This is a genomic window from Fictibacillus sp. EA-CB0309 (assembly GCF_055814265.1).
Window position 1 is genome coordinate 756,752 of the sequence record NZ_CP169271.1, and the last position, 230,686, is coordinate 987,437.

General features: G+C 39.3%; 188 protein-coding genes and 31 pseudogenes (2 of these 219 cut by a window edge). 155 read left to right on the plus strand and 64 right to left on the minus strand.

Annotated elements, in window-relative coordinates; all coding sequences use genetic code 11:
• Nucleotides 1-3,899 carry the 3' portion of a S8 family serine peptidase gene (locus ACEWFH_RS04340; protein ID WP_473726263.1) on the plus strand. The gene continues 25 nt to the left of window position 1, outside the view, so only the last 3,899 of its 3,924 coding nucleotides appear in the window; the start codon falls outside the window, past its left edge; the stop codon is at nt 3,897-3,899.
• 318 nt (nt 3,900-4,217) lie between these two features.
• Here ACEWFH_RS04340 and ACEWFH_RS04345 read toward each other — a convergent pair whose 3' ends face one another.
• The 4 genes from ACEWFH_RS04345 to ACEWFH_RS04360 all read right to left on the minus strand — a co-directional run bounded on the left by ACEWFH_RS04345 (nt 4,218) and on the right by ACEWFH_RS04360 (nt 7,754).
• Nucleotides 4,218-4,685, minus strand: a complete 468-nt coding sequence (locus tag ACEWFH_RS04345) for an NUDIX hydrolase (RefSeq protein ID WP_473726264.1) — start codon at nt 4,683-4,685, stop codon at nt 4,218-4,220.
• 655 nt (nt 4,686-5,340) lie between these two features.
• Complete coding sequence (locus ACEWFH_RS04350) at nt 5,341-5,616, minus strand: hypothetical protein (protein ID WP_473726265.1); 276 nt, start codon at nt 5,614-5,616, stop codon at nt 5,341-5,343.
• Between the two features lie 75 nt (nt 5,617-5,691).
• The gene (gene pssA, locus ACEWFH_RS04355; RefSeq protein WP_473726266.1) at nt 5,692-6,417 is read right to left on the minus strand and encodes a CDP-diacylglycerol--serine O-phosphatidyltransferase; all 726 of its coding nucleotides are present in this window, start codon (nt 6,415-6,417) and stop codon (nt 5,692-5,694) included.
• A gap of 590 nt (nt 6,418-7,007) precedes the next feature.
• Nucleotides 7,008-7,754: a MurR/RpiR family transcriptional regulator gene (locus tag ACEWFH_RS04360; RefSeq protein ID WP_473726267.1), complete on the minus strand. Its 747-nt coding sequence runs from the start codon at nt 7,752-7,754 to the stop codon at nt 7,008-7,010.
• Nucleotides 7,755-7,920: 166 nt separating this feature from the next.
• Here ACEWFH_RS04360 and ACEWFH_RS04365 point away from each other — a divergent pair, with 166 nt between their 5' ends.
• The 4 genes and pseudogenes from ACEWFH_RS04365 to ACEWFH_RS04380 all read left to right on the plus strand — a co-directional run bounded on the left by ACEWFH_RS04365 (nt 7,921) and on the right by ACEWFH_RS04380 (nt 15,821).
• Nucleotides 7,921-9,882, plus strand: a complete 1,962-nt coding sequence (locus tag ACEWFH_RS04365) for a fructose-specific PTS transporter subunit EIIC (RefSeq protein ID WP_473726268.1) — start codon at nt 7,921-7,923, stop codon at nt 9,880-9,882.
• Nucleotides 9,883-10,327: 445 nt separating this feature from the next.
• A complete protein-coding gene (locus ACEWFH_RS04370; RefSeq protein ID WP_473726269.1) occupies nt 10,328-12,991 on the plus strand; it encodes a glycoside hydrolase family 38 N-terminal domain-containing protein in 2,664 nt (887 codons plus the stop codon).
• Nucleotides 12,992-14,664 (plus strand): annotated as a pseudogene (locus tag ACEWFH_RS04375) (alpha-amylase family glycosyl hydrolase). It abuts the gene before it with no gap.
• A gap of 14 nt (nt 14,665-14,678) precedes the next feature.
• Nucleotides 14,679-15,821 (plus strand): glycerate kinase, encoded by a 1,143-nt coding sequence (locus tag ACEWFH_RS04380; RefSeq protein WP_473726270.1) that lies wholly within the window; start codon nt 14,679-14,681, stop codon nt 15,819-15,821.
• A gap of 114 nt (nt 15,822-15,935) precedes the next feature.
• Here the strand turns inward: ACEWFH_RS04380 and ACEWFH_RS04385 are convergent, their stop codons facing one another.
• Nucleotides 15,936-16,229 carry a hypothetical protein gene (locus ACEWFH_RS04385; RefSeq protein WP_473726271.1) on the minus strand — a complete coding sequence of 98 codons (294 nt, stop codon included), beginning with the start codon at nt 16,227-16,229 and terminating at the stop codon, nt 15,936-15,938.
• Between the two features lie 106 nt (nt 16,230-16,335).
• Here ACEWFH_RS04385 and ACEWFH_RS04390 point away from each other — a divergent pair, with 106 nt between their 5' ends.
• The 5 genes from ACEWFH_RS04390 (at nt 16,336) to ACEWFH_RS04410 (ending at nt 21,683) form a co-directional block, all read left to right on the plus strand.
• On the plus strand, nt 16,336-17,103 hold the full coding sequence (locus ACEWFH_RS04390; protein WP_473726272.1) for a LamB/YcsF family protein: 768 nt from the start codon (nt 16,336-16,338) through the stop codon (nt 17,101-17,103).
• A 535-nt stretch (nt 17,104-17,638) separates the two neighbouring features.
• Nucleotides 17,639-17,926 (plus strand): hypothetical protein, encoded by a 288-nt coding sequence (locus ACEWFH_RS04395; RefSeq protein ID WP_473726273.1) that lies wholly within the window; start codon nt 17,639-17,641, stop codon nt 17,924-17,926.
• Nucleotides 17,927-18,059: 133 nt separating this feature from the next.
• Nucleotides 18,060-19,046 (plus strand): CHASE3 domain-containing protein, encoded by a 987-nt coding sequence (locus tag ACEWFH_RS04400; RefSeq protein ID WP_473726274.1) that lies wholly within the window; start codon nt 18,060-18,062, stop codon nt 19,044-19,046.
• Between the two features lie 32 nt (nt 19,047-19,078).
• Nucleotides 19,079-20,815: an ATP-binding protein gene (locus tag ACEWFH_RS04405; RefSeq protein ID WP_473727209.1), complete on the plus strand. Its 1,737-nt coding sequence runs from the start codon at nt 19,079-19,081 to the stop codon at nt 20,813-20,815.
• A 13-nt stretch (nt 20,816-20,828) separates the two neighbouring features.
• Nucleotides 20,829-21,683: a CheR family methyltransferase gene (locus tag ACEWFH_RS04410; protein WP_473726275.1), complete on the plus strand. Its 855-nt coding sequence runs from the start codon at nt 20,829-20,831 to the stop codon at nt 21,681-21,683.
• A 43-nt stretch (nt 21,684-21,726) separates the two neighbouring features.
• Here ACEWFH_RS04410 and ACEWFH_RS04415 read toward each other — a convergent pair whose 3' ends face one another.
• The 3 genes and pseudogenes from ACEWFH_RS04415 to ACEWFH_RS04425 form a co-directional block, all read right to left on the minus strand.
• The gene (locus tag ACEWFH_RS04415) at nt 21,727-22,857 is read right to left on the minus strand and encodes a SpoIIE family protein phosphatase (protein WP_473726276.1); all 1,131 of its coding nucleotides are present in this window, start codon (nt 22,855-22,857) and stop codon (nt 21,727-21,729) included.
• Nucleotides 22,858-23,407: 550 nt separating this feature from the next.
• Nucleotides 23,408-24,393 (minus strand): annotated as a pseudogene (locus ACEWFH_RS04420) (PAS domain-containing protein); the annotation flags it as partial.
• Nucleotides 24,369-24,854, minus strand: coding sequence for a hypothetical protein (locus ACEWFH_RS04425; protein ID WP_473726277.1), 486 nt, complete (start codon nt 24,852-24,854; stop codon nt 24,369-24,371). The gene ACEWFH_RS04425 and the pseudogene ACEWFH_RS04420, both read right to left, overlap by 25 nt.
• Nucleotides 24,855-25,036: 182 nt before the next feature.
• Here ACEWFH_RS04425 and ACEWFH_RS04430 point away from each other — a divergent pair.
• Nucleotides 25,037-25,557, plus strand: a pseudogene (locus tag ACEWFH_RS04430) (DUF3189 family protein).
• 37 nt (nt 25,558-25,594) lie between these two features.
• On the opposite strand, the gene ACEWFH_RS04435 reads toward ACEWFH_RS04430, so the two are convergent.
• Nucleotides 25,595-26,047 (minus strand): hypothetical protein, encoded by a 453-nt coding sequence (locus ACEWFH_RS04435; protein ID WP_473726278.1) that lies wholly within the window; start codon nt 26,045-26,047, stop codon nt 25,595-25,597.
• Between the two features lie 164 nt (nt 26,048-26,211).
• Complete coding sequence (locus ACEWFH_RS04440; protein ID WP_473726279.1) at nt 26,212-27,615, minus strand: DHA2 family efflux MFS transporter permease subunit; 1,404 nt, start codon at nt 27,613-27,615, stop codon at nt 26,212-26,214.
• A 318-nt stretch (nt 27,616-27,933) separates the two neighbouring features.
• Here ACEWFH_RS04440 and ACEWFH_RS04445 point away from each other — a divergent pair, with 318 nt between their 5' ends.
• Both ACEWFH_RS04445 and ACEWFH_RS04450 read left to right on the plus strand, forming a co-directional pair.
• Nucleotides 27,934-28,104 carry a hypothetical protein gene (locus ACEWFH_RS04445; RefSeq protein ID WP_473726280.1) on the plus strand — a complete coding sequence of 57 codons (171 nt, stop codon included), beginning with the start codon at nt 27,934-27,936 and terminating at the stop codon, nt 28,102-28,104.
• Between the two features lie 42 nt (nt 28,105-28,146).
• Nucleotides 28,147-28,950, plus strand: coding sequence for a YihY/virulence factor BrkB family protein (locus ACEWFH_RS04450; protein ID WP_473726281.1), 804 nt, complete (start codon nt 28,147-28,149; stop codon nt 28,948-28,950).
• Between the two features lie 333 nt (nt 28,951-29,283).
• Here ACEWFH_RS04450 and ACEWFH_RS04455 read toward each other — a convergent pair whose 3' ends face one another.
• The 4 genes and pseudogenes from ACEWFH_RS04455 to pxpB form a co-directional block, all read right to left on the minus strand.
• A complete protein-coding gene (locus tag ACEWFH_RS04455) occupies nt 29,284-30,075 on the minus strand; it encodes a putative hydro-lyase (RefSeq protein ID WP_473726282.1) in 792 nt (263 codons plus the stop codon).
• A gap of 23 nt (nt 30,076-30,098) precedes the next feature.
• Nucleotides 30,099-31,289 carry an NRAMP family divalent metal transporter gene (locus tag ACEWFH_RS04460; protein WP_473726283.1) on the minus strand — a complete coding sequence of 397 codons (1,191 nt, stop codon included), beginning with the start codon at nt 31,287-31,289 and terminating at the stop codon, nt 30,099-30,101.
• 15 nt (nt 31,290-31,304) lie between these two features.
• Nucleotides 31,305-32,318, minus strand: a complete 1,014-nt coding sequence (locus ACEWFH_RS04465; RefSeq protein ID WP_473726284.1) for a 5-oxoprolinase subunit C family protein — start codon at nt 32,316-32,318, stop codon at nt 31,305-31,307.
• Nucleotides 32,315-33,015: pseudogene (gene pxpB / locus ACEWFH_RS04470) on the minus strand (5-oxoprolinase subunit PxpB). The gene ACEWFH_RS04465 and the pseudogene pxpB overlap by 4 nt, the downstream one beginning before the upstream one ends.
• A 259-nt stretch (nt 33,016-33,274) precedes the next feature.
• On the opposite strand from pxpB, the gene manA reads away from it, so the two are divergent.
• Nucleotides 33,275-34,189, plus strand: coding sequence for a mannose-6-phosphate isomerase, class I (gene manA, locus ACEWFH_RS04475; protein ID WP_473727210.1), 915 nt, complete (start codon nt 33,275-33,277; stop codon nt 34,187-34,189).
• Nucleotides 34,190-34,432: 243 nt separating this feature from the next.
• On the opposite strand, the gene ACEWFH_RS04480 is transcribed toward manA, so the two are convergent.
• A complete protein-coding gene (locus ACEWFH_RS04480) occupies nt 34,433-35,401 on the minus strand; it encodes a nuclease-related domain-containing protein (RefSeq protein ID WP_473726285.1) in 969 nt (322 codons plus the stop codon).
• A gap of 391 nt (nt 35,402-35,792) precedes the next feature.
• Between ACEWFH_RS04480 and ACEWFH_RS04485 the strand changes: the two are divergent.
• From ACEWFH_RS04485 to ACEWFH_RS04575, 19 genes and pseudogenes are all read left to right on the plus strand, one after another.
• Nucleotides 35,793-36,472, plus strand: a pseudogene (locus ACEWFH_RS04485) (N-acetylmannosamine-6-phosphate 2-epimerase).
• Nucleotides 36,473-36,487: 15 nt separating this feature from the next.
• On the plus strand, nt 36,488-36,772 hold the full coding sequence (locus ACEWFH_RS04490; RefSeq protein WP_473726286.1) for a MurR/RpiR family transcriptional regulator: 285 nt from the start codon (nt 36,488-36,490) through the stop codon (nt 36,770-36,772).
• Nucleotides 36,766-37,284, plus strand: coding sequence for an SIS domain-containing protein (locus ACEWFH_RS04495; RefSeq protein WP_473726287.1), 519 nt, complete (start codon nt 36,766-36,768; stop codon nt 37,282-37,284). The genes ACEWFH_RS04490 and ACEWFH_RS04495 overlap by 7 nt, the downstream gene beginning before the upstream one ends.
• A 33-nt stretch (nt 37,285-37,317) precedes the next feature.
• Complete coding sequence (nagA, locus tag ACEWFH_RS04500; protein WP_473726288.1) at nt 37,318-38,505, plus strand: N-acetylglucosamine-6-phosphate deacetylase; 1,188 nt, start codon at nt 37,318-37,320, stop codon at nt 38,503-38,505.
• Nucleotides 38,502-39,251, plus strand: coding sequence for a glucosamine-6-phosphate deaminase (nagB, locus tag ACEWFH_RS04505; RefSeq protein ID WP_473726289.1), 750 nt, complete (start codon nt 38,502-38,504; stop codon nt 39,249-39,251). The genes nagA and nagB overlap by 4 nt, the downstream gene beginning before the upstream one ends.
• A 179-nt stretch (nt 39,252-39,430) precedes the next feature.
• On the plus strand, nt 39,431-39,679 hold the full coding sequence (locus ACEWFH_RS04510) for a hypothetical protein (RefSeq protein WP_473726290.1): 249 nt from the start codon (nt 39,431-39,433) through the stop codon (nt 39,677-39,679).
• Nucleotides 39,670-41,793 (plus strand): glycoside hydrolase family 10-like protein, encoded by a 2,124-nt coding sequence (locus tag ACEWFH_RS04515; RefSeq protein ID WP_473726291.1) that lies wholly within the window; start codon nt 39,670-39,672, stop codon nt 41,791-41,793. Before ACEWFH_RS04510 ends, ACEWFH_RS04515 begins: the two co-directional genes overlap by 10 nt.
• Before the next feature lie 387 nt (nt 41,794-42,180).
• Nucleotides 42,181-43,509 carry an ABC transporter substrate-binding protein gene (locus ACEWFH_RS04520; RefSeq protein WP_473726292.1) on the plus strand — a complete coding sequence of 443 codons (1,329 nt, stop codon included), beginning with the start codon at nt 42,181-42,183 and terminating at the stop codon, nt 43,507-43,509.
• A 67-nt stretch (nt 43,510-43,576) separates the two neighbouring features.
• Entirely contained in the window at nt 43,577-44,521 is a 945-nt protein-coding gene (locus ACEWFH_RS04525) for a carbohydrate ABC transporter permease (protein ID WP_473726293.1), read from the plus strand.
• Between the two features lie 17 nt (nt 44,522-44,538).
• Nucleotides 44,539-44,781 (plus strand): hypothetical protein, encoded by a 243-nt coding sequence (locus ACEWFH_RS04530; RefSeq protein WP_473726294.1) that lies wholly within the window; start codon nt 44,539-44,541, stop codon nt 44,779-44,781.
• A 41-nt stretch (nt 44,782-44,822) separates the two neighbouring features.
• A complete protein-coding gene (locus ACEWFH_RS04535; RefSeq protein WP_473726295.1) occupies nt 44,823-45,359 on the plus strand; it encodes a carbohydrate ABC transporter permease in 537 nt (178 codons plus the stop codon).
• Between the two features lie 39 nt (nt 45,360-45,398).
• Entirely contained in the window at nt 45,399-46,754 is a 1,356-nt protein-coding gene (locus ACEWFH_RS04540) for an FAD-dependent oxidoreductase (protein WP_473726296.1), read from the plus strand.
• On the plus strand, nt 46,755-48,713 hold the full coding sequence (locus ACEWFH_RS04545) for a glycoside hydrolase family 38 N-terminal domain-containing protein (protein WP_473726297.1): 1,959 nt from the start codon (nt 46,755-46,757) through the stop codon (nt 48,711-48,713).
• Nucleotides 48,686-49,303 carry a glycosyl hydrolase-related protein gene (locus tag ACEWFH_RS04550; RefSeq protein ID WP_473726298.1) on the plus strand — a complete coding sequence of 206 codons (618 nt, stop codon included), beginning with the start codon at nt 48,686-48,688 and terminating at the stop codon, nt 49,301-49,303. Before ACEWFH_RS04545 ends, ACEWFH_RS04550 begins: the two co-directional genes overlap by 28 nt.
• A 42-nt stretch (nt 49,304-49,345) precedes the next feature.
• Nucleotides 49,346-49,912, plus strand: coding sequence for an ROK family protein (locus ACEWFH_RS04555; RefSeq protein WP_473726299.1), 567 nt, complete (start codon nt 49,346-49,348; stop codon nt 49,910-49,912).
• Nucleotides 49,913-49,917: 5 nt separating this feature from the next.
• A complete protein-coding gene (locus ACEWFH_RS04560; RefSeq protein ID WP_473727211.1) occupies nt 49,918-51,030 on the plus strand; it encodes a MurR/RpiR family transcriptional regulator in 1,113 nt (370 codons plus the stop codon).
• Between the two features lie 549 nt (nt 51,031-51,579).
• Nucleotides 51,580-52,431: pseudogene (locus tag ACEWFH_RS04565) on the plus strand (acetylxylan esterase); the annotation flags it as partial.
• A 75-nt stretch (nt 52,432-52,506) separates the two neighbouring features.
• Nucleotides 52,507-53,981 (plus strand): annotated as a pseudogene (locus ACEWFH_RS04570) (DUF4127 family protein).
• A 6-nt stretch (nt 53,982-53,987) separates the two neighbouring features.
• Nucleotides 53,988-54,875: an ROK family protein gene (locus ACEWFH_RS04575; RefSeq protein WP_473726300.1), complete on the plus strand. Its 888-nt coding sequence runs from the start codon at nt 53,988-53,990 to the stop codon at nt 54,873-54,875.
• A 297-nt stretch (nt 54,876-55,172) separates the two neighbouring features.
• Here the strand turns inward: ACEWFH_RS04575 and ACEWFH_RS04580 are convergent, their stop codons facing one another.
• From ACEWFH_RS04580 to ACEWFH_RS04605, 6 genes are all read right to left on the minus strand, one after another.
• Nucleotides 55,173-55,970, minus strand: coding sequence for a hypothetical protein (locus ACEWFH_RS04580; RefSeq protein WP_473726301.1), 798 nt, complete (start codon nt 55,968-55,970; stop codon nt 55,173-55,175).
• Nucleotides 55,971-56,007: 37 nt separating this feature from the next.
• On the minus strand, nt 56,008-56,817 hold the full coding sequence (locus ACEWFH_RS04585) for a hypothetical protein (protein ID WP_473726302.1): 810 nt from the start codon (nt 56,815-56,817) through the stop codon (nt 56,008-56,010).
• Between the two features lie 485 nt (nt 56,818-57,302).
• Nucleotides 57,303-58,778: a T7SS effector LXG polymorphic toxin gene (locus tag ACEWFH_RS04590; RefSeq protein WP_473726303.1), complete on the minus strand. Its 1,476-nt coding sequence runs from the start codon at nt 58,776-58,778 to the stop codon at nt 57,303-57,305.
• 114 nt (nt 58,779-58,892) lie between these two features.
• Nucleotides 58,893-59,162 carry a YwqI/YxiC family protein gene (locus ACEWFH_RS04595; protein WP_473726304.1) on the minus strand — a complete coding sequence of 90 codons (270 nt, stop codon included), beginning with the start codon at nt 59,160-59,162 and terminating at the stop codon, nt 58,893-58,895.
• Between the two features lie 12 nt (nt 59,163-59,174).
• The gene (locus ACEWFH_RS04600; RefSeq protein WP_473726305.1) at nt 59,175-59,552 is read right to left on the minus strand and encodes a YwqH-like family protein; all 378 of its coding nucleotides are present in this window, start codon (nt 59,550-59,552) and stop codon (nt 59,175-59,177) included.
• 234 nt (nt 59,553-59,786) lie between these two features.
• Nucleotides 59,787-60,014, minus strand: coding sequence for a hypothetical protein (locus ACEWFH_RS04605; protein WP_473726306.1), 228 nt, complete (start codon nt 60,012-60,014; stop codon nt 59,787-59,789).
• Nucleotides 60,015-60,184: 170 nt separating this feature from the next.
• Here ACEWFH_RS04605 and ACEWFH_RS04610 point away from each other — a divergent pair.
• From ACEWFH_RS04610 to ACEWFH_RS04630, 5 genes and pseudogenes are all read left to right on the plus strand, one after another.
• Nucleotides 60,185-60,708 (plus strand): annotated as a pseudogene (locus tag ACEWFH_RS04610) (type 1 glutamine amidotransferase domain-containing protein).
• Between the two features lie 187 nt (nt 60,709-60,895).
• Nucleotides 60,896-62,401 (plus strand): argininosuccinate lyase, encoded by a 1,506-nt coding sequence (gene argH / locus ACEWFH_RS04615; protein WP_473726307.1) that lies wholly within the window; start codon nt 60,896-60,898, stop codon nt 62,399-62,401.
• A 114-nt stretch (nt 62,402-62,515) separates the two neighbouring features.
• Nucleotides 62,516-63,301, plus strand: coding sequence for an SGNH/GDSL hydrolase family protein (locus ACEWFH_RS04620; RefSeq protein WP_473726308.1), 786 nt, complete (start codon nt 62,516-62,518; stop codon nt 63,299-63,301).
• A gap of 131 nt (nt 63,302-63,432) precedes the next feature.
• Nucleotides 63,433-63,881: pseudogene (locus ACEWFH_RS04625) on the plus strand (VanZ family protein).
• A 59-nt stretch (nt 63,882-63,940) separates the two neighbouring features.
• A pseudogene (locus ACEWFH_RS04630) lies at nt 63,941-64,163 on the plus strand (DUF2584 family protein).
• A 415-nt stretch (nt 64,164-64,578) separates the two neighbouring features.
• Here ACEWFH_RS04630 and ACEWFH_RS04635 read toward each other — a convergent pair.
• Nucleotides 64,579-65,340, minus strand: coding sequence for a C39 family peptidase (locus tag ACEWFH_RS04635; RefSeq protein WP_473726309.1), 762 nt, complete (start codon nt 65,338-65,340; stop codon nt 64,579-64,581).
• 262 nt (nt 65,341-65,602) lie between these two features.
• Here ACEWFH_RS04635 and ACEWFH_RS04640 point away from each other — a divergent pair, with 262 nt between their 5' ends.
• The 13 genes and pseudogenes from ACEWFH_RS04640 (at nt 65,603) to ACEWFH_RS04700 (ending at nt 77,091) form a co-directional block, all read left to right on the plus strand.
• Complete coding sequence (locus tag ACEWFH_RS04640; protein WP_473727212.1) at nt 65,603-66,436, plus strand: peptidoglycan-binding domain-containing protein; 834 nt, start codon at nt 65,603-65,605, stop codon at nt 66,434-66,436.
• The gene (locus ACEWFH_RS04645; protein ID WP_473726310.1) at nt 66,421-66,810 is read left to right on the plus strand and encodes a C40 family peptidase; all 390 of its coding nucleotides are present in this window, start codon (nt 66,421-66,423) and stop codon (nt 66,808-66,810) included. Before ACEWFH_RS04640 ends, ACEWFH_RS04645 begins: the two co-directional genes overlap by 16 nt.
• 166 nt (nt 66,811-66,976) lie before the next feature.
• Complete coding sequence (locus ACEWFH_RS04650; RefSeq protein WP_473726311.1) at nt 66,977-68,992, plus strand: penicillin-binding transpeptidase domain-containing protein; 2,016 nt, start codon at nt 66,977-66,979, stop codon at nt 68,990-68,992.
• A 96-nt stretch (nt 68,993-69,088) separates the two neighbouring features.
• Nucleotides 69,089-69,454, plus strand: a complete 366-nt coding sequence (locus ACEWFH_RS04655) for a hypothetical protein (protein WP_473726312.1) — start codon at nt 69,089-69,091, stop codon at nt 69,452-69,454.
• On the plus strand, nt 69,391-71,064 hold the full coding sequence (locus ACEWFH_RS04660) for a cell wall-binding repeat-containing protein (RefSeq protein WP_473726313.1): 1,674 nt from the start codon (nt 69,391-69,393) through the stop codon (nt 71,062-71,064). The genes ACEWFH_RS04655 and ACEWFH_RS04660 overlap by 64 nt, the downstream gene beginning before the upstream one ends.
• Before the next feature lie 256 nt (nt 71,065-71,320).
• A complete protein-coding gene (locus ACEWFH_RS04665; RefSeq protein WP_473726314.1) occupies nt 71,321-72,013 on the plus strand; it encodes a C40 family peptidase in 693 nt (230 codons plus the stop codon).
• A gap of 44 nt (nt 72,014-72,057) precedes the next feature.
• Nucleotides 72,058-72,183, plus strand: a pseudogene (locus ACEWFH_RS04670) (LysM peptidoglycan-binding domain-containing protein); the annotation flags it as partial.
• A gap of 124 nt (nt 72,184-72,307) precedes the next feature.
• On the plus strand, nt 72,308-73,318 hold the full coding sequence (galE, locus tag ACEWFH_RS04675; RefSeq protein ID WP_473726315.1) for a UDP-glucose 4-epimerase GalE: 1,011 nt from the start codon (nt 72,308-72,310) through the stop codon (nt 73,316-73,318).
• 520 nt (nt 73,319-73,838) lie between these two features.
• The gene (locus tag ACEWFH_RS04680) at nt 73,839-74,489 is read left to right on the plus strand and encodes an LTA synthase family protein (RefSeq protein WP_473726316.1); all 651 of its coding nucleotides are present in this window, start codon (nt 73,839-73,841) and stop codon (nt 74,487-74,489) included.
• Nucleotides 74,486-75,280 carry an LTA synthase family protein gene (locus ACEWFH_RS04685; RefSeq protein ID WP_473727213.1) on the plus strand — a complete coding sequence of 265 codons (795 nt, stop codon included), beginning with the start codon at nt 74,486-74,488 and terminating at the stop codon, nt 75,278-75,280. The genes ACEWFH_RS04680 and ACEWFH_RS04685 overlap by 4 nt, the downstream gene beginning before the upstream one ends.
• A gap of 156 nt (nt 75,281-75,436) precedes the next feature.
• Entirely contained in the window at nt 75,437-75,592 is a 156-nt protein-coding gene (locus tag ACEWFH_RS04690) for a hypothetical protein (protein ID WP_473726317.1), read from the plus strand.
• An 11-nt stretch (nt 75,593-75,603) separates the two neighbouring features.
• Nucleotides 75,604-75,762 (plus strand): annotated as a pseudogene (locus ACEWFH_RS04695) (cell wall-binding repeat-containing protein); the annotation flags it as partial.
• Nucleotides 75,763-75,801: 39 nt separating this feature from the next.
• Nucleotides 75,802-77,091 carry a cell wall-binding repeat-containing protein gene (locus ACEWFH_RS04700; protein ID WP_473726318.1) on the plus strand — a complete coding sequence of 430 codons (1,290 nt, stop codon included), beginning with the start codon at nt 75,802-75,804 and terminating at the stop codon, nt 77,089-77,091.
• 44 nt (nt 77,092-77,135) lie between these two features.
• On the opposite strand, the gene ACEWFH_RS04705 is transcribed toward ACEWFH_RS04700, so the two are convergent.
• On the minus strand, nt 77,136-78,767 hold the full coding sequence (locus ACEWFH_RS04705) for a cell wall-binding repeat-containing protein (RefSeq protein WP_473726319.1): 1,632 nt from the start codon (nt 78,765-78,767) through the stop codon (nt 77,136-77,138).
• A 236-nt stretch (nt 78,768-79,003) separates the two neighbouring features.
• On the opposite strand from ACEWFH_RS04705, the gene ACEWFH_RS04710 reads away from it, so the two are divergent.
• The 8 genes and pseudogenes from ACEWFH_RS04710 (at nt 79,004) to ACEWFH_RS04745 (ending at nt 94,516) form a co-directional block, all read left to right on the plus strand.
• Nucleotides 79,004-80,488 (plus strand): cell wall-binding repeat-containing protein, encoded by a 1,485-nt coding sequence (locus tag ACEWFH_RS04710; protein WP_473726320.1) that lies wholly within the window; start codon nt 79,004-79,006, stop codon nt 80,486-80,488.
• A pseudogene (locus ACEWFH_RS04715) lies at nt 80,485-81,215 on the plus strand (N,N-dimethylformamidase beta subunit family domain-containing protein). The gene ACEWFH_RS04710 and the pseudogene ACEWFH_RS04715 overlap by 4 nt, the downstream one beginning before the upstream one ends.
• A 493-nt stretch (nt 81,216-81,708) precedes the next feature.
• Entirely contained in the window at nt 81,709-85,680 is a 3,972-nt protein-coding gene (locus ACEWFH_RS04720; protein WP_473726321.1) for an Ig-like domain-containing protein, read from the plus strand.
• Nucleotides 85,681-85,830: 150 nt separating this feature from the next.
• Nucleotides 85,831-86,253: a hypothetical protein gene (locus tag ACEWFH_RS04725; RefSeq protein WP_473726322.1), complete on the plus strand. Its 423-nt coding sequence runs from the start codon at nt 85,831-85,833 to the stop codon at nt 86,251-86,253.
• 406 nt (nt 86,254-86,659) lie between these two features.
• Nucleotides 86,660-90,463 (plus strand): S8 family serine peptidase, encoded by a 3,804-nt coding sequence (locus ACEWFH_RS04730; protein ID WP_473726323.1) that lies wholly within the window; start codon nt 86,660-86,662, stop codon nt 90,461-90,463.
• A 590-nt stretch (nt 90,464-91,053) separates the two neighbouring features.
• Nucleotides 91,054-92,178 (plus strand): S8 family peptidase, encoded by a 1,125-nt coding sequence (locus ACEWFH_RS04735; RefSeq protein WP_473726324.1) that lies wholly within the window; start codon nt 91,054-91,056, stop codon nt 92,176-92,178.
• Nucleotides 92,157-92,972 (plus strand): hypothetical protein, encoded by an 816-nt coding sequence (locus ACEWFH_RS04740; protein WP_473726325.1) that lies wholly within the window; start codon nt 92,157-92,159, stop codon nt 92,970-92,972. Before ACEWFH_RS04735 ends, ACEWFH_RS04740 begins: the two co-directional genes overlap by 22 nt.
• Complete coding sequence (locus ACEWFH_RS04745; RefSeq protein ID WP_473726326.1) at nt 92,963-94,516, plus strand: hypothetical protein; 1,554 nt, start codon at nt 92,963-92,965, stop codon at nt 94,514-94,516. Before ACEWFH_RS04740 ends, ACEWFH_RS04745 begins: the two co-directional genes overlap by 10 nt.
• 304 nt (nt 94,517-94,820) lie before the next feature.
• Here the strand turns inward: ACEWFH_RS04745 and ACEWFH_RS04750 are convergent, their stop codons facing one another.
• The 8 genes from ACEWFH_RS04750 to ACEWFH_RS04785 all read right to left on the minus strand — a co-directional run bounded on the left by ACEWFH_RS04750 (nt 94,821) and on the right by ACEWFH_RS04785 (nt 103,206).
• Entirely contained in the window at nt 94,821-95,906 is a 1,086-nt protein-coding gene (locus ACEWFH_RS04750) for a hypothetical protein (RefSeq protein ID WP_473726327.1), read from the minus strand.
• 13 nt (nt 95,907-95,919) lie between these two features.
• Nucleotides 95,920-97,506 carry a carboxypeptidase regulatory-like domain-containing protein gene (locus ACEWFH_RS04755; protein WP_473726328.1) on the minus strand — a complete coding sequence of 529 codons (1,587 nt, stop codon included), beginning with the start codon at nt 97,504-97,506 and terminating at the stop codon, nt 95,920-95,922.
• A gap of 365 nt (nt 97,507-97,871) precedes the next feature.
• Nucleotides 97,872-98,096, minus strand: coding sequence for a peptidase associated/transthyretin-like domain-containing protein (locus ACEWFH_RS04760; RefSeq protein ID WP_473726329.1), 225 nt, complete (start codon nt 98,094-98,096; stop codon nt 97,872-97,874).
• Nucleotides 98,097-98,242: 146 nt separating this feature from the next.
• Entirely contained in the window at nt 98,243-98,446 is a 204-nt protein-coding gene (locus ACEWFH_RS04765; RefSeq protein ID WP_473726330.1) for a hypothetical protein, read from the minus strand.
• A 68-nt stretch (nt 98,447-98,514) separates the two neighbouring features.
• Nucleotides 98,515-98,844 (minus strand): hypothetical protein, encoded by a 330-nt coding sequence (locus tag ACEWFH_RS04770; RefSeq protein WP_473726331.1) that lies wholly within the window; start codon nt 98,842-98,844, stop codon nt 98,515-98,517.
• 22 nt (nt 98,845-98,866) lie between these two features.
• Entirely contained in the window at nt 98,867-99,772 is a 906-nt protein-coding gene (locus ACEWFH_RS04775) for an accessory Sec system S-layer assembly protein (RefSeq protein ID WP_473726332.1), read from the minus strand.
• A gap of 1 nt (nt 99,773) precedes the next feature.
• Nucleotides 99,774-102,134 carry an accessory Sec system translocase SecA2 gene (gene secA2 / locus ACEWFH_RS04780; RefSeq protein ID WP_473726333.1) on the minus strand — a complete coding sequence of 787 codons (2,361 nt, stop codon included), beginning with the start codon at nt 102,132-102,134 and terminating at the stop codon, nt 99,774-99,776.
• Nucleotides 102,135-102,258: 124 nt separating this feature from the next.
• On the minus strand, nt 102,259-103,206 hold the full coding sequence (locus ACEWFH_RS04785; RefSeq protein ID WP_473726334.1) for an LCP family glycopolymer transferase: 948 nt from the start codon (nt 103,204-103,206) through the stop codon (nt 102,259-102,261).
• A 378-nt stretch (nt 103,207-103,584) separates the two neighbouring features.
• Between ACEWFH_RS04785 and galU the strand changes: the two genes are divergently transcribed.
• The 11 genes and pseudogenes from galU (at nt 103,585) to ACEWFH_RS04840 (ending at nt 113,359) form a co-directional block, all read left to right on the plus strand.
• Complete coding sequence (gene galU, locus ACEWFH_RS04790) at nt 103,585-104,448, plus strand: UTP--glucose-1-phosphate uridylyltransferase GalU (RefSeq protein WP_473727214.1); 864 nt, start codon at nt 103,585-103,587, stop codon at nt 104,446-104,448.
• A 12-nt stretch (nt 104,449-104,460) separates the two neighbouring features.
• Entirely contained in the window at nt 104,461-105,135 is a 675-nt protein-coding gene (locus ACEWFH_RS04795; RefSeq protein ID WP_473726335.1) for a sugar transferase, read from the plus strand.
• Nucleotides 105,136-105,263: 128 nt separating this feature from the next.
• Complete coding sequence (locus tag ACEWFH_RS04800; RefSeq protein ID WP_473726336.1) at nt 105,264-106,472, plus strand: hypothetical protein; 1,209 nt, start codon at nt 105,264-105,266, stop codon at nt 106,470-106,472.
• A 134-nt stretch (nt 106,473-106,606) separates the two neighbouring features.
• Nucleotides 106,607-107,593, plus strand: a complete 987-nt coding sequence (locus ACEWFH_RS04805; RefSeq protein ID WP_473726337.1) for a glycosyltransferase family 4 protein — start codon at nt 106,607-106,609, stop codon at nt 107,591-107,593.
• 147 nt (nt 107,594-107,740) lie between these two features.
• On the plus strand, nt 107,741-108,031 hold the full coding sequence (locus ACEWFH_RS04810; RefSeq protein WP_473726338.1) for a hypothetical protein: 291 nt from the start codon (nt 107,741-107,743) through the stop codon (nt 108,029-108,031).
• Nucleotides 107,989-108,165: a hypothetical protein gene (locus tag ACEWFH_RS04815; protein ID WP_473726339.1), complete on the plus strand. Its 177-nt coding sequence runs from the start codon at nt 107,989-107,991 to the stop codon at nt 108,163-108,165. The genes ACEWFH_RS04810 and ACEWFH_RS04815 overlap by 43 nt, the downstream gene beginning before the upstream one ends.
• Complete coding sequence (locus ACEWFH_RS04820) at nt 108,162-108,509, plus strand: glycosyltransferase (protein ID WP_473726340.1); 348 nt, start codon at nt 108,162-108,164, stop codon at nt 108,507-108,509. Before ACEWFH_RS04815 ends, ACEWFH_RS04820 begins: the two co-directional genes overlap by 4 nt.
• A 150-nt stretch (nt 108,510-108,659) precedes the next feature.
• Nucleotides 108,660-110,190 (plus strand): annotated as a pseudogene (murJ, locus tag ACEWFH_RS04825) (murein biosynthesis integral membrane protein MurJ).
• A gap of 4 nt (nt 110,191-110,194) precedes the next feature.
• Nucleotides 110,195-111,418 (plus strand): polysaccharide pyruvyl transferase family protein, encoded by a 1,224-nt coding sequence (locus ACEWFH_RS04830; protein ID WP_473726341.1) that lies wholly within the window; start codon nt 110,195-110,197, stop codon nt 111,416-111,418.
• Between the two features lie 158 nt (nt 111,419-111,576).
• A complete protein-coding gene (locus ACEWFH_RS04835; RefSeq protein WP_473726342.1) occupies nt 111,577-112,038 on the plus strand; it encodes a serine O-acetyltransferase in 462 nt (153 codons plus the stop codon).
• Nucleotides 112,035-113,359: pseudogene (locus ACEWFH_RS04840) on the plus strand (UDP-glucose dehydrogenase family protein). Before ACEWFH_RS04835 ends, ACEWFH_RS04840 begins: the two are co-directional and overlap by 4 nt.
• Before the next feature lie 36 nt (nt 113,360-113,395).
• Here ACEWFH_RS04840 and ACEWFH_RS04845 read toward each other — a convergent pair.
• From ACEWFH_RS04845 to ACEWFH_RS04860, 4 genes are all read right to left on the minus strand, one after another.
• The gene (locus tag ACEWFH_RS04845; protein WP_473726343.1) at nt 113,396-113,854 is read right to left on the minus strand and encodes a hypothetical protein; all 459 of its coding nucleotides are present in this window, start codon (nt 113,852-113,854) and stop codon (nt 113,396-113,398) included.
• Between the two features lie 128 nt (nt 113,855-113,982).
• Nucleotides 113,983-114,423: an N-acetylmuramoyl-L-alanine amidase family protein gene (locus ACEWFH_RS04850; RefSeq protein ID WP_473726344.1), complete on the minus strand. Its 441-nt coding sequence runs from the start codon at nt 114,421-114,423 to the stop codon at nt 113,983-113,985.
• A gap of 14 nt (nt 114,424-114,437) precedes the next feature.
• A complete protein-coding gene (locus ACEWFH_RS04855; protein WP_473726345.1) occupies nt 114,438-114,644 on the minus strand; it encodes a hypothetical protein in 207 nt (68 codons plus the stop codon).
• Nucleotides 114,635-115,441 (minus strand): cell wall-binding repeat-containing protein, encoded by an 807-nt coding sequence (locus tag ACEWFH_RS04860; RefSeq protein ID WP_473727215.1) that lies wholly within the window; start codon nt 115,439-115,441, stop codon nt 114,635-114,637. The genes ACEWFH_RS04855 and ACEWFH_RS04860 overlap by 10 nt, the downstream gene beginning before the upstream one ends.
• A gap of 277 nt (nt 115,442-115,718) precedes the next feature.
• Between ACEWFH_RS04860 and ACEWFH_RS04865 the strand changes: the two genes are divergently transcribed.
• From ACEWFH_RS04865 to ACEWFH_RS04910, 10 genes and pseudogenes are all read left to right on the plus strand, one after another.
• Entirely contained in the window at nt 115,719-116,873 is a 1,155-nt protein-coding gene (locus ACEWFH_RS04865; RefSeq protein WP_473726346.1) for a glycosyltransferase, read from the plus strand.
• Between the two features lie 122 nt (nt 116,874-116,995).
• Complete coding sequence (locus ACEWFH_RS04870; protein WP_473726347.1) at nt 116,996-117,349, plus strand: lipopolysaccharide biosynthesis protein; 354 nt, start codon at nt 116,996-116,998, stop codon at nt 117,347-117,349.
• The gene (locus ACEWFH_RS04875; RefSeq protein WP_473726348.1) at nt 117,322-118,320 is read left to right on the plus strand and encodes a lipid II flippase MurJ; all 999 of its coding nucleotides are present in this window, start codon (nt 117,322-117,324) and stop codon (nt 118,318-118,320) included. Before ACEWFH_RS04870 ends, ACEWFH_RS04875 begins: the two co-directional genes overlap by 28 nt.
• Before the next feature lie 215 nt (nt 118,321-118,535).
• Complete coding sequence (locus ACEWFH_RS04880) at nt 118,536-119,549, plus strand: Gfo/Idh/MocA family protein (RefSeq protein ID WP_473726349.1); 1,014 nt, start codon at nt 118,536-118,538, stop codon at nt 119,547-119,549.
• Between the two features lie 31 nt (nt 119,550-119,580).
• Nucleotides 119,581-120,917 (plus strand): annotated as a pseudogene (locus ACEWFH_RS04885) (nucleotide sugar dehydrogenase).
• Between the two features lie 192 nt (nt 120,918-121,109).
• Nucleotides 121,110-122,161, plus strand: a pseudogene (wecB, locus tag ACEWFH_RS04890) (non-hydrolyzing UDP-N-acetylglucosamine 2-epimerase).
• A gap of 28 nt (nt 122,162-122,189) precedes the next feature.
• On the plus strand, nt 122,190-123,299 hold the full coding sequence (locus ACEWFH_RS04895) for a glycosyltransferase family 4 protein (protein WP_473726350.1): 1,110 nt from the start codon (nt 122,190-122,192) through the stop codon (nt 123,297-123,299).
• Between the two features lie 127 nt (nt 123,300-123,426).
• Entirely contained in the window at nt 123,427-124,554 is a 1,128-nt protein-coding gene (locus ACEWFH_RS04900; protein WP_473726351.1) for a glycosyltransferase family 4 protein, read from the plus strand.
• Nucleotides 124,555-124,633: 79 nt separating this feature from the next.
• Complete coding sequence (locus ACEWFH_RS04905; protein WP_473726352.1) at nt 124,634-125,749, plus strand: DegT/DnrJ/EryC1/StrS family aminotransferase; 1,116 nt, start codon at nt 124,634-124,636, stop codon at nt 125,747-125,749.
• A gap of 76 nt (nt 125,750-125,825) precedes the next feature.
• The gene (locus ACEWFH_RS04910) at nt 125,826-126,533 is read left to right on the plus strand and encodes a DapH/DapD/GlmU-related protein (RefSeq protein ID WP_473726353.1); all 708 of its coding nucleotides are present in this window, start codon (nt 125,826-125,828) and stop codon (nt 126,531-126,533) included.
• Nucleotides 126,534-126,903: 370 nt separating this feature from the next.
• Here ACEWFH_RS04910 and ACEWFH_RS04915 read toward each other — a convergent pair whose 3' ends face one another.
• The 3 genes from ACEWFH_RS04915 to ACEWFH_RS04925 form a co-directional block, all read right to left on the minus strand.
• Nucleotides 126,904-128,973 carry a cell wall-binding repeat-containing protein gene (locus ACEWFH_RS04915; RefSeq protein WP_473726354.1) on the minus strand — a complete coding sequence of 690 codons (2,070 nt, stop codon included), beginning with the start codon at nt 128,971-128,973 and terminating at the stop codon, nt 126,904-126,906.
• A gap of 302 nt (nt 128,974-129,275) precedes the next feature.
• On the minus strand, nt 129,276-129,902 hold the full coding sequence (locus ACEWFH_RS04920) for a hypothetical protein (protein ID WP_473726355.1): 627 nt from the start codon (nt 129,900-129,902) through the stop codon (nt 129,276-129,278).
• Complete coding sequence (locus tag ACEWFH_RS04925) at nt 129,899-131,377, minus strand: O-antigen ligase family protein (protein WP_473726356.1); 1,479 nt, start codon at nt 131,375-131,377, stop codon at nt 129,899-129,901. Before ACEWFH_RS04925 ends, ACEWFH_RS04920 begins: the two co-directional genes overlap by 4 nt.
• 378 nt (nt 131,378-131,755) lie before the next feature.
• On the opposite strand from ACEWFH_RS04925, the gene ACEWFH_RS04930 reads away from it, so the two are divergent.
• Together ACEWFH_RS04930 and ACEWFH_RS04935 are read left to right on the plus strand one after the other, a co-directional pair.
• Entirely contained in the window at nt 131,756-132,847 is a 1,092-nt protein-coding gene (locus ACEWFH_RS04930) for a glycosyltransferase family 4 protein (RefSeq protein ID WP_473726357.1), read from the plus strand.
• Nucleotides 132,848-133,010: 163 nt separating this feature from the next.
• Nucleotides 133,011-134,072, plus strand: coding sequence for a glycosyltransferase family 4 protein (locus ACEWFH_RS04935; protein ID WP_473727216.1), 1,062 nt, complete (start codon nt 133,011-133,013; stop codon nt 134,070-134,072).
• A gap of 47 nt (nt 134,073-134,119) precedes the next feature.
• Here the strand turns inward: ACEWFH_RS04935 and ACEWFH_RS04940 are convergent, their stop codons facing one another.
• Nucleotides 134,120-135,142, minus strand: coding sequence for an LCP family protein (locus tag ACEWFH_RS04940; protein WP_473726358.1), 1,023 nt, complete (start codon nt 135,140-135,142; stop codon nt 134,120-134,122).
• A 146-nt stretch (nt 135,143-135,288) separates the two neighbouring features.
• Complete coding sequence (locus tag ACEWFH_RS04945) at nt 135,289-135,927, minus strand: YigZ family protein (RefSeq protein WP_473727217.1); 639 nt, start codon at nt 135,925-135,927, stop codon at nt 135,289-135,291.
• A 642-nt stretch (nt 135,928-136,569) separates the two neighbouring features.
• Between ACEWFH_RS04945 and ACEWFH_RS04950 the strand changes: the two are divergent.
• Nucleotides 136,570-137,717 (plus strand): annotated as a pseudogene (locus ACEWFH_RS04950) (sensor histidine kinase).
• A gap of 12 nt (nt 137,718-137,729) precedes the next feature.
• On the plus strand, nt 137,730-138,461 hold the full coding sequence (locus ACEWFH_RS04955) for a response regulator (protein WP_066245383.1): 732 nt from the start codon (nt 137,730-137,732) through the stop codon (nt 138,459-138,461).
• A gap of 347 nt (nt 138,462-138,808) precedes the next feature.
• On the opposite strand, the gene ACEWFH_RS04960 is transcribed toward ACEWFH_RS04955, so the two are convergent.
• Nucleotides 138,809-139,945, minus strand: a complete 1,137-nt coding sequence (locus tag ACEWFH_RS04960) for an ATP-binding protein (protein WP_473727218.1) — start codon at nt 139,943-139,945, stop codon at nt 138,809-138,811.
• Complete coding sequence (locus ACEWFH_RS04965; RefSeq protein WP_473726359.1) at nt 139,843-140,601, minus strand: MHYT domain-containing protein; 759 nt, start codon at nt 140,599-140,601, stop codon at nt 139,843-139,845. Before ACEWFH_RS04965 ends, ACEWFH_RS04960 begins: the two co-directional genes overlap by 103 nt.
• Nucleotides 140,602-141,009: 408 nt before the next feature.
• Here ACEWFH_RS04965 and ACEWFH_RS04970 point away from each other — a divergent pair.
• The 15 genes and pseudogenes from ACEWFH_RS04970 to ACEWFH_RS05040 all read left to right on the plus strand — a co-directional run bounded on the left by ACEWFH_RS04970 (nt 141,010) and on the right by ACEWFH_RS05040 (nt 151,331).
• Nucleotides 141,010-141,857 (plus strand): annotated as a pseudogene (locus ACEWFH_RS04970) (DegV family protein).
• Nucleotides 141,858-142,339: 482 nt separating this feature from the next.
• Nucleotides 142,340-143,401: an ATP-dependent helicase ComFA gene (locus ACEWFH_RS04975; protein ID WP_473726360.1), complete on the plus strand. Its 1,062-nt coding sequence runs from the start codon at nt 142,340-142,342 to the stop codon at nt 143,399-143,401.
• Nucleotides 143,402-143,696: 295 nt separating this feature from the next.
• The gene (locus ACEWFH_RS04980) at nt 143,697-143,882 is read left to right on the plus strand and encodes a hypothetical protein (protein ID WP_473726361.1); all 186 of its coding nucleotides are present in this window, start codon (nt 143,697-143,699) and stop codon (nt 143,880-143,882) included.
• Between the two features lie 50 nt (nt 143,883-143,932).
• On the plus strand, nt 143,933-144,103 hold the full coding sequence (locus ACEWFH_RS04985; RefSeq protein ID WP_473726362.1) for a ComF family protein: 171 nt from the start codon (nt 143,933-143,935) through the stop codon (nt 144,101-144,103).
• An 82-nt stretch (nt 144,104-144,185) separates the two neighbouring features.
• Nucleotides 144,186-144,581: a TIGR03826 family flagellar region protein gene (locus ACEWFH_RS04990; RefSeq protein WP_473726363.1), complete on the plus strand. Its 396-nt coding sequence runs from the start codon at nt 144,186-144,188 to the stop codon at nt 144,579-144,581.
• Between the two features lie 86 nt (nt 144,582-144,667).
• Nucleotides 144,668-144,934 (plus strand): flagellar biosynthesis anti-sigma factor FlgM, encoded by a 267-nt coding sequence (gene flgM, locus ACEWFH_RS04995; RefSeq protein ID WP_473726364.1) that lies wholly within the window; start codon nt 144,668-144,670, stop codon nt 144,932-144,934.
• A gap of 10 nt (nt 144,935-144,944) precedes the next feature.
• Entirely contained in the window at nt 144,945-145,403 is a 459-nt protein-coding gene (locus ACEWFH_RS05000) for a flagellar protein FlgN (RefSeq protein WP_473726365.1), read from the plus strand.
• 18 nt (nt 145,404-145,421) lie between these two features.
• Complete coding sequence (gene flgK / locus ACEWFH_RS05005; RefSeq protein ID WP_473726366.1) at nt 145,422-146,957, plus strand: flagellar hook-associated protein FlgK; 1,536 nt, start codon at nt 145,422-145,424, stop codon at nt 146,955-146,957.
• 10 nt (nt 146,958-146,967) lie between these two features.
• Entirely contained in the window at nt 146,968-147,873 is a 906-nt protein-coding gene (gene flgL, locus ACEWFH_RS05010; RefSeq protein ID WP_473726367.1) for a flagellar hook-associated protein FlgL, read from the plus strand.
• Between the two features lie 60 nt (nt 147,874-147,933).
• On the plus strand, nt 147,934-148,491 hold the full coding sequence (locus ACEWFH_RS05015) for a DUF6470 family protein (protein ID WP_473726368.1): 558 nt from the start codon (nt 147,934-147,936) through the stop codon (nt 148,489-148,491).
• A 141-nt stretch (nt 148,492-148,632) separates the two neighbouring features.
• Nucleotides 148,633-148,961: pseudogene (gene fliW / locus ACEWFH_RS05020) on the plus strand (flagellar assembly protein FliW).
• A 3-nt stretch (nt 148,962-148,964) separates the two neighbouring features.
• Nucleotides 148,965-149,192, plus strand: a complete 228-nt coding sequence (gene csrA / locus ACEWFH_RS05025) for a carbon storage regulator CsrA (protein ID WP_473726369.1) — start codon at nt 148,965-148,967, stop codon at nt 149,190-149,192.
• Nucleotides 149,193-149,346: 154 nt separating this feature from the next.
• The gene (locus tag ACEWFH_RS05030) at nt 149,347-150,624 is read left to right on the plus strand and encodes a flagellin N-terminal helical domain-containing protein (RefSeq protein WP_473726370.1); all 1,278 of its coding nucleotides are present in this window, start codon (nt 149,347-149,349) and stop codon (nt 150,622-150,624) included.
• A gap of 336 nt (nt 150,625-150,960) precedes the next feature.
• Nucleotides 150,961-151,077, plus strand: a pseudogene (locus ACEWFH_RS05035) (flagellin); the annotation flags it as partial.
• Nucleotides 151,078-151,154: 77 nt separating this feature from the next.
• Nucleotides 151,155-151,331 carry a YjfB family protein gene (locus ACEWFH_RS05040; protein WP_473726371.1) on the plus strand — a complete coding sequence of 59 codons (177 nt, stop codon included), beginning with the start codon at nt 151,155-151,157 and terminating at the stop codon, nt 151,329-151,331.
• Here the strand turns inward: ACEWFH_RS05040 and ACEWFH_RS05045 are convergent.
• Together ACEWFH_RS05045 and ACEWFH_RS05050 are read right to left on the minus strand one after the other, a co-directional pair.
• On the minus strand, nt 151,302-151,961 hold the full coding sequence (locus ACEWFH_RS05045; protein WP_473727219.1) for a hypothetical protein: 660 nt from the start codon (nt 151,959-151,961) through the stop codon (nt 151,302-151,304). The two genes, ACEWFH_RS05040 and ACEWFH_RS05045, sit on opposite strands and share 30 nt — an antisense overlap.
• Nucleotides 151,943-152,293 (minus strand): hypothetical protein, encoded by a 351-nt coding sequence (locus ACEWFH_RS05050; protein WP_473726372.1) that lies wholly within the window; start codon nt 152,291-152,293, stop codon nt 151,943-151,945. Before ACEWFH_RS05050 ends, ACEWFH_RS05045 begins: the two co-directional genes overlap by 19 nt.
• A 138-nt stretch (nt 152,294-152,431) precedes the next feature.
• Between ACEWFH_RS05050 and ACEWFH_RS05055 the strand changes: the two genes are divergently transcribed.
• Nucleotides 152,432-152,746 (plus strand): DUF5658 family protein, encoded by a 315-nt coding sequence (locus ACEWFH_RS05055; protein WP_473726373.1) that lies wholly within the window; start codon nt 152,432-152,434, stop codon nt 152,744-152,746.
• Nucleotides 152,747-152,772: 26 nt separating this feature from the next.
• Here ACEWFH_RS05055 and ACEWFH_RS05060 read toward each other — a convergent pair whose 3' ends face one another.
• The 4 genes from ACEWFH_RS05060 to ACEWFH_RS05075 are packed head-to-tail and all read right to left on the minus strand — an operon-like array spanning nt 152,773 to nt 155,450.
• Nucleotides 152,773-154,554 (minus strand): hypothetical protein, encoded by a 1,782-nt coding sequence (locus ACEWFH_RS05060; protein WP_473726374.1) that lies wholly within the window; start codon nt 154,552-154,554, stop codon nt 152,773-152,775.
• A gap of 5 nt (nt 154,555-154,559) precedes the next feature.
• A complete protein-coding gene (locus ACEWFH_RS05065) occupies nt 154,560-154,862 on the minus strand; it encodes a hypothetical protein (RefSeq protein WP_473726375.1) in 303 nt (100 codons plus the stop codon).
• The gene (locus ACEWFH_RS05070) at nt 154,814-155,032 is read right to left on the minus strand and encodes a PulJ/GspJ family protein (RefSeq protein ID WP_473726376.1); all 219 of its coding nucleotides are present in this window, start codon (nt 155,030-155,032) and stop codon (nt 154,814-154,816) included. The genes ACEWFH_RS05065 and ACEWFH_RS05070 overlap by 49 nt, the downstream gene beginning before the upstream one ends.
• The gene (locus ACEWFH_RS05075; RefSeq protein WP_473726377.1) at nt 155,022-155,450 is read right to left on the minus strand and encodes a type IV pilus modification PilV family protein; all 429 of its coding nucleotides are present in this window, start codon (nt 155,448-155,450) and stop codon (nt 155,022-155,024) included. Before ACEWFH_RS05075 ends, ACEWFH_RS05070 begins: the two co-directional genes overlap by 11 nt.
• Before the next feature lie 166 nt (nt 155,451-155,616).
• Here ACEWFH_RS05075 and ACEWFH_RS05080 point away from each other — a divergent pair, with 166 nt between their 5' ends.
• From ACEWFH_RS05080 to ACEWFH_RS05135, 12 genes are all read left to right on the plus strand, one after another.
• Nucleotides 155,617-156,993, plus strand: coding sequence for a hypothetical protein (locus tag ACEWFH_RS05080; protein WP_473726378.1), 1,377 nt, complete (start codon nt 155,617-155,619; stop codon nt 156,991-156,993).
• Between the two features lie 47 nt (nt 156,994-157,040).
• Nucleotides 157,041-157,517: a PRC-barrel domain-containing protein gene (locus ACEWFH_RS05085; RefSeq protein ID WP_473726379.1), complete on the plus strand. Its 477-nt coding sequence runs from the start codon at nt 157,041-157,043 to the stop codon at nt 157,515-157,517.
• A 47-nt stretch (nt 157,518-157,564) separates the two neighbouring features.
• The gene (locus ACEWFH_RS05090; protein ID WP_473726380.1) at nt 157,565-157,777 is read left to right on the plus strand and encodes a hypothetical protein; all 213 of its coding nucleotides are present in this window, start codon (nt 157,565-157,567) and stop codon (nt 157,775-157,777) included.
• A 10-nt stretch (nt 157,778-157,787) separates the two neighbouring features.
• On the plus strand, nt 157,788-159,212 hold the full coding sequence (locus ACEWFH_RS05095; protein WP_473726381.1) for a VanW family protein: 1,425 nt from the start codon (nt 157,788-157,790) through the stop codon (nt 159,210-159,212).
• Nucleotides 159,209-160,873 carry a GspE/PulE family protein gene (locus ACEWFH_RS05100; RefSeq protein ID WP_473726382.1) on the plus strand — a complete coding sequence of 555 codons (1,665 nt, stop codon included), beginning with the start codon at nt 159,209-159,211 and terminating at the stop codon, nt 160,871-160,873. The genes ACEWFH_RS05095 and ACEWFH_RS05100 overlap by 4 nt, the downstream gene beginning before the upstream one ends.
• Before the next feature lie 8 nt (nt 160,874-160,881).
• Nucleotides 160,882-161,922, plus strand: a complete 1,041-nt coding sequence (locus ACEWFH_RS05105; RefSeq protein ID WP_473726383.1) for a type IV pilus twitching motility protein PilT — start codon at nt 160,882-160,884, stop codon at nt 161,920-161,922.
• Between the two features lies 1 nt (nt 161,923).
• Entirely contained in the window at nt 161,924-163,132 is a 1,209-nt protein-coding gene (locus ACEWFH_RS05110) for a type II secretion system F family protein (protein WP_473726384.1), read from the plus strand.
• Nucleotides 163,133-163,162: 30 nt separating this feature from the next.
• Entirely contained in the window at nt 163,163-163,597 is a 435-nt protein-coding gene (locus ACEWFH_RS05115) for a type II secretion system protein (protein ID WP_473726385.1), read from the plus strand.
• Nucleotides 163,598-163,738: 141 nt separating this feature from the next.
• Nucleotides 163,739-164,722 (plus strand): type IV pilus biogenesis protein PilM, encoded by a 984-nt coding sequence (gene pilM / locus ACEWFH_RS05120; RefSeq protein WP_473726386.1) that lies wholly within the window; start codon nt 163,739-163,741, stop codon nt 164,720-164,722.
• Nucleotides 164,716-165,327: a PilN domain-containing protein gene (locus tag ACEWFH_RS05125; RefSeq protein WP_473726387.1), complete on the plus strand. Its 612-nt coding sequence runs from the start codon at nt 164,716-164,718 to the stop codon at nt 165,325-165,327. Before pilM ends, ACEWFH_RS05125 begins: the two co-directional genes overlap by 7 nt.
• Entirely contained in the window at nt 165,305-166,123 is an 819-nt protein-coding gene (locus ACEWFH_RS05130; RefSeq protein WP_473726388.1) for a hypothetical protein, read from the plus strand. The genes ACEWFH_RS05125 and ACEWFH_RS05130 overlap by 23 nt, the downstream gene beginning before the upstream one ends.
• 75 nt (nt 166,124-166,198) lie before the next feature.
• Nucleotides 166,199-167,556, plus strand: a protein-coding gene (locus ACEWFH_RS05135; RefSeq protein WP_473726389.1) for an IS3 family transposase whose coding sequence is annotated in 2 segments (ribosomal slippage) — nt 166,199-166,664 and nt 166,664-167,556 — 1,359 coding nt in all. Because the reading frame shifts where the segments join, the coding sequence is not laid out codon by codon here.
• Between the two features lie 54 nt (nt 167,557-167,610).
• Here ACEWFH_RS05135 and ACEWFH_RS05140 read toward each other — a convergent pair.
• Nucleotides 167,611-169,053, minus strand: a complete 1,443-nt coding sequence (locus ACEWFH_RS05140; RefSeq protein ID WP_473726390.1) for an acyltransferase family protein — start codon at nt 169,051-169,053, stop codon at nt 167,611-167,613.
• A 20-nt stretch (nt 169,054-169,073) separates the two neighbouring features.
• Complete coding sequence (locus ACEWFH_RS05145) at nt 169,074-169,565, minus strand: acyltransferase family protein (RefSeq protein ID WP_473726391.1); 492 nt, start codon at nt 169,563-169,565, stop codon at nt 169,074-169,076.
• 259 nt (nt 169,566-169,824) lie between these two features.
• Between ACEWFH_RS05145 and flaG the strand changes: the two genes are divergently transcribed.
• From flaG to fliT, 4 genes are read left to right on the plus strand one after another with little or no spacing between them, the layout of a single operon-like run.
• Nucleotides 169,825-170,163 (plus strand): flagellar protein FlaG, encoded by a 339-nt coding sequence (flaG, locus tag ACEWFH_RS05150; RefSeq protein ID WP_473726392.1) that lies wholly within the window; start codon nt 169,825-169,827, stop codon nt 170,161-170,163.
• A gap of 21 nt (nt 170,164-170,184) precedes the next feature.
• Nucleotides 170,185-171,711: a flagellar hook-associated protein 2 gene (locus tag ACEWFH_RS05155; protein ID WP_473727220.1), complete on the plus strand. Its 1,527-nt coding sequence runs from the start codon at nt 170,185-170,187 to the stop codon at nt 171,709-171,711.
• A 31-nt stretch (nt 171,712-171,742) separates the two neighbouring features.
• Nucleotides 171,743-172,144, plus strand: a complete 402-nt coding sequence (gene fliS, locus ACEWFH_RS05160; RefSeq protein ID WP_473726393.1) for a flagellar export chaperone FliS — start codon at nt 171,743-171,745, stop codon at nt 172,142-172,144.
• A 17-nt stretch (nt 172,145-172,161) separates the two neighbouring features.
• On the plus strand, nt 172,162-172,494 hold the full coding sequence (fliT, locus tag ACEWFH_RS05165; RefSeq protein ID WP_473726394.1) for a flagellar protein FliT: 333 nt from the start codon (nt 172,162-172,164) through the stop codon (nt 172,492-172,494).
• Between the two features lie 57 nt (nt 172,495-172,551).
• On the opposite strand, the pseudogene ACEWFH_RS05170 reads toward fliT, so the two are convergent.
• Nucleotides 172,552-173,672: pseudogene (locus ACEWFH_RS05170) on the minus strand (citrate synthase/methylcitrate synthase).
• A gap of 97 nt (nt 173,673-173,769) precedes the next feature.
• On the opposite strand from ACEWFH_RS05170, the gene ACEWFH_RS05175 reads away from it, so the two are divergent.
• Nucleotides 173,770-174,648, plus strand: a complete 879-nt coding sequence (locus tag ACEWFH_RS05175) for a LysR family transcriptional regulator (protein ID WP_473726395.1) — start codon at nt 173,770-173,772, stop codon at nt 174,646-174,648.
• 178 nt (nt 174,649-174,826) lie between these two features.
• On the opposite strand, the gene ACEWFH_RS05180 is transcribed toward ACEWFH_RS05175, so the two are convergent.
• Together ACEWFH_RS05180 and ACEWFH_RS05185 are read right to left on the minus strand one after the other, a co-directional pair.
• Nucleotides 174,827-175,090 (minus strand): YqhV family protein, encoded by a 264-nt coding sequence (locus tag ACEWFH_RS05180; protein ID WP_473727221.1) that lies wholly within the window; start codon nt 175,088-175,090, stop codon nt 174,827-174,829.
• Nucleotides 175,091-175,256: 166 nt separating this feature from the next.
• Nucleotides 175,257-176,291, minus strand: coding sequence for an acyltransferase family protein (locus ACEWFH_RS05185; RefSeq protein ID WP_473726396.1), 1,035 nt, complete (start codon nt 176,289-176,291; stop codon nt 175,257-175,259).
• A gap of 400 nt (nt 176,292-176,691) precedes the next feature.
• Here ACEWFH_RS05185 and ACEWFH_RS05190 point away from each other — a divergent pair, with 400 nt between their 5' ends.
• The 6 genes and pseudogenes from ACEWFH_RS05190 to ACEWFH_RS05215 all read left to right on the plus strand — a co-directional run bounded on the left by ACEWFH_RS05190 (nt 176,692) and on the right by ACEWFH_RS05215 (nt 183,522).
• On the plus strand, nt 176,692-176,889 hold the full coding sequence (locus ACEWFH_RS05190; RefSeq protein WP_066245425.1) for a cold shock domain-containing protein: 198 nt from the start codon (nt 176,692-176,694) through the stop codon (nt 176,887-176,889).
• Between the two features lie 321 nt (nt 176,890-177,210).
• The gene (locus tag ACEWFH_RS05195) at nt 177,211-177,411 is read left to right on the plus strand and encodes a cold-shock protein (protein ID WP_473726397.1); all 201 of its coding nucleotides are present in this window, start codon (nt 177,211-177,213) and stop codon (nt 177,409-177,411) included.
• Nucleotides 177,412-178,040: 629 nt separating this feature from the next.
• Nucleotides 178,041-178,594 (plus strand): annotated as a pseudogene (hpf, locus tag ACEWFH_RS05200) (ribosome hibernation-promoting factor, HPF/YfiA family).
• Nucleotides 178,595-178,846: 252 nt separating this feature from the next.
• Complete coding sequence (locus ACEWFH_RS05205) at nt 178,847-180,406, plus strand: S8 family serine peptidase (protein ID WP_473726398.1); 1,560 nt, start codon at nt 178,847-178,849, stop codon at nt 180,404-180,406.
• A 26-nt stretch (nt 180,407-180,432) separates the two neighbouring features.
• The gene (locus tag ACEWFH_RS05210) at nt 180,433-182,904 is read left to right on the plus strand and encodes a S8 family serine peptidase (protein WP_473726399.1); all 2,472 of its coding nucleotides are present in this window, start codon (nt 180,433-180,435) and stop codon (nt 182,902-182,904) included.
• Nucleotides 182,905-183,039: 135 nt separating this feature from the next.
• Complete coding sequence (locus tag ACEWFH_RS05215) at nt 183,040-183,522, plus strand: DinB family protein (RefSeq protein ID WP_473726400.1); 483 nt, start codon at nt 183,040-183,042, stop codon at nt 183,520-183,522.
• On the opposite strand, the gene ACEWFH_RS05220 is transcribed toward ACEWFH_RS05215, so the two are convergent.
• A complete protein-coding gene (locus ACEWFH_RS05220) occupies nt 183,498-184,496 on the minus strand; it encodes a hypothetical protein (protein WP_473726401.1) in 999 nt (332 codons plus the stop codon). The genes ACEWFH_RS05215 and ACEWFH_RS05220 overlap by 25 nt on opposite strands.
• Nucleotides 184,478-185,416 carry a dihydroorotate dehydrogenase gene (locus tag ACEWFH_RS05225; RefSeq protein ID WP_473726402.1) on the minus strand — a complete coding sequence of 313 codons (939 nt, stop codon included), beginning with the start codon at nt 185,414-185,416 and terminating at the stop codon, nt 184,478-184,480. The genes ACEWFH_RS05220 and ACEWFH_RS05225 overlap by 19 nt, the downstream gene beginning before the upstream one ends.
• Before the next feature lie 214 nt (nt 185,417-185,630).
• Between ACEWFH_RS05225 and ACEWFH_RS05230 the strand changes: the two are divergent.
• Nucleotides 185,631-187,257 (plus strand): annotated as a pseudogene (locus ACEWFH_RS05230) (long-chain fatty acid--CoA ligase).
• Nucleotides 187,258-187,627: 370 nt separating this feature from the next.
• Here the strand turns inward: ACEWFH_RS05230 and ACEWFH_RS05235 are convergent.
• Together ACEWFH_RS05235 and ACEWFH_RS05240 are read right to left on the minus strand one after the other, a co-directional pair.
• A complete protein-coding gene (locus ACEWFH_RS05235; RefSeq protein WP_473726403.1) occupies nt 187,628-187,792 on the minus strand; it encodes a hypothetical protein in 165 nt (54 codons plus the stop codon).
• A 23-nt stretch (nt 187,793-187,815) separates the two neighbouring features.
• Nucleotides 187,816-188,172 (minus strand): hypothetical protein, encoded by a 357-nt coding sequence (locus tag ACEWFH_RS05240; protein WP_473726404.1) that lies wholly within the window; start codon nt 188,170-188,172, stop codon nt 187,816-187,818.
• Between the two features lie 290 nt (nt 188,173-188,462).
• On the opposite strand from ACEWFH_RS05240, the gene secA reads away from it, so the two are divergent.
• Together secA and prfB are read left to right on the plus strand one after the other, a co-directional pair.
• Nucleotides 188,463-190,979, plus strand: a complete 2,517-nt coding sequence (gene secA, locus ACEWFH_RS05245; RefSeq protein WP_473726405.1) for a preprotein translocase subunit SecA — start codon at nt 188,463-188,465, stop codon at nt 190,977-190,979.
• 137 nt (nt 190,980-191,116) lie between these two features.
• Nucleotides 191,117-192,213 (plus strand): peptide chain release factor 2 gene (prfB, locus tag ACEWFH_RS05250; protein WP_473726406.1). Its coding sequence is split into 2 segments (ribosomal slippage): nt 191,117-192,074 and nt 192,074-192,213, totalling 1,098 coding nucleotides; the frame shifts between segments, so codons are not numbered across the junction.
• A 296-nt stretch (nt 192,214-192,509) separates the two neighbouring features.
• Here prfB and ACEWFH_RS05255 read toward each other — a convergent pair.
• Nucleotides 192,510-192,662, minus strand: a complete 153-nt coding sequence (locus tag ACEWFH_RS05255; protein ID WP_473726407.1) for a hypothetical protein — start codon at nt 192,660-192,662, stop codon at nt 192,510-192,512.
• Between the two features lie 364 nt (nt 192,663-193,026).
• Here ACEWFH_RS05255 and ACEWFH_RS05260 point away from each other — a divergent pair.
• The 4 genes and pseudogenes from ACEWFH_RS05260 (at nt 193,027) to ACEWFH_RS05275 (ending at nt 199,905) form a co-directional block, all read left to right on the plus strand.
• Nucleotides 193,027-194,657 (plus strand): annotated as a pseudogene (locus ACEWFH_RS05260) (PhoX family protein).
• Nucleotides 194,658-194,703: 46 nt separating this feature from the next.
• Entirely contained in the window at nt 194,704-194,889 is a 186-nt protein-coding gene (gene tatA, locus ACEWFH_RS05265; protein ID WP_197129014.1) for a twin-arginine translocase TatA/TatE family subunit, read from the plus strand.
• Nucleotides 194,890-195,077: 188 nt separating this feature from the next.
• Nucleotides 195,078-195,839 carry a twin-arginine translocase subunit TatC gene (gene tatC / locus ACEWFH_RS05270; protein WP_473726408.1) on the plus strand — a complete coding sequence of 254 codons (762 nt, stop codon included), beginning with the start codon at nt 195,078-195,080 and terminating at the stop codon, nt 195,837-195,839.
• 589 nt (nt 195,840-196,428) lie between these two features.
• Nucleotides 196,429-199,905 (plus strand): S8 family peptidase, encoded by a 3,477-nt coding sequence (locus tag ACEWFH_RS05275; protein WP_473726409.1) that lies wholly within the window; start codon nt 196,429-196,431, stop codon nt 199,903-199,905.
• 79 nt (nt 199,906-199,984) lie between these two features.
• Here the strand turns inward: ACEWFH_RS05275 and ACEWFH_RS05280 are convergent, their stop codons facing one another.
• Nucleotides 199,985-201,253 carry a helix-turn-helix domain-containing protein gene (locus tag ACEWFH_RS05280; RefSeq protein ID WP_473726410.1) on the minus strand — a complete coding sequence of 423 codons (1,269 nt, stop codon included), beginning with the start codon at nt 201,251-201,253 and terminating at the stop codon, nt 199,985-199,987.
• 277 nt (nt 201,254-201,530) lie between these two features.
• On the opposite strand from ACEWFH_RS05280, the gene ACEWFH_RS05285 reads away from it, so the two are divergent.
• Entirely contained in the window at nt 201,531-205,604 is a 4,074-nt protein-coding gene (locus ACEWFH_RS05285) for a S8 family serine peptidase (RefSeq protein WP_473726411.1), read from the plus strand.
• 22 nt (nt 205,605-205,626) lie between these two features.
• Here ACEWFH_RS05285 and ACEWFH_RS05290 read toward each other — a convergent pair whose 3' ends face one another.
• On the minus strand, nt 205,627-206,397 hold the full coding sequence (locus ACEWFH_RS05290) for a nuclease-related domain-containing protein (RefSeq protein ID WP_473726412.1): 771 nt from the start codon (nt 206,395-206,397) through the stop codon (nt 205,627-205,629).
• A gap of 681 nt (nt 206,398-207,078) precedes the next feature.
• Here ACEWFH_RS05290 and ACEWFH_RS05295 point away from each other — a divergent pair.
• The 5 genes and pseudogenes from ACEWFH_RS05295 to ACEWFH_RS05315 all read left to right on the plus strand — a co-directional run bounded on the left by ACEWFH_RS05295 (nt 207,079) and on the right by ACEWFH_RS05315 (nt 212,831).
• A pseudogene (locus tag ACEWFH_RS05295) lies at nt 207,079-207,938 on the plus strand (YitT family protein).
• A gap of 444 nt (nt 207,939-208,382) precedes the next feature.
• Nucleotides 208,383-209,068, plus strand: a pseudogene (ftsE, locus tag ACEWFH_RS05300) (cell division ATP-binding protein FtsE).
• 55 nt (nt 209,069-209,123) lie between these two features.
• The gene (ftsX, locus tag ACEWFH_RS05305; protein ID WP_473727222.1) at nt 209,124-209,951 is read left to right on the plus strand and encodes a permease-like cell division protein FtsX; all 828 of its coding nucleotides are present in this window, start codon (nt 209,124-209,126) and stop codon (nt 209,949-209,951) included.
• 70 nt (nt 209,952-210,021) lie between these two features.
• Nucleotides 210,022-211,236: a murein hydrolase activator EnvC family protein gene (locus ACEWFH_RS05310; protein WP_473726413.1), complete on the plus strand. Its 1,215-nt coding sequence runs from the start codon at nt 210,022-210,024 to the stop codon at nt 211,234-211,236.
• 135 nt (nt 211,237-211,371) lie between these two features.
• Nucleotides 211,372-212,831: pseudogene (locus tag ACEWFH_RS05315) on the plus strand (S41 family peptidase).
• 37 nt (nt 212,832-212,868) lie between these two features.
• Here ACEWFH_RS05315 and ACEWFH_RS05320 read toward each other — a convergent pair.
• Entirely contained in the window at nt 212,869-213,156 is a 288-nt protein-coding gene (locus ACEWFH_RS05320) for a hypothetical protein (RefSeq protein ID WP_473726414.1), read from the minus strand.
• 146 nt (nt 213,157-213,302) lie between these two features.
• Here ACEWFH_RS05320 and ACEWFH_RS05325 point away from each other — a divergent pair, with 146 nt between their 5' ends.
• From ACEWFH_RS05325 to ACEWFH_RS05415, 19 genes and pseudogenes are all read left to right on the plus strand, one after another.
• Nucleotides 213,303-213,482, plus strand: coding sequence for a hypothetical protein (locus tag ACEWFH_RS05325; RefSeq protein WP_473726415.1), 180 nt, complete (start codon nt 213,303-213,305; stop codon nt 213,480-213,482).
• 34 nt (nt 213,483-213,516) lie between these two features.
• Complete coding sequence (locus ACEWFH_RS05330; RefSeq protein WP_473726416.1) at nt 213,517-214,677, plus strand: PDZ domain-containing protein; 1,161 nt, start codon at nt 213,517-213,519, stop codon at nt 214,675-214,677.
• A gap of 291 nt (nt 214,678-214,968) precedes the next feature.
• The gene (locus ACEWFH_RS05335; RefSeq protein ID WP_473726417.1) at nt 214,969-215,439 is read left to right on the plus strand and encodes a DinB family protein; all 471 of its coding nucleotides are present in this window, start codon (nt 214,969-214,971) and stop codon (nt 215,437-215,439) included.
• A 423-nt stretch (nt 215,440-215,862) separates the two neighbouring features.
• Nucleotides 215,863-216,396 (plus strand): GNAT family N-acetyltransferase, encoded by a 534-nt coding sequence (locus ACEWFH_RS05340; protein ID WP_473726418.1) that lies wholly within the window; start codon nt 215,863-215,865, stop codon nt 216,394-216,396.
• A 332-nt stretch (nt 216,397-216,728) separates the two neighbouring features.
• Nucleotides 216,729-216,863, plus strand: coding sequence for a hypothetical protein (locus ACEWFH_RS05345; RefSeq protein WP_473727401.1), 135 nt, complete (start codon nt 216,729-216,731; stop codon nt 216,861-216,863).
• 163 nt (nt 216,864-217,026) lie between these two features.
• On the plus strand, nt 217,027-217,479 hold the full coding sequence (locus tag ACEWFH_RS05350) for a hypothetical protein (RefSeq protein WP_473726419.1): 453 nt from the start codon (nt 217,027-217,029) through the stop codon (nt 217,477-217,479).
• A 94-nt stretch (nt 217,480-217,573) separates the two neighbouring features.
• Nucleotides 217,574-218,140: a GNAT family N-acetyltransferase gene (locus tag ACEWFH_RS05355; protein WP_473726420.1), complete on the plus strand. Its 567-nt coding sequence runs from the start codon at nt 217,574-217,576 to the stop codon at nt 218,138-218,140.
• Between the two features lie 156 nt (nt 218,141-218,296).
• Nucleotides 218,297-218,617: a hypothetical protein gene (locus ACEWFH_RS05360; protein WP_473726421.1), complete on the plus strand. Its 321-nt coding sequence runs from the start codon at nt 218,297-218,299 to the stop codon at nt 218,615-218,617.
• Nucleotides 218,618-219,428: 811 nt separating this feature from the next.
• Nucleotides 219,429-219,593 (plus strand): YxiG family protein, encoded by a 165-nt coding sequence (locus ACEWFH_RS05365; RefSeq protein WP_473726422.1) that lies wholly within the window; start codon nt 219,429-219,431, stop codon nt 219,591-219,593.
• Between the two features lie 263 nt (nt 219,594-219,856).
• Complete coding sequence (locus ACEWFH_RS05370; protein WP_473726423.1) at nt 219,857-220,720, plus strand: FAD-dependent monooxygenase; 864 nt, start codon at nt 219,857-219,859, stop codon at nt 220,718-220,720.
• Nucleotides 220,721-221,007: 287 nt separating this feature from the next.
• Nucleotides 221,008-221,511, plus strand: coding sequence for a GNAT family N-acetyltransferase (locus ACEWFH_RS05375; protein ID WP_473726424.1), 504 nt, complete (start codon nt 221,008-221,010; stop codon nt 221,509-221,511).
• A 148-nt stretch (nt 221,512-221,659) separates the two neighbouring features.
• Nucleotides 221,660-222,148: an HIT family protein gene (locus ACEWFH_RS05380; RefSeq protein ID WP_473726425.1), complete on the plus strand. Its 489-nt coding sequence runs from the start codon at nt 221,660-221,662 to the stop codon at nt 222,146-222,148.
• Nucleotides 222,149-222,255: 107 nt separating this feature from the next.
• Nucleotides 222,256-222,833, plus strand: a pseudogene (locus ACEWFH_RS05385) (DUF4256 domain-containing protein).
• Between the two features lie 436 nt (nt 222,834-223,269).
• Nucleotides 223,270-225,340 (plus strand): annotated as a pseudogene (locus tag ACEWFH_RS05390) (molybdopterin-containing oxidoreductase family protein).
• Between the two features lie 291 nt (nt 225,341-225,631).
• Nucleotides 225,632-227,176 carry a malate:quinone oxidoreductase gene (locus tag ACEWFH_RS05395; protein ID WP_473726426.1) on the plus strand — a complete coding sequence of 515 codons (1,545 nt, stop codon included), beginning with the start codon at nt 225,632-225,634 and terminating at the stop codon, nt 227,174-227,176.
• A 271-nt stretch (nt 227,177-227,447) separates the two neighbouring features.
• Nucleotides 227,448-227,636: a small, acid-soluble spore protein, alpha/beta type gene (locus tag ACEWFH_RS05400; RefSeq protein ID WP_473726427.1), complete on the plus strand. Its 189-nt coding sequence runs from the start codon at nt 227,448-227,450 to the stop codon at nt 227,634-227,636.
• 367 nt (nt 227,637-228,003) lie between these two features.
• Nucleotides 228,004-228,150: a hypothetical protein gene (locus tag ACEWFH_RS05405; protein ID WP_473726428.1), complete on the plus strand. Its 147-nt coding sequence runs from the start codon at nt 228,004-228,006 to the stop codon at nt 228,148-228,150.
• Nucleotides 228,151-228,242: 92 nt separating this feature from the next.
• Nucleotides 228,243-228,733: pseudogene (locus ACEWFH_RS05410) on the plus strand (NAD(P)H-dependent oxidoreductase).
• A 136-nt stretch (nt 228,734-228,869) separates the two neighbouring features.
• Complete coding sequence (locus tag ACEWFH_RS05415; protein ID WP_473726429.1) at nt 228,870-229,142, plus strand: hypothetical protein; 273 nt, start codon at nt 228,870-228,872, stop codon at nt 229,140-229,142.
• Between the two features lie 86 nt (nt 229,143-229,228).
• On the opposite strand, the gene ACEWFH_RS05420 is transcribed toward ACEWFH_RS05415, so the two are convergent.
• The 3 genes from ACEWFH_RS05420 to ACEWFH_RS05430 form a co-directional block, all read right to left on the minus strand.
• Complete coding sequence (locus ACEWFH_RS05420; RefSeq protein ID WP_473726430.1) at nt 229,229-229,405, minus strand: hypothetical protein; 177 nt, start codon at nt 229,403-229,405, stop codon at nt 229,229-229,231.
• 57 nt (nt 229,406-229,462) lie between these two features.
• Nucleotides 229,463-230,410, minus strand: coding sequence for a Ger(x)C family spore germination protein (locus ACEWFH_RS05425; RefSeq protein ID WP_473726431.1), 948 nt, complete (start codon nt 230,408-230,410; stop codon nt 229,463-229,465).
• A 136-nt stretch (nt 230,411-230,546) separates the two neighbouring features.
• A protein-coding gene (locus ACEWFH_RS05430) for a GerAB/ArcD/ProY family transporter (protein ID WP_473726432.1) crosses the window boundary here: on the minus strand, nt 230,547-230,686 show its end. The gene runs 961 nt beyond the window's last position; only the last 140 of its 1,101 coding nucleotides appear in the window; its start codon lies off the right edge, out of view — the gene reads right to left on this strand; its stop codon occupies nt 230,547-230,549.

Sequence of the window (230,686 nt, forward strand, 5' to 3'; positions counted from 1 at the left end):
GGATTTACAGTGATGATATTTTAGCGGCGATCAATCACTCGGTTGCAATAGGTGCAGATGTCATCAATATGAGCCTTGGTTCTTCTGCAGCATTTAATATTGCAGAAGGCGGACCAGAGTACACTGCTATGAAAAATGCAGCGGATTCAGGAGTTATCGTAATAAAGTCAGCAGGTAACAGCTCTAACTATGCAAACACCAATACAGCCAATGATACGAACCATCCATTTGCGAAAAACCCTGATAATGGGGTAGCTGATCCCACATATGGGGAGACAATGATCGCGGCATCTTTAAATAATACGACTGTAACCGATATAGCATTCGAATATAAGCGTGGAGAGCAAAAACAGATGGCTGCGTATTTTCCTGCAGACACTCCCGATATTAAAGAATTTATCGGAATGGAAAATAATTTTGAATTAGTCTATGCAGGATTTGGAAGCAAGCAGGATCTGTCAAAGCTTAAACATGATTTAGGAATTGACCTTAAAGGTAAAATCCTACTCATTAAGAGAGGAAGCGAACCAGATGATATCGACACCAGATATTTTTATACGAAAGTTGGAAACGCACAGGAGGAAGGTGCAGCGGCAGTATTAGTTTTAAATGATAAAGCTACAGGCGAAAGATTGACGAAAATGGGGTTCTCCTCTTTCCGTCCTCAAATTCCAGCAGTATTAGTCGGGCATGAGGCAGGGAAAGACATGTTAGAACTTGGGGGATTGGCTATTGGAGAAGACCAGGAACCAGGTGTACTTGGAATGGTGGAAGGTCTATCTGTTTCTTTTGGCGAACAATTCATGACTGGACCGAATAAGGAAGCGAATACCATGGCAGATTCCAGTACGTGGGGTGCAACAAGTGACCTCGGATTTTATCCTGATATCACAGCTCCAGGAGGAAGTATCTGGTCGTTAAAAAACGGTGACCAGTATCAAAGCATGAGTGGGACAAGTATGGCTGCCCCGCATATTACCGGGGTTTCTGCTCTTGTGTATGAAGCCTTCAAGGAAAAGTATGACCTTTCTCCAACTGAATTGGCAGATGCTGTGAAAATGGCGATTATGAATACAGCAGAACCTGTAATCGACGCTAAAAGCGAGCGTCCTTACTTAACGAGAAAGCAAGGGGCAGGCTTGACGAAGGTGGACAAAGCGGTAAAAACTCCCGTAGTTGCGACGAGGAAAGTGGCTTTGAAGGATTTTGTTGAAAGAGAAAAGGAAATTTCTATTACCTTGAAGAATCTTTCGGAATCCACTGTTAGCTATGAATATCAAGCTTCTGAGGTACTTACAGATGAAACATATGAAAAGGATGGCCTCACATACAGCACCACAAGAGCTGGTGTTGTGAAAGGGGCAGAATTGCAACTAGTAGGTGTTAACGGCAAATCGGTGTCAAATGCAAAAGTTGAAGTTGGACCGAAAAGCAAAGTGGAACTGACGTTTAAGCTCGCTAATCTTCCTGATTTAGGTGAACTAACTGCACAAAATCCTGGTATTTTTGTGGAAGGATTTATCGCTTTGGTTCCGACTGATGAGAAGTATCCTAGCCTTTCTGTACCTTATATGGGTTTTTACGGCGATTGGTCTTTGCCTAATATTGTTGATTCACATTTCACAGCAAAAGACTCTTATCATAAAATGACTGGGCTTTATTCCATTACAAAAGGGAATACAATCGCCAAGCTTGGTTATGATTACGATAATAAAGTGTTTAACCAAGATGAAGTAGCAATGTCTAATCATCCTGACTACAGTACGACGGCAGGTCCGGTACTTTCTTTACTTAGAAATGCAAAGGAAGTAGAAGTGAATGTATATGCGGGAGAAAAGCAAGGAGAAGACTTTATTAAAGGTGATTTAGTGCGCAAACTTTCCCAAGATTATTATCTAAGTAAAAACTACAGCAGAGGGCAGCTGACAAAATACAGCTATTACGGTACTTGGATGTGGGAAGGAGCTAAATATAATCAGAAAACGGGAAGCTACAATAATGTGGAGGATGGACACTACTTATATGAAGTGAAAACGAAACTTGATGTTGCGGATGCGGACTGGCAAGTAGAAGAGTTTGTTATCAAAGTGGATTCAGTTCAACCTGAAATAAAGGGTGTAACAGCAGAAGTTCTGGAAGATGGAAATGTAGAGCTAAGCTGGAATGCTCAAGATAATGAGGACGGTTCGGGTATTGCCGGGTATCATATCGTTTTAAATGACAATATGGATGACAGTATCCAAGTTCGACCAAGTGCATTTAAGGCTGGTAAATATATCTTAAATAAGAAGGAATTTAGTGAAACAGGAGAATATCGCTTGAATGTCATCGCATTCGATAAAGCGGGGAATGGTTCCTACCTTCCTGTGGAGAAGCAACCTGTCGTAACGATTGGGGATGTTCCGCAGAAAGAGAATCTAATTTTGAATGAAGCAATTGAGGATGTAAATTATACAGCAGAAAGAGAATACGAGTTCTCTTATTCTTTATCGGAAGACGTTCATGGTGTTAACATACAAGTGTTTGCCGAGACAGGTATCACCCTTTTAGATGTAAACAACGGTTTGAATACTTCTTATAAAATAGAAGGACTAAAAAAAGGGTATAACACGGTGCGAGTGGCGCCATTGAATCGATTTGGATATGAATATCCGAATCAGGCTCAGGAGTTTAAAGTTATGGTGGATCAGGATCTTCCGACAGTTGCTATCAACCAGCCTCGCTCAGGATCGACCTATTTTACAAAAGATATTCGTCTTCAAGGGGCTATTCTGAATGCCTCGCCAATCAAAACTTTTACTGTAGGTGGGCAGGAGATACCTCTGAATGAACTAAAGCGATTTGATTCTGTTATCCGGGTGGAAGATGATGGAGTGTTGAAGCTGCCAGTAGTAGCTGAGGATATTGTCGGGAATAGAGTGGAGTTTCAGCTTCCAGTGACTGTGGATACTACAGCCCCAGAGTTATCTGTAGATGAGGATAGTGACAAATTGATGTCCACTATTGTACCAGAAAGTAAGGAAAAGTATCTTTTAAAAGGAAGTTTTTACGATGAAACGTCCAGAGTTGCTTTATATGTTAACTCTAATAACGTCGGGAAGATCAGTTTAGAGGAAGCGCAATCTGGTGAGTCAAAAGCATTTGAACATGAAATTCCACTTGAGATGGGGAAAAACGTTGTGTCGGTGGAGTTGATTGATATTGCTGGAAATACCTATGTTAAGCAGTTTGTCGTTGTGAGGGGAGAAGGTGAGCTACCGGAACTCTCTTTACGAAGCTTGAAAATTAGTAAGGATACGGTCAGCCATCGAACGCCTTTAGTGTATGAAGCGACAGGTAGTGAGACGATGAATTGGAAAGTGAAAGTGGTTACGGAAGAGGGAAAAGCTGTGGAATCTTGGACTTTTGCAGATAAGTTGCAGATAAAAGATCAATGGCTGCCTGAAAAAGAATTGGCGGATGGAGACTATCAATTGTTAATAGAGGGGAAAAGTGAAGATGGTCGTAAACTAGAGACCTTCACGCACAACTTTAAAGTTTACAATTCTCCGCTAGAAATCAAGAACGTTCAATTGACTGATTTGGAAAGTGAGGAGAAAGTCTCCTATAAAAAAGGAGACATGGTACTCATCAAAGCTGAAATTGGAAACTACTCAAAGGAAAAGCAACAAGGAGAAGTGGTTTTCCAAGTGAAAGACAAGAAAGGTGAAGTGGTAAATATCGGAACAATGAGCTACAGTGGTGAGCACGATACTACTGCAATAGCGAGAGCCGGATTTAGTTTGCCGAAGAATATTAAAAAAGGCGAGTATTCAGTGCAGGTGTTTCTGTGGGATAGCTTTGGTACAAAGAAAGATTTGAGTTCGCCTTCTAAAGTGAAAACCTTTACTGTAAGGTAATGGGCTGAAGGGGTGCCTGTTCCCACGATGCCGGTATCATTTCCCCTCCTTTTTATACTCAGAATGAAAAAGGAGGAAACTCACATGGCTGCTAACTAAGCCCATAAAGAGAAAGCTAAAAAAGACATGCCTCTAGAAACCAAAGTCAATGGAATGGAATAAACTAATGTCCTTTACGCTGTAATGAAGGAAAAAGCTTTCAACCCTATGAACATAGGGTTGAAAGCTTTTTTGTTTATTTTATGGTACAGAGAGCAAATTTAAGGCTAATAGCGGAGAGTACGGTAATGAGCTGTTGGAGTAATGCTGTTGCATTATCTATTTAACTATAGGTCTTTCTTGACCAGATAAGAAATCCTGAATCACCTCAATGTGATCAGTAAAAAGGTTCTCAGGAAGCTGATCGGTCGGGAAGAACTGGTTATCCATGGATTCTGAATTGTGCGTAAGCAAATCACCTGAGTATTCATGACAGGTGAATACGTGCTTCACCATGGAAACTTGGTCACCGTTTTGGAACGTTTTATCGAAGCGTTGCCCGGAATAAATGCCAAACAGCTCGAGTTTGCCGAGCTTTAGTCCTGTTTCTTCAAACACTTCTCGTCTAGCTGTATCTTGCACGGTTTCTCCGAGCTCCATAAAACCGCCTGGTAAGCCCCATTGACCATTGTCACTGCGTTTGTTCAGCAACAACTCATTTTCTTTATTGAACACGAAAGCCCCTGCAACCACCGTAATGATCTTGGAGTGTCCCACCATGCTTCTGACATACTTTATGTAATCCATCTTCATCCTCATCTCAAAAAAGTAATAGCTTATTTTTTACTATACGTTTGTTATATGTAGTCGTCTGCACTTTTTTGGTAAAAGACATAATAAAAATGAACTGGCTGATGATCCACTTCATTGTTGCGTTGCTTATGGTATTGTTGTAGCCTATGTACACTATTTCACAATCCAGGGTAAAAAGAAAAAGCGAGGGTAAATCGAGTTATGCTTCTCTTTGTAGGGCATGTTGTTCGATGGTACTCAGCAGGTCTTCCTGTGCCTTTTGACTAAGCTCGTTTGAGTAGTCAATCGCGTCGTATATCGATGCGAAGTGCTGTGATGAGTAGTAAGGCGATTTATAGCAGTGCACACTTTTCGTTTGGGATGGGTAGATAAGCACCTTCCAGTGATAGACGTCCTGTTGCTTTTCACTGCCTTCCATTGCAATCAGCCAGTGTGTGGAACTTTCGAGTGCATCATCTTCCTCTGCTTTTTTAAAAGAGCAGCTCGATCTTTCTCTCCAATCAAAATGGGGACTTTTTCATAAAACTCCCTAAGATTCGGGTAGTTGCTCATAACGTCTCTCCTCTCAAACATGATTTGTCCATTTCACAAAGTACATGTTTTTCTTATTAGGACATTATATGATGCGAGAGTGGAAAAGATGATAGGTTTATAAGAAATATGCACATAGGCCAAATACGCCTACAACCACAGGAATTAAGGCGAGCAACAGCATAATAATCTTCGTGATAATAAACGACTTTTCCGCTATTTTCGTAAAAAGAGCAAAATCAGAATCCCACTGCCAATTCCTTTTGTCTTCACGAAACCAAGCGTATTTTTCGAGCTCCTTTTGATGTTCTTGCTCTGTATATTTAAATAAAATCCAAAGGAAAGCAGCAGTGCCAGGAATAAAAAATAACAATCCGAATAGTAGAGAATCCATGTTTATTCATCCTTTTGTTCAAAAGTAAAACCAGATACTGAAAGGTCAGTATCTGGAAAGGAATAGTGCGTTAAATTAAAACCGTCTTCTTTTGTTGCGACGAGGTCGGCGTGGTCTTCTAATCTTAATTTCTTTAACTTTAATGAAACGAACTCCGATAAATAAGAAATACGTAGCTAAAGCGACATAGAAGAAGATCGGTACGCTTTCAAACTGGTTCTTTGCCACAAGGTAAAACATGTAGAACAGAAATAATGAAATGATGGTACCGTATCGTGGCATCGGAATGTCCTTGAAGCTTGGGATCTTTATCGTACTTACCATCAAAAGGCCTAGTCCATAAAAGAGAAGGACAAAAATCCAAAGCGGAATCCATTTTACAAAAAAGACTAAGAAGACTACGATACCGCCCGCTAACGGAATAGGTATCCCCTTAAAATATTTCATAGACTCTTCTGAATCTGTGATGTTAAATCGGGCAAGACGATATGCTCCGAACAACGGGAACAGACCAGCAAGAAGGAATCCCCACATGCCCAGATTCAAGAAATACGTGTTTGCTACAAAAAATGCAGGTGCTACGCCAAAAGAAACAACATCTGCAAGTGAGTCCAGTTCTTTACCCAGGTTACCTGAAACGCCTAAAATCCTCGCTGCTCTTCCGTCAACGGCATCCAGCATCATCGCGATAAAAATTAGGATAGCTGCATTTCGAATATCACCGTTTGTCACGTATCCAATGGATAGAAACCCGCAAAACAAATTTCCTAAAGTTAATAAGTTCGGTATATGCTTTTTCATTGTTCACGTCCTTAAAAAATACTCTTCCTTCTATAATAGATGATTTTATTGGAAAAAGTTATGTTTTTTGGTTGAATGAGTAGTTTAACATATTTTTAAGTTGTTTGTTTGTTGGTAGGCGGTCGAGAGTGGTGGAGGCAGGGCTGGAAAGTAGTTAAAATACTCAGCTAACTTATAAAAACAGGAACAAATACCGTAATTAAGGGTGAAAGCTGACTAAAAGGTATGTTCATTGAATTTTGTAGCAAGTTTTTCGTTTTAGATGCTGCTTATAAGGCTTGAAATTGATCCTTCATTGGCTGCTAGGGTATTGCTCTGAGCGAAACTAGAACTCCATTGAGCGAATCGGAAGGTCGTTGGGGCGAAACTTGACCGATTCGGAGCGAAACACAGCCTAGTTGGAGCGAAACGGAGTGAATTCTGCGCGAACGTGTAATTGATATAAGAACACGTACCGTAAAACACAACCTTTACACTTGGGTCAAATCAACAATCAATCAGCAGCATCAAGGTGAATCTTATCGGGGTAGCGGTATTGGGTGATAAAAATACCTCCCATTAAGAAAGGACTGTCCCACTAGACAGTCCTTTCACTTCACACTTCTCTTCAAATAACTCTCAAACAATAGATCAATCAGCAGCATCAGGGTGGATCTTGCGGTAATATCGTAGCCTGCGAACTTCACACGGCCGACTGTCATGCTCAAGTTTGTTTTCACCATCTTACCCAAAGTAGAGTCTGATGAGTTGGTTATCGCAGCTGTATCTACCACTTTATATGTGAGCTTTTCAGCGGCTTGCACCAGCGTTTTCGTTTCTCCACTAGATGAGATGAAGAAAACAAGGTCATTCGGCTCGACCATGTTTGGCAGCAGGTCGATCATGTGTGACTCATACGTATAGTGAGTTTGTTTATTCGTCTGCATGAGCAATTTGCTAAAATACTCGGCCATCATCTTAGAAAGACCGACGCCAACGACGATTACGCGCTTTGCGTTCACGATTTTCTCACTCAATTTTTCGAGCTCACGCGTCTGAATGGTTTCAAACGACGATACAAATTCGTCTTTATACCGGTCAACGGGATTGTCATCCAACAACTTCTGTTGGTTCTCAATCGTTTTCAGCATGTATTTAAGTTCTGAGAATCCTTCGAGTCCGAGTTTATGAGACATGCGCACGATCGTTGTGGTGCTCACGTTGTTTACTTTGGCGATCTCAGTTAACGAATATTTTTTCGCTTCATCTATATGATTGTCTATGTAATAGAGTACTTGTTTTTCGGTTGGTGTAAGGTCGGCCAAATGGCTTCCGAAATGATCTAGAAACTTCCCCATGTTTGCACTTCCTCTTTTCCGAACGCTTCTTTCCTATAGTATAGCCCATTTTTCATTCTGTACAAATGTACGGACTCTGTACAAAGATAACGCTTACTTTCATGTTACAAATAAAGTATAGATATTTGAAAGTGTTTTCATAATAGGGAAGATAGGAGTGAATGTCATGGAACTTAGAAACATGACCCATCCGAATTTAGTTCTGTTCGATGTTAATGCTCAAAATAAAGAGCAAGTGATCAAACAGCTAATTTCAAAGGTTAACAAGCAAGATTATATAGAATCTGAAGACGCTTTATTGGAAGCGGTTTTAAAGCGTGAAGAACAATCGCCGACAGGATTGGAAAAAGGTTTAGCCATTCCGCACGGTAAATCTTCAACGGTAAAACAAGCCGTTTTTGCTGTTGCGCGTTTAAAAACGCCACTCGAGGATTGGGAAAGCATCGATCCGAACAATAAAGTGCAGCTCGTTTTCCTGATCGCCATTCCAGAACGTGAAGCTGGCACAACGCATTTAAAAGTATTGTCTACACTAAGCACAAACTTGATGCGTGACGGCTACTTAGAAGGTTTGATGGCCGCAGCAACACCAGAAGAGTTTTTAAACAGACTGGATGTTGAACAAAAGACAGAAGCGCAAGCTGAAAAAGAGTTCACGAGAACAGTTGTTGCCGTGACCGCTTGTGCAACAGGGATCGCGCATACGTACATGGCAGCTGAAGCTTTAGAAAAAGCGGGCCGAGAACTAGGCGTAAGAGTTCTTGTTGAAAAGCAAGGGGCGAACGGAATTGAAGATGAATTAACGGCTGATGTGATCAAAAACGCAGACGCAGTCATCTTCGCTACCGACATCGCACCAAAACGAAAAGAACGTTTTGCCGGGAAAGCTTATGTGCAAACACGTGTTGCGGAACCTTTACGAAAAGGGAAAGACATGATTCAAAAAGCACTTAACCAGCCGGATGGCCTGGTTGAAGCAGGTAGTGAAGAAGAATCATCCACTACACAATCAAACGGCGGCGGCTTCTTTAAAGACATGGTCCAAGCCGTAATGACAGGGATCTCGTACATGATTCCGGTTATCGTTGCCGGCGGTCTTATGATGGGGATTGCGAAGCTAGGTGCGATGCCATTCGGGCTCGTTAATGAACTAGGAGATCCAAAGTACGCCACACATTCAAATGAACTTTTCGTTATTTTGCATCATTTAGATAAGTTTGGGGCTTTAATATTCAAATTCATGTATCCGATATTTGCAGCGTTTGTTGCTTATTCATTGGCTGACCGTGTAGGTCTTGTTGCTGGATTTATCGGAGGAGCTTTTGCTGGCGGGCTTCATTACACGTTCTGGAACAACCCTGAAGGGATTCCATCTGGTTTCTTAGGTGCATTGATCCTTGGTTTGGCCGCGGGTTATATCGCTCGTTTCTTAAACCGTAAAATACAGTTAAACAAAAACTTAGCTGCGATGAAACCGATGTTCATCATCCCAGCCATTTCAGTTTTATCGATTTTCTTCTTAAACTTTTACATTGTAGACCCTGTGTTTGGTGGTCTTAATGTTGTACTACGCAACTGGATCGAGTCAGCACAAGGGACAGGTGATGTTGTTCTTGCATCGATTATTGCTTCTGCAACTGCCTTTGACTTAGGCGGACCAATCAATAAAGCGGCGGGTGCGATCGCAATCGGGCTTGCAGCTGACGAGGTGTATCCGTTGACGGCTCGTGTTCTTGCCATCGTTATTCCGCCGATCGGACTTGGACTAGCTGTTATTATCGATAAATATGTGGTTGGCCGTCGTGTGTTCCCGGCTGATCTTCGTGTAGCGGGTAACACATCATTACTACTTGGATTCCTTGCCATCTCTGAGGGTGCGATTCCGTTCATGCTTCGTAACCCGTTGATCACGATTCCAATCAACATTATTGGTGCGATCCTTGGCGCGAGTACGGCTGTCTTGTTAGGAGCTGTTCAATGGCTGCCACTTCCAGCGATCTGGGGCTGGCCGCTCGTTGAGAACCTTTGGGCTTACCTTTTAGGGTTAGTCGTAGGTGCAGCGTTCATCGCATTTGCAAACATCTTTGTACGTTTTGCGATTTTAAAGAAAAAAGAGAGACAAGCATAAATCCCGTGGGAAGCGCACATTTTGAAAATTAATTTGGCTCATTTATATAAAAGTGAGCCGATTCTGATTAGAAAGAGAATGTGAGCCTCTTGTTACTGATTTTAAAGCGTCAAATTAAGCGGTGTGAGCGGGTATTTTACCGTTGTGAGCGAAACGAGGGTTTTACGGAGCGAAACGGGGAAAGTTGTGAGCGAAACGAAGGTCTCATTGAGCAAAACAGAGGACTTTGTGAGCGAAAACCACCCCTGACTGAGCGAATGTGTAACAGATTAAAGAACACGTACCGTAAACGATCACAAGCAGCCTACTGACACAGTGCGCTTGAATCGCTAAAGCATCGATCACACCAAGTTTTTAATAAAAAATAAAAAAAGGGGCGCATCTTGTAAAAAGATGACCCCTCTTTTCATTAAAAGTGGAGCAAGCAACTTGGGAGGGAACCAGCATGAAACAGAAAAAAGTGTATGTCGTACCGCATTCGCATTGGGATCGCGAGTGGTATTTTACAATAGAAGATTCGAACCTTTTACTCGTTGAAAACATGGACCGATTGATGGATGTAATGGAGAACGATACTGAATATACAGGCTATGTGTTTGACGCGCAGAGCTCAATTATCGATGAATATCTAAAAATTCGTCCTGAAGAAAAAGAGCGTTTGAGCCGTTTGATTGTAGATAAGCGTATTTTCGTAGGACCTTGGTACACACAGGCGGATTCACTCCTTGTGAACCGAGAGTCGTTGATTCGTAACTTAATGTATGGAACGCGTATCGCTGAAAAAATGGGGCACTCGATGAATGTCGGATACCTGCCAGATATTTTCGGTCAGAACACATATTTGCCTTCGATGTTCAAAGAGTTTGATATCGATTATAGCGTGCTGCAGCGGGGAATTTATACGGACCAGCTGAACGGAAACTTGAATTTTACGTGGAAATCCCCGGACGGCGAGGGCGTGAAGGCGAACAACATCTACTTCGGCTACGGTCCTGGGAAGTTTTTATCGGATGACTCTGAATACATGGAAGAACGTTTGCTTCCGATCTTAGAAAAAATGGCAGACATGAACGGAAGCACGGACAACTTGTTATTGCCAGCGGGCGGTGACCAAGTCCTCGTTCGTGAGCATTTTCCTGAAACGGTGAAGAAGCTGAACGAAAAAGACCAAAAGCACGAGTATATGCTTTCAGACTATGAAACGTTTATGAAAGACACGTGGGAGACGGGCAACTTTGAGAACGTGATCGAAGGTGAATTGATCGCGACTCAAAAATCTCGTATCCACAATACGATTCGATCACAGCGTTATGACATTAAAAAGCTGAATGACATCGCGGAAGAAAAAGTGATCTACGAGCTTGAACCTCTAGCAAGTTTTGCGAGTACGCTCGGTTTTAAGTATCCACAGAAGTGGCTTGATGAGATGTGGAAGATGCTTTTCGACGTGCATGCGCATGACAGTATCGGCGGCTGTAATTCGGATGACACAAACCAAGAGATTGTAAACAGACTGACAAAAGTAATTCGTATGGCTGATGGGTGCTTAAATCTGCTCAAAAAACAGATGACAGAAGCAGTTAGCCGTAAACTTGGTAAGGATTCTATTTTTGTTCTTTTCCATCTGCTGCCTAAAAGCTTTGAAGGTTCACAGAAGATCGTTCTTTTTACTAAGGAAAAAGGATTTGGTGTTCGTGATTTAGACGAGAATGCGGTTGAGCTTCATGTGCTGAACCAAGAATACATTTCTGGTGGAAAGACGATCGTTGTAACGGCAGAAGGCGAAAAAGAAGTAGAAGCGCCTGGTTATTACCGAAACGAAGTGCTTTTAAGTGATGTTAAGCTGCCTGCGATGGGTTATGACACGTTTGAAGTCGTTGAAGATGGCTGTGAAAACGAGGTTGTAGATCCTAAGTTTTTAAACAACCGTTTAATAGAGAATGAATACTTCTCCATTTATGAGGAAGATGGTCAGCTTCATCTCATCGTAAAATCTCTAGAGAAGACAATTTCAGATTTTATGAAGTTCGAAAATGTAGCGGATGCAGGGGATTCTTATGACTTCTCACCACTTGAAGGCGACTCAGCGATCTACTCTAAAGCGCTGGAGTCTGTGTATGTAGAGGGAAGCTCAGGGACCGAGTTCATGGAAGTGGTTCATGTGCTGCAGGTGCCTGGCGATCTAGAGGAGCGAAAAGAAGGACAGGCAACAAAAAATCTAGCGATCGTGACGCGTTTTGAACTTCGAAGTGGTGAAGACTTTATCCGTGTTACGCATGACATCGAAAATGATGTAAAAGATCACCGCGTCCGCGTATTGGTTCAGACTTCTGTTGAAGCACCAGAGCATTCATTTGGCGATCAAGGCTTTAGCTTGATTCAGCGTCCGACGGTTAATCCATATATGGAGAACTGGAAAGAGCAAAAGTTTGCTGAAGCGCCAGTGCCGATCTATCCTTTAGAAAACCTAGCAGGAGTGACGAACGGAGAGCTGACAGCGGCTGTCGTGACAAAAGGAATCAAGGAATATGAGCTGATCAAAGAAACAGGTGAGTTTGCGTTAACGCTGTTCCGAAGTGTTGGTTTGCTAGGGAAGGATAACTTAGCGTGGAGACCTGGTCGGGCCTCAGGCATCAACAACAAAGTGGTGACAACACCTGACGCTCAGATGCAGACGAAGATGACGTTTGAGTATGCGATTCATCTTGGGAAAGGTCATGATGTTAAACAGTTGTTTAAACTTGTTGATGATTATCGCTGTCACAGTGTGAGTTATCAGAAGCAGTCTCTAAACACATTTGAAGAGAGACTCGATCGCTTTGAGATTCCATATCCGGTCGATGCGCTGCCTGCTACGTTTAGTTTCCTAGAAGCAATGGGGGACGTTTACTTAAGCTCTATGAAAAAAGCGCATGACGACAATTCGGTGATTTTGCGATTGTTCAATCCGACTGATGTAGAACAAACGGTGAACATTTCGAGTGAACACATCCAGTCTATGGCGCAAACGAAATTGAACGAGAAAAGCGCGATTGACGTTAAAGGAGACGTGTTAGTTCGTCCTAAAGGATACGTAACACTGAAGTTCGTAATGAAGGAGAAGGTGTAAATGAGTTTTCCAGAAAAAGTTGAGAATCTGTTAAAAACCATCTATGGTGAAGACTATTTACCCCAATATAAAAGCGAGATTGTGAAGCTTGCTGAGAACTGGAAAGAGAAGAAGTGGAGCGAAACGGCTCCACTTTCTGAAAAAAACGTCTATCTTATCACGTATGGCGACATTATTAAAGAAGAGGGAGAGCCGACGTTAAAGACGTTAAACAAGTTCATAAATGAGTTTGCGAAAAATGAAATTACAGACGTTCACTTGCTTCCAATGTTTCCGTACACGTCTGATGACGGTTTCTCGGTTGTTGATTACCGTGAGATTCATCCGGATCTTGGTGACTGGACAGATATCGAGCGTTTTTCTGGTGACTACCGCCTGATGTTTGATTTTGTAGCGAATCACATGTCTAAGTCGAGCAAGTGGTTTCAAGGTTATTTAAAGGGTGACCCTGAGTATGCGAACTACTTTATTCCACGCGAGGAAAGCTTTGATGCGTCAAACGTTGTGCGTCCTCGTACTTCTCCACTGTTTCATGAGTACGAAGGTGGAAAAACGGCTTGGACGACGTTTTCTGAAGATCAAGTGGATGTGAACTTTAAGCATTTTCCTGCATTGCTTGAGATGACTGATATTTTGCTCGAGTATGCGTATCGAGGCGGGACAAGCATTCGTTTAGACGCGATTGGCTTCATGTGGAAAGAGTCTGGAACGACTTGTATCCATTTGCCGCAGACGCACGCGATCATTCAGTTGTGGCATGAGATTTTAAAAGAGTTAAAGTTAAACACGCTGTTGATTACGGAGACGAATGTTCCTCATAAAGAAAACATCAGTTATTTTGGGGATGGCGAGAATGAAGCGCACATGGTGTACCAGTTTTCGCTGCCACCGCTTGTTTTGCACACGTTAACAACACATGATGCGAGCAAGTTGACGGGATGGGCTAAAACGATTGAAAAAATATCTGACTCTGCAACGTATTTTAACTTTTTAGCGAGTCATGATGGGATCGGCATGCGTCCGACAGAAGGGATTCTAACCGAAGAAGAGCGAACAGCTTTAGCTAAAAAGTGTTAGGAAACGGTGGTCGCGTTTCGTATAAAAGTAATCCTGATGGAACGGAATCTCCTTATGAGCTGAACATCAATTACATGGACGCGCTCATTAACGAAGAAGAAGATGTAAGTGAAGATGCTCAAGTGCAGAAGATGCTTGCTGCTCATTCGGTGCTGTTTTCCGTGATGGGTGTTCCGGCTGTGTATTACCACTCCCTTTTAGGATCTGAAAATGATTATGAAGGCTTGGAATCATCGGGCATCAACCGCCGAATCAATCGTGAAAAATTTCAGTATGAAAAGTTGGTTGCTGAATTAGAGACATCAACTCGTCGTCAAAAAGTGTTTACTGGCTTGAAGAAGTTAATTCGAACTCGTCAGCAGGAACCAGCGTTTTCTCCGTTTGCTGCACAATTGATTTTAGAGCTTGGAGAGCAGGTATTTGCACTGGTTCGTAGAAATGAAGAAACAGGAGACACGGTGCTGTTTGTTATGAACGCCTCGAACGAAATGGTCGATGTTGAATTACCTTTCGGGGGACAGGACTTATGGAGCGGGAATACAGTTGATGAATCGGTAGAGCTCGTACCGTATCAGTTTATGTGGATTAAAAAATAAAGAAGGTGGACGCAATGAAGATTGTCATCGCTCCCGATTCGTTTAAAGAAAGCATGACAGCAGCTGAGGTCTGTACGGCTGTTGAAGCGGGATTCCGAAAAGTTTTTGCAGATGCTGAATACTTGCACGTTCCCGTTGGTGATGGAGGAGAAGGAACGGTTCGGTCTGTCGTGGATGCGACAGGCGGAAAGATTGTGGAATTTCGTGCAACCGGACCACTTGGCGAAAAAGAGGATGCGTTTTACGGGGTAACAGGTGACGGGAAGACGGCGGTGATCGAGATGGCCGCTGCTTCCGGTCTGCACCTTGTGCCGAGAGAGATGCGGAATCCTTTGGTGACGACAACACGCGGAACAGGGGAACTGATTCTGGATGCGTTAAATCGGGGAGTAGAGCGTATCGTACTAGGTCTTGGCGGATCTGCTACAAACGACGGCGGAGCAGGAATGGCCTTGGCACTTGGAGTGAAATTTCTGGACGTGAACGGTGAGGAGCTGCGGCCTGGTGGAGAGGCGCTTGGTGAGCTGTTTTCGATTGATGTTTCAGGAATTGACGAGCGGTTGGCTTCTGTGAAAGTAGACGTGGCATGTGATGTGACGAATCCTTTAACGGGACCACTCGGAGCTTCAGCTGTTTTTGGACCGCAAAAAGGTGCGACTCCTGAAATGGTGGGCATTTTAGATAACAGTTTAAAAAGATACGCAGAAGTAGTGGAACGGAATCATGGCGTTGCAGTGGATGAGTTGCCAGGAGCTGGTGCAGCTGGTGGACTTGGAGCTGGTGTTGTAGCCTTTTTAAACGGAAAACTGCAGAGCGGGATCGATCTTGTGCTTGATGTAATTGGATTTGAAGATAGCGTTCGTAATGCGGATCTTGTCATTACTGGGGAAGGACGAATCGATTCGCAGACCGTTCATGGAAAAGCACCGGTGGGTGTGGCGAAACGGGCGAAAGCAGTAGTTGAAGGTGTACCTGTTGTCGCAATCGCTGGCAGCATCGGTGCTGATTATGAAGCCGTTTTTGAGCATGGTATTGATGCGGTGTTCAGTGTGGTGAACGGTGCGGTTTCGTTGAAAGAGGCACTGGCGAATGGATCGATTAATGTTGAAACGACAGCGGAAAACATCGCGCGTTTGATCTACTTAAAAATAAATTAGCTCCTTGCTCTCAAGGGGCTTTCCTCATTTTTATAGGATTTGAGAATGTTTGAAGTAATTCTTGAAGTACATAATCGAGGACTTTTTGTGAAGCAATCCACACGAAATGAGAGGTTAATGCTTTTGTCTTTGCATTTTAAGCAACGCGATCACATCATCATTCTGGCTAACTTCAATCCGATTGACAGTGTCTTTTATTTCTTTTACATCGGTTTCAAGTGTATCCATTCTGGTAACAATCTGTTGCTGACCCGTTTCTATGTTTGTCACTTTGTTATCTAGGTTAGAAACCTTATTATCCAGATGTGTTACTTTATTATCTAGGTTAGTCACTTTGTTATCTAAATCAGAAACTTTATTATCGATGCTGAGTAATTTTACTAGGATTTCATTTAATACTTTCTCCATATTTCTCACCTCCTTTTTTAGTATTTCTAATCATTTTACAATATATAAAACTTGTCGTACAGTTGGGGTAAATTAAACATGTGTTTAAATTTCGGGAGGTTTTTGCATGAATGTCATTGATATAAATTGCGATATGGGCGAGAGTTTTGGGGCTTACAGACTCGGAACAGATGAAGAGATTTTAAAGTATGTAACGTCAGCCAATATTGCTTGCGGTTTTCACGCGGGTGATCCTGCAACGATGAGAAAAACGGTAAAGCTGGCGCTGGAGCATGGTGTTGGAATCGGTGTTCACCCAGGATTGCCTGACCTTGCTGGATTTGGCCGCCGCAACATGGACATCTCAGCTCAAGAAGCGTATGAGATGGTCATTTATCAAATCGGTTCGTTGTGGGGATTTGTACAAGCAGAAGGTGGAACGATTCAGCATGTGAAACCGCATGGCGCACTTTATAATATGGCCGCAGTGAATAAGGATTTGTCTGAAGCGATTGCTGAAGCTGTTTATAAGGTGAATCCCGAGCTGATTTTATTCGGACTTGCCGGAAGTGAGCTCGTTAAAGCCGGTGAGCGGGCAGGACTTCGCACAGCTTCAGAAGTTTTCGCAGACCGTACATATCAAGAAAATCGTACGTTAACTCCACGAAAGCTTCCGAATGCTGTAATCACAGATGATGATGCAGCGGTCGCACAAGTCATTCGTATGGCAAAAGAGGGAAAAGTGATGACTCAGCAAGATGTTGACGTTGATATTAAGGCGGATACCGTGTGTATTCATGGTGATGGAGCACATGCGCTAAGTTTTGCGAAAAAAATCAGGAAAACAATTGAAAATTCCGGGATTTCAGTTCGTAAAATTGGAGAAAGTCTTTGAAATAGAGATTTTAGGGCGGCTCAAGGTGTGTTCAACAGGCACATCTTGAGCGTTTTTTATGCTGGTGAGCGAAACGAGGTGCCTTGTGAGCGAAAATGATACATTTGTGCGCGAAACTCACCTCCCACTGCGCGAACGTGTAATAAATATAAGAACACGTACCGTAAAAAAGCATCTATGACATAATAAAAGTCATATACGTTCTTTGAAAGGAAAGAAAACATGATCTGGGCTTATCTTCTATTATTTATCGTCTCCATACTGCTTGCAGCTTTTGAGGTACCTGTATGGGGATTCGCCGCACTCATCGTCGTGTTCATCATATGGTATCTTCTCGCGCAGCTTTATCCGCTTTTATGGCAAAAAGATGTGGAAAAAGTTAAACGTTACCTAAAAAAATCAAAGCAGCCGTATCACAGGTTTTTAGCTGCGTTCTTTTTTGAGAGTGAAAGCGAGGCTGAAAAAAGCTTCAGCAGATTAAACAGACAACCCACAAAAAGTACGCACAGCTTTTGCTTTTTATGCAGCAAGAAAGATGGGCGGACATCAAGGCGCTTTTACCGGATTTGAAAAAAGCAATCTAATTTTGTATTATTCTGCAGTCGCTGCTTTTCAAGAGGGACGAACAGTAGATTACGCGTCCTGCAAAAATCAATTAACGGACGAGGATTATAAAACGTGGTTAACGGCAGAAGAAAAAAGACTTGAAGGCAACAAAGAAGAGGCTCTTGCCATGGTAGAGAAGCAATTGAATACGTTAAGAGGATTGAAATTGTTATCCGCACAGCATTATATTCAGCAGTTACATACAGAAAAGAACTAGGTCCCGATTACAGCGGATCTAGTTTTTTATTTTCCCAGCACATTCCAAGCGTCTTCCAGCTACCTTAATCCGACATTAAGCAGTATAATTAGGCATAAAACATATTTTGTAAAAAAGGCAGGAATATATGGGGATGAATAATTTTAGATTCGGGATTCGCCAGAAAATTATTACTGGCTACATTGTCATCATTATTTGTTTGATTGCGGCTATTCTTGCGGTGACGAATCAGCTGGACACGATGAAGGGTGAGAGGAACTTTATCATTCAGCACGATTTTGCGGTTAGGGACCTTACCAGTCAGATTGAAAAGGACCTTTTAAAGATGGAAACGAACAAACGGGGTTATATCATTACCGGAGATGAAAGTTACCTCCAGCTTTATAATGATGCGCGTTCTCAATGGACGAAAGACTACAACTCCCTGAACGAGCTTCTTTCTGATAATCCGACTCAGCAAAAAAACATCGCTGGTATTAATGAAAACATTAAGGAATGGGTTGCGGTAGCAGGTGATCCGCCAATTAAAATGAAGCAGCAGAACGATACGGCTGCCATCGCTGAATTTTTCAAACAAGATCCTGGCAAATCAAAGACAGAACAAGTTCTGCAACAGTTTGAGTCTTTTCGTGCCAATGAAAAAGAACTTACTCAAAAACGTGCAAACCAGCTGAACGACCAAAATCGATACTTAGAAATCGGTCTTTTTAGCTTGCTCGCATTTGTCATCATCACGTCAATTGCGCTTGCCTGGGTGATTTCAGGATCTATCATTAAAACGATTAAAGCGGTAGTAGAAACCATTCGCGCGATGACGACCGGCGGAAATCTGAGCAGCCGAATTCATGTGAAATCGAACGATGAGATCCGAGACTTGGGAGACGCGACAAACGAACTGTTGAATTCTTTTGAAGAACGCGACTGGCTGCAAAGAAGTGTGACAGAAGTCGTGAGCAAGAACCAAGGCATCTCATCACTCGAAAATCTAGCGGAGATCTTCCTTTCCGCAACAGCACAGATTACGGATTCATCGTATGGTGCTTTTTATATTAAAGAAGGCAAGGACGAGAACGTTACATTCGTCAAAAAGGAGCTTTCGCAGATTCTTCAGGTGATGTAGGGCGTAATAGCTTCAAACTTGGACAAGGCCTTATCGGACAATGTGCATTAGAAAAACGTGTACAAGTGATCAACAAGATCGATGCCGATTACACGTTAATTTCCTCGGGACTCGGAGAAACGAAACCGAGAAGTATACTGATCGCACCGATCGTTCATGAAGACGAGATCGTTGCGGTGATTGAGCTTGCGAGCCTTTCAGAATACACCGAGCAGCACATTGCATTTATTAAAAAAGTTTTAGAAACGTTCGGTCTGACGATCAACCGAGTGGTCGACCGTATTGAAATTGCTAGATTGTTATCTGAATCTCAAGCGATGACAGAAGAACTACAGGCGCAATCCGAAGAACTTCAAACGCAATCGGAAGAGCTGCAGATGCAATCGGAAGAACTGCAGATGATCAACGAACAGCTGGAAGCTCGATCTCAAGACGCGGAAGAAAAATCAAAGGCTCTTGAGATCGCGAAGAAAGAGCTGGAAGAGAAGGCATCACAGCTGGAAACAGGCTCAAAGTACAAATCAGAGTTCCTGGCCAACATGTCTCATGAGCTCAGAACACCACTGAACAGTATCCTGATCTTATCGGAAATGCTGGCTGAAAACAGCAGTAAATCCCTTTCAGAAGAAGAGCTAGAGTTTGCGAAAGTGATTCATTCATCAGGACAAGATCTGTTGAATCTGATCAACGACATTTTAGACCTTTCCAAAGTGGAAGCAGGGAAATTGGAGATCATGCTAAGTGAAGTGAATCTAAGTGAATTCCCAGCCAACCTGGAGAGAAACTTTACTCATATTGCCGATCAAAAGGGACTAAACTTTACGATCAATGTGGCGCCAAATGTACCGACTATTCTACAGACAGACGAAAAACGCTTCCAGCAGATTGTGAAAAATCTGTTGTCTAATGCGTTTAAGTTTACGGAAAAAGGATCTGTTTCTGTTGGTGTGAAAAAAGTGCAGACAGACGTAATCTATAACGGTGTTGATTATTGGCTCGAAGTCTCGATCAAAGACACTGGAATCGGGATCCCGAAAGAGAAGCATGAACTGATTTTCCAAGCGTTCCAGCAAGGTGACGGTGCGACGATCCGGAAATACGGCGGAACAGGTCTTGGGCTATCGATCAGCAGTGAGTTTGCGAAACTTCTAGGTGGCAGACTCCAACTTCAAAGTGAAGAAGGAAAAGGAAGTACGTTTAAACTTCTTATTCCAAGTATTTCTGATGAAAGTGTTTCGGTTCAAACGTTCCTTGGCGCTTCAGCCGAGGTGGCAACAGCGTTAGAGCAATCCAGCCAAACTGCCGTTGTTGCAGAAGCACCAGTAACCGCTAAAATTGTGCCTGCCACACCTGAAGCGGAACAACCGCCAATCGCTGTTGACGAAGAGAACGTGTTCTACGGTAAAACAGTGCTGATTACCGATGACGATAACCGAAATATTTTCGCATTGAAAACGGCCCTTGAACAAAAAGGGATGAACATCCTGATCGCAAACAACGGGATGGAGTGTCTGGATGTATTAGATGCTAACAAAAAAATTAACCTCATTCTGATGGATATCATGATGCCTGAGATGGACGGGTATGAAACGATGCAGCGCATACGCGGAATGGGTGAGTATACTGATCTTCCGATTATCGCGTTGACGGCAAAAGCAATGAAGAATGACCGTGAAAAGTGTCTTGAAGCAGGTGCGTCTGATTATATCAGCAAGCCGTTGAAACTCGAGCAGCTCTTTTCTGTGATGCATGTTTGGATGACAAAGTGAGGACAGACCTTCAATGAAAGATTTCATTTGGAACAACGATGACAGTCAGGAAAGTAACATAACGGAAACGATTGAGATGGATTTGTTGCTAGAAGGGTTGTACCGCGTATCTGGCTTTGATTTTCGCCAGTATATGCGGTCGTCGATCCATCGGCGCGTTCATAATCGTATGCAGATCGAACAGATTTCAACGATTACAGAGGTACTGGAAAAAGTGTTGCATGACCCGTCTTTCATGACGAAGCTGCTCAATGATTTCTCCATTAACGTAACCGAGATGTTCCGCAATCCAGAGTTCTTTAGAGCGTTTCGAGAAAAGGTGATTCCGGAATTGAGGGAGTTACCGGAGATTCGCATATGGCATGCAGGATGCGCAACAGGTGAAGAAGTGTATTCGATGGCGATTCTGATTGAAGAAGAAGGACTTAGCCATAAGACGAAATTTTACGCGACTGACATGAACGAACCCGTGCTGAACAAGGCGCGTTCAGGCATCTTGCCGCTTAGTAAAATGAAGACGTACACGAAGAATTATATGGCTGCTGGCGGTACGCAAGCATTCTCGGAGTATTATACAACGGACGGTCACTTCGCTTATCTGAACCCGTCGTTACTAAAGCAGATCAGTTTTGCTCAGCATAATCTCGTGACGGACCATTCTTTTAACGAGTTTCATGTGATTCTTTGCCGTAACGTACTGATTTACTTTACAGCGGCTCTTCAAAACCAAGTACATGAGCTGTTTTATGATAGTCTTAGTCCTAATGGCTTCCTTGGGCTTGGAGATAAAGAATCGATACAGTTTGCGGATTGTGCAGATAAATACGCTGATTTTGCCGAACAAGTCAAAATATATCGTAAAAATTAAAGCAGGATGAAGGGATGTAAGAAATCTCTTCTTCCTGCTTTTTTTAGTTCGCTTGTATCATCATGATACACATATCGTCGCTTTGTTCCGTTTGCTGCTCTTCTGGTACCACCAGGTGAATTGGTGAGCGGATGTTGCTCCACTTTTCTGATGCCACGTACTTTAATTTTTCGAGCATCAGCTCTTCGTCATCCCCAGCTTCTAGCACGCCGTCCGTAAACAACAGCATCTGGATATTGTCTTCATACTGAATCACTGACTTTTTAACTTCGATCTGTTCAAAGAAACCAACGGCATAACAGCATCGTTCAATGGAACGCAGCGAATGATCCACAAGTACATACCCTTCAGGATGCCCGGCGTTCACATATTCTACTGTCTTTTTCTCTGTATCAATTAAAAGGTAAATGCCTGTGAAATAGTAGTTGTAATCGTTCTTCGGATTATGAAGAAGCGCCATATAACGGTTCAACTCTTTGATAACGAGTTCCGGATCCTTTAGTTCTTTAATCGTATCCCTCATAACAGAAGAGATGAACATGCAGACAAGGGAAGATGATATGCCGTGTCCCATCATGTCTAGAAGAATAATGCCATAACGATGATCATCAAACTTATGCCAATAATACATATCCCCGGCCAGTTTGAATGAAGGAAGGTGAGAGACATTGATCGTGATATTCTCCTCTTTTATAGGCGGATTCAGTAGGCCTTTTTGAACTTGCATAGCGAGGTCGAGCTCATTTTGAATCTTTTGCTCCTGCTCAGCATGCCAATCTTTTTCATACTTTAAACGAAGTGCCACTCGAATTCTTGCGAGCAGCTCCACTTTATTAATCGGCTTTGTTACATAATCCATTCCACCGCAGTCCAGTGCTTCTGCAAGTTTGCTAGAGTCTTCAAGCGCGGTAATGAAGATAATCGGAATATCTTTGAAGCGTTCGTCTTGCTGTATGCGCTGGCACGCCTCGATCCCGTCAATCTCTGGCATCATAATATCAAGAAGAATTAAATCAACTGATTTTTTATTAAGCTGTTTTTCATTCTGCTCCAGATAGTCAAAAAGCTGATGAGCAGATGTGAGAGAGGTACAGTCTTCGTATCCAGCGTTCTTTAATATCTTATCTATTACAAATAAATTTACGGTATTGTCATCAACGATCAGAATGGACATCCAAAATTCTTCCCCTTATGTACCATTTATTGTGTGTTTTTCTAGGATCATTCAATTCTATACATCTAGTATACAAGTAAATGTTAAAAGCGACTATTATTAGGTACTTTAAGTTTATAAAAAATGGTACGGAAATGGGAGGAAAAGGGTTGAATGCTAGATTTATATGTTGTGTTAGCTAGGTAAGAGGTTGAGATGTGTTTTGAGCAGAGACATTTATTAATTTTGTTCACTTCAAACAGACGCAAGAAATAATTACGAGGTAATCCAAATTATATCCAGAGATAACCTCATTAATTACGTATATAGACCAGGTAATTACGTGTATAAAAATAATTTATCCGATTTTCGACACATTACGACTCCTATCTCTTTACCTGGTCACCTATGAATATCATCTAAAAAAAGAATCTACAAAACGTAGATTCTCTCTCATTCATATTTAAAAATCCATGCTATTCACCGTTGTCGGCTCGATATTCGTAGCAGAATGCATAGGCAACGTAATCGTAAAGGTTGTTCCTTCATTAAACGTGCTATCCACCTCAATCGTGCCTCGGTGATTCTGGATAATCTTGAAGCAAACCATTAGGCCAAGACCTGTTCCGTTAAACTTGGTCGTATAAAAAGGTTCACCAAGCCTCTTTTTTGCTCTTCAGTCATGCCCACTCCGTCATCTTTTATCAAGAGTACGATGTTGTCACCAGATGATGCAGCAGATAGTTGAATTCTTCCGCCATTTGGCAGAGCTTCCATCGCGTTTTTGATCATGTTGATAATCACTTGAGTAAGCTGATTTTTCTCCCCATACACGAGTGGAATACTTTCTGGTTTTTTAAATGTAATCACGACGTTTCTCAAGTTCGCTTCAGGCTGCATGAGATCGATGACGTTTTGGATGCTGTCTGTGATGTTGAACCAGCTGAAATAGACGGCGTGTGGCTTTGCAAGGACCATCAGTTCGCTCACGATAAAGTTAATGCGGTTGATTTCGGTCAGGATAATGTCCTTATAAAAAGCGTTTTTCTCTGAATCTGACTCATTAATTAGCTGAACGAGACCTCCGATGGACGTAAGCGGGTTGCGGATCTCATGGGCGATACCGGCAGCCAAGTCACCGATTAAGGAGACTTTCTCAGATTTTAGCAAAATTTCTTCTGTTTTCTTCTTTTCTGTTACATCGTACTGAATCGAGATGTGCTGATAAGCGACCCCCTCTGGATCTAGAAACGGAATAATCGTTGTGTCGACCCAATAAAGAGAGCCGTCTTTCGCTTTATTACAGATCTCGCCGTTCCACACTCGGCCGGCCTTTATTTCTTGTTTAATATGCTCTAGGTATTCGTCAGAATGAACGCCTGATACGAAAATTTTGCCGTGATCTTGGCCGATCAACTCGTTTCGATCATATTTGGTTAGTCTGCAGAAGTGGTCGTTCACTTGAATGATATGATTATCCTTATCGGTTATCGAAAAAATCGTAGCTTCAAAGAGCGCGGTTCGAATGTTGTTTAACTCAGCAATGGATATGTCCAGATTCCGATTCGTATGCTGAAGAGCTTTTTCGTGTTATGCATAAAAGTCGTATAGTGAGTGACAATGGAACGAGCTGCAAGGTCGATCTGTAAATGAATGCTGTTGCAGATTTTAGTAACGGAATCAGCAGGAATAGGATGAATTGAGGATTCTTCCTCTAAAAACTTACAAATAACCACACGAGTTTCAAAGATAAAGTGAAGGGCGTGGTCGAGCGGTATCTCACTTTCAGACGAGCGTTGCCCGAATGCGTTAGCCCACCTTTGAATCTTTTCCTCGACGGAAGAGTCTTCTTCCATAAGAGATTCCCCTAAATAGGAAAAGAGGGTTTCCATCCAATACGGTACTTTTATTAAATAGTTCGTATATTTCGCGTCTAAGTTCTCGATCGGCGATAATCGGTCTACAAGTTGCTTGCTGTTACTTATTATTTTTGCTCCAAGATCTATACAACCTTCCATATGAGTGCCTCCTCGAACAGTGTCCGAATGTTTATGAAGAACTCTTCGACATTTCGACAAATATCCCTTCTAACGAAATAGGGTGAAATTAAAAATCTGGATTGCGCCGCCTTTATGGCAGGTATCTTCAAAAAACGAAAAGGAGAGAATGATGAATGAAGTAACCTGAGGAGCTGTATGTAATGATTTATATCTATAACGATTACGGAGGAACGCATACCACGTCACTCGCTGCAGCATTTCATCTTAAAAAGCTGCCTCAACATGTGGAGCTATCCAAGGATCAGATACTTAACGTAGATTACTTTAACAAATTAAAAACTTCAGATATGGGGACGATCATCTTTCACGGAATTGATGAGGATGGTCATTCCGTCTACACGGTAGGCAGGGGGAAATCTAAAATTTTTGTTCCTGGTCTAAAAAATTTATTTGAACTTTTAGAGAAGAGAAGCACTACAGGTGAGAGAATCATCTTTTCTAACACATCACCGACAGTCCCGATTGCCATGACGTTTGGTGGATTGTTTTCGAGAAGACTCGGGATTGATTTTATTGGTGTTCCTCTTTTAGTAAAGGGGCAAAACAAGCATCCGCACAAATCGCTCATCTTGTTGAGCAAACGAAGGAAATCGCTAAGAAATCCAATCAACAGGTTGTTATATTAGAAAACAAGAAAGATTTCTTATATACGAAAAAATAAAAGACACTCGATCACTATGATCAGGTGTCTTTTCGCTTTATATCGCTTGTAAAATACTCTCCATATAAGTTTCACTAAAGCATTGAAAGCAGAGATCAAGCATCTGATTAATATCTTGGACAAGCGCAATCGTTTCTTTCACTGTGTAACCTTCTTTTTCAGATAGTCTAGCGATCACGCTTATGAGTTCTGACCGAATAAAAAGGTTTGGCTGCATAGCAATATCAAGGGACTGACCATACTGAAGCGCATATTGAGCCGTATGAATCGACCACACTTTTAACCCCTCTTCCTTTACGCTTTGTGACAGCAAAAGGGAACTTCCTAAAAGTTGAACAAACTTTGTTATGTAATCGATAGATGATTGCAGATCGAACAACTGCTTTTCTTTTACGGGGTATTTCTCAAAGCGTCGGCTGAGTATTTTTTCAGCCAGAAAGGGAGCTTCGTTCACTAATGTTTCAGCTAATTTTTGTTGGATAATATTCAAAATAAGAGCCTCCTGTTTACATGTTATATGACAAATACGACTAAGGAATTTAATGGTTTAGAGGGATAACGTTTAACTTATATTAAGTATTACTTATGAAAGATGGAATGTCACGAAATATTCAGCCAAATTACAACAATTTAACAAAAATAAGGCAGCTGGAGTCAGCTGCCTTTTGCTTCTGTTTGTTTTTCTTTTATGAAGAAAGAGATGACAAGTCCGATTAAGGATAAAACAGATACGACGATAAAAGCCATATTCGCGCCGTACATATCTGGGTGCGATATCTCTGGATTTTGTCCAGCAGTCGAGGCTGTTGTTGTCATCACGGTAACCAAAATGGCTGTGCCGACTGAAGCGGCAATCATTTTCATCGTGTTATCCATAGCCGCACCATGCGGAATCAATCGTTTCGGCAAGCGGTTTAAGCCTGCTGTTGCAACAGGCATCATGACCATCGCGAGTCCAAACATCCGCACCCCGTACAGTACCGTGATGAAGGTGAACGATGTGGATGGGCTGAGCGTTGCGAAGGCGAATGAAGATCCCGTAATAATGATTAATCCCGTAAACGCGAGCCACCGTGCACCGAACTTATCGAAAAGCCTCCCCGTGATTGGCGACAAAAGACCAGTGATAAGTGCGCCAGGTAAAAGAGCAAGCCCTGCTTCAAACGCAGTAAAATCTCTCATGTTCTGCATGAATAGCGGAATTATCGTCTCAGCCCCAATCAATCCCATAAACGTGATCATCCCAATAATGACCGTGAGCGGAAAGATGGAGTTCGCGAACACTCGGAATTCAAGCATCGGATGTGTTAATCGCAGTTGTCTTGTAATGAAGAGTACGAGAGCGATTACGCCGATCGCTAGCCAGAGCAATGTTGGTGTTGCTGTCCATCCTAGGTTTCCGGCGCACGTAAATCCGTACAGCAAACCTCCGAAACCGAATGAAGACAGGATGATCGATAAAACATCCACTTTCGTTTTTGTTGTCTCCGTTACATTTTTCAGTGCGAAGAAAGCGATGATGATATCAATAATCGCAATCGGCAGGATGATAAAGAACAGCACACGCCATGAATAATGGGATGTTACCCAGCCCGATAAAGCAGGTCCGATCGCAGGCGCGAATGAGATTACGAGCCCGACTAACCCCATCGCTGATCCCCGTTTGTTCACCGGAAAAATCATAAGAAACACGGTTTGCATAAGCGGAAGCATGACGCCCGCTCCACTTGATTGAATAACCCTTCCGAGTAGCAGCATCTCAAAGCTAGGTGCGAGGCCTGCTACAAGTGTTCCGAACGCGAATACACTCATTGCCGAGATAAAAAGCTGCCTCGTCGTAAAGCGCTCAAGCAGGAAGGCGCTGACCGGAATCATAATCCCGTTAACAAGCATAAAAACGGTCGTCAGCCACTGCGCACTATTGGCCGTTATGTTCATTTCTTTCATAATCGGCGGAATCGCTGTAATCATCAGTGTCTGATTAAGTATCGCAATAAACGTACCTGCAAGAAGCAAGGCAACGATTGTAGATTGTTTATAATTCTGAGTTGTGTCCATTTGTGGTGTCATTCCCATCTTACAAAAAGTATGTTTACAGCTTACAGGATTTTGTATGGGAATGACATTAAGATGCCTCGGGTAAGCGTGGGTTCTATGCTGCCGCCGATAGCTAGGTCTGGCACCATTTCAGCTTCAAATCACTCATTTTTATCAGCGTGTTGTTCAAAAAGTTATTTTAGAAACTACAATCATTAAGAAAGATGTGCAATGGTGAAACTTGCATGTTTGTTGCAATAAGCCATTTTTCACCAAAGGGCATCCTCGAAAAGTTGATTGGAGTGTAAGGTGTGAGACTCCTGCGGGACAGGCGGGCAGGTGAGACACTTAAGAGTGAAACGTACGAATGTGGCTCACCGTCTGCACCGCGGAAAGCGAGCACCTGGAACGGAAATCAACTGCCTTCAAGAGCATCAATTAGTAATTCTCAAAAAAGTACTTTTTAAAAAAAGTGATCTGATTGGACAACTTTTTGCGTATATATTATAGTTACAACTTTTAAGGACTGGCTTAGATAAGAGGTGTTGCAACATGAATATCGTTGAAGTCCTAAATCAATTAAGCGACCGATTCTTTAAATTAAGGGTTTACGATCTGTCTGCACAGATGGCGTATTACTTCTTGATGTCGGTTTTTCCGTTTTTGTTGGTAATCTATTCGCTGTTGACGTATTTGCCGTTGCGCGAAGAAAATATATTGGAATTGATTCAGCCGTATGCGCCAGACAGCACATACGCATTAATTGAAAAAACATTATCGTACACCGTTATGAGACAAGAGGGAAATTTGTTGTCGTTTAGTTTGATCGTGACGTTGTGGTTATCATCCATGGGATTTCAGTGCATGAAGCGCATATTAAATGACGCGTATGAAGTGCGAAATGAAGAAAACATGCTAAAGCAAATCGCAGAAAGTTTGCTGTTAACGATAGGTTTCATGATTGCCGTGCTTTTCTCCGTGTTTGTCCCGATTTTTGAAAAAGTACTGCGTGTATATTTGGAGGGTATTTTTTCTAATGTGGCGTTTCAAAAGCTCTGGATCATCGTGCAGTGGGGAATCGGGACCGTATTTCTTTTGGTCTTCTTCATCGTGCTGTATTCGTTTGCGCCAAGCATCAAATTAGGGTTTCGCAAAGTACTTCCCGGTGCGTTTTTTGCGACGATCGGCTGGCAGCTCGTTTCGATGGGCTTCGCCTCATACGTGAGCGGGAACAATTATTCCGCGCTGTACGGGCAAGTGGCAGGTCTCGTTGTGTTGATGCTGTGGTTCTACCTGTCTGCAATGATGATTATAATCGGGGGACTGCTAAACACGGTGGTGCATCCGGAAAAGTAATATCGGGAGAACGTTCATATAAAATGAGGAGCTGATTCGAACATTTGAATCAGTTCTTTTTTGAGGAGTTTTACGGTACGTGTTCTTAAATATGTTACACGTTCGCGCAGAAACTGCTTCGTTTCACTCCAAATGCCCTTGGTTTCGCGCAATGCACCCTTTATTGCGCTCAGTCTGCACCTCGTTTCACTCCAAAACACGGTCGTTTCGCGCACAGACCTAATTTTCCTATGAATATCGCCAGTTTGATCAACCCAAGAGGAAAGAAAAATCTAAAAAAACTGATTCACAGAGCACAAAAAGTGTCCCTCATGAATCAGTTTCCTCTATTTTTTATAAAACCCCATACTTTTCATCCCGAATATCGGTAATAAACATATGCCCAGGTGCATGCGTGATCATAATTTCTGGCTTTACATGCATCGCGACCGCTTGTGGCGTGACACCGCATGCCCAAAATACAGGGACCTCACCGTCATGAATCTGAACAGGATCGCCGAAGTCCGGCTGATACAGGTCATGGATACCAATCGCTTCGGGGTTTCCGATATGAACCGGAGCGCCGTGAACAGAAGGGAAGCGGCTTGTCACCTGAACGGCACGCACGACATCTTTTTCAGGAATCGGACGCATGCTTACCACCATTGGTCCTTCAAATCGTCCAGCTTTCACACATTGAATGTTCGTTTTATACATTGGAACGTTGCAACCACGCTCAATGTGACGCACGGGGATTCCATTATTCATCAACGCATGCTCAAAAGTAAAGCTGCATCCGAGCAGAAAGCCGACCATATCTTCATCCCAGAGTTCCTTTATATCCGTGCACTCTTCAACTAAGTCGCCGTTACGATAAACACGGTATTTCGGAATATCCACTCGTAAATCGGCGTCAGGTGCGACAAGTGCAGGAACTGCGGAACCAGGTTCAGTTACATCAAGTACGGGGCATGGCTTTGGGTTTCGCTGGCAAAACAGAAGAAACTCGAACGCCAGCTCTTTTGGAAGCACGACTAAGTTTCCTTGCGTGTAACCGTTCGCGAGCCCGCTCGTAGGCTTCGTCCATTCATCGCGCCGTATTAAATCCCGTGCCTCAGCTGGACTCAATCTGTCTAATGCGTTCATAAAAGCTCCCCTTTTATATGGAATTATGCGAACAGTTTCGGAATTTCTGTATACATCGTATATACACTCATAGCAGCCATAACAAGGACGATTACAATACCGAACAACGTCATCCACATCGGATGTTTGTAATCTCCGACGATTTTTGGCTTGTAAGCGGCAATCAGTATAACTCCTAAGGATATTGGCAAAATCAGACCATTCAGCGCTCCAACAAGGATCAGAATGGCAACAGGCTTTCCTACTAACGCAAAGACAATTGTAGAAACGGAGATAAATCCGATAGTGAGCCATTTGCTGTATTTTTCAAACATAGGATTCAACGTGCGAATAAATGAAACAGATGTGTAAGCTGCACCCACTACTGATGTGATGGCTGCGGCCCACAAAACAATACCAAACATTTTATATCCAACGTTTCCTGCAGCTAATTTAAAAACAGAAGCTGGCGGGTTTGCCGGATCAATCGCTAATCCTTGTGCCACGATTCCAAGAGAAGCCAAGAATAAGAATATACGCATGATAGACGCAATACCAATCGCCGAAACAGAGCTGCGTGTTACTTCGCCTAAGCTTTCTTTTCCTTTAATTCCTGCATCAAGTAAACGGTGTGCACCAGCAAATGTGATGTATCCGCCGACTGTTCCGCCGACTAGCGTAACGATCGCAAGGATATCAATCGTGTCCGGTACGAATGTTTTTACAACGGCTTCTCCAACAGGAGGCTGTGCAGTGAACATAACGTAAAGAGTTAGTGCGATCATGACGAAACCTGCCACTTGTGTGAAACGGTCCATTGCTTTTCCTGCTTCACGAACAACGAATATTAAAATAGCGATAACACCACTTAGAATAGCTCCTGTCTGATCGGAAATACCGAACAAAACATTTAAACCAAGGCCAGCTCCCGCAACGTTTCCGATGTTAAACGCTAGACCTCCGATTACGATTAAGATAGCCAGGAAAACACCTAGTCCCGGAAAAACAGCGTTTGCGATATCTTGCGCACGTTTTTCAGAAACGGCAATAATGCGCCATACGTTCATCTGCGCTCCAATATCAATAATAATAGATGTTAAAATGACAAAACCAAAACTTGCCGCAAGAATGGATGTGAAATGTGTGGTTTGAATTAAAAATCCTGGTCCAATGGCGGATGTTGCCATCAAAAACGCGGCTCCTAGCAGAATACTTGCTTTTGACTCTTTTTTCATAACTTACCTCCTGAATTACTTCGACTTTTGACGTATTTTTAATGCGATTCCTTGTTTCAATTGGTGTATTTTCTTTTCTCGATCTAAGTAGAGTTGTTGTGCGACTTCGTGTGAAACTTCGACGAACTGCACTTTGTCGCCAGGTTTCAGCTGTGCCATGATCGAAAGGTCGACTGTCGCGATCTGCCCGATCTTCGGATAGCCGCCTGTTGTTTGGCGGTCAGCGAGCAGGACGATTGGGTTTCCTTCCGATGGAACTTGAATGGTCCCAAAACTCACGGCTTCCGAAAGCATTTCTTGTTCGTTTTCTAGCGAGAGTTCAGGTCCTTTTAATCGGTAGCCCATGCGGTCAGACTGTGACGTAACTTCAAAGTGTTCGGTAAAAAGCTTCATCTGGCTGTCCGTTGTAAACCAGTCATATTGTCTGCCTTTCATCACGCGAACATGCGGTTTCGAAACGGAAGAAACGATAAAGTCAGACGAAATGGTCCATTGCATCTCAGCGAACGTATTCTCTCTCAGTTCTGATGATAAAACTTCAGTAATTTTACTCGAAAGTTCACTCGGCTCACCAACAGAAAGTTCATCATCGTTTTGCAGTGCTTTTCCGTTGTGACCGCCGATTCCTGCTCGTATGTAAGTCGATTTACTGTTCATCACTTCCGTTACATCAAAACCGCCCGCAACCGCGAGATAAGCACGGCACCCGGTTTTGCATCCGCCGAACTTCAGCTTGCTGCCGGCTTTTACCAGCACCGAGCGCCATAGTTTTACCGGTTTACCATTAATAGAAGGAGACAGATTGCCGCCGCAGATCGAAATCAAAGTATCCTCGGAAAACTCCATGTCCGGGCCAAGCAACGTAAGCTCTAATGAAGCTTCTTTTTCATCATTTCCAACTAGCAGATTTGCTATCCGATGCGCAACTGAATCCATAACACCGCTCGTGATAACACCGTATTTTTGATAACCGTATCGGCCTAAATCTTGAACACTTGTTAGGAGGCCAGGTTTTGTAATCTTAATCATTTTTCGTCCTCCTCCATTTTTTGAAACTCTTCAATTGAGATCGGCACAAACTTAATTTGATCTCCAGCTTGTAAAAGAGAGGGGTTTCGCCTTCAGGGAGAAAAAGTTTTCGCGGCGTTTTTCCGATCAGCTGCCATCCGCCTGGCGTTTGAATCGGATACACGCCAGTCTGTTTTCCTGCTATACCAACGGATCCTGCTGGAATCTTGAGCCGCGGATTACTCCGTCTTGGAGCTGCGATCTTCTCACTCATCCCACCTATATACGGAAAACCTGGAGCGAAACCGATCATGTACACGATGTACTCACCGTTACAATGAATGTCGATCACCTCTTCTGGTGTTAGCCCGTTATGATCTGCTACTTCCTCCAGATCTGGTCCGAATTCGCCGCCATAGCAGACCGGAATCTCTACGATACGCGGTTCCACGTCTCCGTCAACGTCTAAATTTTCTAAGTGCGGTGTCAATTCTTCGCATACTTTTTCGTATGGAAGAGTGTCCGTGTTAATTTTTAATGGATCGTAAAATACAGCAACGGTCGTGAATCCAGGTACAGTTTCAATGACCCAGTCAAACATGTTCTCTTCAAAGAAAGCGGAGACTTTTTTGACTTTTTGCTGGATCTCCCGGCTGATATCTAGCCCGAGTTCAATGATTATACTGTTATCGCCAAGTGGCTCAAGGGTAAATTTCATCGTCAAAATCTCCTGTCTTTTTATGTAAAATTAATCAGAATATTTGTATATTTATAAAGGTCTAGTATATCTGAAAACGCTCTAAAATCAAACCTACATACATAGATTCCCGATTGAAAACATTTCTAGTCTCTAAAATCAAAGCCCGAGTGGTTAATTTTTAAACAAACGTTTAAAATGAGAGGGAGAATACCCATATAGGGAGATGTGAAATCGTGTATAAAGAGCCTATTTTTTAAAACCTGTCTTTAAAGACCGAATCTGGGGCGGTACGAAACTTCGCCAAGAGTTCGGCTATGATATTCCCACTGAAACAACCGGTGAGTGCTGGGGGATTTCCGCTCATTCACATGGACCAAGCGAAGTGTCCAACGGTCCTTTAAGAGGAAAGACGTTGAATCAAGTTTGGGATGCGCATCGCGAACTCTTTGCTGACCAAGACGGAGAAGATTTTCCGTTGTTAGTGAAAATTTTAGATGCGAAAACGGATCTATCTGTACAAGTGCATCCGGATGATTCGTATGCACGTGAAGTAGAAGGAGAGGCTTTTGGTAAGACAGAATGCTGGTACGTGATCGACTGTGAACCTGGTGCAGAACTGGTGTATGGTCATCATGCGAGTTCCAAGCTTCAATTTGAGCAAATGGTTGCCGAAAACCGCTGGGACGAGCTTCTTCGCAAAGTTGAGATCAAGCCAGGTGACTTCGTTTATGTACCGAACGGAACGATCCATGCAATCGGCGCGGGGACGATGATCCTTGAAACGCAGCAAAGTTCAGATGTTACGTATCGTGTATATGACTACGACCGCCGCGATGATGCTGGTAACACGCGTGAACTTCACATTGAAAAATCGATTGAAGTAGCGATGATTCCGCATGAGGATGCGAATTTCGAGCCTGTTTTATCAGGAAATGATGATCTTAGAATTAAAAAGCTGGTGAAGGAAAGTTATTTTACCGTGTACCACTGGAACTTGTCTGGAGCGGTAGCGGAAGTGGAAAACCCTTCGTATTTATTGGTTAGCGTGCTAGATGGTGAGGGAGAATTGAAGGTTGATGGTGAAACGTCTTCCTCATTTAAAAAAGGAGACCACTTTATTGTGCCTTCAACTGTAAAAAGTTTTGGAATGAACGGTGATGCGCGATTTATCGTGTCGCACCCAACGATATAGAGAAGATGAAACAACCGGAATGATGGTATTCCGGTTGTTTTTTTGCGGTTTTGGGGGCTGAGCGGGTGCTTGTGAGCGAAACGGAGGCTGTTTGGAGCGAAAAGTGGTGCGATTGGAGCGAAACGAGCCCTTCACTGAGCGATAAGACAGGTCGATTGAGCGAAAACAGCCCCTACTGCGCGAACGTGTAATAAATAAAAGAACACGTACCGTAAAACTACTAAAATTCTTATAATTCTTCCCTTATATGAGGTGTTCTAGGTGATAGATTTTGTGTCTTCCGGATTTAGAGGTTTGGAGTTCAGTGGAATTCAGGAGGCGTTTTACAACATGGCGAGAGGAAACTTGAAAGAAATCGCAGCATTCATGAACTGTAATCGTTGGGCCAATTAATAAAGCAAATTCCTTCAAAGCTGAAATGTGTGCTAATTTGTCATAATGGCCACATTTAAGGCAAAACCATTTTCGTCTTGATCGAATCATTGATAATGTAAAGCATTGTGTACATGCGACGCCTTTCATGAGGTCGTCTTGGCTGATTGAAAACTGTTTAAAAATATCCTGATTTGGTTGGCTATGGCGCTTTAGTAAGATACGAGATAGTTTCTTAATGTCTTTTCTAGAGATGAATTCTCTCTTTCTCAAGCGTTGATAGGCGTGGAACTTTGCCAGTAAATTTGTGCTATGTGTAACTTTTTTTGAAATATTTATGCTCTGAGGAACGTATTTAACACGCGTATGAGAATTGCTTATAACAACAAGTGATTCGATTGGAACTTCGGGGAATTTATGATGCTTCAGCCATTCTTTTAACAAGTGAGTCTGCCGATAAACTTGGGAAATCGGATCAGGAAATACATCTTCTTTGTCATTGGAAATCCTTATGAGCTGGTGAAATTCTCGGTCAAAAATTAGTGTGCCAGACATGTTTTTTACCTCGAGTATGAGAAGAAAAGTAGTCGTCAAAATGAGAATGTCGATTTGAAAATGATTTGAGCCTAAAGGAAGGCGAAGATCGTGGAAGATGAAAGTTTCATCATTAGGAAGTAGGTTCATGTGAAAGTCGAGGGACTTTTCACCATTGTACCCGGTAACGCTTTTTAGCAATTCGACCTCCATTTCATTACGAACCGGATGACTGGGTGGAAACCGCTTTAAAATAAGCTTTAATTTTCTAATTTTAATAGACTCTGCCGCTTCTTTTACAATCATTGCATCACTCCTTACACGTTTTATATAAATTTCTACTTTTTTTGACAAAATTCCTGCACAAATTAGATTTATTTTGCTAGGGGAAAGCAGTGGGAAAATGCTGTGAGCGAAACAGAGGGTGTTTGGAGCGAAACGAGCACTTTACTGAGCGAAACGACAGGTTCATTGAGCGAAACCAGTGCTCCATTGAGCGAAAACAGCCCCTACTGCGCGAACGTGTAATAAATAAAAGAACACGTACCGTAAACTCCAGGTGTTCCCCATTGACTATAAAAATCCCACTGTAAGTTATCGTTCAAATGTGCTATTTTAGAGGTATAAAGAAAATAATTACCTAAAATAAATATAAATTGACGAGTATTTTCAAAAAATGAAATGGCAGGGGAATAATATGTTAAATCAAATTAGTAAAGGTCTAGTCGTATCATGCCAAGCCCTTGAAAATGAACCGTTGCATAGCTCTTTTATTATGTCTAAACTCGCTCTTGCGGCAAAAGAGGGCGGAGCATCTGGGATTCGTGCGAACTCCAAAGAAGACATACTCGCGATCAAGCAGGAAGTGGATCTGCCTGTTATCGGAATCGTGAAAAGAGATTATGACGACAGTGAAATCTATATCACCGCAACAAAAAAGAAGTAGATGAATTAATCGAGAGCGGCTGTGAAATGATTGCAATAGACGCAACGTTAAGAGCGAGACCAAATTCATTAAAATTAGAAGATCTTGTTTCATACGCCCGCGCTAAGAATCCGAACGTGCAGCTCATGGCTGACATCTCGTCCATAGAAGAAGCCAAGAATGCTGAGACACTAGGTTTTGATTGTGTTTCTACGACTCTTTACGGCTACACGGAGGAATCTAAGAAACACAAACTGTATGAAAATGATTTTCAATTTTTAAAAGAGGTATTAAAAGAAGTATCTCTTCCGGTTATTGCAGAAGGCAACATTATGACGCCTGAAATGGTAAGAGATGTACTTGAAATCGGTGCTTATTCTGTTGTTGTAGGCGGTGCGATCACGCGTCCGCAGCAGATCACAGCTCGTTTTGTTGCACAAATTCCTAAATAAAAAGGATGTTTATCAATGGCTTCATTACTCAAAGAAATACAAAGCGTTTTCTCCACGCTATCTGATAAGGAAAAGAAAATAGCGAATTACATTTTGGCCAATCCTGAAAAAGCTTCACGAAGCCATATTCAGGAGCTCGCAGATACAACTGGAGTATCGATCAGCTCGATCACCCGATTTGCGAAAAAGGTATCATGCCGGAATTTTGTAGAGATGAAAGTGCGGCTTGCTGGGGGTTCTGAATCCAAGGAAGAAGAGGGATCGAACAGCAGCTTTCCTCCTCTTACCGAGATATGCTGACTGATGTCCAGGATCTTGGAGACGCAGATCAGCTTCAGAAAGTTTTGAACTACATCACAAAAGCAAAGCGAATTTTTATTTATGGACTCGGAAGCTCTGGGTTAGCGGCGCAAGAATTAAACTATCGTTTAAGTCGCATGGGTTTTGTATGTGAAGCCATTACAGATCCACATTTAATGATTATTCGAAGTACACTGCTGACGAGTGGTGATGTAATCCTCGCCTTCTCACGTTCAGGGCAAACGGCAGATCTGCTTCAGTCCGTGTCCAAAGGAAAAGAAAAAGGAGCGGTGGTTGTTGCTTTTACAGCGTTTGGGGAAACTCCTTTAACCAAACTCTCAGATGTTATTTTGTGGACGGTGCACCCGCTTCGCAATCACTACCTTTTAACAGGCTTAGACTTAAGCACACTGTATTTAATCGACCGAATCAGTCTGCATTTTTTATCGGAAAAGAAACGAGAAGAAAAATATATGGAAACAGTAGATGCAATCAAATCACGGGAAAAGTAGAGGACTCCCAACCTTTTTATAGGAGGCAGGGTAATGGATAGAAAGACAATCGTTTTAAAAAACGCTTCGGTTTACGGGGAAGATCAAACCATTGAAAGAGGCTGTATCACCATACATGACGGGAAAATAATAGATTTTGGCCATAACGTTCAATCAGTTGATAAGGAAACAGAGGTTATCGAACTGCCCGAAACCTATCACATCGTTCCTGGGATGATCGATGTTCATATACACGGTGCTGCTGGTGCGGACACGATGGACGCTACCTTTGATGCGCTGCAAACCATTGCGAGCGTTCTGCCGCAAGAAGGTACGACTAGTTTTCTCGCAACAACGATGACCCAGCAGCAGAGCAAAATTGAAAAAGCGCTTGAAAACGCAGGTTTATTTATTGAAGCCGGGCAAGTGGAAGGGACAGCTGAAACGCTCGGCATCCATCTTGAAGGACCATTTATTTCTGAAAAAAGAGCAGGTGCACAGCCTGTCGGCGCGATCATCAAACCGAATTTAGAACTTTTCAAACAGTGGCAGCAGTTAGCTTCAGGGCACATTAAGCTCGTTACGATTGCGCCTGAAATTGAAGGAAGTCTTGATGTCATATCATATCTTCATGAACAAAATATCGTTGCGTCAATTGGACATTCTGATGCGACATATGAAGAAGTGGTTACCGGAATGAAGGCCGGCGCATCACATGTTACCCACCTTTATAACGGTATGCGCGGACTTCACCATCGCGAACCAGGAGTTGTCGGAGCGGCACTTTTACACGATGAACTAACGACTGAACTGATCGCGGATGGGATCCACGTTCGACCGGAACTCATCTCTTTAACGTACAAACAAAAAGGTAATGAGAGAGTCGTGTTAGTGACAGATGCGATGCGGGCAAAGTGTCTAGGAGATGGGCAGTATGATCTTGGTGGCCAGGAGGTAACCGTTCAAAATGAAACGGCGACTTTAAAAGATGGAACACTCGCTGGCAGCATCATCAAGATGAACACAGCGGTAAAAAACATGATGCAATTTACCGGCTGTTCGATTTCTGACATCATTCAGATGACGTCTGTTAACCCCGCAAAAGAACTGAACGTTTTTGACCGTAAAGGGAGTCTCGCACCTGGAAAAGATGCCGATATTGTTGTTCTTGACGAGGATTATGAAGTGGTGATGACTTTTTGTAAAGGCAAACTCAGCTTTAAGAGGGGTGAAGAAGCATGAAAGTCTTAGAAGTGAAAGATTATCATGAGATGAGCTCTATTGCAGCGAAAATCATTATCGAAAAAGTTCAATCTAATCCAGATGCCAAACTAGGACTTGCCACAGGCGGAACACCGATCGGACTTTATAAGGAATTAATCCAAGATTACAGGAGTAACGGAACCTCTTATGAGAAAGTGTGCACCTACAATTTGGATGAGTATGTTGGCATTGAGCCAGAAGACCCCAATAGTTACCGCTACTTTATGGAGGAAAATTTATTTGCTCATATTAACGTGCCTGAATCTCAAATTCATATCCCTGATGGAACAGCAGAGGATTTGAAAGCTGAATGCGAACGGTATGATGTCGAGCTGAACCGAGGAGAAGGTGTGGATATCCAAATCCTAGGCATAGGAAGTAACGGTCATATTGGATTTAATGAACCGGGCACTTCTTTTTCTTCACACACCCATATCGTTAAGCTTGATGAAACTACGCGCAAAGCGAATGCCCGATTTTTTCAACGTTTAGAAGACGTACCAACGCAAGCCATTACAATGGGCATCGCATCTATCTTAAAGGCGAAGAAGATATTACTCCTCGTCTCAGGCATCAATAAAGCAGAAGTGATAAAGCAATTGTTAGCTACAGATGAAGTGGATGAGCAGCTGCCAGCATCGGCGTTAAAAAATCATCCGAACGTAACGATCCTTGCAGACGAAGAGGCACTTTCATTAGTAAAAAAAGAAGATTTAAAAACATAAGTAAAAAGACCCTTTTTTAACAGGGTCTTTTTTCGTGTTTCCAACCTGCAATCCCTTGTCCGTCCTAATCAGATAAGAAAATGAAAATAAATTTCAGAAATATAATTTAAGTGAAAATAATTTAGAAACGCATTATAATAATTTGAAAGCGTTACCAAAACAATAAAAGGAGACTGATTATGAAGAAAAAAATGAAAGTCTTAACGGGTTCCCTCCTTGCTACAAGTCTTGTTTTTTCAGCTGTTGACCTGTCAGGTTCGGTTGAAGCGCAAGAAAATGTACCTTACAATGTCCTGTCCGTAAAAGATGAATCTGGTGATCAAATGGCGATTAACGGCAAAAATCAGCTAGGCAATGATAACAAGCTGATCTTATTTAACGATGAATTTAGTTATTACACCGAAACACAAAAGGAAGTATGGAAGTAGTCTTAGAAAAAACGGGCGTAAATACATACCGTGTTGTAAAAGACACAGATGGTGACAGCGCTATTCCTGAGAACGGGATCGTTTTATCAACTGGAGATGTTTCAACAACAGAAATCAGAAACTTTTTAACACAATTGGAAGCGGGAGAGTCCGTTACATTAACTGAGCCAACTGAAAAACATGAACAAAAACAGTCAAATGCGGTAGACCCTACAAGAGAATCGAACCCAGGTGGAGCGGTGTTTGATGGATTCCGTGGACCTGATCAGTTGATCGTCTATACTCCGGCGTTTGGTGAATCCACAAGAACGAATCAGTATGGCTATGAAATTACAGTAGAGAATGGTTTTGTTACAAAACTTGGAGGCGGAAACTCTAAGATCCCTAAAAACGGTTTTGTCGTTAGCGGACATGGAGTGAATTCGAGTTGGATCTCTTCTAACTCCATCATTGGTGCAAAGGTTAATGTGAGCGCAAACGGTGTTGTGGAAATCGTACAAGACGTTGAGAGTTTCCAATACCAAAGTAAACAAGCGATCGATCAAGCGAAGTCGTCTATTGAAAAAGCAAAAGCAGACTTTTTAGATGTCGCGTTTGAAGAAGCGAATGCTGCGATTCAAAAAGCGGAGTCACTTTTAGCTGAAGCAGAAGCGATTAAAACAAGCGATCCTGTAAAATCATTGGATAGAACAAGACAAGCAACGCAATCCGCTTATGACGCGTACTATTATTCCCTTGCTTCTCATAAAGCAGAACAGCGTGCGATCTGGTATCGCCCAGAAGAAACAACGCTTGAAGGTGTAAATCAAGTTCTTGATCGCATGGAGAAAGCAGGCTTTAACTCAGTCTATTTAGAAACAACGTTCTGGGGTTATACAATCTATCCAAGTGAGATCATGGAGAAATATGGTCTGCCGGCACAGCACCCGCGTTTTGCGAATGCTGACTACGGCCAATATGGAAAAGATCTACTTGACGCTTATGTAAAAGAAGGGAAAAAGCGAGGCATGACAATCCAGGCTTGGACCGATGGATTCATGATCGGGGAAAGCAGCATAGGCGTTCCATCTCAATTTGCGAAGTATCCAGAGTGGGCAGCGATTCAGCGCAGCAACACAACAGGAACGTTCCAGCCAGATACAGCGAGCAAATATTACTGGCTTGATATCGCACAGCCTGACGTTCAGGATTTCATGTTAGAGATTTATAAAGAGATGCAAGAAGACTATGACATCAAAGGTCTGAACATCGATTATATGCGTTACCCGCATCATAAGTTTGAGCAAAGCTACGGTTTCAGTGAGAGAACAAAACAACTTTATCAAGAGAAGACAGGAATTGATCCGTACACGCTATCACCAACAACAACACCTGCTGAGTGGGATAAATGGCTCGATTGGCTGCGTGAGCGCGAGAACGATTTTGTTGACAAGCTTCACGTTCAAACAAAAGAGATGAACAAAAAGTTTATGCTGACGGCAACACCTGAACCAGGACCTGAAGCGGTACAGATCAGCGACTGGAAAGATGACATCGATGGTGTTATCCCGCAAGCGTATGGCCACGACTTCAACAGCATTCAAAAAACGGTAACAGACAGCAAGAAGCTGATGCCTGAAGGTACGATGTATTACACAGGAATCTATTCGTTCTATCATCACTTAAGTGAGATGGCAAGCGTGAGTGACGTTATGTCCGCGAAGTATGGAACGTCTGGTGTGAACATGTTTGCTTTTGGCCAAGCCAGTGCGCCGTCTGTAGATGCTCTAGGTAAAGGGCCTTGGCGTGAAAAGGCAGTGAACCCTGGTGAGGAGCCGATTGTCGCGACTCATACTGTACTGAAAGATATTGAAAAACAAATCATAAAAATCTATATTCCACAAGGTGCAGTGAGTGAAGAGGACGGCATTTCTCTTAAACTAGCGATTAAGGAACTAGATAAAGCAGTGGATCAAGATATCGAGAACAGTTCTGTCGTTTTTGATTCTACTGTTGCGAAGGTCGAACAGGCGGTTGCAGAAGAGAAACTTGCTGCAGTTGTTGGAGATAGAATCAAAGCTGATCTTTTACAGGCGAAAACGTGGGTGAATTACTCGTTAAATCATCAGAAATAACATTTAGATTGAAAGAACAGATCAAAAGACTAAGATCTGTTCTTTTTCTAATACGTTTTTCTAGTGGAAAATTGCTGGCTGCGCTGAAAAAGCGGTAGAGCGCGTGAAACTTTGTTGAATACGCGTGTAACTATGACAAGTGTGCGCGTAACTTTGTCGAACTCGCGCGCAAATCAAGTAATCCTGCGCGAACGTGTAATAAATAAAAGAACACGTACCGTAAAACCGTAATCTATTCTAACCAAACCCGTAAAAAGAAATTAATTTTCAAAATTATAAAACAAACGAAAATTATTTTTAAAATGGATTGAAATCTCGCAATCTTACTTTTATAATTGAGTTATTAAGAAAACGCTTACCAAAATGTTTCTGAGGGGGAAATGAAAAGTGAAGAAACGTACAAAAACTTGGGTTTCTGGTTCACTAGCAGCAGCGTTGTCATTAAGTTTGATCGCGTGCAGCAACGGAGAGGAAGATAAGGCAAAAGGATCTTCTAAAGATGGGGAGCTTTCTGGAGAAGTTACGCTTTGGACTGCGTCATTAGCAGGAGAGCCATTTGATACTTACTTCAAGAACATTGAAAAAGATTTTGAAAAACTTCACCCGAAACTTGATGTTGTGATTGAAGATGTTCCTCAAAATGAGATGGAGCAAAAAGTTTTGACATCGCTTACAGGTGACGATGTTCCTGATGTTGTTAACTTGAATCCTCACTACATGTCTAACATTGCTGCTCAAGGCGGACTTTTAGATCTTACAGATGCGGTGAGCGACGAGACGAAAGACTCTTTTGTAGAAGGACCATATCAATCTGGCATGTATGAGGATAAGCTTTATGCATTGCCATGGTACTTAACAACAACGGTTTCTTGGTATAACAACGACGCTTTCTCAAAAGCTGGTGTTTCTGAGCTTCCGACAGATACAAAGGGACTTTATGAAGCAGCGAAAAAAGTAAAAGAAGCAACAGGCAAACCTTCTTACTTCCCAGTTATCAATGACGGAAACACGATCATGGAAAAAATGGTTTCGATCGCGAACGGAACACCAATCGTTGAAGATGGTAAAGCAAAGATTGAAGACAACAAAGATCTATTAGAATTCTTCGAGGCAACTCAGAAGATGTATAAAGAAGGAATCATTCCGCAAGAAGCAGCAGAAGGTTCCATTAAAACAGGTCAAGAGCTTTACATGGCAGGAAACGTTTCTATGCTTGAAGGCGGCGTAACCTTCTTAGGACCGATCGAGTCAGGAGCTCCTGAAGTGTACAAAGCTTCAAAAGCAGGACAGCCGTTGAACGCAGCTGAAGCACCAGTGAACGTAGCGGTTATGAACTTTGCGGTTCCAGCAAAAACAAAGAACGAAGATGCTGCAGTAGCACTTGCTGAGTTTGTATCGAACGCTGAAAACCAATTAGAATTTGCTAAAACGGCAGGCACCGTTCTTCCAGCTACAAAGAAGTCTTTAGAAGATGACTACTTCAAGAATCCAGGAGATTCTCCAAAAGCATTTGGTATGTTAGAAGCTTCTAAGTCTTTAAGCCGTGCTGAAGTACTTATTCCTCCAACGGAAAACAGTGCTGACCTGCGTACAGCAACAAAGAACATCTTCATCCAAAACTTACAAGGTAAATTATCTCCAAAAGAAGCGTTAAAAGAACTTGCTTCTGAGTGGAACAAAGCGTTTGAAAAATCAGGTGAAAAAGTAACATTCTAATGTAGTAGATGAAGAGACTAGCTTTTTAAAAAAGCCTAGTCTCTACTTTTTAAAAGGGGGTTCTAACATGAACAGAGAACCTGTTGTACTGCCAAATGTAAAAACAAAAATCACAACAACAAAAAAGAAGAAAAAGTTCAGCATGAAGTTCCTTACACCATGGCTGTTTTTACTGCCAGCTATCGTGATTTTAGCAACGTTTTTAGTGTATCCGATTCTAGAAGCGTTCAAGTGGAGTTTTCTGGATTATAAAATCATTGCGGGTACTGGAGAATATGTTGGTCTAGCTAACTTTAAAGAGATGTTTGCAGATAAGTATTTCTGGGTTGCGTTAATCAATACGCTGACGTTCCTTGTGATCGTCCTGCCGTTAAACGTCTTTTTACCAATGATTTTAGCAGTCCTTGTAAACCAAAGAATAAGAGGAGCGGGTACGTTCCGCGTTCTTTACTATCTCCCGGTTATCACACCAATGGTAGTAGCCGCGCTCATGTGGAAGATGCTTTATTCACAAAGCGGAATCATCTCTGAGTTTTTAGTAAAACTAGGCGTGTTCGATACACCTACTAATCTATTGGTTCAGTCATCAACAGCACTAACAGCCGTAGCAGCCATCACCGTATGGAAAGGGCTTGGCTATTATATGATCATCTATTTGGCAGGTCTGCAATCGATTCCAAAGGATGTTTATGAGTCTGCAAGTATTGACGGAGCATCTGTTTGGAAGCAGTTTACGAAGATTACAATTCCAATGCTAACGCCATCTATTACACTCGTATCGGTTATGACGATCATTGCCGGAATGAAAGTCTTTGAAGAGATCGCACTTACAACGGGCGGTGGTCCATCAGGTGCGACCACTACACTCGTAATGTACATCTACAACAAATTTATGAGTCTTGACGTAAGTATTGCGTCTGCTGCAGGTATCGTGTTACTCGTACTTGCGATCGCTGCATCACTTTTACAAATGAAGTTAACAAGTAAACGCGAAGACGATCTGCGTGTTTAATAGATTGGGGGAAACTCATGAAATCAAAACAAAACAGTAAAATATGGCTCTATGTTGTTATGTTATTAATCACCGTACTAACGGTCGGACCGTTTCTGATCACGTTATTTATGGCAATGAAATCTGGAAGTGAAGGCATCTACACAAGTCTTCTTCCGAAAGACCCTACACTCGCAAACTTCGTAACGGCGTTTGAAAAAGCGAACTTTGGGCTTTACTTTATGAACACAGCCATTATTACAGCAATCGCGATTCCCTAAACCTGTTGTTCTGCAGTTTAGCGGCTTATCCGCTTGCGCGAATGGACTTTAGAGGACGCAGTGTTGTTCTGGCACTCATCATCTCAACCATGATGGTTCCGTTTCAGCTATACATGGCTCCACTTTTTCAACTAGCAGGAGAACTTGGACTAAGAAACACACATATCGGACTTGTTGTCATGCAGGTTTCAACTGCGTTCGGAATCTTTTTAATGCGCCAAGCTTATCTGCGTATACCAAAAGAACTTGAGGAATCAGCTTACTTAGACGGCGCAAACCGCTTTAAAGTGTGGTATCTCGTTGTATTGCCACTTGTGAAACCAACACTTGTAACATTGGCGATCTTCACATTCATGGGCACGTGGGGCGATTACTTATGGCCGCTACTTAACTCAACAGAAAGCAGCATGTACACGTTATCCATTGGTCTTGCACAGCTTTCACAGAACTTTGACGGATCCAATTTAAAATTAATTTCTGCCGCATCCATCTTAACGACAATTCCTACACTATTGATCTTTATTTGGCTGCAAAAGTACTTTATTTCAGGAGCAACAGACGGAGCGGTAAAAGGATAAACCGTCCGATCACGATATCTTTTTAAGAGGTGAATTCATTTGAGTACCTTATCTTTTTTCGGCAGAGAAGTTCCTGTCATCTATGATGTGGATTGTGTTGTGGTCGGCGGAGGTACGGGTGGAGCTGCTGCAGCAATCTCTGCATTAGAAGAAAATCTCTCCACGTTAGTCGTAGAGAAAACCATTTCACTCGGAGGAACTCAAACGAATTCCCTTGTTTCTCCTATGATGCCGACTCATGTGAAAACACAGCGCATCAACGGTTTGATTACGGAACGCTTAAACAAAGTAAATGTTAAAACGAACGACGGAACGACAGAATGCAGCTGGTTTAACGTTGAGTCTTTAAGTTATGTACTCGAACAGCTGATCACAGAACGCGGAGGCAGCATTCTGTATGATGCGAATTTTATAGATTGCGTAAAGGAAGACGGAAAGATCACGCATATTATCGTAAACACGTGTAATGGGCTAGTTGCGATTTCAGGAAAAACGTTCGTTGATGCCACAGCAGATGCCGTTCTTTCTCGTTCAGCAGGTGTTGAAGTTGTGAGTGGGAATAAAGATGGTCAAAATCAGCAAATTTCCTTTCGATTTGAAATGGGTGGAATTGATATTCAAGCTTTAAGGACGTTTATTCTCTCTCAGAACGAGACGTTTTGTAAGATTGAAAATCCTGATTTTTTTGAGATCGCGATGGTACCAGGTAAAGGGCATGTATTAGAACCTTACTTTCGAGAAGCACTCGCTAACGGTGACTTAATTGAGGAGGATCTGCGGTATTTCCAAGCGTTTACCCAACCAGGAAAACCCACGGTCATGTCATTCAACTGCCCGCACATTCCAGGCATCATGAAAACAACAGATCCGAGGCTTCGTTCAGAGGCTGTTGTAAAAGGAAGACAAATGATTCGCAGGCTCGCAACCTTTTTACCAAAATACATTCCGGGATTCCAGAACGCGTTTCTATTGAAAGAAGCGAATCAGCTTGGTATTCGTGAATCATACCGCATTTTAGGTCAATATGTGCTCACTGAACAGGACTATGTAGACCGTGCTCGATTTGAAGACGGAATTGCTCGAGGCGACTGGTACATTGATGTTCACAGCGTTACAAAAGAATCGGTAAATGAAGCGAAGTTTTCTCGCGGAGAATATTACGAGATTCCTTATCGTTCCCTTATCACATTTGAAGTGGAAAATTTAGTTGTTGTAGGCAGACACATCTCTAGCACATTTTTGATGCAAGCCTCTCTTCGCATTCAGCCGACTGTTCGTGATATGGGGCAAGCGGCAGGAATGGCCTGCGCGTATTCGATTAAAAACAACATGGCATTAAATACATTGAACGGTGCACATCTGAAACAGCAGCTTCAAATGGTGGAGGAGTTTTAAATGAAGAACATAAATACAGTAAACATATTGAATCATACGCATTGGGACCGTGAATGGTATGAAACGTTTGAAGAGTTTCGTTTCAGACTTCGCAACGGACTCCGCTATACACAGGACCTGTTGAATGATGGGAAGATCGATAACTTCTTTTTAGACGGGCAGACGATTGTTCTTGATGATTATCAAGAGATTGTAAGTGATGAAGAGTATGCGCGTCTACTTACTTTTATAAGAGAAGGAAAAATAGAGGTTGGCCCATGGTATCTGCTAGCGGATGAGTTTCTCGTTTCAGGGGAGTCCATGATCAAGAACTTGGAAATCGGAACAAACACGGCAAAGAAACTTGGTTCACCGTACAACATCGGATATTTGCCAGATACGTTCGGACACATCAGTCAGATGCCGCAAATTTTACGCCATTTCGGAATAGATTCTGCTCTCATTTTCCGTGGTGCTATATCGGACCGTTTTGAAAACACATGGGCAGGTGCAGACGGAACGAAGGTATTTACGATCGTCCTGCCACTATTTGAGGGGTATTATCAAACGTTCCTTAAATCTAAGGATTTTGTGGAAAAGACGAAAACCTATTTAGAAGGAAATGCTCCTTATTTAACTTCCGGCAATGCTTTAATTATGAACGGAGCGGACCACACATTTACGAGCTCAGATGTGAATGAAAGAGTGAAGAAGTTGAGTGAAGAAATGCCTGATATCGCGTTTAAGCAAACGTTGATGTCGGAGTATGTGAACTCGATTTCTGGAGTGGAACCAGAGGCAACGATCTCGGGGGAACAACGCGATCCATCAAAGATCTTCATTCTACCTGGTGTGTATTCCACGAGATCTTATTTAAAAAATCAGAACCAAATGTGCGAAGACCAAGCAGTTGGAATCATGGAAGCATTAAACGTTTGGAGTAATGGTCGTTCGGATTCTGCAAAGTTCATGGAGTATGTATGGAAGCTGATTTTACAGAACCAGCCTCATGACAGCATCTGCGGATGCAGTGTGGACGCGGTTCATGATGAGATGGAGACTCGAACGCAAAAAGTGTTAAGCGCGATCAGTCGATTTTCAAAAGATATTCTTCACGATGAATTTCCATTTGAGTATCTTGATGATTCAGTAGATAACGGCTACTTATATGTGGTCAATAACACACCGATTGCTTCACGTTATCCTGTAACAGCAACGATACGTATCCCAGCTCCATTAGACAAAGGTTCGATCAAACTGTTTCATAACGAAGAGGAAATTTCGTTTGACGTGTTGAAAAGAGAACGTCGGGAAGAATTTATTCATCATATTTTAGCTGAGCCGCACTATGGGGATTATGTGATCTATGATGTAAGCTTCCCAATACCTTTTGACGGTGCTGAAATGAAAGTGCTTCGAATTGACACTGTGGAAGATGAATCCGAAGTTGTTGAAAGTCGTGCGTTGCCTTTCATTCAAAACGACTTTTATAAAATAGAATGGAACGAGGACAGCTTATCTATCACTAATCTAGAAACGGGCGTGACACATAAGGATCAGCATCATTTCACGTCGTCCCTAGATGCTGGAGACACGTACAACTATTCACCTCCTCTGAATGATAAAATAAGTAAAGCCGTTATCACGGAGGTATCGGACATTCTTACGGGCGAGACGTTTCAGTCAGTCACCGTGCACTATGAGATAAAATTGCCTGCTTCACTGAACGAAGACCGATCAGGTCCGAGTGAGGCTGAAACCTTAAATACGATGAAAACAACGATTACTCTTCATAAAGGGAAAAGGTTCATCTATTTTAAAACGAAGGTAAACAATACGGCGAAAGACCAAAAGTTGAAGGTTGGATTTTCAACTTCAACAGCCGATATTAGCTATGCAGATACAGCGTTTGACCTGGTAAAAGGGAAACGCTTCGAGATAAGAAATACGATATGCCGAAAAACAAAGAAGCCGTTATGAATCAATATCCGACTCAATCCACAGTGATCGCAAATGAACATCAGCTTCTTCACCGCGGTTTACAAGAATACGAGGTTGATGCGTTTGAAGGAAGTGACCACATTTTCTTAAGCGTGATTCGAAGTGTTGGCTGGTTGTCGAGACGCGATCTGCGTACACGTGGAAATGGGGCTGGACCAGGTTTTGAAACACCTGGCGCACAATGTCTCGGTGAGTATGAATTTGAATACGGATTGGTTCTCGGCGCGAACAACATGAGTTTAAATAACGGAAAGTTTTTGCGTCAGCAAGTGTTGACTCAGCAATCATATGTGAAAAAAGAGGATCAGAAGCTATTTAAACTTTCATCAGCAGAGGTTGCTTTTTCCTCATTCATGTTGAAGGAAGAAAATACGTTTGATATTCGTCTGTTCAATCCTTCGCTTAAGGATGTGAACACAGATTTAATTCTTGGTTTTGATCCTGAAGAGCTGTATGAAGTTGATTTTACTGGGAAAATCATTTCCAGTGTTTCCTCAGCAAAACAAACAGCCATTACGTTTGGCCCTAAACAAATCAAAACCATTCGTGTAAAAAGGAAAGGCCGGTAATGAAGGGATCAAATACTCCGTCCTTAGAAAATGAAGGTGATCATGATGAGAAAGTTTGTAGCATTTGACATAGGCGGGACATTAATTAAATACGGTGTTATTTCAGAAGATGGTACGTTTATCGAAAAATACGAAGTGCCAACAGAGGCGCAGCTTGGCGGACCCGTAATCGTCCAAAAAGTGAAGCAATGTGGAGAGCAGTTGATCGATAAGCATGACATAAGCGGGATCTGTGTTAGCACGGCTGGCCAAGTCGATTCCAAAGAAGGCATCATTCTGTTTGCTTCTTCTTTAATTCCGAACTACACAGGAACCAAGTTGAAGCAGGAACTAGAGGAACACTTTAACTTGCCTGTAGAAGTAGAAAACGATGTGAACTGTGCCGGGCTTGCGGAGTCATGGATCGGAACAGGGAAAGATTCAAAGAGCTTGTTCTGTCTGACGATTGGTACAGGGATCGGCGGAAGTTACATTTTAGATAATAAACTTCACACCGGCCACAGCTTTAGCGGTGGTGAGATCGGGTATATTCCAATCGAAGGCGGTCAGTTTGAAGAACTAGCTTCCACACGCGTTTTAATTAAAAATGTGGCGAAGCGAAAGAAGTAGCTGAAATTGAGCTTAATGGTAAGAAGATTTTTGAGTTGGCACAAGCAGGCGATGAAGTATGCATCGAGGAAATCGAGCGCCTTGTGTACTATCTATCAAAAGGAATCGCAACGATTGCATACATGATGAATCCGGAAACGATTATTATCGGCGGAGGCATTACGGCTCAAAAGGATTACCTGCTGCCTTTAATCATGAAACAGCTCGAAATCGATGTGATTCCAGCTATTTTAGCGAAAACGAAGATCGAGATCGCCCGTAACTTAAACAATGCCGGTATGGTTGGAGCTCTACGTCATTTCTTGCTTCAAGAATCTCTGCAGCCGCTTAAGAGCATCACAACAATGATCGAATCGAACAGGCACAAGCTGACGAAACGTGAGCAGATGATTGCAAAATACATTATTACGAATCTAGAGTCATTTCCGAACAGAACCATCTCAGAATTGTCGCGGCAGATCGACGTATCAGAAGCAACGATTACTCGTTTCTGCCAAAAGCTTGAGTTTGGTTCATACAACAAGCTTCGATTGATGGCAAAAGAAGCTTCTGTCAGCACAAGACTTTTTGAACCAGCCGAAAGTCATCATTTAACGGGTGTTAAAGAGACGTATGTGAGTATGCTCAAAAAATTTGATACGCTGTACGAGCTGAAGGATGTAGAAAAAGTAAAGCATCAAGTTGCGAACGCAGAACAGATTTATTTATATGGCGGGAACAAGCTGTCTTTTATCGCGGATCAAATGAAATACAAGTTGATGAGACTTGGTAAGAGAGCCGATACGTTCTCGTCCGCCTATGAGATGGAATTGTCGTCATACACACTAAACCAAGACACACTGGTGATCGGGCTGAGTGCTTCTGGTTATGATTCAGAAGTGGTTGGTATGCTGAGGCAAGCAAAGAAGTTAGGGTGTGAAACGATCGGAGTGACGAGCCAGCAGGATTCTCCGTTATCAGAGGTTTCCAATACGCGATTACTTATTCCAGCGACAGATGATATCGCGGGTGATGATAACTCCATTTGCGAGGTATCAGCATTCTACCTGATGGATGTAATTTTAAAAGAACTGCGCAATGACTATAAGGCAGAAAATCATCAAAAAGAGATTATTTAATGTGTGTTTTGCTTCGATTAACGCGTAAAATAAATCAATCTAATGCGATTGAGCCGATTTTACATTTTTACTAAGAGTAGGACAGGTTTTTTAAGCGGTAAAGAGGGATGAAGGTTGTTTTTTAGGGTGTTGGAGCGAAACGAGGGGTCCACTGAGCGAAACACGGGTCAATTGGAGCGAAACAGCGCGTCCACGGGGCGAAACAGAAGGTGTTTGGAGCGAAAAGCAGCCTTGTTTGAGCGAACGTGTAATAAATATAAGAACACGTACCGTAAAAATCAGACATACTGCAGAACTATGCTTAAAGTAAGCTCAACTGGAGACTAGCGGTCTGCTACTGCACCTTTGCTAACAACTTCCTATAAAAACGAATTGAAAAGAAAGGAGAAAATATGACACTACCCAATATTTTCTCCTTTTTACGTATAAAGGGTGAACAGTCATGAACGCATACGATGAAGCAATGGAACAACTGCGAAATTACAAACCTCAGCAGACGAAAAAGCTGATTTTGATGCATTTTGGGATGGGTTAAAAGTTGAAAATCAGGAGTATCCGCTGAATGTAGAAGTGAAGGAGCGGGCATACAGCGTTCCGGGCGTAAAAGTCTATGACGTGGCTTTTGACGGATTTCGCAATTCACGCATCAACGGTGTTTACGTTACACCAGAAGTTGTGAAAGACGATGCTCCAGCAGCTGTCATCTTTCATGGCTACAACTGGAACACGCTGCAGCCGCATTATACGTTTAAGCATGTGATTCAGGGTGTTCCTGTTTTACTAGTAGATGTAAGAGGCCAGAGTGTGAAATCGGCGGACAAGAACAACTACGAAAATGGAGGGGCAGCCGGCTGGCTCACACAGGGAATTTTCGATCCTGACCAATATTATTACACATACGTTTATATGGATTGTTATCGAAGTGTTGACGTTGTTCGGAAGCTGTCTGGAAAGAGGGACGTTTATCTGGAAGGTGGGAGTCAGGGTGGAGGATTGGCGATCGCGACTGCTGCTCTACAAGAGGACATCACCTTAACGCTATGCGATATTCCGTTTCTGACGGACTTCGAACGCTCGGTTGGACTTGCTGCAGAAGGACCTTATACAGAGATTTCGCATTATTTTAAAGTTCACGATCCACAGCATCAAACATCAGCTAAAATCTTTGAAACGCTTAGTTATGTGGACGCGATGAATCTAGCAAGCTCTGTAACGTGTCCGGTCCTTCTATCGGTTGGAATGATCGATCCCGTATGTCCGCCGATGAGCGCTTTTGCTTTGTATCATCAATTAGGCGGCCCAAAGGAAATTAGAACGTACCGTGAATACGGCCACGAAGTTCCTATGATTCATGAAGAGGAAAAGCTGAAATTTATTCACTCTAATATAAAAAGTATGTAGCGAAAGAAGGCTAAACGCATGAAGATTGCTTATTTACCAATAGATGAACGCCCTTGCAACATCACCTATGTCCAAATGATTGCAGAGTCTTCACGTGATGTAGAGTTGTTTGTTCCTGGACCTGAACTCTTAGGTTATAAAAAGAAGGCGGCGAATACAGAAGGATTGTGGAACTGGGTAAAAAATCTAGCTGGGAAAGTGGACGCTCTTATTTTAAGCATTGATATGCTGATTTACGGCGGGCTGCTTCCATCCAGACTTCATTATTTGACCGAAAAAGAGAGTGCGATATGGGTGGAACGTTTACGCTCGTTGCGTCAGGATTATCCGAATCTAGGAATCTATGCATCAAACTTAATCATGCGCACGCCAAAATACAGTTCGAGTGACGAGGAACCAGATTATTATGAACACTGGGGCCGGGAATTGTTTTTACGCTCTTATTTGTTGGATAAAGAGAAGCGCGAGAAGTTAACAGAAGATGAGGCGAAACAGCTTAGTGAGATCAAGGCTAAGCTGCCAAAAGAGCATATTGAAGACTATGAGACGAGACGTGCTTTCAATTCAAACATGAATGTACAAATGCTAGATTTGGTTAAGGAAGGCGTGCTGACGTTTTTGTCGATTCCGCAGGATGACAGTTCCGAATACGGATATACCGCGATTGATCAAAGCGCTGTGGTGACAAAACGAGAACAGCTGCGTTTATATAAAAAAGTTCACATGTACCCTGGTGCAGATGAAGTTGGAGCGACTTTATTAGCGCGGGTTTATAATGATTTGAAGGGGCAGGAACCTAAGATTTTTCCTATATGGAGCAGTACGCTCGGGCCACAGCTTGTGCCGATGTATGAAGATCGTCCTTTTGCAGAAAGTTTAAAAGCGCATGTGTTAGCAGCAGGGTGTCAGTTGGTGGATCGTGCTGAGGATGCCGATCTGGTGCTCGCTTATAATACGCCAGGCCGCGTCATGCAAGAGTCATGGGAACAGAACGTAAAAGACATTACGTACACCAGTTTCAGAAATATGCTCACGTTTGTGGATCAGATCAAGCATTTTATCGACTCAGGGAAAAAGTCATTGTGGCGGATTCCGCATATGCCAATGGCGGAGACCGTGAGTTAATTACCCTTTTAGATGAAGAGGGTATTCTTGATCAGCTTCTGTCATACAAAGGATGGAACACGAATTGTAATACGTTAGGCACAACCATCTGCCAGGGTGTTTTGGGTGCAGAAGGTAAACAGAAGCCGATTCAAGAAAACCTTATGTACCATCTTTTTGATGATTATTTTTATCAAGCAGAGGTTCGGATGGAAATAAACACAGATTTTCTGCCGAAGTATGATTTGAATTATTTCGATTTAAAAGACGCTGCAGACTCTGTAAATGAAGAGCGCAATCAACGGATGTTAACAAGATTTAATGAGATGATTCTGCATAGTTTTCAAGCGTATAAGGTGGAGAATTTGAAAACGTTCGCACCGTGGAACCGAATGTTTGAGTGTGGACTTTCCTTTGATTTAAAGGATGCTACAGGGAAGGAGTGAATTTTTGTGAAATTAGGCGCAATTGAAGCAGGCGGCACTAAGTTTGTGTGTGGAATCGGAAATGAGGACGGAGAAGTTATTGAAAGAATTTCTATTCCGACAAAAACCCCTGAAGAAACGATGAGACACGTTGTTGATTTCTTTGATGAAAAAAGGGTGGATGCTCTGGGAGTTGGTTCATTCGGACCGGTTGATCTTGATGTATCAAGTCCGACTTATGGATACATAACGAGTACGCCAAAAAAACATTGGAATCAGTATGATCTAGTGGGTGAACTGAAGAAACATTTTCAAGTTCCGATCGGATTTGATACGGATGTGAATGCTGCCGCTTTAGGAGAATCTCTTTGGGGTGCCGCCAAAGGACTAGATAGCTGTCTGTATATGACAGTTGGAACTGGAATTGGTGTAGGAGCCGTTTCGGAAGGGAAGCTCGTTCATGGGATGCTTCACCCAGAGATGGGCCACATCTTAGTTCGGAAGCATGATGAAGATCACTTTACGGGAAGCTGTCCGTTTCATGGTGATTGTCTAGAGGGGATGGCGTCAGGTCCCGCGATCGAAGCACGTTGGGGGAAAAAGGGCGTGGAACTTGCATCAGATCAAAGGGTGTGGAAATTAGAAGCTTATTATCTCGCACAAGCTCTTGTGAACTACATTTTGGTGCTCTCTCCAAAGCGAATTGTGATCGGCGGTGGTGTGATGAAACAAGAACACCTATTTCCGCTCGTTCGAAACTGGGTGGTTCAGCTGTTAAATGGGTACATTCAACACGAAAATGTACTGAATCAAATAGAAAAGTATATTGTTCCGCCTAATTTGGGTGACAATGCAGGATTGTGTGGGGCATTAGCGCTGGCAAGGCAGGCGTATGCTATTAAAAAGACAAGCTGACTCTGAAAAAGAGTCAGCTTATTTTCTTTTATACCTATTTATTATTTTTATGGGGTAAACAGCTAGCAAATGATAATAAGAGAATCATCGCTTCCGATACCGTTATGAACAGGATGAAGAATTTTTGAGCATCATCTGCCCAAGATCCTTGATTTAATAAAAGGAACCCAATCATCCCTAGTAAAACTAAATTCGCTTTCAGAAAGAATGAAAATCCTCGCTTAGAGGAAAAGGTTTCTACCTTTTTTGAAGGTTTAACATTTTGTTTTTTGCGTGTATTTTTGGAAACAGGCACTGTCACAACTTCTGAAGAGAAAACTCTTCGAGTGTATCTTCTATTTTTTTAAAGTAATCAGAGATCGATACAGGCACAAAGTAAACGGTATGATCATGGATTTGCTCATAATCTACATGCCAAATCATTTGATTACCTGGCAGAGAAAAAGCGACTTGGTCCTTTTTGTTCTCTCCCGTTTTGTGATTGCAGTTGTTGAAGCTAATGCTGTTAAAAACTTTATTGTTGTTATTAAACGAGGTAATAAATTCTCTTAGCGAGTCATTTTCCGTTTCGTTATTTAAAATCTTTTCAACTTCTTCATTCTTCAGTTTATGTAAAGCATCATATACTTTGTCTGAAACTTGAATGGGTTGAAGTTGATTATCCTCAAAATTTGCTGATGAGTTCAGACCATAAAAACTCAATATTTCTTTTGAGCGACTTTTTGTATGATCCAGGTATGTAAAAGTGTGAGTTTCATTTGATATGTGCTGCTTGAGATATTGATTACGGTTTATTTGATGAATATATAGCTCTTGTTCATTTTGGGTGAAATAAACATTTTTTGTAGATGTTCCTAGAGCTTGGATGAGATCTTCAAGATTTTGAGAAAGCTTTGTTTTTCTCCGAGCATTCCATAAACCATTTTCTCGTAATGATAGCTCAGCTTCTTCTGTAAAAAGGGCAATATCCTCTTTGTTTTTACTTACTAAATCATCCTTAAGAATGATACGACGAGCAAAATTTTCATATTGACATGATACTAGAGCAACTGCTAGTTCTTTGGAGGTTAGTATCATTTTTTCTGAATTATTCATGGGCAATTCTCCTTGTAATAACCTGCTTCAGGGAGCCTTATTTTTGATCTGCAGTTATTTTCATTTGAAAGAATGACTGAATCGTTTCATTAATTTTAGCGGTATAAACATCTTTTGGTATAGGGACGATAAAAATCTGTCCGTCACTAACTTTTTCGTAATCAATGTGCCAAACCAATTGATTGGAAGGGAGCATAAAGACTACTTGATCAGTTGTTGTCTGGTCTTTTACATAACTAGTAGTCAGAAAAGAAATATTATCTAATCGTTGTTCATTACTTTGAAAGTCTTTTAAAAACGTCCTTAATGAATAGTTCAAATCGGAATCACTAATCATGGCATGTAAGACAGATTGATCTATTGTGTGTAATTGATCAAAAACGTTAGATGTTACTTCAACGGTTTGATAGTCATCAAGATTCCTGATGTCTTCTTCTTGATTATTAATCAACTCATTTATCATATCTGTGTAGTCACCTGTGTGCTTAAAGAAGGTGAAATGATGCATCTGATCGTTTACGTCTTGAATAAGAGCATATTTATCGTTAAGAAGATGAATATTTAAAACACGGTCTCCATACACGATACGTACTTTCTTGGTACAGTTAACAAGAAGGCGAATCGTGTTTTCTAAACCTAGTACAAGTTTTGTGTCCTTGGTGTCATCCCAGTAACCGCGCTGTTTCAGTAATTGTTCGGATTGCTCGATGAAACGCTCGAATTGAGCATCATCTTGTATGAGGTTCTGTTCATTGATAATTTGACTCGCTGTCCGGTCATAACCACATAATGCAAGTGAGGCTACCAGTTCGTTTATAGAGAGTGATATGGGGTTTGAAGTATTCAATAGAGTTACCTCCAAATTTTATTGTAAACCATTAAATAAAATGAGTATGATCAACCAATTAACTAAAAGGAGTAAAAAGAATAGAAGCGACAATAATTTGTTAATTAATAATGGTAGTCGAATTAAAGCTGATTGAGCTGCATAATTCAGACCGAAAAAAGCAAATGTCGTGTATTTGTTGACTAAAGAAATAACCCCATTTTTTTCTGTGTGAAAATTATATTTGTAAAGTTCGATAATGCCCCGTTGAAAAAAATAGAAAAGAAAGCAAAGATGGCATTACTTAATAATAAAACCATGATAATCGTAGTGGGAAAGGGGATATCAATTCCTACAAAAATAAGTGACAAAACTGAAATGAAAAGGATAGATAAAGAGATGCTGATGGGTTTGGTAGTCATAAAGATTCCTTTCCTTGATGTGAAATTTAAAAGATATTACTAGAATAGCATGCTTCAGATAAAGGGGCTTTAACTAAAATAAGATTATCTAAACCATCCTGACACGAAATCACCGGCGTCTGATAAGGCATCTGTAACAGTATCTGCTGCATCAGATAACATTTTTGCCCCATCTTCTTCAATCCATTTTCCAGCATCTTCGCCCCAGCCTTTAATCTTATCTTCTAGTGCCCACGAACCAACGATACCGATTCCTGCTCCAACAGCCCCACCAATCACGGTTCCTATCCCCGGGCAGAACATCGTGCCAATGGCAGCTCCACCAGCAGTTAACCCAGCTATTCCAACATCCATACCGATTCCAGCAGCAAAACGACCTGATTTCTCAAAGTTTGATTTGTATTGGTTTTCGTCGCTGAAAAATTCTGCTGAATTCGTTCCTAGAGAAAATGCAATACCTATTACTGGTAACTTTTTACCGACTGTAGTAAAACCATCCAGGCTCTTAAACTGATCTGCCGTCTTAGCTACATCTATTTTTTGAGCATAGTTCTTTAAGTCAGCATCTGAAAAAACAAATATTCCTTTATGATCCCTAACCATCGTACCAAAGCTAATTTTAGTTGTTCCTTTATCTAAGCCTACTAATTCTCTTAATAAACCACTAGGCTTGTTATTGTAGGATCCAAGATATCTTAAAATAGGATTACCAGATGTTTTATCTCCTTTTTGCAGAAGTTTATATATATTTTCAGCAAGCTTAGATTCATATTTTTTGGATTTTCCTTTTACCCATGAAGGAGATGCTTTAACAATAAAATTACCTTTACCATCTCTTGTGAGCTCTAGCATATTCGTTGAAAGAATGGTGACAGCAATAGCACCTTTTGTCACATCTAAAGCTCCAGTTGCTTTTCCTAGTTGATCCAGCCATGAGGCAATATCCCCCATAAACGTAGAATCGCCTTGCTCAACGGATAATTCGATCGCATCATCTATCATGTTCTGTATGGTGTCAGACGACATAAAGAACTCTTCAATTTCAGTGATCGTCTTTTGAGTTAGAATAATCCCTTCGCTAGACCAGTTATTCACTTTTTTAACAAATTGAGAGATGTCTACTAAACCATCAGACAGTTCAGTTAAGGTGGTGGTCGTAATTTCATCGATTTGATTCAGTTCATCGGCCGTCTTCTGATTATTGCTTACAGATTGATCTACGCTAGTAGTAAAAGAACTAGCATGAATCGGGGTTGTGCTAACAAGGTGGCTTACTTGAGACGTAATTTTGTTAATAGTATCTGCGGACTCTTCTGTAAATTGTTTAAGCTTATCAAGTCCTTGTTTTACATCATGCAAAATGAACTCTTCCGTTATTAATGCATCTTCTGATTCGAATTTTGAGATACGTGACTTGATTTTCTTTAATCGATTTATGTATTCATCTAAGAATTGATTAAGCAGGAGTGTAATGGGGATATGCAGAACTGTGAAATGTTCCTTGATTGCTACGCCACCTTCTCCTTTTAAACCTTCATCGAGTTCAATGATATGATTCAAAGCATTCCTGATGGCAAGAATTTGTTCTTTTTCACTTTCTTTTTTTGATGGTCTGATCGATTTCTTGGAAAACTTCAGAAACTTTGAGTACCTTCATCTTTTAAGTCTCCTTCATTATTTAGTAATTCTGGAAAGGTTCTGATCTGTTTGAAAAATGGCTTCTATACTTTCCCGTGCATCACTTTCAACAGATATTAAAGTGGATTTATAGTTATCTAATATTTCATAATAAAGCTTTTCGATTTCTAGCATTTTAGTTGTTACATTCATTTGAGTTTTGGAAAACGTACAATTTGGATTAGTCGTGTCTAAAGCTTGTATCTTGTTCTTCAAGTCAGCGAAAGCAGGTTCTACCTCACTTTTGACTAATTTGATTTCTGACATAATACCACCTCTTTATTTTAAGTTGGAAAGTTGAGTTCTTTTTGATGAAATCGAGTTAGCTAATGATGCATTGGAACTTTCCAATTCGTTAATTTTGTTCGTTATATCCTCTAACTGGTTTTCTATCAAACCACTCATAGAAACATAGGATTGTTCCATCGCTGACCGTTCCTCACTAAAGCGAACTGCACTTTTACCGTTCCAGATAGAGGAGTCAAGTGAAGGCTTATTAATGAGACTCTTGTTTTCCTCAAATGTTTGGTGTTCGTTTAAAAGCTCTGCATGCGATTTACGTAATAAATTTATTTTTTCTTGGTTGTCATTCATCTGTAGAGTAAGGTTAGATATTGAACTATTTAATGACATAATTAATTGAGAATTATCATTCATTGCATTCACCTCAGAAATAAATGGTTACTGAACTATTTAAAACGTTATAGACAATAGGGAAAAATATCCTTTAGTGCCAAATTCCAATACTAAGCAAAAAACATAGTTTTAAATACCATTTACCCTATATATATGGAAAAATAAACCTATTTTAAATTTATATTATTTTGTTTAGGTAATTATCATGAAAGATTCTGTAAAATAAGAAAACCCGGATACCATATCCGGGCTTTCTTATTTTACATATTCCGTTAACTTGTCATTGCGTTCTTGTCTTTCCTCATCACTCGCCAAATCATATTTTTTAAGCAGGTGAAACACTTCATTCAGAAACTTTTGATCAGACTCCTCTGTCAATGCATCGCCAACTTCCATCACCAGTTCACGTGGCATAAAGGCTGACTGCTCCGCTAATTTTTGCTGAACATCTTCTAACTTGTGGTCAATCGTGCATTTACCCATCAAATCCACTCCCATGCAATATATGAATAGTAAAAGGGTATCACAAACAATAAGAAACTGCACAAACTCTGGGGTTGTGAAACTTCAAATGAGAAGGGTAATTAATTTCTGAGGCACAAGATAAATGTTATGCTAGTAAGGAAAGATAGATATTGGAGGTGTGGTTAAACATGCGTTTAAAAGGTAAAAAAGTAATCAGCCTCGTGCATCATGATTTCGAGGATCTTGAATTGTGGTACCCGATTCTTCGTTTGCGTGAAGAAGGTGCAGTGGTGGAACTTGCCGGGGAGAAGGCTGGAGAAACATACATCGGAAAATATGGTGTTCCTGCAGAAGCCGATTTTGCTTTTGGTGAAGTGGATGCAAGTCAATATGATGCGATTCTCGTTCCTGGCGGATGGGCACCGGACAAGCTGCGCCGTTTTCCAGAAGTCATCTCCATGGTTCAGCACATGGAGGAGCAGAAGAAGCCAATCGGTCAGATTTGTCATGCAGGCTGGGTTCTTGTGTCAGCGAAGATTTTGGACGGAAAAAAGTAACAAGCACACCGGGTATCAAGGATGATATGGAGAACGCGGGAGCTGAATGGATTGATGAACCGGTTGTAGTAGACGGTCATCTCGTATCAAGCCGACGCCCGCCGGATCTGCCGGACTATATGAGAGAGTTTGTTGCGGTTTTGGAAAAGAAATAGTGTCATTTAGAGGTGAACACCCGATAAGGAATTCGGGTGTTTTTCGTTTGTTTTGCGAAAAACCCGGCACAAATCGTCCTGTTTTTAACGTTACATACATTTAACGAAACTTAAAACCGAGTTCCCAACCCACGCCCATCGCTATACACTACTAACACGAATTCCTTCACCGTTAGGAGTGACACACATGCAGTCTAAGGATGATTTTATTAAAGAAGAGGGCACGACGTTTCCAGGAAAAACGTATGTGGACCACTTGCTGCGCCCCGTTTTTAACGACCAAAGAGACTATCTTTTTAAACATATGTTTAACATTCACCGTGCACATGTTGTTATGCTCGAGGAACAGGCGATCCTAGATAAAAAAGAAGCGGCAGCTATTCTGCAAGGAGTAGAAGCCGTTGCAAAAATCGACCCGCAAACTCTGCACTACGACCCTCAATTTGAAGATCTTTTTTTCATGATAGAACACAAAATCAGCAGCATAATAGGGTCTGATCTTGCCGGGAAAATGCATATGGCACGAAGCCGAAACGACATGGGCATTGCCATGTACCGTCTTGCTCTAAGGAAACACATACTGACTGTTATAGAGAGCTCACTCTTATTAGCTTCTGCTCTTTTAGAAAAAATCAATGAACATGCCGAAACCATCATAACGGCTTACACTCACACTCAACCAGCCCAGCCGACAACGCTTGGCCACTATTTAACAGCCGTATTAGACATACTCCTGCGTGATAGTAAACGACTTCAATCAGCTTACGAAACAGTGAACTGTTCACCGATGGGTGCTGCCGCTCTAACAACAACCAGCTTTCCCATCAATCGAAAACGCGTCTCAGAACTGCTCGGTTTTAACCAACTCATCGAAAACTCATATGACGCGGTAGCTGGCGGAGACTATCTCATAGAATCCGCAACCGCAGTTTTAACGCTCATGACGAACAGCGGCAGGTGGATCCAAGATTTTCTGCAACTCGTAACCCGTGAACATAACATCATCAAAGTTGCTGATCCATACGTGCAGGTCAGCTCCATTATGCCGCAAAAACGAAACCCTGTTTCCATCGAGCATTCGCGCGCACTCGCCAGCTCTTCAGCAGGGGAAGCACTCGCTGCGATCCATATGATTCATAACACACCGTTCGGGGATATCGTGGATACGGAAGATGACCTTCAGCCACATCTGTACCGAAGCTATGAAAAAGCGAACCGTGTGCTTCACCTTATGTATGCCGTTATTCAAACGATGGAAGTAAACAAAGAAACCGCGCTACAACGGGCAAAAATGTCATGTATCACGATTACAGAGCTTGCCGACGTTCTAGCAAAAGAAAAGGATGTTCCATTTCGGACGGCTCACAAAATAGCAAGCTCTATCGCAAAAAAATGCACCCATCAAAGTGTCGAACTCAACGAACTGCCGCTACAAACGATTAACGAAATCATTTGCAACCACCAAAATGTATCCCTCACTCAAAAACAATGGGAAGAGATTATTTGTCCAATTGAATTTGTACGGCGGCGCAGCATACAAGGCGGGCCGAATCCGGATGAAGTGAGGAGAATGGCTGTAGAAAGAAAACAGATATTACAACAATTAAACAGTAAATTGAAAGATGAGCTGAATAGGCTCAGTTCATCAAAACAAAATTTAAATAATGCAGTAAATCAAATGATAATAAACTAACGATAAGTAATAAGTTTTAGAACAAGCGTTGATTCTACAAGTTTCAACAATTTTCTTGTATTAGAAAATTTTACCCTATATGATTATGATAGATTATATAAGGGGTTGGGGGAAATGAAGAAACGTCGATTTTTTACCATGCTCATCATCTTTGCATGTATAGCGAGTGTGGTTGGCGGTCAGATATATTACAACAATAAAATAGAAAAAACTGCTTACGCAGCAAAACGTGAACTAGCAGATAAATCGATCGGATCGGCGGAAAAAACAAATGAATCCGTGAAAGAAGTTATTCATTTTAAGAATGCTCCTAAAGACATCTCTGAAAGATATTATCAAAAGAAAGACGCTAGTGAAGTTCTTACCTTTCATTTGATTGGTTCAACAAATACTTCTCAAGAAGAGGGAACATGGGCACCTTTTTTTACGAGTGAAATGAAAAATATGTATCAAGAAGATATCTCGATTCAAATCAGTAGTTTTGCAAAAATTAAAAGTACTGAGCTTATCAAAAATAAAATTTATGATGATATTACCGCTATAAAAGCTGATATTGTTTTAATTGAACCTCCTTTGTTAAATGATAATGAGGGCATTAGTATGAAGGATACTTTATATGTTCTCAGTAACATGATTGAAGATATTAAAACGGCTAACCCAGAGTCGATTATTTTACTGCAACCTTCGAACCCGATTTATGCACCTGAAAAATACGCTAACCAAATAGCTGAATTAGAACAGTACGCTAAGGATCAAAACTTTTTCTATTTAAACCATTGGAGCAGCTGGCCGAGTCTGGATTCAGAGGAAATCAAAGATTATTACAACATCAGCACCTTAATGCCTAACGAAAAAGGCCACAAACTATGGGCAGATTTTATGATTTCGGTATTTAAATAAAGGATGGAGACTCCTGTTATTCCGGAATCTTCTTCATGAGGCTGATATGTTATAGTTACTAAACGTACTATTTTAAACAGGTGGTCTCTCATGAAAAAATCTTATTATACTGGCTTCCGGTCCTTCTTTGGATGGGCATTATCTTTTATGCCAGTTCTCAACCATATGAAAAACAAGATTTGCGTCCTGCGCTCTCAGCAAATCTGAACTTAAGTATCATAGAAAATCTATTCTCATCAGTAGAATTGCATTACGCTGGAGGCGAAATTAGTATACAGGCGTTAGGTGCAGCTCATTTTCTTGAGTTCTTTATACGGAAAGCGGCACACTTTTTACGTATTTCGTATTGGGATTCGTGATTTATCGGGCTTTAAGCTACCATTTTTTAAACAACCGTTTAACGTTTATGGCCTCCTGGATTCTAACCATTCTGTATGCCATATCCGACGAGGTTCACCAAAGCTTTACACCGAACCGAACGCCGCATGTAGAGGATGTAATGATTGATGCTGTTGGTGGACTGATTGGTATCACGCTAGCTCTCTTCATCTACAGAAAAATTCGTACAAAAAGGATTTAGTTTAGTGCTACAATAAAAGAAAAAAGAATGCAGGTGATAACATGCAAATGCCGATGACAATGCAATCTAGCCTGGTGACGATTGGAAAAGAAAAGCGTTTAGAAGGTAATGTGTTTGAAATCTCATTAGACGGTTATAAGCTGTTTATTTTGGATCATCCTGTACCGGTGCAAAAAAGAAAACAGCTCTCCGGTTGGGAAAGCTGTTATTAAAGAAGTGACGTGGAAAGAAGACTCCACTCGTTTAGTCTATGAACTTATTGATCTGCATGGTGTGAATTAATGAAGAAGGAACTCGAATTTTGAGTTTCTTTTTTAGTTTAAGTTATACACCAAGCTAATAAGCGGAATTGTGCTACGGATTTATAGCAAAATTTAACGGAAATACATCAAAAATTTTGGTTCCCATTAAAGATATCAGTAATTTATAGCTGGTATACCCCTACTGGATGCATAGAAGCCACTTTTAATTCCGAAAACTGCTGGGGTGCGTGCAAATCGCCGCGATGTGCGCGCAAATGGTTCGTTTGTGCGCGTAAATGAAGCTTAACTGCGCGTAAACTTCATTCAACTGCGCGTAAACAAGGAGTAGCTGCGCGAACGTGAAATAAATAAAAGAACACGTACCGTAACTAAGCAAACAGCGCTAAAAATTGTGACTAGGAAACAGAAAGAGCTAAGACAGAATTCTAGTTTTTTTACTTATAAGTAATCGCCTGCGATCCCATCTGCTCCCAAGCTTCTTTAAAATCCTCCCGCGGCAACTTCCGGTTTTTCTCCTTATTCAACGGATCATTCACGTAAACGTGTTCTTTATCAAATCCCGTAATCACGACAGAATGTTCTTTCCACGTAATCTCAACTTGTCCAGACGGAGTATTCCATGTTCGAAATTCACTTTTAGGTAATGCCCTAAAATCTGCGTTTATGATAATCCACACGGGTTTTCCCTTTTCCACTTTAGCCAACAATTCATCAAAATTTCCACCGCTCAAATCTTCTATACGTCCTGGCAAGTATTCCTCAGCAAGTTCTGCTACAGGACCATGATAAACACCATATCCCATGTTATCAAACGTATAAATGTCACCGACAAATCCATCGTTCGGATTGCCGTAATAATAGGTTCCATTCTCGTTTTTGTAGGGTGTATCCACTTTCTTAATCTTCTTAGCAAGCTCCATTTTGTCAACATTTACACCAGCGTGCTGAAGGACCATAGCCAATGAGGTAACTTCACAGCCACGATCTAGGTCAGGCATTTGCTGGATTAAAGGTACATTATCAATCAAAATTCGCCCATTTTCTTTAGTGACACCAGTTGTCGTACTATGCAACGCAACATCTTCTTCGATCGATTTAACTTTCTCAATTTCAGCTTGCTGCTTTTTATTTTGTTGATAGCCGAAGAAACTGCCGACCACAAACGCTACCAATAAAACGATTAATAGTTTTTTCACTAGGTACTCCTAAAGACTCTTTTTCTTTTTATATTACCAAACACATTAAACATTAAGCACGTAATTGACCCCTCCTGGACAGTTTCTGCCTAATCTCTACATAAAACTGCATATTTATTCTACATCTTAGAAGGATATTGTCGATATTAACAGAAATGAAATAGTAAAATTAGTAAAAGGAGGAAGAAATGGAAAATAAGAAGTTAATCAAACGCTTTGTCATGACTTCGACTTTTGCTGGGGCTTTTTAGCAGCACCCGTAATCGGTGAGGCAGCCCTTGGAGATCAAACGCTAAAAGAAGGAACTACTCATCAGGATGTACAACAACTTCAGTCTCTTTTAAAAAATAAAGGTTTTTTTAATTATTATGAAACGACTACGTATTTTGGGCCAGTAACAAAGAAGGCTGTTATGGATTTTCAACGAGCGAACGGTCTAGTAGTTGATGGAATCGTTGGTAAAAATACATACAGCAAGTTATTGGAAAAATCACACCAAGAAGAAAAGCCTGCAGAAACTAAACCTTCTTCTTCAGTAGCAAAACCACCTGTTTCATCACCGTCTGAAAAGGTGCTTAAACTTAATTCAACGGGTAAAGAGGTTAAGAGACTTCAAGATGACCTTAAATTTCTTGGCTTTTTTACGTTTTACAAAACGACTGAATACTATGGGACAATCACCACGGAAGCAGTACGTAAATTTCAGATTAGCCAAAAGTTAAAAGCAACAGGAGTAGCTGATGCAACAACCATAGACCGAATTCAAACGCAAGTGGCAGCTAAAAGAAATCCTTCAACACCAGCGCCAGCACCATCTCGAACTAAACCAAATCCTTCAACACCAGCACCTCCGCAAACAGATACGGTTCAGTTAAAGTTTGGCAGTAAAGGACCAGAAGTGATTCAGCTCCAAACACGACTGAAAAATCTAGGCTATTTCACATATCCGATGATTACAGATTACTTTGGAACTGTAACCGAAGAAAGTGTTGAGAAGTTTCAAAAAGCAAATGGTCTTGCTGTAACAGGAATTGTGACGACTTCCGTATTAAATATGATATCTGAAGTGGAAAAAATCAAGTGCAGCAACCTGTAGTTACTCGTAATCAGATTACAATAAATGTGATTGCTAACGCCTCAGAGCTAATGGGTGTACCTTATCAATGGGGAGGAACGACAACTAAAGGATTTGATTGCAGCGGTTTTATTCAGTATGTATTTGCAAAAGAAGGCATTAGTCTTCCAAGAACTACTGCTCAGATGTGGAATGCGACCACAAAAGTATCACAGCCTGAAGTAGGTGATCTTGTATTTTTTGAAACGTATACAACGGGTCCTTCACATCTAGGAATTTATATTGGCAACAATCAATTTGTACATAGTGGTTCGAGTACAGGCGTAACAGTAAGCAACCTCAGTCTACCTTATTGGCAAAATATTTACCTTGGCTCAAAAAGAGTAAACTATTAAAATAGCTATTTAGTAAAATCTTCTGATCTCTCAGAAGGTTTTTTCTTTATCAGTAAACTATCAGATGTTTATCAGTAATAAATTCCCAACTATTTTGTTATAATAAACAAGTGTTTAAAAGGGATAATGTTTGTCGTGACAAAACTTGTTGAGAAGGAGAAATGTTTTGAAGAATATATGTAAATTACTTTTATTAACTGTCTTGTGCTTAGGGCTGTTATCAGCTTGCTCAGAACCACCAAAGCCAGAGAATACATTAGAAAAGTATATGAGTTATTGGGAAAAGAAAGATTTTAAGAATATGTATAAGCTGCTGGATTCTAAATCCAAAGAGGAGATCTCTGAAGAAGATTTCATAAAGCGCTATAAAGCTATTTATAGTGGTATTGAAGTCAGCAAGTTGGAAGTTACTATGAAAAAGCAAAAGAAAAATGAGGAAGAAGAAAGCGAGAATGTAAGTCTTCCTTATACCGTTAAGATGGAAACACTTGGCGGACCTATAGAATATTCACATGACATGAAAATGAATCTAGAAGAAAAGGATGATTCTAAAAAGTGGGGGATCCAGTGGAATACGTCGCACATTTTTCCTGAAATGAAAAAAGGTGACCGTATCTCTGCTTCATCCATCTCACCGAAAAGAGGGCAGATTTTAGACAGCGAGGGAAAACCGCTTGCCATAAATGGTGTGGCAGCAGAAATTATTATTGTTCCTGATAAACTGCCTCAAGATAAAGCGAAAACACTAGCACCTTTATCTAAACTGCTAGGGATGACGACAGAAGAAATACAAAAACAGCTGGATCAGCCGTGGGTGAAACCAGATCAAGCTGTACCAATTAAAAAGGTATCGGCAGAAGACGCAAAGTTAAAAGACATCATTGCACTAGAAGGCGTTGATTATCAAAAGAAATCGACTCGACTTTATCCTTTAAAAGAAGCTGCAGCACACCTTACTGGTTATATTGCACCCATTTCTGCTGAGGATTTAGAGAAGTTAGAAGGAAAAGGCTATTCATCACAAGACTGGATTGGTAAAGCGGGTCTTGAGCAAGTGTACGAAGAACAGCTGCGTGGCACGAGCGGTGGTTTGATCAAGATCCTAAACAGCAAGGGTGCAGAAAAATCTATACTTGCACAAAAAGAAGTACAGAACGGAACAGATGTAAAAACAACCATTAATACCAAGGTACAGCTTTCAATCTACAACCAGATGAAGGCGGACGTTGGAACAGCATCTGCCATTCACCCGAAAACAGGAGATGTACTTGCGCTAGTAAATAGTCCGTCATATGATCCGAACCAATTTTCGTTAGGATTAACAAAAGCGCTTAGACAAAAATGGGCAGATGATCCGAAACAGCCTATGTTAAACCGTTTTAAATATGTCTATGCACCAGGTTCAACACTCAAACCTTTAACGGCTGCTATCGGGCTTGAAAATGGAACCCTTAACCCTAACGCAGAAATGAAAGTATCGGGTAAAACGTGGCAAAAAGATAAGAAAGCCTGGGGGGATTACAGAGTAACGAGGGTTACTGATGTTCCAAGTGTAAACCTGGAAAAAGCGCTTATTTACTCAGATAATATTTACTTTGCTCAAGCTGCGCTAAACCTAGGTGAAGACAAGTTTACAGAGGGCTTGAAGAGATTCGGATTTGGTGAGGAGTTACCCGTTTCCTTCCCATTCACTGCATCTTCTGTTGGGAAAGGTGGCATGAGTGAAGGGCAGCTCGCTGACAGTGGCTTCGGCCAAGGGCAGGTCCAAATGAGTGCACTGCATGTTGCCATGTCCTACACACCGTTCTTAAATGAAGGAAACTTGTTGACGCCAAGGTTAGATCAGGCAAAAGAGACGGCTGTCTGGAAAGAAAACGTAATATCACCAGAAACAGCGAAAATGATAAGTGCTGATCTTGTACAGGTCGTGGCCAATAAAAATGGAACAGCTCACAAAGATGCTTTTATGAAAGACTTGCCGCTTGCAGGGAAAACGGGGACAGCGGAATTGAAAACAAGTCTGGATGATAAGAATGGTAAAGAATTGGGTTGGTTTGTCGGTTATAACACCCAAAATCCATCGCTTCTAGTTTCTATGATGATAGAAGATGTTAAGAAAAGAAACGGCAGTCACTATGTAACTCCGAAAGTTAAGAATGTACTAAGAGAAAACTTAAAATAAATTTGATAAAACCTCCTTTATTGGGAGGTTTTATTTTATACTAATAGTATTGTAAAAAATGTAAAAATTCCGAAAGATAAATAAGGAGTAAATGTAATGAAAAAACTATTTTTAAGTATTTTTCTTTTTGCTGCGTGCTTTTCCCAGCAGACACAGCATGTACATGGTGTGCCTAAACAAAAAGAAGTAATTATTGTTTATAAAGATAAGATTAATAAAGATATCGTTCTGGAAACAGGCGGAAAAGTTAAACATATGTTTAAGCATGTTCCGATGGTAACAGCCGTTGTACCAGAAAATAAAATAACTTACATAAAAAATAATCCTGCAATAGATTCTGTTCAAAAAATGAAAAAATCAAAGTTGAAGGCCAGGTTACAGATTGGGGCATACATAAAATGGTTGTCCAAAGATCGTGGAGTTCAGGGTTTACAGGCACGGGTGTTAAGATCGCGATCTTAGATACAGGTATTTCGCCGCATTCCGACCTGCAAATCTCAGGCGGGGTTTCTTTTAAATCTTATACTAAATCTTATTACGACGACAATGGACATGGAACTCATATGGCTGGAATCATAGGAGCTAAGAATAACAGTTTTGGTTCAGTAGGGATTGCTCCAAATACAAAGCTTTATGCAGTAAAAGTTTTAGATAAACAGGGATTAGGTGAGATTGATACCCTAATTAAAGGTATAGAATGGTCTATTACTAATAAGATGAACATTATTAATTTAAGTTTGTCTTTGGAAGAACAAGTTGATTCACCAGGATTAAGGAAAGTACTAGAAAAGGCGTACAATAGTGGAATCATAATTGTAGGGGCTGCTGGAAATCACGGTAAGTCAAACGGTAGTGGGGATACAGTAGAATATCCAGCACGATATAATACGGTAATTGCAGTTTCTGCTACAGACTCAAGCAACAGACGTTTATCTAATTCCGCAACAGGTTCTGCTGTTGAGGTAGCAGCACCTGGAGGCAGTATTTATAGTACTTATTTAAACAACGGATATGCCAAGATAAGCGGAACATCTGCTGCGTCATCTTATGTTTCTGGTAACCTAGCTTTACTAAAGGAACGGTACCCAACTCTAACTAATCAGGGATTACGATTAAAATTACAACACCTTACACTCGATCTTGGAGCCAATGGGAAGGATGCCGCTTTTGGATTTGGCTTAGTACAAGCTCCTTCAAATAAAGGCAGAGTTTCAAGGCTAGCGGGTAAGAATCGTTTTGAGGTTGCCGTGAACGTGGCCGAAAAGGGATTTGGATCTAGTAAATCAGTTATACTCGCAAATCACACCGCATTTGCAGATGCTTTAGCCGCTTCACCATTAGCTTATAAATATGATGCACCTATTCTTTTAACACAACCAGATCGATTAACGGCTGAAACTAAAAATGAAATTCTTAAACTTAATCCAAATGAAGTAATTGTTGTGGGTGGAACAGGTAGCATTAATCAGAATGTCTATAATGAGGTAGATGGAATTGTAAACCATGTTAGAAGAATTGAAGGGAAGGACCGTTTTGAGGTTTCTTACAATATAGCGAAAGAGTTGAATGAGTCAACTACTGCTATTGTAGCAAACGGTCTCAACTTTCCAGATGCTTTGTCTATAGCTCCTTATGCTGCAAGACAAAAATATCCGATTTTATTAACGGTTCCAAATCGATTGCCAAATGAGACGAAAGCTGCGCTGACTAATATAAAAAACACAATTGTTGTCGGTGGTCCTGCAAGTGTTAGTACAGACGTGTACAGCCAATTACCTAATCCTATAAGAATTGGCGGTAAAGATCGGTATGAAGTTTCAACCAATATTATAAGGGATCTTAATCTTTCTGCTGATCAAGCTTACTTAGCAACAGGAAGTACATTTGCTGATGCTCTCACTGGCTCAGTATTAGCTGCAAAAAGTCATGCACCTCTTTTATTAACAGGAAAAGATAGGCTGCCAACCACTGTGTCGACGATTGTAAAAGAAAAGAAGATCTTAGAGTTTACTATTTTAGGTGGAACAGGATCAGTGGCTGATTCTATTCAAACCACACTTGAGAATCAGTAAGATAGAGTAATAAACGACGGAATATAACAAAATGTTACAAAAATTACGAAAAATAGGTCGGATATGTAATAAACATGTAATAAAATACCATGGTTAATTATGCTACCATTGACATAGGGCGATGGGGTCAAGGAAAAGGTAGAATCATACAATGTATATCCGATATTATCTACATATTTCGAACTAATCTACTAAAGATACTTGAACCCAATTGGTTAACGAAACTTTACATAATCAATTGGAGGTACTTACATACATGAATAAGAAATTAATGTCTATAGCACTAGCAGCCGGCGTATTGTTTTCATCGGGAGATCTTGTACACGCTTCATTGAGTGATGATATTATTAACACAGGTGACAACTATTTAGGGACACCTTATAGATATGGTTCAGCATTTGGTAATACGAGTACATTTGATTGTTCTTCATTTACTTCTTACGTTTTTTCTAAACATGGCATTACGTTGCCAAGAACAAGTGCAGGACAAGCTTCAGTAGGAACACCTGTATCTAAAGCAAATCTTCAAAAAGGAGATCTTGTTTTCTATGATACTGACTTTAATGGTTCCATTAACCACGTTGGTATCTATGCAGGAAACGGAAAGATGTTAAATGCTCAATCAAAAGGTGTTGCGTTTGCAGATGCTTTTTCACCTTATTATTGGGGTTCACGTTACGTAACGGCTAGACGTGTTATTTCTAATAAAGCAGCAGCTTCTAAAGTCGTGGCAGCAGCACCAAAACCAACTACGGTTTATAAAGCTGATGGATCGGTTCAGGGAACTGTACATAAGGTTCAAAAAGGAGAAACGCTTTGGAGTATCAGCAAGAAATACAATACAACTGTAGCTGATCTTCAAAAGCTAAATCTATTAAAATCAACAAGTATTTCTGTAGGACAATCGCTTAAAGTGAGTGCTAAAGCTTCTTCTACAACAAAAAAGTAACTACAGCTAAAGCAGTTACACCAACTGCTACTTCTTATACAGTAAAGTCAGGGGATACACTTTGGGGAATTAGCTACCGTTTTGGCACTACAGTAAAACAAATTACAGATACGAATAAATTAAAATCTACTAACCTTTATATTGGTCAAAAATTGACAATTAAGAAATAACGATTTAAAGCAGCCTCACTTTACAATGGAGGCTGCTTTTGTTTTTAAGTGGAATTTTCCTTTTATGTACTTATATATCGTTAATCTGTTAAAATAAATAAAAAGTATTCTTGGGGGTTTAATTATGGCAATACTCGTTACAGGTGGAGCAGGTTACATTGGAAGTCACACAGTTGTTGAACTTATCCAATCCGGCTTTGAGGTTGTAATTGTTGATAACTTTATGAACAGCAGTACAGAAGTTATTAATCGTCTTAATGAAATAACAGGAAAAGAAATTAAATCATATCATGTTGATCTGTTGGATAAAGAAGGTTTGACTAACGTATTCTCTGAAAATCAAATAGAAGCTGTTATACATTTTGCTGGTTTAAAAGCAGTAGGCGAATCTGTAGAAAAACCGCTCTATTATTATCACAATAACATTACGGGATCGCTTATTTTAAGTGAAGTTATGAAAGAGTTTAGTGTTAAAAAGATGGTCTTCAGTTCATCTGCCACTGTATATGGTACAGCTGAAACGGTACCTCTTAAGGAAGATACGCCACTTGGTGCTACAAATCCATATGGCTGGTCAAAATTAATGTTAGAACAAATTTTCAGAGATCTATATACTTCAGATAATGAATGGAGTATCGCGTTACTCCGTTATTTCAATCCAGTTGGTGCCCATGAAACAGGACTAATCGGAGAGAATCCAAGCGGAATTCCAAATAATTTAACACCATATATCACACAGGTTGCTGTTGGTAAGCTAGACAAATTACGAGTATTTGGTAACGACTATGATACAGAAGACGGTACAGGTGTGCGTGACTATATTCATGTCGTGGATTTAGCAAAAGGACATCTTAAAGCGTTGGATAAAGTATTAACAAATAATATTGTTGATGCATATAACCTTGGAACGGGTGAAGGCTACAGTGTTCTTGACATTGTAAAGACTTTCGAAAAAGTTACTGGTGTGACTATTCCATATGAAGTAACAGACCGTCGCCCTGGAGATATTGGTGTAAGTTACGCAGATCCAAATAAAGCAAGACAAGAATTAGGATGGGTAGCCGAACATAGTCTTGAGGATATGTTACGCGATTCTTGGAACTGGCAGCAAAAAAATAAGAATGGATATGAATGATAAGAAAATCAGCCAAAATTTGGCTGATTTTTTTCTTTTGTTAATCAATAAAATAGTTTAACATTAAATAGTAGTTATATAGGAGGTAAAGAATTGCAAAACAAATTAAAACATATAGCAGGGAATCCTGCCGTTATATATTCAGTTATACTATTTTTAAAGTTATTGATAATTAGATACGTCTTATTTGGAGAGTTCAATGTATTAACTTCTTTAACAACGGATATGTTGTTTATTTTATTATTTATATTGCTCGCCGTATTATTGCCGATCAATAAGTTGTTTAATTTATTTCTTGTAAATTTACTTTACAGCATTTTCTTTTTATACTCATCGTTTATGTAAAGTATTATCAAATTCTGCCTACATACTATGACCTATTTCAAATCGATCAAGTAGGAACAGTAAAAGAGGATATCTACGCTTTAATAAAACCACAATATTTCCTCGTATTTATCGATGTCTTTATCGTTTATCTTATATTATGGTTTTTCAAAAAAGAGATCGTAGTAATGGATCGTTGGCTGCAGGACTTGCAATACTATGTATAATCTCTATATCAGGCCAATTTTACTTTAACAAGAATGAACAAATTACAGATGTACTTGCGTTGGCGAAAAGTAAGGGTATTCTCCAATATGAATTAATGCAATATTATCAAGATAAAGCATTACCAGCACTTGCTAATACCGGAAATCTAACTAACGACAAGATCTATTCTCTTAAAGGAATTAAACCCTTAAATCAAAAGGATATCAAATATCGTAATATAGCAGCAGATAAGAATGTAATCATTATTCAATTAGAATCTTTTCAAAATTTTTTAATTGATCTTACAGTCGATGATAAAGAAATTACACCTACCTTAAATTCATTAGTTAAAGATAGTTTTTATTTCAGCAACACTTACCAGCAAATTGGGGCAGGGAATACATCTGATGCAGAATTCTTAGTTAATACGTCGCTTTATCCGGCTGGGAATAAACCATCTTCTAAAATCTATGAGGATAAAATAATCCCAAGTTTACCGAGAGTATTGAGTAAATATGGCTATTATACAGCTACATTTCATGCTGATAATGTTGAATATTGGAACCGAATAAAGCTTTACCCTTCTTTAGGTTTTGATAAGTATTATGAGGAGTCTTTTTTGGAGATAAAGATGTTATAGGTTTTGGACCTTCAGATGAGGTTCTTTATGAAGAAACTTTAAAAGAATTATCCAATCTTTCAGCAAAACACAATCAAATATATGCTCATGTATTGAGCATGACTAGTCATAGCCCATTTGAACTCCCAAATAAAAAACAAAGAATTCAATTACCGCCGCAATTTAACCATACTAAGATTGGTAATTATCTTAAATCTACTCATTATGCTGACTACGCATTAGGCCAATTTATTGATGGTCTTAAAGAACGTGATTTATGGGAAAATTCAATAGTAGTTATCTATGGTGATCACTCTGGCTACCATCCGAAGCCGGAAGAAGTGAATGATAAGAAGCTAATGACAAATCTCCTTGGCCATTCTTATGGTTTAGCAGACCGTTTCAACATTCCACTTCTAATTCATGTACCAGGTGATTATAAAGGTGAGGTAACTAACTTAGCAGGCCAAATTGATATTATGCCTACAGTTACAAATCTATTAGGCATCAATATAGAGAATCAAATTCACTTTGGACATGATCTCTTAAACTATGAGGATAATATACTCGGAATGAGGTACTATTTACCGGCAGGTTCGTATTTCGATAAGGATAACCTTTTTGTAAATCGAGAAGAAGAAGGAAGCGGTCAAGTTTATAACTTGCAAACGAAAGAACTCATCGAAAAGAATGGACCTTTTTATGTAGAGAATAGCACAGCGTTTCAAAAAAGGGATACTATCTTAAAATTATTAAATCTATCTGATTACTATTTAAATAATTTACCTGAAAAAGGTGACAAGTCTTACTGAAAATTAACCCTTATGTATTATGCATAAGGGTTTTTTAGTGCTATCTTCTTATTTTGTAGAATTTTAGATTATTTTAGCAAAATATTGAATAAAAGAAGATATAATCAAATAGTATGTTTTATTTAAATAAGGGGGAACTATGAAGAAAAAATTAGTATGTTTATTTTTGCACTGGCACTTATATTATTAAGTAATGTAACGAGTGCTAGCGCTGCAGTATCGGTTGAACGTGTTAGCGGCCAGGACCGTTTTGAAGTAGCAGTTAATGTTTCAAAAAAGGGTGGGCTTCTGGAAGTTCCACAGTACTATTAGTAAACTATCAAGCTTTTGCAGACGCACTTTCTGCCTCTCCGTTAGCTTATAAACTTAATGCACCTATTTTATTAACAAATCCTGATCGACTAAATGCTAAAACAGAAGAAGAGATTAAAAGGTTAAATGCTTCAAAGGTTATCATTATTGGTGGAACAGGCAGTATTAATCAAAATGTTGTGTCGAGAGTAACTAGTCTTGGTAAGACTGTGGAAAGAATCGGCGGAAAAGACCGTTTTGAAGTGGCATATAAAGTCTCTCAGAAATTAAGCCCTGCCGGAAAAGTAGTCATTTCTAATGGTACTACATTTGCCGATGCACTAAGTATTTCTCCTTATGCTTCTAAACATGAATATCCTATTCTATTAACAACTAAAGATCGATTACCTTACTTTACACAAAGAGCTATTCAAGAAAAGAAGCCTCAGCAAACGGTGATTGTTGGTGGAACAGGAAGCATCTCAAGTGCAGTTGAAAGTCAATTGACTAATCCGCTTCGGTTAGGCGGAAAAGATCGTTATGAAGTAGCTGTAAATATTGCGAAGAGATTTAGTCCTTCATCAACAAAAGCGGCTATATCAAATGGAACCACTTTTGCAGATGCTTTAACAGGATCGGTACTAGCTGCGAAGCAAAACATGCCTTTGTTGTTAACGCAATCGAGTTCAATTCCTGCTGTAACAAAAACTTATATTGATCAAAGTGAGATTACTAGTTTTACTATTTTTGGAGGTACAGGATCTGTAAGTAATACGGTCGTTTCACAATTAAAAGGTGAGCTTCCTTTAACGGGTAAAAGAATTGTACTTGATGCAGGACATGGTGGGTCAGATCCTGGTGCTGTAAATGGAAGCATCTATGAAAAGAATTTGAATATGAGTTTTACAAAGTTGTTAGCAGGTCATTTAAAAGGTATGGGTGCTGAGATCATATATACTCGGGATCCATCCAACGATCAATTTATTTCTTTAGAAGATCGAGCAGCCTTTGCTAATGAAAAAAGTGCGCATTTATTTATTAGCATTCATCACGATTCATCAGTAGATAAAACAGCCACAGGTCAAAGTATTCATTACAGCAGTTATCGACCTGGTATCGAGACAAAAGATGCCTATGTCGTATTTGCAGGAAAAAGCTATCCTTTTGTTAGGGAAGATACACAAAACAAATTATTTTACTATCAAGATGGCAGTACAGTCAAAAGTATGAGTTATCAAGGAGATATCATTGCTTACGATACCGTTTCTCCATCTCCTGCTGCTGTAGAAAGTAAAAATCTTGCACCTGTTGCATCGACTGCCCTTAAGTACAGCGGTATTGGTGCAGGGTACATTAAGGATCACAACTTGTATGTAACACGATGGACAACAATGCCTTCTATCCTGATTGAGCTAGGGTACATGTCTAACACTAATGAAATCTCTTTATTAAAACAGTCAAGTGTTCAAAATAGCAGAAGTTTATCTTTAGCAAAAGCAATTGAAAATTTCTATAGATAAAAAAGAGCTTCCTTAAACAATTTGTTTAAGGAAGCTTTTTTTGTTTACTTGATAAAACTTGATAGCTGTTGTTCTGTCGTTGTCGTGATTGAACCAGTACCACCAAGGATATACATAAAGTCTGTTTCTCCTTGATGTTGTTTTAAATAATTTAAGATATTATTTTCTACTTTAGTAGAAGTTGTTAATAAGATAGGTGCACCTGCGAAAGATGCAAGCGGGCTTCCTGATAGAGCATCAGCGAAAACGTCACCTCTTGCTACAACTAAAGAGCTTAAGTCCATTCCATAGTTTTCAATTCCGTAATTCGCAGCATTGATAGAAACTTGATAACGGTTCAAACCGCCGATACGATCAACGATTGCACCACTTCTTAATTGCTGTATTTTCGTTTTTACAGAGTCAGAAACAGTAGCCGGTCCACCTACAATGATGAAGTTATTAATATCTGAATTATTTTTAATAAACGTTTGGATAGAATCTGGTACTGTACTTGTTCCAACTAATAAAATAGGCATACCCGCATATCCTGCCATGCCAGATGCAGATAATGCGTCTGGGAAATTCAAGCCGCTTGCAATAATCGCTGTATCAGCGTATTCAGCCATCTGTTTTGCAACGCCTGCGGAAACTTCAAAGCGGTCTTTTCCACCGATTCTTTGGATGGTTTGTATACCTAATGAACGCAATTGTGTTTCTACATTACTTGATACTGATCCAGTACCTCCCAGTATAATAGCTTTATCTGGATTGATGCGGTTTAGTTCATTAATTGTTGTACTTGGTAAAGCTTTTGTTCCTGTTAATAAAACGGGAGCTCCTTCTAGTGCCGCTAGTGGTCCGCCGGATAATGCATCGGTATATAAATCACCTCTAGCAATAATGACTGTACCCGCATAAGCGCCTTGATCTTCTAATACTTTACTTACTCCAGTAGACACCTCGTAACGATCTATTCCACCAATACGTTTAATGCCAGGCGCAACTACATTGTAGAATGACCAAACAGCATTCGATGTATCTTCATCTAAAGCATTAAATGCTGCTATATTGTATCCCGGATTGACAGTTAAAGATGTATTAAATGATGTCCCCAGACTGATTGGTTCTTGAAAATTAAGATACATGTCTAGAGATTCAGCATTTGTTGTACCCACTACATCAAATCGAGTACTTCCTTTTGCTAATCTAACATCATGCGTAGCAGGTTTAGTAAGAGAGAGAGTTGGCAGCTGGTTTGACGGTTGAGCTGTAAATGTTCCCGAAAGCTTGTACTCATAACCGACAGGTGCTTCGCTTACGCTCTGTACTTCAAAAATATAATTTCCAGCAGGTAAGTTAAAAGTTGACGAGTCTCCATATTCAACTTCTTCTGTATCTAAATTCGTAATGGTAAAAAATACTTCGTCTGTGCTATGCAGTCCTAAAACATTGAACTGGCCGCCACCTGTTGAAAAGAAATATTCGTGAATCTGATTCATATTAATATTTTGCTTATACGTTATAGAGGTTTGTGTTGCTTGCAGCCTATAATTGTTTATTTGAACTGAACTTCTGTCAGTTGAAAGCTGATTTGTATCAATCGTATTTGTATTTGCACTTGCTCCAGTTGTGAAAACTAAAGAAGTAAGTAATGATAAAGAAATTGCACTTGTAATGATCCCTTTTGACTTCATTCGATCTTTCCCCTTTTAATAAGCTATACCTCGTGGCATGCAAGATAATAATATATGAAAAAAACATTTGTGAAATGGGCAGATATTACTATTATCTAGAATAAATTTACATCTTGCGTTGTTATATAAAATATCGGCTATAATTCTAAAAAATAATAAAATAGTAAAATTATGTATGAAACATCCGAGATAACTATTATCATAGAATTGTTACAAAAATATACAGGGGGATTTTTATGTACTTCAAATGGATGTTTGCTATGTTAATTACCAACATGTTCATGCTTGCACCTTTAGAGGCTAGTGCTCATAATATTCAATCCACACGTATCTCGGGATTTGACAGATTTGAGGTTGCAGTTCATGTTTCAAAAAAAGGATGGCCACAAACAGCCGATACAGTAATCGTTTCAAATCATCTAGCCTATGCAGATGCACTTTCTGCATCTCCTTTAGCGTATAAATTAAATGCACCCATTCTATTAACACAACCAAATCAATTAACGGAAACAACAAAAAAAGAGATTATAAGACTTAAACCAAGAAAAATAATTATTATTGGAGGAACAGGAAGTATTTCAAATGAAGTAGCAGATGATCTTAAAGAGTTAAAAAGTTCAGTCGAACGAATATCTGGAAAAGACCGATTTGAAGTAGCTTATAAAATTTCAAAAAAACTATCAAATAATGGGCAAGCAATTATTACTTACGGAATGAATTTTCCAGATGCATTAGCGATCGCTCCATACGCTGCAAGAGAGGAAATACCAATTCTATTAACCTTGTCTTCTAAACTTCCGTCATTTACAGAAAAGGCACTAACTGAGAAAAACGTTCATAAAACATTGATTGTTGGTGGTAAAGGAAGTATTACAACCACTGTAGAAGATTCACTTCCTGCTCCAACAAGAATAGATGGTAAGAATCGTTTTGAAGTAGCATCTAATGTTATACGAAAACTCAATCTGCCTACGGAGCACGCCTTTTTATCAACTGGCTTGACATTTGCAGATGCTCTTACAGGATCAGTACTTGCAGCAAAGCAGCATGCACCAATGCTGCTAACGTTTCCAGATCGTCTGCCTACTGAGACGAAAGATATTATATATGAAAGAAATATCAACAACTTTACAATTTTGGGTGGAACGGGTTCTGTAAATCCTTCAGTCCTTGAGATACCACATCAATGGGAAATCTCTAAACCTTCTGGAACAGCGCTTCAGGGTTATGCTTCTTCAACATCAGCTTTTCCAGGAGAATTGCTTAACCTTCATATTCATAGTACACAACCTTATAAAATGGAAGTTTTCCGCATGGGTTATGATGACGGAGAAGGTGCGAAGCTTGTACATACAATAAAAGACCTTCCCGTAAATAAACAGTCATTTGCTGCAGATCCAGGAACAATGGATGCCAATTGGAAATCCACTATTCCTTTAAGAATTAATGAAACTTGGAAATCTGGTGTTTATTTGGCCAAAATGACAAATAAGGATCAAAAATCAAGTTATATCACTTTTGTTGTAAAGGATAGAAATCCTACAGCATCTATTGGTGTACTGATCTCTACAAATACTTATAATGCTTATAATAACTGGGGTGGAAAAAGCCTTTACGGATATAACAGTACAAATAAAGAAGCTGCTGTAAAAGTATCATTCGACCGTCCATATAATAATGGAAGAGGGTCAGGGGAATTTTTGCCTATGAATATAACATGATTCGATGGCTTGAGAAAAAAGGGTACAAATTGACTTACTTTACAGATACAGATGTAGATAATGGATATTTAACAAATCTAAATACAAAGTTGTTATTAATACCAGGCCATGATGAATATTGGACAAAAGCAATGAGAGACAGCATTCAAAGGGAAACGAAATCCAGAATGAACTTAGGTGTCTTTAATGCTAATGTTGCGTATTGGCAAGTTAGACTACACCATAACGACAGACTAATGGTCGGATATAAAATTAGAGCAAATGAGGATCCATATCTACTAACAAATCCTTCAGAAGTGACAACTCGTTTCCGTGACATGCCTGTTAACCGTCCAGAAAAAGAAGTAATGGGATTAATGTATGCAGGGATTCCAGAAAAAAACAACAGGCTCTTGTTGTTTCAAATCCATCACACTGGATTTATAGTGGTACAGGACTAAAAAGAGGTGACAAGATAGAAGGCGTGATAGGTGGGGAAGTTGATCGTTATGACGGTCATATGTCTGGTGTTGAAGTCATTGCCGATTCTCCAGTCCGTTTATATGGGAATGATACAAGCGCTCATGTGATTTGGTATAACAAATCAACAGGAGGAAAAGTATTTGCTACAGGTACTTTCTATTGGAACTGGTTCTTAGATCCGTATGGGCATGAAGATTTTGCACAACACAATAAATACATTGAAAAGATAACTGTTAATGCACTTGCAAAACTAATAGGTCAATAAATTTAGCTAGACACTTCATTTGAACAATGAGGTGTCTTTTTTACTTTTGTTACAAAAGAAGTGAATCGGCAGAGAATGCATTTTTAAAATACTATTCTATGCAAATAGTAAAAAAGGATTATATTTCAATTATTTGAAAAAAAATCATAAAAAACCATGTAAATACTAGAATTGCTGACGATATATAGTTTGTGTAATAAGACATGGCTAAATTTCACTAGATTAATTTACAATAATGTCGAATTGTTGGTAAATTAATAAAAAAATTACAAAAAAAGCTAGTATTTTAGCAATTCTTGTTATATTATATGAAATGTATTCCAAATTCTATTAATTTTTACCATTTTTATAATTACTTTTTACTATTAAAACATAATAAAATGGTAAATGGGTTGGGGTTACATAACTAATGGTTTTATAAAATTAGCTTTCTCAAATGAAAGATAGCTAGTTTTTAAAAAAATAATTTTATTATTTTGAGGGGATTTACCGAATGAATAAGAAAAAAGCATTCAAAGTAGCAACGGCTGCTTCAGTTGCTGCAAGTGCATTTGTAGCTGCAATTCCTGCTACTCAAGCTGCATCTGTAACAGAAGGGCGTGCACGTGTTGCTCACGCTGAGAAATTAGCTGCAGAGCTAAAGACTCTTATTGAATCAAAACCGACTGACGCATATAAAGTTGAAACAAAAATCAAGCAAGTTTTACGTGGACAAGATATTGCTGCACAAGTTGTTAAAGAAGTATCTTCTGCGGAAAAGAAAGAGCTTAGCACTCGTCTTTATCGCATTAACTACGGTCTAAAGACTGCTGAAGCTTACCTAACTCACATGGAGCAAATCGGTCTTAAGTTGAATGGGTTCACACACAGATCAACAGTTAAAGACGAAAAGCAAACACTAACAGTTAGCGCACACGAAAAAGCTAAGATTACTGTACTTGTAAACGGTAAAGCAGTTGAAGGTTTAGAGCGTGCATACGAAGTAATGCTTGCTGAAGATCTTGAGTGGAACAAAGTAGAAGTAACGGCTGAGTACCTAGGAGCAAAAGTTTACAGTGCGAAGCTTATAAAGCTTGACAAAACAGCTCCAGAGCTTAAAGTTTCTGAACTTGAAGAAACTGTAACAGAAGCTAAGCAAACAGTTGAAGTAACAACTGAAGATAAAGCTACTGTAGTTGTAACACTTAACGGAACTGAAGTAACTGGCGCTGATAATAAGTATGAGCTTACTCTTGTAGAAGGCGAAAACAATCTAGTAGTAACGTCTACTGATGTTGCTGGTAACGAGTCTAAAGTTGAAAAGAAAGTAGTACTTGATTCAAAAGCAATGGTTGAATCTGTAAGTGCGATTACTAAAACAGATGTTACTGTTACATTAGCTAAAGCTCCAACAGCTGACCTAACTAATGAAGATGCTGGTAAGTTCGGTGTGAAAATTGATGAAGAAGCAGTTGCTGTAACAGCAGTAACTAAAGTTGCATCTGATCTTACAGGTAAAACTTATAAATTATCTGTTGCTTTAGATGGCAAAGAAGGTATTGTTTCAGTTAACGGTACTACTTCTTCAGTTGTTGACTTTAAAGCTCCTGCAATTGCAAAAGTAACACCTATTTCAGATACGCAAATTCGTGTTGAATATTCTGAAGCTGTAACTGAAGCAACTGCAAAGGTTAAAGGAAACTACTCAATCGTAGAATCAGACCTTCCAATTAATTCTGTAAACATTGTTGCAGTTAATAAAATTGATGACAAAACGTTTGAAATCATTACTGCTTCACAAACAAAAGATAAGAACTACACTCTTTATGTAACAGGTGTTAAAGACGCTACTGGAAACGCTACTGCGAAGCCGCAATCTACTTCTTTCGTAGCTGTTAAAGATGTAGTTGCTCCTTCTATTACTGGAGTTACATCATTAGATACTAACCACGTGGAAGTAACTTTTGATGAAACTGTAAAAGGAACTTTTGTACCAGTAATTAAGGGTTACAACGATCAAGGTGTACTTGTGGACACTAACCTTTATACAGGTGGAACAGCAACTGTAAACGGTAACAAATTAGTTATCAGAACTACAAACGCTACTGCACTAACAAAAGGCAAAACTTATAATGTTGCTCTAACTGGTGGAACAGATATTTCTGGTAACGAAGCAAAAGTTAACTCTGACTTTGTTGCTGGTAAAGATGATGTAAAACCAACAGTTGTAGGTAATGTACAAGTTGTTGGAAAACAAGAAGTTAAAGTTGAATTTAGTGAGGCTTTAACTGGTTTAACAACAGGAGCTAATTTTGCAGTATATGAAACTTTGACTGGAAAACCTGTTTCAGGTGCTGAAATCACTCTTGAAAAAGCTCAGGATGATAAGTCTGTAAATATTAAATTTGCAGGTGGTTCTTCACTTGATGCTTCTAAACAGTACTCAATCCGTATTACTGGTTTACAAGACAAAGCAGCTACTCCAAACACAATTGCTCAAACAGTTGTATCATTTACAACTCCAGCAACTGACGTAGTACTTGCAGAAGTATCTTCTGTTACAGCTGGTACTGATGGAAAATCTGTAAATGTTCAATTTAGCCGTGCTTTAACAGGTGAAGAATTGACTGCTGCTAAAAACGTTGCTAGCTATGCAATCGCACGTTTGGATAATGCATCTGCTTTAGCTTTTACAAAAGTTGAAACTAGTGACAATACAACGTTTACACTTACTACTGACAACCAAAATGAGTTAGGTTTAAATGCTAATGGCAAAAACTACAAGTTGACTGTGTCTGGTGTTCCTAACTTAACAACTGACGCTGCTAAATTCACAAAAGAATTTAAAGGCGTTGACAAGGTTGCAGCTAGCTTAACTGGAATTGAAACAGTTACTACAAACATCATTGATCTTGTATTTGATGAGAACGTTGCTGAATCTGTTGCTCCAGCAACTACAGTTAAATTAGTTCAAAAAGATGATATTACTACAACAAAAGCGGGTAAAGTTGTAGGTGTAACTGGAAACAAACTTCGTGTAGTATTTGAAGACACTGAAACATTAACTGCTGGTAAAGATTATATCTTACAAGTATCTAATGTTACTGATGCTTCAACTGCTAAAAATGTAACTGCTTCACAAACAAGAGAATTTAAGGCTGCCGCTGCTGACGCTATTGCACCAACTATTACTGGTGTTAATGTTCAAAGTGAAGGTAAAGTGGTTCTTTCATTCAATGAAGAAGTTGCAATTTCAGATGCTGATCTAGCAATTACATTAAAAGACTTAAGTAAAGCTGAAAATACGGCAAAAACACTAAATTCTTTAGGTGTTACAGTTGCAAAAGATCCTACGAATTCTAAGAATCTTGTATTAACAAAAGCTTCTGGTTTCCTAACTGATGGAGTTAATTACGAACTTGCAGTTAAAGAAGCATTAGATATTGATGGAACAACTGTTCTTGGTTCTGTTTCAGATATCTCTGGAAACAATGTTAAATCAGCAACAATCCAAATTGCTGGTAAACAAGATCTAGTTAAACCTAAACTTCTTGGTGCAATAGCATCAAAAGATAATGAAATCACATTAACTTTTGATAAAGAAATGGCAGATCCTTCAGCAGCTGTTGAAAGCTTCTTAGTAACAAAAGTAGCTGATGGTACATCTCTAGCTGTTAAAACTGCTGCTCTTGATGCTAAAGATGCACATAAAGTAATTCTAACTCTTGATAATGTTGTAACTGAGTATGGTGTTGATTATAAATTATTCATTGACGCTGCATTAAAAGATGCTTCTATTCAACAGAATACATTAGATACTAATACTCGCCTAGCTACATTCACAGGTGTTGATACTACTGCACCAGTATTTGAAACTGCAAAATTAACAAGTTCTTCTACTGTGGTTCTTACTTTTGCTGATACATTAAATGCTGGAACTGTACAAGCTTCTGACTTTGTTATAGATAATGGAGATAAAGTTGTTACAGTTAGCACTGCGAAAGTATCTACAGATAAGAAGACAGTTACACTTACTTTCTCTAAGCTTGCAGATACTTCGGCGGTAGCTGATCTAAATGTATCTCTAGCAGCTGGACAAACTATTGCTGATGAGCACGGTGTGGAACTAGGTGGAACAGCTAAAACTCTAGTTACTGACGAAGTAACTGATAATGCAGCTCCAGAATTAGTGAAAGCTGTTAAAGCTACTAACACTACACTAACACTTACTTTTAGTGAGAATTTAGCTGCAATCTCTGGATTAACTCCTGAACAAATTGCTGCTACATTATCTGTAGATGGATATACAGTTACTGGTGTATCTGCTACAGCTGGTCAAAACACTGTAACTGTTACAGTTGGAAGTGTAATGCCAGCGGCAGATTATCCATTAGTTTCTCTGAAAAAGGATCAATCAGTAATTAAAGATGCTACTAACAATGTATACGTTGGTGGAGAAGTAGTAACTCCAGTAGCGGCTAACTAATAATATTTATAGCCTCATACAGGAACGGAATGCACAGTTCCCCTCCTGTGTAAAGTGATATGAGGTAAATAACAAAAACAGAGAGAGTAGATCTCTCTGTTTTTTTATTGCCTTGATATTTTAAGTCTCAAGGAGAAGGTGAAACCAGATATGTTAAAACTTTATAAGATAATTGCAATATTAGGAGTAATTTTATTAATGGCTTCTTGCGATGATAAAACGGTGAAAAAAGATGCTAACAAAGAGCAAGTTCTTAATACAGCTGAAAAATTCATAGAAATTGTTTACTTTGATAAAGGATCTTATAAAGAATTTAAGTCGTTATATGCAGATCCAAATAAGGTTAATATGGAGAAAGATTTTGATGAATATCGAAAGAAAAATAAAGTTCAAGATGTATTCCCAAAAGATTATAATAATGTAGAAAGTATTAAGAAGCATCTTGTTTTGAACAAAGTAGATAAAGATAATTTTGAAATATTTTGGACTGAAGATATGAAGCAGAAAAAGACAATAAAAAATACATGGTACCTCTCTTTAACAAAAGTCGATAACAAATGGTTAATAAATTAACCCTATTAATAGTACTTGTAAATAAAATAAAATAAAAGTTATACTTTTCTTCTGTTGATTGTATAGGCGATACCTCTCTAAAAACTAATTGAAGAAGTTAGTTTTTTAACCGATATTAAAATAGTAGAACGGCAAGTATCTAGAAAAAAATTAATATACACATCCAAACAAGAGCAAACCCTTTATTGGGTTTGCTCTTATGTTTTTAAATATGCTGAGAGAGTAATCAGCATATATTCATTACATAATCAGTTATGGATAAAAACGATATTTTAATAAAAATCATTATCCTACAATTAAATTGAATAGTTGTAATATTTTAACTATAATAATAAAGGACTATATCAATAGTCTGATAGAATCACCAAGATTATACATAATACTACTATTCCAAGGAGGAATCTCGATGAAGAGAAAGGTCGCACTATTGTTAGCATTTATCATGCTTTTTGCTAACGTCTCGTTTGCGGCAGGTAACTCACTAACTAAGAATCTTCACACACCTAAAGATCCAGTTGCTACTGCAAAATCCGCTTCTTATCTATTAAAGAAAGAGAAGCTGGACAAGCAATATAACGATAATGACAAAGTTCGTATCGTTGTAGAGCTTGATGATGCACCGGCGATTAGCTATGCACAGAAGAAAGGCGTTAAATTTAACGATCTGCCAAAGGCGACACAAACAGATCTTAAAAAAGAAGTGCTTTCTGCGCAAAAATCTGTAAAGAACGCCATTTCTAAAAAAGCAGTTAAAGTTAATTATAAAGATGAGTTCACAACAGCTTTTAATGGTTTTTCAGGTGAAACGACATATAAATCTGTTAAAACGATTGAAAGTCTACCAAATGTTGCTGCTGTACATATTGTGAATGAATATGCACGTCCTGATTATGAAAAGGGCAGCAAGCCTCACATGATTTCTTCTAAAGACCTAGTAAATGCAAAGCAAGAATGGGAAACGCACGGATATGATGGAGAAGGAATGGTTGTTGCTGTTATTGATACAGGAACGGATGTTAGCCATAAGGATATGGTTTTAACAGATGCGACTAAAGCCAAGTTGACTTCTTCTAAAGTTGCACAACTTGCAAAAGATAAGAAATTAGCAGGTAAGTATTACACACCAAAAGTTCCTTATGCTTACAACTATGCTGACCGTAACAGTGAAATCCGTGATCTAGGTCCAGGAGCAAGCATGCATGGTATGCACGTTGCGGGAACGGTTGCGGCAAATGGAGATGAAACTAACGGTGGTATTAAAGGGGTAGCTCCAGAAGCTCAAATTTTAGGGATGAAGGTTTTCGGAAATGATCCTGGAATGCCTTCCACTTTTGGAGATATCTATATTAAAGCAATAGATGACGCAGTTATTTTAGGTGCTGACGTAATCAATATGAGCTTAGGCTCCACAGCTTCTTTCGTAATAGACGAAGATCCTGAACAACAAGCGATCGCTAATGCTTCAAATAGCGGAGTGTTATTTGCAATCTCTGCTGGAAACTCAGCAACGTTTGGAGACGGATGGGATGATCCATATGCATCAAATCCGGATATTGGTGTTGTAGGGGCTCCGGGGTTAACAAGCGAATCCCTTCAAGTTGCTTCATTAGAAAACTCTAATATTATGCTAGATGGATTTAAACTTTACGTTGATGGAGTGGACTCTGGTTATATTGCTTACCAAAAGCAGGATACGCCTAATCCATTGGACGTATTTAATGGTAAGACAGATGTTGTTTATGTGGGAGATGGACAGCCACAGAACTATGAAGGAAAAGATGTAACAGGTAAATTGGTTATGGCTGTTCGTACAGGCGGATACTTCTATTCGAATATCCAAAAAACAGCTGAAGAAAAAGGTGCAGCAGGGGTAATCGTTCGGGGTGCTGTAGCCCATGGTGACTACGTGAACATGGCACTTGATAACCCTAAAATTCCGATGGTTACACTATCGATCAAGGACGGAAACTCTCTTGAATCATTGTTAAAAGATAGTAAGAATCTTTCAGTTGAATTTGATGGCAAACAAGTATCAGCAACTAACCCAGCTGGTGGAACGATGTCAGCCTTTACTTCTTGGGGTGTAACACCAAACCTTGATTTCAAACCGGAAATCACTGCTCCAGGAGGGAAAATCTACTCGACTCTAAACAACGACGAATATGGTGTTATGAGTGGTACATCGATGGCTGCGCCTCACGTTGCTGGAGGTTCTGCAATCGTATTGCAGCGTGTAGACAAAGATTTTAATCTAAAAGGTGCAGAGCGTGTTCAAATGGCTAAGAACATTTTAATGAATACGGCTTCTCCACGAATTGATAAAGGTCTATACAACAATTATTTTAAGTTAAACAATTACTATTCTCCACGCCGTGCAGGAAGTGGATTGATGGACTTAATGGCAGCTGTTGAAACACCTGTAGTTGTAACGAATTCAAAAACAGGCGTTGCTAAGGTTGCTCTTAAAGAGATTTCTGGAGAAACTGCAACATTCACACTTACAGCGAAAAACTACTCTAACGAAGACATTACGTACAATGTAGAAGGTAATGTTCAAACGGACCTCGTTACAGAAGGTGATAATCTAAGAGAAGCGCAAGCTGTTTATAAAGCTTCTACTTATGATGCAGATTCTGGAACGGGTGAGTACCCAATTGAAATTACATCAACTAAAGGAAAAGACGTTCATGGTTCTTATCAAGTTACTGTTCCTGCAAAGGGTACTTCGTCACTAGAAGTCACTTTAGATTTGTCAGATGTTGCCGTATGGAACATGGAAGCTGATACGATTGAGGAACTTTTCCCTAATGGTTATTTTGTTGAAGGTCTTGTACGTTTAGTCGATGTAGAAGGTAAATTACCTTCACTAAGTGTTCCTTATGTTGGATTTAAAGGTAACTGGAGTGCTGCTCCAATTATTGATGATCTTGCTAGTGAAGAGACTTCATTCTACGGAAGCACAGGTCTTTTAACAGATGAAATCAATGAGGACTCTGCAGGGAATACGACATATTATAAATACCTTGGTGTAAATCCAGTAGATGGTAATCTTCATAAAGACAAAATCGCATTCTCTCCAAACGGAGACGGTGTGAACGATAACATCTATCCTGCTGTTTCTTTCTTGCGTAATGCTAAGCAAGTATCTTATGCAGTGCTTGATGCGAAGAAACAACGTTTGAAAAAGCTAAGAAGTGAAGAGTATGTAGTGAAAAACTATTTCGACGGTGGTTCTGGTGCTACAGAATATGTTGTTTACAATGCAGATTGGGATGGAAATACGCCAACTGGTTTAGTGAAAGATGGAAAGTATTTCTATGAAATCAAATCGATCATTGATTATCCTAATGCGAAATGGCAAACAAACCATATTCCGTTCTATGTAGACACTCAAAAACCAGTAGTTTCTTCATCAACATTAGAAGGAGCAAATCTTTCTTGGAGAGTTTCGGATGCAACATCAGGAATCTCACATATTGACATTAAAGTAAATGGTAAGAGTGTCTTAACAAAACCATTAGCTGCTTCAGTGACTACTTATCAGCTTGCTAGTGTACCAGGAGCAAAAGATAAAGTAGAAGTACTGATTTATGATTATGCGGGTAACAAAGCGATCTCAAAATTTAATGAAAAACCAGATAAAACAGTTCCTTCTGTGTTTGTTGTGACGCCTGAAGCATTAACCGTAACGGATTACAAAAAAGTAATGGTTACAGGGTATGTTGAAGATGAGTCCGAAATTACATCTGTAAAAGTGAATGGAAACACAGCTACTGTTACATGGAATGAAGCAAAACAACGTTACGATTTCGGTTACGAGATCGTATACACGAAGGATGGCGTATACGATTTTAGAGTGGAATCAACAGATGCAGCTGGAAACAAGACTTCCTTCTTGCGCAAAGTGTTTGTAGATTCTACAAGTGCTACAATCAACGTAAAAGCACCATCAAAGGTGTCAGAGTATAAAAGATATCAAACGGTTACAATTGAATTAGAGGACAACTTTAGTGATATGAGATTCTACATTAATGGTGACGAAAAGTATGCGAATACGTTTAAAGAGCCATTTGTAATGAAGACACATAAACACAAGATGTATGCAACTTTAAAACTAAATCCAGGTTGGAATACTTTTAAGTTTAAGTTAGTCGATCTTGGTGGAAATGTAACGGAAAAAACAATTAAAATCTATCGAGATAATAAGTAATACGACTTAAAACGGCATCTATAGCAGGTGCCGTTTTTTTTGTTTGGGAAACTATAGAAAATAAACACACCATTTTGTACCAACGAGCTAACAATTGTTATTTTGACGCGGTAATATAGCAAAATCTAACGTAGTACCTCAAAAATTTCTGGTTAACACTGAAGATTTATTGTATTTATAGCTGGTGTACCCTCCTGACATGCGTAAAAGCCCTTTTTGGATAGTTGAAACTGCCTATAATCCTCTGTGGTGCGCGCAAATCACCGAGATGTGCGCGCCAATCAATCGTTAGTGCGCGCAACTGAAGCTCAACCGCACGTAGACGACCTTTAACTGCGCGTAAATCGAGAGTATCTGCGCGAATGTGTAATAAATAAAAGAACACGTACCGTAAAGTACTGTAATCACATAGATAGCGAAAAAAATGCAACGAGTAAAAAAAGAAGAGTGGTTTGATACAACGCATGGTTTTTTATTACAAATTTTAGTCGGTTAATAGGACTTTAGACCCTACTTATATGGCATTTTTCTGCTAAACTAAATTTAGATTATTTTTACAAATTAAGTAAATTATTGTCAGGGGGAAAGAGATGTTTAACTGGAAGAAACAGATTGCACTTCTTGGATTAAGTACTAGTTTAGTAGCAACAAGTTTTTCGCCTATGAATGTGTTAGCAGCAACAACAACGACGAGCAGTCACAACGCTCTAATTACTGATTACATACAAGACAAGCTAAGTGAGAAAAGGAAGAATCACCCCTCGCTCAGTGAGGATACATTGATTATTAAATATAACCGGCCAATTTCATTTACTGAACACAGCCGTGCAGGTGCTTCACCAATAAAAAGCGTTTCGAAATTAAATTACACTGTCGTCAAAGTGAAGAAAAAGGGAACAATTGAAAAGGTAGCCAATGCTTATAAGAAAATGAGTAAAGTGGAGCTTGTGAGTCCAAGTGCTATGTATACAACTCAGAGTACAAACGATCCGAAAGTTAAAGAACAATACCACCTTTCCCTACTGCAAATTGAGAAGGCACAGCAGCTTGCAGGAAACCGTTCTGTTAAAGTCGCTGTTATTGACCAAGGCGCAGACCGAAATCATCCTGAGCTCACTGGGCAGCTTTTACCAGGGTACAACACGGTTAACCCTATTAATCAGGGTACACCTGATTTTCATGGTACCCATGTATCGGGTATTTTAGCAGCTAAAAAGAACAACGCTGTGGGTGGATATGGTGTTAATCCAAACGCCGACCTATTAAATATTGATGTTTTTGACCGTGGGTGGGGAGCATATGACTTTGCGATTGCTGATGCTATCCTCTATGCAGTTGAAAATGGTGCTAAGGTAATTAATATGAGTATTGGCGGTTCTATGCCTTCACCGTTAATTGAGGATGCGGTTAAAAAGGCAATAGAAGCGAACGTAACAGTGGTGGCTTCAGCGGGAAACAATGGAGATGATTCTCTAAATTATCCCGCAGCATTTGAAGGTGTTATTTCTGTAGGCTCAACCAATAAAGAGAATAAACTATCAAGCTATTCTTCTTATGGCCCTTCTGTTGATATCGTTGCACCTGGAGAGAAAGTGTATGCACCAATTTATGAATACGAACGAAAATCAAGCTTTGATTACTTGAGCGGAACGTCCATGGCATCGCCAGTTGTTGCGGGGTTGCATCACTACTTTTGGCAAAATATCCAAACTTGACACCGGCACAGGTAGAGTACGTTCTGGAGCACACCGCAAAGGATCTTGGTGCAAAAGGCTTTGATACAAAGTATGCGAATGGTTTAGTAGACCCTGTAGCTGCATTGAAATTTGACGTAAAGAAGATTCCGTCTTCTGTTAAGAACCCAGTAACGAAGACTGAGATATTAAAACAGGCAAAATCTGTATCGGTAGGGGAGAAGTACACACATAAAGGCAAGATAACAAAAGCCAATGAAGAAGAATGGATTAAGTTTGAAGTAAAAGAAGGCGATTACATTCAAACAACCTTGCAAGGTGCGGATTCATATGATTATAAATACAGAATGAATTTATATTCAAATGATGAAACAGAACAGATTAATGTTAACCAGGTACGCGAAGGTAGAACAGAAGGTAAACTCTACAAAGTTCCTTTCTCTGGAACACTAGCCATTGGAATAAAAGATGCTAATGGTAGTTTTGATGATAGTGGTAAAGGACTGTCACATTACTCTTTGAACATTTTTAAAAGTGATAAGCTGCTTGATGATGGTGTAGAGCAGGAAAATCCTATTATTGTTGAAGCACTTCCATATTCATCAGAAAGTAAAATCCTGACGCTTACGGGTGAAGAAGGAGACGAAGATTACTTTAAAGTTAGTGTAGATGAAAAGCAGATGGTTCGTGTGAAAATGACGGGCGTACCAGGGCTAGACACAAGCCTGAACGTGTATCTTAGCGAGCAGTTATATCCCCTGTTGAAGCGCCAGAAGAAGGCGGCAAGGGTGAAGAAGCTGGTTCTATGTCTATAAAACCTTCTCACGAGGAAGAAATCGAACCGATGTACTATTCGAATTCCCGTGGATATGGAGAAGCGGAAACCTTAGTATTTGAGGCAGAACCAGGAATGGAGTATGTTGTATCGGCTTCAAATAAAATGAATTATTATAATTGGATGTATGATTTCTTTATGAATGAACAACTAATGTATGGTGAAGAAGAGTATGATTCATCAAACCTTCCATATGAGATAGAGATAGAAGGCAAAGTTCTGCCTGAAGATGAAGATCATTTTCCAATGAATGAGGAAATGCCTGAAGAAGAATATGAAAAAGGCAAAATTGACACGGAAGAATATGTGTCATTAAAACAAGAGTTAAGAGATGTCATGCACGAAATGGATGAAGAAGAGGACGAGTACCAAAATATGCTCGACCAAATAAAAGAAAGTGCTCTTCGTTATCAAATTGGAGATACAAGTTCTGGCTACTTGCAAAATGTTGAAGACGAAGACTGGTATGCAGTTACTCCTAGTTCAACGGGAATCTATGAGTTTAGTTTTGATTCCAATGGAAACGTACCTATGGTTGAAGTGTATGAGATGGTGACGGAAGTTTACGAGGAAGGAGAAGCTACGTACTTTGGTCAAATTGGCGGTAACTACACCTTTGACTGGTCTGGAGTAAAGCTTAATAATAAGATGAATATCGGTTTGAAAAGAGGAAAGTCTTATTTTGTAAAAGTAATGAACGACCAGTTCAATGAAAACAGTATTTCTTTTGATAGTTATTCTTTTACTTCAACCTTAAAAGTGCGCAATCCGGAAGATCCATACGAAAGCAATGATCGACTCGATAATGTGAAGTATCTGCCTGCTAAGCAGTTCACAGGTAACTTTTCAATGCCAAATGATCAAGATGTTTCTTATCTTAAATCACATAAAGCTGATACACTGTATGGGGTAAATATTGACCGTTCCACTGTAACGAAAGATCTTCAAAAGAAATACCCATCTGAGTTATTAGGGGACTTCTACAGTGCAGCAATCGTTTTTGAAGACTCTAATAACAACCGTAAGTTGGATGAATTAGAATTTGATACAATCAGATTCTTGGAAAGAGGCTGGGAAACAGGTAACACGAGTGGCTCCTTCATCGCTAAAAAAGGGAAGGGTTACATTATTGCTCTTGTTGGATTTACAGAAGATATGAATCCTAGCTTGCTGCCTTATACCGCTAAAATAGAACCTGTTAATAAGAAGGATGAAGACGCAGGATCAGTGGTTAAGAATTATACACCAACAAAGCCTCTGGCGTTAAAGAAGATAAACGCTAAAACATTAACAGCTAAAGGATATTTAAATGCAGGTGTAACAAACGGGGATACAGATTGGTATTCTTTAAAGATGGATAAGGACGGGAAAGCGAAAATAACGTTCGAATTTAAAAACGATGTGGATGGTATCATTTCAATCTATAAAGATGGGAAATTGGTACGAAAAGCCGATTATTACAGAATTGGGGATCATGAAGTATTGTTAACCGATTTGAAAAAGGAAACTACTATATTGAAGTGAAGGATACGAATCGTAATGCAAGCCTTAATCCTTATACGTTAAAAGTAGAATTCTAATAATAATGAAGGACGACTCAGTCAACTGAGTCGTCCTTTTAACATCATTTAGAGAAAGGGGAATAAACAATAATTGGATTCTTGTTCATTTACACAGAATGCCACATTGTTTTTTACAGTTGCTACTCGTATTATTGTTCCAATCTTCAAACTTAACCATCTACAATAGGATTCATTTCTTATGGACTGCATTATTTTATAGCGCAAAAACCCGCTGAAAGTAACAGCGGGTTTTTGTGTGTATGGGATTAGAATTTAATTAACTTGAGACTCGTACCTTCAATATATTGGATCTTCCCATTTTTTGCATCGAGCGTGTGGAAATTCATATACTCGTTTGGCTTTAAACTTTTGAGTTGCTTTGTCAGTTTACCTTCTAAATTATAAACACCAAGCGAACTCGTATTTTTGTTATAGTCCCATTTAAAAGCAATGAATCGTTTTTTATTCGGATCAGCATCAACAATATAAAGTGATCCATCGTGATTGAGCTTTGTTAATTTCTTTGTTGAAAAGTCCATGTAATAAGGAACGCTTTTGTTAGTTTCCCATTTTTCAAACACCATGCCATTCATGGAAATATTGTAATTACCTTCTCCGCAACCGTTAGCACCACGTAATTGAGCTTTATTAATGTTGAGCTTTGTAACGGCTTGAGTTTTTATGTCCCTTTTGTAAAGGGTGTTATACTTCACAAAAAAGATCTGGTTTCCCTGAACCCAAAAATCATCTACACCTTTTCCCATTTCTTGCTTTTTTCCGCTTTTTAAATCCATTTTTACAATTGTAAAGTTTCCATACCCTTTATTCGTTACCTTAGCATAATAGAGAGAGGTACCAATTACTTTAAACGGTGTTTGAGCGTCTGAGGATATACGATCAGAAACGACTTTTGTAACTTTACCTTTACTGTCACGTTTATAGATTTCATAAATATCAGCAAAACCACCACCGCATCCACCGTAATACTCTGCTCCAAATAAAAACTTAGTAAAATACAAATCGTTGCCAACCATTTGCACGTGGCTAATGGGGTTGTCGATAGTTCCATAATCACCTTTACTCACTTGTTTACCCTTTGAATAGTAAAAGTTTAAATCTTCAAGTTTTATAGGAGGCGTTTTGAGTTCTTTCCATGCATAAATGTTTTCCTTTAAAACTAGAGAAGATTTCCCGTTGGGTACAGATTTATAGATTCCGGCGTAAGATCTACCAAAGCCATCAGCGGGGTAGTATACTTCTCCGGAAGCAGCTCCCCTATTGAGGGAATTAATAGAGTAAAAGATAAAATGGCTGAAAGTGTAAGTGTTATTAATTTTTTCACGTAAGTTCACTCCAGGTTATGTTTTATTTAATCAATTTTAATGTAGGTAATGTTGTTTTTGATCCGCTATAAGTAAATGAATGAGTGACCGTCTTATAACCGCTTAAGGAAACTTCTACTTTATATTTTTTACCTTTAATTAATTTAGAAAACTTGTAATAGCCTTCTCCGTTAACGTCACCATTAGCAAGGACCTTCCCTTTGTCATCCTTGATCTTGATCGTTGAATCATAGGGAACATCACCGTTATTGAACAAAATTTTACCATTGACACTCACTGGAATAAATTTAACTACAGGTAGTTTCATTCCTTTTTTATAAGTGAAATTTATTTGTCCAGTGTCGTAATTTATATCAAAAGAGGAGGCTTTCAGTTGATATTTTTTGCCTTCTACTAAACTCCCTAGATAATAAGAACCATCACTATGAACATAGGTAGATTGATAGTAATCCTTCTCACCATTAACGGTTATATAGCCTTCTTTTGGTTTTGTATTATTTGGATTTAATACTAATCCAGAAATAATTCCTTTTTGTAGTTTAATAGTAGGAATTTCTTTTAGTGTTTTCTTGTATGTAAAGGTATACGGTTTTGTATCAGCATCTTTACTTTGATAAGGTTCATAACCCTCTAAGATGTAAGTAGTTCCTTCTTTAAAGACATTTGGAAAACTATATAATCCATCTTTATCAGAAGAAGCATTCGTAACATATTTCTTCGTTTTTGCATCAAAGATATAAATAGAAGATCCAGAAATAGGTTTGCCATTCGAAGCTAAAATTTTCCCTTTTAAAGCTATACTCTTCATTTTAATTGTAATCTTAGTTTTCTTAGGATCGTACTTAAACGTATATGGTTCAGCATCGATATATTTTTTAGTGTCTCTGCTAGATGCACGTATTGTATACGTTTTTCCAGGTATCAACCCACCCAGATTGAATTCACCCTTGCTGTCTGGCTCATAATAGTTAAGATTTTTATTACCTTCATAAAAATTGATATATACACTGTTAGCAGACGTAAGTTTACCGGAAGCATCCGTAATCTTGACTAGAATTTGAGGCTTTGTTAGTTTCAGCGTAATGTTAGGATTCTTGCCAGAATAAACAAATTCAGTAGGAGCGGAAGGGAAGTTTTTGTTATCTCGAAATGTCACTACTTTAATTTGATATTTGTGCCCCTTAATTAAACCTGCTAATTGGTATGTTCCTTTCATCGAAAGCTCTGTTTCTTCTGTTAAACCAGGTGAAGAAAGGTCAGTAAGAATTACACGGCCATTCGTATAAGGTTTTCCTTGAGAGTCTACTGCTTTTCCTGTAATTTGCGGTTTGCGTAATTGTAATGAAGGTACTGTTAATAATTTTCCTTGATACTTAATGGTTTTGGATGTTGAACTTACGTATGTTTCATCTGGTGATACCCAAGTATTAATCGTGTATGTTTTACCAGGTGTTAGATTTCCAAAACGATACGCACCTTTGGAATCAGTGGATGTAGATTGAAATTCTCTGTGATTTTCATCAAAAATATGAACAGAAACATACGGCTTTCCTTTACCTGCTGGATCTGTAACTATCCCTTTTATTTCAACTTTTGAAAGTTTTATCACGAAATTGTTTGAAGAAGTTTTATTATAAGTAAAACTTGTTACTTTTGATGAAACTGAATTGGGATCATCAAATGGACTTGCTTGAATCTGATAAGTTTTCCCTTCAATTAAACCACCAAATTTAAATGTTCCATTAAAAATCTGGCTTGATAAATTAACCTGATCTGATTCATTTCTCAGTGAAACATATCCGTCTTTTACTTGATTACCTGATGAATCTACTACTTTTCCTGTAAAATTTGCAGTATTAAGTATAAGGTTCTTAAGAGAGTCAGCACCGTTATATGTAATGGTTGTCTCTGTAACTACATAAGGGTTTTCTCCGTATGGGGGATAAATATTAATGGTGTATATTTTCCCATTTGTTAACGGGTTAATTTGAAATTCCCTTTTTCATTTGTCATTGCGTGCGTAATATGTTTTTCATATCCTGTGCCTTCATAAAAATTGACCGATGCATTTTTGATTAAGGTACCCTTTGCGTCCACTAAAGTCCCTGTCACCATTTCAGCTGCATGTGCTGGATGAATATTGATGATACATGAAAGGATTAGACTAAGTGACATCAAAACCCCTAACAGTTTTTTCATAAAAAAACCTCCGTTGGTATATTTTTCTATAACATAGTAAATTTTACTTAAAATACAGTAAGATGTAAATTTATTTTTTTAGGTCTTTTTTACTTGTTATAGTAAAAAAGGAACACAAAAAAACTGACCCAGTATGGGCCAGTTTGTTAAGAGTTAGCAGGTTTGAATGTTATATTTTTTACTTGAAGCTCTGAAACAACCATGTTATAAACAGCATCGGAAGTAATGTCGTATGATTTGATTAACTTCCCATGAGAGAATTCTGCTTTTGTATGAATATCATAATAAATTTTCTCTTTGGTCTCGCCTTGTTTTGGAGTGGTTTTTGAACTCTCGAACACCATCTCCATTTCCTTGAAATCCTTTACTTTAAAATCCTTTTTTAACTGTGACTCTAAAGTTTCCAAAGTTTGAAGAATCACTTGTGATTCTTTTCGCTTTTCTTAGAAAAATTGTGCTGCCCCGTATAGGTAAGCTCATATTTTTCAATTTCAGAAATACTTTTTGGATCCATCATATATTGAAGAAGTTTATCATGAGTGACTATACCATAATCATCCATTTTGGGAGGAATAAGTTTGTTTACTTCAGCGGGCTCCATTTCCTTAAATGTTGCTTGAAGATCATTTAATTCTTCCACACGCTCTTGCTGGTCTCTATTTAAATGGGTTGCTTCTTTTTTTGTTTCCTTTTCCGAACAGCCAGTTACTAGAAGAGCTATAATTACTAATGGTGTTACAAACTTCATTTTCATTCCCCTTATTAAGTGTTTAATTTTTTTGAGCGTTGACAGCTACTTTCCAAGCTGAAAGATCTGGATTTTTATCTTCTAAAAGTGCAAGCGGGAAAATAAAGCGCCATGGTTTTGCGGTGTTTGCCTTGATTTCAAAAGCATCAAGGTTAAACAATCCCTTTGTAATCAGTTCATCATTTCCATTTGTAATTTGTAATGGAAGCTGTTGAAGCTGAATATCCCTTAGTGAAGCATTTCTGAATAATAACGTAACTTGCAAATCACGATTCTCTGACTGTACGGCTTCTATTCCCATAATGTTTAACTCACCTTGCTGAATAGGAGGGAGATCATCAACTAACTTTTTCAAAAAATGCTTTTGTTCTTGCGTACAACTGCTCTCCCAACTATCAGGCAGGTCAAGTGGTGTTTGTTGTGAAGACTGCTTTTTAGAAATCTCAAAAGCAAGCTGCCAGCCTGTTTCAGGAATCTCTGAGATTCCTGAGATTAAGTCCTCATTATTAAATATAAAAATCCAAGGACGACTTGAGTTAGGAGGGAGTTCTCCTATTTCTTCTAGGTTGAAATCTTTTTTAGCTAATATAGCCTTATTTTCGTCTAATAAGAGCAGTGTAACATCTGAAATTTTGGCAGGTTTCTCAAGAGTTGATCGAATAAAACCATGAACTACAAAATAACCTTCATATTTATTTAACTGATAAGCTGAAATTGAGATTTGATTTCTTTTTAAAGAATTAAGTTGTCCATGATAATATTGGTAGATATATTTTTCTTGAACACTTATTTCAAGATCTGGATGCAAACTTAATTCAGTCAAAACCTCATCAACTTGTGTTGTGTTTTCGTTATCTGTTACGTCGTTCTTCTGTATTGTATCTTGCACATTTATCGTATCTTCTTTTTTCTTAAATATAGAGAGCATCTTAAACCTCCACAGTACTTCCAGAGTTTATAGTTCGTGTTAATGCATTAGCAAAGAGGATGGAAATATCTTTGGCAAACTCTTTTTGAAAATGATTAAATAGTTCATAAGAATCTTTTTCAAACAAGCGGTAAGGGTCTTCTTGTGCGTAGCTCTTTAAGTGCATAGCATCCTTGAGAATTGTCATTTCATCTAAATGCTTTAACCAATGACGATCTAGTGAATGAAGAACCATCCTTTTTAAAGAAACATTAAATTCAGTATCTTGTATCACATGTTGAAGCTCTTGGGATCTATTGTTTAATAAATCATTTACATACTCTTTTATCTCTTCTATTTCTCTATTTTGTATAAGCAATGGGTCTACTTTCTGATCAGCTAACAAAAACTGCAGTTGTTTTATGAGTTCAGTTGTATCCCATTCTTCCAAGATAGAATCTTGTGGGCAAAACTCATTAATTGTTTCATCTAGCGTGAATTCTACTCTTTTATTTATAAATTCAGATAGGTTATCTGATAAGAGTAGATTATTTCTTAACTCATAAATAACACGTCTTTGTTGATCAGTAACATTATCAATTTTCAAAAGGTGTTCACGGGCAGAGTATAAAATCCCTTCGATCGTTTGTTGTGTTTTACTAATGAATTTATGAGGATTGGGTTCGATTATCAAGCCTTCAACATTTATATCCACTTTCTTTTTCCACTTCGTTAACATTTCATTTTCAATTTTAGTAAAGAAATCATCCTCAAGAGAGAGGATGAATTGTGATGAACCTGGATCACCTTGTCTGCCGGCTCTGCCTCGTAACTGATTATCGATTCGAATGCTTTCATTTTTCTCTGTGCCAATAATGTGCAAACCACCTAATTCTGCAACACCTTCACCAAGAAGTATATCTGTACCTCTTCCTGCCATATTCGTTGCAATCATAACCTGCCCGATTTGTCCTGCAAGAGAGATAATCTTGGCTTCTTGTTCTTCACTTTTAGCGTTTAACAGGTGATGGGGCACATTTTCTTTGTCCAGAAGACTAGACAAATATTCTGATTGTTTAATAGATGTTGTTCCGATAAGGATGGGCCGCTTATTTCTATGCTGTTTTTTGACTTCGCTAATAATTTTCTTAAATTTATCACTAGCATTAAGATAGAGAAGATCAGGGAGATCAACCCTTTGCTTTGGCTTGTTTGTTGGAATTTCAACAATGTCTATGTTATAAGTAGAACCAAATTCCTTCTTTTCCGTAACAGCTGTACCAGACATACCTGATAATTTTTCATACAATCTGAAATAATTTTGAATAGAAATAGTAGCCTGGGTGACATTCTCGTCTTTTATAGGCAGGCCTTCCTTAGCTTCTATAGCTTGTTGTAATCCATCACTGTAACTTCTGCCTTCCATAACTCTTCCTGTAAAGGAATCTACTAACATGATTTCACCTTTACGGACAATATAATCGACGTCTTTGATCATGATTGTATGTGCTCTTAATGATTGCATAAAGAAATGAAAAAGCATTTGATGTTCTGAATCAAACAAATTTTTTATACCAAATGAACGTTCCACAACAGATACACCTTTTTCTGTCAGGAAAACCTCTTTTGTTTCAGGTATTAGTTCAAAATGTTCGTTCTTTATAAAACTTGCAGCTATTTTAGATGTAATAAAAAAGAGCTCAGCAGATAAATTAGACTTGTTTGCAATAATTAAAGGTGTACGAGCCTCATCTATAAGGATACTGTCAATTTCATCAATAATGGCATAACTTAATTTCCTTTGAACTTTTTCACCTGGATTATAAACCATGTGATCTCTTAAATAATCAAAGCCAAACTCATTTCCAGTACCATATGTAATGTCAGCGTTGTAAGCTATTCTTTTTTCAAGAGATGACATAGAAGATAGGTTTATGCCTACAGTCAGCCCCAAGTATTCATGAATCTTACCAATATGTTCAAAGTCTCTTTTTGCCAGATATTCATTTACGGTTATGACATGGACGCCATTGCCTGTAAGTGCGTTTAGGTAACTAGGCAGGGAAGCAACAAGTGTTTTCCCTTCACCCGTTTGCATTTCTGCAATGCTTCCATTATGAAGGACAAGTCCGCCTGTTAATTGGACATCATAATGACGATAGCCTAGTACTCGTTTCGCTGCTTCACGGACAACTGCGAATGCTTCCTCTTTAATATCATCTAGAGAACTTCCATTTTGAAGCAGGTCTTTAAAGTAAAGAGTTTTTGATTGTAGTTCATAATCGGAAAGTTTTGAGGTGCTTTGTTCTAACGCATTTATCTTCTCTACAGATTTATTTAGCTTACCGTATTTTGTAATAGTTTTTTTAAACCCCAGCATCATTTTTCTCCTTCTTCCATTTACATATCCAGTGAGATTATACCATAAGAAAACTATTTTGTATTTATATGCCAACATAATATTTTTCTGGAAAAAGAAGAAAAGCTGACCAATGGTCAGCTTCCTTTTATAGCTCTAAATGTGTTTTTAATGTAGATGTAATTCTTTGTTTTTCTTCTTGTGGGACTACATAATAATAGATTCCATTAATTTTCTGCCCAGATCCTTTAACTTCAAAGGAATTAGAATTTTTTCTTGCACCACTGTAATTCTTTTGAATGTCTTTCATTTCACTGAACGTCATGTTTGTTTTCACGTGTTTGCCTAGTACATCTAAGACATCATCGAATTTAGTTAGTGAAGATGCACTTGCACCTTTGTTGATAATAGCGTTAATAACCTGTCTTTGTCTTTCTTGACGGCCGAAATCACCACGGTTATCCTGATATCTCATACGTACATAGCCAAGTGATTGTGGTCCGTTAAGTGTGATCTCACCCTTTTTGTAGTGATATCCCTTTTTATAGTAACGATCATCGTACCAATCATTTTTGTTATTAACCGTAATTCCTCCAACAGCATCTACAATTTCACTCAGTGCTTCCATATTCACTTTAATATAGTAGTCCATCGGAATATCTAAGAAGTTTTCAACGGTTTCAACAGTCATCTTTGAACCGCCGAATGCGTAGGAATGATTAATTTTATCTTCTGTTCCTTTACCAACCATTAATGTACGCGTATCACGTGGGATATTAAACATATACATGGATTGTTTTTTTGGATTAAGTGTTACAACAACCAAACTGTCAGATCGTCCTTTATCGTTCTCTCTTTCATCGACACCCATTAAGAGAATAGATATTGGTTTTTCACTAGCGATTTTTTCCTTTTGATCGCCTTTACCGCTCCATCCATTCTTTTCATGCATTTCTCCGGCAGTATTTTTGACCTGACTATAAAGGTTATATCCGTATGCAAGCGAACCAAGAACGAGTATAAAAACAAAAGACATTAATATAAGAAGAATTTTATGACGCTTTTTCTTTCTTTTCCTAACTCTGGAAGTGCTCATTATATGTCCTCTTTCCAATTCGATTTTTTTCGTCATTTCATTATAGCTTTTTACTAATCTTGCATCAAATGTTTATTAGTGTTAGCAGATTAATAAATTGCAAATCTACTATTTATATCATTTTTTTATTTTAACACTGTTCAAACTACAAGTTGCAATTATCTTATGATAAACTGATATTACATTTGGAAAAAAAAACCTTAGCAAATTTCGGTGTATTTACCGAAAAAAGCTTAAAAAATGACAAAAAATATGTATGTTTTTTGTAAAAATATGTGTTATTATTACATACATTGGTCATTTCTGTTACAATTTTGCTATTCTAATATATATTAACACAGGAAAGATGAGGGGTTAGATTTTGAAAGTAAAAAAGCAATAATTCCTGCTGCAGGACTAGGGACTCGTTTTTTGCCTGCAACAAAGGCAATGCCTAAGGAAATGCTTCCAATAGTTGATAAACCGACGATACAATACATAGTGGAGGAAGCCATTGCTTCTGGTATTGAAGATATATTAATTGTCACAGGTAAAGGGAAGAGAGCGATTGAAGATCATTTTGATTACGCTTTTGAACTTGAACAGAACCTATTCGAAAAAGGGAAGTTTGAGTTGTTAGAAAAAGTTCAGCAATCATCCAAAATGATCGACATTCATTATATTCGTCAAAAAGAACCAAAAGGGCTTGGACATGCAGTTTGGTGCGCTAGAAAATTTATTGGCAATGAACCTTTTGCGGTCCTTTTGGGAGATGACATCGTACAATCTGAGAAACCATGCTTAAAACAATTAATGGATCAGTATGAGGAAACGGAATCATCGGTAATCGGTGTACAAAGAGTATCGGAGAATGAAGTGTCCAGATATGGTATTATTCATCCTGGGAGTAATGAGGGAAGATTATTCAGTGTAGAAAATCTAGTAGAAAAACCAGCTAAAGAAGATGCGCCTTCTAACTTAGCAATTATGGGCAGATACATTTTAACTCCTGAAATCTTTACACATCTTGAAAAGCAATATATTGGGGCTGGTGGGGAAGTGCAGTTAACAGATGCATTACAACTAGTCAACGAAATTGAGAATGTATATGCTTATGAATTTGAAGGACAGCGCTATGATGTTGGTGAAAAGTTAGGTTTTATTACAACTACTCTGGAATTTGCTTTGCAAGATCATTCATTAAAAGAAGATTTATTAAAACAAATGGAAATCTTAATCCTAAAAGAAAAAGCTACCGTTTAAGGAGGTATAAAATTGATTCCTTCTTCATTACAAGTTTCAAAGAGCAAGGTTGCTTTACAAGAAACGCAGGTTGAAAGTAATGGTATATATATTGCTTCTAAGAGATTGATAGATATTCTTGTGTGTATAATTGCTATTGTATTAGCAAGCCCTTTATTTATCATAGTTGCTGCTGTTATTAAATGGGAAGATCCAAAAGCTAGAATTATCTTTAAGCAGCTTAGGGTCGGTAAAAATGGCAAAGAGTTTTATATGTATAAATTCAGGTCAATGGTAAGTAATGCAGAAGAACTCCTTGACCATCTGTTAGATCAGAATGAAGTATCAGGGGCTATGTTTAAGATGAAAGATGATCCTCGTGTAACGAAATTCGGTAAATTTATTCGAAAAACAAGCATTGATGAACTGCCGCAATTATTGAATGTTCTGCGTGGAGATATGAGCCTGGTAGGGCCGCGTCCTCCATTGACTAGAGAAGTTGATCAATATAATTCTTATGAACTTCAGCGATTGCTTGTTACACCAGGTTGTACTGGACTATGGCAGGTTAGCGGAAGAAGTAATCTTGGTTTTGATGAAATGGTGGAATTAGACCTTAATTACATCAAGCACCGCTCACTAGGAATGGACCTAAAAATATTGTTTAAGACATTTTTTGTTTTATTAGGCTCCAAAGATGCTTTTTAATAGTTGAGAGGAATGGGCATATGGTGAGTTTATTCATAAATAAAAAAATACTTTACCCACTATTTTTATTGTCCCTGATTATCATGGGGACATTTTTTCTGGGTACTTCTCTTACATTAGTAGCAGTGATGTTATTTTTATATATTTATCTTATTAAAGGTTTTCGAGAGTGGGAGCAGTTCAAAAAGCTGCTGCCAACTTTTTTCGTTCTATTATTATTCCAGGATACTATTGTGAGAAATGTTCGTTTTTTTGAATTGCTTGCAAAAGGCATGAATAATCTCGATGAGTTGTTTGTTATATTTGGGATTTCAGTAATCCTCTATCATCGATGGAAAGAGCGGAACTTCCAAATTGATCGTTTCTATTATATTTTATTAGTGATTTTTTTGATTGGTTTAGTCTCAAGCATCATTCATAAAGTCCCATTCACGATTATGGCTGAGGGCGGCTTCTTGATGTTTAAAGGCTTTATTATCTTTGCTATCTTTCAGCATATTCCTTTCTCGGTTCAGGATATACAGAAATATCTGAAGGGTCTAGTAGGTATAGGGATTATTATTATCCTCTTTGCTTTCATCGATTTCTTTTTGCATAAAGATTTCCGGGCGCTCATTCATACAGATAGTAAATTTGATTATCGCTCTGGTTTAATCAGCATTCAGTCCTTGTTTATCCATCCAGGTCAATATGGCTGGTTTATGGCCATAATATCTTTTTATTTTCTTGCTTTTTATACCGTTTCTCCTTCAAGACGTAAAGGACTATCTGCCATTCTTTTTATGGTAGCAGCATTTTTATCACTAAGATTTAAGGTTCTTTTAAGCATTTTCTTTAATGGACTGTTGGTTGCACTAAAAGTCTTGAAAGGTAGTTACCGTAACAAAAAAGTGCTGATTGTATCATCAATCATTTTACTAATTACAGTTATACTCGTTGGCGAAGAAGTTTATCATTTAACGCTATTAACGATCCAAAGATATATTGAAACCCCTTATTCGGAGTCAGCAAGGAAAGCTTTATATATATTTGGATTTATCATTGCACTTGATTTCTTCCCCTTTGGTGCAGGTTTTGGAAGGTACGGCGGTTGGGTAGCACGAGAGAATTATAGCCCGTTATACCACGAGTATCACTTAGATAGGATTTACGGAATCTATCCAAAAGATCCTAAATGGGCTACTGATACGTATTGGCCTTATATTATGGGAGAATTAGGATTTATTGGAGCTTTGTTATGGCTTAGTCTTTTTGTGTGGATCGGATTTAAAATATTTAAAGCCTATCAAATAAGCAACAATTCTTTTAAAAAGGGATATTTGTTTTTTCCCTGCTAGTGCTCTTTCAAAGCTTAATTGAATCAACTGGAGAACAAGTTTTTAACAGTTCACCTCAGTATGTCTTGATATTTGCAATCCTTGGAAGTGCATTTGCATTAACTCTTAAACATGATGAAAAAGAGGTGAGCAACATGAAAAAGAAAGTAATGGTAATCGGCTCTTCGTTGGAAGATAAAGGCGGAATCGTTACGGTTATGAAGAATATCAACGATTCTTTCATAGCTGATAAATATGATATAAGACATATCGAAACTTACATTACAGGCAGCACATTTAAACGATTGTTTTATTTTCTAAAGGGACTTATCAACTTCCTGATCGGGCTTATCACTTTTCAGCCAGATGTTATTCACATTCACATGTCCTACAAGGGCAGTTTCTATAGGAAATCCTTATTTGTACTGCTAGGTAAAGTTCTTTTCGGAATCCCTACTGTCATACATGTACATGGATCAAGTTTTAAAGATTTCTATTCTTCTCTCTCAAGTGCAAGAAAGAAATATTGCCGCTTCATCCTTAACAAAATTGATCGACTAATTGTTTTATCTGAGGAATGGAAAAGATATTTTTCAGATCTTGTAAATCCGGAACAAATAATCGTTTTATACAATGGTGTTCACACGGTTCAATATACGGCTGAACGGCAGAATGAGCCTTTAATTGCCTTGTTCTTAGGAAGATTGGGAAAAAGAAAAGGTACGTATGATTTACTAGATGCCATTAAATCATTAAAAGCAAATGACGTTCCGTTTAAGTTCTTGCTTGCGGGTGATGGCGAAATTGACGAAGTGAAAACAATAGTAAAAGAAGAAAGACTCGAAAATTATGTTGAGATCTTAGGATGGATAAACGGTTCTCAAAAAATAGATTTATTACAAAAATCAGATGTGCTAGTTCTTCCTTCTTATAATGAGGGACTTCCGATGGCCATTTTAGAAGCGATGGATTACGGAATGGCTGTCATCAGTACACCTGTTGGAGGAATTCCTGAAGTAATAAAAGAAGGTGTAAATGGTTATCTGGTAAAACCAGGTGATGTTAAAGGGTTGGCAGAGAAATTTGTACGCTTATCTGAAAATCCATTCTTGTTAAAGGATATGGGTGAAAAAATCAGATAAAAGTTAAAAAAGAGTTTGATTTAACCGTATTATTAAAAGATTTGGATCTTCTTTATGAAGAACTAACAACGAAAAAAGAATTAGGTGAACAAATTGGTTAAAGACAGAAAACTTAAAGTGTGTTTGATTAGTTCATCCGGAGGGCATTTGGCGCAGCTAAAGCAGCTGCTGCCGCTCGTTTCAAGTAAGTATGACTATTTTATTGTTACAGAAAAAAACGAGACGAGCCTTTCATTACAAAAGAATCATCCTACTATGTTTTTAAAGCAACAAGAACGAAAGAATGCTTCTTTTATTAAGAACTTTACGATCAATCTATTTAAATCTGTTGGGATCCTCCTTAAACAAAGACCGGATGTGATCATATCAACGGGTGCAGGTGCTGTTCTTCCTTTATGTGTACTAGGTGCATTATTAGGAAAAAAGTTGTATTTTTAGAAAGCTTTGCAAAAATTACGAGCCCAACCATTACAGGAAGGATTATATATAAGTTCGCTGATCGTTTTTATGTTCAATGGGAAGAAATGACAGATATCTATCCGAAAGCAACCTATAAGGGGGCGATCTATTGATATTCGTTACTGTAGGTACTCAGAAATTTCAATTCGATAGATTGTTTAAAGAGCTTGATCGTCTTGTTGAAGAGGGAGTAATCAAGGACCAGATTATTGCTCAAGCTGGATTTACTAACTATAAACCGGTTCATTTTGAAACAGTTGGTTTAGTTAGTGCTGAAAAAATGGATCAATGGATTGCAGAGAGCCGATTTGTCCTGTCACATGCAGGAACAAGTTCTATTATTAAGTCTTTGGCAATGGATAAAAAAGTGATTGTTGTTCCAAGGTTGATGGAGTTTGAGGAGCATGTAGATAATCACCAATTAGAAATTGCCGAAGTCTTTGAAAAAAGAAATTGATTTCAGTTTGTCATACCATAGAAGACTTAGAGAAAATCATTACTGGTATTGAGGAAGAGTCGTTCTCAACGTATCATTTTGATAATTCAAAACTGATAAGTGATATTGATGACTATCTTGGCAGACTACAGGATCAACTAAAGAGGTAATATGGCCGTTAATTTATTTAAAGCCGGAGCAATAGTATTTGTAGTAACAACAATCAGTAAATTATTGGGGTTCCTGCGTGAAACTTTTGTTGCGTATCATTTTGGAACTTCATACGAATCTGATGCTTATTATTTAGCCTTAACACCTTCAACATTAGCAATCACATTTTCTTTATCTTTAAGCAGCGTTTTCTTGCCATTATTTATTAAATATTTAAAGAAAAAAGAAGATGCATATGAATTTGCAAATAAAATTTTATTAATTCTGTTATTAGGTACAATTGTTTTATATGGTATGGTATTTGCTTTGGGAGAAGGCGCTGTTGCACTTATAGCACCAGGATTACCTTTTGAAACTGAAAGGTTATCTGTATTATTGCTAAAAATTTTATTTCCCCTCACTTTTATTGTATTGGCTATTCAAATTTATACTGTTATGTTAAATAGTTTTGACAGCTTTTTCATTCCAGCAATTAGTATCTTGCCAAACAATTTAGTTATTCTAATCTATTTAACTTTTTTGTGAATCGATTTGGAATTAATGGTCTTGCCTACGTGACATTGTTAGCATTTGTTATGCAACTAATCATTTTAGTAATTACTATTAGGAAGTATGAATACACATTTCAAACTTCACAGGATATATGGGATAAAAGAGTAAAAGATTTTTCAATTTTACTTTTGCCCATTTTGTTAAGTACAGCATTCAGTCAATTAAACGCAATTGTTGACCGTGCATTAGCATCTACTCAATCTGAGGGAAGCATAGCAGCATTGATGTATTCGTATCGTTTAAGGACATTAGTAGCAGGTATATTTATTACTGCAGTTATTACAGTCACATTTCCAAAACTCTCTCGTATTAAAGATAAAACAACAGAGCTCGTAAAACTTACGCAAAATAGTTTGATAAGTATTTTGCTTATCATAGGTACTTTATCAGTATATTTTATTGTTTTTCATATGGAGATCATAAGACTCTTATTTGAACGAGGAGCTTTTAATCAACAAGCAACTGAAGTTACGAGCAGTATTTTCTTATACTATTCAATTGGATTAGTTTTCATGGGATATCGTGAGATACTTTCAAGAAACTTTTTGCGGCAGGTGATACGAAAACGCCAACTAAAATTATGATCCTTTCATTGGTTTTAACAATGATCTTAAGTTTTATTTTAGTAAAATCTATGGGAATTGCAGGATTAGGTTTATCTTCCACAATTGGATTAATTATAAATGCAGTTCTTATTTCTTATTCTGTTCGTAAGGTGACGAGTGGAATATGGACAACTGATCATTTAAAAACTTCGTTAAAAATTCTTGCATCTATTCTTATTTCAGGCCTATTGATCTGGTTTGTAAAAGAACAAGCAGGCTACAGCTCAGGTCAAGCGTTGGTTACACAGATTCCTTATCTGCTGGTTTATTTTATTATTCAATTGATTAGTCTGATTGTTTTATTATATCTACTTAAGGTAGAAATGATGAGCAACCTGATGCACTCTATAAAAAGAAAGTCTGTAAAGGAATGACGATATGTTAAACATTCTAATTGTAAATGCACACTCATCAAGAAATAAGGGAGATGCGGGAATCATGCTTTCAATCATTGATTCCTTACGAAAGCATAATCCGGATTGCAATATTAAAGTCCTTACTCGTTTTCCTGATGTCGATCAGTATGCTTATGATGTTCCTGTTGATTCATGTATCTATAACATTTCAATAGACCCAAAAACATCTAAAGTTTCTAAATTGTTATCGGCGATCAAGCTGTTAAAAGTATTAAAAACACCAAGCAAAAGCAGTAAAATAACAAAAGACTATGAATGGGCAGATGTGGTTGTAAGCTGTGGAGGAGGATTTCTTCTCTCCCACGGGTTTAGTACAGCGCTTCTTCAGCATCTCGTACAATTAAAAGTAGCTATTGATTTTAATAAACCAGTAGTAATCTACTCCCAGTCGATCGGACCTTTTTATAATACATTCATGCAAAAAACAGTCAGAGCAGTTCTTGAGAAAGTAGATAAAATCTTTATTCGTGAAAAAATAACATACAATTGGCTTGATAAGATTCAATTATCTAATAAATCAGTTAGTCTAGTACCTGATTCGGCTTTTTGTATGGAGATGGAACAAGGTACTCTTGCAGATGAAATCATCAGCCAGGTCAAAGAGACTCACGATGGTCCATTGTTTGGGTTTACAGTGCGCGATTGGAATTTTCCGGAAGTCGAAAATAAAGAATTACACCGTCAAAAATATATAGACAGTATTCGTATTGGTATTGAATATATAGAGAAGGAATACAACGGAAAAGTACTATTAATGCCTCAAGTATTAGGGCCGAATCCTTTTAATGATGATCGTATTATCAGCCGTGAGATTTTAAACCATGATTCTATTAAGCATGCAAAACTGCTTGATTATGATTTTAAGCCAAGAGAGCTAAAATATCTCTATTCTAAAATGGACATGTTTGTTGGTACGCGTATGCATTCTAACATTTTTAGCCTATCGAATAATATTCCAACAGTTGCCATTAATTATGAACATAAAACGAAAGGTATAATGGAATTGTTAGATTTAAATGACTTGGTTATTGATATTAATGAGATTACACCAGATCTATTTATAAATAAAATAAAATTGTGCTGGGAAACGAAGGATACTGTGATAAACCATTTATCTGAAAAGATTCCTGCTGTAAAAAAACAAGCTGAACAGCCAGCCATTTATATTTCTTCTTTAAATAAGTAATTAAAAATGGGGTAGATTAATGTCTTTGTTTAAAGATCTTGAGCGATATTTTAAGGTTGGTAGCTGTGATACAGTTTTAAAAAGTTCAAAATGATTATTATAAGTGAAACGTTCTGGTATTTAGTTTTGTTTCGAATTGGGAGCTTTTTTAAAAATGATTGCAAAATACCTATAATAAAACAATTATGCTATACGTTTTTTGGATAAGCCACAAAATACTATCAATAATCATGGGAATTCAAATACCTTTAGGTACCAAAATTGGTCAGGGTTTATATTTACCGCATTATGGCCTTATTGTTGTCCATCAAAGAGCGAAAATTGGGGAGCATTGTAACATTGGGCAAGGAGTTACGATTGGTATTGCAGGAAGAAATGAAAATAAAGGTGTTCCTGAAATAGGAAACTATGTATATATTGCTCCCGGGGCTAAGATTATTGGTAAGATAAAAATTGGTAATAACGTAATGATTGGTGCGAATGCAGTTGTTACAAAGGATGTTCCAGACAATTCAGTAGTAGCTGGAGTTCCTGCCAAAATTATCAGTAATAAAGGCTGGGATATAGCTGGTAATCCATATCAAAATGTTAATAAAGAAGTAGGAAGGAGCTATTCATGAAGATCACGGTAATTGGCACAGGTTACGTTGGATTGGTTTCGGGAGTGTGTTTTTCAGATTTGGGTAATGAAGTGATTTGTTTAGACAAAGCTCAAGATAAAATTAACATGCTTAAAAATGGCGAAGTTCCTATTTACGAGCCAGGATTAAAAGAATTGATTGATAAAAATGTAAGCTTAAATCGACTATCTTTTAGCACAGATATTTCTGCAGGTATTGAGGAAGCAGAAGTTATTATCATTGCAGTCGGCACACCGCCTCTTCCAAGTGGAGAAGCGAACCTGGCCTTTATTGAACAAGTTGCACGAGATATTGCCGGGTCAATTAATGGCCATAAAGTTATTATGACTAAAAGTACGGTACCAGTTGGGACAAATGAAAGAATTGCTGAGATTATATCGAATGCAACAGACATAGAGTTTGATGTTGTATCGGTTCCAGAGTTTTTAAGAGAAGGTTCAGCGGTTCAAGATACATTCAATCCTGACCGAATTATTATCGGAGCTGAAAATAAAAAGGCCGCAAACATAATTGCAGAAATACATGAGCCTTTGACAAAGAATATCATTCATACTGATATTAGAAGTGCCGAAATGATAAAATATGCCTCAAATGCATTCTTAGCTACGAAAATTTCATTCATAAACGAAATTGCAAATATTTGTGATAAAGTTGGAGCTGATGTTGTAAAAGTAGCTGAAGGCATGGGATATGATAAGCGTATCGGAAAAGCATTCCTAAACGCAGGAATCGGCTATGGTGGTTCATGTTTCCCTAAGGATACAGATGCTTTAATTCAAATCGCAGGTAATGCTGAGTATGATTTTAAATTATTGAAAGCAGTTGTTGAAGTAAATAAGAATCAGCGACTAAATGTTATTGAGAAATTAGAACAATCATTAGGGAACCTTAAAGGTAAAACAATCGGTATTTGGGGACTGGCATTTAAACCTAACACCGATGATATTCGTGATGCGCCAGCAATTGAGATTATTGGCGATCTAATTAAAGCAGGTGCGCATGTAAAAGCGTTTGATCCTGTTGCACAGAATAATTTCCAAAAAGAAATGGACATGTACAGTGATCAAGTTTCTTATTGTGAGGATGCCTTAGATTCCGCTAAGGAATGTCATGCTGTTTGTTTGCTGACGGAATGGAAAGAGTTTACGGAAATTAATTTGAATGAAGTTGAAAACGTTATGAAGTTTCCGTATTAATTGATGGAAGAAACAGCTTTAACGAAGCACAGATTGAAAGCACAAATTTTGTCTATCATTGTATTGGACGCCCAAATTTTCAAAAACAAAAAGAGCTTATATAAAAGCTCTGTTTGCGAAAACAGCATATAAAAAAGCATTCAGGAAAGTAATCCCCGAATGCTTTTTTTAGTATTCAGATCGAGTGGAACGATTCTCTCGGTCTTTTTTGGACGATTCACCAATTTAATTAACAGGTAAACAATAGCTTTTAGTACCAAGAAAACAGCGAAAAATGCAAGAAATCCATATAGTCCGATTATAGCATCACTAAATTCCATTCTGCCTCTTCCGGTAATTTTCTGCTGAATTTCAATAGCGAAAACAATGACTAACATGACTGTAAATGTGTATAAAAATGAGATAACCGTAATACTAAATCTTGATAGCCATTTGAAGAAAAGATGCGTAAACAAGAAAAAAGTAATACCAATTACTCCGATTATCCAAAAATGAAGATCTTTATCTGTAAGGTTTATACCTAGATTCATAAACAAATCTTCTATCACATCATGTACATTATTAACAATCTCTGCAAGAAACTTTATAAAACTACCCATATAACCACCCTTGTTCTTTATAACTATAATTTAGATACAAATCTAATAAATGTCAATTCAATATAATTGATTTGATTTAGTCATATATTTAAAAAGGATTTCGAGAAAAACTCGAAATCCTTTTTTACTTATTTATAGAAATTGACTGTACCGTAAAAAATACCGTCTGCCGCTTTTTGGCGATATGTCGAAGATCCTAATTTAGCTGCATCATCCTTATTAGTGATAAATCCAAGTTCTACTAAAATACTTGGAATTCTCGTATATTTTATTACTTGAAAATTAGCAGTTTTTTCTCCGCGATCATACGTGCCAATTCGCTTAACAAGTTCTTTTTGAATTTCTTCTGCTAATCTTTTACTCTCTGGTCCTGCGAATGTATTATTATAATAGACTTCTGATCCATGAGCTTCGGGATTTTCAGCGGCATTTGAATGTATGCTTATAAAGGAATCCGCTCCAGAATTATTTGCTATGGTAGTTCGTTTCGTTAATGACAAGAACGTATCATCACTGCGCGTCATAATGATTTTTGCACCTGCATCTATCATTTTAGTACGAGTACGCAAACCTACGTCAAGAACTACATTTTTTCTTGAAGACCATTGCCGCTAGCACCTGCATCTTGATCCCCATGACCAGGGTCTAGTACAATCGTTTTTCCTAGCAGTGCTGTGCTGTTTTGATTGACAGAAGCGGGACCGCCTAGAATGGATATAGAGTTAATGTTTGTATCTTGAATGATACTTTTTGTTTCATTTGGCAGTTTGGTTGGCGTGGTCAGTAACAATGGAGCATTCTTTTTGCGGCTAGAACTGAGCCTGTTAGTGCATCTGCAAAATCCAAACCAGATGCTATGTAGGTTGAATTAGTGGATAGATTTAAACTTCTAACAATATTTTCTGCGACTTCAAATCGATTTGCCCCGCCTATTCTTGTAGGTGAAGGCAACTTATTATACACATCATCGCTTATGCTTCCTTCTCCACCTATAACGTAGCTGCTAGTTATATTTTTTTCTTTTAGTGCAGTTTGAGTTTGTGAAGGTAGTTCATTCTTATTTGCAAGTAATATAGGGTACTCATTTCTTGCTGCATAAGGTGCTGCAGCAAGTGCATCCGGAAAATTCATTCCATATGCTATTACTGCTTTTCCTTTATTTGATAATAGCTTTGAAATGTTATAAGCTACTTCAAAACGATTGCTTCCACCTATTCTTGTTACTTGTAACCCCAGAGCTTTTAACTCATTTTCAACTTGCAGTGAAACACTCCCTGTACCACCGATTATAATAATCTCTTTTGACTTTAGTCGTAATATTTCACTTTTCGTGGAAAGGTTAAGAGAGTTATTTTGAGTTAATAATATGGGAGCATTCTTTTTATAAGCTAACGGTGATGCTGAGAGTGCATCTGCGTATGCAAGGTGGTTGGTTATGATAACAGAATGAGATGAGAACCATCCAGCTTTAGAAACATTTACTGCAACTTCAAATCGGTCTTTACCACTTATACGCGGAGCAGAAGCTTCTGAGAAATTGACATTTAATAAAAAGAAGACTCCGCTTAATAATAGAGTAAATAAAATTTTTTAATCATGATTACACTCCTGTTTATTTTTTAGGCATGTTCTGGCAATCAAATAGATAATAAATGCTTCAATAATCACCTACTTTGAATTTTTTGTACGATAATAATATCGGACTGATATTCTACATATTTATAGTAATTGTTCTATATTTTTACAAAATTCGATTTAAATGTTATAAAATATCACTAAATTTATGTAAGCTGTTAATAAATCACGTGGATTTTTATGGGGTATGCTATAATTATGAAATTCTTTAAAATAGGGAGTTTTATGGATGAATTCACCCACAAATAAACAAAGCAATAAACAGTTAATCTTATTATCTAGCCGATTTCCTTTTCCACCTGGAGAAGAATTTCTAGAAACAGAAAAAAGTTACTTAAGTGAAGAATTTCAAAAAGTACATATTATCCCTGTGAATTATGTTGATGAAGAGTCAGTTTCTTCAAGAGAAATACCTGAAAACTTTGAAGTTCATAAACTTAAAACAGTTCCTTCTTCCATTTCAAAATACAAGCTAACAGCAGATATGCTTTTGGATTCTCAAGGGAAACGATGGTATCTCAAGGAATGGAGTAACCTGGTTCCTAAATATCTATCAGCAGCGTTTAAAACAGCTAACTGGATCGGATTAGCCGTTCAAATACGCAAAGAGCTTCAATCCTTTTTAAGTGAGAATTCTTTTGACCTTTCTGAAACTATTTTTTATTCTTATTGGTTAGGACCTTCTGCTACTGCTTTAGCGATGTTGAAGGAAATCGAACCTTCTATTAAAATAATCAGCAGGGCACATGGCGGAGATCTGTATGCTTATAGGCACAGCACACCTTATATGCCAGCTCAAAAAGAAACAGTCCACAGGTTAGACAAAGTATTTGTGATTTCACAGGATGGAAGTGACTATTTAAAGAAATCTTATCCTGAGGTCTCAGAAAAAATTGCGGTGAGCAGACTCGGTACAAGATCGGCTGAAGGGAAATCTATTCCTTCAAGTGATGGAATACTTAGAATGGTCTCCTGTTCAAACATGCTACCGGTTAAGCGTCTTGACTTGATTATTGATACACTGAAAAAGTGTAAACAACAGATTTATTGGTCACATATTGGTGATGGACCGTTAAGAGAAGAATTAGAAAAGAAAGTAAACGAAGAACTGCCATCTAACATTCAATGTGAATTCCTTGGCCGAAAAAAGAATGCTGAAGTGTTGAAATATTATCAAACACACCCTATTGATCTCTTTATTAATGTAAGTTCCAGTGAAGGCATTCCTGTTTCCATTATGGAAGCCTATAGTTACGGCATTCCATCCTTTGCAACGGATGTTGGAGGAACAAAAGAATTAGTAGACTCAAATAACGGAAAACTTATTCAAAAAGATTTCGATTCAGGGAACTTGCTAAAGAAATTGATCACTTTGCTTCATTAAGTGCAGAACAAAGAGAAAGTTATCGGGCAGCTGCTTATGAAAAATGGAAAGAGGACTTCTTTTCTGAAACAAATTATTCACAATTTGCGAAGTTGTTAAGAGAATTTGAGGGAAATTAATTTATGAGTACAGACCGCAGTTTTATTAAAAATAGTTTTATTACATTTACGAGGCAGATATCAAATATTGTAATAGGTATGCTTTTGTTATCTGTTCTTGGAAAGTATTTAGGAGATGAAGGGTTTGGTGACTATACTCTCCTGACTCTTTTTCCTACCGTATTGCTTACTTTCCTGACTTTAGGGGTAAATACTTCAACGATCTACTTTGTCAGTCGAGAAGAAGTAGATCTAAATACGGTTTTTAACAACAACATCATTATTGGAACGCTGTTAAGCATAATAAGTGTTCTTGTAGGCTTGATTGCCGTTATCTTTTTTCGGAGCAATTGTTTAAAGATACACCGATATCTTTAGTGTATTTAAGTTTGCTTGCGGTTCCTTTCCTATTTCTAAGAGAGTATTTTCAAACCGTTTTTCAAGGGCTTCAAGACTTCAAGGCATTTAATACGCTTATGGTTCAAAACCAGCTGTCAATCCTTAGTTTTGCTGTCGTTTTTGTTATTTTCTTAGATTATGGACTTAAGGGTGCACTTTCAGCTTTTATCCTGGGGAACGCCATTACAGTGATTACGATGATTTTTAAGCTGGTGCGTCATCATAGCGTATCTTTTAAGTGGAATAGTTTTTCATGGGAATACTTTAAGAAGTCTGTAAACTATGGTCTTAAGGCACATGTAAGTAACTTTGCCAGCTTTTTAAACTACCGGACTGTTGTTTTTATTTTAGGATATTTTTCAACAGGTAATGCTGCTGTCGGCAGATACAGTGCAGCCATGAACTTAGGTGAGAGATTGTCTATTTTCGCCGTATCCTTTTCAAGTGTTTTATATCCCAAAATCAGTTCAACGAATTCTGAAGCCGATCGGAACCGGATCACATCAATTGTTAGCCGTAATGTCTTTTTAATTACCATCTTAATGGCAATGGTTGCTTTTGTGCTGTCTGATTTTATTGTTTATACCATCTTTAATAAGAGCTTTACAGAAACTCCGCTTTTATTAAAGATTATGCTTCCAGGCTTTGCGCTTCTTGCAGTAGAGAAGGTTCTTTCAAATGATATTGCTGGACGAGGCAAACCTGAATTAAATATGTGGCTTTCTATTTATAATGTTATTTTCAATGTTATATTAAACTTATTTATGGTTCCTGCATTTGGGGTTATTGGTGCTGCTGTGTCGACTACCATCACTTATTTCTTTAGCTTTATATTAAAGATCATCATTTTTAAGAGGCTTACGGGTGAAGGCTATCTGAACTTCTTGGTCGTGAAGAAAAGTGATTTTCTTATCTATAAAACACTTCTGCAAAAGTTAAGAGCAAGATAAGAATTTTTTATATATCATAAATTTGTTCAAAAGAGGAAGGAAATACCTGCAAATCGGGTAAACTAAAAAAGTCAAAAATGTGAAATGTTTAACGAAATGATGTTTAGTAGTACTAGAGAGAGAATGAAATTTATTGATATTATTGTTAATTAGTATAAAATATTGATTGGATTTAACTAGTTAACAAACATTTAGTTAAAAGGAGAGTTACCTAGATGACTAATTTCGCCATTGTTGGTTGCGGACATATCGCAAAGAAACATGCAGAGGCAATTGATAACGCAGAAGGTGCAAAACTCATTGCAGTATGCGATATGATTCCAGAGAACATGGAGTATTATACAGAGAAATATGGTGTTCAGGCTTTTACTGATTTAGCCGAGCTTTTAAAATTAGATGACCTTGAAGTAGTTAACATTTGTACACCGAGTGGGTACCATGCTCCGATTGCTATTCAGATTGCAAATGCTAAAAAACATGTTGTAGTTGAAAAGCCAATCGCACTAACGATCGAGGATACAGATGCCATTATTTCAGCGTGTAAAGAAAATGATGTGAAGTTATCGGTTGTTCATCCGAATCGTTTCCGTCCAGCGATCATGGAATTAAAAAAGGCACTTGATGCAGACTTAGTAGGAAAGCTAAGCCATGCTAATGCGACAGTTCGCTGGAATCGAAACCAAGAATATTATGATCAAGCACCGTGGAGAGGTACTAAGTCTCTTGATGGCGGAGTTTTAATGAATCAAGCTATCCATAACCTTGACTTGCTTTTATGGACGATGGGTGAGGTTGATGAAGTTTACAGTATGGCAGCAACAAGATTGCGTAACATTGAAGCAGAAGATGTTTCTACGGGTGTTGTGCGATTTAAAAATGGTTCATTAGGGATTATTGAAGCTGCAACGACAATTTATCCATCTAATTATGAAGAATCTTTGAGTATCTTTGGTGAAACAGGTACAATTAAGATTGGCGGTAAAACGGCTAATTATGTCGAGCACTGGGATGTGAAAGACATGGATGAAAGCCAGGTAACAGATCTTATGGAATCTGTTAAAGCCGATCCGTTTGGAAAGCCAGGTCACCAGTGCATCATCGAAGATATGGTAGAGGCGATAAAAGAAAACCGTGAACCCATTGTAACGGGTGAAGACGGAAAACGTGCGTTAAGTCTAGTACTGGCGCTATATGAATCTGCTGATACAAGCAAACCAGTTAAACTATAAAGTAATCTCCCCTGAAAGAGAGGAATATTGAATGTCTAACGAATTAGAATTAAGCTCAGTTTCAAAAGAATTATTAGGTAAGATCGAATCAAAAACAGCAACAATCGGTGTAGTAGGTCTTGGTTATGTTGGTCTTCCTCTTGCTGTTGAAAAAGCAAAAGCAGGATATAAAGTGATCGGATTTGATGTTCAAGAAAAAGAACACAGATGGTTAATGACGGAATTAACTACATTGGTGATGTAGTTGACGCAGAGTTAGCAGAATTAACTTCTTCAAAACAAATTCTTGCTACGACAGATTATTCGCTTATTAAAGAAGTTGACGCTGTGGCTATTTGTGTACCAACACCGTTGGACAAGTATCAGCAGCCAGATACCTCTTATGTTGAAAGTTCAGCTACAGAGATTGCAAAATTTATTCACCCTGGAATGCTTATCGTTCTTGAAAGTACAACTTACCCTGGAACGACAGAAGAAGTTTTGAAGCCGATCCTTGAAAAGAGCGGCCTTGTTGCAGGTAAGGACTTCCATTTAGCCTATTCACCTGAACGCGTTGACCCAGGTAACAAAGTATACAACACAAAGAACACACCAAAAGTTGTTGGTGGTATGACTGCACAATGTACATCTATCGCAGCAGCGATGTACCGTTCTGTTCTTGAAGGCGATGTTCATGAAGTATCTAGCCCAAGAGTAGCTGAAATGGAAAAAATCCTTGAAAATACGTTCCGTAACATCAACATTGGATTAGCAAACGAAATGGCAATCCTATGTAATAAGATGGACATTAATGTTTGGGAAGTAATTGATGCAGCGGCAACTAAGCCATATGGCTTCATGGCGTTCTACCCTGGTCCAGGACTAGGTGGACACTGTATTCCGATCGATCCTTTCTATCTAACTTGGAAAGCTCGTGAGTATGACTATCACACACGTTTAATCGAAACAGCTGGCGAGATCAATAACCAAATGCCGGATTTCGTACTTGAACGTACAATGAAAATCCTAAACGAAGACAAGAAAGCATTAAACGGAGCAAGAGTGGTATTACTTGGTGTTGCTTATAAGAAAGACATCGATGATATGCGTGAGTCTCCTGTATTGCCAATTCTTGAGAAACTTGAACTTGCTGGTGCTGATTGGGTTGTAGTAGACCCGCATGTAACAGAGTTTAAGCTAAATGGTGAAATGCATAAAACGCACGAAATCTCAAAAGAACTATTACAAGGTGCTGACCTCGTTATGCTTACAACAGATCATACTAGCTTTGATTACGATATGATCGCAGAAAACAGCCCTGTAGTCTTTGATACTCGTAATGCACTTAAAGACCAGGCTCCTTCAATCAAAAAATATCATTTACTATAAGAGTGACAGGATGAGATAACCATTCATTTGGCTATCTCTTTTCCTGATTTTAGAACGGTTTTTACTGGTCCATACTAATTGGTAAATGTTTATACCCCGTCCTTTCGTATGAATGGTCACCTTGATAAATGCATGATCGAAAACTGTTATGTAAGGAATAGCGAAGAGTATAATTTGAAGGAGAATAAAAAGATGAAGTTTTTAACTGTATTAGGAGCGAGGCCTCAGTTTATTAAAGCGGCTCCGGTTTCTCGAGAACTACGAAAAAATCACGAAGAATTAATTATTCATACAGGTCAGCACTATGATAAAAATATGTCTGATATTTTCTTTGAAGAATTACATATCCCTAAACCCGATTTTCATCTAGGGATCGGATCGGCTTCTCATGGCAAACAAACGGGTGAAATGCTCGCTAAAATAGAAGATATCATCCTTCAGGAAAAACCTGATTATGTATTGGTATATGGCGATACCAATTCAACGCTGGCAGGTGCACTCGCTGCCGCTAAGCTTCATGTTCCTGTTGTGCATATTGAAGCAGGACTTAGAAGTTTTAACAAAAGAATGCCTGAAGAAATAAACCGCATCATGACGGATCATGTTTCTGAATATCTCTTTTGTCCAACAGACACAGCGATTAAAAACCTTACAGATGAAAACATGAAACATAATGTAATCAATGTAGGAGACGTTATGTATGATGCAGTAGAATATAACCGTCAACTTGCAGAAAACAACTCTGATATTTTGAATACATTCGGATTAACATCGAAAGAGTATCACCTGATTACGGTTCACCGTGCAGAGAATACGGATGATCCTGAAAAGATTTCTTCAATCCTTGCTGCTTTTTCCGAGATAGAAGAAGTGAAAGTTTGGCCGATGCATCCTCGTACAAAGCACGTGATCGAACGCTTGAATTTAAGTTTAGATGATATTCCTAACTTAATGATCGTTGAGCCTGTAGGATATTTGGACATGCTAAAACTTGAGAGCAATGCCAAAAAGATTTTAACAGACTCAGGCGGTGTACAAAAAGAGGCATACTTTATGGAAGTTCCATGTGTCACGCTTAGAGAACAAACAGAATGGGTAGAAACGCTAGAAAGTGAAGCTAACATTCTTGTTGGAACGGATAAAGAAAAAATCTTAGCCGCTGTAAACAAAGAGGTTACTCCGACCTATAAAAATCTTTTGGTGACGCAAAGGCAGCTGAAAAAATAGCGAACTATTTTAATTAATCGCTTGTTTAAAAATGAGGTTAAACATATGAGAATCATTTTATTAAGTCAGCATTTCCCTCCTGAGGTAGGTGCGCCACAGATCCGTCTGTATGAAGTCAGTAAAGAACTTATCAAAAGAGGTCACCAAGTAGAAGTTGTGACGGCATTTCCGCATCATCCTCATGGCATAATTCCTGATGAATATAAGGGGAAGTTTTATCAATTTGAGGAGTATGAAGGAATTCCCGTGCACCGTTCGTGGATCTATCCAAGTCCAAAGGGCAGTTTTTGGAGAAGGCTGATGTCCTATTTTTCTTTTACATTCAGTGCCTTTTATTCGATGGTAAAAGCAAAGAAAACGGATGTAATCATTTGTACCTCTCCACCTTTGTTTTTAGGAATTACGGGTTATCTTTCTTCTAAATTCAAACGAGCGAAGTTTGTTTTTAATGTAGCTGATATTTGGCCAGAGTCTGCCGTAGAGCTTGGAATTCTTAAGAACCAAAAATTTATTAAAATGGCTGAAAAACTGGAGTCATTTCTATACAAAAAAGCATGGAAGATTGCGACTGCTACAGAAGGTATTGCAGATTACATGCTGAAAAAGGGAAAAAAAGAAGAATCTGTTTTTCTTTTGCCGAATGGGGTAAATACAGAGACTTTTAAGCCGAGAGATAAGAACGCAGATTGGCTGCAGAAGTTAGGATTTGAAGGGAAAAAGGTGTTTACCTTTGCAGGCCGTATTGGTTATGCACAAGGGCTGGATTCCGTCATTAAAGCTGCCAAAATAGTTGAAAGCACAAACCCAGAGATCAGATTTCTATTTATAGGCGACGGTCCCGAAAAAGAAGAGCTCATACAGTTAAAAGAGAGTATTCAAGCTGAGAATGTAGTTTTTCATGATTCCGTTCCAGTAACAGAAATGCCAAATATCTTTTCTATTACTGACTTTAGCATCGTTTCGCTAAGAAATATTCCTCTGTTTCAAGGGGCAAGACCATCGAAGATTTTCCCTGCCTTAGCATCTGGGGTTCCTGTACTTTACTGTGGAGTAGGGAAAGCGCGAAGCTTATTGAAGACAGCGGCAGCGGAATTATCGCAACTCCTGAAGATGAAAAGGATATCGCGAAAAAGATCATTCATTGCGCGAGTTTAGATGAAGCTGCATACAGCCAATACTCTAAGAACGGCAGAGAATTTGTTTGCCGCGAGTTCTCTTGGTCAAGAATTGTGGATGATCTACTGGAGAATGTTCAGGAATTTAAAAAAGGCAGGGAATACGAATGAAAATTTGCCATCTGACCTCTGTGCATTCCGCTATGGATACAAGAATTCTTATTAAAGAATGCCAGTCCCTTCAGAAGGCTGGTCATGAAGTGGTTTATATCGTGCCGAATGCAGAAGACTCTGTCCAGTTCGGCGTTCAAATTAAAGGTGTTTACTCCACAGCATCTAATCGCTTAAAACGAATGGTTAATACAACCTCTCTTGTTTATGAAGAAGCGATTCGTCAAGATGCGGATGTGTATCATTTTCACGATTCCGAGTTGATTCCCATTGGCTTGAAGCTCAAATCAAAGGGCAAGAAAGTAATCTACGATGTTCATGAGGATTTGCCAGAGCAAATCCTTTCCAAACAGTGGATTCCTGGCCCTTTAAGAAAAAGCGTTGCAATAGGAGCGAGAAATCTTGAAAAATATGCGTCAAAACGCTTTGATGCTGTTGTAACAGCAACGCCTTATATAAATGAACGCTTCAAAACTTACAATAATAATTCTTTAACGATTCATAACTATCCTTTGCTTCAAGAATTAATGAATGTAAAAGTTCAAGATGATGAAACGCCTCCATTAAACGGTAACAAAAAACGTGTAGTTTATCTCGGTGGAATTTATCTATTGCGTGGAATTAAAGAGATGATTCAGTCTGTTGAAAGAGTAAATGATAAGCACGATGTAGAGTTCCGTTTAGGAGGTTCGTTTGCTCCTGCATCTCTAGAGCAAGAAGTAAAAAAGATGAGCGGTTGGAAACATGTTAACTTTCTTGGTTTCTTAAATCGACAGCAGGTTAAAGAAGAATTAAGTCAGGCAAATGCCGGTATGGTCCTGCTGCATCCCGAACCGCGCTTTGTTGTTTCTTATCCGATAAAGCTTTTTGAATACATGTCTGCTGGCTTGCCCGTCATTGCTTCAAACTTTCCATTATGGGAAGACATTGTGAGAGAAAATGAATGCGGCATCTGTGTGGACCCACTTAATATAGAAGAAATTGCAGATGCGATTGATCGTATTATAACGAACCCTGAAAAAGCAGCCGAAATGGGCAAAAATGGACGGAAAGCAGTTGAAGCCCGATACAATTGGGAAAAAGAAAGTGAACGCCTTATCGAATTGTATGAAAGAATTTCGTAGCTTGATTAACGTATATCAATCAGATATTCTGATTGAGGATAAGTGTATATACTAAATATTTTAGAGAGAAGGCTAAAAAATGAAAGTACCTATGTTAGATCTTACAGAACAATATCAAAACCTAAAAGCTGAAATACTTCCGGCAATGGAAGACGTTATGTCTAATGCAAGATTCATTTTAGGTGACAACGTAAAAAAATTAGAAGCTGATGTAGCGAAGTACAGCAATGTAAACCACGGAATTGGAGTAGCAAACGGAAGTGATGCTATTCATATCGCATTGTCTGCAATTGGTGTGGGCCCTGGAGATGAAGTCATCGTTCCTTCTTTCACATTCTTTGCAACAGCAGGTGCTGTAGCACGTGCAGGTGCAACACCAGTATTCGTTGACTGTGATCCTAAGACATTTAACATTGATCCAGCTAAAATTGAAGCGGCTGTAACGGATAAAACAAAAGCAATCGTTCCTGTTCATTTATACGGACAAATGGCTGATATGGATGCCATTGTTGAGATCGCGAAGAAGCATAACCTAGGGATCGTTGAAGATGCTGCACAAGCAATCGGATCTAAATATAAAGGTAAAAGCGTGGGTGAGCTTGGAACTGCTGCAACATACAGTTTCTTCCCGACTAAAAACCTTGGTGCATACGGTGACGGTGGTATGGTCGTTACGAATGATGACGAGCTAGCTGAAAAAATGCGTGTTATTCGCGTTCATGGAAGCAAGCCAAAGTATTATCACCATGTATTAGGATACAACAGCCGTTTGGACGAGCTTCAAGCTGCTATTTTGAATGTGAAATTCCCACACCTTGATGAGTGGAGCGACCTTCGCAGAGAAAAAGCAGATAACTATACAAAACTATTGAATGAACAATTAGGTGATAAAGTGGTGACACCATTTATTGCTGATTACAGCCACCATATTTTCCACCAGTATACGATTCGTGTTGAGCGCCGTGACGAACTTCAGAAGTTTTTACAAGAGCAAGGGGTTTCTACAATGATTTATTATCCAAAACCTCTTCATTTACAGCCTGTATTTGCTGAGCTGGGTTACAAAGAGGGAGACCTGCCTGAAACAGAAAAAGCAGCAGCAGAGGCAATCTCTTTACCAATGTTCCCAGAATTGAAGATTGAGCAGCAGCAATATGTTGTTGAGAAAATTGCTGAATTCTACAGCAAAAACTAATTATAAAATTAAGTGTTCATCCCTGAATGCGACGGGGTGAACACTCTTTACATACTTACGGAAGAAGGTGTCACACATGACAGTACAAAAAGGTCAAAATGTTGTTATCGGTAATGATGTTAAGCTTGGGGATAACGTAATCATTGGGCACAATGTTGTTATTTATGATGGAGTTACGATCGGAAGTAACTGTATTATTCAGGATAACGCGGTTATAGGAAAGCAGCCAACACGTGCAAAAAACTCCATTCTGCCAGAGGTTAAAACATTACCGCCTACGGTTATCGGATCAGGTGTTACCATTGGTACTTCGGCTATCATCTATGCGAATGCAGAGCTTGCTGACGATGTTTTTGTTGCAGACCTTGCTACAGTTCGTGAACGTGTAACAATTGGGGAGAAAACAATTGTTGGACGCGGAGTATCTGTCGAGAACGATTGTAAAGTAGGTGTGAAGTGTAAGCTTGAAACAAATTGCTATATCACAGCTTACTCTGAACTTGGTGACTATGTATTCATCGCACCTTACGTGGTAACAACAAATGATAACTACATGGCAAGATCAAAAGAACGCTACGATAAATTTAAAGGTGTTACGATCAAAAACGGAGGAAGAGTAGGAGCTAACTCTACGATTCTCCCAGGTAAAGTGATCGAAGAAGACGGAACAGTTGCGGCAGCAAGTGTCGTTACAAAAGATGTGCAAAGTGAAGACCTAGTAGTAGGTTCACCAGCACGTGTGTTAAGAAAAGTTCCTGAAAATCAACTGCTTAGAAATCAATAAAGAAAGAACCGCACTGGCTTACTCATGTTTCATGCATGAATAAGCCAGTTTTATGAGAAAAGGCTGACCCAAGTTTGCTTATACCTTGGATCAGCCTCTTTTATTAGCTTCATATTATAAGGATTGTTGTTTTTAAATTATTTAGTATGAATCCTGTAACGGAAATTAACCAGTTGCAATAGCAACAAAGTTAACGAAAACAAAACCGCCTTTTAATAAGCTTTCGTTAAAGTTGTACCAGGGTAATAGAAGTCAAGTATGTTTCTAACTCCCATACCTTCTTTCGCCATCTGTTTTGCTCCATATTGACTCATTCCAATTCCATGACCAAATCCGCCGCCGATTACAGTAAATTTATCAGAGTACTCTTTTACCTCTTTAATATAAGGGAGTACATCGTGCGGGTTCCAATTAATGAACGAATATTGTAAGAGCGCGTCTTAATCGTAACACTCTTTGGTTTTAGTTCATCTTCACTCATCAGGTAGCTATTTGCATTTTTTTCAAAGTATTCTAATTCAATTTCACCCTCAATTAACTGATCTTGATGGAAGGTAGTAGTGAAGTTAACACGTTTTACCTGAGTGAATTTGATATCAGATGTTTTGTTAAGAAGTTTAACAGCATCTGATTTTAAATAGTTCTCAAATGTAGTCATAAGTGCTGCATCTTTTTCTTTTGCAGAAGTCCACCAATCATCTAAATTTTTATAATTGATGCTGCTTACATCAATCTGATTCTTAGATAAAGTGTAACTCCATTCTTTTAAGCTGCTTTCACTGCGTGAATCATAAGGATCGTTTTCTAAAACGGAATAAGGCAATCTAGATGAGCCCCATGAATTTTTATTCGTTAATTTCTTACCGCCATTTGCAGAATAATAATAGGCTTGAGCAAACCTTAAATTGTAATCGCTGTTCAATGGTTCAGATGAGTGGGTTAGAGCTAAACCAGACGTTTCTGAAACGGCTTTGTTTGTACTGTCATACCAAATGTAACCTTTGTAAACTTGATTACTTTCCGTATCATCGATCATTTTACCGCCTTTTCTTAAAACAAACGTTCTAGCAGCTACAGCTTGAGCTTTTAACGCCTCAGTTTCCCAATATGGACTCATTTCAAATGGTAAAACGCCTTTAAGATAATCTTCTAATGGGATATCAAGATTTGTTGGTCTGATATATCCACCTTCAATATTAAAATTCATGGTACCAAGATAAGAAAGATTATTTACGTTAATTACATTTGATGGACCATATTTTTGAGGTACAACGGTAAACGATGAAGAATTAAAATCCTTAACTTTTGTGGAACCTTTGTATAAAACTAATTCTGATCCATCTTTTTTAATCGTGTAATCTTCACCGGCAAGAAGCTTTGCAGGTAATGCTTCCATTACATGGTTGGCAACCGATCCTGTTCCGCCTAAAACGGTGAACTCTGATATTGCTTTGTTATCGATTATAGCTTTTGTAGGGCCAGGTATGCTCGTTGGCATCGTCAATAAAAGGGGCGCATTCATTTTTGCTGCATAAACAGAACCCGTTAAAGCATCTGCAAACGTAGTGCCAGTCGCAACAAAAGCTCGGCTAGTCGGCATCTTTAATTCTTTTAATACATTAGCAGCCACTTCAAAGCGGTTTGCACCACCGATTCGGTTTGCTCCTGGAAGTTTACTGTATACACTTGGCCCAACGCTTGCTTCTCCACCGACTACTATCGTTTTTGTGGTATTGTTTGCTTTAAGGGCTGCTTCCGTTTTGGAAGGCAGTTTGTTAGGTTGAGTTAATAGAATAGGATACCCTTTTCTTGCTGCATATGGAGCAATTGCAAGTGCATCAGGAAAGTTCATGCCATCTGCAACAATAGATGTTCCAGGAGTTCCTAATTCAGTAGAGATCTTTTGTGCTACCTCAAACCGATCGGCTCCTCCAATTCTTCTAACCGTAATATTTGGATTAATTTCTTTAATATCTTTGGATACTTGGGCAGATACACTTCCAGTACCCCCAACAATAATAACCTCTTTTGGATTTAGTGATTGTATATCTTTTCTCGTTTGTTCGGTTAAGAAATCTTTCTGTGTAAGTAAGATAGGACCTTTATATTTATAGGCAAGAGGCGCTGCTGATAAAGCATCAGCGAAAGCAGCATAATTTGCTAAAATAACAGTTTCTGCAGAGTCACCCCAGCTGTTTGAAGCTATTTTTGAAGCAACGACAAATCGGTTTGCTCCATCAAGTCGCAAAGAATTCTCAGATTTAAAGTTGTATTGTCCAGTAGTACTGATATTAAATGACGTTTTGTTACCTATGTAATTTTTTAACTTTACAGAAACTGACGGTTCTTCTGCATAACCTATTTCTGCAGATGTGAACACAAACGATGACATTAATAGAGTAGAAACAACTATTCTATTAACTTTTTTCTTTAATCTCAAAACTCATTCCCCCCAATTAATCTAGTAAAAATTACCATACAACTAGTTATTATACCTAAAAAGTTACAAAATTGTATAAAATAATATAAATTTTATGACATAAATAGATATAATTATCTAAAAATATACAATTTATATTAAATTATGACATATATATATTATTTTTGAATAGGTATTTGGTAATCGTTTCGTTACATAGTATCGGAGTAAATTAGAAATTTTTAAGAGGGAATTATGTTAGGGAGTTATTACAGAGTATAAAAAAACATCTTTCCAGGGAGGAAAGATGTTATAAACGCATATTATTTTCGGAAAACCTCAGGCAGCAATAAGATCATAAAACTAAGAATTAAGCCGATTAGGAATCCGAAGACTGCCATGTTTTTTGCATTTTCTTGAGGTTGATCTAGTTGGACTTCTTTATGCACTTCAACTGGCGTTAATCCTTTAATTATGTTGTTATATTCGCCAGGTAATTTTTGCGATTCAGAAGTAGCCATTGCTTTAGCATCTTCATAACCTTTTTTAACATCATTTTTTATGACTATAGACTTATTAATGTAATTCTTAACAATTACCTCAAGTGTTTTTTCTGTTTCTGTGGGGTTATTGCCAGTATAACTAATTTTAAGAATTTTAGCAGAAGCATTAATGACAATGTTCAATTTAGAACTTACATCGTCATCAATGTCTTTTAGAAATCCTTCGCTAGTGATATATGCTTTTGCACTTTCTGGATCAGTAAATTTTGTATAAAGTGTGTTTGATTCGTATAAATTAGCCAACTTAATTTCAGCATTCGATGTATAAGACACTGGTCCAGCTTTTTGAAAAAGGTATGCGGCTCCAGCAGTTAAAAATGGTAGTAAGATGATTAGGATTGCTAGTTTTTTAAACCTTTTCCAAATTCGATCTAATGTTTCTTTCATTTCTTTTCCTCCACTATATAGGTTGAATAACAATTTGATCTCCAATAATTCACAAAACCAATTGCGAATGCAAATAACAGCCATAAGTAATTCAGTGTAATTTGTGAGCTTGGACTTATACTTGCAAGGAAAAACGCAATTAGAGCTGTACATAGTGCTTCTGCGATCATACGGTTATTTCCTGATGTTTCTTTAAAGATATTAAACAGGTAAAAGATTAATCCCATATACAGAAACAAATACCCAGTAAATATAAATATACCATAATTGACCATTATTTCTATCCACCAATTATGAATGTTTACGATTGTGTGAGTCGGATATTCTCCGAAGAGTTTCATATAATATTCTGAATTTCCTGAGCCAATACCAAAGCCTAGAGATTCGCTGACAAAATGAATCGAATTCTTAATAAGGTTAATTCTTATATTCACGGAGCTTCCTTCACTCGTGTTAAAAAGGGTAGCAATGAGATTATAGATAGAGTTAAAGCCGTTATAGATTTTTTCAGGAACTAAAATAATTGTGATTGCACTAAGAAATAAAAGTGCAGCTATCAAGTATCGTTTTAAACGGCGTGTTGTGAAAAATAAAAACCAAAAGCTAAGTCCTAACAATATGGCGATGTAATTTGCTCTTGAAGACGTGAGAGACATGATATATAGAGCAAACAATAGCAAGCTACAAGAAGCGATTTTAACGGCAATCTTCTTCGTATTATTCAATAGTGCCAAAACAAAAAAGAAACTGATTGAGATGAAACTTGCAAAATCATTTTCATTAGCAAAAACAGAAGTAGGTATAGACTTTTGATATGTATCAATACCATAAAATCTTGAAACCGGAAAATGAATGAGCGTTAGATTGTTGATCAATCCAAAGATTAATAACAAAAGAAACATGAATATCCATACATAAAATATGTTGACGTAATGACGTTCCTTTTTAAATGTAAAGGTCACAAATAAAATTAAACTGATACCAATACCTAAAAAGATCAAATCAATAATACCTGCTTTAATCGATTTAGCCCAAATTAAAGAGGTAAGAGCATAGATCATCCAAATGATATGAAACCAAACGATAGCTTTTACATTGATCCTTGACCAAGGTATTATTTTGTCCTCTCTAAAATACTGAAATAAGAATAAAGGAAGGACAATTAAAAAGAGTAATCGGTACGGGAAAACACTGAATGGACCTACGTTCACACTTGCTATTGCTGGACCGAAAAATGAGCTGATGACCAACAAATAAAGAAGATTTTCCAAAACAGTGTTGGTTTTTATAAATGGTTTTATAACAATAAATACGAGCATTGATAGTATTAGTAATGAAGTTACCAGGAGTACCTTTTTTGAGTCTACTGAGATTCCAACATTTGATAGCGATAGCAGCCAGCCTAAAAGTATAGAGCAAATTACTGCTAAGAGAACTCGATATAGAATGCTTTTTTGTTCCTTTAGATATAACATGAAGAGCGTATAGACTCCTTTCTTTTTCTCCTACCACAATAATTGAGTATATCATAGTTTATGTCGTAAATTAGGTGCTAGTTGAGGTTTTACAAGAGTTTTAATGAATTGTAACTTTTCTTCAAAAGTTTTGATATATAGACAGTTATTGGGTTTCGGGCAATGAAAAAAAGGTATAAGTCCTTAAGTGTGTAAACGGACAGCAAAGTAAGAAGTTTGTCGAAATTTAAAGTGTAAAGAGAATGTGAATTTTTTTGATAATTGTTGTGTAATGAAGTGATTATCTATATACTTTCATCTTAGGTACACATACACATTCTAACTATTTTAATAATGATTTATAATTAAAATTGTGAATTGTTCTAAAGAGGGGATATCATGGAAACATTGCTGTTAACATGCTTTATATCGTTCCTAACCGTATTACTTGTAACACCGTTAGTAATAAAGTTTGCGATAAAAATTGGCGTAACGGACAAACCAGATAAACGAAAAGTACATCAAAAAGTGATGCCTAGATTAGGCGGACTTGCTATAGTCATTGGAGTAATTGCAGGCTACTTAACAGCAGGACTTCAATATAATGCAGTAACTGGAATTACAGTTGGAGGTATCATCATTGTAATCGTTGGTTTAATCGATGATAAGTTCTCCATTTCACCAAAAATGAAACTTGCGGGTCAGCTTCTAGCAGCGTTAGTTATCGTTGGAACAGGCTTGACAATTGATTTTATAAGCATTCCATTTCTAGGAAGATATGAGCTTGAATTTTGGGCTTATCCCATTACAATCTTTTGGATTTTAGCGATTACAAACGCAATAAATTTAATAGATGGCTTAGATGGACTTGCAGGAGGAATCTCTGCAATTGTTATATCAACCATTGCCATTATGGCAGGATTAAATGGAAACATTCTAATCCTCACGTTGTCGCTCATAGTACTGAGCTCAACGGTTGGCTTCTTATTTTACAACTTCCATCCAGCAAAGATCTTTATGGGTGATACAGGGTCCCTGTTTTTAGGTTATTGTATTTCAGTGCTTTCACTATTAGGTCTATACAAAAGTGTTACTCTGTTTAGTTTTGTCGTTCCGATTATCATTCTGGGAGTACCCGTATTTGATACAACCTTTGCTATCATTCGAAGACTTGCAAATAAACAGCCGATTTCAGCACCGGATAAGGGTCACCTACACCATCGTTTGCTGCAACTCGGATTATCTCATCGAAACACTGTGCTAGTAATATACGCACTAAGTATACTGTTTAGTGTTGCAGCTGCTCTATTTTCAGCTACGACGGTTTGGGGAGCTATTGCGATTATTGCAGGGTTGCTTGTTCTGCTGGAAATCATAGCTGAACTAATTGGACTGGTTCATCACAAATACCGACCACTTTTGTATATTTGGAAAAAAATCTTCAGTCCTAATTCTGGACAACAAGTTAAAATTGAAAAGAAGTACTTTTAAAAACTTGCTTATGTTAGGCAAGTTTTTTTATTATTTTATCCATTTTAAGGATGATGCAATCAGAGCAGGTGAATTTAGCGGAAAAAAATTACATTAGTAAATGCTTCTCTTTCAAGGAAATCTAATGAAAGACACTACAAATTTAACTTTTGAGGGAATCCATATGATAACTAAACCTTTCTTTACCGGAGTCATTTGCTTTTTAACAGTGGTGCTGATTACTCCTGTGGTTATAAAACTTGCTATAAAGATTAATGCTGTCGATCAACCGAATCAAAGGAAGGTTCACACGAAAGTTATGCCGCGTCTGGGTGGACTCAGTATTATCATTGGAGTAACAGTGGGCTATTTTTTGAGTGGATTATTTAAAGAGCAAGTTTTAGGTATCTCTTTGGGAGGATTAGTCATCATCATATTAGGATTTGCTGATGATATTTATCAATTATCAGCATTTAAAAAGTTAGCAGCACAAATTCTTGCCGGTTTATTAGTTGTTATGAGTGGCTTAGTTATTGAAGTTATTAACATTCCTTTTATTGGGACATTTGATATTGGTTATCTCTCTTATCCTTTAACTATTTTTTGGATCATTGCAATCACGAATGCCATCAACTTAATCGATGGTCTAGATGGCTTAGCAGCAGGGACTTCAGGGATTATAGTGGCCACTATTGGTGTTTTAGCATTTTTAAGCGGTAAAGAAATGATCCTAACCTTTTCGGTTATTATTTTCGGAAGCGTTGTAGGTTTTTTATTTTATAACTTTCATCCAGCAAAAATCTTTATGGGTGACATAGGGGCATTATTTTTAGGGTATTGTATTGCCATTCTTTCTCTTTTAGGACTTTATAAAAGTGTTACGTTATTCAGCTTCATTGTACCCATCCTTCTGTTAGGAGTACCTATATTTGATACAGCCTTCGCCATCATTAGAAGAATCGCGAACAAACAGTCAATTGTTAAGCCTGACAAAGGACATTTGCATCACAGATTGTTAAAAAAGGGTTTGTCCCACAGAAACACCGTATTATTTATATATGGAATGGGTTTAATCTTTAGCATAACTGCCATTATACTACCTTTAACAACACTACGAGGCACCATTGCAATTATGCTTTTACTCATTATTTCTTTACAATTTTTAGCTGAAAAGATTGGTTTAGTGAATGAGCGATTCACCCCATTTTTAAATATACTGCATAAACTAAATCCGAAAAATAAATAAAAGACTCCAGATTATGTTCATCTGGAGTCTTGTGTGTTCTTATTAACTTATTGGTTGAAGTCATTATCTGCTTTTGGTAACTCATTTTCTATTTCAAGGATTTTAGATAATTTTTCTCTGATTTCTCCAACTGATTCATCTGTAGGAATTTCATATGAAACCCCATTTATTGTTTCAGGATATGTTTTTAGTTGCAGGGTTTCAAATTCTTTATTCTTTAACGTTTTATAAAAGTTCCTCATAGCAAACATTTCTGTTGTGGAAATGTTTGTTTTTACGTTACTTCCTAACTCATCAATGACATTATCGGCTTTAGAGAAAGATTGTACAGAGATTGCTTTATCCATGATTGCTCGAATGGCTTCACTCTCACGTTCGTTTCTTCCGATATCACCACGCGGATCTTGCTTACGCATCCTTACGAAAGCCAATGCTTCTTCACCATCGAGTTCCATTGGACCTTCTTTAAAGGTAATCATTCGATTGAAGGAAGCTTGTTTAAAATCAAACGGTACATTTACCGTTATTCCACCAAGTTCATCCACTACATCTTCAAACCCATCAAAATTTGTGGAAACAAAATAATCGATAGGAACTCCAAGCAGTTCTTCGGTAGCTTCCATTACGGCTTGTTCACGCATGCCTTTTTTACCATAGGCATACGAATGATTGATTTTATCTTTTTCTTCAATAGCTGGTATATATGTTCTAGTATCACGAGGGATATTAATCATGGCTGTTTCTTTTGTTTCTGGATTGATCGTTATCAGTTTAATGACATCTGCTCGTCCTACGTCATTCGCTTGATAGTTCTCGATACCAACCAATAAAATGGTGACCGGATCTTTTCCAAGCTTTACTTCGTCCATTCTTAAATCAGATTTATCTTTGTCGAGATCGACAAAGCTTTTATCTGCATTGGCTTTAATTTTATATGCTAAATACCCACCGTAACCAGCGGCACTTAGAACGAATAAAAGGGCAACGACTAGTACGAACCGCATAAGTCTTCGGAAAGGACTTCTTTTACGCTTTCTTCTACGTACCCTTGTGCTTTTCATTTGATTCATAAAAATAAACTCCCTTAGTCCAATAGTATTGGAAGTATTAATGGTACTTAGCTCTTTTCTCATAATAGCGTATGAGAAAAAATAGACAATTGTCTAAAAAACGACAATATAGCTTTCGGGTGCTTATAAAATTTGATGGGTATACTTTAGGATTTCACATCTTCTTCCAAATACTCCTGCTCACCAAAAACAATTTCACTTTGGGCGTTCGTTAAATCAATGATCCACTCTTTAAAAGAGTCTCTTTCTTTTATCGGTACATACATCTGAATCTCTACTTTTTCCATATAATTCATCTCTTTGATGGGGTAGACAGAATTGCGCAGTTCGTTTTCCATTTTGCCAAGAAGTGTGTAATCAACGGTGATGTGAACGATTTGATGAAGTTGGCGTTCAACTACGCCTATGTGGTTGAGACCTTCTGAAACGGACTTGCCGTAAGCGCGGATTAGTCCTCCGGCCCCAAGCTTGATTCCGCCGAAGTAACGGGTCACAACAGCAACCGTGTCTTTCAATTCCCGTTTTTTGAGCACTTCTAACATCGGAACACCCGCTGTGCCGCTCGGTTCACCATCATCGTTCGCTTTTTGGATATTATCGGTTTCTCCGATCAAATAAGCAGAGCAATTGTGTGTTGCGCTGTTATGTTCTTTTTTAATTTGTTGGATGAACTGAATCGCTTCTTCCTCTGTTGTTGCTCGTGCAATATGGGCGATAAAGCGCGATTTATCAATGACGATTTCGTGCTGGCCGGTTTTCTTTACAGTAAGATAGTTGGATAACATGTATGGGGTAGCTCCTTTAATGTATTGGGGTTGATTTAAGTTTGGAAGTAGTTGAACTTCGCTTGAAAGTGGTTGATTTCCGTTCCAGGTTGCTCGCTTTCCGCGGGGCAGGCGGTGAGCCACATTCGTACGTTTCACTCTTAAGTGTCTCACCTGACCGTTTGTCCCGCAGGAGTCTCGCACCTCGCACTCCAATCAACTCTTCAGTGAAGATAACAAAAAAGAATCGAAAGCAACAATCTAATACAAAAAGCTTTCGTTAACAGTTCTTGCTATTACAAGTGTAACTAGTCAAAGATGCTTAAAATAGCCACAATTTTTTTGAAATGAACCAAGGAAAAACATCAATCCTCAAAAAGAGGTGAAAATTGATGTCAAAATTGTCGAAAAATCTTCATTCTTAAAGTAGAACATGATATCCTTCATTATAAGGTGATTATAAAAAGCATTCAAATTCTTAAATTTTTTTAGCAAGAAAAGTCATAAAATTCCACATCTTGGCGAATGTAGTATATTAGAAGGATTTATGTCTTCTTACGTTTAGAGTCAAGAGTGGTTAAGAAGTCCTATATATAAATTAGGCACGATGGTTCTAGAACTTCCGTTTATACTTCTTTATCGTTTTAATTGGGGGAAATTTACATGACTGCAGCTAAGTTAACGATAGATCCACATTTGTTGGACGGAATATTAAATCAAACCATCGATACCGTTACAGAAAGTCAGTCTCAGATTTTTGAGATCAGCGAACAATCGCGGCAAGAGTTTCAGCAGCTGCGCCGAGAGCTTGAATTGGTAAAGCAGCAGGTGATTGAGGTCATTCATAAGTCGGACCGCACCGAAGAGTATGCTAAGCTTGCGCGAACACGTTTGGCTGAGGTGAGCAAGCATTTTCAGAAGTATAGCGAGTCTGACATTCGTGATGCGTATGAGAATGCGAATAAGTATCAAATTGAGCTTTCGATCATCCGGCAAACGGAAAAACAGCTTCGTGAAAAAAGAGACGAACTGGAGCGGAGAATTGGCGCACTGAACGATACCGTTCAAAAAGCGGAGTCTCTAGCAGGGCAGATTTCTGTTGTCCTAAACTACCTGAACGGTGACTTAAGAAAGATTAACGAACTCGTTCAAGATGCGAAACAAAAGCAGGAATTCGGTCTTCAGATCATAGAGGCACAGGAAGAAGAGCGGAAACGGGTATCCCGAGAGATTCATGACGGACCTGCACAGTTGATGGCAAACGTCCTCATTCGATCAGAGCTTTTAGAGAAAATTTATGTCGAAAAAGGAACTGATGCTGCCCGTGCCGAAATAAAAGACTTAAGGGTTATGGTTCGCGACTCGTTAAAAGAAGTTCGTCGAATTATATATGATTTACGTCCGATGGCATTAGATGATCTTGGCCTCGTCCCAACACTGAGCAAGTATTTGCGCAACGTGAAGGAAAGTACAGGCAAAGAGGTAGATTTACATGCACTCGGTCAAACTAGAAGATTTCCGAATAAGATGGAAATCGCAATTTTTCGATTGGTGCAAGAGTCAGTCAACAATGCAGTCAAACATTCTGACGCAAAGCTGATTGAAGTGAAACTCGAGTTTACCCAAAAATTTATTTCATTATATATCCGGGATGATGGCAAAGGATTCGATATGGCCAAGCCTGCAAAATCCAATTCCTTTGGCATGATGGGGATGAGGAGCGGGTAGAACTGCTCGAAGGAACTCTGAAAGTGAAATCCCGCATAAACTTCGGTACAAGTGTTTACATTCAAATTCCCATTCAAGACTAGGAGGGTTCACACATGAATAATGTTAATGTGTACGAAAATAACGCCTCAGCACCTGAGAAAACAAGAATAGCAATTATCGACGACCACCGTTTATTCCGTGAAGGAGTTAAACGCATTCTAGATATGGAAGATCAATTCTCTGTTGTAGCTGAAGGTGATGATGGCTCTGAAGCGGAAAATATTGTCCGCGATCATAATCCTGATGTGGTGTTGATGGATATCAACATGCCAAACATCAATGGCGTTGAAGCGACTCGCCGTTTGGTAGAGAAATCTCCAGATACGAAGGTAATCATCCTATCGATCCATGATGACGAGACATACGTGTCCCATGCGGTTCAGACAGGTGCATCTGGTTATTTATTAAAAGAGATGGATGCTGATTCGTTAATCGAAGCGGTTCGCGTGGTTGCTGATGGTGGAGCTTATCTTCACCCGAAGATTACGTATAATCTTCTGAACGAATTCCGTCGTTTATCGACAACGAATAAAACACAGCAAAACAAAGCTGGGTTTGTGGAAGTGGAGTACCGTAAGCCACTTCACATCTTAACGCGTCGTGAGTGCGAGGTTCTTCAGCTTTTAGCTGACGGTCGCAGCAACCGTACGATTGGGGAAGAGCTGTATATCAGTGAGAAGACGGTTAAGAACCATGTGAGTAACATTCTTCAAAAGATGAATGTGAACGACCGTACGCAAGCGGTTGTTGAAGCGATTAAAAATGGTTGGGTAAAAGTTCGTTAATAGTGATGAAAAAGACCTTCGAGTGAGAAGGTCTTTTTCTTATGAAGAGCTGTATGGCGTGGTGCTTGATGCGAAGACTCTATATGAAAATTTTATTGTGGACAATGTTAAAAAACGTTTAGGTTGTTTATGAAAGTACTTGAAAGTAGTTGATTTCCGTTACAGATGCTCGCTTTCCGGGGGAGGCGTGCGGTGAGCCTCTTGCCGCTATGCGCCATTAAGAGTCTTACCTGTCCCACTCGTCCCCCAGGAGTCTCGCATCTTTCACTCCAATCAACTTGTCAGTGAAGAACAATAATTAAGTGACCCAAAAGCAACAATCTTTAAGACGAGTCCTTTTGGCAAGATTAACTCATGCTCATTTCCAGGGTTTTTTCCTCAGCTGGAACATTGATGGGAAACTGGAGTAAAACCCTTGTTCCGCAACCTTCTTTTGATTCAATCTGCATCTTCCCACCGTGGTTTTCAACGATTTGGTAACAAATCAGCAGGCCAAGGCCAGGGTTGCCTTCTTTTGTTGTATAAAAAGGCTGCCCGAGCTTTGATAAAAGGTGATCGGGTATGCCAGGACCATCGTCTTGAATGGAAACGTGAATGTTTGCTGCCTCTTGTTTTAGTTGAAGAGAGATGTTTCCCCATGAAGGTGTGGCTTCAATGGCGTTTTTCAATATATTTAAAAAGAGTTGTGTCATCAAATTTTCTTCACATTTAAAAAATACGGGATGGTCAGGTAATTCTAGATTAAGTGAAGTAGTGTGAAAGTCTGTTTCGTCTTCAATAAATTTAAGCGAGCGTTTAATAACCCCATTTAAGTCATGGTTATGTTTTAGGATCATATGTGGTCTTGCCAAAATCATAAGCTGACTGATGATAAAGTTGATGCGATCTGTTTCTCGAAGCATGATGCCTAAAAAATGGTGCGTTTCTTCTGTCGTGTTTTGAGATTTGAAAAGCTGCGCAAAGCCTTTAATAGAAGTGAGCGGATTACGGATCTCATGAGCTAGACCTGCTGCAAGTTCTCCTACATAGGCAAGAGTATTTGCTCTTTGTTTGAAGTTTTGCGCTTCATTTATGGCGGTCATGTCTTTTGCGATTCCGATAACTGCTGTAATATCATTTCTTGTTGAAAAGGGGATGCTTGTAACCTCAAGTTCTACTTCTTGTCCACTCTTATGAAAGATTGTGAGGGCACGCTTTGCAGTGCCACCTTGCAAAACTTGTTTTAAAAACCCAAGAGACGTATCGATCTCTTCTTTCTTTATGAGGTTTGTATAGGGCATGTTTTGTAGTTCTTGAAGTGTATACCCAGTCATACTTAAGAAAGAAGAATTGGCTTTTAAAAAATATCTGTCAGGTCCGATTACGTATACACCTTCAGGGTTTAATTCAAAAAGTGAGTTATAACGATGCTCCGATTCCAGTAGCTCAATCTGGTTTTGAACGAGCTTTTTTGGTTGCGCTGTTCTAAAATATATAGAATTAATACGACGATCGTCGCTCCGAAAACAAGTAGGGTAGCAACCATATTTATATTATTAATCGGAAAGTCATTATGCCAATTAAAAGTTGGAGTGCCAGTTATTAATGCCATTTCCCCGATATAGTGCATAAGGCTGACTCCAGCTGTGAATGACAAACTCGTAAAAACTTTTTTGAATGGTAAGTGGTTAGTGGATAAAATAGAAAAGCCTAAAGCTGAAAAAACAATAGCAGAACCAATAGAGAGGACGATATAAAATGTATTTGGCTGGATCGGCATATGAATGTGCATAGAAAGCATGCCAATCAAATGAACAGAAATAAGACCACTTGCAAAAGTGAGAGCAGATCCTAAGCGTTTATTTTGAGCATTCTGTGAGGTGAATAGGAAAAAAGCTAAGTAGGAAAAAACGATGCCAGTACCAAACGAGGCAGCCATCGTTGGCATTTTATATACGAACGGAACAGGGCTCTGGATAGACATCATTCCCATATAATGCGTGGCCCACACTGCGATACCCATTGTAACGGAACCTACTAACAAAAAATAGTGCTGCGACTTTTGCTTTTCTGCGTGACTTAATGCCCAGTCTATCGACACGAGAGCAAACAGAAAGCAAACGAATAGAGATAATATTACGATATATAGATTGTGATCCAATGGTCCTAACCCTCCCTTTAATCCTGTTTCACATTGTAAATTCTTCCAATTCCGACAAATTCCTTCTTACTTCGAAAAAAACTTTTAAAAAGTTTAAGTATTCGTGTGCTGAATAATGAACACCATAAATGTATCGCTTTTTTAGCTATTGGAAAAATATAAAAATCCTAAAAAGGACTCATCTATTATTTCGGAATTTATAAAACACCTTTAAGCAAATGACCAACTTTTTTATGTAGTCATTACAATATGAAGTAAACCGTAAAGAATTCTCTTAAAGGAAAGTAACAGGAAAAGGCGAATAGTTAGATTAATAAAAACTGAATTTAGTGAATTAGTTTTTCTGATGGTGTACACTGTTAGAGGAGATAAATACTTAAGATTTTTGCATAAGAGAGGACTAAAAATATGAGCAAGGTAGCCGTCATTACAGACAGTACTTCATACATACCCGAACATATCCGCAACGAAAAAATATTGTAATGATTCCGCTCAACGTGGTTTTCGACAATGAAACATACAAAGAAGAAGCTGAAATTAAAGCAGATGATTTTTACGATATGGTAAGTAAAGAGGAAACTCTTCCAAAAACATCACAGCCAGCGATTGGGGAACTCGTAGAACTATTAGAAGAGCTTTCAAAGAATTATGATGAAGCAATCATGATTACGTTATCGAGTGGCATTAGTGGCACGTATCAAAGTGCGGTGGCAGCAGGAGAGATGGTAGAAGGAATCAAACTTCATGTGTTTGATTCCGAAATCAGCTGTTCACCACAAGCTTTCTATGTCCTAAAGGCAGCAGAGCTAGCGAGTGAGGGCGCAAATGGGTATGACATTATGAACCACCTATTACAGATGAAAACGAACGGAATTCCTGCGTACTTCATGGTGGATGACTTGAACCACCTGCATAGAGGAGGACGTTTGAATACGGCGCAGCTTTTTGTAGGTAATCTGCTTCAGATCAAACCGATTCTTCATTTTGAAGATAAAAAAATCGTTCCATTTGAAAAAGTGCGTACAAAGAAAAAAGCGTTAAAGCGAATTTTCGACATCATGGATGAAGATGTAAAGTCAGATGATAACGTGAAAATAAGTGTGATTCATGCCAAGCGAGAAGATGAAGCGGTTGAGATTGCAGAAGAGCTGCGTGAGAAGTTTGTGAACGCAGACGTTTGGGTTAGCTACTTCGGCCCAGTAATCGGTACTCACCTAGGTGAGGGATCGCTCGGAATTACGTGGATAAAAGAATAACTATTGGAGAGATGAAAATGGAATCTCTAAATCACCGGGAGACAAAACAATGAGGTTTGTCTCCCTTTTTTAAACGATCGTTTAACCATTGCCCCTGAACCCCTTGTGAATGACTCCAGTTTAAAAGCAGCTCCCTTTAATAAACTTCCAGTAGTTGAGCAGCCACCCTTGAATCCTTCATTTCAGTATGATGAAAACCTTCAGAAAATCCTTCATGGTAAGTCACTTCTTTTGATGAACTTCCTTTTACATTGAAAAAAATTCATGAGCACTATGAGAATGGGTATTTGAATTACTCTGTAGGTGTGGGTCAAACCAAATTTGGTTATATGTGCAGCCGGTGTGGGAATGAGAAAAGCCACTTGTTCGCTTCGTTTTCTTGTTTTCGATGTAAAAGTGACACATGTGTGTATTGCCGGAACTGTATCATGATGGGCAGGGTGAGTATGTGTACGCCTTTGTTGTCGTGGAGCGGACCTAAAGTGCATTGGTCTGAAGAAAATAATCTTTTGTGGAATGGCGAATTATCTAGTGGACAGCAAGTTGCGTCAGAAAGGTTTGTTGATGATGTTGATGGTGAGGGTGAACTTTTGATCTGGGCTGTGTGTGGAGCGGGGAAAACAGAAGTTCTTTTTAAGGGGATTGAAAAAGCATTAAAGTTAGGGCTTCGAGTTTGCATCGCAACACCTCGAACAGATGTGGTGTTGGAACTGGCTCCACGTCTAAAAACTGTATTCCCTGAAACGCTGGTGGCCAGTTATTATGGCGGATCAGATGAGAGGGAAATACCTGCACAACTTGTCATATCAACTACTCACCAGCTATACAGATTTAAACAAGCGTTTAACATCATGATTGTCGATGAAGTCGATGCCTTTCCATATTCCTACGATAAAACCCTTCAGCATGCGGTTTCTCGTGCCGTTACTCCTGAGCACTTCACTTTATACTTATCCGCAACACCTTCTCAAACAATGAAAAAAGCAGCAAAACTAGGCCAGCTTTCTTGTGTGAAAATACCACAGCGGTTTCACGGTTACCCGCTCCCAGTTCCAGAGATGATATGGAGCGGAGAGTGGAGTAAGCGTATTTTAGCTGGGAGATTACCGGCTGCTTTTCAGACGTGGGTGAAGAAACAAGCAGATAGTGGGCGACGTGCAATGATATTTGTCCCATCAGTTTCTATTCTCAATAAAGTCGCTGACATCATAAAAAAACATGTATCAGTTCAGGTAGTGAGTGTTCATGCAGAAGATCCGCTACGAAAAGAGAAAGTAGAACAATTCCGCCAAAAAGAGATACAAATTTTGATAACAACTACTATTTTGGAGCGTGGAGTTACGGTTCCTTTTTTAGATGTGTCCGTATTTGGTGCTGATCATGATGTGTTTTCTGAGAGTGCTCTCGTTCAAATCGCTGGAAGAGCAGGCAGAAGTAAAGACGATCACGATGGGCAGGTACTCCTTTTTCACTACGGGAAATCGTTAAGTATGGTGAGAGCTATCAAGCATATTAAAGACATGAACAAGGAGGCTGGATTATGAGTCATTGCTTGTATTGCCATGTAACTTATTCAGAGCCATGGTCTTGGGCGAATTTGTTCGGCTTAACCTCGCCACCTTTACTATGCGAGATCTGCCAAGGGAAATTAGAGTTGATAAAAGGGAGATTTGTAGAATATGTGGTCGTGGGTTTTCATTATTTCCCGAGCAATATCGACAGGGTGACTGTTGCTTTGACTGCATTCGGTGGGAGGAAGACGCAACATGGAGCGGCGTTCTACAACAAAATCGGTCACTTTATGTCTATAACGATTTTCTAAAAGAGGTTATTGCGAAATTGAAGTATCGTGGAGACGCTGAACTAGTTAAAGCATTCTACCCTGTCGCTAAAACAACATTCAGGAAGATTTCCCGAAACGCACTCGTCATACCGATCCCTTTAAGCGATGAAAGACATTCTGAAAGAGGATTTAACCAAGCAGAACTTTTGGCGATGTTTCGGCACAACCAGCACTTATTCTAAAAAGAAAAACACATGAAGAGAAACAAAGTAAGAAGACACGTGAAGAAAGAATGAAGCAAAAAGAGAATCCATTTGAAATCATAGATTCAGAAAAAATAAGAGGTCAGGAAGTTATTATAGTTGATGATGTTTACACAACAGGGAGCACGCTGCGATATGCGGCGAAAGTCCTGTTGGAAGCTGGGGCAATAAAAGTCACATCCATTACACTAGCAAGATAAATAAAACGAATGACCTGTTAAAACCTGCATATCGTGTTCCGATATAAGTAGAAGATAGAGTTGTTAAGGAGCGGAATACGTAATGGACAATTTATTGAACTGTCCGCAGTGCGGGAGACTTTTTGTGAAATACATTCGTGAACAGTGCGATGTATGTTTTCGAGAAGAAGAACAGGAATATGACAAGGTTTACCGTTATATTAGAAGAAGTGAAAACCGAAACGCTACAATCATTGACGTAAGTGAAGCGACAACGGTATCGGAAAATAAAATCATCTACTTCATTCATCAAGGCAGAATTCGGGTGAAGGGCTATCCGAACTTTACGTACCCTTGTGATGGATGTCAGAACCCCATTAATGATGGCAGGCTCTGCCAAACGTGCAAGGACAAACTGAAATCAGATCTTTCCATCGAGGACTTTATTAAAAGAAAACAAGAAGAAGCATTACCTTCTTACCATACGGATGACAATTAACCTAATTTCTTTTCATTCTTTAAAGATTTATTCGAGATAGCCGATATAAAAGTTAAGAATAAACAGTACCTAATGAGGTGACTAATATGCGAATCAATCATTTTAACTCTATTCAAAACAACCCATACAAAACACAGGTGCCCCATATGAAGGATAATCATGTTAAGGCTGCATACAAAAAAGACGAGATTCAAATTTCAGATGAAGCAAAGAAATTACTATCCTCTTCTAAATATGAACAAGACCGAACGGATAAAGTAAACGAAATTAAACAACAAGTGGATAGCGGAACGTATAAAGTGAATGTTTCAAAAACTGCTGCATCCATCATCAGTTACTACAATAAGGCGTAAGGAGAACCCCATGGAAACAGCACAAATGACATCACTACTTGAACGTTTGTTTAAATCACATGAAGATCTCCTGGCTTTAGGAGAACGCAAAACAGAAGTGCTTAAATCAGGAGATATGAAGGCACTGGATGTTTTATTAAAAGATGAAGATCTGCACGTAAAGAAGCTGCAGATCATCGAAAAAGAAAGAATGCTAAAGTTTGCGAATGTGACTTTAGGTGACGTTTTAGAGCAAGCAGAAGAACCCGAAAAAGAAAGGTTACTGGTTCTTCAAAACAGACTTATTGAGATGTATGAAGCGTTGAAAAGCAGAAACCAACTCAATCAGGAGCTGCTAGAGCAATCTCTGCAATACGTGAATATGTCACTTAGCATGGTGCAGCCTCAAAGCGAACCGGTAACGTACAATCAAACAAAAACAAATCCTTATAGCAATAACGCAGCTTCACTTTTTGATTCAAAAGCTTAAACCTACGGAGGAATTACAATGCGCTCAACCTTTCATGGATTAGAAACAGCCCGTCGAGGAATGTTTACACAACAAACGGCACTTCAAACGACAGGTCATAATATTGCAAATGCGAATACTCCTGGGTATAGCCGTCAAAGAGTGAACTTTGTTCAGACAGAAGCGTATCCCGCTGCAAGCATGAACCGTCCGCAAATCCCAGGACAGATGGGTACAGGTGTAGCAGCAGGATCTGTACAGCGCGTTCGGGAAGGATTTCTTGATACACAGTTTCGAGGAGAAAATAACAAACTGGGTTATTGGGATGCGAGAAGTGAAGCGTTAGAGAAGATGGAAGACATTATGAACGAACCCTCTGACAATGGCTTAGCAAAGACACTTGACCGCTTTTGGCAGTCTCTGCAAGATCTATCCGTAAACCCAGAAGACTCAGGTGCACGTTCGGTCGTTCGCCAACGTGGTTTGGCAGTAGCAGAAACGTTTAATTATCTAGCAAACTCTTTAACCTCTATTCAAGGAGATATGAAGTCACAAGCTAATATAACAACGACAGAAATTAATGCTTTATTGGACGATATTCAAAGCATTAATAAGCAGATCAGTGAAGTTGAGCCTCATGGTTATCTGCCAAACACCTTATATGATGAGAGAGACAATTTAGTAGATCGTCTTTCCACGCTACTAAATGTGGAAGTTTCAACAAAACCAAGCGGCGGTAAACCCGACCCATTAGCTGCTGGACTGTATGATATTAAGATGAAAGATAAAGATGGAAATGAATTTACTTTAGTAGATTCTGCAACCGGAACCGTTAATCACTTGTCAATTCAATATGACGATGCAGCGGGTGGTAATGGGTTAGCGAACGGTGTTGAAGTAAATGGTACGACAATTGATGTGAGTAAGTTTGCAGGCGGGAAACTAAAAGGTTTGATAGAGTCCTTCGGTTATAACGATTCAGGCTCTGTAAAGGGAATCTATCCAGACATGCTTACAAACTTGGATCAGATGACGTATCAGTTTGCGACTAAATTTAATGAAGTTCATTCAACTGGGTGGAGTTTATCTGAGATCGAGGCAGGTGCTCATGCAGGATATGAATTTTTTGATTTTAATGGAACAATTGACCCAGCTAATCCAAAAGGTGCGGCAAAGTTGCTTGAACTTCACGATGATATGGATGAGCTTGATAACATTGCTGCAGCAACCGACTCATTCGGTGGAGACGGCAGCAACGCCTTACTTTTAGCAGATGTGAAAAATGCGCCTCTAGATTTTCCGGGCAGTAAGTCATCTTTACAAAGCTTTTACGAAGGGGCAATTGGTAAAATGGCCGTTGATGCCCAGCAAGCCGTTCGTTTAACAAACAACTCTTCTGTGTTAACGGACTCCGTTCAACAACGACGCTTATCTGTCAGCGCAGTTTCCTTAGATGAAGAAATGACGAATATGATTCAATTTCAGCATGCTTATAACGCATCTGCTAGAAATATAACGGTAATTGATGAAATGCTAGATAAAATTATTAATGGCTTAGGCGTCGGCGGAAGGTAGGTAGTTAACAATGCGAGTCACGCAATCCATGTTATCCAATAATATGCTGAGACATATCAGCCAAAGCTACGAAAGTATGGCGAAGACACAAGAACAGCTGACAACAGGCAAGAAAATCAGTCGTCCATCGGATGATCCAGTCGTTGCCATGAAGGGCATGACGTACCGAACGAACTTAACAGAAGTTGAGCAATATAAGCGTAACTTGTCTGAAGCTTACAACTGGATGGAAAACAGCGATGCTGCCCTTGATAAAGCAACAAGTGCGATGCAGCGTATTCGTGAACTAACTGTACAGGCAAGTAACGGAACATATGAAGGATCTCAACGTGAAATGATTGGACGAGAAATCGACCAGTTGAATGAGCACTTGGTTTCTATTGCAAACACGCAAGTAGCAGGGAAGTATATCTTTAATGGAAATGATACGACGAATAAACCTGTAGATTTTAATAGACCAGCTGGAGAATTACCTGTATCTAATAACACGAACTCCGTTAAATTGGAACTTTCTCAAGGAATTGAGATTGCTGTAAACATTAATCCTGTTAACGTGTTTTCTCATGACGCTGGTCCTCCAGAGGGTGGTTTGTTTGGGGATATCAACGAATTGAAGAAGGCGCTAGAAGGGAAATCAAATGAGCCAATTGACGGTTTCTTAGATAAACTAGATTCACACATTGATAACTTAGTAGCCGAGCGTGCGGAGTTAGGTGCTCGTTATAATCGTGTTGAACTGATTGATGCACGTGTGAGTGAGCAAGAAGTTATTGCGAACCGCATTCTCTCAGACAATGAGGACGCAGATATTGAGCGAGTGATTACAGATTTGAAGATGCAAGAATCACTTCATCGTGCTGCACTTGGTGTAGGGTCACGAATCATGCAGCCAACATTAATGGACTTTTTACGATAAAACTTAGAGCTATCCTTGTGATAGCTCTTTTCTTGCAATAAAAACCTTTTGGAGGGATTTATGATGAATGTTCCTCAACTTAGACTAGAATCCACAAATACTAGAATAGGACTAGACATACAGCAGCCTTTACAAGAAATACAACAAGCCCCTGCCGATCTGCAAATCAAACAGCCAAAAGCGGAATTGGAAGTTAATCGAACACCGAGTCAGTTGACCATTGATCAAACTGAAGCTTGGGCAGATATGGATTTAAAACACATCTCACGGAGGATTGAAGAGTTTGCACAAAGAGGTTATGAAGATTGGCTATCTGGTCTAGCTCGAATGTCTCAAGAAGGCGATGATTTAATGAAAGTAGAGAACGGTGGCACACCAATTGCTGACCACGCAAAAATGAATAGTGAAAGTCCGATGTATGAATTTAACATCGGTTTTATTCCCAGAGCCAACAGTGTGAAAATTAACTATCTACCGAGTGAAGTGCAATTAAATTGGAAGACTCACAAACCAGAAATCGATGTTAAGATTAATAGACCACTTCATCAGTACACGCCTGGTAAGGTAAACGTTAGTATGGAACAAATGCCTTCTTTAACAATAAACTGGACGACATAAGAAGACAAAAAGTAAAGGATGATTGCGATGATACTTCATACAAAATTTGAAGAAACAATAGAGATATCTGAAGAGGATATTTTACATTTTGAACAAGGTTTACCTGGTTTTGAAGACGAAAAACAATTTGTTCTTCTGCCAATGGAAGGGACTCCATTTTCAACCCTGCAATCGGTGACTACAAAAGAATTAGCTTTTTTACAACAAATCCATTTTTATTCTTTAAGGATTATGATTTTGAATTAGTAGAATCGGTACAAAAACAATTACAAATAAAAGAAGAATCTGATGTGTTGGTTCAGGTCATCTTAACGATTCAAGAACCATTAGAAAAATCGACGGGTAACCTTCAAGCACCTGTAGTCATTAATGTTAAAGAAAATCTCGCAAAGCAAATGGTACTATCGGATAACAAATACCAAACAAGACATGAATTATTAGAATCTAGCATTGTCGGACAGGAGGATTAGGGAATGCTTGTATTAACCCGGAAGTTACAAGAGGCGATTAAGATCGGTGAAGATATTGAACTGACAGTACTATCCATTGATGGAGATCAAGTAAAATTAGGAATTTCGGCTCCCAAACATATAGAGATTCATCGTAAAGAAGTCTTTCTTTCTATCCAACAAGAGAACAACCAAGCAGCAAGCACTTCACTTAACACATTCCAAGCATTAAAAAAGTTAAAAAACACGTAAAACCCATTAAAGATGTTTCTAATTACTCCGATATAACGAATGTAGGAACAAGCAGTACTTTTAACGGCCGTAAAAGTCTGTAAGTTCCCAAGAATAAAACACATCCAACCAACCACAAGGACGTGGGCGGAACACATTCAAGGAGGAAAATGAAATGAGAATTAATCACAATATTGCGGCTCTTAACACTTATCGTCAGTTAGGCGCAGCTAATAATGGTCAAATGAAATCAATGGAGAAATTATCATCAGGTCTTCGTATTAACCGTGCGGGTGATGATGCTGCTGGATTAGCAATATCCGAAAAAATGCGTGGGCAAATTCGCGGTCTAGAGCAAGCGTCAACAAACGCACAAGATTCTATTTCATTAATTCAGACAGCTGAAGGCGCATTAAACGAGACACATTCTATTTTACAGCGTATGCGTGAATTATCAGTTCAGGCTTCAAACGGAACTCAAACTAATGAAGACCGAGATGCTCTTCAAGCAGAAGTTAAGCAACTTGTTTCTGAGCTTGATAGAATCGGAAGTACTACTGAGTTTAATACAAAAAAGTTATTGAATGGAGAACAAAATCAAGCTTCTGAAATCTCAAACAATAGCGCTGTAATTCAGGGTGCCAAGGTTACTAACTTTATGGTACAAGATTCATATCAATTAACAGTAGCTAATGCGGATGAATCTGCTACTGATGTAAATGCAGGTGGTACTGGGTTAGATTCATCAGCAAAAATCAGCTTATCAACTACAAGTAATGGAGATTTTAATTTAGGTGATAAGTATTCTATTAGAGTGGAAGATGGTGCTACATCTGGTAATAAGGATGTAACTCTCTTAGACTCAAATGGTGCAATTGTAGCGACTGTAGCTGATGATGATCTATCAGGTAACGTAGTATTTACTTTAAGTGGCGGAGATGAAATAACTATTACAGGTAGTGACATTACCGGAAATGGTACTGCAACTTTCAAAATTGGAGAAACAGCAGATTATTCATTAGCAGATAGTAATGGAAATACTGTAGCTTCATTAACAGGAGAAGTTACTACTGATGGAAAAGTGAAAATTGGTGGTTTAGAATTAACCGTTGATAAAACATTAACTAATAATACTACAGATATTGCTGTTTCTGGCGAAGGTCTTCGTTTCCAAATTGGTGCAAATGAAACTCAAACTACTTCTTTAACTATCGCAGATATGAGAGCAGCTGCAATTGGGGTAAATGGAGTTGACATTTCTACACAATCAGGCGCAGAATCTGCAATTTCTACTATTGATACCGCAATAAAGACTGTTTCTGAAGAACGTGCAAAATTAGGTGCTAATCAAAACCGTCTTGAGCACACAATCAACAATCTAGGTACATCTGCTGAAAACCTAACTGCTGCGGAATCACGTATCCGTGACGTAGATTATGCTTCAGCTGCATAAGCAGTGACAAGCACAGTCGTCCTGGCTGGTAACGGCTAGCGATTATTATCGGGTGAATTGCTGGAAAACCCTTAGAGCTTTTCTTGCCACAACGTAGTTGGAAACGACAAGCGTGAAGGCTTGAAAAAGAGAAGATTGGGTAATCAGCAGCCAAGCTCCTGTCTTGAAAAAGTGGAGAAGGTTCAACGACTAGGATAGACCATCTAAGGCTAAAGCTATGGTGATGAAATCCGTAGGTGAAACAATGTACATCAGCATTGTCAATCCGAAGTGCCCGACCCCTACTAAATAGAGGGTGAAGATATAGTCTGGTCATTTATGAAAGTAAATGTTCGCACGATGGCGAAAGAAATGATGAACCAAACAAAGAATTCTATTCTTTCTCAAGCAGCACAAGCTATGTTGGCGCAAGCGAACCAACAACCACAAGGAGTTCTTCAACTTCTTCGTTAATTTAAACTATAAGAAAAGAGATCTTAGATCATCTAAGGTCTCTTTTTAACTAATAAAGTTCAGATAAGAGGTTTTCCATGGACATTTCCGCTCTATCTATAATGATGAATCAATCACAAGTTCAGCAGCAAGCAAATATTTCTGTAATGAAAATGGCTATGAATAATGCTCAGCAAAACAGTGCGAACTTTACGAAGATGCTTGAACAATCTGTCTTGCCGCACTTAGGCAGCAAAATCGATTTGAAACTGTAAAAAGATCTCTTCATAGAGGTCTTTTTTATTTAAAAAACACCAGTGGACGATTTCACTTATTTTCATCCCCGTTATGGTACTACATTTCATAATGTCATTAATGAAGTTGGAATGTAAGGTAACTTGATAACTAATGTTAGTGTGTTTTCTTATATTCAGGTCCTTTATTACTGAACAGTACAAATCAATATATTTTGTTTCGTCACTCAGAATATCTAACTTTTCTTTTAAGTGGGATAAGGCATCATTAATTTGCTTAGTTGGAGAGGTTAGTTTTATGGGAAGGTAAATTGTAGTTCTCTTCGCACTCGTAACATAGCAAATTGAACTTTTTGAAAATGTTTTTCGATACATACAACTAACTAGGTAAGGCTGTACAAGTTTTAAAAAGTAGTGAATCTGTAACTTGTTAGACATGACTAAACGCTTTGATTTATCCATTCTAAACTCTAAATGAAATTTGTAATATAATAGAGCGCGTAATTGATCTAATTCGTCGGAGGTAAACGATTCTGTAGACAAGAAAATCTTAGAGGGCTTGTCATTCACTATTTTCAAGTGGCCATCATCCATAAACCACCAAGCTAACGAAATTCTTGTGAAATGTTTTATTAATAAGGGGAAAGGTATGGTTTTAACTCCATGTGGATACCAAAATGTCTAAGGATATCTAAGGCTGAATGGGTGTGGGATTGAGCGTAATAGAGTTCACTATATCCACTAGTAAGTCGAATGTCTTTAACTTTCCGATATTTGATAGGTGGTAAGGAAATGTGGTCAGCTAATTGGTCTCTGGAGTATTGGCACCATTCTCGATCTTGTACTTTGTGTGAAAAACGTAATCTTGGGCGTTTGTTTTTCTCAATGCTTAAATTTGCATCACCTAATAACTTACCTATCAACATTGAAATGACTGAGGAGGGAAGTAGCTTATTTAATTTATCTACTAATTCTAACTCCATAAAAGCCTCCTATTTACCATTTTCCTTATTTGAATTTTACTAGATTTCGACTCCACCTGTCGCTTTTTGCAACACATTTCTAGTAAACTTTCTCTCTACTTATGGGTATACTTCATTTAGAGAGAGGAGTGAGCAGAGATGGATCGAGTGTTCCGGATACAAAAGCATCTATGGGTTTGTTTGTGTTTAGGTATTTTAAATGCGGCAGATGCTTTGTTCACTCATCAACTGCTACAAAAAGGCGGAAAAGAACTCAACCCTATAATGCGTGGTTTGTATGAATATGATCCTGTCATCTTTCTCCTCGTTAAATTCTTTTTTACCTACCTGATTATTGCGATCGGGTTTATACCTTTGAAGAGAAGAGTCCAGGTTCTGCTGAACATCGCTTTGCTTGTTTATATAGTTGTAATCTCATGGCATGTAATTATTAATGTGTGGCTTGTGAAATAAACAAAAACCCCCCGATGGGGGAGGCTTCATTGCAGTTGTCGATCCAGTTGGGAAACAGATAAATCTCTAACGGTTGGTAATCCTTCCGGTGGATTCATTATCAATTCTGGGTTATAAATGATTTTTAATCGAGACTTGGTGGGTGACATCTGAGTCTGTCCTGATTCAAAGACATACGTTCCATTCACACCGTTATTTGTCCTCACTTTCCCGCGAGTTGCGTTAAGAACTACTTTTCTCCCAAAAACACCACCCTGAATTTCTACGTTCGACCCAACACCGTAAATCTCCATCAAGTCTTCTGAATAAAAGAAGCCCCGAATAATATTTGCCTCATCTCCGTAAACGTTGTTATTAGCAATTAAAATGGAGCCTTTACCAAAAAGCACGAGTGACTTCTCGTTGTTGTTATTCTGAACGCCTTGCAATCGAGAATAGCGGATGGTCGTTTTTCCCGTAACATAAACGGTTGAGTTGAACTTTATATGAGAACCCCAAATGGTTAAATCTCCATCCACAAAGATTGGACCATCAATTTCAAACTGTTCATAGTTGTTGTAATTATAATGATTGATACTTTTATCCCCAATCACAACATTTCCTCCGAAGTACGCACCTTGCTTAAACGTTAGTTTACTCCATCCATCTTTTCCGTTCCTAATGGTAATGTCTCTATTTTCAGCATATGTTCTAGAGCTAAATCGATTAAAGACAAAGCTTCCATTAAACTTGATATCATTTTTCGAATCTACATGTACATTTGAGGAGGCATATTGATCCCTAATGTGATCTTTATGTGGATTGTTGTTAAAATTCCCGTCCTTAACGTTTGTAACAGGAAAAGAGTTACCGAACTCAGGAAAGTAATATTGACTGCGCTCCCCCTCAATATCAATCGGAGCAAAACTCGGATTCCGTGTATCCACAGTCGGAACATATTCTTTATTAACCTCCGTAAAAGAAGTGAAGGCATCACGAACATTTTCTTTGTTCACACTCTGGTAAGGTGTTTTGTTGTTAAAGTCCTTTTCTTTTATGTGGTCGCTATATTTTACATCAGCCGTCATCTTATAAAGACTACCTGGAAGAATTAAATTCGCTTTTTTTCCATTTTCTCCTTCAACACTTGGCAGATCTGACGAGATCCAGTCGTTGTCAGTTCCTACAATTCCTTTGTTCTTTGTAATCAAATTTCGTTCTACATAGAGATCACCTTTTATGGCAACGCCGCCGTGCAAAAACATGTTTCCGTCATCGTCGCGCTCTGTACACCCATCTCTTCCTTTACAGGGGTTGTAGGCTCCGAGTGCATAGTTTAATGCTTCGGGTACTTGTTTTGCCCCTAAGTGTATGTTTGAGATTAATGTTTTGGTTTTACCATTTACAGTTGCTTGGCTATGTAAGGTCATCGTCTGGCTCAAGTCATCAGGATCTGACGTTACTTTTTGCAGATTATAAATTTTGACTTGTAGTTTGCCGTCTGCATCATCAGAAAGAGTAGCGGTAGATAAAAAAGGGGCGTTCACATCTGCTACTTTGTAATTTTTAATAATGTTGTGTAGGGAATCATTAAAGTCTCTTGCTGGCAATCCGGCTAATGGCTGCGTTTTCGTTTCAAGCAGAGTGGATAAGTAGTCAATGCCTTTTTCAGCAAGCTCGACTGACTGAATTTGTGTTTCTCGTGCGCCTGTCTTCTTTACGCCGTTGAAGGTAGTGGAGATCAAGGAAAGCCCGGCTACTGTAAAAATGACAATCATCAAAAGAACAATGATCAGTGTATTTCCTCTTTCAGATAAAAGATTCTTCATTTCTACTACTCCTCCAAAAGTCCGAATTGGCTTTGTAATGATAGCGGCTTGGCTTTTTCATTTTTGTTACTTTTTACGTTTAAAATGATCTTCACGCTTTTCCCTACTTTTACAATAGATGAATCCTTAAAGTCGTAATCACTGGAGCTGATGGACTGACCGTTTATGACAGGTACATGGTTGGTAAAGCCAACTGTTTTAGAAGTGGTGCTATTCATTTCGTAGACAAGCAGACTTTGTGTGCCTGTTGAAGCATCTTTTACTTTTGTAGCGGGTGCGGTATAGAGGGCATCAATAATTTGTGACATAACAAGATCGGCTTCATCACGAATGAGTGTTTCATTATAAATTTTTTTTCAGTATTGAGTCCGCTAAGCAAAACAAAATAAACAACGGTACCGATAATAGAAAAAAGAACGAGGGAGAGGAGTGATTCAATTAGGGTAAGGCCTTTTTGATTTCGTATGTTATTTAACATTTTTCACATACCCCTCTACCGATGTGACTTGAACTTTTTGATTGCTCGTATATTGAATGGTCACTTTGACAGGAAATAGTTTAATAGAGGATTCTTCACCTTTTTGTGATTTTACAATAATTTTTGTTTCGTATGTGTTGTTGTTGATCAGCGTTTCATACAAATCTCTACAAGTCGATGTAGTACACTGGCTACTTTCATACGTTTTAGGGGCAGCTTTGATCTCATAAGCAGCATAGTCATTCTGTAAACGTTCCAGCGTCATTCTCGCCAAGTTCGTAGCAACAAGTTTGTTATTGTTTCCAGCGGATATTTGGTTAGCTTGGTTAAAAAATTGCGAAATACCAATCACTGAAACAGAGAGGATGGTAAGCGAAATCAGTACTTCTATGAGTGAAAAACCTTTTTCAGATAACATCGCACGTTTCCTCCTGTAATTATCAGTACCAAAGTACTATAAAATCTCTATATTTCTACTTAATTATACAATATATTTTAGAAAAGTTTGATATTTTTGGATGTTTTTTAGTAAATTTGTAGTATTATAGGTTTAATTAGCTAATATTGGAATTGGGGAGAGGTCATTGATACAATTTTTTGTTTTGTTGCTATTCACATTAATTGTAGGGACGGTGCTGTATTTTTATCCGCCAAACATTCCATTGAAGTTAAAGATGACGCTGCTTGGACTGGCGTTCTTGCTAGCTTTAGGTGGCTTATTTGTATTAGACAAATTGTCGTATGGACTAGCACTTGCTGCAATCATGGCCATCGCATTTGTAGCTTCATATGTTGCAGAAAAAAGAATGAATTTGGTGCCAGCAACTGCTGGACAAACGGAAATCGTACTTTCGTTTACAGAAGAAGAATCGTTGGGTGAGAAGGAATCCGAAACTCTAGATGTAAACGCCGAAGTTCTTGATTTAGAGAGTGCTGTTACACTAGAGGAATTACCCACATTAGAGGAAATTGCAGATCAAGAAGTCGTTTTGAATTCTACAAATGAAGAACCGGCTTCAGAGAAAGCTTTTGAATCACTAGATGTAATTGATCTTTTAGATATGGAATTAGAAGAGATCGTAGAAAGAAATGTAGAAATAGAGATGGCTGAATCTGTTCAGGAATTAGATCTTAGCGATCGGCTTGCTGAGCTCACAGATGATGAGTTTGCTTTCTTAACGGAAGAAAGAGAAATATATGAAGAAAATGTTGCGGAAATAGCTTCGGCCACCGATATAGAAGAAGATGGGACTCTTTTACAGCGATCTGTTTTATTAGAAGAACTAGATGGGGCAGAAATGCTGGAGGAATTACCTCAAGAGCAAGATATCATTCCGACTAAAGAAGTTGCAGAAATGATAGAGGAATTGCAAAACGAAGAGGAAGAATTACCAGCCACAGAAGAAGTCCACACCATAGATGAACCTATCATCTTAGAAGAAATCCTCATAGTAGAAGAATCAGAGCAGTTTGGAACAGAGTCAGATGCAATTGAAGAATCGGTAGAAAAGACAAGTGAAGAAAAAATCCTTGAAAATGGAGTAGAACTAGTTGAAGAAATGGATGCAGGACATGAAGAAGTAAATGAGGTTGAACGCTTATTCATACATGATGAGTTTGAAACAGACGTTGTTGACCAGGAAGAAGAAGTAATGGTTGAACCATCTGTACCTGATATGGAAGGTGACATGCAAGACATGTTGTTAAGCACGTTGTCTTCTTATCAAGAGCGCAACGATCATGATTCCTATCAAGAGATGGCAAGGACCTTATTAAACCAATCTTTATCAGACAAAGACTATTATCTGTTTTCAAAGCTTTTGCTAGATTCTTATGCAACATCAAATGAATATGCTAGAGTTGATCACTTACTAGAGGCGATGGAAGAGAGATTAAGTCAGTATCCAGTAATCGCAGAAGAGCTTCAAAGGTACAAAGATATTTTCCTTGTAAAACAATAACTTTATTACAACATATCATTTTAAACATAAAGGACTGGGTGAGTGTTATGAAAAAGAGTAATCAATTTGTTGGTCTGCCTATTATTAGTATTGCGGATGGAGCAGAAGTTGGACATGTAAAGTCGTTAGTTGTAAATCCGAAAGAAGGTATGGTTGATTTTCTAACGATTGAACATGCGGATTGGCAGATTAGCGTACGTGCTGTTCCGTTTAAAAAGATCGTGGGTGTTGGGGAGTTTGCAGTCATGATTGAAGACAGTACTTCTATCTTTGATTTAACGGAAATTCCGATCGCGAACGAACTGGTACAAAAGAAAATTACTGTTGTAGGAGCTAAGTTGATCGATCGTAAAGGTCAGCTTGTGGGAGAAGCGACTGAGTTTTTCATTAATGAAGATACAGGTGCCATTCTTGGACTTGAACTTACTTTCAGTTCTAAAAAAGTGATTCTCTCTTCAGAACAGCTCATTACATATGGCCGTGATTTAATCGTTATAAAAGAAGAAGCGCAATTGAATTTTTAGATAAAGCGGAATTGCTGCTAGGCGATTTGAATGAAGTTGCCGCAACTGTGGAACAACCAGAAGAAACACAAGAACTGTCTGAGTTTCAGGAAAAACAATTAACACTGCTTACAGGTAGAACGACAACAAAAGATATCTTTGAAAGAAATGGTGAGCTGTTGTTTCCAAACGGAACGACTTTAAAGAAAGAGGATGTTAGGAGAGCTCAAGAAAAAGGTCCAGCTGTATTAGCTGAGCTATCCATGAACGTTGTAGGCTAAAGAAAAAGCGATGGCTAAAAGAGAATTCAACTATAAAAATTTTCTTGCGATCTTTGCATCCCTTAGCCTTGCAGCTCTCTTTCTATTCCTTGTTAGTAACCTAGGGACAAAGGTATACTCTAATTTTTTCGTAGAAGACATGTATGGTGAGGGGGTCGTTTTAGCTTCCATACCATTAGAAGGTGTTGTGAAATCCGACGCCATTACGCTCGTAAACGATAAAGTCTCCAAGTGGCAGAATGAACATCCTGTGTACCTTGTTTATAACGATAAAAAAGTGAAACTATCGCCTGAAGTGTGGCAGTTTCAGACGGAAGATAGTTTACAAAACCTATCAGGAAATTCAAGTCCACTTCTTGTTTCAGTAAACAAAGAAGGTGTTCAGCAGTCCCTTAAACAGCTTCAAGTTCCAGGGCTTGATGAGTTACTGGATGAAGATATGCTACATGCTCACTTAAAAAAAATGGGTTCAGCACTTCAAACATCGGATATAGAAGTGCCGATAAATAAATTTCTCACCACGTTTGGACAAGCTGAGGAAGTAGTGAGTGAAAGCACAGTCAAACTGCCGGGTGAACACGTCTTGTTAGTAGATTGGGTGAAGGGTCTTGAAGGCTATGAGATTAAAGCGGGTGAGTTGTTTTCTCTTATAGGAGCCATTGAGAATGTTAGTTTGACGGCGCAAGACTCCATTGATTTGAATGTGCTGGCAAGTGGGATTTATACGGCGGTTCAAAAGACAAACTTTACGATTGTCGAACGCCATACCTCAAGAGAACTGCCGGATTATGCTGTGCTCGGGTATGAGGCATATGTGAAGCCCGCAGATATGGACCTTGCTTTTATGAATCCTAACGCTTCTTCATATAAATTGAACTTTCTCGTGACGGACAATAACTTAACGGTCTCAATTGTTGGGGTGCCATTACCTTATACGTATATGGTTAAAGTAGACAAAGAAGTTTTTAAACCGAAAACCATTATCCATTTTAATGATCAGCTTGCGTCCATTTTTAGCGCGGTTACGGTCAGCGGAGGCAGCGAAGGTTATCTGGCTACTGTCACCCGGAAATCGTTTGGATCAGGTGGGGAAGAAGTCGCATCTGAAAAGTTAGCAGAAGACTTTTATCCGCCGAAGCATCGCATTGAAGAAAGAGGCTATCCGGTTGAGGAAGAAGAAACGGCTGAAACGGCGCCAGAAGAGGGTACACCTGTCATGCCGTATCCGTACCCATATCCTTATCCATATCCTTATCCATATCCGTACCCGTACAATCCGGATCCGGCTAATCCGTTGCCAACTGTTCCTGTGACGCCAGGTATTCCTGGTACTGACCCGAGTGACAAACCGATACCGCAAATGCCTGTTCCTCAAAAAGGGAAGGAAACAACAACGAGTAGTCCTGAAAAAGAGAGCGATGGTGATGCGCAATGATTGTCCCTAAAAAGCGTCTCGGAGATTTGTTAGTAGAGTCTGGCTTGATTTCTGATGAGGTTCTTCAGCAAACGTTGAAAGAAAAACGCAGCAACCAAAAGCTCGGGGATGCGCTCATTGAAAAAGGATTGCTGACCGAACAGCAGCTGATTGAAGTATTGGAGTTCCAGCTTGGCATTCCGCATATCAGTTTGTACCGTTATCCGATCGACGAACAGGCGGTAGCAATCGTGCCAAGAGAGTTTGCGCGCAGGCATTTTCTGATGCCGGTAAAAAAAGAAGGGGACAAGCTTTTCGTTGCCATGGCAGATCCGATGGATTTTACCGTAATCGATGATCTGCGCCTGACTACCGGTTTCCAGATTGAACGCGCGATCTCTGCAAAAGACGATATCATACGCGCTCACAACAAGTTTTACGATATCGATGACTCAATGGAAGAGTTTCTAGACTTAATTCCGCAAGGTGCGTCCCTAAAAGATGACAGCCGGATGACAGAAGAGGATTCACCCATCGTCAAGCTCGTCAACCAGATTATTCAGCAAGGGGTTCAGCAAAAAGCGAGTGATATTCACTTTGATCCGCATGAAACAAAACTCGTTGTACGGTACCGAATTGACGGGATGCTGAAGACCGAACGAAGTCTGCCAAAGCATATGCAAAACATGCTGACCGCGCGTATCAAGATCATGGCGAACTTAAACATTACCGAAAGCCGATTGCCTCAGGATGGCCGGATTAAGATGACGCTTGATATGCATCCGGTGGATCTGCGTGTTTCGACGTTGCCAGCTATTTATGGTGAAAAAATCGTTTTGCGTATCCTTGACCTTGGAAGTTCATTGAACCACTTAGAGAATCTTGGATTTAATAAACTGAACATGCAGCGGTTTTCGAATCTCATTAAACAGCCGAACGGCATTATCTTAATCACGGGACCTACAGGGTCAGGGAAATCTTCAACGTTGTACGCAGCGCTTAACAAGCTGAACACAGAAGAAGTGAACCTTGTTACGATTGAAGATCCTGTTGAGTATCAGCTCGGCGGCATCAACCAGATTCAAGTGAATGCAAACGTTGGACTGACGTTTGCGAGCGGGCTGCGGTCCATACTTCGTCAAGATCCAGACATCGTCATGATTGGGGAAATTCGTGATACAGAAACGGCTGAGATTGCAGTTCGTGCGTCTTTAACCGGTCACTTGGTTTTAAGTACGCTTCATACGAACGACTCGATCGGTACGATTGCCCGATTGACGGATATGGGTGTGGAACCGTTTTTAGTAGCAGCTTCACTTTCTGGCGTTATCGCTCAGCGTTTGGTTCGGCGGGTTTGCCGGGATTGTAAACAAACGTTTAAAGCAACAGAACGGGAAAAAGAGATTTTTGCCAAACGAGGCATCAAGATTGAAGCTGTTTCGCGGGGTAAAGGCTGCGGCATGTGCAACAGTACAGGCTATAAAGGACGCCTTGCGCTTCATGAAGTTTTAGTGATTGATGAACATATTCGTCAGCTGATCATGAACAACCGCCCCATTATTGAGTTACGAGATTATGCGATGAAAAACGGAACCATTTTCTTGATTGATGACGGTTTCTTAAAAGTAAAACAGGGCTTAACGACGACTGAAGAAGTCTTGCGTGTAGCAATCAACGAGTAGGTGCAAACATGAAAGAGAAATTGGAACAATGGCTTCGAGCGGCTTTTCAATTAAAAGCGTCAGATGTTCACCTGTCCGTTGGCATGCCTCCTGTTTTTCGAATCAATGGAGGACTGAAACGTTACGGAAGTGAGTCTTTAAAACCTGAAGACACGCTCCAAGTGGCGCAAATCGTGATTGATGAAAAATATTACCCAGAGTTTGAAGAAGTAGGAGAAATTGATATCTCTTATGGCATCCAAGGGTTGTCTCGATTCCGGGTGAATGCGTATCGCCAGCGTTCTTGTGTCAGTCTTGCTTTTCGAATCATTCCTACGTCCATTCCTAGCATGGAGGATTTGGCGCTTCCCGAAAGTGTGAGAAAGATGGCAGGAAAACACCAGGGTCTCGTGTTAGTCACAGGACCTACTGGCAGCGGAAAGTCGACGACTCTTGCCTCGATGATCGATTTTATGAACCGGACTATGAGCCGGCACATCATTACGTTAGAGGACCCGATTGAGTACTTGCATCGCCATCGAACGTGCGTGATTGACCAGCGCGAAATTGGGTTTGATACCAATAATTTTGCAAACGGTCTTCGCGCAGCACTCCGCCAGGATCCTGATGTAATTTTACTAGGGGAAATGCGGGATCTGGAAACCATTGCGACCGCCATTACAGCTGCGGAAACGGGTCACCTTGTTTTAGGTACACTACATACGACAAATGCATCGTCAACGATTGATCGGATTGTCGATGTATTTCCGCCAGAACAACAAGGCCAGATTCGGATTCAATTAGCCTCTGTTTTAGTGGGAGTCATGTCGCAAAGGCTGCTTCCGACCATTGATGGGAAAGGACGAAAGGCGATTACTGAAGTATTAGTGAACACGCCTGCTGTTGCGAACCTGATCCGCAATGAAAAGATACACCAGATTCATAGTGTGATGCAGACAAGCAAGAACGCTGGGATGCATACGTTTGAAATGTCGGCCAAGGAAGCTCTTGAACGAAATGAAGTTTCAAGAGAGTTCGTGGAGCCATATCTCCTGGAGAAGGGAGGCTAAGATGGCACAGTTTAGTTATGTGGGCCGTGACAAAAGCGGGAAGAAACGAACAGGTTCTGTACTTGGACTTTCAAAACGTGAAGCGGTTCTAAAGTTAAAAGAAAAAGGAATCGCGGTCACAGAAGTGCAAGAGATGAAACAAACCCTGTTTAACAAAGAAATTTCGTTAGGCAGTCCTGTAAAGTCGCAGCAGTTTGTTATTTTCCTAAGACAGTTTGCGACATTGCTGAGAGCAGGTGTATCTGTCGTTGATTCCACAAACATTTTGTCCGCTCAAACAGAAAGTAAAGCGTTGCAAAAGGTGTTAGCTGATGTGGAGGAGGAGCTTCGTCAAGGAAATCCTTTATCTAGTGCAATGAGCCGGCACCGAAATGTTTTTCCTCCGATGGTCATCAATATGGTGTCCGCAGGGGAAGCAGGTGGTAGTTTGGACGACACGCTCGACCAGCTCGCTACTTATTTTGAAAAACAGCATTATACGAAGCAAAAAATCATTTCAGCTATGATGTATCCGATGATTGTCGGAGTGGTGGCGGTGTTTGTTGTCATCTTCCTGCTTGCAAAGGTCGTGCCGACGTTTGCGGCCATGCTGCAAGACGCAGGAGGAGAGCTGCCAGGTATCACGAGATTTGTTTTGGGAGCCAGCGACTTTATGCAAGAATTCTGGTGGCTTTTGATTGCGCTTTTTGTACTACTCTATCTAGCACTCTTGATTATTCGCAAAAATAAATCCAGTCGGTATTACTTTGATTATGTGATTTTAAAAGTACCCGTATTCGGCAAACTGCTTCAAAAGTCAGCTTTGGCACGAATGACGAGGACATTGAGTTCCTTGTTCTCTAGCTCAGTTCCAATTTTGCAGTCTTTGTCCATTGTGGAGAAGGTAGTGGAGAACGAGGTGGTGGCGAAGGTTATTCGCGAGTCTCGCAGTTCACTTGAAACGGGACAGCGGTTAACAGAGCCGATGAAGAAGCATTGGATCTTTCCGCCGCTTGTGATTCAGATGATTTCTATAGGAGAAGAAACTGGATCTTTAGATGAAATGCTTGCAAAAATAGCTGAGTTTTATGAAAAAGAGGTAGAAACTGGGACTGACAGATTAAAAGCAATGATTGAACCATTGATGATTGTGTTTCTAGCCTCTGTGGTTGGTACGATTGTCGTTTCTGTTATGGTGCCGATGTTTGAAATCTATAAGACAATTGGTTAATAAAACAATATAAAGGGGAGTAAGAGAAGAATGTTAAACAAACTATTAAAAAAGTATGCGAAGAATGAAGAAGGCTTGACGCTGATTGAATTGCTAGTAGTTATCGTTATTTTAGGGATTATTGCAGCAATTGCTGTGGTGAGTATTGGGGGAATTATCGGTAATACCCGAGATAAAGCAACAGTAACAGAAGCCTCTCAAATTATTAATGCAGCTAAATTAGCACATGCATCTGAGCCAGTACCTGCAGGTGGGGTTTGGAATGAAGAAAACCTTGAACCATACTTGAGTAGTGTTGACTCCGAAAACGATTGGACAGTAACTCTTGAAGAAACTGATGGTGAAGACGGGGTATATAGTCTTAATGACCATGAAGCTGCAGATGTTATAGATCCTGAAGGTGATGATGAAATAATTACTGAAGAAGAAATAACAGCATTTCTTGGTGGAGAAGCTGGAGAATAAGTTTTAAAAATAGTCCCTCACTTTTAGGTGGGGGATTACTAATAATTCTTTTTACGATTTCACTGCTTATACTTGAAATGGTAAAAGGAATTGCTAAATTCAAAAAAATTGGAAATATGTAGATATAGGCAGGGTGGTCACATGAGGTTTGGTTTAGGATTATTCAACAAAAAAAGAATTAACTTAATACTCCAAGACCACGTCATCCGCTATTTGGACTATCGCCAGCCCGAGGAACTAGACGTGAGAAGCTCTGGAGAACGCTATTTACCAGAAGGACTCATCCAAGATGGCATTATCACCGACCGCGAAACCCTTCTCAATATAATAGAAGAGTGTGTAGACGACTGGAGCATAAAGGGACGTGAAGTTCAATTTCTAATCCCAGACAGCAAGCTTGTCATTCGTAAACATCAGATTCCCACTAATCATAAAGATGAAGAAATCAAAGGCTATCTTTACATGGAGCTAGGGAATACCATTCATCTTCCTTTTGAAGACCCTGTCTTTGATTATGTTTTGCTTGACTCGGATATGGAAAAGCGAGAGATTCTCCTTTTCGCTGCCTCTGAAAAGATGGTACATGATTATTCATCTTTGCTCACAGATGCAAAGTTAAAACCTGTTGTTGCTGATGCTTCTTGTGTTGCTCTTTACCGGCTTATTTTTATGAAAAATCTCGTGTCAGAAGAAGATCACACGCTCTGTTTACAGTTTGACATACCAGCTGTGCAGTTAAGTATCTTTCATCACCATAAGCCTTATTTCTTTAATCATTTAAAGATGGAAACGGATTATAAAAGCTGGAACTTTAAACAGCATTCCACAGGTATTCAGAAGATTATTTGGCAAGGTGACTCCGGGTACGTGCACGGATTAATTGAAGATAAACTTGTTGAAATTGAACGGATCGTAAACTATTACAAGTTCACAATTAACCATGGGGAACAGGGAGTTACAAAAGTGATTTTATCGGGCGAACTCCCAGAATTAGCTTACATACAAGAGAGACTTGCATCCAAACTGGATGTGCCCGTACTTACCATCGATCAGTCTGATCAGCAGCTGCCGTCTCAGTTTGATGTTGTTTTAGGACTTGGTTTAAAAGAGGTGCAGCTATGTTAGTCGACATTAACCTTTTACCCGTCAAAGAACAGAAATCATTTAAGACTACGATTCTATTAATTGTTGCTGTAGCCATGCTCTTAGGATCGGGTACGTGGCTTGGTCTTGACTATTATGTGAGTACAGGTGAATTGCAAGAAAAAGAACGATTGTTAGAGCAAGAGAAGCTGTTAGTACAAACGCAGTTGAAGAATCAGCAGCAATCAGGACCAGTTGTTGAATCGGCACCGCTCGCCGAGAAGATCGAGTACATTCGTGGAAAAAAGATTGCGGCTACGGATCTTCTTCAGCACTTTGTTGCTCTTCTGCCTGAACGCGGATTTTTTATGAAATACGAGTACAAAGATAAGAAAACGATACTAATTGAAGCGCAGTTTGATACGTTGGCTGAAACTTCTCATTATTTGTATGAACTAACGAATTCACCCTATTTAGCTACAGCCACTATTGAAAAAATGGAGACAACGAACTTTGAGGAAATCAATGAAGGCGAGGATATGACGGCCATGCAAAACATCCTTCCTCGTTACCGAAGTCTTTACAAAATTGAATTTGAGAAAGAGAAAATTTTGGAGTTAAAAGGTGAAGAGAATGACGCAGAATAAAAAACTTTTATCCTATGCATCATTTGGCGTCATCCTTCTATTTTTAATGTGTGGAATTTATGGTTATTTTGGCTTGTTATCTCCACTTCACCAGCAGATTGAATCTGTTGATGCTGAGATGAAGCAGCAAAAAACATTCTTAGATAATATGGCAACACCAGCCACGGTTACCACTCAAAATAGTGAAAACACCTTTGCTTTACAAGAAGAAGTTCCTGTTAAACCCCTCATTGACCAACTCATGCTGCAATATGAAAAAGCTGAAGTGCTATCAGACAGTTTGATTCTTACGATGGACTTTAGCGATGGGGAAGCTTCAGAGGATGAAGAAGAGGCTACAGAGGAAACAGCGTCTGAAGATAATGAAGGCGAAACTACCGAAGCAGAAAGTACAGACACTACTACTACCGAAGCTGCGGAAGAGAACGTTTCAAACGCAGATGACGATATAGATACAAGTGAAACAACAACGCAGCCTGCAACGGAAGTTTTGCCTCAAGGCGTGAAAAAGATAACAGCTGAAATGTCAGTGGTGTCCAAAGATTATGAAGGCATTTTGAAATTTATTAAGACGGTTGAAGAGTTGAAACGTGTACTTGTCGTTGAAGCAATTACGTTTTCAGGGATGGATGAACTGGAGATGGCCGAAGCGGACGCCGTAAAAAATCAACTCAAATACGAAATCACCATTTCAGCCTACTACTTACCTGAACTCACTGATTACCTAAAAGACCTTCCTAGAGGAGAATTTCCTGCTCCGAACGGAAAAGAAAATCCTCTTATTCAAAAAAATTAATGCAGAAAAGCCAACCATCTCAGTGAACTGCACCCCAATTGTTAGACACCACTAACAATTGGAGGTGCAGTTTTTTTGACTAAATATTCTTTTGAGGTAAAATTACAGGCTGTCTTTGCTTATCTTGAGGGAAAGGCTTCGTTCCAAGAAATCGCAAATCAGTTCAATATTAATTCCACCCAGTTGAAAAACTGGGTAAACCATTATAAAGAAAGCGGAGAAAAAGGACTCCTATCCACCTATACAAAATATGATATTCAATTTAAAATGGACGTACTCAATTATATGAACGACACTGGAGCGTCCCTTATGCATACGGCAGCTATATTTAAGATTCCTTCTCACCAGACCATCATCTCATGGAAACGGAAGGTGGAGAAGGATGGGCCGGACGCTCTGAAACCAAAGGAAAAGGGGCGTCCGTCTATGAAAAAGAAACCGCAGGAACCAAAGAAACCAGCATTACCTGAAGGATCTGAACAGCTATTACAGGCTGAGAATGAGCGTCTTCGTGCGGAGAATGCCTACTTAAAAAAGTTACATGCCTTAATTCAAGAAAGAGAAAAATCACCGAACTGGACAAAGCACAAATAATCCATCAGTTAAGGCATGAGTATAAGGTGAGAGATTTGATTAGAGCAGCTGGGATGCCTCGCAGCACGTATTACTACTGGGTCAAACAAATGGACCGTCCTGATAAATACAAGGAGATCAAAGAGGTCATCGGGGAAATCTACCATGAGCACAAAGGGCGGTACGGGTATCGCCGTATTACCTTAGAGCTTCGCAACAGGGGGATCGGCATTAATCACAAAACAGTCCGCCGTCTCATGGGACAGCTCGGGTTAAAAAGCCTTGTACGGATGAAGAAGTACAAGTCCTACCGCGGGCAGGAAGGTCGAATTACTTCTGATAAAATTAAGCGCGATTTCTTCGCATCCAAGCCCCTTGAGAAATTGGCAACGGATGTGACGGAAATCCACTTGCATGGTGAAAAGCTATACATTTCCCCGGTTATTGATTTATACAACGGTGAAATTATTGCCTACAATATGGAACAGCGTCCTGTTTATCATCTGGTTTCAAAAATGCTGGATCAAGTCTTTGAACGCTTGAAAGAAGGAGATTCCCCCATCCTTCATTCTGACCAGGGATGGCATTACCAGATGAAGCAATACCAGCACTCACTGAAAGAGCACGGAATCACCCAAAGCATGTCCCGCAAGGGGAATTGCCTCGATAACGCTGCCATGGAGAGTTTCTTTGCCGTATTGAAATCTGAATTGCTTTATCTATACGAGTTTGATAGCATGGAACATTTTAAGCGTGAACTGGAAGAATACATACAATACTATAACCACAAACGGATTAAGGCCAAATTAAAAGGCATGAGCCCGGTACAATACCGGACGCATGCCTCACAGGCCGCCTAAAATCCTAATGTCTAACTTTTTGGGTTCAGATCACAGAGAGATGATTGGCTTCTTTTAATCTATATGTTTTATTAGATAGTCTGCATAAGCTTTAGAGCCCGTTATCGTTAAATGAACGCCATCATTCCCAATGTACTCTGGGTGAGATTCACTCTTCGTGAACCAATCGACTACTTTTACATTCTCGTAGTTGCCAGCAACACTTTTAATCGTTTCGTTGACTTCTTTTTGCCACGGTTTTGGAACACGTGTCGTGATCATATAGATGTCACGGTCACCAATTTCCTCAATTAGCGAAGCCATCTTTTTATCAGCCAATGGCCCATTCGCACCAAGCTCAATGACAACAATTTCACCTAGTTTACCAGAACTTTTCTTTTGCTGAACAATGTCTTCTGCCTCTCTAAACTGACGGCCGATCTTCGCGTCCACATTCACATTCGAAAATACCTCTTCTATATGTGGTGTAACATCGATCATAACAGAGTCCCCTATCACGGATAAAGAGCGAGAATCCTGAACTGGCGGCTTTTCTTCTTCAGGTGGTGCTTCGTCTGAAGGTGTTTTCTCCGCAGGTTTTTCTGCCGGATCTTCTGCTGGCCTTTCTTCTTTTTCAGGAGCTTCAGGTTTTGGTTCTGGTCTCACTCGGTTTTCTACAGGTGGTTCTTCTTTTCCTACTTTTTCTTGAATAGCGGTTATCACTTTATCTTTACTTAACGCTACTGAAGTTGTCGTGAAGCCAATTGCGGATACGCACATGAACACAGCTAGAATACTGGCAATCGTTACAAACCTTCCAATAAACGACCGTTCACGTCTCCATTCACCGCGTTTGACCACTCGGCAAAATCTCGTTAACGCACCTTTACGAATTGGATTCTCAATAAATGTCCAAGAAAGACTGGCTAAAGTTAAAATTAGCACGATTTGAAAAGACGTTCGCACCAGACTCGGCGCATCTGCTCCCCATTGAGGAGAAGTAAGCACGATTACAGGAAAATGCCACAGATAGATGCCATATGAGCGAACACCAATCCAGCGCAACGGTTTAAAACTTAACCACGTGTTCAATCTGCTCGATGGATGTACCATGACGGCCACTACGAGCAGTGATGCCACAGATATCGCGACCATTCCGCCTTGATAGAGGAAGTCTTCATATTGATCCGTACTCCAAAACATGTAAAAGATAAACGCAAGAGCTGACAAACCTACAAAATCTAGTTTCCAGCGTATTTCGGGTGGAAGACTGCTAGATAGTTTTCGGCTCGGCCAGATGACTGCTAGGCTTGCTCCAAGTAACAGTGAGAATACGCGTGTATCTGTTCCGTAATAAACGCGGCTAGGATCTGCACCTGGTTCGTACAGCAGTGTCATAGCGGCGGCTGATACAAGTGCACCTACTAGAATAAGAGAAAAGAGAGAGCCTTCACGTACTTTAAGTTTTAACATCACGATGATGATCAGCGGCCAAAGAATATAAAATTGTTCTTCCACGGCTAACGACCAAAAGTGAGTTAGAAGGGAAGGGGTCCGAAACTTTCAAAATACGATAGATCTTGGAAAATGTACCACCAGTTGCTTACGTAAAAAACGGCTGCAACGGTATCTTTTTCAAGCTTTTGAAGCATGGTTGGTTCAAAAAGCGTGACATATGTTATGACGACGAGCAACATGGTGAACATAGCGGGAAGAAGTCTTCTTGCCCGGCGAATCCAGAAGTTTTTAAAATTTATCGTGTTGGTTGCAACAAATTCTGCTACTAAAAGATCTGTAATTAAGTATCCTGATAAAACAAAAAATACGGTTACTCCTAGCAGTCCACCTGCTGCCCATCCAAAGTTCAAATGATAAGCGATGACTGCGAGTACGGCGATGGCCCTCAGTCCATCAAGTCCTGTTATGTACCTGCCTTTTTCTAGAGGTTGTTCAATGGCTTTACTTTGCTTTACACCGGATTTCGGCTGTCGGCTGTGTTTCTTTCGTTGCTTTGTGCGATGGTCTTTCATTACTGCCATTATCCTCTCGTTTTCAATTTTCCATTTATTTCTGTATGTATTTTTATATAAATATGCCACGACGAGTAGTGGTCATTTTTCTACATTTTTCTTCTTTATAATCAACTATTTTACAATAAAAATTCACGTGATTGAGTAGTTTCATAGAATTGTAATAATTTTTTTTGCAGTTTTTCTTTTTCTCTTCTTCCTCAACAATTATTTGTACAATCCGATATAAATTTTAGAGAAATTAAAAGGGGCGATGAAGGTGGAACTGCAATCGATTGGTTCTCCTGTTTTTCAAAAATCTGAGCCTGTGCTTAAAAGCCAAAACCAACAAGAACATACTCCTCAAGCCGAAGCTTCAGTACAAGCAAAACCAACAAAAGAATCACTAGAAAAAGTCATGCATGCCATGAACGATATGCTGAAGCCAGCGCATACTTCATCGAAATTCGTTCTTCATGAGAAGTTGAATGATTATTACGTGCAAGTCGTGGACGAAGTGACGCAAGAAGTGCTTAAAGAAATTCCGAACAAAAAGTTTCTTGATATGTATGCAGAGATGATCGACTTTATGGGTATTTTCGTAGATAAAAAAATTTAGGGACGGTGATGAACCGTGGTCATGAGAATTGGCGGATTAGCCAGTGGAATGGATATTGATACGCTTGTAGGCGATTTGATGAAAGCAGAGCGTATCCCGTTAGATAAGTTAGCGCAGAAGAAGACCACTCTCGAGTGGCAGCGAGACGACTATCGTTCGATGAATAAGCTGCTGGACGAACTCGATCGATTTATTTTAGATGGAGTCGCACTGCAAGGGACGTTTAATAAGAAGACGGTAACAAGTACGAATCCAAATACGGTAACTGCGACTGTTGCAGGTAGTGCGTCAAATATTACGTACAATATCGATGTTACTCAGTTAGCAACAGCACGAAATTGGGTGTCAAATAAGATTCAAGTTGCTGGTGCGAATGCTAAAAGTACAGATACGTTGAAGCAAATTAATCCAGCGTTTACGTCAGAAATATCTTTAGAAATAAAAGTTCAAAAGCCAGGTGGTTCTGCTTTAGAAGCTGCAAAAATAATCAAACTTGATCCTAATGTAGATACTTTAGAGTCTGTTGCGAAAAAATTATCAGAGGCTGGATTAAATATATCAGCATTTTATGATGATTCAACTGGTCAATTTGCACTTTCAAACAATTTAACGGGTGCAGGATCAAAGATATCTCTTCAATCGGATCAAACTATAGACTTCTTTCAAAAAATTGGCTTTGCTACATCTTCTCCTGGTGATACGGTTGGTCCACAAGAACTTACTGGTACAGATGCTATAAATGCAGTATTCTCTTTGAATGGTGTTTCAAATATTCAACGTACATCCAACAATTTCACAATTAGCGGTGTCACGTATTCGTTAAAAGCTCTTGGGAAATCAACGATCAGTTCAACAACTGATACAGATGGTGTAGTTACTTCCATAAAAGATTTTGTGAAAAAATATAACGAAACCATTGAAGTGATCAATAAAAAAACGGCTGAAACGAAATATCGTGATTTTCCTCCGTTAACGGATGCACAGCGTAAGGATTTATCTGAAAAAGAAGCAGAGCTTTGGGATGAGAAAGCGAAGAGCGGAATGCTGCGAGGCGACTCGATTCTTTCAAGCGGACTAAATGCGATGCGTTCCATTTTATACGCAAATGTTAGTACAGGTGTTACTAAATATGATCAGCTTTCTGAGATCGGAATTACAACTTCACGTAATTACCTCGACAAAGGAAAGCTTGAAATCGATGAAAAGAAACTTCGTGATGCATTATCCACTCATCCCGATGCAGTGATGAAAATGTTTACTGGAGATAGTACCAACAATATTGACGGTATTGCTAAGAGTTTACGAAAATCAATTGATCAAACAGTCGACAAAATCGAACTAAAAGCAGGAAACGCTCTTCGTACGAACGCTCAGTTCACACTCGGTCGTGAATTAACGGACGTAGACAAGCGCATCTCGGCTTTCGAAGATCGTCTAAAACAGGTGGAAGACCGCTATTGGCGCCAGTTTTCGGCGATGGAATCAGCGATCCAGCGTTCTAACCAGCAATCCATGTACTTAATGCAACAGTTTGGCGGCGGACAGTAATTTTTAAACCAAAAAGGAGTGTTACCTTTACATGTCCATACTTAACGCGAACAAAGCGTATCAAAACAACTCAGTCCAAACGGCGTCTCCCGGTGAGTTGACGCTCATGCTATATAACGGGTGTTTAAAGTTTATCGGTCTCGCTCGCACGGCGATTGAGCTGAAGAATACAGAGCAGAAGAATATGAATCTTTTAAAAGCGCAAAAAATCATTCAAGAATTAATGGTCACGCTGAACATGGACCTTGAAGTGTCAAAGTCTCTGATGCAGATGTACGATTACATTAACCGCCGCTTAGTTGAAGCGAACATTCAAAGCGACGTTACGATTTTGGATGAAGTGGAAGAATATGTCCTGGATTTCCGCAATACGTGGAAAGAAGTAATCCAGATCAACCGTCGCTTGCAGCACGGAGAGACTGGCCGCGTATAATGCCTGCGGTGAAAATTTTGCTGGAGATCACAAAAAATCTCTATGATCATGTAAGTGCTGGATTGCCAAAAGAGGATCGTGAGCCCTACATTGAGCGGTTGAATGAACTGCTCAATCAGCGTCAGGTGGCGATCAGTAATTTACCTCTCACGTATTCAGAAGATGAGCAGCGAATGGGCCGGTTAATTCTGAAGATGAACGAGACGATCGATCCACTTTTAGCACGCCAGTTTGAAGAGATTAAGCACAACTTATCGATGATGAAAAAGAAGAAAGAGAAGAACGTTCAGTATGCAAACCCGTACCAGACGCTGTCAGGTGATGGGATGTATTTTGATAAGAAGAAGTGACAAAAAGGCACCAGCTTAATTTCAGCTGAGTGCCTTTTATATGTGGGATTTGCTGTATTAAGACAAAGATGACTTCGTATAAAATGGTCCTGTATAAACCGATTGCGGCCGGTAAATCGTGTTGTCTTCTGCTTGTTCTAAAATATGAGCCGTCCATCCGACCATCCGGCTTGCCGTAAATGTAGGTGTAAACAAGGATGGGTCAAGTTGAATCGCCTTCATAATGGCCGCGGCGTAAAATTCAACGTTGGTATACAACGATCTGCCTGGCTTGTATTCCTCCAACAAAGCAACAGCTGTTTTCTCTACCTCTAACGCGAGATCTAACCACTCATCTTCACCGACAATCTCTACTAGTTTGGCTTTTAAAGCTACGGCTCGAGGGTCATGTGTCTTATAGACTCGATGACCGAATCCCATGAGTTTTTCTCCATTTTCAAGCTTTTTACGGATAACCCCTCTGCACTGCCCACTCGACGCACCTCGTCCAACAAATCAATGACTCCAGAAGGGGCACCTCCATGAAGAGGACCTTTCATCGTACCGATCGCGGATGTTACGGCAGACACCATATCAGATTCCGTAGATGCTGTTACACGGGACGAAAAAGTGGAGGCGTTCATTCCGTGTTCTAATGTTAAAATCATGTATGTTTCAAGCGCAAGGGTATGTGCTTTGCTAGGTATTTCTCCATTTAACATGTATAAGTAATTTTCAACATGACTTAATTCTCCCAACGGCTCAACAAATGGTTTGCCTTCTTTTAGACTCGTCCAATAGCTAATAATAGTAGGGACTAAACTCGTTAATCTAATCGCCTGCTCTACATTTGGTTTCCATCCGTAATTCTCCACGCCTTCAGATGAGATGGCGGTCCGGATCACACTCATTACATCCATATTTGTTGGAAGATGGTCTAAGATGTTTTTCATATGGAGGGGAAGTGTGCGATTCTTGATAAGCTCATTACTTAATGTTAGCAACTGTTCTTGATCGGGAAGTTTGCCGTACCATAGCAAATACGCAACTTCTTCAAACGAAAAACGAGAGGTAAGGTCACCAATCTCAAAACCTCTGTAGATTAACTTTCCTTCTATTCCGTCTATGTGGCTGATCTGAGTCTCCGCTGCAACGACTCCTTTAAGTCCTTTTTGCATCTGATTTCTCACTCCTTCCATTATTTAGTATCATTGTATAAGATATAGTTAATTTATGATATTGATTGTTTTTAATTGAATTGATAATAAAAACCAATCAGTAAGGAGCGGTACCACAATGGAATTTTCTTGGCTTAAAACGTTTATAACGGCTGCTAAATGCGAAAATTTTAGAAGAACGTCAGAAATCCTACACGTTTCACAGCCTTCTGTAACGGTTCATATCAAATTGCTTGAAGCGGAGTTAGGCATGTCTCTGTTTTTACGTGAAGGAAGACGAGTGAAACTGACCACGGAAGGCAGGCGGTACTTACAGCATGCGAAGAAATTGATGGAAGTTTATGAGAGTGGGTTAGAAGATTTAAACGCTTTTCAGCAAGGGTATCAATCAAAGTTATGTATCGGTATCTCACCGCTTATTGCGGATACGATTTTGCCATCGGTTTTAAAACGGTATGTAAAAGTACATCCGGAAGTCGAGATCTCCATCAAAATTATAGAGTCAGAAGATATTGAGGTTGCGGTTTTAAATGAAGAGGTGGATCTAGGGTTGTCGTGCTTGGGAAGTTCACATTCTGAAATCACGAGTCAGCTGCTTTATAAAGACAAAGTCGTGTTGGTTGCGGCTCACGATGGTTTAGATTTCGAGACTGCACCACCACTGGATGAAAAAGAGGTCTTACTCTCAAACTATCTCTTAACACATAACCATCCAGGATATTGGGAGGATCTCTGTAAACGTGTAAAATCACTTTATCCTGGGGTGCGGATGATGAAAGTGTCACAAATTCACATTACAAAACGCTTTATTGCAGAAGGCCTAGGAGTTTCCTTTTTACCGCTATCAACGGTTAGAAGAGAACTGTTAGAAGGCAGATTGCTTGAGGTGGATTGTTATTTGGTGAACTTGCCTGATGCAAACACCTACGCGATAACGAAGTACAATCATGAGAAACAGAGAGAGTTTTTAGCGTATTTGTCTGGATATCGGTTTTAATCTCCTCTTTATATGAGATTCACGGTACGTGTTCTTATATCTGTTACACGTTCGCGCAGTCAACTAGCGTTTTCGCGCAGTAGATCGCTGTTTTCACGCAGTTTCTCCTTTTTTCGCGCAGTTTTCATTCAGTTACACGCGAGTCGGGATATTTTTCGCGCAACCCACGGATGAAAAGCTATCTTTTTATCCCATAAACAATACAAACGACACCCAGCATGATCCAGATCAGACTCCCAAATGACAATTTAGTAGATAATCCGTAGATTCCGAGCGTCATGGTGGAGAAAAAGATGATGGGACCAACGATTGAGAGCAGGGAATTGATGACGAGTGCGCGTTCGACGGTATTATAATGCAGCATGAAAAGAGCTGCTGTAATTTCAAGCGTACCGGATAGAATACGAATTGCAGCCATAGCTAGGACGACTCTTTCAATCATCTGCAGCAACGTCCATTGCCTCCTTTTTTTAACAACTGTTTAATATTCCTGCGCTGTATATTGGATTATATGTGGCCAAGCATGGATTAGAAGTATAAATAAGTTGCTGCTAAAGAAGTAAAACGCAAAATAAACCCCAAGAAGCTAATCCTCTTGGGGTTTATTTTCAAGCCGCCGTTCGCAAAGTATTCAATTTTGAAGATTGTTTCCTTTTAATATTCCCTATAATGTAAGAGCCAAATGGCAGCATAGATACAATCTTGATGATTACCATTGATAGTACTAATGATATGAAAAATAGAGCAATTACTCTTGAAAATGTACCCTCAAAGTATTGAGCGATGTCATTTCCAAAATATCGTTGGATCTGCCAATGAATAAGATAAATACCAAACGAATAATTGCTAATAGTGTTAATGATCTTAAAGTTTCTTACACGCTGTCCCCAAGCTATGACAGCTGCACTTACAGCGATTGAAAGTGGCAATAAGTCTATTCTTCTTGAACCAACGCTTGTATATCCTGCTTTGAAAAAGACAAAAACACCTAATAATGAAACGATAACGCCTAAAAGGGTCAGCCATTTGTGTTTAAAAAGAAGTGCTGATACTTTTTTATAATGTTTACCAATTACATAAGCAATTGTGAAATACCCAAACCAAGCTGTGAATGGGATTTTAAAAATACCCATGTTTTCTTTTACAAAAGAAATGTTTCCATCAAGAATCTTAAAATGAAAGATCATCAAAAGAATGCTCACAGGAATTAATACATTTATTGGGATTCGATATTTAGTAACAAAATAATGAAGGACATAAAATTGAAAGATGATAAGAATAAAATATCCCTCAAATTGACCTAAGAATATGTTATTTAATATCATTTGCTTTAAATCTATTGTAGATGGACTCAATTTGTAACTTACCAAGGCATCTATAATTGCAAAAGAAACGTATGGAGCAAAAATCCATTTAAGACGTTTCGTCCAAAATTTTTCAGGCAGCTTATTTGGGTATCGATTGGCCAAGATAATTTCAGATAAAACAATAAATGTCGGAGTCGCATAACATAGTATCGTTCTTAACAGCTGGTAATATTCAGTTTCGGGGAACCCTGTGGCTATTCCTATTTGAGATGTACTATGCAAAAACACTATAGATAAACAGGCAATAACTCGTAATAAGTTCCATTCTTTTATCATATAAAATCCCTCAGTTTAGTTTTGATTTTTGTTGTATTAGAAACACATCCGCTACTGTAACAGAAAGGGATTTAAGTAAGAACCATAAAACTCCATTTGTAACTTGATTGTTATCGGAAATCAACGTTAGTGTAAGAGAAGGTACATATTATGGGGATACAGGAGATTTCTTCATAATTTGTATGTAACCTAATCAAGACTAAAGAAATAGAAAAACCAAATGAATAAAACGGTCAAAATTTGTATTTTTATTCATAATTTAAGGTTGGAGATTATTCGACAAAACTTCTTATTATTCGCTAATCTTAAGCCTTTGACAACTTTTTTGGGTATGTGTCATACTATAAAGTGTATAGAAAAACTATACAAAGATTCGCATGATGAAGGGATTGTGAAAGGCATGTTAGGAAAAGTAAAATGGTTTAACGCAGAAAAAGGTTTTGGATTTATCGAGCGCGAAGACGGAGACGATGTGTTCGTACACTTCTCTGCAATCAACACTGACGGATTCAAAAGCCTTGACGAAGGTCAGCAAGTCGAGTTTGATATTGTAGATGGAGCACGTGGGCCTCAAGCGGCTAACGTAACTAAACTATAAATCATAGGCATTATGACCATAATTGTGATCCCGCCATTTCGTTCTGGCGGGTTTTTATTTTGCCTTCATAATAAATTTTATTATTTTGAGAAATATAAGGTTTACGGGCACTTCCCAAGATTATTAACGTATTAATTTGGCTGAATTCTTGTTAAAAGCCAAAGGGTGATTTGCATCATCTGCCAATCCCTGTTATGATGAATTTAGAATTATTTTTGTTCGGCGTAAAAGATTGTATGAGTTTCGACTTTTCTTCTTTAAAAATACTTTGGGCAAGAGTAGTAATATATTTGTGTGGTAACGCACTAGGAGGCAACAAACATGGAACAAGGTACAGTAAAATGGTTTAACGCAGAAAAAGGTTTCGGCTTCATCGAGCGCGAAAACGGAGACGATGTATTCGTACATTTCTCATCTATCCAATCTGAAGGTTTCAAATCTTTAGACGAAGGTCAAAAAGTAACTTTCGAAGTTGAGCAAGGTGCTCGTGGCGCTCAAGCTGCTAACGTTCAAAAAGCATAAGCTTAATTTTTATGAAAAAACAGGTTCTATTTAGAGCCTGTTTTTTTTGTTTTTTTTTAGAATAAAAAAATGTGCATTTAAGTGTGTTTATACGGTACGTGTTCTTTTATTTGTTACACGTTCGCTCAATTAAGGGTGAGTTTCGCTCCAAATGCCTCTTGTTTCGCTCCAACACCTAAAAATACATATTTCATCCCTTTTTTTTTGTGAAAAATCGCTGCTATTTCATATAAAGTCTGGTTACTTGAATCAAAATGGTACATTTTCAAGCATCAATTCTAACTTATTTATAAAAAACAATAAAAAACCCCACTCAAGATTCGAGTGGGGAGATGGTACAGGTAATGTAAATGTTCTAAAGCTTCAAAGGTTAATTACTAGTATAACATACGGATTGAATATATCGGAATGTAATGGGATTTATTTTTTCTTTGATTTCTAATCGTAAAATTTTGGCACTTAATAAGTTTGTAAACATAAAGATCACGGTGCTAATGACCTGTCCATACTGAATTATAAAGATTTTGTCGACAATGTTAAGAAATTGTCAAAATATTTTAAATGTTACAGAGGAATTCTTTTGGGGTATATCGAAATATATATACATCACCGAAAGGAGGAGTTAAGTTATGCATTTTAACATTCGTGGAGAAAACATCGAGGTGACTGAAGCCATTAGGGCTTATGTTGAAAAAAGGTGACGAAACTCACAAAGTACTTTAACGAAACTCCGAACTCTGAAGTACACGTCAATCTAAAGGTGTACAACAATGAACAATCCATTGAGGTAACGATACCGATGAAGGGCCTGCTGCTTCGTGCAGAGGAACGTCATTTGGATTTATACGCTGCGATTGATTTGGTGGTAGAAAAATTAGAGCGTCAAATTCGAAAACACAAAACAAAAGTGAACCGCAAATTTAGAAATGCTGAAGGTACAAAGCATATGTTCACTAACGGAACCGAGGGTGTATCTACGGCTCTGTTAGAGGAAGAAGATGATTTTGAGATTGTTCGTGAAAAACGATTCGATCTTAAACCGATGGACACAGAGGAAGCCATTCTCCAAATGGACTTACTTGGCCACAGTTTCTTCGTCTATAACAATGCCGAAACTGGTGAGATGAACGTCGTGTACAGACGTAAAGACGGCAAATATGGACTGATTGCGGGAACTAACTAAAACGAATACATGTAATGGCACACCCTAACATAGGGTGTGCTTTTTAAATTTAAAAAATCTTCTTGATAACCCCAACTTTTTTAGTTATTACGACTCATTCCCCATAAGCTCTTCTCTCGAAAAACGCTATTTTTCAGCAAAAATAGTTCATTTTCTCCAATAAATAACCCCAAAAAGGACAATTCACGACTTCGTTTAATCCCTTAAGTATGAAGAATAAAGTCATGATTTACATTTTAGGAGGAGAACGGATTGAGCAAGAAGAATCGCAATCGAAAATTAACGGTCACAGCGCTTGCAGCAGCCATTGCGCTAAGTGGAATATCAAATCTTACACCACAAACACAAACAGTTAAGGCAGAAACAACGATTAACTCAGAATACGTATTATCGAATTTATCTGCAGAACAACGTAGAGCAATCAAAGCTATTGAAGCATCTTCCGCAGAAACTGGACTTCAGCTACCTTCAACAGTGGATCTCTCTAGTAAGGAAGAGATCTCTGTCATCGTTGAATTCCACAGTCATGTACCAAAAACAGCCATGCTTGTAGAAGATTCAAAAGGGAACAAGATTGCTCTTAGTGAAGCTGTTGAAAATGTTGAAAAAGAACATAAAGCCTTCCAAACGGACTTGGAGCAGCTAAAGATAAATGGAAAGGTAACCGGCAGCTATAAAGAAGCGTTCAACGGGGTGGCTATCAAACTCCCAGCTTCACAAGTTAAAAAGCTTCTAGAATCAAAAGTGGTTAAAAATGTATGGGAAAACAAGCAAGCTCAAGTGGTTCAACCGGTAACGAACAGTGATAACGAAAATGCTGTAGGTTCTGTTTATACAGGGAAACATCCGCATGCATTAACAGGAGTAGATCAATTGCATGAAAGAGGATTAACAGGGAAAGGTGTAAAAGTTGCGGTCCTTGATACCGGAATTGACTATAACCACCCTGATCTTAAAGATGCGTACAAAGGCGGTTTTGACTTTGTCGATGAAGATGCAGATCCGATGGAAGCGACATATGAAGATTGGAAAGCTTCAGGCAAACCACAATTTGCTTCTTCTTCTTATTATACGTCTCACGGTACACACGTATCAGGAATTTTAGCAGGCTCTGGCAAGAGTGATTCTCCTTTAGCTGTAAAAGGTGTAGCACCGGATGTTGATCTTCACGTTTACCGTGTATTAGGTCCTTATGGGATGGGTTGGAATGAAGATATTATCCAAGGAATAGACCAGGCAGTAAAAGACAAGATGGATGTAATGAACTTGTCTCTAGGTAACGTGCTGAATGACCCGTTATCCCCTCTTTCCGTTGCGATTAACAACGCGGTTATATCAGGGGTAACGACATTTTTATCAGCTGGAAATGAAGGACCTGCACTTTATTCTGTTGGATCCCCAGCGTCGTCACCTTTAGGGATTACAGTAGGTTCAACAGATACCCACGTAAGCAACCCTAACTTTAACGGACAATTTAAATCACCAAGCTTAGAACAGAATGTTGAGCTGCGCTACTCTACTTCCGGCCTTGGTGTTGATCCGCGCCAACTAAAGGATCAAACAGTAGAGATCGTGAACGTTGGAGAAGGATTTGAGGAAGATTACGAAGGGCTTGATGTAAAAGGAAAGATCGTTTTGTTTTCAGTAAGTGGTTATGTGCGTGTTTCTGCAAAAACTGAGATTGCAAAGGAAAAAGGAGCGAAGGCGGCATTTACTTATTCGAATTATCCCGGATTTATCACGGATGCTTACCCAGCAAGTCCACATTTTATTCCAACCTTCATTCTAGAAGGGACGACAGCAAAAAAATAGCCGAAACCCTTAAAGCGGAGAAAGCTATGTTTACGTTTAACAATTATACGGAACAATTGAAGGCTTTAGATAACAGGCTTTCGTTCTTTAGTTCTAGTGGTCCAACACGTGTAAGCTATGACATCAAACCTGAAGTCGTAGCACCTGGAGCAAATATTCTTTCTACGGTTCCAAAGTATTATGAACACGTTGAAGATTATAAGGAATCTTACGCTAAGTTCTCTGGTACTTCCATGGCCACACCTCATGCTGCTGGAATTGGAGCATTGTTATTAGAAGCAAACGATAAAATGGATGCAGATGATATAAAGTCTGTTCTGATGAACACAGCGGATGACCTTGAACTCAACTACAGTGTATTTGACATGGGTGCGGGTAAAGTGGATGCAGTTGAAGCGTTAGAAGCAAGAACACATATTCAAGTCATCGATAAGACTATCCATACTAAAAATGGCAAGGAGATCGTGATCGACGATGTTACAGGTTCATTAAGCTTCGGTACTAAGTTTGCGACAGATGCAGACATTCAGGACGAGAGAACGATTAAGGTGAGTAACACGTCTGATCAAGCTAAAAACTTCAAAGTAGGTGTTTCATTCAACATTAAAGCGCAAGGATCAAAAGACGGTGTTCAAAACGGTGTTCAACTAAAAACACCTGAAACGATTGATCTAAAAGCTGGAGAAACGGCGAAAACAAATATTTCATTGTTGATTCCACATACAGCTGAGAACGGAACGTACGAAGGTTACGTAACTTATACAAACAAAGAGAATCCTGATGAAGTGTACCAAGTGCCGTTTGCCGTTCGAAAAGTAAAAGAAGGTGTAGATTATGTGCAGTCTGGAGACACGTTCTCACCGATTAGGGAAAATGGTTTTGGACGTATAACAGCAGTTAATGGAAGCTTCTCACTGAATTCACATATGAGAACCATTGATATGTTCTTAGTTGATGCAGAGCAAAATAAAGAGATTGGTTTTGTAGGTAGCTTGGATGGAAGATTCATCAAAGACAATACACCTGTTTCCTTATGGGGTTATTTTAAAGGAGATTACTATCCGTTCACAAATAATGAAGACCAGCCGATCGCTCGTGAAACAAAAGTAGCTGGAGCAGGTTCTTATAAGGTGAAATTTGTTTTTACAGATGATCAAGGCAAACAGATTGTATTGGAGAAACCGGTTATCATCGATAGAGAGGTCCCGAAGGTGACAACAGATGTTTCTGAAAAAATTATTGAAGTTGCCGCTTCCACTACTAGTGTGAAAATTAACGGGCAAGTGGAGGACAACCAGATCGATGCGTCTAGAGCATTAGGTATCGACGTGAAGCAAGGAGCAAATAAAGTAGGCTACAAATCGGTGTATAGCTATTTGCAGGATGTTCCTGTTAATGAAAATGGAGAGTTTTCTGTAACGGCTAGTTTCCCTACTTACAAGAAATTCATTCCTGTGCGTGTGGTAGGTACAGACAGAGCTGGCCTTGATTCCGTGCAGAAAGAATATTTTTATGTAAGAGAAGGTGTAACGTATCTAGCGACTATTCCTTCTAAAGAAGAAGCAAAAACAGGTGAGTCTGTTTCGTTCGTGGGAAGTTTGCATAACGGCGGCACTTGGAAAGAGCTTACGTTCAACTACAGCTACAAAAAAGAAGCATTGGAGATTAAGCGTTTAGCTCTTTCTGAAGCGTTAAAAGATAAGGTGGAAATAATAACAACGGAAACAGCATCTGGCATTTCGGTTACGTTAAAATCAAAAGATGGTACAGCGATTCAAAGTGATAAAAAAGCTGACTTGTTCACAATAGACACTCAGTTGAAGAACCAAAGTTACTTTAGCAATTTCATGGAGTTAACTGCATCCGCTTTAAAAATCACAGATGCAGCGGGAACCGTAAAAACGATTGAGGGGATCTCACCATCTCTTAAAGCTTGGTCTTCATTCTCTGAGCTTACAGCTGACATAAACGGTGAAGCAGTATTTGCACGTGATGGCTTTAATAACCTGATTACGAAACATATCAACTACGAAAAGTTAGGCGCAGAGATTAAAACCGTGGACCAGAGTGGCAACACGTATGACGCAAAAGTAATCGATGATGGAAGATTCAGAGTTTCAAATCTTACAAACACACAAGAAGAGATGAAAATTACCTTCAAGGTGCCAGGACATTTTACAGTCGTAAAATCATTCCACGTTGGTCGTGAAGATGCGGAATATGGCGAACAGCGAAACGCTAACTTCCATCCTGCACTAGCAGGGGACGCGAACAGCGATGAGATTATTGATATCAGAGATGCAGTCTATCTTGAAGAGCATTGGGGTACAGATGATCGTGATGGCGACATCAACTTTGATGGTACCGTGGATATGAAAGATATGTCGTTTATCGAAAAGAATTACTTAACCGTAAATCCTTCTGTTGAAGTAAAAGACAAGCTAGTGGACAAAAATGAAAGCAGAACACTAGAAGATATTATTTCAAGCTTAAAATAAGAAATCGAAATAAGAAGTAAATAGAGGCAGCGAACTTGAATAGGTTCGCTGTTTTTAATTTTTGAGAAACAGAAAGGATATTAAAGACTTTTAAGCGAAAAGGTTATGCAAATCACGGTTTAGGAGGCATTCCAAATGGAAAACAATATTCTCTTAAAACAACTAGCTGCCTTTCGTCATAATACGTTGAGTGCGGTGGAAGGTCTGACTGAAGAGGAAGTTGATTTCGTACCTGAAGGATTTAATAACAACATCCGCTGGAACATGGGGCATATTTTTCTTGATCAATATGATTGGCTTTACCACAAGACGCGCGAGGACAATCCCGCACCTAAACATTATCGAGAGCTTTTCGGTTACGGAACCAAGCCTGAGAATTGGCAGCAGACTCCTCCAACGCTTCAAGAGCTGCGTCACCGTTTAATGGAGCAAGTTCAAGTGATTCAGCAGCAATTTGGCCACCGCCTCGATCAAGAACTAGACGAACCGACTGAACTTGGCATGAGTACCTTTGCAGAAGTGCTGCCACGGACGTTTTATCATGAAGGTCTTCACATGGGTACGATCCTCGCCATTCGTAAAGTGATCAATCTTCAAAAACAGACACAACTGAAATAAAGATTAACAGAAAAAAGTGCAGACGCCGTTAAACGTCTACACTTTTTTGCTTCCAACATAGATACTTCACGGGTTCGCTGCTCACCCCTCACATTCAAATACGAATACGAGTACACCAAACCAACCAAATAAAACACAAACAACAGATAAGCAGGAGAGAGGTGAAAGTGGTTGTCGTAGCCGATCATAAAGTGGGTACCTACTCCGGTCAGGAAACCTGGTAAGCCGCCAAGTGCGAGCGTCCACCAGATCCACTTAGCGCCTTCTCGGTATCCCCATAACGCAATCGTAAGCAAAAGAATGCCTTCAGAGATCAAAGCTCCGCCAAATCCAGCACGATCGTGAGCAATCAGTGGTATCAACTTATCATTGAACGTTGAAATCTGATCAGGTGTTAACGAAAAGAACATCAAATCCTCTTTTACAAAAACGCCGTTCATCCCGATGAACGAGATCACTATTCCTGCAGAGAGCAAACACATGCCTGAAATCACAAAAAGACTCTGCCCAAGCTGACTTCGTTTCCACGATATCGTATTGTGAAGGTTCGCAGCTTTACTTCCAATGGTCAGATTTCTAGATCGATAAAGTCCGTAAAGGAAAAACGGAAGAATGATTAAATAATAGATAAAGTGCAGCTTATCAAAATAGCCGAAGCCCATAAAATAAAAAATGTTTAAAAAGCCAAGGGATGCGGCAATCACGTATGCTTTTTTCGCCCAATGCTCTCCGTTTCGAATGCCGTGATAGGAAAGCTGCATGAACATAAAACCGGCTGAGATCATGACCCCGGCCAGACAAATTCGGTCATGAGACATGAAATGAAAAAGGTGATGATTAAATAGCATGATTTCTTCTTTTTGTATGCCTAAGTAATGCTCATCATACGGTAAAAGAACTTCCGTGAGACCGATGATTAAAGCGATGATCCCAGCGATAAAAACGCCAAATCCCATCAGAAAAAGGATATCCATCCGGTTGGCTGCGCGGTGGTAGTCTCTGCACCATTTTCATACAGATACCGCTCGTTAATTCTCTTCGGTAGACCTGGGCCTGAATAAACAAAACCGCTATGTAGCTGTATGAGGGATGCACCGCATTTGAAAAGTTCTATTGCATCATTAGGATCATGAACGCCATCAGAAGCGATAATGGGTTTTTCAAAAGGTAGTAGTCGTTGAATGCTTTCTTTTAAAAAAGGCATTTCAGAATTCCCGATTGTGAAGCCACCGTCTTTTTCAATCCCTTCACGAATTAAGAAACCATCTACATTTAAATCTTTGTTATATGTCTTTACGGTTTGATGCGTGAATGATAGGAAAAGAGGTTTTGTGGTGAGCTTGCGAATTTGCTCCAGATTGCGAGCGCCTTTTTCATCAACAACAAAAAAATCGGCATATTCATCTAGCTTCTGAACAAGCCTTTGCCACTCATCCTCTGTTTCTCCTTTTATTGCAATTCCAATCGGTATGGTTTGCTTAATAGACTGGAGTTTTACAAGGGCAGCATCAAGACCCAAATTGGTATTCAAATGTTGATACCACAATGTTTCATCATCTATATGGCGTAAGATAGGCTCTTCCAAAGTCTGAGGTTCAACTGATATCGGTCCAACTTCTATAAAACCAAAACCAAGGTTAGCAAATGCCGTTGTGCCGTTCAGTTGAGGATCCAACGCACCGCTGATTCCAACGGGTGAGGGAAAGGTGATGCCAGCCACGTTTTGCTCTAACTCTTTACTTGGCTGCATATGACCAAAAAACTGAATGGTTTTATCACCAAACGGCAGCTTGGCGAGAGTGTTCATCGTATGCAACGTAAGATCGCGGCTTGTTTCTGATTTCATGCGAAACAGCAGCGGTTTGAAAAATGTATGATAAGACCAATCTGGCATAAGAGACACTCCTTTTTATGCCGTTTTTTTAATAAGTGTAACGTAAAAACTGGTTAGAAATTCAAATTTTTTCGGTTGAGCATATAATATATGTTTTCTTCCCTCAGAATCTGTTTTATGAGCAGGATTTCTTAGGACTTTAGGTGAACTAGTCAATAACACGAAAACGCTTACACTAATGATTATGTTTACTATTTAAGGAGGAGAAGTAGTTATGATGATGAATGTGCCATTTCGAGTGACAAGTATGCTGGAGCATGCGGAGCGTTATTTTGCTAAAAGAAGTAACGAGCCGTACGATGTCGGGGATCAGGAAGTTCAGTTACCGGGAGATTGGTGAGCGAACACGCAGGCTTTCGAGCGCGCTAAAACGTCTTGGTGTTAAAAAAGGTGAGCGGGTTGGAACACTTGCATGGAACCACCATCGTCATTTAGAAGCGTATTTTGCTATCCCGGGTGTGGAAGCTGTTCTTCACACGATTAATATTCGACTTTCTCCTCAGCATATCGCATACATTATCAATCACGCCGATGACCAGATTTTATTAGTAGATCAGGACATTCTTCCTCTTGTTGAAGCCATAAAAGACCATATTCCAAATGTGAAAGCTTATATTTTGATGACCGATGAAGACGAGCTGCCTCAGTCACCGCTTCAGCCTCTTTATCATTATGAAAAACTTCTAGAAACAGGTGACCCAGCTTATGAGTTCCCACAAAATGTAGATGAAAATGACCCTGTCGGGATGTGCTACACGTCTGCCACAACCGGAAATCCAAAGGGAGTAACGTACACACACCGCTCGACTGTGCTTCACTCCATGTCACTGGGACTAGTTGATGGCGGTTCTGTTTCGGAAAGTGATGTTCTTATGCCGGTTGTGCCGATGTTCCACGTAAATGCTTGGGGACTTCCGTATGCGGCAACATGGTTCGGTTCGAAACAAGTGATGCCTGGACCGCGTTTCACGCCACAGCTTTTAGCGGAACTGATTGAGATGGAAAAAGTAACCTTTGCTGCAGGTGTACCAACGATCTGGATGGGTCTTCTTCAAGAACTCGAACAGAACTCCTATGATACTTCTAGTCTTCGAGCGGTTATTTGTGGAGGATCTGCTGCACCAAAAGGAATGATAAAAACGTTTGAGGAAAAACATAACATTCCGTTCATGCACGCCTATGGTATGACAGAAACGAGTCCGCTCGTTATTGCAACGCGTCTGAAAACCTATCAATCTGATTTGGACAATGAAGCAAAACTTGATTACAAAGCGAAACAAGGCTATGTCGTGCAGGGTGTTGAAATGAAAGTGATCGGTGCGAACGGGGAAGTGAAGTGGGACGGCAACGAGATGGGCGAGCTGTTGCTCCGCTCGAACTGGATCGCGGATGAATATTATAAAGATGACCGAACAGACGGCACGTTTGTTGACGGCTGGCTTCATACCGGGGATGTTGTAACGGTTGATGAAGAAGGTTTTGTGAAGATCGTCGACCGGACGAAGGACCTCATTAAAAGTGGTGGTGAGTGGATTTCATCGGTAGATTTAGAGAATGCGATCATGGCGTACCCAGATGTTTTTGAAGCATCCGTTATTGCGGTTCCGCATCCGGAATGGCAGGAGCGGCCGCTCGCATGTGTGGTGTTGAAACCTGAGGCAAAAGGAAAAGTGCCGAAAGAAGATATTGTGGAGTTTTTAAAACCGCAGTTCGCCAAGTGGTGGATTCCAGACGATATCGTGTTCATGGATGAAATTCCGAAAACGTCGGTAGGGAAGTTTTTGAAGAGAACGCTGCGCGACCAGCTGAAAGATCACTATATGACGACGGCGAAATCATAATAGTAGGTGAGAGACCCCCTCAAATTCGAGCGGGTCTCTTTTTTTGTGAAGTTTTTTAGATGAAAATCGCTACAACTGAATTTTAAAGTGAGATTGTAGGACGTTCCTTGATTCAAGTGTGTGTTCAAGGTGTACATAACCTAAATTTGTGCGCAGCAAACGTACACGTCAAAATATATCCGTGTATAAGGATTTTTTTACGAGGTAAATGGCATTATATCCGTGTATAAGGCTAATAATTACGTACATAAAATTATTTATTCGATTTTCGACAAATTGCGGCATTTCCGCACCCACCAGGCGACCACCCACGCCCCCATTCCCACAAAAAAAACACCATCCTCATCAGTCGAGAACAGTGTATCTTTCATCATTGCACAGCATTCTTTTGATACCATTCATACGTTTCCGTTACTTCCCAGAAATCAGAGGCATCTTGATAGTCATTTAGCGTGATGTCGAGATCATGAAAGATGCGGTGTACACCTTTTAAAGGTTCAACACTCTTCGTTTCTATGCTTCTCTCAATCTTCATGATTGCATCCTCGATATCTGTCTTTAGTGGACCGGCCACATACGGTAAAATTTTTTCGCGTATATCATTTTCAACTTTTTTAATTCGGAAGTATGTGTACCAACCTTATAGTTGTTCCATTGATCGTACCCGAGCCTGCCGTTCCAAAATTCATGCATGACATTTATTCGTCTTTGTATCTCGGTCTTAGGAACCTCGATAGTCGGCTTGAAAATCTCAACGCCGCTCGTTTTTTCAGCTATCTCTACTTCCTCATTTGAAGGAAGATTTATGTTAGACGCAGATTTCGCACCGAACAGATAATAGTACCCCCACGTACCAAAGCCTCCTATAAAAAGAAACTTAACACGAGCGTTAGAATAATGGTTTTGCTTTTTCACTACGCTGCTGTTTCTGCAGCTTCAGGTCCTGTCCTTGTCTGCTGTTGCTCGTCCTGTCTAACTCCGCTTTTTCCATACAGAACCTCCCCAATCCATCTTTTTATTATTTTACCAAAATTTAGGGTTGTTGTCTTCTGTAAATTGTTGAATTTTTCACACAAATGACCGTGCTGGAGTGCCGTAATGATACAATTCCTGATGAAAAGATTTGGGATTTCTTGTGGCTCGATTCACAAACTGGTAGAATAGAAGTGGTATATAATTTTCGAAAACAGGGAGCGTTTATTCGGATGATTAGCATTTTGAAAAAGATTTTTCCAAGTTCCAATGACCGGACGTTAAATAGATACGAGAGAATTGCGGAAAAAGTAGAGGCTTTAGCTGAAGAGTTTAAGGCTTTAAATGATGAAGCTTTAGCGAATAAAACAGCTGAGTTCAAGAGCCGTATCGAAAAAGGAGAATCTCTGGATGACCTTCTCCCTGAAGCATTTGCGACTGTGCGTGAAGCTTCAGCTCGTGTGTTGAACATGCGCCATTACCCTGTACAGATCATGGGTGCGGTTGCGCTTCATGAAGGTAACATTTCTGAGATGAAAACGGGTGAAGGTAAAACGCTTGTAGCGACATTGCCTGTTTACCTTAACGCGCTTGATGGAAAAGGTGTGCACGTTGTAACTGTGAATGAATATTTGGCTCGCCGTGACTCTGAGATCATGGGGCCGCTATATAATTTCTTAGGCTTAAGTGTTGGATTGAACGTGTCTGACCTTTCAAAAGAAGAAAAGCGTGAGGCGTATGCTGCAGATATCACATATGGTACGAACAACGAGTTCGGCTTCGACTATCTGCGTGACAACATGGTAGTTTATAAAGAACAAATGGTTCAGCGCCGTAACTATGCGATCGTCGATGAAGTGGACTCTATCTTAATTGATGAAGCGCGTACTCCGTTGATCATTTCTGGCTCTGCACAGAAATCTACCCAGCTTTACCAAATGGCAAACATGTTTGTGCGCCAGCTGAAAAAAGACACGGATTATACGGTTGATGAAAAGACGAAGAACGTACAGCTGACTGAAGATGGAATCAATCGAGCTGAGCAGATGTTCTCGATCGATAACCTATATGATTATCAGCATGTAACGCTTAACCACCATATCAACCAGGCGTTAAAAGCGAACATCATCATGCATCGTGATGTAGATTATGTGGTTCAAGACGGCGAGATCGTAATCGTTGACCCGTTCACAGGACGTTTGATGGCTGGACGCCGTTACAGCGATGGTCTTCACCAAGCGATAGAAGCGAAGGAAGGTCTAGAGATTCAGCGTGAGAGTATGACGCTCGCGACGATTACGTTCCAGAACTATTTCCGTATGTACAACAAGCTATCCGGTATGACGGGTACTGCAAAAACGGAAGAAGAGGAGTTCCGCAACATCTACAACATGGATGTTATCGTGATTCCGACGAACCGTCCGATCGCACGTGATGATCGATCTGACCTTATTTACAAAACGGTGCAAGGCAAGTTCAAGGCGATTGCAGCTGAAATTGAAGAGCGCCATAAGACTGGGCAGCCGATTCTTGTTGGTACGGTTGCCGTTGAAACGTCTGAACTCCTTTCACAGCTTTTAACGAAGCGTAAAATTAAGCATAACGTGTTGAACGCGAAAAATCATGAACGTGAAGCAGAGATCATTGAAAACGCAGGTCAGCTTGGCATGGTTACGATCGCAACAAACATGGCGGGTCGTGGTACCGACATCAAGCTTGGCGAAGGAGTTCGTGAAGTTGGGGGACTACACATTCTAGGTACGGAGCGTCATGAATCACGCCGTATCGATAACCAGCTGCGTGGTCGTGCTGGTCGTCAAGGAGATCCAGGTTCATCTCGTTTCTATATTTCAATGGAAGACGAGTTGATGCGTCGATTCGGTTCTGATAACTTGATGACGATGATGGAGCGTCTTGGCATGGATGAAGACACGCCGATCGAGTCTAAAATGGTTACAAAAGCTGTTGAATCTGCACAAAAACGTGTTGAAGGATCGAACTTTGATGCACGTAAACAGCTTTTACAATATGACGATGTTATGCGTCAGCAGCGTGAGATCATCTACGCTCAACGTCAAGACGTACTGGATGCGGAGAACTTAAGTGATATCGTTCTGCGCATGATTGATTCCACACTCGAGCGAATCGTTACGGTTCACACACCAGAAGCGGAAGTGCAAGAAGAGTGGAACACGAAAGAAATCGCTGATTATGTGAATGCAGTCATGTTCACGGAACCAACGTTTACGGAAAAAGATTTCTACGGTCTTGATCGTGAAGAGATCATCGAGAAGATTCAAGCGAAAGTGCATGCAGCGTTTGCTGAGAAAGAAACACAGCTTCCAGCAGAACAGATCGCTGAGTTTGAAAAAGCGGTTATCCTTCGTTCGGTTGACAGCAAGTGGATGGATCACATCGACCAGATGGAACAGCTTCGCCAAGGGATTCACCTTCGTGCGTACGGTCAAAACGATCCGTTGCGTGAATACCAGTTTGAAGGCTTCGAGATGTTCGAAGCGATGGTTGCTGCGATCGAAGAGGAAGTTACGACTTACATTTTAAAATCTCAGATCGAGCAAAACATGCAGCGTGAACAAGTGGCTGAAGGTAAAGCGGTTGTTCCGAGCGATAAACAGGAATCATCGAAAAAGAAACCAGTTCGCAAAGTACAGGACATCAAACGTAATGATCCTTGTCCATGCGGAAGCGGAAAGAAATACAAGCAATGTCACGGAGCAGATCAGGAATAAAGTAGAGTTGCGTGTCTAAAAGAGAGTTTCTTTACGGGACTCTCTTTACGCTTGTAATCAGACGTAATAGGGTTTAATTTGCAACGAAAACGCATAGTTTAAAAAGTGGAAGAAATATAAAATGAGGTGCAGAGCATATGGATTTAGTAGAAGTAAAACAAGAACTCAACATTATTGAAAAACGTATCAACGACTTTAGGGGTCCCTTTGACCTCGATTCAAAGAAAGCACGTATCGCTGAACTTGATGAACAGATGAGTGCACCAACGTTTTGGGATGACCAAAATGCAGCACAGGTCGTAATCAATGAAGCGAACGGATTAAAAGAACAAGTAAACGAGTTTGAAGAATTATCTTCATCGTATGAAGACTTAGAAATCGCGCATGAGCTTGTGAAAGAAGAAGCAGATGCTGATATGCAAAAAGAGCTTGTTAAAGATACGAAAGAACTGATTGCAAAACTGAACGACTTCGAGCTTCAGCTTTTATTAAACGAACCTTATGATAAAAACAACGCAATTCTAGAACTTCACCCAGGTGCGGGTGGTACGGAATCCCAAGACTGGGCGTCGATGCTGCTTCGTATGTACACTCGTTATGCTGAGCGCCAGGGTTATAAAGTTGAAACATTAGATTACCTGCCTGGTGATGAAGCTGGGGTTAAATCGGTTACGCTAAGCATTAAAGGGCATAACGCATACGGTTATTTGAAAGCGGAAAAAGGGGTTCACCGTCTTGTCCGTATTTCACCGTTTGATTCGTCAGGCCGCCGCCACACATCATTCGTTTCATGTGAAGTGATGCCGGAAATTACAGACGACACAGAGATCGAAATCCGTACAGAGGATCTTAAGATTGATACGTATCGTGCGTCTGGAGCAGGTGGGCAGCACGTTAACACGACTGACTCTGCTGTTCGTATGACGCATATTCCTACGAACACGGTAGTTTCTTGTCAAACAGAGCGTTCGCAAATTAAGAACCGTGAACGTGCGATGAAAATGATGATGGCGAAACTTGTTCAGCGTCGTTTGGAAGAACAGCAGGCACAGCTTGCAGAAATCCGCGGTGAGCAGAAGGAGATCGGATGGGGAGTCAGATTCGTTCTTATGTTTTCCATCCGTATAGCCTTGTAAAGGATCACAGAACGAATACCGAGGTAGGTAATGTGCAGTCGGTTATGGATGGCGAGATCACGCCGTTTATTGATGCTTATTTGAGATCTAAGCTTTAAAAAACATTAATGTTGCTTCGGGGCTTTTGAAAGTGGTTGATCTGCGCTCCAGGTTGCTCGCTTTCCGCGGGGCGACCGGTGAGCCCTTGCCGCTTTGCGCCATTAAGGGGCTCCACCTGCCCACTCGTCCCGCAGGAGTCTCGCACCTTGCGCTCTAATCAACTTGTCAAAGGTGTACAAGAATAAAAAACATTTTTAGTTAATAGAGATTACAAGTAAGCTTCAAGTCTTCAAATAAACAACATAAATAAAACCAAAAAACAAAACTTCCGGGGCAGCTGCTTCCGGAAGTTTTTTTATCGTATTTGTGTAAGATCTCCCTTTTGTACGAGTTCGATCTTTCTATGTTGTCCGTCTTTTACGATCTCCACATTGCCGTTTCCGTAAATCCATACCACTTGATACTCTTCGCCGTTATAAACGACCGAACTCCCCACTTCAATCTGCATCGCTTCACCTCTAATAAAGCTCTCTAGTTAATTATACCTATTAAACATGGAATGTATATTGGGAAAAACAAAGGAAACTTCTATTGTTAAGTATAAAGTAAATTACCCTATTTTCCCAACTTATATTTTTGATAGAGGAAATCTTCATGTGGTAAAAGGTTAGACGGGAGAATTTTTCATGTGAAAAATTCCTTTTGAATGTTATCGCCAAGTATTTCCTTTTTACGTCCGCCTATAAGGCAATTTTATAAAAAAACCAAAAACTCTTAAACGTTTGTTTAAACAACCTTCATAGTGGCTTAATAGTTCGACAGTATTCTTATAGATGCAACAACAATATTATCGTGTCTAGGGGGAAAACGGAGTGGAAAAGAAACCATTGGATAGAAGAACCTTTTTAACATATTTAGGAACAGGCGCAACAGCACTAGCTGCAGCTACAACGGGATTAGGTGCTTTAACGGAAACGGCTAACGCACAATCTGATAGCTTAATGCGCATGAAACCTCGTAAAAAAGGATTTAAGTTTCACCCGATCGCACCAACTGACAAAGACGATCTTGTTCTTCCAAAAGGTTATAAATATGAAGTCATCGCATCTTATGGTGATGTAATCAACAAAAAAGGCGATACATTTGGATTTAATAATGACTTTACGATGTACTTTCCGATCAACGAATCAAGTGAACATGGATTGCTATGGGTAAACCACGAATACACGAACCCTTTATATGTTGAAGGAGAAAAAGTAAACGGCAAATATACGCCAGCACAAATTGAAAAGATGCTATACAACCAAGGCGGTTCCATTATTGAAGTGAAAGTGAAAAACGGCAAGTGGATGATGGAGACGAATTCGGAGTACGCTCGACGTGTAACAGGTTTAACACCTTTCGCCCTAACAGGTCCAGCAAAAGGAACGGCAGCGGTATCTGGTGCAACTTCAGCACAAGGTACATTTGCAAACTGTTCTGGCGGACGCACGCCATGGAACACGGTATTATCTTGTGAAGAGAACTTTGAAGATACTTCAAAAGCTGCTAGTTTAGATCAAACACATTATGGCTGGGTAGTTGAGGTCGATCCGTTTGATCCAAACTTTAAAGTAAGAAAGCATACGGCTCTTGGTCGATTCAACCACGAAAATGCGAGTGTTGGAATCTCCAAGGACGGACGTGTCGTTGTCTATATGGGAGACGACAAAAAAGATGCTTGCGTGTACAAGTTCATAAGTAAAGGGAAATATGTTGAAGCAAATGGTAAAGACAACAGCAAGCTTTTAGAAGAAGGAACGCTTTATGCGGCTGACCTTGCAAAAGGCAAATGGGTAGCTCTAACGATTGAAGCGGTTCGTGAAAAAGCGGCAGGTAACGCAGCACTTTTAGAAAAGTTTAAAACACAAGGCGATGTAGTTGTTAACGCACACGATGCGGCAATCCTTTTAGGTGCAACACCAACGGATCGTCCAGAAGACGTGGAGATTTCTCCGCTTGATGGAACGGTGTTTATCGCACACACGAACAACGATAAGCACGGAAACATTCACGGTCACATCACTCGCTTTTTGAAAAAGAAGGAGATCATGGTGCAGAGAACTTTGAATTTGAAATCTTCGCAGCTGGCGGACGTCAAAGCGGATTTAGTGCACCTGACAACTTAACGTTTGATTCAAACGCAAACCTTTGGACGGTAACAGATATTTCATCCAGCAAGCTGAATTCTGATGCTTGGACAAGCTTTGGTAACAACGGAATGTTCATGATTCCAACGGTTGGGCCAGATAAAGGCGTAGCATTTCAATTCGCATCAGCACCGGTTGAAGCGGAACTAACTGGACCATCTTTCACACCGAACGAAAGATCATTGTTCTTGAGCATCCAGCATCCAGGAGAAGAAACAGAAGATAAAGCAAATCCTACAAGTACATGGCCGCAAGTACGCGGAGGCAATATACCAAGACCATCTGTTGTAGCAATTACAGGTTTTAATTTTTAATTTTAGCACGTAAGTATTGATCACCAAATTTGAGGAGGCGATCTACATGGGTTTCACTAACATCGGAGTACCAGGATTGATCTTAATCCTAATTATTGCCCTTATTATCTTTGGGCCATCTAAGCTGCCGGAGATCGGACGAGCATTCGGAAGCACGCTTCGCGAGTTCAAGCATTCTGCAAAAGATCTCATGTCTTCTGATGAAAAAGAAGAAAAGCCGCAGTCTAAATAAAGAGTAGTTGTGAGAAAAGATGCGGGCGCGGTTTCAAGTCCGCATCTTTTCTTATTAACCATGACGGATTGATAGCCAGAACTTCTGGATTGGGAGCAGAAATTCGTGGATTAAGCATCAAAACTTTTGGATTGCGAGCCTAAATCTCCAAATCCAACACCGTAATTAATCGAAAGGAGGCCATTTAGATGAAAGCAGAAGAGATGTATTTTGTTGAACACCTCGGTGAGCTCAGAAAACGGATCATTATCACACTCGCCGTATTCATAACCGTGCTTTCCGTATCCTTTTTTTACGTACAGCCGATCTATGACTGGCTGATCCGTGATCTCGATCAACAACTGGCCATTCTTGGACCAAGCGAAATACTCTGGGTGTATTTTATGATTTCGGGTGTGATTGCCATCGCGTTCACCATTCCCGTTGCCGCGCATCAAACATGGATGTTTATTAAACCAGCGCTCAGCAAAAAAGAGCAGAAGGTTACTCTGTCTTATATTCCCGCACTGTTTTTCTTGTTTTTATTAGGATTGTCGTTTGGTTATTTTATCGTGTATCCGATGGTTTTAAATTTTCTAATGAGTCTATCAGAAGGTCACTTTCAAACCTTTTTTACATCGGAAAAATACTTTAAGTTCATGATGAACCTGACATTGCCGTTCGGATTTCTGTTTGAGATTCCACTCGTGGTGATGTTCCTGACATCACTTGGAATCATAAACCCCCACGTGCTAACAAAGGCAAGAAAAGTCTCGTATTTTGGACTCGTGGTCGTTGCTGTCTTAATCACACCGCCAGACCTCGTTTCGGATTTTCTTGTTGTTATTCCGCTGCTCGTACTCTATGAAATAAGCATTATGCTGTCACGGATTGTCTATAAAAAGAAACTTGTAAAAGAACAGTTGGCAGTGGAAGAAGATAAGGTCGTACAGATAAGACGTCCTTCATAAAAATAAATTGGTAGGAACCCCTGCGCGCGTAGCCAGGGGTTCTTTTGCGCTAAAAAATTTGGGGGAATTTTTATATGGCTGGATGCGGGGACTAGGTCTTTTTACAGTACTTTTTTACTAGTATTAAGGGGGAACTTGAGCGCAATTATCCCAATTGAGTGATGAGCTGAGCAATGCAATAATTTTAGTAACCTTTATTTTATAGGTGGAGGTGAACTCATGGATAATTTTCCAGATTTACGCTAGGAATGTCTGATCAACTGGCTGGTTAAAAGAGGAGGAGAAAGATGGAAAGAAAAGCAAGAATGTCACGTTTAGCTGCGATTGCACTTTCAACAACATTGTTAGTTTCCCTACGTTAGGAACGAAAGCGGAGACATTCATCAAACAAGCTACAGGCAGTGCGATAGAAACCGATGTTGAGCAAACGGTCATTCCAACCGCAAATCATGTTCCTGCTGAAAACGGTGAGCATACAATTACCCTTATTACAGGGGATGTTGTTAAAGTAACGGACCTTGGAGATGGAAAAAGCACGATTGAAGTAACCCCAGCAGAGGGAGTTGAAGATCGGACACGTATTCTTACGGTGGGGAAAGAGACATTTGTCATTCCTGAGGTTGCTTTGCCGTATATTGCCGAAGGTCAGATCGATGATGATCTGTTCAATATTACGAAATTGATCGAAAATGGCTATACCGATTCGGAGGTTTCCAGTCTTCCTTTGATCGTAGAATATAAAGAACAAAAAACAGCTCGTGCATTTTCTAGTCAACCTAAAGAAATCGCTGGCTCTAAACATACTCGAACGTTAGAAAGTATTGACGGGGTAGCTGTATCTACTGAAAAAGGAAAAGCAAAGCAGTTTTGGAAAGCAATATCAGGTGATCTAGAACCGGCGGACCTTAAAGAAAAAGCAGCGTTACCACAACTTCAGCAAGATATTGAAAAGATCTGGCTGGATGGAAAGGTAGAAGCATCACTTGATCAAAGTGTTCCGCAAGTGGGTGCTCCGATTGCATGGGAAGCTGGCTATGATGGGAAAGGTACAACGGTTGCTGTACTTGATACCGGAATTGATAGTAATCATCCTGATGTTGCGGGCAAGATCAAAGTGACGAAGAACTTTGTACCAGGTGAAGACATCAATGATTTCAATTCACATGGAACACATGTGGCTTCAACGGTCCTTGGAACAGGTGCCGCTTCAGCTGGCAAGATGAAGGGTGTCGCTCCAGGAGCAGATCTAATCGTTGGTAAAGTTTTGGGAAATAACGGAAGTGGACAGAATTCATGGATCATTGACGGTATGGAATGGGCAGCAGAGAATGCGGACGTTGTTACAATGAGCTTAGGTTCACCAGATGCAAGTGACGGGAAAGACCCGGTGTCACAAGCTCTGAATGAATTAAGTGAAGAAACGGGAACGCTCTTTGTCGTAGCGGCAGGTAACCGCGGCGGCCAAAGCACGATTGGATATCCAGGTGCGGCAGATCAGGCACTTACCGTTGGTGCCGTTTCAAAAACAGATCAATTAGCAAGCTTCTCTTCAAGAGGACCGCGTTTAGGAGATAAAGCAATCAAACCAGATTTAGCAGCTCCTGGTGTAGGAATTGTCGCAGCCCGCTCTCAATATTCCACTGGAAGCGGCTTATATACATCGAAAAATGGGACATCCATGGCTACTCCGCACGTAGCAGGGGCAGCAGCAATTTTAAAACAAAAATACCCAGAGTGGACAGGCAAGCAGATTAAAGATGCATTGATGAGTACAACGAAAGAACTTTCGGCGTATAAGCCATCTGAAGTGGGGGCAGGCCGATTAGATGTACCAGCATCCCTAAACGGGGTATACGCGACAGGATCCGTGCATTTTGGTTTCTTTGACTATCCGCATGATGAAACAGAGGCAGTAAAGAAAACCGTAACGTATCACAATGATCGTGATGAAGCAGTGACGTTAGATCTAGCAACAAACTTTAAGGATGCAAGCAGCAATCCAGCTCCTGCGGGTATGCTAACACTTTCAGCTAATCAGGTTACGGTTCCAGCTAAAGGGGAAGTATCTGTCACGGTTTCTGCGGATGTTAAGCTCGGACTTGCTGGAGCTCAGTACAACGGTTATGTTACAGCAAGTGCAGCCGGCAAAAAGATCGCTCACACGACTCTAAGTATGATAAAAGAAGAAGAGCGGTATAACTTAACACTCAAAGCGATTGATCGTGATGGTTCTGAACATACAACTCAGGCTCTCATTTACAGTCCTGAATGGGGTTTCCGTTATGTGATGGTAAGAGGAACTACAGAGCTTAGATTACCGCCAGGCAACTATTCTGTTACTTCAGCGATGTTTGTAGATGAGGATACCGATCATATGGGAGTCGCATTAGTTGGAGATCCTGAACTAGAACTGTACGAAGATAAAACTCTTGAATTAGATGGCAGAAAAGCAAAAGAAGTAAAATTTGAAGCACCTAAGAAAACAGAAACCGTTTATCGAACGATGAAATACAATCGTACGATAGGAGATGTTCCGTTTGGGGATCAATATATGCTTCCTATAACAGCTGATCATATGTACGTACAGCCGTTTGAAAAGGTGAAGAATGGAACGTTTAAGTTTACAGCGCGCAAACGGTTAATCACTCCTCGTATTGAAATAAATTTTAAAGGGAAAGTACTTGATGATCTTGTTCAACTACATGCGACACCATTTAAGGGGAACTATAGCTTGAAAACCGTTTATGCAGGAAATGGTTCTGCAGCTGATTATGAGAACATCGATGCCAAAGGAAAAGCGGTTATTATCAAACGCAGCGATGAAGTGAAAGCATATGATAGAGGACAAGCTGCAATTGCAGCAGGAGCAAAGCTTCTCATCGTCGTAAATGATAAAGAAGAAGAATTAATGGAATCTTATCAAAATATTAGTATCAGCTTTGATGCGATTCCATTAACGATAACATCACTCAGCAGCACAGAGGGAAATGAGCTGATTGAGGCTGTACAATCAAGTGACTTAACGCTTTCTGTTCAAGGTTCAGGTTATGGTCATTATTTGTACGATTTAAACAAAGTTTACGATAACGAGATACCTGATAAAGAATTGGTATATGCTCCTACTCCAAGTGAGTTGGCAAAAATTGATACAAAATTCCACTCTGATCGAAACACACCAGCTGATGAATGGCGATATGAACTTCAAAATGGTGTGGATCGCAAACTTCGGACGGATCCAATGGCATTTCCAATCGAGCGTGAAGAATGGGTAACACCTGAAGACAGCACGTGGTATCAAAAAGTATTAATAACCGATGATTTCTGGGAGATGAGAGGCGAACCTACTCAGTACAAGGCTGGAGACCGTCTCGAGCACAGTTATTACGGACCAATTGTACGTCCAGGATTTGGTAAGAGCCACTTCTATCCATACCGAGAAAATAGTATATTTTACTTTAACGTTCCAGCTTGGGCTGATTCTGAAGACACGCACACCGGTTTCCACGATCCAGCCGTATTAGATAACACAATAATGAAGCTCTATCAAGGATCAACCTTGTTGGATCAGAAAAAGGGTCAAGGATTCTATACCTCCAAGAACTACACGTTTGATCGCAAACAGTATCGATTAGTAGCAGATTCGCACCGATCTGAGGAACGATGGAACACATCCAATAAAACGCATACCGAGTGGACGTTCTGGTCAGACTGGTCAACTTCATATGGTTATCGTACAATCGTTCCTTTAATAGAGATCGACTATGATATCAACACAAACCTAGCAGGTGAAGTAGCATCTGCAAGTACTTCAAAGCTTACCTTAACGCCATCACATATGCCAGATGCTAAAGGGGCAGGGAACATCCAAGGTGCAGCTCTTGAAGTTTCGTTTGACGAAGGGAAGTCATGGGAAAAAGTAGAGGTTCAGAAAGAAGGCAGCAAGTGGATCGCTTCGGTTAAACATCCGTTTAATCCTGGTGGTCCGGTATCACTCCGCGCGAGTGCATGGGATGATGCAGGAAATAAGATTGAGCAGGAAATCATGAAGGCGTATCGTTTACGCTAAGCTTTAAGTGTTGTGGATAAGCTGGCTCTAGGTAAGGTTGAGCCAGCTTCCTTTTTATCATCTAATTTCACTATGGTACTTAGACAAACTGGTTTTCCCGTCTGTTTTTATCCGCAATGCTCTTTGCATATTGGTTTGCTTTTTCAATCATTCCATTATTCATATGAAAATCAAAAAGTTTGATTTCATAATGCACGGAGGGTAAAACATACCCTAATTTTTTTAGTAAAGGGTATAGTTGCGTTTCCAGGTAATGATAATACAAATCTTCCTGCTTTTTTAACCGGTAGATATGTAATTGAAAGAAATGAACAAATACGGTAGCACCTGTTTCATTGGCAGCTTTTAATCCTTTTTCAGCAAGATCGATCAGTTTCTTTGCAGATTCTTTTCCAAGGAGAAATGACGCATTAATGTAACCTTCTAGAGAGCCTAAATAGTTTGGAGTGAGAGGATCTTTCAGTTTCATAGACTCTTGGTAGTAGTGGCAGGCATCTTCAAAATTCCCATGAAAGAGGCAATGATAACCAAAGTTGTGAAGAAGTAGAGCTTTTTGTTTCTCTAAACCAAAGTCCTCACACATTTCAATGAGCTCCTTATACTTTTCATTGTGAGGTTCACTAGTTGAATCCTGCTCAATTTGAATTAACATTAACATTTCCGTTTCCACAACGCGTACGTAACAATGCGCTTTTTCAAAAAAGCTAAGCGCTTTGCTTGCGTAATAATACGAAAGGACCCGAGAATTTATAGAGTGATAGGCAACAGCCATATGGTAATAATATTCTGGATTATTGTAGTATGTAGGATCAACTTGTTTTAAAAGATCGATCGCTTCGTAGTAATCATGCTTAATTTGGAGTCCATAAATACCTTTAATATGCAGCAATAAGTTTCGTTCACGAGGTGTGAGCTCCACCCATTTATCCATCTCTTCAATAAGCGATACTGCTTTCGTTTTGTTTTCAGTCATCAAGTAATAGCGTGTTAATAATAGAGTGTGCGTCCGGTAAAAATCAGGAATTTGCAATAAAGCGATGCTTTCAAGTTGCTTCTTGATGGTTTTTGCTTTTACATCCAGCTTCATAATGATGGCTTCTTCCCATTTTTTTAAAAGAAGCTCTAAGTCCGTATACATTTTCATTTCATTCTGTATATGGATCTTTAGTCGATTCGCTAAAAATTGAATCGTTTCATGTGAGACTTCTGTTAGTCCTCGTTCAATTTTGCTCACATGTGTACCTGAACAAATTCCGTCTCCAAGTTCTTTTTGTGTCATATTTCTGCGTTCACGATAGAACTTAATGATTTTTCCTCTAGCATTACCGATATGCCCCCTATCCATCATAAACAGCTAAATCTCTAATATTTCTATTCTACTAAATAAAACCCCAATTCAGTTTTACGATTTTTAAGTCTATCTCCCTATTTCTCTCTATGATTTCATGTGAATTTCTCTTAAGTTACCTGTTGATATAGGCTGTGAGTCATGAATGAAACCCCGATAGCCGAGCTGTGGTATTGGCTTTACAATTACATTTGAATAAACGAAATATTCTAAAAAGTGGAGAGGGGGTACCTGTTACACTTTGTTTTTCTAAAAAACCTAAGAAAGCAGGGAAACTATGAACAAGAAATCTTTTATTAAGAAATCTACTGCTCTTACATTAGCAGCAGGATTGCTGTTATCTCCAAACACATCATTGTTCACACCTAAAACAACGGCTGCATCTTTTAAAGCAGAAGACATTTTGTCGTCACTTACCGCTAAACAAAGAGAAGCTTTAAAACAACTTGAACTAACTGATGTTCAAGGTTTACAAGGTTTTAAAAAGGAAGAGCTTCTCAGTGAAAAAGAAATTTCCGTTATCGTACAGTTTCAATCAAAACCTGGCCAAGCCGCTGTGTTAGAAGCTCAGTTAAAAGGCAAGAAGTTATCGCGCCAGCAAGCAGACAGTAAAGTAGATCAAGAGCATGCTCAATTTAAGAATGATATAGAAACTCTGATTCCTTCAGTCGCTCCCATGAGCAAAAAAGCCAATCATAAGATCACATCGACTTACAAAACGGTGTATAACGGAGTAGCCATGAAGCTGCCAGCGAATCAGGTAGAATCTCTTTTGCAATCAGAGGCGGTTAAGGCCGTTTATAAAGATGTGACGTTTACAGTATATCCAATTGCAATGGGAGAAGAAAAGGCACTAAACAGTAATAGTGCGGGAACATCTGTAGAAAGCATTCCTTATTTGAAGATTGATCAGCTACATAATGAAGGAATCACTGGCGAAGGTGTTAAAGTAGGAATCTTAGATACTGGAATTGATTATAATCACCCTGACTTAAGAGAAGTGTATAAGGGCGGATATGACTTTGTCGACGGAGACAGCGATCCGATGGAAACCACCTATAAAAACTGGCAAGACTCTAAAAAGCCAGAGTTCAATGGAAACTCTTATTACACCTCACATGGGACACACGTTGCAGGTACGATTGCTGGCCAAGGGACGAACCCCAATGTATCGGTTCAAGGGGTGGCACCTGATGCTGACATCTATGCTTACCGTGTGTTAGGTCCATACGGCTCAGGTTCTTCAGAAGCAGTAATTGCCGGTATTGAAAAGGCCGTTCAAGACGGAATGGACGTGATTAATCTTTCGCTAGGCGCTGGCATAAATGACCCTTATTACCCAACAAGTACAGCCATCAACTATGCGGTGTTAAATGATGTAACGGCTGTCGTATCGGCAGGAAATACAGGTCCGAAAGCATATACGGTTGGATCTCCGGGTGCTGCGGCTTTAGCGCTTACGGTTGGGGCGAGTGACGTACCGATGACCGTTGCTTCTTTTACCGGATCAGTTGGGAGCGAGAGCGGACTTCAACTAACAGGACTTGCTCGTCATTACGCAGATCGACTGAACGAACTATCAGGTAAGTCGTATGATCTTGTTGATGTCAGTCTAGGGAAAGCAGCGGATTATACAGGTAAGGAAGTTACAGGCAAGATTGCGTTAATATCGCGTGGCGAAACAACGTTCAACGAAAAAATAAACATAGCGAAACAAAAGGGAGCAGTTGCTGTTCTACTATATAACAATGTGGATGGTGTGATTGATGCGAATCTAGGTGAATCCACTGGCTTTATCCCTGCTTTTTCATTAACAAAAGCAGCTGGTGAAAAGATTAAATCGCAAATTAGTTCAGGGCAGTCTACGTTCACATTTGGAAACTATGCTAAAGTGCAAACAGAAGGAGATCGCTTAGCCGCTTTCAGTTCAAGAGGACCGGCAAGACAGACATACGATATGAAGCCAGAAGTAACGGCGCCTGGAGTTGCTGTTCTTTCCACGGTACCGTCTTACATGGTGAACCCAACGAGCCAAGAAAACTATGACTACGCTTATTCTAGATATTCCGGAACGTCGATGGCCGCTCCACACACAGCAGGTATTGCAGCTCTCATGCTTGATGCGAATCCTGATCTAGAGCCTGAAGATGTAAAAACGATATTAATGAACACAGCAGATCCGCTTAACGGTGATTACTCCGTATTTGAAGTGGGAGCAGGTCGTGTAGATCCGTATCAAGCTGTATACAGCGGAACAAGCTTTCAAGTAAACGATGAGACTTTGATTCCTAGTTCTACAAATCTTGTGAAGATGAAAGAACGTACGGGTGGTATTGCATACGGCAGTCACTATGCAGGTAAGAATCTGTCTCTGAAAAAGTCCGTCACGATTGAAAACCATGACAAAGTAAAGAAGACGTTCAACGTTGAAGTAAAAGAAACAAAAGGATCACCAAGCTTGAAGGAAAATGGCATCGTACTCAACGTGCCAGAAGAAATTAAAATTGCTAGTGAGGACTTTAAAAAGGTGTCAGCCGGTATCGATATCCCGAAAAATGCAAAAGAGGGAATTTACGAAGGGTACATCACACTCACAAACCATGCAAAATCAGCTGAGCAATATCGAATTCCATTCAGTGTTCGTATTACAGAAGAAGGTTATAACAAGTTAGAGCTTGCAACACCGGCTATTGCTCCAAACTATTTGAACCAAGGTGGATTTTTCGGATATCGCGCCATCTACACGGGTATGGAATTCAACTTTAAGTCGCCAATGGAAAAAATGGAAGTGGTTCTGCAAGACGGAAAGACAGGCAAGGATTTAGGGCTGATCGGGACAATGAATTTGAATGGACGCAACGAGAACCAATCGTATTACGTGTTAAACGCATTTAGCGGTATGTACTACAAATTCACTGGTGTTGAAACAGAGCCGATCGATTCTGAAGTTAGTTACGCGCCAGCAGGTCATTATAAACTTAAGTTTGTTTCTACCACAGCCACTGGCAAAGAAATTGTTGAATATCGCCACGCGTTTATCGATATTGATGCACCAACATTTGAAAGCTCGCTTGACGGAGAATCACCGTTTTTAGAATACAAACCAGGTCAAGCTACTTATCCTTTTGATATTAAGATCAATGATCCACTTGTAGACAAGATGAAGGAAGTTGGCCTGAACGTTGATCAATCTTCCAACTCAATGATCTACTATTGGAACTCCGCTTTTCCGTCATCTGCCATTAAAATGGACAAAGAAGGAAAGTTCGTTGAAGAGATTGCAATGAATGAAAAAGTTAAGGCACTCAATTTCCGTATGACCGGATTTGATATGGCCGGAAATCAAGCGATGATGAAGAATTACTATTTTGTTAAAGAAGGAACAGCCGTTTCCTACTCAAAGAGTAAAGATAAAGATGCTGTATTGAAAACAGGAGAAACGGTGAAGGCAACCCTTTCGTTAGACAACTTAACGAATCTAACGAAAGCAGAATGGAATTTAAACAATAGCAGTTATGGAGCCGTTTCACTAGTCGATGCTAAACTAAATGACTCCTTTAAAGATAAAGGCTCTATTGATGTGAAAGATGGTATGATCACGGTTCAATTCAATGAGGAAAGCGGTGTATTAGAGCATGCTGACCTTGTTGACGTAACGCTAAAAGTAAGTGATGCGACTTACACAACGCAAGCAGGCCTACTGCCCGTTGTAAAAGTAACGGATGCCAATTCCATTACAACTACCGTTCTTCAAGCTCCTTTCGTTTGGAAAGTGAAGCCACAATTCTCTATTGCCAATGGCTACATTACACCACAAGGATTCAAGAACGATGACGGAACTGTTACAGAAAGAAGAGATTGGACAAAAGTAGGTGGCTCTGTTCAAATCATCGATGCAGACGGGAACGCACATGATCCATCTGAACGCATAGCGGATAATGGTCAGTATAAGTACAACAAGCTGCCTCTGCAAAAAGAAGCATTCACGGTCGAAATGAAAGTCCCGGGGCACTTTTTGACGAAAGGGAAAGTCAATATCGGGTTCGAACACGAAGGTGAATTATACGGTCAAACCCGTTTTATTACCGCACTCGATGTAAAAGCGGGGGACGTGAACCAAGATAATGTGATCGACATTTATGATGCGATTGAGATTCAAAACGCGTGGGGAACAGCAAAGCGCGATACAGATATTAACTTCGACGGAAAGGTGGATGCAAAAGATATGAAACATGTACAAACCAATTATCTCCTGCAAAATAAGCATGTTGATGATGCACCACAGCCAAGAAAGCAATACAAAGGAAAAACACTAGAAACCATCTTAGTAGAATTAGGCATTCAGCAATAAAGTGTTAGCATGTGAACAACCTTTAGAGAAGCGAGTCTTCTTTGGAGGTTGTTTTTTTGACGAGTTCGTCGAGATGATAGATGCGAGATTTTCGGTTGCCGGTGAAAGGGAGTTTTAATATACGAAGCAAATAATAGGTTTGATCATTAGTGGATAGATTCAAGAATTGTTTACAGGACTTGTTAGAGATCGTCTTCGAAATAAGAAGAGCATATTCTAATAATGCTGCCTCATGAGCTTTGTTATAGTTTCTTTTACAAGCGGAACAATACCAGGTTCTTTTTATTCTTTGTAAACATACAGTTTCACATGTTGGACAGAATACACCTCGCAGTAAGTTCTGGTGGCGGATTTGAAACTTGTTACATATATCTGGATCTTCAGGTGTGTGGTGCTTAATTAGATACTTAATGATTCTTTTAATCTCTTTTGGTTGCAATATTTCTTTCTGGTGTTTGTTGCTTAACTCTTCAAATTTAGATACGAGCCCTGAGCTTTTGATTACTTTCGAGCGAGCTTCTTTATAAGTAGGTGAGAATTCCGTAATCGTTTTTGGATTGGTCATAACTACGAGGGATTCGATTGGTATGGTGGGAGTTTTAAGGTCATTTAAAATTGACATCAAGTGATAGGATTGGCGTTTTACTTGTTCAACCGGGTTATCAAACGCTTCACGTTGATCATTAAGCGTACGAATCATTGGATCATAAGAACTCTCAAAATATAAGTGTCCAGCGATATTCTTACTCTCAATAATAAGAAGGAATTTCGGAGTGATAATAAGTGTGTCCATTTGAAAAAGTACTCTTGGTGTAAAATTCTGATTCCGTGAAGAATATTGAGGTTGCCTTGTGGTAAATATCGATAAAAATAGTCCAGAGATTGTTCTCCGCGATAACCCGATACATACTTTCTGAGAGCGTCCTGAATTTCCTCTCTTTTAGGATCTGATAAAGGTGTTCGCTTTAAAAGTGATTGAAGTTTATCAATAATAATAGGCCGTGAACGATGTTTTTTTATCATATTTAATCACCTCAACTATTTTTGTTATATTTTGAAGGGTTTAGAAGAGGTAAGCAAAGGACTAAATTGTCAAAATTGATATGAGTAACTAATAATTACGAGGTAATCCACTATATTTACGAGGTAAATTGAATTATTTCCGTGTATAAAAGCATTAATTACGTATATAAAATTTTTTATCCGATTTTCGACATTCAACAACAAATTACGACATCCATACCATGTAAATACTTACGACATATCGACCGAACTGCCCCCCCGCCCAGTTCGCACAACATCCCGAACGGCAACCCGCCCCCATGCAACCAACCCGCTTCACCTCATCACCGCGGCACTAAGGTCGCATTTACAAGGGCATACTGTGATTGGTATACTTTTTTCGGCTTAAACAAAAATGAAAAGAAATTCCTTATGAAAGTTTGAGGGTTAACGGACAGCGATGATGATGGCAATGAGAAAACGACGCGGGATTTTACATCCAACGGTTGAACTTATTTTAGAATATGTATATGTAGTGATTGGATCAGGGCTTGTGGCACTGGCCTTCTCGGTGTTTTTGCTGCCAAACCAGATTGCTTCTGGCGGTGTGAGTGGGATATCGACGATTCTATACGGACTCTTTCAATGGAAACCTTCTATTGTGCAGTGGAGTTTAAATATTCCGCTTTTCTTTGCGGGACTCTTTTTCTAGGCAGACGGTTTGGCGCGAAAACGCTTGTTGGAACGATCGTGCTTCCGTTCTTTGTCTTTATTTTTGAAGAGTGGGGAGCTGCAACAGAAGATCCATTGCTTGGTGCGATTTTCGGCGGACTTGGAATTGGAGCAGGACTTGGAATCGTATTCCGTGGAAAAGCTTCCACAGGCGGGGTAGACCTGCTTGCACAGATCGTCCATAAATACACCGGAGCATCACTTGGATCAATTATCCTCCTTATTGACGGTACGATTGTTACAGCATCAGCGCTTTTCTTCGGAATCGAGCAAGCCCTTTATGCACTTATCGCGATGTTTATTACGGCGAAAACCATTGATGTGGTGCAGATCGGACTCGGTACAACTAAAATGGCGCTTATCATTTCTGACCGAGAAGATGAGCTGCGCCAGGGGATCCTCACGCACATCTACCGCGGCGTCACAAAGATCAATGCGTTCGGCGGTTATACGCAAGATGAACGTCCGATGCTGATGGTGGTTGTGGCACAATATGAAGTTACGAAATTAAAACAATATGTAAAAAGCGTGGATCCATCCGCCTTTGTAATCGTTGTTAACGCGAACGAAGTGTTGGGAGAAGGGTTCAAGCGGGGTTAATCCCTAGCCAGCCGAAACACACCTCGGCTGGCTTTTCTATTTTACCGGGACTTTTGTCATAAATCTGCCTTTCTTACTACAAATCACGCCGTTTAAACCGATAAAAGACAACGTGCAACACGATAAAAAGGACTAAATCTTATTTCAATGGTCGACTTTAGGACCTGAGTGTCGAAAAGTCTACTTGCGGGTTTTTAGTGATTATGAAGGAATACAGCGAATCGTGTCGTATTTTAGATACTACAGAATCTAGAAAACATGACCATTGTCCCTTGTTTGAGGGAAGATGAAACACAACTGTAATAAAATTGTCAGATACAGATGTTATAATAGTTATTGCGGAAAAAACTGACAAATTGACATTTATCGCGCTTTTGTCGAAAGACTCTATATATAGTTGATGAATAGGGAAATATTTTTTGGGTAGTAAGGAAGTGATTTAGTTTGATAGAAATGATCGATGTATGGAAAACATATCCGAACGGTGTTATGGCACTAAACGGGATTGACGTCTACATAGATAAAGGTGAATTTGTATATGTAGTCGGACCGAGTGGTGCTGGGAAATCTACATTTATAAAATGTATGTATCGAGAAGAAAAGCCAACACAGGGTTCTATTATTATTAACGGCACGAACCTTGCTAAATTGAAGGAAAGACAAATTCCTAAAGTACGCAGAAAGATGGGCGTCATTTTCCAAGACTTTAAACTATTGCCGCGTTTAACGGTATATGAAAACGTAGCGTTTGCACTTGAAGTTATTGAAGAATCGCCAAAAGTGATCAGAGAACGTGTTATGGAAGTTCTTGATCTTGTAAAACTAAAAAATAAAGCGCGTATGTTCCCGGACGAGCTATCTGGTGGAGAGCAGCAGCGTGTATCGATTGCACGATCAATCGTGAATCATCCGCCAGTTGTTATTGCGGATGAGCCGACAGGGAACCTTGATCCCGAAACAGCTTGGGAGATCATGGACATTTTTAAAGAGATCAATGCCCGCGGAACGACAGTTGTGATGGCGACTCATAATAAAGAAATTGTAAACACAATCACAAAGCGCGTAATTGCCATCGAAGGCGGCCGAATTGTACGTGATGAGGCAAAGGGGATTACGGCTATGAAGATTAGAACATTAAAACGTCATTTTGTTGAAGCATTCAAGAGTATGGGAAGAAACGGCTGGATGTCCTTTGCTTCCATCTCTGCTGTAACGGTAACATTGCTTTTAGTTAGTGTATTCTTGGCCATTCTCTTGAACATTAACTATATTGCGAGTCAGATAGAAGACGATGTACAGATCAGAGCATACATCGAACGTACGGAAAAGTCTGAGAACTATGAGGCTTATAAAAAAGACCTTGAGAAACTTGATAAAGTGAAAACGGTAGAATATCAATCAAAAGAAGAGGGTCTTGATGAATTAATTGAAAGTCTTGGAGATGAAGGGGAAGCCTTTTCATCACTAAAAAATGAAAACCCTTTGCGAGATGCGTTTATCATTTATACAGAAAAGCCGCAAGATACGGCAGCAGTTGCAAAAGAAGTTGATAAGCTTAAATTTGTAAACAAAGTTGAGTACGGAAAAGGGACCGTCGAAAAACTATTTAAAGTTACCGATGTTGCCCGCAACGTTGGGATTGTACTCGTGTTAGGACTAGTATTCACAGCGATGTTCCTGATCTCAAATACGATAAAACTAACGATTGTTACACGACGCCGCGAGATTGAAATTATGAAACTCGTTGGTGCGACGAATGGATTTATCCGATGGCCGTTCTTCATTGAAGGATTTGCATTAGGTGTTGCGGGAGCTATTCTTCCGATCGTCGTAATCACGGTAGGATATCAAGCTATTTTTGATATCGTTAACCAAAAATTAGGGACAGTATTTATTGAGCTATTGCCAGTATCACCACTTATCCTGCAGCTAGCGCTGTTAATGATATTGATCGGTGGAGTGATTGGCGTATGGGGAAGCTTAACGTCTGTCCGTAAGTTCTTGAAAATTTAAGTAAAGATCGCAGAAATAAAGAGATCCAAGAAAAACGAAACAAATTTATTGGGGTTAGGGAGGAAAACGAATGAAAAGGAAAGTGGTTGGAACAGTGCTTTCATTAAGTTTAGCACTGGGCGCTTTTACCGTGTATCACTCTGAATCCGTCGTTCACGCGGAATCTTTATCAAGCATCAAGAAAAAACAACAAGAAAATGCAAAGAAAGCTAAGGACTCACAAGCTAAGCTGGATGCTAACAAAAGCAGTCAAGCTGCTGTTGAAAAAGAAATCGCAAGACTCGATCAGATTTCTTCTGACACAGACAGAAAAGTTCAGGCAAAGCAAACAGAGATAGCGAAAACAAAAGAAGAGATCAATGTATTAAAAGGTGAGATTGCCGTCGTTCAAAAGCGTATCGACGAGCGTGACAAACTTTTAAAAGAACGTGTTAACTCGATGTATGAATCTGGCGGAGCCGTTTCTTACTTAGAAGTTGTTCTAGGTTCAAAAGACTTTGGTGATTTTCTTGATCGCGTTCTTGCATTAAACATGATCGCAGAACAAGACCGTCAGCTTTTAGAAGAACAGAAGAAAGACAAAGAACTACTTGAAGTAAAGATGGCATCTGTTGAGAAGAAACTAAACAATCTTCAACAAGCAATGCAAGAACTACAAAAACTTCAGCAGCAATTAAAAGCTCAAATGGCTGAAAAAGATCGTTTGATGGCTTCTCTTCAAAAGGAAGAAAATAATCTGCATGCAGAAGCACACAAGATCGAAAATGAAGGTGCTCTTCTAAAAGCACAAGAAGATGCATTCCGTGCTGAGCAGGCACGTGCAGCAGCAAGAGAAAAAGCAGCTCGTGAATCTTCATCTAGTGGTTCAGCTCCATCAATGGGACCTGTTTCTGGAAACGGCATGATTATTAAACCTGCTGCCGGAAGAGTTACATCTGGTTTTGGAATGAGAAGCAGCGGTATGCATGAAGGAATTGATATCGCGCAAGGCGGTACGGTTCCAATCTATGCAGCAGCTGATGGTACAGTGATTAAATCAGAATATTCTTCTTCATACGGAAACGTTGTTTATATTTCTCACTCTATCGGCGGACAGCAATGGACAACGGTTTACGCTCATATGAGCAGCCGTGCTGTACAGGGTGGATCTGTATCAAAAGGTCAGTTCCTTGGAAACATGGGGAACACAGGACATTCATTTGGTCAGCATTTACACTTTGAATTACACAAAGGACCTTGGAATGCAGGGAAAACAAATGCTGTAAATCCTGCAGCTTACTGGTAAAATAAACACATAAAGTAAACAAGCTATTCATATAGTGAAGTAGGAGACAGGCTGTTGCCTAAAGACTCTTACAATGGAAGGCATCGCACTTTGCAGGGTGTGATGCCTTTTCCTGCTAAAAACGAGGTGAGCAGAATGAACGTAAATAAAAAAATGTTGGCCCTGCTGATTGTTCTTTCCTTGCTTGTTGGTGCCGGTGGAATGTATGGTTCGATGGCGCTGTTTGGAAACGATTCGAAGTATGTTCAGAATGGTGAAGTAAACGATCTGCCAAAAGCGAAAACAAAGCTTAACAGTGACGAAGAGTTCGCCAAGCTCCAAAAGACGTATGAGATCATCTCTTCTCGATATGTGGAAGATGTTGATCGTGACAAGCTGCTAGAAGGTGCCATTCAAGGAATGGTCAAAACGTTAAAAGATCCATATTCGGTTTATATGGATGAAGAAACGGCTAGCCAGTTTTCACAATCACTGGATTCTTCTTTTGAAGGAATCGGTGCTGAAGTAAGCATGGTCGACGGTAAAGTAACAATCGTTGCACCATTCAAAGATTCACCTGCAGAAAAAGCAGGTCTTAAGCCGAACGACCAAATTATCACGATTGACGGTAAAAGTGTGGAAGGTCTTGATCTGTATAAGGCCGTATTAAAAATTCGCGGTGAAAAAGGATCGATTGTAACACTTGGCGTAAAACGCAGTGGTGTTAACAATGTGATGCCGATAAAAGTAAAACGTGACGAGATTCCAATCGAGACCGTTTATTCGGATATTGAAGAAGTAAAAGGCAAAAAGATTGGTGTTCTTGAAATTACGTCATTCTCTGAAAAAACAGGGTCTGATTTTAAAAAGCAATTAACAGAGCTTGAAAAGCAAAAGATCGACGGACTCGTGATCGACGTGCGCGGAAATCCTGGAGGCTACTTAGAAGCGGTTGACAGCATTCTTCGCCAGATCATTCCGGAGAACAAACCTTTTGTTCAAATTGAAGACAGAAAAGGGAACAAAGAGCGCTACGTTTCCACGTTAAAAGAAAAGAAAGACTATCCAATCGTTGGTCTGATCGACAAAGGAAGTGCATCTGCTTCTGAAATCCTTGCAGCTGCCTTACAAGAAGGCGGAAGTTATGAGCTTGTTGGGGAGAAATCATTTGGTAAGGGTACTGTTCAACAATCGATCGATCTTGGAGATGGATCGAACATAAAGCTGACGCTGTTTAAGTGGTTAACGCCTGATGGTAACTGGATCCACAAAAAGGTGTTAAACCAACTTACGAAGTGAAGCAGCCAGAATACTTCTACACGAACCCAATTGCGATTGAGAAAAAATCACTAGAGTTTGATATGAACAACGAACAAGTGAAGAATGCTCAAATCATGTTAAACGGGCTAGGCTTCCAAACAGGAAGAGAAGACGGCTACTTTGATGAAAAGACACAGTCTGCTGTAACGGCATTCCAGCGTGCAAATAACTTGCCGGCAACAGGGAAAGTAGATGCGAAAACGGCTGGCAAGATGGAATCGAAGGTTATTGATTCTATTCGTGATGATAAGAATGATGTTCAGCGCAAAACAGCCATTGAATTGCTTGCAAAATAAGGGATAATGGCAGGAAAAAACAACTGAAACACGAATACTATCCGTAGAGGAAATTATTCTCTGCGGATATTTTTTGGTGAAGCGTTGTTGTTTTTGGAAGAGGTTGATTTGAGTTTGAAAAACCTTTTGTAAGACGTCGATTTCCGTTCCAGATACTCGCTTTCCGTGGGGCAGGCGGTGAGCCACATTCGTACGTTTCACTCTTAAGTGTCTCACCTGCCCGCCTGTCCCGCAGGAGTCTCGCATCTTCCACTCCAATCAACGAATCATAGAAGAATTCGTAAGCAACAAACTTTAGAAAAGAGCGTTCAATAAAATTCAACAATGATAAAAATCTCCTAATACATCTCGCTGGATGGTATTTTCGTTAGAGATTGTATTTCTAGGAGCTTTTGGTTAGCTAAATCCTTATGCTTCCATTAAATTATAATTAAAGAAAATCCTTTGCCATCGTTAAAGGGGTAATACAAAATGCAATCATTGAATGTTGGAGATCTTGTTTTTCAGCTAATGTCTTTTCTTGTACTTCTCGCAATCATTACCGGAGTTGGTTTGTTGGTAAAAAGAGCCGTACGCACGGATCAAAGACTGAAAAGAATTGAAGAAAAAGTGGATGAAATAAATGACGAGAAAAGGAGAGAACGCCCATGACAGACACCTTTGTGAATGAATTGCTTCAAGGGTTGTGGCTGCTTTTTTACACCCGCTTTTTTATGGTTTTATACTAGTTGCCTTTTTAATCGGTTTAAAACGTGTAAAACGAGAGCGAAAAGAATTTAAAGTCAGGGTTCACCCAGTAATTGATAATCTAATATTTTCTCTCTTGCCAGGCATACTGATTGGTCTCATCGGTTCAGTGATCTTTGTAGCTGCCGGTGTAACATTGCCAATCGGAATGATCGCGTTAATTGGCGTCATGTATCTAGTTTTAAGCTTAACGTTTAAAACGCGCTTTCTAAATCCCGCGTATTCTGTAAGTTTAGCGGCAGTCGCTGGCCTTCTGCTGCCAACTTTTGAATCTGAGATCTCTTTTTTAGACAGATGGATCTTGGATATTCAAAAAACACCACTTGATTCATTAGCCGTGATTATCGGTGTGCTTTTGATTCAAGAAGGTATTCTGGTCATGTGGAAAGGTGCAGATCGTACATCACCTCGTCTGTTTAAAGGAAAAAGAGGGCATTATATTGGGGCTCATGAAGCGACAAGATTTTGGATCGTTCCTCAGTTTCTTGTTTTGCCTGTTGGGTCCATTCCCGTATTGGACTGGTGGCCGTTGTTTCCGATGGGAGCAGTCGGTTTCTCGTTCTTTCTCGTTCCATTTGCGATTGGATACCGTCAGCTTGTAACGCATACACTTCCGGCTGAAGCAATTAAACACCTTGGTAAGCAAGTCTTGTTGCTAGGGATAATCGTAACGGGGATCGCAGCGGTGGGGCATTTTTATGAATTGCCGCTTCTCATTGCCATCGCGATTGCCACAGGTCTTGCAGGCCGTGAGCTTATTACCCTTATAACGAGCCAGCGTGATGACACGAGACCTTCGTTTTTCGTTCCGCGTGACAGAGGGGTAATGATCCTTTCAGTTGTACCAGGTACACCTGCTGAAAAAATGGGCTTAAAAGTTGGCGAAGTGATCGTCAAAGTAAACGGTGTGACACTTTCGCACGAGTCGAGTCTGTACAGAGCGCTCCAAATTAATGCTGCGTATTGTAAGCTTGAAGTTCTGGATCTTAACGGCGAGATTCGTTTCGTTCAAGGATCACTTTACGAAAACGAGCATCATCAGCTAGGTGTGCTTCTTGTTCATGATGTTGTAGACCGTAATGCAGCGGTAGGGGACTAATTGTAATTTTTCATAATTAACCGGAATCTGTTCAAAATTCACCGGAATGATTTTTCATAATTTATCGGAATCGCATAATTTTTATTTAAAAGGCTCATTTAACGTGAGTCTTTTTTTAATCCTGTTATTCCACAAACGGGCCAGATTGTGGAGTAACTCTTATTTTGCGTAGTAGACTTAAAATCCGTCATAATTATATCTGAGAAATGAGTTAACTAAATGTTTCTTTTTTATTGAAACGAACATTGGTTCGTGTATAATTAAAATATTCTAATAAAAGGAGGGAGTTTTTTGAATTCTATTGATTTAGTTATTTTAAACTTTAATGAAATTAGGAGAAGAAGCATTAAAGTTTGGACATCTATTCCTGAGGATAAACTCCATTGGAAGCCAGATGGAGAAGCAATGAATTGCCTAGAAATGATTAGACACGTACTAGAAAGTGAACATTACTATCACTTAGCAATAAAAAATAGAGGGAGTTTGTCTGTTTTCAATTCTCCTTTCGAAAATCGTCCATTTACCTCAGTAAATGACGAATTGGAATATGCTAAACCTTATAGAAAAGCCTTCATAGATACAATTAAGTCATTTTCTGAAATAGACTTAGAAAATTTAAAGATTGACCGCTCTGATTCGGGTTACATAAGAGATTTAGGCGATATGTTATTACGTGTAGGCTATCATGAATCTATTCATACGGGTCAGTTATTAGATTATTTAAGAACAGCAGGTGTTCCAAGAGTCAGTATCTGGGATTAATCTACTCCAATGGTGGTGCTACTACAATAGTGATGCACCTTTTTTTCACAGATTAGTTTTGAATCACCTTTCATGTTTGCCTCATTTCTTGTTTTGAACTTCCATTCTTGATAGGCCATCTAGTAATACCATACCTATGTCTACTTTGGTTGCAATTTGTTTCTGAATCCACATCTATGCTGTTACATTAAATCTTCCTTAATATAGCTTCAATATTTACTAAGATGTCATTTGTCTCTGCTCTTACTCCGTTTTCATGATCAGCAATCAGTATTTTAGTATCTCTCTTATTCAACTATCGGGTGCTTTTCTGTAATAAGAAATGTACCCATTTTTTTATGAAACGGGCTATATTGTGGAAGAAGGATAGCATAAGAGGATGTCGTATTTATTTCATAGAAACCATCACTTAGGGGGATTTAAATGCCAGGATCTAAAGATAATGTGGATTACATAATTCGAAATGTAAAATTGGAGGATGCGGAAGAACTTTTGGATATAGAAAGATCTGTTATTTCTGAAGGTAAATATTTCATCGTAGTATCAGAAGAGGTAGAAAAAACGCCAATACAGGAGGAGAAAGAACGAATACAGAGTATATTGGATAACATAAAAGAAACTCTTATTGTAGCCGAAGTAAATGGTGTAGTTGTCGGCTCGATACAATTTCGTTCACAAAATAGGAAGAGATTATCACACACTGGCTCTGTTTCAATGTCGTTAAGGAAAAATTACAGAGGCATGGGAATAGGAAAGACGCTTTTAAAGGCATTATTAGACTGGGCAGAAGAGAACCCATTAATTGAAAAGGTAAGTTTAGGGGTCCTTTCAACAAATCAAAGAGCAATTTCCCTGTACAAGCAGATGGGTTTTTTAGAAGAAGGTCGTTTAATTAAAGAATACAAGTTAAATGAAGGTGAATATATTGATGATGTTCTTATGTACAAATTTGTATAATAACATAATGTGGTGTTAATTAAGCAATCTTTAAGCAATCGGGTGCATTTCTTCAAGAAGGAGAAGTGCACTTTTTCTTGAATTAAAGGCGTAGTCAAATCTCTTATATTAGGAGGAATAATAATCTTGGATAAATTTAAGATATTCTCCTCTAAAAAGAATGATTAATTAATTTTACTAAGTTTTTAATGTTTTTACTGATAGATGCAAAGTTAGCAGTACACTAATAAAGTAATAAGGTTTACTTCAGTCAAATAAGGTATATTATAGTTGTTGAATAGATTCTCTTTAAAAGATAAGAAAAGTAGGTGAACAAAGTGGGGAAATATCAATTGGATTACAAAGGTCAGGTAGCTGTGACAAAGTTTCATGAAAAACAGAAGCCTGCTAAATTTGATAAAAAGAAGCAACTTGAAAAATTACGTGAGGAGTATTTGAAAAAGAAGCAAAAACAAACAGATAAATAATATGAATGAAAACATAGGAAGATTAAATTCTCCCTATGTTTTTCTTATTCAAAAGTTTTTTCAATATCTTCTGCAATCGGGTGCGTTGATCCAAGAAGGATTAACGCTTTTTTAGGGAACATATTGAACATTGTTCAATAAAAAGGAGGGTAATATGAATTTCTTGAAAGTAGTTGTTGCATTAATTTTTTGTATAACAATTCTTTGTGGCTGCAGCTCCGACTCCGAGAAAATAGAGATACCTCAAAATCACTATAAACATCTTTATATTCAAGGTGTAGATAAAAATGGAACAGCCAGTGATGAATCACAAAAGGAAATACAGGATATTGATAAGATTAATGTTTTTATAAAAAAAGTGGGCAGTATTGAAGTTTCAGAACAAAAAATAGATAAAATGAAACAAATAATTCAACGATTAAACGATAGTGGTAACTATATAATCGTTTTATCAAACAGTGAGAAATTGGAGGGGGAAATGTATCATATAAATATTTTTAAAGATGGTACTTTTATGTACCAAGACACAGCTGAGAATAAAATGAACTACGTTTCAAAAGAAAAACATCCTGAATTATACAAAGATATAAAAGAATTATTAATGATTCCATTTTAATCGTTATTCTACAATCTGGTGATTTCTTTAGAAGGGAATTGTTCTTACTGCTTTTCATTATTAATCTAAAATAATCAAGGAGAGGGAAAATCGAATGAACCCATTGTTATTAGATATTCCTTTACAACTAGAAACGGAAAGGCTAATTCTTCGAGCACCACTTCAAACTGGAGATGGAGAAATTGTTCACCAAGCAATTAGAGATTCCTTTTATGAATTAAAAGCGTGGTTGTCGCTTTTTCAAGAACTTCCTACTGTTGAAGAAACAGAGATCCTGTTAAGGAATGCTCATATAAATTTTTTAAAAAGAGAAAGTTTTCGTTTTCTTATCTTTAATAAAGATAGCGGCAAGGATTTTATAGGTACTACGAGCCTTCATGCGATTGACTGGGACATTCCAAAATGTGAAATGGGATACTGGATTAATACAAAATATAGCGGAAATGGATATATGACGGAAGCAGTAAAGGAGTTAGCTAACTTTGGATTTAATCATCTCGCATTTAAGAGAATTGAAATAAGATGTGAATCAAAAAACGTAAAAAGTCGCTATATACCGGAAAAACTTGGTTTTACATTTGAAGGTACTTTAAGGAATGATGATTTATCTGCAGATGGCAGCAAGCTGACTGACACTTGTATTTATTCAAAAATAAATTGACATCTCTTCTAAACGTATATGTATTTTCTTAGAATCTAGATTACCATTAAATTATCAAAACATTGATGAACTAATGACATAAATATCCCACAAAGGGTTGCATTTTTTAAAGGAATTAATGTCGAGTTAGTTTTAAGAAGAAAAGGAGAGAATGGATTGCCTGGTATTACTTTTAATATAACTGGAGAAGGAAAGGCTGTATTGTTTGATGAACGAATACATGGATATCTCCGAAAACAAGAGAGTAAAAACATGCATGAATTTGGTCTGCTCCTCGATTTAGATCACTACGGTTATAATGTTTTAAAGTATGAAGAAATTCAAGAGCTAATTATCATTTGTGATAGATTGATTCAGCTTTATAATGACGAGTTTATCTGGGAGCATACCCGAGTACGTAAGTTCAGTAAGAAGTTGCAACTGTTGTGTCTAAGAGCAATAAATGAACAGAAAGATATTCAATCAATTGGAGATTGAAAGAAATATAACAAGAACACTATTATTTCACAAACAGGTTGCATTTCTTCAATAAGGAGGACAGGTTGTACGAATTAGATTAGTAAGTAAAAAATACATACAAGTCCGTTCTTAATAGAAAGGTTAGAATATGAAGAATTTAATAAATAAAGATAATAATAGAAAGATATCAAAAAAGATTTGGAGTTATATGTGGGGAGTCACCACTTTCAGGACTTCTTAACAAAAATACCAAACTCAACCCGTTAGATAAATCACTTAATATTACTTGGCTTATTTTCTTAGTTATTGCAACAGGAACTTCGCTTTTATCTCTACGTATTCCTATTTATTTTGTTATTACGATTCCAATTTTAGTACTAGCCTTATGTTGTATTATAATCTTGTTTCGTAAAGGGTTTGGGAAGCAGCGTTTAATTTATTTGGTTGTTACGATTCTTATGATGATACTATCGCAAGAATGGGTTGATTTACCTTCCTATTTAAGGAACGACTATAGAACGGTTGCGGGAATCCCAACAAAATTTGATTTTCATATGCCACGGTCTGGTCCGAGACATTGGGAGGTCGTTGTAGATGATGTTAAGTTCTCAATGCCAGAAACAATTAACGAAGAATCTTCCGAGAGGTGGTTTGTAATACGTTATCTCCCACATTCTAGGTTTATTATCGATTATGATATCTTTACAAAAGACTAATAAAACTACAAACACTAAATTCGTTTGAATTTGAACATTGTTTGCAATCGGATGCGATTGACAAAAGTTACCCAAGTTGATTAAATGATTTGTTTTGCAATAGGCAGAAGGTGATGAAGTTCAACACATTTAAAGAGTTTTTAAATGATTTATGGGCAAATGTTAATCTTATTTCAAATGCAAATTTTTCTATAGAAATATGGAACTCGATGTTATTTATTGAAGCTAAACGAGTAGTAATTAATGATAAATCCTTTGATGTAGGATTTCAACTATAAACTCGGTTCATTACTCCAATGGGGTGCTATGATAGAGTAAGAAAAAACCAATTTCTCAATTTTTTAATTCTGAGTAGTTGGTTTTTTTATATTGTAATTCCTACTTTTGTAAATTCGTATTTTTCTTACGCTACCCCTAATTGGTATAATTTAATAATCTTCAAAGTATTGCAGGAAAGGGTGATCAATATGGGCATATCAACCACTCCCCAAAAATAATCGTTAATGGTGGTGGGTTAGGTGGACTTTCGGTAGCAAATGCCTTGCAACAGGTAGGTATGCATGTTTCTGTATACGAGAGGGCTACAGAACTTAAAGAAATGGGTGCTGGAATTGTTTTGGCTGCAAATGCTATGAAAGCATTGGACAAGTTGGGTATAGGCGAACAGGTTCGTAGAATTGGATCATCCGTTAAAAAGGCAGAAATACGGACTTGGGATGGAAAGCTTTTGGTGGATTTACCAGTTCATAAACAGGCAAAGCGATATGGGACTTACAGTTATTTAATTCATCGAGCTGATTTACAGAGTATTTTATATCAAAATTTAAAGCCAGATACTGTTTTTTTAGGAAGAAAACTTGTTCGTAAAGAACAGGATGCGTCGAAAATTAGGGCGATATTCGAGAACAAAGAGGTAGTTGAAGGAGATCTTTTAATCGGTGCCGACGGAGTTCACTCCCAATTAAGGAGATTCTTAATTGGCTCTTCACCACTTCGTTATTCTGGGTTTACTGCTTTTCGCGGTATATCCCATTTTAAAGATGAACGCTTCCCAATTGAACTCGGAGGAGGTTTTGAGGCTTGGGGACCTGGCAAAAGATTTGGGTATTCTCATTTAGGTAAAGGCCGAATCTTTTGGTTTGCAGCTATAAATACCCCACTTGGAACACTGAAGACAACGGAGAACAAAAAAATAACGGCTTTGGAGCATTTCAAGGAATGGTGGGGACCTATAGAAGCAGTCATTGAGTCAACTGAGGAATCAGATATTCTCACTCATGAAATTTTTGATAGGGAACCCATTAAATCATGGAGTCAGGGCAGGGCCACCTTACTTGGAGACGCGGCTCATCCAATGCTGCCAAACCTGGGACAAGGGGTGCCCAGGCATTGGAGGATGCTATAGTATTATCGCGTTGCATTGTGAATCACCCGGAAAACATTCAGCAAGCTTTTAGGATGTATGAAAAAATAAGAATTCCTCGAACTACACAAGTTGTAAGGGGCTCTAGAGCTATGGGTAGGTTTATGCAACTTGAGAATCCTGTATACATCCAACTTAGGAACCTTTTACTGCGTACAATGCCTAGCACACTTCAAATTAAGCGTTTAGAATGGTTGATTGGATATGAAGTGTAAAAAAGACGGACTGTTTAAGAGAATTATGGCATCCATACCCAAAGGAAGGTATAAATGAAGAACATAAAAATTGAGATGGCATCAATGGAGCAAAAAATAGTATTAAGAAATCTATTAGAACTGTACAAATACGATTTTAGTGAATATGATCCTGAAGATGTTAATGAACATGGTGAATATGGTTATAAGTATTTTGATCATTATTGGACTGAACCAGAACGTTTTCCTTTTTTAATTACGGTGAATGACAAGTATGCTGGTTTTGCATTAGTTCGAAAAAAGACTCAGGATCATATGACCCATGAATTTTGTTTTTCAATGGCAGAATTTTTTGTTATGAAAAAATATCGTAAAAATGGTGTTGGTAAGCATGCAGCCAGCTATCTGTTTGATAGGTTCCCTGGAAAATGGGAGGTTGCTCAAATAAAAGAAAATATTCCAGCTCGAAAATTTTGGGTAAAGGTTATATCTGATTATACAAATAGAAACTATACGGAAATCCAAAGAGATGACTGGGATGGCCCCATTCAAACATTTATTACATATAGCAATATATAACGTGGAATAACAACCCTGAATATATTCGGCGATCGGGTGCATTTCTTAAGAAGGAGAAGTGCACTTTTTATTTAGGATAGATGGTAGGAGGTTGCAAATATTGTGTCGAAAACATAGTTTAGCAATTTACTTTTAGGAGAGAAGATAAGTGTATAAACATATGCCATCTACTTACACATGTCCTTTTTGTTTGGCTGTTAATGGGAAAGAGGACGAAGAAAACAGGTTAGTTCAGACTAAGCAGAAAGACATTATCTATAAAGACGAATACGTAACTGCTTTAATCGCAACATTATGGTGGCCGAATAATAAAGGTCATGTGATCATCATTCCGAATCATCACTATGAAAATATATTTGATTTACCGATAGAGATAGCCACTAGAATACATAAGTTATCCCAGCAGGTTTCTTTCGCACTTAAGGAGTGTTATGAATGTGATGGGATCTCAACAAGACAACATAATGAACCAGGTGGAAGTCAGGATGTTTGGCATTACCACCTGCATGTTTACCCTAGATATTTCAATGATAATCTTTATTTGACTCATGGCAGTTTAAGTGACCCATCTGAACGTTTAGTGCTTGCCGAAAAACTCAAGGCTTGGTTTCAAGCTAACATCCTGGTAAATAGTTAATATACAAATACAATAGAAAGCTACTGGGTTTATACAGCTATTTAAACGATTTATTACGTAACAAATATTAAGCGATTATGAGTAAAAACAATGAGGAGGAAACGAAAATGACCAAGACAAATGAGATCAGCAATAAGGAGTTGTCACTAGAACAACGTGAAGAATTACTTAAAGTATTGAAAACCCGTTTTGAGAAAAACATGCACCGCCATGAAGGTGTTGAATGGGATAAAGTTCAAGCAAGGCTGGAAGCTAATACGGAAAAACTGTGGTCACTCAATGAAATGGAAATAACGGGCGGTGAACCGGATGTTGTTGAACATGATAAAGAGAAGGACGAATACATTTTTTATGATTGTTCAGCGGAAAGTCCTAAAGGTCGAAGAAGCGCTTGTTACGACCGTGAAGCACTGGAGGCAAGGAAAAACATAAACCCGAAAATAACGTTATTGATATGGCAACTGCCATGGGCATTGAACTTTTAACAGAAGAACAATATCGAGCATTGCAGAAACTTGAAAATTTCGATAGGAAAACATCGAGTTGGGTGCAAACTCCCTCTGATATTCGAGAACTCGGCGGTGCCCTTTTTTGCGATTGGCGCTATGGACACGTATTTCTGTATCACAACGGTGCAGACTCTTATTATGGTGCCAGAGGGTTCCGTGGCTCATTAAGAGTATAATTCTCATTTGAATTTATAAATGGATGAACTAGGGTGCATTTCTTCAAGAAGGAGAAGTGACTTTCTATTGAAGTAAAGAATAAACTTTTTTCAGTGAAGTATCACTTAGATTGGTAGTGATTGATTGATACCTCTTCGGATTGTAATTAGCTCTATTATAATAGCAATACTGCTTTTTCTAACGATTATCGTTTTGCCTGATAGATTTAGTTTTAATAAAACCATCTCCCAAATTATATTTGTTGTGCTTGTCTTTATGCTCTTTACAATATTTAAGGAAAGAGGCTGGATTCAGCTCATTTCAACTATTTTAGGTTTAGTCTTATTTATACTTTCTATCATTTTATTTATTCCATAATAAAATGAATGGTTTCATAAGGTGACTTAATTAAATCTCACAAGATGTTGTCTAACAGCAATGGAAAGGAGTTTACATATGTCTTCATTTGTGGAAAGCCCAAATGGTGTTTTTCCTTCTGTTTGTTCACTAGACTGCCCGGATCAATGCGGGCTGCTTCTTCATAAAAAGGACGGAAAAATTAGTAAGGTTGAAGGTGATCCCAATCATCCAGTTACAAAAGGTTTTATTTGCAACAAGGTTCGAAATATGACTGAACGAATCTATGATGAAAAACGGCTTAAATATCCAATGAAGCGAATTGGTGCGAAAGGTGAAGGGGAATTTGTTCAAATAAGCTGGGATGAAGCGATTGAAACGATCACCACTCGCTGGAAGGACCTGCTGCAAAGTGACGGTGCCGAAAGTATTCTTCCCTATAGCTTTTATGGAAATATGGGAAACCTCACTGCTGAAGGCATGGATCGACGTTTCTTTAACCGATTGGGAGCTTCCCAGCTTGATAGAAGTATCTGTAACTCCGCAGGGGCAGTCGGATACAAATATACAATGGGCGGCAGTTATGGAATCGATCCTGAGGACACAATACATTCGAAGCTGTTTATATTTTGGGGGATAAATGCGGTTAGTACCAACATGCACCAAGCAACCCTTGCCCAGCAAGCCCGCAAACAAAATGGCGCTAAAATCGTAGTGATTGATGTCCATAAAAACAAAACGGCTAAATTAGCAGACTGGTTTATTCCCATATTACCGGGGACTGATACGGCTCTCGCTTTAGGGCTGATGCATATCTTATTTGCAGAGAATATGGTAGATTCCTCATTTCTAAAGCAATACACAGTTGGTCATGAAGAGCTGCGTGAACATGTTGCACAGTATGACCCGATTACCGTTTCGGGCATTACAGGTATACCAGTGGAGGATATTGTTCAGCTTGCGAGGATGTATGGTAAAACTTCACCTGCTTTTATTCGGATTGGAAACGGACCACAGCACCATGATAACGGCGGCATGTTTGTGAGAACGATTTCCTGTCTTCCTGCTTTAACAGGACAGTGGTTCGTAAAAGGAGGAGGCGCAATCAAAGGAAATTCTGCCTACCTCGCATACAACACGGATAAATTGCAACGGCCAGATCTGCTGCAAAATAAGAACACCCGTGTGATTAACATGAATTTACTTGGAGAGGCCTTGCTTACTTTAGATCCTCCTATAAAATCACTCTTTGTATATGGGACGAATCCAGCCGTTGTTGCACCAGCTGGCAATAAAGTTCGAAGAGGATTGGAACGGAAAGACCTATTTACTGTCGTTCATGATTTATTTTTAACAGAAACGGCAAGATACGCAGAAATAGTTTTACCCGCCACATCTTCCTTTGAAAATACGGATTTTTATACATCGTATTGGCACCACTATATTCAGCTCCAACAGCCTGTCATTGAACCATTCGAAGAGGCTAAGTCAAACGTCGAGGTGTTCCGGTTGCTGGCTAAAGGAATGGGATTTACCGAAACGGCATTTGATGAGACAGAAGCAGAGTTGATTGACCAATCGCTAGCGAATCCCGCCAATCCTTACATTGAGGAAATAAATTACGAGGCTTTAACCGAACATCAGTATGTAAAGGCAAGAGCAAAATTTCCTGACAGACTTCCTACACCGAGCGGAAAGATCGAACTCTATTCTGAAAAGATGAAACAAGATGGATTTCCTCCATTACCAACTTATACACCTTTAATAAAGGACTCAGATCACGCTTTTCAATTTATTGCGGCGCCAAACCACAACTTTTTAAATTCAACATTTGCGAACCAGTCCAAACATGTTGGTCTTGAAAAAGAGCCTGAAGTGATTTTAAATTCTCAAGATGCCGAAGTATTGGGCATAAAAAATGGAGAGCAGGTCCGGGTTTGGAACGAGCAAGGGGAATGTATTCTTAAAGCGAGTGTTGGTGACAGCGTTCTTCCTGGTGTGGCGGTTACCCAAGGTCTGTGGGGGACGAAAAAGGAATAAAACATCTGGTCAACTCTCTTACTCCTGACCGAATTGCAGATATGGGGGTGGTGCTACCTTTTTTTCAGGGAGAGTAACGGTTGAAAAATGTACGCAGCAAATGCTCAATGGAAAACGTTTAAGTGATTAAGTAGAGTTTACCAACAGGTGAACTCTTTTTTTGTAACGCTCTTTTCTAATAGATTGTTGCTTTTAAGTTATTTGTACTAACCGTCAAATGTGCTCCTAAGCCTTGTAAATAGAATTGTCACTTTATATCAGCTTTCAAATAATTTATAATTATCATATAAGCGTTAATATTTATTCTTAAATAAATGAAATCCACTATGATATTGTTTTAAAAAAGTGTGTGACTAGGTCGCGCCTTAGCTTGGTGATGCCTACATTTTTATGCAAATTTTAAAGGAAAAGGTTGATAAAAATGAGCAACAAAGAAACTAAAACAGACGTCATTTTAATTGGTGCCGGAATCATGAGTGCGACTTTAGGTACTCTTTTGAAAGAACTCGTACCCGAATTGGAAATTACAGTTTATGAAAAGCTTGGTAGCGCAGGAGAGGAAAGCTCTAATGAATGGAATAATGCGGGAACGGGGCATGCGGCACTCTGCGAACTTAACTATACGGTCGAAAAACCAGATGGATCTGTAGATATTAGTAAGGCTATTGCTATCAATGAACAGTTTCAGGTTTCCATGCAGTTTTGGTCTCATCTTGTAAAAAGTAAGCTTATCCAAAATCCAAAGGACTTTATCATGCCATTGCCTCATATGAGTATGGTGCAAGGAGAACAGAATATATCGTTTTTGAAGAAACGTTTTGAAGCGATGTCAAACAATCCTCTGTTCAAAGGTATGGAGTTTTCCGATGACCATGAAAAATTGATGGAATGGATTCCGCTTATTATGCAAGGACGTCCAACTGATGAACCCATTGCCGCTACCAAAATCGACTCTGGAACGGATGTTAACTTTGGAGCTTTAACACGCATTTTATTTGACCACTTAAAAACGAAAAACGTAAATATCAAATACAAGCATAGTGTTGAAAATTTGAAACGCAAGAGCGATGGTTCGTGGGAAGTGAAAGTGAAAAATGTAGATAGCGGTTTAGTAGAGCGCCAGCCTGCAAAATTCGTCTTTATTGGAGGCGGTGGTGGAAGCCTGCATCTACTACAAAAATCAGGTATTCCTGAAGGGAAACATATTGGAGGATTCCCAGTAAGCGGAATCTTTATGGTGTGTAAAAACCCTGATGTTATAGAGCAGCAACATGCAAAAGTATATGGAAAAGCTAAGGTTGGTGCACCGCCAATGTCTGTTCCGCACCTTGATACCAGATATATCGACAATAAAAAATCATTGTTGTTCGGACCGTTTGCCGGCTTCTCGCCAAAGTTTTTGAAAGCGGGTTCAATGTTTGATTTAGTAACGTCTGTTAAGCCGAATAATGTTTTAACGATGCTGGCTGCAGGCGCAAAAGAGATGTCGCTGACCAAATACTTGATTCAGCAGGTTCTGTTATCGAAAGAACAGCGCATGGAAGAGTTACGAGAGTTTATCCCGAACGCGAAAGCTGAAGATTGGGATTTAGTGGTTGCGGGTCAACGTGTACAAGTGATCAAGGATACGGAAGCTGGAGGCAAAGGAACGCTGCAATTCGGTACGGAAGTAATTACTGCAGCTGATGGTTCGATCGCAGCATTACTAGGCGCATCTCCAGGAGCTTCTACAGCCGTTACAGTTATGCTTGAAATACTCGAAAAGTGCTTCCCGGAACGTATGACAGAGTGGGAACCCAAGATCAAGGAAATGATCCCTTCTTATGGCGTAGCACTAATGGAAAACCCTGAACTTCTGCACGAAATTCATACTTCAACGGCCGAGACGCTTGCACTAAGCAAAAAAGAGCCGTCTTTAGCGGACTTTTCAAATGGGGAAACAGAAGCACTGCCTGAAAAGGTTTAAGTATTCTATTTCATAACACTAGATTAAGTTCACATAATAAGCAAAAGAGCTGGCATTGTGCTAGCTCTTTTTTCTTTTGTTTTGGGCGGCTATTTTAAAGGCTTTTCTCTAAAAGATTGTTGCTTTAGCGAGCAACCTGGAGCGGAAATCAACCACTTTTAAAAACAACAAAAGTTACGAAACAGACTTTTTAAAAAAATATGAAAATGTGATGTATAGAAATATAGGTTAGTGGGATTCTAAAAATAGAAAAGAAAGGGAGGTGAATAGAATGGCTAGAAACAACAATCAATTAGCAGTACCTGGAGCTCAAGGTGCTCTTGACCAAATGAAGTATGAAATCGCTTCTGAGTTTGGTGTGAATCTTGGACCAGACACAACATCTCGTGCAAACGGATCAGTAGGTGGAGAAATCACGAAGCGTCTTGTAGCACAAGCTTTAGGTGGACAACGCTACTAATTCAATATCATGGCTAGGGCTATCTGTTACGTGCAGATAGTCTTTTTATTTTTTACGTTTTATTTTTTACTGTTTTCTAAAGGATTGTTGCTTTGTAATGTTTTTTTATTTTCTTCTTTGAACAGTTGAATGTAGTGTAAGGTGCGAGACTCCTCGAAAATGAAAAACACATTTTCTTCGTGCGATGCGACACTGCCGAAGCCTTCCTTGCCCCGCGGAAAGCGAGCAAGCTGAAACGTAAATCAACAACTTTCAAAAGCAACAATGAATACGAAAACAGCCATATATTTTAACAATATACAACCGAATTTATGAATCAATTTTTAAACAACCGTTTAAACTATCTCTGTTGGAGGTGAATGTTGAAATGAACGAAGAAAAGCCGCTTCACTTTGATGGAAGTCTTTTAAACCACGATGGATTTGACAAAGATTTGCCGAACGAGCCTTTTGTTTTAACAGATAAAATGCGAGCGAACATAAGCGGAAACCCTTTTATGAACCAAAGTGAATAATTGAAAATAGACAATGAAAGGTAGCGTTGAGACATATGACAAAAGTTTTATATATAACCGCACATCCTCATGATGACCAAGTCTCGTACAGCATGGCTGTTGGGAAAGCTTTTATTGAACAATACAAACAAGTAAACCCATCTCATGAAGTGGTACACGTTGATCTGTACAAAGAAAATATCCCTCATATTGATGTAGATGTATTTAGTGGATGGGGAAACTTCAGTCTGGTAGTGATTTTGAAGAGCTTTCGTCTGAAGAAAAAACAAAAGTCGGAAGACTTTCCGAGCTATGCGAGCAGTTCGTTTCAGCTGATAAATACGTGTTTGTCACGCCATTATGGAACTTTTCCTTTCCTCCAGTGATGAAGGCGTATATTGACTCAATTGCTGTGGCAGGGAAAACGTTCAAGTATACAGAACAGGGGCCTGTCGGACTCCTAACGGATAAAAAAGCCTTACATATTCAAGCGCGCGGTGGTGTTTATTCAGAAGGACCAGCTGCTGCGATGGAGATGGGGCACCGCTATTTAAGTGTGATCATGCAGTTTTTGGAGTTCCATCGTTTGAAGGCATATTTGTAGAAGGACATGCAGCAATGCCAGATAAAGCGAACGAAATTAAAGAAAATGCCATTGCTCGAGCAAAGGATCAGGCGCATACGTTTTAATCGTAAAACTGAAAACATAATAAGAACTATCCCTTACTCTATGATTAATTATGCAGCTCGCTAATGCTGGCCGCGATGCTTCAGCGGCAAACACATCGATGTATGCTTTACAGTTTGGAACAGAGTCGGACTTTGTTTTTACTGATTACGTTGCCGCTCTTGCTCGCGATTTTACAGAAGAACTCAAAAGGAAAAGCATCCTTTTGAGTTTTATTTTTGTGTATATAAAGAAGTATAGCGAGCAGTTTAGGTACAAGAGAAGATGTGGTGCAGAAGTTGAATGTATTTCTAATAAGGACATTCATGTAGAAATGTACGCTTGAAGAAAACGCACCAAAATATATTCACAATAAATCACTTTTATTAACGTTAACTTGCATTATATTCTTTTAGGTGTAACCACAACGGGTTAGTGTTCCTTTTCAGATGACGAACGGGATGGTTCCTTCTTCCAAAGAGGCATCCCCTTTTTTTGCAACAGTTTATACAATGTGATGTAGGTGAATGGAAACAAAAAGGAAAGCAGTGTGAACATGATAAAACGCCACGAAAAAACACGGATCATTAACTCGTTCAAATCAATCATGATTTTATCTTAATCCTCCTGCCGAATAGATCGTTGGAATTATACGTGTTTCTATCTTTACTTGGCTGAAGTGATGATCTCCGGATTCCCACTCTTTTTTACTTGCAGCCATTCTTTGTGGTGATGCTTATCCAAATAAACACCTAATCCTAAAATGTCAGTTTTGTATTGCGTCTGAAGCTTCGCAATAAGACGTTCTATATCTTTAGCGATCCGTTTCTCGATTTCTTTCTCTACTACTTCTGCAGAAGTAGTACGATCATCCATTTCTTTATTTACTTCTTGAACTTCACCTTCTAAACGCACGGTTATTTCAAAGCTCATTTGATGATTCTGAGAATGTGTAAGCTTAATTTTCCTTTTGGATTTACTAACCTTATACGTATATAAATCATCTTTTATCTTAATCAGTAACATTCCTTTTTGGAATTCACCTTTTAAGATATTTAACGCCTCTGTGTCTTTTTCGTTAAGCTCATGGGTAAGTTTGCTCGATTTTCCTTTAATGATGGCAGCTCCGCCAAGCTTGATCTCGTCTTTGTTCTTATATTCCAGCACAGGAAGGACAAAAGATCGATGGTTTAATAAATCTTCCTGCAGATCTCCTAGTCTTTTAATGCTAGCTGCTTTTGAGTTGTTTTGTACATTTGATGCTAGCGTATCGATGTAAAGGGATGGCAGTTTTTCTTTACTTTTTACATTTAAATACTTTTGGGTGTTTCCTTTTGTGATGAAGACACGGACACTTCTTCTAATATCTTCATGTCTTACAAAAATGTCTAGCAGGCGTTCCATCATTTGCGGCTTTCTTGCTAACTGATCTGAAATTAAGACGATCTGGTTATGCGCAAAATATAGTTCTTTATTAGAAAACTGAGCGATCTTTGAGATTTGCTCAGACACGTCGTGACCTTTCCCAATATAATTCTGATACGCTTTTTCATTGGTCACTTCAGGTTTTAACGCTCTGGGAATCGCAACTTGGTACGTTCCATAACTCATCAAATCATTTTCATCTTCATCATTCTCAGGGAGATCAAGACCTACACCAATAACAAACGCTTTTTCTCAATTTCCCGCGAACCGCATCCTGCGAGCACAAGCACAATGCCTGCCATAAGAACCAAGTAATTTAACGTCTTCATCTCATAGCGCCCCTTATTCTAGCAATGATATATAGCGGGACCGGCACAAGAACAGTCAATGCCAGGCTGAGTCGGCCAATGAAGGTACCCATTGCATCCAAATCTTCCATGCCTAATGGAACCATCGATACAAAAT

Coding starts and splice junctions, on each gene's coding strand:
- ACEWFH_RS04345 (WP_473726264.1), bottom strand. CDS start 4,685: ATGGATTACATAAAGTATGTCAGAAGCATGGTGGGACACTCCAAGATC.
- ACEWFH_RS04350 (WP_473726265.1), bottom strand. CDS start 5,616: ATGGATTCTCTACTATTCGGATTGTTATTTTTTATTCCTGGCACTGCT.
- pssA (WP_473726266.1), bottom strand. CDS start 6,417: ATGAAAAAGCATATACCGAACTTATTAACTTTAGGAAATTTGTTTTGC.
- ACEWFH_RS04360 (WP_473726267.1), bottom strand. CDS start 7,754: ATGGGGAAGTTTCTAGATCATTTCGGAAGCCATTTGGCCGACCTTACA.
- ACEWFH_RS04365 (WP_473726268.1), top strand. CDS start 7,921: ATGGAACTTAGAAACATGACCCATCCGAATTTAGTTCTGTTCGATGTT.
- ACEWFH_RS04370 (WP_473726269.1), top strand. CDS start 10,328: ATGAAACAGAAAAAAGTGTATGTCGTACCGCATTCGCATTGGGATCGC.
- ACEWFH_RS04380 (WP_473726270.1), top strand. CDS start 14,679: ATGAAGATTGTCATCGCTCCCGATTCGTTTAAAGAAAGCATGACAGCA.
- ACEWFH_RS04385 (WP_473726271.1), bottom strand. CDS start 16,229: ATGGAGAAAGTATTAAATGAAATCCTAGTAAAATTACTCAGCATCGAT.
- ACEWFH_RS04390 (WP_473726272.1), top strand. CDS start 16,336: ATGAATGTCATTGATATAAATTGCGATATGGGCGAGAGTTTTGGGGCT.
- ACEWFH_RS04395 (WP_473726273.1), top strand. CDS start 17,639: ATGGGCGGACATCAAGGCGCTTTTACCGGATTTGAAAAAAGCAATCTA.
- ACEWFH_RS04400 (WP_473726274.1), top strand. CDS start 18,060: ATGAATAATTTTAGATTCGGGATTCGCCAGAAAATTATTACTGGCTAC.
- ACEWFH_RS04410 (WP_473726275.1), top strand. CDS start 20,829: ATGAAAGATTTCATTTGGAACAACGATGACAGTCAGGAAAGTAACATA.
- ACEWFH_RS04415 (WP_473726276.1), bottom strand. CDS start 22,857: ATGTCCATTCTGATCGTTGATGACAATACCGTAAATTTATTTGTAATA.
- ACEWFH_RS04425 (WP_473726277.1), bottom strand. CDS start 24,854: ATGGAAGGTTGTATAGATCTTGGAGCAAAAATAATAAGTAACAGCAAG.
- ACEWFH_RS04440 (WP_473726279.1), bottom strand. CDS start 27,615: ATGGACACAACTCAGAATTATAAACAATCTACAATCGTTGCCTTGCTT.
- ACEWFH_RS04450 (WP_473726281.1), top strand. CDS start 28,147: ATGAATATCGTTGAAGTCCTAAATCAATTAAGCGACCGATTCTTTAAA.
- ACEWFH_RS04455 (WP_473726282.1), bottom strand. CDS start 30,075: ATGAACGCATTAGACAGATTGAGTCCAGCTGAGGCACGGGATTTAATA.
- ACEWFH_RS04460 (WP_473726283.1), bottom strand. CDS start 31,289: ATGAAAAAAGAGTCAAAAGCAAGTATTCTGCTAGGAGCCGCGTTTTTG.
- ACEWFH_RS04465 (WP_473726284.1), bottom strand. CDS start 32,318: ATGATTAAGATTACAAAACCTGGCCTCCTAACAAGTGTTCAAGATTTA.
- ACEWFH_RS04480 (WP_473726285.1), bottom strand. CDS start 35,401: ATGATTGTAAAAGAAGCGGCAGAGTCTATTAAAATTAGAAAATTAAAG.
- ACEWFH_RS04490 (WP_473726286.1), top strand. CDS start 36,488: ATGGCTTCATTACTCAAAGAAATACAAAGCGTTTTCTCCACGCTATCT.
- ACEWFH_RS04495 (WP_473726287.1), top strand. CDS start 36,766: ATGCTGACTGATGTCCAGGATCTTGGAGACGCAGATCAGCTTCAGAAA.
- nagA (WP_473726288.1), top strand. CDS start 37,318: ATGGATAGAAAGACAATCGTTTTAAAAAACGCTTCGGTTTACGGGGAA.
- nagB (WP_473726289.1), top strand. CDS start 38,502: ATGAAAGTCTTAGAAGTGAAAGATTATCATGAGATGAGCTCTATTGCA.
- ACEWFH_RS04510 (WP_473726290.1), top strand. CDS start 39,431: ATGAAGAAAAAAATGAAAGTCTTAACGGGTTCCCTCCTTGCTACAAGT.
- ACEWFH_RS04515 (WP_473726291.1), top strand. CDS start 39,670: ATGGAAGTAGTCTTAGAAAAAACGGGCGTAAATACATACCGTGTTGTA.
- ACEWFH_RS04525 (WP_473726293.1), top strand. CDS start 43,577: ATGAACAGAGAACCTGTTGTACTGCCAAATGTAAAAACAAAAATCACA.
- ACEWFH_RS04530 (WP_473726294.1), top strand. CDS start 44,539: ATGAAATCAAAACAAAACAGTAAAATATGGCTCTATGTTGTTATGTTA.
- ACEWFH_RS04535 (WP_473726295.1), top strand. CDS start 44,823: ATGGACTTTAGAGGACGCAGTGTTGTTCTGGCACTCATCATCTCAACC.
- ACEWFH_RS04545 (WP_473726297.1), top strand. CDS start 46,755: ATGAAGAACATAAATACAGTAAACATATTGAATCATACGCATTGGGAC.
- ACEWFH_RS04550 (WP_473726298.1), top strand. CDS start 48,686: ATGCCGAAAAACAAAGAAGCCGTTATGAATCAATATCCGACTCAATCC.
- ACEWFH_RS04555 (WP_473726299.1), top strand. CDS start 49,346: ATGATGAGAAAGTTTGTAGCATTTGACATAGGCGGGACATTAATTAAA.
- ACEWFH_RS04580 (WP_473726301.1), bottom strand. CDS start 55,970: ATGAATAATTCAGAAAAAATGATACTAACCTCCAAAGAACTAGCAGTT.
- ACEWFH_RS04595 (WP_473726304.1), bottom strand. CDS start 59,162: ATGTCAGAAATCAAATTAGTCAAAAGTGAGGTAGAACCTGCTTTCGCT.
- ACEWFH_RS04600 (WP_473726305.1), bottom strand. CDS start 59,552: ATGAATGATAATTCTCAATTAATTATGTCATTAAATAGTTCAATATCT.
- ACEWFH_RS04605 (WP_473726306.1), bottom strand. CDS start 60,014: ATGGGTAAATGCACGATTGACCACAAGTTAGAAGATGTTCAGCAAAAA.
- argH (WP_473726307.1), top strand. CDS start 60,896: ATGCAGTCTAAGGATGATTTTATTAAAGAAGAGGGCACGACGTTTCCA.
- ACEWFH_RS04620 (WP_473726308.1), top strand. CDS start 62,516: ATGAAGAAACGTCGATTTTTTACCATGCTCATCATCTTTGCATGTATA.
- ACEWFH_RS04655 (WP_473726312.1), top strand. CDS start 69,089: ATGAAAAAACTATTTTTAAGTATTTTTCTTTTTGCTGCGTGCTTTTCC.
- ACEWFH_RS04660 (WP_473726313.1), top strand. CDS start 69,391: ATGGTTGTCCAAAGATCGTGGAGTTCAGGGTTTACAGGCACGGGTGTT.
- ACEWFH_RS04665 (WP_473726314.1), top strand. CDS start 71,321: ATGAATAAGAAATTAATGTCTATAGCACTAGCAGCCGGCGTATTGTTT.
- galE (WP_473726315.1), top strand. CDS start 72,308: ATGGCAATACTCGTTACAGGTGGAGCAGGTTACATTGGAAGTCACACA.
- ACEWFH_RS04690 (WP_473726317.1), top strand. CDS start 75,437: ATGTTTATTTTTGCACTGGCACTTATATTATTAAGTAATGTAACGAGT.
- ACEWFH_RS04705 (WP_473726319.1), bottom strand. CDS start 78,767: ATGAAGTCAAAAGGGATCATTACAAGTGCAATTTCTTTATCATTACTT.
- ACEWFH_RS04710 (WP_473726320.1), top strand. CDS start 79,004: ATGTACTTCAAATGGATGTTTGCTATGTTAATTACCAACATGTTCATG.
- ACEWFH_RS04720 (WP_473726321.1), top strand. CDS start 81,709: ATGAATAAGAAAAAAGCATTCAAAGTAGCAACGGCTGCTTCAGTTGCT.
- ACEWFH_RS04725 (WP_473726322.1), top strand. CDS start 85,831: ATGTTAAAACTTTATAAGATAATTGCAATATTAGGAGTAATTTTATTA.
- ACEWFH_RS04730 (WP_473726323.1), top strand. CDS start 86,660: ATGAAGAGAAAGGTCGCACTATTGTTAGCATTTATCATGCTTTTTGCT.
- ACEWFH_RS04735 (WP_473726324.1), top strand. CDS start 91,054: ATGTTTAACTGGAAGAAACAGATTGCACTTCTTGGATTAAGTACTAGT.
- ACEWFH_RS04745 (WP_473726326.1), top strand. CDS start 92,963: ATGTCTATAAAACCTTCTCACGAGGAAGAAATCGAACCGATGTACTAT.
- ACEWFH_RS04760 (WP_473726329.1), bottom strand. CDS start 98,096: ATGAAAAAACTGTTAGGGGTTTTGATGTCACTTAGTCTAATCCTTTCA.
- ACEWFH_RS04765 (WP_473726330.1), bottom strand. CDS start 98,446: ATGGAGATGGTGTTCGAGAGTTCAAAAACCACTCCAAAACAAGGCGAG.
- ACEWFH_RS04770 (WP_473726331.1), bottom strand. CDS start 98,844: ATGAAGTTTGTAACACCATTAGTAATTATAGCTCTTCTAGTAACTGGC.
- ACEWFH_RS04775 (WP_473726332.1), bottom strand. CDS start 99,772: ATGCTCTCTATATTTAAGAAAAAAGAAGATACGATAAATGTGCAAGAT.
- secA2 (WP_473726333.1), bottom strand. CDS start 102,134: ATGATGCTGGGGTTTAAAAAAACTATTACAAAATACGGTAAGCTAAAT.
- ACEWFH_RS04785 (WP_473726334.1), bottom strand. CDS start 103,206: ATGAGCACTTCCAGAGTTAGGAAAAGAAAGAAAAAGCGTCATAAAATT.
- ACEWFH_RS04800 (WP_473726336.1), top strand. CDS start 105,264: ATGTTATTTTTATATATTTATCTTATTAAAGGTTTTCGAGAGTGGGAG.
- ACEWFH_RS04805 (WP_473726337.1), top strand. CDS start 106,607: ATGAAAAAGAAAGTAATGGTAATCGGCTCTTCGTTGGAAGATAAAGGC.
- ACEWFH_RS04815 (WP_473726339.1), top strand. CDS start 107,989: ATGTGTACTAGGTGCATTATTAGGAAAAAAGTTGTATTTTTAGAAAGC.
- ACEWFH_RS04830 (WP_473726341.1), top strand. CDS start 110,195: ATGTTAAACATTCTAATTGTAAATGCACACTCATCAAGAAATAAGGGA.
- ACEWFH_RS04845 (WP_473726343.1), bottom strand. CDS start 113,854: ATGGGTAGTTTTATAAAGTTTCTTGCAGAGATTGTTAATAATGTACAT.
- ACEWFH_RS04865 (WP_473726346.1), top strand. CDS start 115,719: ATGAATTCACCCACAAATAAACAAAGCAATAAACAGTTAATCTTATTA.
- ACEWFH_RS04870 (WP_473726347.1), top strand. CDS start 116,996: ATGAGTACAGACCGCAGTTTTATTAAAAATAGTTTTATTACATTTACG.
- ACEWFH_RS04880 (WP_473726349.1), top strand. CDS start 118,536: ATGACTAATTTCGCCATTGTTGGTTGCGGACATATCGCAAAGAAACAT.
- ACEWFH_RS04895 (WP_473726350.1), top strand. CDS start 122,190: ATGAGAATCATTTTATTAAGTCAGCATTTCCCTCCTGAGGTAGGTGCG.
- ACEWFH_RS04900 (WP_473726351.1), top strand. CDS start 123,427: ATGAAAATTTGCCATCTGACCTCTGTGCATTCCGCTATGGATACAAGA.
- ACEWFH_RS04905 (WP_473726352.1), top strand. CDS start 124,634: ATGAAAGTACCTATGTTAGATCTTACAGAACAATATCAAAACCTAAAA.
- ACEWFH_RS04910 (WP_473726353.1), top strand. CDS start 125,826: ATGACAGTACAAAAAGGTCAAAATGTTGTTATCGGTAATGATGTTAAG.
- ACEWFH_RS04920 (WP_473726355.1), bottom strand. CDS start 129,902: ATGAAAGAAACATTAGATCGAATTTGGAAAAGGTTTAAAAAACTAGCA.
- ACEWFH_RS04925 (WP_473726356.1), bottom strand. CDS start 131,377: ATGTTATATCTAAAGGAACAAAAAAGCATTCTATATCGAGTTCTCTTA.
- ACEWFH_RS04930 (WP_473726357.1), top strand. CDS start 131,756: ATGGAAACATTGCTGTTAACATGCTTTATATCGTTCCTAACCGTATTA.
- ACEWFH_RS04935 (WP_473727216.1), top strand. CDS start 133,011: ATGATAACTAAACCTTTCTTTACCGGAGTCATTTGCTTTTTAACAGTG.
- ACEWFH_RS04940 (WP_473726358.1), bottom strand. CDS start 135,142: ATGAATCAAATGAAAAGCACAAGGGTACGTAGAAGAAAGCGTAAAAGA.
- ACEWFH_RS04945 (WP_473727217.1), bottom strand. CDS start 135,927: ATGTTATCCAACTATCTTACTGTAAAGAAAACCGGCCAGCACGAAATC.
- ACEWFH_RS04955 (WP_066245383.1), top strand. CDS start 137,730: ATGAATAATGTTAATGTGTACGAAAATAACGCCTCAGCACCTGAGAAA.
- ACEWFH_RS04985 (WP_473726362.1), top strand. CDS start 143,933: ATGAAGCAAAAAGAGAATCCATTTGAAATCATAGATTCAGAAAAAATA.
- ACEWFH_RS04990 (WP_473726363.1), top strand. CDS start 144,186: ATGGACAATTTATTGAACTGTCCGCAGTGCGGGAGACTTTTTGTGAAA.
- flgM (WP_473726364.1), top strand. CDS start 144,668: ATGCGAATCAATCATTTTAACTCTATTCAAAACAACCCATACAAAACA.
- ACEWFH_RS05000 (WP_473726365.1), top strand. CDS start 144,945: ATGGAAACAGCACAAATGACATCACTACTTGAACGTTTGTTTAAATCA.
- flgK (WP_473726366.1), top strand. CDS start 145,422: ATGCGCTCAACCTTTCATGGATTAGAAACAGCCCGTCGAGGAATGTTT.
- flgL (WP_473726367.1), top strand. CDS start 146,968: ATGCGAGTCACGCAATCCATGTTATCCAATAATATGCTGAGACATATC.
- ACEWFH_RS05015 (WP_473726368.1), top strand. CDS start 147,934: ATGATGAATGTTCCTCAACTTAGACTAGAATCCACAAATACTAGAATA.
- csrA (WP_473726369.1), top strand. CDS start 148,965: ATGCTTGTATTAACCCGGAAGTTACAAGAGGCGATTAAGATCGGTGAA.
- ACEWFH_RS05030 (WP_473726370.1), top strand. CDS start 149,347: ATGAGAATTAATCACAATATTGCGGCTCTTAACACTTATCGTCAGTTA.
- ACEWFH_RS05040 (WP_473726371.1), top strand. CDS start 151,155: ATGGACATTTCCGCTCTATCTATAATGATGAATCAATCACAAGTTCAG.
- ACEWFH_RS05050 (WP_473726372.1), bottom strand. CDS start 152,293: ATGGAGTTAGAATTAGTAGATAAATTAAATAAGCTACTTCCCTCCTCA.
- ACEWFH_RS05055 (WP_473726373.1), top strand. CDS start 152,432: ATGGATCGAGTGTTCCGGATACAAAAGCATCTATGGGTTTGTTTGTGT.
- ACEWFH_RS05060 (WP_473726374.1), bottom strand. CDS start 154,554: ATGAAGAATCTTTTATCTGAAAGAGGAAATACACTGATCATTGTTCTT.
- ACEWFH_RS05065 (WP_473726375.1), bottom strand. CDS start 154,862: ATGTCACAAATTATTGATGCCCTCTATACCGCACCCGCTACAAAAGTA.
- ACEWFH_RS05070 (WP_473726376.1), bottom strand. CDS start 155,032: ATGTTAAATAACATACGAAATCAAAAAGGCCTTACCCTAATTGAATCA.
- ACEWFH_RS05075 (WP_473726377.1), bottom strand. CDS start 155,450: ATGTTATCTGAAAAAGGTTTTTCACTCATAGAAGTACTGATTTCGCTT.
- ACEWFH_RS05085 (WP_473726379.1), top strand. CDS start 157,041: ATGAAAAAGAGTAATCAATTTGTTGGTCTGCCTATTATTAGTATTGCG.
- ACEWFH_RS05095 (WP_473726381.1), top strand. CDS start 157,788: ATGGCTAAAAGAGAATTCAACTATAAAAATTTTCTTGCGATCTTTGCA.
- ACEWFH_RS05100 (WP_473726382.1), top strand. CDS start 159,209: ATGATTGTCCCTAAAAAGCGTCTCGGAGATTTGTTAGTAGAGTCTGGC.
- ACEWFH_RS05105 (WP_473726383.1), top strand. CDS start 160,882: ATGAAAGAGAAATTGGAACAATGGCTTCGAGCGGCTTTTCAATTAAAA.
- ACEWFH_RS05110 (WP_473726384.1), top strand. CDS start 161,924: ATGGCACAGTTTAGTTATGTGGGCCGTGACAAAAGCGGGAAGAAACGA.
- ACEWFH_RS05115 (WP_473726385.1), top strand. CDS start 163,163: ATGTTAAACAAACTATTAAAAAAGTATGCGAAGAATGAAGAAGGCTTG.
- pilM (WP_473726386.1), top strand. CDS start 163,739: ATGAGGTTTGGTTTAGGATTATTCAACAAAAAAAGAATTAACTTAATA.
- ACEWFH_RS05125 (WP_473726387.1), top strand. CDS start 164,716: ATGTTAGTCGACATTAACCTTTTACCCGTCAAAGAACAGAAATCATTT.
- ACEWFH_RS05145 (WP_473726391.1), bottom strand. CDS start 169,565: ATGAAAGACCATCGCACAAAGCAACGAAAGAAACACAGCCGACAGCCG.
- ACEWFH_RS05155 (WP_473727220.1), top strand. CDS start 170,185: ATGAGAATTGGCGGATTAGCCAGTGGAATGGATATTGATACGCTTGTA.
- fliS (WP_473726393.1), top strand. CDS start 171,743: ATGTCCATACTTAACGCGAACAAAGCGTATCAAAACAACTCAGTCCAA.
- ACEWFH_RS05175 (WP_473726395.1), top strand. CDS start 173,770: ATGGAATTTTCTTGGCTTAAAACGTTTATAACGGCTGCTAAATGCGAA.
- ACEWFH_RS05180 (WP_473727221.1), bottom strand. CDS start 175,090: ATGATTGAAAGAGTCGTCCTAGCTATGGCTGCAATTCGTATTCTATCC.
- ACEWFH_RS05185 (WP_473726396.1), bottom strand. CDS start 176,291: ATGATAAAAGAATGGAACTTATTACGAGTTATTGCCTGTTTATCTATA.
- ACEWFH_RS05190 (WP_066245425.1), top strand. CDS start 176,692: ATGTTAGGAAAAGTAAAATGGTTTAACGCAGAAAAAGGTTTTGGATTT.
- ACEWFH_RS05195 (WP_473726397.1), top strand. CDS start 177,211: ATGGAACAAGGTACAGTAAAATGGTTTAACGCAGAAAAAGGTTTCGGC.
- ACEWFH_RS05210 (WP_473726399.1), top strand. CDS start 180,433: ATGTTTACGTTTAACAATTATACGGAACAATTGAAGGCTTTAGATAAC.
- ACEWFH_RS05215 (WP_473726400.1), top strand. CDS start 183,040: ATGGAAAACAATATTCTCTTAAAACAACTAGCTGCCTTTCGTCATAAT.
- ACEWFH_RS05220 (WP_473726401.1), bottom strand. CDS start 184,496: ATGGATATCCTTTTTCTGATGGGATTTGGCGTTTTTATCGCTGGGATC.
- ACEWFH_RS05225 (WP_473726402.1), bottom strand. CDS start 185,416: ATGCCAGATTGGTCTTATCATACATTTTTCAAACCGCTGCTGTTTCGC.
- ACEWFH_RS05235 (WP_473726403.1), bottom strand. CDS start 187,792: ATGAAGATTGAGAGAAGCATAGAAACGAAGAGTGTTGAACCTTTAAAA.
- secA (WP_473726405.1), top strand. CDS start 188,463: ATGATTAGCATTTTGAAAAAGATTTTTCCAAGTTCCAATGACCGGACG.
- ACEWFH_RS05255 (WP_473726407.1), bottom strand. CDS start 192,662: ATGCAGATTGAAGTGGGGAGTTCGGTCGTTTATAACGGCGAAGAGTAT.
- tatA (WP_197129014.1), top strand. CDS start 194,704: ATGGGTTTCACTAACATCGGAGTACCAGGATTGATCTTAATCCTAATT.
- tatC (WP_473726408.1), top strand. CDS start 195,078: ATGAAAGCAGAAGAGATGTATTTTGTTGAACACCTCGGTGAGCTCAGA.
- ACEWFH_RS05280 (WP_473726410.1), bottom strand. CDS start 201,253: ATGATGGATAGGGGGCATATCGGTAATGCTAGAGGAAAAATCATTAAG.
- ACEWFH_RS05285 (WP_473726411.1), top strand. CDS start 201,531: ATGAACAAGAAATCTTTTATTAAGAAATCTACTGCTCTTACATTAGCA.
- ACEWFH_RS05290 (WP_473726412.1), bottom strand. CDS start 206,397: ATGGACACACTTATTATCACTCCGAAATTCCTTCTTATTATTGAGAGT.
- ftsX (WP_473727222.1), top strand. CDS start 209,124: ATGTCCTTTGCTTCCATCTCTGCTGTAACGGTAACATTGCTTTTAGTT.
- ACEWFH_RS05310 (WP_473726413.1), top strand. CDS start 210,022: ATGAAAAGGAAAGTGGTTGGAACAGTGCTTTCATTAAGTTTAGCACTG.
- ACEWFH_RS05325 (WP_473726415.1), top strand. CDS start 213,303: ATGCAATCATTGAATGTTGGAGATCTTGTTTTTCAGCTAATGTCTTTT.
- ACEWFH_RS05340 (WP_473726418.1), top strand. CDS start 215,863: ATGCCAGGATCTAAAGATAATGTGGATTACATAATTCGAAATGTAAAA.
- ACEWFH_RS05355 (WP_473726420.1), top strand. CDS start 217,574: ATGAACCCATTGTTATTAGATATTCCTTTACAACTAGAAACGGAAAGG.
- ACEWFH_RS05365 (WP_473726422.1), top strand. CDS start 219,429: ATGAAGTTCAACACATTTAAAGAGTTTTTAAATGATTTATGGGCAAAT.
- ACEWFH_RS05375 (WP_473726424.1), top strand. CDS start 221,008: ATGAAGAACATAAAAATTGAGATGGCATCAATGGAGCAAAAAATAGTA.
- ACEWFH_RS05395 (WP_473726426.1), top strand. CDS start 225,632: ATGAGCAACAAAGAAACTAAAACAGACGTCATTTTAATTGGTGCCGGA.
- ACEWFH_RS05400 (WP_473726427.1), top strand. CDS start 227,448: ATGGCTAGAAACAACAATCAATTAGCAGTACCTGGAGCTCAAGGTGCT.
- ACEWFH_RS05405 (WP_473726428.1), top strand. CDS start 228,004: ATGAACGAAGAAAAGCCGCTTCACTTTGATGGAAGTCTTTTAAACCAC.
- ACEWFH_RS05415 (WP_473726429.1), top strand. CDS start 228,870: ATGCAGCTCGCTAATGCTGGCCGCGATGCTTCAGCGGCAAACACATCG.
- ACEWFH_RS05420 (WP_473726430.1), bottom strand. CDS start 229,405: ATGATTGATTTGAACGAGTTAATGATCCGTGTTTTTTCGTGGCGTTTT.